Origin of the sequence: Mesorhizobium sp. WSM1497 (assembly GCF_001672455.2) — a bacterium.
Lineage (GTDB): Bacteria > Pseudomonadota > Alphaproteobacteria > Rhizobiales > Rhizobiaceae > Mesorhizobium > Mesorhizobium ciceri.
Genome location: NZ_CP021070.1, coordinates 4,251,594 through 4,480,561, shown reverse-complemented (window position 1 = coordinate 4,480,561; position 228,968 = coordinate 4,251,594). Strand labels below are relative to the sequence as shown.

Annotated in this window: 206 protein-coding genes and 8 pseudogenes (2 of these 214 cut by a window edge); 116 read left to right on the top strand and 98 right to left on the bottom strand. The window is 60.8% G+C overall.

The window, feature by feature from the left end; translation table 11 throughout:
• Together A9K65_RS21955 and A9K65_RS35285 are read right to left on the bottom strand one after the other, a co-directional pair.
• Positions 1 to 3,895 carry the start of a VCBS domain-containing protein gene (locus tag A9K65_RS21955; RefSeq protein ID WP_086081340.1) on the bottom strand. The gene continues 7,220 nt to the left of window position 1, outside the view, so only the first 3,895 of its 11,115 coding nucleotides appear in the window; it begins with the start codon at positions 3,893 to 3,895; the stop codon falls past the left edge of the window.
• Positions 3,802 to 4,380 carry a hypothetical protein gene (locus A9K65_RS35285; protein ID WP_157678550.1) on the bottom strand — a complete coding sequence of 193 codons (579 nt, stop codon included), beginning with the start codon at positions 4,378 to 4,380 and terminating at the stop codon, positions 3,802 to 3,804. Before A9K65_RS35285 ends, A9K65_RS21955 begins: the two co-directional genes overlap by 94 nt.
• Positions 4,381 to 5,788: 1,408 nt before the next feature.
• On the opposite strand from A9K65_RS35285, the gene A9K65_RS21945 reads away from it, so the two are divergent.
• Positions 5,789 to 6,043: a hypothetical protein gene (locus A9K65_RS21945; RefSeq protein WP_064994889.1), complete on the top strand. Its 255-nt coding sequence runs from the start codon at positions 5,789 to 5,791 to the stop codon at positions 6,041 to 6,043.
• Between the two features lie 8 nt (positions 6,044 to 6,051).
• Here A9K65_RS21945 and A9K65_RS36640 read toward each other — a convergent pair whose 3' ends face one another.
• The 4 genes from A9K65_RS36640 to A9K65_RS21920 all read right to left on the bottom strand — a co-directional run bounded on the left by A9K65_RS36640 (position 6,052) and on the right by A9K65_RS21920 (position 11,223).
• The gene (locus tag A9K65_RS36640) at positions 6,052 to 6,267 is read right to left on the bottom strand and encodes a hypothetical protein (RefSeq protein ID WP_348629607.1); all 216 of its coding nucleotides are present in this window, start codon (positions 6,265 to 6,267) and stop codon (positions 6,052 to 6,054) included.
• 236 nt (positions 6,268 to 6,503) lie between these two features.
• Complete coding sequence (locus A9K65_RS35280; protein ID WP_064994890.1) at positions 6,504 to 6,863, bottom strand: hypothetical protein; 360 nt, start codon at positions 6,861 to 6,863, stop codon at positions 6,504 to 6,506.
• Positions 6,864 to 7,115: 252 nt separating this feature from the next.
• On the bottom strand, positions 7,116 to 7,442 hold the full coding sequence (locus A9K65_RS21930) for a preprotein translocase subunit YajC (protein ID WP_064994891.1): 327 nt from the start codon (positions 7,440 to 7,442) through the stop codon (positions 7,116 to 7,118).
• Positions 7,443 to 8,664: 1,222 nt separating this feature from the next.
• The gene (locus A9K65_RS21920; protein WP_064994892.1) at positions 8,665 to 11,223 is read right to left on the bottom strand and encodes a membrane-bound PQQ-dependent dehydrogenase, glucose/quinate/shikimate family; all 2,559 of its coding nucleotides are present in this window, start codon (positions 11,221 to 11,223) and stop codon (positions 8,665 to 8,667) included.
• A gap of 952 nt (positions 11,224 to 12,175) precedes the next feature.
• Between A9K65_RS21920 and A9K65_RS21915 the strand changes: the two genes are divergently transcribed.
• Positions 12,176 to 13,390: a M24 family metallopeptidase gene (locus A9K65_RS21915; RefSeq protein WP_064994893.1), complete on the top strand. Its 1,215-nt coding sequence runs from the start codon at positions 12,176 to 12,178 to the stop codon at positions 13,388 to 13,390.
• 901 nt (positions 13,391 to 14,291) lie between these two features.
• Here A9K65_RS21915 and A9K65_RS21905 read toward each other — a convergent pair.
• Positions 14,292 to 15,071 (bottom strand): creatininase, encoded by a 780-nt coding sequence (locus tag A9K65_RS21905; RefSeq protein ID WP_064994894.1) that lies wholly within the window; start codon positions 15,069 to 15,071, stop codon positions 14,292 to 14,294.
• 100 nt (positions 15,072 to 15,171) lie between these two features.
• Here A9K65_RS21905 and A9K65_RS21900 point away from each other — a divergent pair, with 100 nt between their 5' ends.
• From A9K65_RS21900 to A9K65_RS21875, 6 genes are all read left to right on the top strand, one after another.
• Positions 15,172 to 16,086 (top strand): LysR substrate-binding domain-containing protein, encoded by a 915-nt coding sequence (locus A9K65_RS21900; RefSeq protein WP_064994895.1) that lies wholly within the window; start codon positions 15,172 to 15,174, stop codon positions 16,084 to 16,086.
• 90 nt (positions 16,087 to 16,176) lie between these two features.
• Positions 16,177 to 17,313 carry a spermidine/putrescine ABC transporter substrate-binding protein gene (locus A9K65_RS21895; RefSeq protein WP_064994896.1) on the top strand — a complete coding sequence of 379 codons (1,137 nt, stop codon included), beginning with the start codon at positions 16,177 to 16,179 and terminating at the stop codon, positions 17,311 to 17,313.
• A 110-nt stretch (positions 17,314 to 17,423) separates the two neighbouring features.
• Entirely contained in the window at positions 17,424 to 18,269 is an 846-nt protein-coding gene (locus tag A9K65_RS21890; RefSeq protein ID WP_064994897.1) for an ABC transporter permease, read from the top strand.
• Entirely contained in the window at positions 18,266 to 19,096 is an 831-nt protein-coding gene (locus A9K65_RS21885) for an ABC transporter permease (RefSeq protein ID WP_084016098.1), read from the top strand. The genes A9K65_RS21890 and A9K65_RS21885 overlap by 4 nt, the downstream gene beginning before the upstream one ends.
• Before the next feature lie 68 nt (positions 19,097 to 19,164).
• Positions 19,165 to 20,184, top strand: coding sequence for an ABC transporter ATP-binding protein (locus A9K65_RS21880; protein ID WP_245321874.1), 1,020 nt, complete (start codon positions 19,165 to 19,167; stop codon positions 20,182 to 20,184).
• An 11-nt stretch (positions 20,185 to 20,195) separates the two neighbouring features.
• Positions 20,196 to 21,140, top strand: coding sequence for a GlxA family transcriptional regulator (locus A9K65_RS21875; RefSeq protein WP_224674368.1), 945 nt, complete (start codon positions 20,196 to 20,198; stop codon positions 21,138 to 21,140).
• Between the two features lie 892 nt (positions 21,141 to 22,032).
• Here A9K65_RS21875 and A9K65_RS21870 read toward each other — a convergent pair.
• The 3 genes from A9K65_RS21870 to A9K65_RS21860 all read right to left on the bottom strand — a co-directional run bounded on the left by A9K65_RS21870 (position 22,033) and on the right by A9K65_RS21860 (position 24,963).
• A complete protein-coding gene (locus A9K65_RS21870; RefSeq protein ID WP_245321872.1) occupies positions 22,033 to 22,917 on the bottom strand; it encodes a choline kinase family protein in 885 nt (294 codons plus the stop codon).
• A 64-nt stretch (positions 22,918 to 22,981) separates the two neighbouring features.
• A complete protein-coding gene (locus A9K65_RS21865; RefSeq protein WP_064994901.1) occupies positions 22,982 to 24,058 on the bottom strand; it encodes a phosphotransferase in 1,077 nt (358 codons plus the stop codon).
• Positions 24,059 to 24,198: 140 nt separating this feature from the next.
• Positions 24,199 to 24,963, bottom strand: coding sequence for a DeoR/GlpR family DNA-binding transcription regulator (locus A9K65_RS21860; RefSeq protein ID WP_064994902.1), 765 nt, complete (start codon positions 24,961 to 24,963; stop codon positions 24,199 to 24,201).
• Positions 24,964 to 25,470: 507 nt separating this feature from the next.
• On the opposite strand from A9K65_RS21860, the gene A9K65_RS21855 reads away from it, so the two are divergent.
• The 5 genes from A9K65_RS21855 to A9K65_RS21835 all read left to right on the top strand — a co-directional run bounded on the left by A9K65_RS21855 (position 25,471) and on the right by A9K65_RS21835 (position 32,513).
• On the top strand, positions 25,471 to 27,024 hold the full coding sequence (locus A9K65_RS21855) for an ABC transporter substrate-binding protein (RefSeq protein WP_064994903.1): 1,554 nt from the start codon (positions 25,471 to 25,473) through the stop codon (positions 27,022 to 27,024).
• A 56-nt stretch (positions 27,025 to 27,080) separates the two neighbouring features.
• The gene (locus A9K65_RS21850; RefSeq protein WP_064994904.1) at positions 27,081 to 28,070 is read left to right on the top strand and encodes an ABC transporter permease; all 990 of its coding nucleotides are present in this window, start codon (positions 27,081 to 27,083) and stop codon (positions 28,068 to 28,070) included.
• Positions 28,070 to 28,984 (top strand): ABC transporter permease, encoded by a 915-nt coding sequence (locus A9K65_RS21845; protein WP_064994905.1) that lies wholly within the window; start codon positions 28,070 to 28,072, stop codon positions 28,982 to 28,984. Before A9K65_RS21850 ends, A9K65_RS21845 begins: the two co-directional genes overlap by 1 nt.
• The gene (locus A9K65_RS21840) at positions 28,981 to 30,852 is read left to right on the top strand and encodes an ABC transporter ATP-binding protein (protein WP_064994906.1); all 1,872 of its coding nucleotides are present in this window, start codon (positions 28,981 to 28,983) and stop codon (positions 30,850 to 30,852) included. The genes A9K65_RS21845 and A9K65_RS21840 overlap by 4 nt, the downstream gene beginning before the upstream one ends.
• A 77-nt stretch (positions 30,853 to 30,929) precedes the next feature.
• Positions 30,930 to 32,513 (top strand): GMC family oxidoreductase N-terminal domain-containing protein, encoded by a 1,584-nt coding sequence (locus A9K65_RS21835; RefSeq protein ID WP_198327523.1) that lies wholly within the window; start codon positions 30,930 to 30,932, stop codon positions 32,511 to 32,513.
• Between the two features lie 281 nt (positions 32,514 to 32,794).
• Here A9K65_RS21835 and A9K65_RS21830 read toward each other — a convergent pair.
• Positions 32,795 to 33,839: pseudogene (locus A9K65_RS21830) on the bottom strand (alpha-hydroxy acid oxidase).
• Positions 33,840 to 34,084: 245 nt separating this feature from the next.
• Here A9K65_RS21830 and A9K65_RS21825 point away from each other — a divergent pair.
• The gene (locus tag A9K65_RS21825) at positions 34,085 to 34,276 is read left to right on the top strand and encodes a TetR/AcrR family transcriptional regulator (protein ID WP_157678548.1); all 192 of its coding nucleotides are present in this window, start codon (positions 34,085 to 34,087) and stop codon (positions 34,274 to 34,276) included.
• A gap of 212 nt (positions 34,277 to 34,488) precedes the next feature.
• Here A9K65_RS21825 and A9K65_RS36060 read toward each other — a convergent pair.
• Positions 34,489 to 34,851 (bottom strand): annotated as a pseudogene (locus tag A9K65_RS36060) (monovalent cation/H+ antiporter subunit A); the annotation flags it as partial.
• 223 nt (positions 34,852 to 35,074) lie between these two features.
• On the opposite strand from A9K65_RS36060, the gene A9K65_RS21815 reads away from it, so the two are divergent.
• The 16 genes and pseudogenes from A9K65_RS21815 (at position 35,075) to A9K65_RS21715 (ending at position 51,729) form a co-directional block, all read left to right on the top strand.
• Positions 35,075 to 35,731 (top strand): cytochrome c3 family protein, encoded by a 657-nt coding sequence (locus tag A9K65_RS21815; protein WP_064995264.1) that lies wholly within the window; start codon positions 35,075 to 35,077, stop codon positions 35,729 to 35,731.
• Positions 35,715 to 38,690 (top strand): TAT-variant-translocated molybdopterin oxidoreductase, encoded by a 2,976-nt coding sequence (locus A9K65_RS21810; RefSeq protein ID WP_064995253.1) that lies wholly within the window; start codon positions 35,715 to 35,717, stop codon positions 38,688 to 38,690. Before A9K65_RS21815 ends, A9K65_RS21810 begins: the two co-directional genes overlap by 17 nt.
• On the top strand, positions 38,683 to 40,062 hold the full coding sequence (gene nrfD, locus A9K65_RS21805) for an NrfD/PsrC family molybdoenzyme membrane anchor subunit (protein ID WP_064995254.1): 1,380 nt from the start codon (positions 38,683 to 38,685) through the stop codon (positions 40,060 to 40,062). Before A9K65_RS21810 ends, nrfD begins: the two co-directional genes overlap by 8 nt.
• Positions 40,059 to 40,589: a DUF3341 domain-containing protein gene (locus tag A9K65_RS21800; RefSeq protein WP_084016186.1), complete on the top strand. Its 531-nt coding sequence runs from the start codon at positions 40,059 to 40,061 to the stop codon at positions 40,587 to 40,589. The genes nrfD and A9K65_RS21800 overlap by 4 nt, the downstream gene beginning before the upstream one ends.
• A complete protein-coding gene (locus tag A9K65_RS21795; RefSeq protein ID WP_064995255.1) occupies positions 40,586 to 41,128 on the top strand; it encodes a cytochrome c in 543 nt (180 codons plus the stop codon). Before A9K65_RS21800 ends, A9K65_RS21795 begins: the two co-directional genes overlap by 4 nt.
• Positions 41,125 to 42,282 (top strand): hypothetical protein, encoded by a 1,158-nt coding sequence (locus A9K65_RS21790; RefSeq protein ID WP_064995256.1) that lies wholly within the window; start codon positions 41,125 to 41,127, stop codon positions 42,280 to 42,282. Before A9K65_RS21795 ends, A9K65_RS21790 begins: the two co-directional genes overlap by 4 nt.
• Entirely contained in the window at positions 42,275 to 42,802 is a 528-nt protein-coding gene (locus A9K65_RS21785; protein WP_064995257.1) for a hypothetical protein, read from the top strand. The genes A9K65_RS21790 and A9K65_RS21785 overlap by 8 nt, the downstream gene beginning before the upstream one ends.
• A 107-nt stretch (positions 42,803 to 42,909) precedes the next feature.
• Complete coding sequence (locus A9K65_RS21780) at positions 42,910 to 43,671, top strand: SCO family protein (RefSeq protein WP_064995258.1); 762 nt, start codon at positions 42,910 to 42,912, stop codon at positions 43,669 to 43,671.
• Positions 43,668 to 44,660, top strand: a complete 993-nt coding sequence (gene coxB, locus A9K65_RS21775) for a cytochrome c oxidase subunit II (protein WP_064995259.1) — start codon at positions 43,668 to 43,670, stop codon at positions 44,658 to 44,660. The genes A9K65_RS21780 and coxB overlap by 4 nt, the downstream gene beginning before the upstream one ends.
• Entirely contained in the window at positions 44,657 to 46,300 is a 1,644-nt protein-coding gene (gene ctaD, locus A9K65_RS21770) for a cytochrome c oxidase subunit I (RefSeq protein WP_064995260.1), read from the top strand. The genes coxB and ctaD (A9K65_RS21770) overlap by 4 nt, the downstream gene beginning before the upstream one ends.
• The gene (locus A9K65_RS21765; RefSeq protein WP_064995261.1) at positions 46,297 to 46,935 is read left to right on the top strand and encodes a cytochrome c oxidase subunit 3; all 639 of its coding nucleotides are present in this window, start codon (positions 46,297 to 46,299) and stop codon (positions 46,933 to 46,935) included. The genes ctaD (A9K65_RS21770) and A9K65_RS21765 overlap by 4 nt, the downstream gene beginning before the upstream one ends.
• 8 nt (positions 46,936 to 46,943) lie before the next feature.
• Complete coding sequence (locus A9K65_RS21760; RefSeq protein WP_198327521.1) at positions 46,944 to 47,201, top strand: cytochrome C oxidase subunit IV family protein; 258 nt, start codon at positions 46,944 to 46,946, stop codon at positions 47,199 to 47,201.
• Positions 47,202 to 47,704: 503 nt separating this feature from the next.
• Positions 47,705 to 47,872: pseudogene (locus A9K65_RS21750) on the top strand (IS3 family transposase); the annotation flags it as partial.
• A 264-nt stretch (positions 47,873 to 48,136) separates the two neighbouring features.
• On the top strand, positions 48,137 to 48,391 hold the full coding sequence (locus A9K65_RS21745; protein ID WP_064995263.1) for a hypothetical protein: 255 nt from the start codon (positions 48,137 to 48,139) through the stop codon (positions 48,389 to 48,391).
• A 743-nt stretch (positions 48,392 to 49,134) separates the two neighbouring features.
• A complete protein-coding gene (locus tag A9K65_RS21735; protein ID WP_064995514.1) occupies positions 49,135 to 49,701 on the top strand; it encodes a hypothetical protein in 567 nt (188 codons plus the stop codon).
• A 1,686-nt stretch (positions 49,702 to 51,387) separates the two neighbouring features.
• Positions 51,388 to 51,729, top strand: a complete 342-nt coding sequence (locus A9K65_RS21715; RefSeq protein ID WP_064994817.1) for a hypothetical protein — start codon at positions 51,388 to 51,390, stop codon at positions 51,727 to 51,729.
• A gap of 16 nt (positions 51,730 to 51,745) precedes the next feature.
• Here the strand turns inward: A9K65_RS21715 and A9K65_RS35275 are convergent, their stop codons facing one another.
• The 3 genes from A9K65_RS35275 to A9K65_RS21705 are packed head-to-tail and all read right to left on the bottom strand — an operon-like array spanning position 51,746 to position 53,840.
• A complete protein-coding gene (locus A9K65_RS35275) occupies positions 51,746 to 51,883 on the bottom strand; it encodes a hypothetical protein (protein WP_157678546.1) in 138 nt (45 codons plus the stop codon).
• A gap of 54 nt (positions 51,884 to 51,937) precedes the next feature.
• A complete protein-coding gene (locus A9K65_RS21710) occupies positions 51,938 to 53,044 on the bottom strand; it encodes a PAS domain-containing sensor histidine kinase (RefSeq protein WP_064994818.1) in 1,107 nt (368 codons plus the stop codon).
• Positions 53,045 to 53,051: 7 nt separating this feature from the next.
• Positions 53,052 to 53,840: an alpha/beta hydrolase gene (locus A9K65_RS21705; RefSeq protein WP_064994850.1), complete on the bottom strand. Its 789-nt coding sequence runs from the start codon at positions 53,838 to 53,840 to the stop codon at positions 53,052 to 53,054.
• A 1,128-nt stretch (positions 53,841 to 54,968) separates the two neighbouring features.
• On the opposite strand from A9K65_RS21705, the gene A9K65_RS21700 reads away from it, so the two are divergent.
• From A9K65_RS21700 to leuD, 6 genes are all read left to right on the top strand, one after another.
• Positions 54,969 to 56,183 (top strand): ABC transporter substrate-binding protein, encoded by a 1,215-nt coding sequence (locus A9K65_RS21700; RefSeq protein ID WP_064994819.1) that lies wholly within the window; start codon positions 54,969 to 54,971, stop codon positions 56,181 to 56,183.
• Positions 56,184 to 56,262: 79 nt separating this feature from the next.
• Entirely contained in the window at positions 56,263 to 58,179 is a 1,917-nt protein-coding gene (locus A9K65_RS21695) for an ABC transporter permease (RefSeq protein WP_064994820.1), read from the top strand.
• The gene (locus A9K65_RS21690) at positions 58,172 to 58,969 is read left to right on the top strand and encodes an ABC transporter ATP-binding protein (protein WP_157678544.1); all 798 of its coding nucleotides are present in this window, start codon (positions 58,172 to 58,174) and stop codon (positions 58,967 to 58,969) included. The genes A9K65_RS21695 and A9K65_RS21690 overlap by 8 nt, the downstream gene beginning before the upstream one ends.
• A 2-nt stretch (positions 58,970 to 58,971) precedes the next feature.
• Positions 58,972 to 59,664 carry an ABC transporter ATP-binding protein gene (locus A9K65_RS21685; RefSeq protein WP_064994822.1) on the top strand — a complete coding sequence of 231 codons (693 nt, stop codon included), beginning with the start codon at positions 58,972 to 58,974 and terminating at the stop codon, positions 59,662 to 59,664.
• Positions 59,665 to 60,034: 370 nt separating this feature from the next.
• Positions 60,035 to 61,441 carry a 3-isopropylmalate dehydratase large subunit gene (gene leuC, locus A9K65_RS21680; RefSeq protein ID WP_064994823.1) on the top strand — a complete coding sequence of 469 codons (1,407 nt, stop codon included), beginning with the start codon at positions 60,035 to 60,037 and terminating at the stop codon, positions 61,439 to 61,441.
• A 7-nt stretch (positions 61,442 to 61,448) separates the two neighbouring features.
• Positions 61,449 to 62,075 (top strand): 3-isopropylmalate dehydratase small subunit, encoded by a 627-nt coding sequence (gene leuD, locus A9K65_RS21675; RefSeq protein WP_064994824.1) that lies wholly within the window; start codon positions 61,449 to 61,451, stop codon positions 62,073 to 62,075.
• 288 nt (positions 62,076 to 62,363) lie between these two features.
• Here the strand turns inward: leuD and A9K65_RS21670 are convergent, their stop codons facing one another.
• From A9K65_RS21670 to A9K65_RS21655, 4 genes are all read right to left on the bottom strand, one after another.
• Entirely contained in the window at positions 62,364 to 62,972 is a 609-nt protein-coding gene (locus A9K65_RS21670; protein ID WP_064994825.1) for a flavin reductase family protein, read from the bottom strand.
• Positions 62,973 to 63,132: 160 nt separating this feature from the next.
• Positions 63,133 to 63,975, bottom strand: coding sequence for a fumarylacetoacetate hydrolase family protein (locus A9K65_RS21665; RefSeq protein ID WP_064994826.1), 843 nt, complete (start codon positions 63,973 to 63,975; stop codon positions 63,133 to 63,135).
• Positions 63,976 to 64,093: 118 nt separating this feature from the next.
• A complete protein-coding gene (gene leuB / locus A9K65_RS21660; RefSeq protein WP_064994827.1) occupies positions 64,094 to 65,188 on the bottom strand; it encodes a 3-isopropylmalate dehydrogenase in 1,095 nt (364 codons plus the stop codon).
• A gap of 191 nt (positions 65,189 to 65,379) precedes the next feature.
• Positions 65,380 to 66,273, bottom strand: a complete 894-nt coding sequence (locus A9K65_RS21655; protein WP_064994828.1) for a LysR family transcriptional regulator — start codon at positions 66,271 to 66,273, stop codon at positions 65,380 to 65,382.
• Between the two features lie 254 nt (positions 66,274 to 66,527).
• Here A9K65_RS21655 and A9K65_RS21650 point away from each other — a divergent pair, with 254 nt between their 5' ends.
• Entirely contained in the window at positions 66,528 to 67,280 is a 753-nt protein-coding gene (locus tag A9K65_RS21650; RefSeq protein WP_064994829.1) for an SDR family NAD(P)-dependent oxidoreductase, read from the top strand.
• A 26-nt stretch (positions 67,281 to 67,306) separates the two neighbouring features.
• Positions 67,307 to 68,545 carry an amidohydrolase family protein gene (locus A9K65_RS21645; protein WP_064994830.1) on the top strand — a complete coding sequence of 413 codons (1,239 nt, stop codon included), beginning with the start codon at positions 67,307 to 67,309 and terminating at the stop codon, positions 68,543 to 68,545.
• Positions 68,546 to 69,038: 493 nt separating this feature from the next.
• Here A9K65_RS21645 and A9K65_RS21640 read toward each other — a convergent pair whose 3' ends face one another.
• The 10 genes from A9K65_RS21640 to A9K65_RS21595 all read right to left on the bottom strand — a co-directional run bounded on the left by A9K65_RS21640 (position 69,039) and on the right by A9K65_RS21595 (position 80,407).
• On the bottom strand, positions 69,039 to 69,497 hold the full coding sequence (locus A9K65_RS21640) for a helix-turn-helix transcriptional regulator (RefSeq protein ID WP_064994831.1): 459 nt from the start codon (positions 69,495 to 69,497) through the stop codon (positions 69,039 to 69,041).
• A 457-nt stretch (positions 69,498 to 69,954) separates the two neighbouring features.
• A complete protein-coding gene (locus tag A9K65_RS21635) occupies positions 69,955 to 70,707 on the bottom strand; it encodes a TIM barrel protein (RefSeq protein ID WP_064994832.1) in 753 nt (250 codons plus the stop codon).
• The gene (gene otnC / locus A9K65_RS21630; protein ID WP_064994833.1) at positions 70,707 to 71,360 is read right to left on the bottom strand and encodes a 3-oxo-tetronate 4-phosphate decarboxylase; all 654 of its coding nucleotides are present in this window, start codon (positions 71,358 to 71,360) and stop codon (positions 70,707 to 70,709) included. The genes A9K65_RS21635 and otnC overlap by 1 nt, the downstream gene beginning before the upstream one ends.
• Positions 71,357 to 72,634 carry a 3-oxo-tetronate kinase gene (gene otnK / locus A9K65_RS21625; RefSeq protein WP_337122168.1) on the bottom strand — a complete coding sequence of 426 codons (1,278 nt, stop codon included), beginning with the start codon at positions 72,632 to 72,634 and terminating at the stop codon, positions 71,357 to 71,359. The genes otnC and otnK overlap by 4 nt, the downstream gene beginning before the upstream one ends.
• Positions 72,635 to 72,675: 41 nt before the next feature.
• Positions 72,676 to 73,662: a D-erythronate dehydrogenase gene (gene denD, locus A9K65_RS21620; RefSeq protein ID WP_064994851.1), complete on the bottom strand. Its 987-nt coding sequence runs from the start codon at positions 73,660 to 73,662 to the stop codon at positions 72,676 to 72,678.
• 41 nt (positions 73,663 to 73,703) lie between these two features.
• A complete protein-coding gene (locus tag A9K65_RS21615) occupies positions 73,704 to 75,659 on the bottom strand; it encodes a hypothetical protein (RefSeq protein WP_064994835.1) in 1,956 nt (651 codons plus the stop codon).
• A 16-nt stretch (positions 75,660 to 75,675) separates the two neighbouring features.
• Positions 75,676 to 76,614, bottom strand: coding sequence for an ABC transporter permease (locus tag A9K65_RS21610; protein ID WP_245321868.1), 939 nt, complete (start codon positions 76,612 to 76,614; stop codon positions 75,676 to 75,678).
• 23 nt (positions 76,615 to 76,637) lie between these two features.
• A complete protein-coding gene (locus A9K65_RS21605) occupies positions 76,638 to 78,509 on the bottom strand; it encodes a sugar ABC transporter ATP-binding protein (RefSeq protein ID WP_245321867.1) in 1,872 nt (623 codons plus the stop codon).
• 120 nt (positions 78,510 to 78,629) lie between these two features.
• Positions 78,630 to 79,613 (bottom strand): substrate-binding domain-containing protein, encoded by a 984-nt coding sequence (locus A9K65_RS21600; RefSeq protein WP_064994838.1) that lies wholly within the window; start codon positions 79,611 to 79,613, stop codon positions 78,630 to 78,632.
• Between the two features lie 47 nt (positions 79,614 to 79,660).
• The gene (locus A9K65_RS21595) at positions 79,661 to 80,407 is read right to left on the bottom strand and encodes an FCD domain-containing protein (protein ID WP_064994839.1); all 747 of its coding nucleotides are present in this window, start codon (positions 80,405 to 80,407) and stop codon (positions 79,661 to 79,663) included.
• A gap of 182 nt (positions 80,408 to 80,589) precedes the next feature.
• On the opposite strand from A9K65_RS21595, the gene A9K65_RS21590 reads away from it, so the two are divergent.
• The 14 genes from A9K65_RS21590 (at position 80,590) to A9K65_RS21525 (ending at position 95,894) form a co-directional block, all read left to right on the top strand.
• Complete coding sequence (locus A9K65_RS21590) at positions 80,590 to 82,125, top strand: sugar ABC transporter ATP-binding protein (protein ID WP_064994840.1); 1,536 nt, start codon at positions 80,590 to 80,592, stop codon at positions 82,123 to 82,125.
• Positions 82,122 to 83,114 carry an ABC transporter permease gene (locus tag A9K65_RS21585; protein WP_064994841.1) on the top strand — a complete coding sequence of 331 codons (993 nt, stop codon included), beginning with the start codon at positions 82,122 to 82,124 and terminating at the stop codon, positions 83,112 to 83,114. Before A9K65_RS21590 ends, A9K65_RS21585 begins: the two co-directional genes overlap by 4 nt.
• Complete coding sequence (locus A9K65_RS21580) at positions 83,111 to 84,139, top strand: ABC transporter permease (RefSeq protein WP_127385218.1); 1,029 nt, start codon at positions 83,111 to 83,113, stop codon at positions 84,137 to 84,139. Before A9K65_RS21585 ends, A9K65_RS21580 begins: the two co-directional genes overlap by 4 nt.
• A 99-nt stretch (positions 84,140 to 84,238) precedes the next feature.
• Positions 84,239 to 85,459, top strand: a complete 1,221-nt coding sequence (locus A9K65_RS21575; RefSeq protein WP_245321864.1) for a sugar ABC transporter substrate-binding protein — start codon at positions 84,239 to 84,241, stop codon at positions 85,457 to 85,459.
• A gap of 65 nt (positions 85,460 to 85,524) precedes the next feature.
• Positions 85,525 to 86,814, top strand: coding sequence for a histidinol dehydrogenase (hisD, locus tag A9K65_RS21570; RefSeq protein WP_064994852.1), 1,290 nt, complete (start codon positions 85,525 to 85,527; stop codon positions 86,812 to 86,814).
• Positions 86,815 to 86,837: 23 nt separating this feature from the next.
• A complete protein-coding gene (locus tag A9K65_RS21565) occupies positions 86,838 to 87,878 on the top strand; it encodes a LacI family DNA-binding transcriptional regulator (protein WP_064994844.1) in 1,041 nt (346 codons plus the stop codon).
• Complete coding sequence (locus A9K65_RS21560) at positions 87,871 to 88,488, top strand: hypothetical protein (RefSeq protein WP_064994845.1); 618 nt, start codon at positions 87,871 to 87,873, stop codon at positions 88,486 to 88,488. Before A9K65_RS21565 ends, A9K65_RS21560 begins: the two co-directional genes overlap by 8 nt.
• Positions 88,460 to 89,335: an N-acyl homoserine lactonase family protein gene (locus tag A9K65_RS21555; RefSeq protein ID WP_064994846.1), complete on the top strand. Its 876-nt coding sequence runs from the start codon at positions 88,460 to 88,462 to the stop codon at positions 89,333 to 89,335. Before A9K65_RS21560 ends, A9K65_RS21555 begins: the two co-directional genes overlap by 29 nt.
• Positions 89,323 to 90,273: a 3-hydroxyacyl-CoA dehydrogenase gene (locus tag A9K65_RS21550; protein ID WP_245321862.1), complete on the top strand. Its 951-nt coding sequence runs from the start codon at positions 89,323 to 89,325 to the stop codon at positions 90,271 to 90,273. The genes A9K65_RS21555 and A9K65_RS21550 overlap by 13 nt, the downstream gene beginning before the upstream one ends.
• Positions 90,274 to 90,286: 13 nt before the next feature.
• Positions 90,287 to 91,036 (top strand): SDR family oxidoreductase, encoded by a 750-nt coding sequence (locus tag A9K65_RS21545; protein ID WP_084016082.1) that lies wholly within the window; start codon positions 90,287 to 90,289, stop codon positions 91,034 to 91,036.
• 40 nt (positions 91,037 to 91,076) lie between these two features.
• Positions 91,077 to 92,093 (top strand): 4-hydroxythreonine-4-phosphate dehydrogenase PdxA, encoded by a 1,017-nt coding sequence (gene pdxA, locus A9K65_RS21540; RefSeq protein ID WP_064994848.1) that lies wholly within the window; start codon positions 91,077 to 91,079, stop codon positions 92,091 to 92,093.
• Positions 92,077 to 93,177: a four-carbon acid sugar kinase family protein gene (locus tag A9K65_RS21535; protein WP_064994849.1), complete on the top strand. Its 1,101-nt coding sequence runs from the start codon at positions 92,077 to 92,079 to the stop codon at positions 93,175 to 93,177. Before pdxA (A9K65_RS21540) ends, A9K65_RS21535 begins: the two co-directional genes overlap by 17 nt.
• Before the next feature lie 116 nt (positions 93,178 to 93,293).
• Positions 93,294 to 94,253: a DJ-1/PfpI family protein gene (locus A9K65_RS21530; protein ID WP_198327519.1), complete on the top strand. Its 960-nt coding sequence runs from the start codon at positions 93,294 to 93,296 to the stop codon at positions 94,251 to 94,253.
• A 483-nt stretch (positions 94,254 to 94,736) separates the two neighbouring features.
• Complete coding sequence (locus A9K65_RS21525; RefSeq protein WP_064995223.1) at positions 94,737 to 95,894, top strand: sulfite oxidase; 1,158 nt, start codon at positions 94,737 to 94,739, stop codon at positions 95,892 to 95,894.
• Positions 95,895 to 97,819: 1,925 nt separating this feature from the next.
• Here A9K65_RS21525 and A9K65_RS35265 read toward each other — a convergent pair.
• Complete coding sequence (locus A9K65_RS35265) at positions 97,820 to 98,179, bottom strand: hypothetical protein (RefSeq protein WP_157678539.1); 360 nt, start codon at positions 98,177 to 98,179, stop codon at positions 97,820 to 97,822.
• Between the two features lie 281 nt (positions 98,180 to 98,460).
• Positions 98,461 to 98,659 (bottom strand): annotated as a pseudogene (locus tag A9K65_RS36055) (transposase); the annotation flags it as partial.
• Between the two features lie 11 nt (positions 98,660 to 98,670).
• Here A9K65_RS36055 and A9K65_RS36635 point away from each other — a divergent pair.
• From A9K65_RS36635 to A9K65_RS35685, 4 genes are all read left to right on the top strand, one after another.
• Positions 98,671 to 98,883, top strand: coding sequence for a hypothetical protein (locus A9K65_RS36635; protein ID WP_348629606.1), 213 nt, complete (start codon positions 98,671 to 98,673; stop codon positions 98,881 to 98,883).
• 351 nt (positions 98,884 to 99,234) lie between these two features.
• The gene (locus tag A9K65_RS21500; protein WP_064995218.1) at positions 99,235 to 99,810 is read left to right on the top strand and encodes a GNAT family protein; all 576 of its coding nucleotides are present in this window, start codon (positions 99,235 to 99,237) and stop codon (positions 99,808 to 99,810) included.
• Positions 99,811 to 100,141: 331 nt separating this feature from the next.
• The gene (locus A9K65_RS35690) at positions 100,142 to 101,125 is read left to right on the top strand and encodes a tetratricopeptide repeat protein (protein WP_198327517.1); all 984 of its coding nucleotides are present in this window, start codon (positions 100,142 to 100,144) and stop codon (positions 101,123 to 101,125) included.
• On the top strand, positions 101,092 to 101,772 hold the full coding sequence (locus tag A9K65_RS35685) for a hypothetical protein (protein WP_198327515.1): 681 nt from the start codon (positions 101,092 to 101,094) through the stop codon (positions 101,770 to 101,772). Before A9K65_RS35690 ends, A9K65_RS35685 begins: the two co-directional genes overlap by 34 nt.
• Before the next feature lie 304 nt (positions 101,773 to 102,076).
• Here the strand turns inward: A9K65_RS35685 and A9K65_RS21490 are convergent, their stop codons facing one another.
• From A9K65_RS21490 to A9K65_RS21455, 6 genes are all read right to left on the bottom strand, one after another.
• Complete coding sequence (locus tag A9K65_RS21490; RefSeq protein ID WP_064995217.1) at positions 102,077 to 102,622, bottom strand: SH3 domain-containing protein; 546 nt, start codon at positions 102,620 to 102,622, stop codon at positions 102,077 to 102,079.
• A 296-nt stretch (positions 102,623 to 102,918) separates the two neighbouring features.
• Positions 102,919 to 103,416, bottom strand: coding sequence for an invasion associated locus B family protein (locus A9K65_RS35260; RefSeq protein WP_210192527.1), 498 nt, complete (start codon positions 103,414 to 103,416; stop codon positions 102,919 to 102,921).
• A 108-nt stretch (positions 103,417 to 103,524) separates the two neighbouring features.
• Positions 103,525 to 103,851, bottom strand: a complete 327-nt coding sequence (locus A9K65_RS21475) for a hypothetical protein (RefSeq protein WP_157678534.1) — start codon at positions 103,849 to 103,851, stop codon at positions 103,525 to 103,527.
• Between the two features lie 375 nt (positions 103,852 to 104,226).
• Positions 104,227 to 105,429, bottom strand: a complete 1,203-nt coding sequence (locus A9K65_RS21470; protein WP_064995214.1) for an FAD-binding domain — start codon at positions 105,427 to 105,429, stop codon at positions 104,227 to 104,229.
• 1,391 nt (positions 105,430 to 106,820) lie between these two features.
• On the bottom strand, positions 106,821 to 107,606 hold the full coding sequence (locus A9K65_RS21460; protein WP_064995212.1) for a hypothetical protein: 786 nt from the start codon (positions 107,604 to 107,606) through the stop codon (positions 106,821 to 106,823).
• A complete protein-coding gene (locus A9K65_RS21455; RefSeq protein ID WP_064995211.1) occupies positions 107,593 to 108,126 on the bottom strand; it encodes a sigma-70 family RNA polymerase sigma factor in 534 nt (177 codons plus the stop codon). Before A9K65_RS21455 ends, A9K65_RS21460 begins: the two co-directional genes overlap by 14 nt.
• Before the next feature lie 140 nt (positions 108,127 to 108,266).
• Here A9K65_RS21455 and A9K65_RS35255 point away from each other — a divergent pair.
• Positions 108,267 to 108,416, top strand: a pseudogene (locus tag A9K65_RS35255) (IS481 family transposase); the annotation flags it as partial.
• Positions 108,417 to 108,678: 262 nt separating this feature from the next.
• Here the strand turns inward: A9K65_RS35255 and A9K65_RS21445 are convergent.
• Positions 108,679 to 109,416, bottom strand: a complete 738-nt coding sequence (locus tag A9K65_RS21445; protein ID WP_084016167.1) for a Crp/Fnr family transcriptional regulator — start codon at positions 109,414 to 109,416, stop codon at positions 108,679 to 108,681.
• A 221-nt stretch (positions 109,417 to 109,637) separates the two neighbouring features.
• Between A9K65_RS21445 and A9K65_RS21440 the strand changes: the two genes are divergently transcribed.
• The 7 genes from A9K65_RS21440 (at position 109,638) to A9K65_RS21410 (ending at position 117,484) form a co-directional block, all read left to right on the top strand.
• Positions 109,638 to 110,990, top strand: a complete 1,353-nt coding sequence (locus tag A9K65_RS21440) for a substrate-binding protein (RefSeq protein ID WP_064995224.1) — start codon at positions 109,638 to 109,640, stop codon at positions 110,988 to 110,990.
• A 185-nt stretch (positions 110,991 to 111,175) separates the two neighbouring features.
• The gene (locus A9K65_RS21435; RefSeq protein WP_064995207.1) at positions 111,176 to 112,051 is read left to right on the top strand and encodes a branched-chain amino acid ABC transporter permease; all 876 of its coding nucleotides are present in this window, start codon (positions 111,176 to 111,178) and stop codon (positions 112,049 to 112,051) included.
• 12 nt (positions 112,052 to 112,063) lie between these two features.
• Positions 112,064 to 113,899 carry a branched-chain amino acid ABC transporter ATP-binding protein/permease gene (locus tag A9K65_RS21430; protein ID WP_064995206.1) on the top strand — a complete coding sequence of 612 codons (1,836 nt, stop codon included), beginning with the start codon at positions 112,064 to 112,066 and terminating at the stop codon, positions 113,897 to 113,899.
• On the top strand, positions 113,896 to 114,594 hold the full coding sequence (locus A9K65_RS21425; protein ID WP_064995205.1) for an ABC transporter ATP-binding protein: 699 nt from the start codon (positions 113,896 to 113,898) through the stop codon (positions 114,592 to 114,594). Before A9K65_RS21430 ends, A9K65_RS21425 begins: the two co-directional genes overlap by 4 nt.
• 464 nt (positions 114,595 to 115,058) lie before the next feature.
• A complete protein-coding gene (locus tag A9K65_RS21420; RefSeq protein ID WP_086081334.1) occupies positions 115,059 to 116,282 on the top strand; it encodes a GGDEF domain-containing protein in 1,224 nt (407 codons plus the stop codon).
• Positions 116,283 to 116,558: 276 nt separating this feature from the next.
• On the top strand, positions 116,559 to 117,233 hold the full coding sequence (locus A9K65_RS21415; RefSeq protein WP_064994279.1) for a hypothetical protein: 675 nt from the start codon (positions 116,559 to 116,561) through the stop codon (positions 117,231 to 117,233).
• Positions 117,234 to 117,289: 56 nt separating this feature from the next.
• The gene (locus tag A9K65_RS21410; protein ID WP_064994232.1) at positions 117,290 to 117,484 is read left to right on the top strand and encodes a hypothetical protein; all 195 of its coding nucleotides are present in this window, start codon (positions 117,290 to 117,292) and stop codon (positions 117,482 to 117,484) included.
• 49 nt (positions 117,485 to 117,533) lie between these two features.
• Here the strand turns inward: A9K65_RS21410 and A9K65_RS21405 are convergent, their stop codons facing one another.
• The 10 genes from A9K65_RS21405 to A9K65_RS21360 all read right to left on the bottom strand — a co-directional run bounded on the left by A9K65_RS21405 (position 117,534) and on the right by A9K65_RS21360 (position 126,804).
• Entirely contained in the window at positions 117,534 to 118,556 is a 1,023-nt protein-coding gene (locus A9K65_RS21405; RefSeq protein ID WP_064994233.1) for a formate dehydrogenase subunit gamma, read from the bottom strand.
• 56 nt (positions 118,557 to 118,612) lie between these two features.
• Positions 118,613 to 119,209, bottom strand: coding sequence for a formate dehydrogenase FDH3 subunit beta (gene fdh3B / locus A9K65_RS21400; protein WP_064994234.1), 597 nt, complete (start codon positions 119,207 to 119,209; stop codon positions 118,613 to 118,615).
• Positions 119,210 to 119,225: 16 nt separating this feature from the next.
• Complete coding sequence (locus tag A9K65_RS21395; protein WP_064994235.1) at positions 119,226 to 122,147, bottom strand: formate dehydrogenase subunit alpha; 2,922 nt, start codon at positions 122,145 to 122,147, stop codon at positions 119,226 to 119,228.
• Between the two features lie 7 nt (positions 122,148 to 122,154).
• Positions 122,155 to 122,364, bottom strand: coding sequence for a formate dehydrogenase (locus tag A9K65_RS21390; RefSeq protein ID WP_064994280.1), 210 nt, complete (start codon positions 122,362 to 122,364; stop codon positions 122,155 to 122,157).
• A gap of 42 nt (positions 122,365 to 122,406) precedes the next feature.
• The gene (locus A9K65_RS21385; RefSeq protein ID WP_064994236.1) at positions 122,407 to 123,078 is read right to left on the bottom strand and encodes a molecular chaperone TorD family protein; all 672 of its coding nucleotides are present in this window, start codon (positions 123,076 to 123,078) and stop codon (positions 122,407 to 122,409) included.
• A gap of 193 nt (positions 123,079 to 123,271) precedes the next feature.
• The gene (locus A9K65_RS21380) at positions 123,272 to 123,985 is read right to left on the bottom strand and encodes a DUF3306 domain-containing protein (RefSeq protein ID WP_064994237.1); all 714 of its coding nucleotides are present in this window, start codon (positions 123,983 to 123,985) and stop codon (positions 123,272 to 123,274) included.
• The gene (locus tag A9K65_RS21375) at positions 123,982 to 124,485 is read right to left on the bottom strand and encodes a DUF3305 domain-containing protein (RefSeq protein ID WP_064994281.1); all 504 of its coding nucleotides are present in this window, start codon (positions 124,483 to 124,485) and stop codon (positions 123,982 to 123,984) included. The genes A9K65_RS21380 and A9K65_RS21375 overlap by 4 nt, the downstream gene beginning before the upstream one ends.
• 26 nt (positions 124,486 to 124,511) lie before the next feature.
• A complete protein-coding gene (locus A9K65_RS21370) occupies positions 124,512 to 125,528 on the bottom strand; it encodes a DUF6352 family protein (protein ID WP_064994238.1) in 1,017 nt (338 codons plus the stop codon).
• Positions 125,525 to 126,067, bottom strand: a complete 543-nt coding sequence (locus A9K65_RS21365) for a DUF6505 family protein (RefSeq protein ID WP_064994239.1) — start codon at positions 126,065 to 126,067, stop codon at positions 125,525 to 125,527. Before A9K65_RS21365 ends, A9K65_RS21370 begins: the two co-directional genes overlap by 4 nt.
• Positions 126,058 to 126,804: a biotin/lipoate--protein ligase family protein gene (locus tag A9K65_RS21360; protein ID WP_064994240.1), complete on the bottom strand. Its 747-nt coding sequence runs from the start codon at positions 126,802 to 126,804 to the stop codon at positions 126,058 to 126,060. Before A9K65_RS21360 ends, A9K65_RS21365 begins: the two co-directional genes overlap by 10 nt.
• Positions 126,805 to 126,914: 110 nt before the next feature.
• Between A9K65_RS21360 and A9K65_RS21355 the strand changes: the two genes are divergently transcribed.
• Positions 126,915 to 128,951, top strand: coding sequence for a 4Fe-4S binding protein (locus tag A9K65_RS21355; RefSeq protein WP_064994241.1), 2,037 nt, complete (start codon positions 126,915 to 126,917; stop codon positions 128,949 to 128,951).
• A gap of 2 nt (positions 128,952 to 128,953) precedes the next feature.
• Here the strand turns inward: A9K65_RS21355 and A9K65_RS21350 are convergent, their stop codons facing one another.
• The gene (locus A9K65_RS21350; RefSeq protein WP_245321860.1) at positions 128,954 to 130,213 is read right to left on the bottom strand and encodes a hypothetical protein; all 1,260 of its coding nucleotides are present in this window, start codon (positions 130,211 to 130,213) and stop codon (positions 128,954 to 128,956) included.
• A 128-nt stretch (positions 130,214 to 130,341) separates the two neighbouring features.
• Here A9K65_RS21350 and A9K65_RS21345 point away from each other — a divergent pair, with 128 nt between their 5' ends.
• Positions 130,342 to 130,548 carry a DUF6494 family protein gene (locus A9K65_RS21345; RefSeq protein ID WP_064994243.1) on the top strand — a complete coding sequence of 69 codons (207 nt, stop codon included), beginning with the start codon at positions 130,342 to 130,344 and terminating at the stop codon, positions 130,546 to 130,548.
• A 26-nt stretch (positions 130,549 to 130,574) separates the two neighbouring features.
• Here A9K65_RS21345 and A9K65_RS21340 read toward each other — a convergent pair whose 3' ends face one another.
• Positions 130,575 to 131,450 carry a helix-turn-helix transcriptional regulator gene (locus A9K65_RS21340; RefSeq protein ID WP_064994244.1) on the bottom strand — a complete coding sequence of 292 codons (876 nt, stop codon included), beginning with the start codon at positions 131,448 to 131,450 and terminating at the stop codon, positions 130,575 to 130,577.
• A gap of 95 nt (positions 131,451 to 131,545) precedes the next feature.
• On the opposite strand from A9K65_RS21340, the gene A9K65_RS21335 reads away from it, so the two are divergent.
• Genes A9K65_RS21335 through A9K65_RS21315 form a run of 5 tightly spaced genes read left to right on the top strand, consistent with a single transcriptional unit; the run spans position 131,546 to position 136,945 of the window.
• Positions 131,546 to 132,238, top strand: a complete 693-nt coding sequence (locus tag A9K65_RS21335; protein ID WP_064994245.1) for an ABC transporter permease — start codon at positions 131,546 to 131,548, stop codon at positions 132,236 to 132,238.
• A gap of 3 nt (positions 132,239 to 132,241) precedes the next feature.
• Entirely contained in the window at positions 132,242 to 132,964 is a 723-nt protein-coding gene (locus tag A9K65_RS21330) for an ATP-binding cassette domain-containing protein (protein WP_064994246.1), read from the top strand.
• A 20-nt stretch (positions 132,965 to 132,984) separates the two neighbouring features.
• Complete coding sequence (locus tag A9K65_RS21325) at positions 132,985 to 133,812, top strand: extracellular solute-binding protein (protein WP_064994247.1); 828 nt, start codon at positions 132,985 to 132,987, stop codon at positions 133,810 to 133,812.
• A gap of 3 nt (positions 133,813 to 133,815) precedes the next feature.
• Entirely contained in the window at positions 133,816 to 134,982 is a 1,167-nt protein-coding gene (locus A9K65_RS21320) for a molybdopterin-binding protein (RefSeq protein ID WP_348629573.1), read from the top strand.
• 13 nt (positions 134,983 to 134,995) lie between these two features.
• Positions 134,996 to 136,945, top strand: a complete 1,950-nt coding sequence (locus tag A9K65_RS21315) for a molybdopterin biosynthesis protein (RefSeq protein WP_064994249.1) — start codon at positions 134,996 to 134,998, stop codon at positions 136,943 to 136,945.
• Here the strand turns inward: A9K65_RS21315 and mobA are convergent.
• Complete coding sequence (gene mobA / locus A9K65_RS21310) at positions 136,929 to 137,570, bottom strand: molybdenum cofactor guanylyltransferase MobA (RefSeq protein ID WP_064994282.1); 642 nt, start codon at positions 137,568 to 137,570, stop codon at positions 136,929 to 136,931. The two genes, A9K65_RS21315 and mobA, sit on opposite strands and share 17 nt — an antisense overlap.
• A complete protein-coding gene (locus A9K65_RS21305; RefSeq protein WP_064994250.1) occupies positions 137,560 to 138,453 on the bottom strand; it encodes a formate dehydrogenase accessory sulfurtransferase FdhD in 894 nt (297 codons plus the stop codon). The genes mobA and A9K65_RS21305 overlap by 11 nt, the downstream gene beginning before the upstream one ends.
• 141 nt (positions 138,454 to 138,594) lie before the next feature.
• Between A9K65_RS21305 and glp the strand changes: the two genes are divergently transcribed.
• From glp to fdhF, 4 genes are all read left to right on the top strand, one after another.
• On the top strand, positions 138,595 to 139,851 hold the full coding sequence (gene glp / locus A9K65_RS21300; protein ID WP_064994251.1) for a gephyrin-like molybdotransferase Glp: 1,257 nt from the start codon (positions 138,595 to 138,597) through the stop codon (positions 139,849 to 139,851).
• A gap of 89 nt (positions 139,852 to 139,940) precedes the next feature.
• The gene (locus tag A9K65_RS21295) at positions 139,941 to 140,180 is read left to right on the top strand and encodes a sulfurtransferase TusA family protein (protein WP_064994283.1); all 240 of its coding nucleotides are present in this window, start codon (positions 139,941 to 139,943) and stop codon (positions 140,178 to 140,180) included.
• Positions 140,181 to 140,324: 144 nt separating this feature from the next.
• Entirely contained in the window at positions 140,325 to 141,995 is a 1,671-nt protein-coding gene (locus A9K65_RS21290; RefSeq protein WP_064994252.1) for an NAD(P)H-dependent oxidoreductase subunit E, read from the top strand.
• Positions 141,995 to 144,787: a formate dehydrogenase subunit alpha gene (gene fdhF, locus A9K65_RS21285; protein ID WP_064994253.1), complete on the top strand. Its 2,793-nt coding sequence runs from the start codon at positions 141,995 to 141,997 to the stop codon at positions 144,785 to 144,787. The genes A9K65_RS21290 and fdhF overlap by 1 nt, the downstream gene beginning before the upstream one ends.
• A gap of 396 nt (positions 144,788 to 145,183) precedes the next feature.
• On the opposite strand, the gene A9K65_RS21280 is transcribed toward fdhF, so the two are convergent.
• The 6 genes from A9K65_RS21280 to A9K65_RS21260 form a co-directional block, all read right to left on the bottom strand.
• Positions 145,184 to 145,429 carry a DUF982 domain-containing protein gene (locus A9K65_RS21280; RefSeq protein ID WP_064994254.1) on the bottom strand — a complete coding sequence of 82 codons (246 nt, stop codon included), beginning with the start codon at positions 145,427 to 145,429 and terminating at the stop codon, positions 145,184 to 145,186.
• 239 nt (positions 145,430 to 145,668) lie between these two features.
• Positions 145,669 to 145,944: a hypothetical protein gene (locus A9K65_RS21275; protein WP_064994255.1), complete on the bottom strand. Its 276-nt coding sequence runs from the start codon at positions 145,942 to 145,944 to the stop codon at positions 145,669 to 145,671.
• A 699-nt stretch (positions 145,945 to 146,643) separates the two neighbouring features.
• Positions 146,644 to 146,787 carry a hypothetical protein gene (locus A9K65_RS35680; protein ID WP_164753852.1) on the bottom strand — a complete coding sequence of 48 codons (144 nt, stop codon included), beginning with the start codon at positions 146,785 to 146,787 and terminating at the stop codon, positions 146,644 to 146,646.
• 41 nt (positions 146,788 to 146,828) lie between these two features.
• On the bottom strand, positions 146,829 to 147,293 hold the full coding sequence (locus tag A9K65_RS21270; RefSeq protein WP_064994256.1) for an Rrf2 family transcriptional regulator: 465 nt from the start codon (positions 147,291 to 147,293) through the stop codon (positions 146,829 to 146,831).
• Positions 147,294 to 147,340: 47 nt separating this feature from the next.
• Positions 147,341 to 147,805, bottom strand: a complete 465-nt coding sequence (locus tag A9K65_RS21265) for a group III truncated hemoglobin (RefSeq protein WP_064994284.1) — start codon at positions 147,803 to 147,805, stop codon at positions 147,341 to 147,343.
• 137 nt (positions 147,806 to 147,942) lie between these two features.
• Positions 147,943 to 148,467, bottom strand: a complete 525-nt coding sequence (locus A9K65_RS21260) for a PTS sugar transporter subunit IIA (protein ID WP_064994257.1) — start codon at positions 148,465 to 148,467, stop codon at positions 147,943 to 147,945.
• A gap of 420 nt (positions 148,468 to 148,887) precedes the next feature.
• Here A9K65_RS21260 and A9K65_RS21255 point away from each other — a divergent pair, with 420 nt between their 5' ends.
• The 3 genes from A9K65_RS21255 (at position 148,888) to A9K65_RS21245 (ending at position 150,764) form a co-directional block, all read left to right on the top strand.
• Complete coding sequence (locus A9K65_RS21255) at positions 148,888 to 149,301, top strand: DUF5602 domain-containing protein (RefSeq protein WP_064994258.1); 414 nt, start codon at positions 148,888 to 148,890, stop codon at positions 149,299 to 149,301.
• A complete protein-coding gene (locus tag A9K65_RS21250) occupies positions 149,298 to 149,822 on the top strand; it encodes a plastocyanin/azurin family copper-binding protein (protein ID WP_064994259.1) in 525 nt (174 codons plus the stop codon). The genes A9K65_RS21255 and A9K65_RS21250 overlap by 4 nt, the downstream gene beginning before the upstream one ends.
• Before the next feature lie 180 nt (positions 149,823 to 150,002).
• Entirely contained in the window at positions 150,003 to 150,764 is a 762-nt protein-coding gene (locus tag A9K65_RS21245) for an ATP-binding protein (RefSeq protein WP_084015918.1), read from the top strand.
• A 20-nt stretch (positions 150,765 to 150,784) separates the two neighbouring features.
• On the opposite strand, the gene A9K65_RS21240 is transcribed toward A9K65_RS21245, so the two are convergent.
• Entirely contained in the window at positions 150,785 to 151,639 is an 855-nt protein-coding gene (locus A9K65_RS21240; protein WP_245321858.1) for a LysR family transcriptional regulator, read from the bottom strand.
• Between the two features lie 432 nt (positions 151,640 to 152,071).
• On the opposite strand from A9K65_RS21240, the gene A9K65_RS21235 reads away from it, so the two are divergent.
• Positions 152,072 to 152,605 (top strand): uracil-DNA glycosylase family protein, encoded by a 534-nt coding sequence (locus tag A9K65_RS21235; RefSeq protein ID WP_084015920.1) that lies wholly within the window; start codon positions 152,072 to 152,074, stop codon positions 152,603 to 152,605.
• An 80-nt stretch (positions 152,606 to 152,685) separates the two neighbouring features.
• Here A9K65_RS21235 and A9K65_RS21230 read toward each other — a convergent pair whose 3' ends face one another.
• The 10 genes from A9K65_RS21230 to A9K65_RS21180 all read right to left on the bottom strand — a co-directional run bounded on the left by A9K65_RS21230 (position 152,686) and on the right by A9K65_RS21180 (position 161,206).
• A complete protein-coding gene (locus A9K65_RS21230; RefSeq protein WP_064994287.1) occupies positions 152,686 to 152,901 on the bottom strand; it encodes a DUF2945 domain-containing protein in 216 nt (71 codons plus the stop codon).
• 611 nt (positions 152,902 to 153,512) lie between these two features.
• Positions 153,513 to 154,334 carry a universal stress protein gene (locus A9K65_RS21220; protein ID WP_064994260.1) on the bottom strand — a complete coding sequence of 274 codons (822 nt, stop codon included), beginning with the start codon at positions 154,332 to 154,334 and terminating at the stop codon, positions 153,513 to 153,515.
• A 184-nt stretch (positions 154,335 to 154,518) separates the two neighbouring features.
• The gene (locus A9K65_RS21215) at positions 154,519 to 154,815 is read right to left on the bottom strand and encodes a hypothetical protein (protein WP_064994261.1); all 297 of its coding nucleotides are present in this window, start codon (positions 154,813 to 154,815) and stop codon (positions 154,519 to 154,521) included.
• A gap of 89 nt (positions 154,816 to 154,904) precedes the next feature.
• The gene (locus A9K65_RS21210; RefSeq protein ID WP_064994262.1) at positions 154,905 to 156,440 is read right to left on the bottom strand and encodes an FAD-dependent oxidoreductase; all 1,536 of its coding nucleotides are present in this window, start codon (positions 156,438 to 156,440) and stop codon (positions 154,905 to 154,907) included.
• Positions 156,441 to 156,707: 267 nt separating this feature from the next.
• Positions 156,708 to 157,364 (bottom strand): fructose-6-phosphate aldolase, encoded by a 657-nt coding sequence (fsa, locus tag A9K65_RS21205; protein ID WP_064994263.1) that lies wholly within the window; start codon positions 157,362 to 157,364, stop codon positions 156,708 to 156,710.
• A gap of 124 nt (positions 157,365 to 157,488) precedes the next feature.
• Positions 157,489 to 157,860 carry a DUF488 domain-containing protein gene (locus tag A9K65_RS21200; protein ID WP_064994264.1) on the bottom strand — a complete coding sequence of 124 codons (372 nt, stop codon included), beginning with the start codon at positions 157,858 to 157,860 and terminating at the stop codon, positions 157,489 to 157,491.
• Positions 157,857 to 158,078 (bottom strand): hypothetical protein, encoded by a 222-nt coding sequence (locus tag A9K65_RS21195; RefSeq protein WP_064994265.1) that lies wholly within the window; start codon positions 158,076 to 158,078, stop codon positions 157,857 to 157,859. Before A9K65_RS21195 ends, A9K65_RS21200 begins: the two co-directional genes overlap by 4 nt.
• A 38-nt stretch (positions 158,079 to 158,116) precedes the next feature.
• A complete protein-coding gene (locus A9K65_RS21190) occupies positions 158,117 to 158,524 on the bottom strand; it encodes a cytochrome c family protein (RefSeq protein WP_064994266.1) in 408 nt (135 codons plus the stop codon).
• Between the two features lie 114 nt (positions 158,525 to 158,638).
• Positions 158,639 to 160,408, bottom strand: a complete 1,770-nt coding sequence (locus A9K65_RS21185) for a GMC family oxidoreductase (RefSeq protein WP_064994267.1) — start codon at positions 160,406 to 160,408, stop codon at positions 158,639 to 158,641.
• A 27-nt stretch (positions 160,409 to 160,435) separates the two neighbouring features.
• Positions 160,436 to 161,206 (bottom strand): gluconate 2-dehydrogenase subunit 3 family protein, encoded by a 771-nt coding sequence (locus tag A9K65_RS21180; protein WP_084015924.1) that lies wholly within the window; start codon positions 161,204 to 161,206, stop codon positions 160,436 to 160,438.
• Positions 161,207 to 161,429: 223 nt separating this feature from the next.
• On the opposite strand from A9K65_RS21180, the gene A9K65_RS21175 reads away from it, so the two are divergent.
• Positions 161,430 to 162,356 carry a LysR family transcriptional regulator gene (locus tag A9K65_RS21175; protein ID WP_245321854.1) on the top strand — a complete coding sequence of 309 codons (927 nt, stop codon included), beginning with the start codon at positions 161,430 to 161,432 and terminating at the stop codon, positions 162,354 to 162,356.
• A 722-nt stretch (positions 162,357 to 163,078) separates the two neighbouring features.
• Here A9K65_RS21175 and A9K65_RS21170 read toward each other — a convergent pair.
• From A9K65_RS21170 to A9K65_RS21160, 3 genes are all read right to left on the bottom strand, one after another.
• Positions 163,079 to 163,699, bottom strand: coding sequence for a Tim44/TimA family putative adaptor protein (locus A9K65_RS21170; RefSeq protein WP_064994268.1), 621 nt, complete (start codon positions 163,697 to 163,699; stop codon positions 163,079 to 163,081).
• Between the two features lie 56 nt (positions 163,700 to 163,755).
• Complete coding sequence (ctaD, locus tag A9K65_RS21165; RefSeq protein ID WP_064994290.1) at positions 163,756 to 165,351, bottom strand: cytochrome c oxidase subunit I; 1,596 nt, start codon at positions 165,349 to 165,351, stop codon at positions 163,756 to 163,758.
• Between the two features lie 101 nt (positions 165,352 to 165,452).
• Positions 165,453 to 166,115, bottom strand: coding sequence for a 5-formyltetrahydrofolate cyclo-ligase (locus A9K65_RS21160; protein ID WP_084015930.1), 663 nt, complete (start codon positions 166,113 to 166,115; stop codon positions 165,453 to 165,455).
• A gap of 130 nt (positions 166,116 to 166,245) precedes the next feature.
• On the opposite strand from A9K65_RS21160, the gene A9K65_RS21155 reads away from it, so the two are divergent.
• Positions 166,246 to 167,091: a LysR family transcriptional regulator gene (locus A9K65_RS21155; RefSeq protein WP_064994270.1), complete on the top strand. Its 846-nt coding sequence runs from the start codon at positions 166,246 to 166,248 to the stop codon at positions 167,089 to 167,091.
• Positions 167,092 to 167,172: 81 nt separating this feature from the next.
• Here A9K65_RS21155 and A9K65_RS36525 read toward each other — a convergent pair whose 3' ends face one another.
• From A9K65_RS36525 to rnk, 3 genes are all read right to left on the bottom strand, one after another.
• Positions 167,173 to 167,301, bottom strand: a complete 129-nt coding sequence (locus A9K65_RS36525) for a hypothetical protein (protein WP_263499052.1) — start codon at positions 167,299 to 167,301, stop codon at positions 167,173 to 167,175.
• A gap of 96 nt (positions 167,302 to 167,397) precedes the next feature.
• Positions 167,398 to 167,961: a nucleoside-diphosphate kinase gene (locus A9K65_RS21150; protein ID WP_064994271.1), complete on the bottom strand. Its 564-nt coding sequence runs from the start codon at positions 167,959 to 167,961 to the stop codon at positions 167,398 to 167,400.
• 161 nt (positions 167,962 to 168,122) lie between these two features.
• A complete protein-coding gene (gene rnk, locus A9K65_RS21145; RefSeq protein ID WP_064994272.1) occupies positions 168,123 to 168,587 on the bottom strand; it encodes a nucleoside diphosphate kinase regulator in 465 nt (154 codons plus the stop codon).
• A 478-nt stretch (positions 168,588 to 169,065) separates the two neighbouring features.
• On the opposite strand from rnk, the gene A9K65_RS21140 reads away from it, so the two are divergent.
• Positions 169,066 to 169,923 carry a universal stress protein gene (locus A9K65_RS21140; protein WP_064994273.1) on the top strand — a complete coding sequence of 286 codons (858 nt, stop codon included), beginning with the start codon at positions 169,066 to 169,068 and terminating at the stop codon, positions 169,921 to 169,923.
• Between the two features lie 7 nt (positions 169,924 to 169,930).
• Here the strand turns inward: A9K65_RS21140 and mnhG are convergent, their stop codons facing one another.
• The 8 genes from mnhG to A9K65_RS21100 form a co-directional block, all read right to left on the bottom strand.
• On the bottom strand, positions 169,931 to 170,320 hold the full coding sequence (gene mnhG / locus A9K65_RS21135; RefSeq protein ID WP_064994274.1) for a monovalent cation/H(+) antiporter subunit G: 390 nt from the start codon (positions 170,318 to 170,320) through the stop codon (positions 169,931 to 169,933).
• A complete protein-coding gene (locus A9K65_RS21130; protein ID WP_064994275.1) occupies positions 170,317 to 170,598 on the bottom strand; it encodes a K+/H+ antiporter subunit F in 282 nt (93 codons plus the stop codon). Before A9K65_RS21130 ends, mnhG begins: the two co-directional genes overlap by 4 nt.
• Positions 170,595 to 171,080 carry a Na+/H+ antiporter subunit E gene (locus A9K65_RS21125; protein ID WP_064994276.1) on the bottom strand — a complete coding sequence of 162 codons (486 nt, stop codon included), beginning with the start codon at positions 171,078 to 171,080 and terminating at the stop codon, positions 170,595 to 170,597. Before A9K65_RS21125 ends, A9K65_RS21130 begins: the two co-directional genes overlap by 4 nt.
• Complete coding sequence (locus A9K65_RS21120) at positions 171,077 to 172,717, bottom strand: monovalent cation/H+ antiporter subunit D (RefSeq protein WP_064994277.1); 1,641 nt, start codon at positions 172,715 to 172,717, stop codon at positions 171,077 to 171,079. The genes A9K65_RS21125 and A9K65_RS21120 overlap by 4 nt, the downstream gene beginning before the upstream one ends.
• A complete protein-coding gene (locus tag A9K65_RS21115; RefSeq protein WP_064994278.1) occupies positions 172,717 to 173,058 on the bottom strand; it encodes a Na+/H+ antiporter subunit C in 342 nt (113 codons plus the stop codon). Before A9K65_RS21115 ends, A9K65_RS21120 begins: the two co-directional genes overlap by 1 nt.
• On the bottom strand, positions 173,058 to 175,976 hold the full coding sequence (locus A9K65_RS21110; RefSeq protein ID WP_086081331.1) for a monovalent cation/H+ antiporter subunit A: 2,919 nt from the start codon (positions 175,974 to 175,976) through the stop codon (positions 173,058 to 173,060). Before A9K65_RS21110 ends, A9K65_RS21115 begins: the two co-directional genes overlap by 1 nt.
• A 300-nt stretch (positions 175,977 to 176,276) precedes the next feature.
• On the bottom strand, positions 176,277 to 176,483 hold the full coding sequence (locus A9K65_RS21105; protein WP_064994307.1) for a hypothetical protein: 207 nt from the start codon (positions 176,481 to 176,483) through the stop codon (positions 176,277 to 176,279).
• A gap of 89 nt (positions 176,484 to 176,572) precedes the next feature.
• Complete coding sequence (locus A9K65_RS21100; protein ID WP_198327649.1) at positions 176,573 to 176,872, bottom strand: XRE family transcriptional regulator; 300 nt, start codon at positions 176,870 to 176,872, stop codon at positions 176,573 to 176,575.
• Positions 176,873 to 177,192: 320 nt separating this feature from the next.
• Here A9K65_RS21100 and A9K65_RS21095 point away from each other — a divergent pair, with 320 nt between their 5' ends.
• From A9K65_RS21095 to A9K65_RS35675, 10 genes and pseudogenes are all read left to right on the top strand, one after another.
• Complete coding sequence (locus A9K65_RS21095; protein ID WP_086081330.1) at positions 177,193 to 177,729, top strand: hypothetical protein; 537 nt, start codon at positions 177,193 to 177,195, stop codon at positions 177,727 to 177,729.
• Positions 177,723 to 178,421, top strand: coding sequence for a CBS domain-containing protein (locus A9K65_RS21090; RefSeq protein ID WP_086081329.1), 699 nt, complete (start codon positions 177,723 to 177,725; stop codon positions 178,419 to 178,421). The genes A9K65_RS21095 and A9K65_RS21090 overlap by 7 nt, the downstream gene beginning before the upstream one ends.
• 33 nt (positions 178,422 to 178,454) lie before the next feature.
• On the top strand, positions 178,455 to 178,853 hold the full coding sequence (locus A9K65_RS21085) for a group III truncated hemoglobin (protein ID WP_245321852.1): 399 nt from the start codon (positions 178,455 to 178,457) through the stop codon (positions 178,851 to 178,853).
• Complete coding sequence (gene fdxA / locus A9K65_RS21080) at positions 178,850 to 179,188, top strand: ferredoxin FdxA (protein WP_064994311.1); 339 nt, start codon at positions 178,850 to 178,852, stop codon at positions 179,186 to 179,188. The genes A9K65_RS21085 and fdxA overlap by 4 nt, the downstream gene beginning before the upstream one ends.
• Before the next feature lie 5 nt (positions 179,189 to 179,193).
• Positions 179,194 to 181,212: a hydantoinase/oxoprolinase family protein gene (locus tag A9K65_RS21075; RefSeq protein ID WP_064994312.1), complete on the top strand. Its 2,019-nt coding sequence runs from the start codon at positions 179,194 to 179,196 to the stop codon at positions 181,210 to 181,212.
• Positions 181,213 to 181,678: 466 nt separating this feature from the next.
• Positions 181,679 to 182,305 (top strand): GTP cyclohydrolase I, encoded by a 627-nt coding sequence (folE, locus tag A9K65_RS21070; RefSeq protein ID WP_084015934.1) that lies wholly within the window; start codon positions 181,679 to 181,681, stop codon positions 182,303 to 182,305.
• A 58-nt stretch (positions 182,306 to 182,363) separates the two neighbouring features.
• A complete protein-coding gene (locus tag A9K65_RS21065; RefSeq protein WP_064994313.1) occupies positions 182,364 to 183,044 on the top strand; it encodes an RNA polymerase sigma factor in 681 nt (226 codons plus the stop codon).
• A 117-nt stretch (positions 183,045 to 183,161) separates the two neighbouring features.
• Entirely contained in the window at positions 183,162 to 183,686 is a 525-nt protein-coding gene (locus tag A9K65_RS21060) for a DUF4142 domain-containing protein (RefSeq protein WP_064994314.1), read from the top strand.
• Entirely contained in the window at positions 183,683 to 184,009 is a 327-nt protein-coding gene (locus A9K65_RS21055) for a cupredoxin family copper-binding protein (protein ID WP_198327513.1), read from the top strand. Before A9K65_RS21060 ends, A9K65_RS21055 begins: the two co-directional genes overlap by 4 nt.
• A 205-nt stretch (positions 184,010 to 184,214) precedes the next feature.
• Positions 184,215 to 184,474 (top strand): annotated as a pseudogene (locus A9K65_RS35675) (hypothetical protein); the annotation flags it as partial.
• Positions 184,475 to 184,879: 405 nt separating this feature from the next.
• On the opposite strand, the gene A9K65_RS36520 reads toward A9K65_RS35675, so the two are convergent.
• Positions 184,880 to 185,005 carry a hypothetical protein gene (locus A9K65_RS36520; protein WP_263499051.1) on the bottom strand — a complete coding sequence of 42 codons (126 nt, stop codon included), beginning with the start codon at positions 185,003 to 185,005 and terminating at the stop codon, positions 184,880 to 184,882.
• 540 nt (positions 185,006 to 185,545) lie between these two features.
• Between A9K65_RS36520 and A9K65_RS36630 the strand changes: the two genes are divergently transcribed.
• Entirely contained in the window at positions 185,546 to 185,848 is a 303-nt protein-coding gene (locus A9K65_RS36630) for a DUF1127 domain-containing protein (RefSeq protein WP_084015936.1), read from the top strand.
• Positions 185,849 to 187,351: 1,503 nt separating this feature from the next.
• On the top strand, positions 187,352 to 187,921 hold the full coding sequence (locus A9K65_RS21035; RefSeq protein ID WP_084015942.1) for a DUF488 domain-containing protein: 570 nt from the start codon (positions 187,352 to 187,354) through the stop codon (positions 187,919 to 187,921).
• 30 nt (positions 187,922 to 187,951) lie between these two features.
• Here A9K65_RS21035 and pgm read toward each other — a convergent pair whose 3' ends face one another.
• From pgm to A9K65_RS21010, 5 genes are read right to left on the bottom strand one after another with little or no spacing between them, the layout of a single operon-like run.
• Entirely contained in the window at positions 187,952 to 189,610 is a 1,659-nt protein-coding gene (gene pgm / locus A9K65_RS21030; protein WP_064994347.1) for a phosphoglucomutase (alpha-D-glucose-1,6-bisphosphate-dependent), read from the bottom strand.
• 13 nt (positions 189,611 to 189,623) lie between these two features.
• Positions 189,624 to 191,729, bottom strand: a complete 2,106-nt coding sequence (tkt, locus tag A9K65_RS21025; protein ID WP_064994318.1) for a transketolase — start codon at positions 191,727 to 191,729, stop codon at positions 189,624 to 189,626.
• Between the two features lie 38 nt (positions 191,730 to 191,767).
• Positions 191,768 to 193,417, bottom strand: coding sequence for a glucose-6-phosphate isomerase (pgi, locus tag A9K65_RS21020; RefSeq protein WP_064994319.1), 1,650 nt, complete (start codon positions 193,415 to 193,417; stop codon positions 191,768 to 191,770).
• Positions 193,417 to 194,514, bottom strand: coding sequence for a transaldolase (gene tal, locus A9K65_RS21015; RefSeq protein ID WP_064994320.1), 1,098 nt, complete (start codon positions 194,512 to 194,514; stop codon positions 193,417 to 193,419). Before tal ends, pgi begins: the two co-directional genes overlap by 1 nt.
• 43 nt (positions 194,515 to 194,557) lie before the next feature.
• Positions 194,558 to 194,809 (bottom strand): DUF982 domain-containing protein, encoded by a 252-nt coding sequence (locus A9K65_RS21010; protein ID WP_084015940.1) that lies wholly within the window; start codon positions 194,807 to 194,809, stop codon positions 194,558 to 194,560.
• 733 nt (positions 194,810 to 195,542) lie between these two features.
• Between A9K65_RS21010 and A9K65_RS21005 the strand changes: the two genes are divergently transcribed.
• The 5 genes and pseudogenes from A9K65_RS21005 to A9K65_RS35250 all read left to right on the top strand — a co-directional run.
• The gene (locus A9K65_RS21005; RefSeq protein WP_280953818.1) at positions 195,543 to 196,916 is read left to right on the top strand and encodes a cytochrome ubiquinol oxidase subunit I; all 1,374 of its coding nucleotides are present in this window, start codon (positions 195,543 to 195,545) and stop codon (positions 196,914 to 196,916) included.
• Positions 196,913 to 197,923 (top strand): cytochrome d ubiquinol oxidase subunit II, encoded by a 1,011-nt coding sequence (cydB, locus tag A9K65_RS21000; protein WP_064994321.1) that lies wholly within the window; start codon positions 196,913 to 196,915, stop codon positions 197,921 to 197,923. Before A9K65_RS21005 ends, cydB begins: the two co-directional genes overlap by 4 nt.
• Before the next feature lie 269 nt (positions 197,924 to 198,192).
• Positions 198,193 to 198,765 carry an NADPH-dependent FMN reductase gene (locus A9K65_RS20995; RefSeq protein ID WP_064994348.1) on the top strand — a complete coding sequence of 191 codons (573 nt, stop codon included), beginning with the start codon at positions 198,193 to 198,195 and terminating at the stop codon, positions 198,763 to 198,765.
• Between the two features lie 258 nt (positions 198,766 to 199,023).
• Positions 199,024 to 199,158: a hypothetical protein gene (locus tag A9K65_RS36515; protein ID WP_280953742.1), complete on the top strand. Its 135-nt coding sequence runs from the start codon at positions 199,024 to 199,026 to the stop codon at positions 199,156 to 199,158.
• Positions 199,159 to 199,424: 266 nt separating this feature from the next.
• Positions 199,425 to 199,564: pseudogene (locus A9K65_RS35250) on the top strand (IS21-like element helper ATPase IstB); the annotation flags it as partial.
• Between the two features lie 119 nt (positions 199,565 to 199,683).
• Here A9K65_RS35250 and A9K65_RS20985 read toward each other — a convergent pair.
• Complete coding sequence (locus A9K65_RS20985) at positions 199,684 to 200,562, bottom strand: GNAT family N-acetyltransferase (protein ID WP_064994322.1); 879 nt, start codon at positions 200,560 to 200,562, stop codon at positions 199,684 to 199,686.
• A 228-nt stretch (positions 200,563 to 200,790) separates the two neighbouring features.
• Between A9K65_RS20985 and argE the strand changes: the two genes are divergently transcribed.
• From argE to A9K65_RS20960, 5 genes are all read left to right on the top strand, one after another.
• On the top strand, positions 200,791 to 201,915 hold the full coding sequence (argE, locus tag A9K65_RS20980; protein ID WP_064994349.1) for an acetylornithine deacetylase: 1,125 nt from the start codon (positions 200,791 to 200,793) through the stop codon (positions 201,913 to 201,915).
• 16 nt (positions 201,916 to 201,931) lie between these two features.
• The gene (locus tag A9K65_RS20975; protein WP_064994323.1) at positions 201,932 to 202,855 is read left to right on the top strand and encodes a glyoxylate/hydroxypyruvate reductase A; all 924 of its coding nucleotides are present in this window, start codon (positions 201,932 to 201,934) and stop codon (positions 202,853 to 202,855) included.
• Between the two features lie 15 nt (positions 202,856 to 202,870).
• A complete protein-coding gene (locus A9K65_RS20970) occupies positions 202,871 to 203,227 on the top strand; it encodes a cupin domain-containing protein (protein ID WP_064994324.1) in 357 nt (118 codons plus the stop codon).
• 226 nt (positions 203,228 to 203,453) lie between these two features.
• On the top strand, positions 203,454 to 204,497 hold the full coding sequence (locus A9K65_RS20965) for a tartrate dehydrogenase (protein ID WP_064994325.1): 1,044 nt from the start codon (positions 203,454 to 203,456) through the stop codon (positions 204,495 to 204,497).
• Positions 204,498 to 204,517: 20 nt separating this feature from the next.
• Positions 204,518 to 205,993, top strand: a complete 1,476-nt coding sequence (locus A9K65_RS20960) for an NAD-dependent succinate-semialdehyde dehydrogenase (RefSeq protein ID WP_064994326.1) — start codon at positions 204,518 to 204,520, stop codon at positions 205,991 to 205,993.
• Positions 205,994 to 206,142: 149 nt separating this feature from the next.
• Here the strand turns inward: A9K65_RS20960 and A9K65_RS20955 are convergent, their stop codons facing one another.
• Positions 206,143 to 206,832 carry a haloacid dehalogenase type II gene (locus A9K65_RS20955; RefSeq protein ID WP_064994327.1) on the bottom strand — a complete coding sequence of 230 codons (690 nt, stop codon included), beginning with the start codon at positions 206,830 to 206,832 and terminating at the stop codon, positions 206,143 to 206,145.
• Between the two features lie 323 nt (positions 206,833 to 207,155).
• Here A9K65_RS20955 and A9K65_RS20950 point away from each other — a divergent pair, with 323 nt between their 5' ends.
• Positions 207,156 to 207,995 (top strand): GNAT family N-acetyltransferase, encoded by an 840-nt coding sequence (locus tag A9K65_RS20950; protein ID WP_064994328.1) that lies wholly within the window; start codon positions 207,156 to 207,158, stop codon positions 207,993 to 207,995.
• 13 nt (positions 207,996 to 208,008) lie between these two features.
• Positions 208,009 to 209,385 carry an aspartate aminotransferase family protein gene (locus tag A9K65_RS20945; protein WP_064994329.1) on the top strand — a complete coding sequence of 459 codons (1,377 nt, stop codon included), beginning with the start codon at positions 208,009 to 208,011 and terminating at the stop codon, positions 209,383 to 209,385.
• A 182-nt stretch (positions 209,386 to 209,567) separates the two neighbouring features.
• On the opposite strand, the gene A9K65_RS20940 is transcribed toward A9K65_RS20945, so the two are convergent.
• From A9K65_RS20940 to A9K65_RS20910, 7 genes are all read right to left on the bottom strand, one after another.
• Positions 209,568 to 210,044: an Lrp/AsnC family transcriptional regulator gene (locus tag A9K65_RS20940; protein ID WP_064994330.1), complete on the bottom strand. Its 477-nt coding sequence runs from the start codon at positions 210,042 to 210,044 to the stop codon at positions 209,568 to 209,570.
• Between the two features lie 10 nt (positions 210,045 to 210,054).
• Positions 210,055 to 211,128 (bottom strand): tartrate dehydrogenase, encoded by a 1,074-nt coding sequence (locus A9K65_RS20935; protein ID WP_064994331.1) that lies wholly within the window; start codon positions 211,126 to 211,128, stop codon positions 210,055 to 210,057.
• 73 nt (positions 211,129 to 211,201) lie between these two features.
• On the bottom strand, positions 211,202 to 212,527 hold the full coding sequence (locus A9K65_RS20930; RefSeq protein ID WP_064994332.1) for an FAD-binding oxidoreductase: 1,326 nt from the start codon (positions 212,525 to 212,527) through the stop codon (positions 211,202 to 211,204).
• A gap of 291 nt (positions 212,528 to 212,818) precedes the next feature.
• Positions 212,819 to 213,370 (bottom strand): hypothetical protein, encoded by a 552-nt coding sequence (locus A9K65_RS20925; RefSeq protein WP_198327511.1) that lies wholly within the window; start codon positions 213,368 to 213,370, stop codon positions 212,819 to 212,821.
• A 178-nt stretch (positions 213,371 to 213,548) separates the two neighbouring features.
• Positions 213,549 to 214,613 carry a cupin domain-containing protein gene (locus A9K65_RS36625; protein ID WP_064994333.1) on the bottom strand — a complete coding sequence of 355 codons (1,065 nt, stop codon included), beginning with the start codon at positions 214,611 to 214,613 and terminating at the stop codon, positions 213,549 to 213,551.
• Between the two features lie 20 nt (positions 214,614 to 214,633).
• Entirely contained in the window at positions 214,634 to 215,626 is a 993-nt protein-coding gene (pdxA, locus tag A9K65_RS20915; RefSeq protein WP_064994334.1) for a 4-hydroxythreonine-4-phosphate dehydrogenase PdxA, read from the bottom strand.
• Positions 215,623 to 216,456: a four-carbon acid sugar kinase family protein gene (locus A9K65_RS20910; protein ID WP_064994335.1), complete on the bottom strand. Its 834-nt coding sequence runs from the start codon at positions 216,454 to 216,456 to the stop codon at positions 215,623 to 215,625. The genes pdxA (A9K65_RS20915) and A9K65_RS20910 overlap by 4 nt, the downstream gene beginning before the upstream one ends.
• A 73-nt stretch (positions 216,457 to 216,529) precedes the next feature.
• On the opposite strand from A9K65_RS20910, the gene A9K65_RS20905 reads away from it, so the two are divergent.
• The 10 genes and pseudogenes from A9K65_RS20905 to A9K65_RS20860 all read left to right on the top strand — a co-directional run.
• Positions 216,530 to 217,417, top strand: a complete 888-nt coding sequence (locus A9K65_RS20905) for a LysR family transcriptional regulator (RefSeq protein WP_064994336.1) — start codon at positions 216,530 to 216,532, stop codon at positions 217,415 to 217,417.
• Positions 217,418 to 218,192: 775 nt separating this feature from the next.
• Positions 218,193 to 219,857 (top strand): ABC transporter ATP-binding protein, encoded by a 1,665-nt coding sequence (locus A9K65_RS20900; protein ID WP_064994350.1) that lies wholly within the window; start codon positions 218,193 to 218,195, stop codon positions 219,855 to 219,857.
• A 23-nt stretch (positions 219,858 to 219,880) separates the two neighbouring features.
• Positions 219,881 to 221,551: a peptide ABC transporter substrate-binding protein gene (locus A9K65_RS20895; RefSeq protein ID WP_064994337.1), complete on the top strand. Its 1,671-nt coding sequence runs from the start codon at positions 219,881 to 219,883 to the stop codon at positions 221,549 to 221,551.
• Between the two features lie 78 nt (positions 221,552 to 221,629).
• Positions 221,630 to 222,580, top strand: a complete 951-nt coding sequence (locus A9K65_RS20890) for an ABC transporter permease (RefSeq protein ID WP_064994338.1) — start codon at positions 221,630 to 221,632, stop codon at positions 222,578 to 222,580.
• Between the two features lie 32 nt (positions 222,581 to 222,612).
• The gene (locus tag A9K65_RS20885) at positions 222,613 to 223,497 is read left to right on the top strand and encodes an ABC transporter permease (protein ID WP_064994339.1); all 885 of its coding nucleotides are present in this window, start codon (positions 222,613 to 222,615) and stop codon (positions 223,495 to 223,497) included.
• Positions 223,498 to 223,551: 54 nt separating this feature from the next.
• On the top strand, positions 223,552 to 224,862 hold the full coding sequence (locus A9K65_RS20880) for an FAD-binding oxidoreductase (RefSeq protein WP_064994340.1): 1,311 nt from the start codon (positions 223,552 to 223,554) through the stop codon (positions 224,860 to 224,862).
• Positions 224,863 to 224,922: 60 nt separating this feature from the next.
• Positions 224,923 to 225,252 (top strand): annotated as a pseudogene (locus A9K65_RS20875) (IS481 family transposase); the annotation flags it as partial.
• Between the two features lie 189 nt (positions 225,253 to 225,441).
• A complete protein-coding gene (locus A9K65_RS20870; protein WP_064994341.1) occupies positions 225,442 to 226,764 on the top strand; it encodes an FAD-binding oxidoreductase in 1,323 nt (440 codons plus the stop codon).
• Positions 226,765 to 226,831: 67 nt separating this feature from the next.
• Complete coding sequence (gene thrC / locus A9K65_RS20865) at positions 226,832 to 228,361, top strand: threonine synthase (protein WP_245321849.1); 1,530 nt, start codon at positions 226,832 to 226,834, stop codon at positions 228,359 to 228,361.
• A gap of 37 nt (positions 228,362 to 228,398) precedes the next feature.
• Positions 228,399 to 228,968: the 5' portion of a homoserine kinase gene (locus A9K65_RS20860; protein WP_064994342.1), read on the top strand. The gene runs 375 nt beyond the window's last position; 570 of the gene's 945 nt are visible here — the first part of the coding sequence; it begins with the start codon at positions 228,399 to 228,401; the stop codon falls past the right edge of the window.

Here is a 228,968-nt window from a genome sequence, read left to right as displayed (position 1 = left end):
CCACGACCGGTGCATCGTTGGTGCCGGTGATGGTCACCGAAACCGTGCGATCCACGGTGCCGCCGTTGCCATCGTCGAGGGTGATGGTGAAGGTCTCGACCTTGGTCTGGTCCTTGGCGAGGTACTCCACGTCGCTATCGGCGACGCTGTAGTTCCAGGTGATCACGCCACCCAGGCCGGAGCCGGTGGTGTCGGAGGTGACGCTGGCGGTGAGGGCGCCGAGCGCGCCGGCCGAGGCCGTGATCGTTGGGCTGATGCTGTGGGCGTCGGTGAGGTCGACGTCGGTGAAGGCAATGGTGCCGGTGTCGGTGAGGTTGCCGAGCGGGGTGACCTGCTCGGTGACCGCGCCGGTGACGTCCGTCGCCGCCACGACCGGTGCATCGTTGGTGCCGGTGATGGTCACCGAAACCGTGCGATCCACGGTGCCGCCGTTGCCATCGTCGAGGGTGATGGTGAAGGTCTCGACCTTGGTCTGGTCCTTGGCGAGGTACTCCACGTCGCTATCGGCGACGCTGTAGTTCCAGGTGATCACGCCACCCAGGCCGGAGCCGGTGGTGTCGGAGGTGACGCTGGCGGTGAGGGCGCCGAGCGCGCCGGCCGAGGCCGTGATCGTTGGGCTGATGCTGTGGGCGTCGGTGAGGTCGACGTCGGTGAAGGCAATGGTGCCGGTGTCGGTGAGGTTGCCGAGCGGGGTGACCTGCTCGGTGACCGCGCCGGTGACGTCCGTCGCCGCCACGACCGGTGCATCGTTGGTGCCGGTGATGGTCACCGAAACCGTGCGATCCACGGTGCCGCCGTTGCCATCGTCGAGGGTGATGGTGAAGGTCTCGACCTTGGTCTGGTCCTTGGCGAGGTACTCCACGTCGCTATCGGCGACGCTGTAGTTCCAGGTGATCACGCCACCCAGGCCGGAGCCGGTGGTGTCGGAGGTGACGCTGGCGGTGAGGGCGCCGAGCGCGCCGGCCGAGGCCGTGATCGTTGGGCTGATGCTGTGGGCGTCGGTGAGGTCGACGTCGGTGAAGGCAATGGTGCCGGTGTCGGTGAGGTTGCCGAGCGGGGTGACCTGCTCGGTGACCGCGCCGGTGACGTCCGTCGCCGCCACGACCGGTGCATCGTTGGTGCCGGTGATGGTCACCGAAACCGTGCGATCCACGGTGCCGCCGTTGCCATCGTCGAGGGTGATGGTGAAGGTCTCGACCTTGGTCTGGTCCTTGGCGAGGTACTCCACGTCGCTATCGGCGACGCTGTAGTTCCAGGTGATCACGCCACCCAGGCCGGAGCCGGTGGTGTCGGAGGTGACGCTGGCGGTGAGGGCGCCGAGCGCGCCGGCCGAGGCCGTGATCGTTGGGCTGATGCTGTGGGCGTCGGTGAGGTCGACGTCGGTGAAGGCAATGGTGCCGGTGTCGGTGAGGTTGCCGAGCGGGGTGACCTGCTCGGTGACCGCGCCGGTGACGTCCGTCGCCGCCACGACCGGTGCATCGTTGGTGCCGGTGATGGTCACCGAAACCGTGCGATCCACGGTGCCGCCGTTGCCATCGTCGAGGGTGATGGTGAAGGTCTCGACCTTGGTCTGGTCCTTGGCGAGGTACTCCACGTCGCTATCGGCGACGCTGTAGTTCCAGGTGATCACGCCACCCAGGCCGGAGCCGGTGGTGTCGGAGGTGACGCTGGCGGTGAGGGCGCCGAGCGCGCCGGCCGAGGCCGTGATCGTTGGGCTGATGCTGTGGGCGTCGGTGAGGTCGACGTCGGTGAAGGCAATGGTGCCGGTGTCGGTGAGGTTGCCGAGCGGGGTGACCTGCTCGGTGACCGCGCCGGTGACGTCCGTCGCCGCCACGACCGGTGCATCGTTGGTGCCGGTGATGGTCACCGAAACCGTGCGATCCACGGTGCCGCCGTTGCCATCGTCGAGGGTGATGGTGAAGGTCTCGACCTTGGTCTGGTCCTTGGCGAGGTACTCCACGTCGCTATCGGCGACGCTGTAGTTCCAGGTGATCACGCCACCCAGGCCGGAGCCGGTGGTGTCGGAGGTGACGCTGGCGGTGAGGGCGCCGAGCGCGCCGGCCGAGGCCGTGATCGTTGGGCTGATGCTGTGGGCGTCGGTGAGGTCGACGTCGGTGAAGGCAATGGTGCCGGTGTCGGTGAGGTTGCCGAGCGGGGTGACCTGCTCGGTGACCGCGCCGGTGACGTCCGTCGCCGCCACGACCGGTGCATCGTTGGTGCCGGTGATGGTGATGGAAACGACCTGCGTTGCCGTCGAGCCGTGGCCGTCGTTGACCGTTACGGTATAATGCTCGACCACGCTCTGGCCGGCAGCAAGGTACTGTGAAGCCCCGTTGTTGAGGGCGTAGTGCCACTGGACCGAACCGCTGGCGGCGTTTGCGGCTTCACTGACAGCGTCGAGCGAGAAGGTGCCGAGCGCAGTTTCGCCGGCGGTCGAAACAAACGAAGCGGTATGGCCGTCACTGAGATCGACGTCGTTGAACGCAATCGTGCCGGCGGCGTTGAGCGAGTCGGTCGGCGAAGGCGTCGTGTCGGCATCTTCGACGACCGCGCCAACCTGTGCGCCGCTGGTGATCGAGACGATGTCGTTGGTGCCGGTGATGGTGATGGAAACGACCTGCGTTGCCGTCGAGCCGTGGCTGTCGTTGACCGTTACTGTATAATGCTCGACCACGCTCTGGCCGGCAGCAAGGTACTGTGAAGCCCCGTTGTTGAGGGCGTAGTGCCACTGGACCGAACCGCTGGCGGCGTTTGCGGCTTCACTGACAGCGTCGAGCGAGAAGGTGCCGAGCGCAGTTTCGCCGGCGGTCGAAACAAACGAAGCGGTATGGCCGTCACTGAGATCGACGTCGTTGAACGCAATCGTGCCGGCGGCGTTGAGCGAGTCGGTCGGCGAAGGCGTCGTGTCGGCATCTTCGACGACCGCGCCAACCTGTGCGCCGCTGGTGATCGAGACGATGTCGTTGGTCCCGGTGATGGTGACGGTCAACTGCGCGGTATCCGTGAGCCCGTGAGGGTCACGGACGGTGTATGTAAACACCTCAGTGACTGTGACCCCGTCCGCGAGCGAGTTGGTGTCCACATCGCTGTTGTTGAGCGTGTAGGTATAGGTTCCGTTCGCATTCAAGGTCAGTGAGCCATAAGTGCCCACTAATGCAGATCCGACCGTGCCGGCACTTCCAGATCCGGATTCCGTACCTGTCCGGAACGCCGACACGACCAGCGATGCCTGACCGTCGTCGGAATCCGTGTCGTTAGCCAGCACATTACCTGACGCCATGGGATCGCCGGGAAACGGTGTATTCCCCGGGCCAACGCCAGCCTCTCGCACGAGATCAGCTCCATTGGTATCGTTGACGCCGACGGGAGAGGTTGGGTCCACTCCGTAGCGCACCTGCTCAATCGCGGAGACCTTGAGGTTGATCGTAGTGAATGTGAATTCTGCTTGACCTGCCTGGCCAGTATTGGCGTTCGAATTTGCTGCGATGAAGGTGCGAAACTGGGCAATTTCAGCGTCAAACGCCGTCATAAATAACGAGTCGGCCAGTTGAGCATTGCTCAGGTAGATAACGAGCGTATCAATCTCGGCGGTGCCTTTCGCAGCATTGCCGTTACCGCCGTCGTAGATGTCGTAACCGGAAAAGGCTGTTTGTCCGGCGATTGTACCTGTGCCGTAAATCTGGGTTCCAATCTTGTACTGGTTTTCCCAAGCTCGATAGATAAGCGTGTCCGCTCCCGATCCGCCCAGAACCGTATCGAATCCGCTGCCGCCATCGAGCGTATCGGCGCCTGAACCGCCGTTCAGGCGATCGTCTCCCGCCCCTCCTGACAGCACGTCGTCGCCGCTGCCGCCGACCAGATTGTCGTTGCTGCTTGTGCCAATGGTGGTTGCCATGCCCCGCCCCTATCGCCCTTGTTGTTGTTGTTGTCACTCATGGGAATTGCCGGCGCCGTCGCGCCGCTTACCAGATTGTCGCTCAAAAATTGCAAACCTATTCGGGCAAGTTCGCCTTCGCCCACAAACGGCTTGATCCTGGGCTGAGCACCAGGATCAGATGAGTTCGCATTCGGACCAATGACATTCGTACAGACGCTAAGCGCCAACGATCGCGAGTCCGCCGGATACCGGATGTCGGATGGATCTTGGCAATCGGCAGACGCGGAGTTCATATCGGTTGAGGGGGAAAACTCATTGGCGATGGAGCAAAGTGCGATTCCGGCTAAATCGTTGCTCAACACATCGAGAGCAATAACGGTCAGTGGTGTAGAAATGAGGATGGTCGCATTTTCGGCAAAACTACATACATCGCCTCCGGTCGGCGTTGTATTTGGAAATGATGTTTTGGCTCCGTTGGCATCCGTGCTTTGACAAGAAGCCATTTAACCCCACCCCTTTTACTCGTACACGAGACAGATGCCCTCCACATCTGTTCACTGCCGCATTGACAGATTAGTCTTTCTCCACCTGAACAGTACGATCGACATGCGAATTTTGGCGTCCAGTCGCAGCAAGGCCACAGTGCCGCGATCAGCCAGACATCAACATGTCGTCCGAGTGTAAGGCTTGACCACAACATGTAGCCGGCGACGAATCTGGCAGCCGCGCTGCGTTTCCTTTAGTCTCCATGACGCCCTTTCCCGGCCTGCCGGTCAGGACCATTTTTTAGAAGGCGCTTATATTAACAAATTCTTAACGCCAATGAAGAGTAAGCGTCAACATCCAAATGGATGAACAGTTAACGCTGTCGATGTAATTAGCGTTGCGGGCTGCGGACCTGGGGCATGCGGCTGGCGACTAAACGAGGTCACAAGCACGCCGTCGTCGCCTTGGCGCGCAAGTTGGCGCCGATCATGCACCGCATCTATGGACCGGCTCCGCTGTGCAAGGGAATTCGAGACGAGGTGGCCTATTTCGAACGAAGTATGCTCCAGCCGTGGCAGTGGCAGGCGCGTGTCGAACCAGCGGCCGATACCGGTCTGGGGCTTGTAGGTGGAATGTCCCTCGCTCATTGAACTGTCCCTTCTCTCAGTCGATACGAATCTTGGTATCGGAAATGAAATGGAACACCGGGATCGCCATGTTCTCCGGCGCCTTCAATTTCCTGCCTGGTGCGGTGGCGCACGACGGCCGGCTTGCCGCGCCATTGCAAGACCATCGATGTTCCTGGTATCAGCGAAGAGACGGCGACCTCGACGGAAGCAAATGCCTCCGCAGGCGACGCTAGTTCGGCGATCTTTCGTGTTTGCAAGGATTGGTCATGATGACGGTCCCGTTGGTGATCAATATTTGACAGACCCGGCTGACGGGGTAGGCACTCCTGACCTGAAACTAGTTGGCAGGCCCGCATTTGGAGACGGATGAGTTAGGGTGCGGCCCACCTATTCATCGTTCTTTGTTTGTATTAAAGTCGTCGCACTGCCATTTTAAGTGGGATTATAATGGAGGAGGGGATAAACGTGCATATAATCAAATATGTCTTATGCGCGCTCGTTATCGGTCTCTCTTTGGTCGGATGCGCTTGCAAGAAAAGCCTACCGCAATCCGGAGACAACATGTCGAAAGCCACCAAATCAGAACTTCTTTGCAAGCCTGTTGGCGCAAAGTGCTCGAGCGATGACGAATGTTGCGACAAACTTTGCAATACCTTTTCAGGCGGATCCTTCAAATGTGAATAGGATTGCGGCGATAGAACTTCATACACGGCTCGCCCTCCCCAAAGGCGGGCCGTTTGCGTTTCATTAGCAAGTCCTGATACGCTCTCTTTTCCCAAAAGGAGAGGTCGCGAAAATGGCAAAGGCGAAAAAGGCCTTAATCTTCCCACGGCACATTTTGAACGAGGCGGGAGTTATCGCGGATTTCAAGAAGCTGGTTGAGGACTCCGAGAAGTCCGATGACTTCAAGCGCATCGCAAGAGCGGTTATTGCCGAGATGCTTCAATACCGTGCCAGGCAAAACAAGGTTGAAGCGAAAGAGCCCGTGAAACCTGCACCGACAAGGCGCCTCCCGCTTCTGGCGACGAAGAAGGCGGCTACCCAGCCGTAGGGGAATGGCTACCGTCTAGATTTCCGCCAGCCTGCGGCGCGGGCTTCCGCTTCAGAGCAAAACCACCGCTCTCCGTATTCCGGCCTGATGATCGTCTGTGAATAATATTTCTGGCCGGGGACGTGATAGATACGTTCCCCAGTGTCGATGCTGACATTTCCCTTGATGTTGCATCCAATGGAAAAGAGCGACGTGCTAGGAGCCGCGTCAGCCGCCAGTTGCATTAGGCTAGGAGCCGCGCCGATGATGCCAGGGTTCTGCGATAGCACCACGGCCACTGGCACCAAGATCAATGCGAATAGATACTCCAGCCGCCAAAAGCCGCGCCTCCGCTTGGTGGCACTTTTGCGCCAGCGGTTAGCCTGGTCTGCCCCTTCATGACGCCGCTGGACTTTGCCCACGCCCCTCACTCCCAAACGGAAGAATGCGACGTTTGCGTCGTTGAGTCCATAAGCCGGGCCTAATTCACCGGACCCGTGGTGTTCCACCGGATGAACGGAACTTCCGCCCCTGTCACGTCTCGCACCGCCTTCAACAGCACTTCATGAAAGTCTCGAACACGACTCGCAGGACTGGCGACGCCAGAGGATGTACAGGTGCTCCAATGCAGCATGAGCCCAAACAGCAAGCGCCGGACGACGAACTTCTGGCGACAAAAGCCGCCGGCAAGAGCGAGGTTCTTGAGGAAATCCCAGAACACGTCCCGGGCCTCGCTCCTGCCTTTCAGGCGGAAATCCGGCCGGCGCCAGAACTGTTTCCAAAGCAGCGCCGTCACGAGGCAATAGCCCGCCAGGATCAGGGCCGCGAGGCGGGTCGGCAACGCCGCCCAGGATCGCCAGGGACATGAAGACTTCGATACAGAATCCGCCCGCGATCATCACCGTCGCGAATGCGCGACCAGGGAGGCCTGGCCAATCGCCTGGTCGAAATTCAGCACTTTGTCCAGCGCGCTCAACGGCAAGAATAGCCCGACAAGCAGACAGCGCACCGTGAACGTGACGAGGATAGCCGGCATCGGACGGTTTCTTCGAAAGGCCGAAACGCGACCGTCAAATTGGTTCGCAAGCCGCGATCACAATGATGTTCTTTCCTCGTCAGGCCGCGAACCCTGACGGTGCTTTCTTACCCTAGCGATGGCCGACTTGTCGATGGTTATCACCCCGCCGCAGTCAATCCGCACCGTCAGCTTATTGGCTTCGCGATCGATGCGGATGATGTCTCCAACAAGAACAAGTTTATCCCCAGCTCGGGCTTTAGGTGGTGCATCCACCGAATAAGGAGGGTCGTAGGACGGAATGCTTACTCTGGCGCGTCCGCTAGGGAGAACCGTGATGACGGTAGAGGTCAACGCGACCTCGTCGCCAATCTCAAACTCCCGAGGCACACTGTAATGCAGCATGGGGCACCTCCGGTGCTTTCCAGATTAATGCTGGCAAACCAAGTTGGTTGCGTAAAATCTCGCAAATGGGGAGCCCACACTCCCCGCCATCCGAGACCGACGAACGCGAACGGCTTGAAACCGGTCTTTGGCTGGGAGGTCAGCCATTCGGCTTCGTTCTCAAGGATCGGGCCGGTCGGACTTCCCGAACATGGCCCCTTCCGAGGGCCACCAACGCATGATGTCCGTGCTTGGGGAGGCAGTCCGTGGAGAGATTCGGCCGATCAACGGATCGAGATTGGCCATCGCTGATCTTATACTGCCCCGGTACTGATCTCGCCGCAGCGTTTCAGCCGCTGCGCCGCCGTCCACGACGACGATCTCCTCGGTCGCTTGGCCGGCGTTTCCGTCGCGCGATGTCGGCGCGGTCGCTCTTAGGCGGTTCTCGACCTGTCCGGTTTCGGGCGATGGAATGCCAGCGCCACGCGCAACAGCCAGCCGCTGGCTTCCAATGACCTCAAAGCGTGAGGAACATCTGGTCGCCTGGATCGCACGCTAGCCTAGTTGAGGCCCCGACCAATCCTCGGCGACGGTGAGGATGAGCTTGGCGTCGGGGAATACTCGGCGAGTTCGCGCCAGAAATAGGCCGTCGGCCAGTCGACTGCCGCCTTCTAACCGGCGTAGACGACGCCCCAGTCCACCGAATCGCCGCGCTCGGCGGCGCGCATCAGGTCGCGGTGCTCGGGGTTAGAGTTGACGTCCTCCATGCGATGGCACCGCCCGAACCGAGCATCTCAAGCGCCAAAATCAAAGTGTGCGTGCCAGTGCGGCCGAACCCAGCCCGGATAACAGATTAGGCCATGCAATCCTCTTATGGCGGGAGCGGATCATAGATTGCACAGCGCGCGAAACCACTCTCGTCCGTCATGTCGCCTCGGCGCTTTCCGATCAACGCGTCATGCACCTCCGTTGCACGACTGCGAACGGGGGAAAGCTCCCTAACCGGCTCATAACATCCCGCTCTCTCGTGCGAGACATCGGATCCTCTCAAAACCTTTGTCCTCACGTGGGCGGTGGCCTGCTTAAACTCAATCTGATACACCGCGCAATCGGATCGAGAGCGTCGATCGGCGATTTGGGCAACCGTGCTGCCGACGAGGTTCGACGCCCACCGTAACTGATATGCATACGGCTCGCCCGATTAGCTCTGAAAACGCACTGTTTAGCCTCATTGAGCCAAGCTCTAGCGAGGCAGCGCGTAGGCGATTACCGAATCTCCTGCTTTGGTGCCAGTAGACCCATGACCTCCGGCTACAACGACAAGATACTGCCGACCGTCAGTAGCCTGGTAGGTGGACGGTGTTGCTTGCCCACCCGCCGGCAGCCGCTGGCGCCAAATCTCGCGTCCTGTGCGAAGATCGTAGCCGCGAACGTAGTTGTCCATCGTCCCGCTCAGGAACGCGACACCGCCCCCGGTGATGATCGGTCCACCAATCCCTGGCACTCCCATCTCGAACGGGAGCGGTATGGGCGACAGGTCCCGGACCGTGCCGTTGACATGGCGGTATACGGTCTTGCCTGTCCGCAGATCCACCCCAGCGACATATCCCCAAGGGGGCTGCTGGCATGGCAGATCCAGAAACGAGTAGAATGGGCCCATCTTGGCCGCGTAGGGGGCGCCAAAATTTTCATTGAACACAGGCGCATTCTTCTTGCTCACCACACGAGCTGTGTTGTCCGGCCTGGGTAGAAGCTGGGACGTGAACGCCAGATAGACCGGCATGGCAAAGGCAATATCTCGTTGCGGATCAACCGCGATCGCGCCCCAATTGAAGACACCGAAATTTCCTGGATATACGATGCTGCCCTGCATGGATGGCGGCGTAAATACCCCATCATACCGCAGCTGACGAAAGCGGATGCGGCAGTAGAGCTGATCTACTATTGTGGCGCCCCACATGTCCGCTCCGGTCAACGGCTTAGGCCGGAATGATACCGCCGAGTGGGGCTGGGTTGGCGAGGTGTGATCTCCGTCGACAGCGCCTTGCGGGGCGGGCTCTTCCTGGACGGGCAGAAGGGGTTTTCCGGTGAGGCGGTTCAGAACAAATATTTCGCCCTGCTTGGTCGGCGCAACCAGAGCCGGGACGTCCTGTCCGCCCACGGTGAGATCGACCAGGCTCGGCTGAGCCGGCACGTCGTAGTCCCAAAGGTCATGATGGACGGTCTGGAAGACCCAGGCCACCTTACCCGTGTCCGCATGCAGCGCCAGGATCGAAGACGAAAACCGCTCGGTTTCGGGTCCGCGCTTGGCGCCAAATTGGTCCGGGGACTCGTTGCCCATCGGAAAATAAATCAGTCCCAGCTTGGGGTCGTAGCTGGCGACACTCCATGAATTCGGAGCATTGTTGGAATAGGTCTGACCATTGGGAATAGGAGCGGTGGCATCTGGATTCTTGCTGTCGAAATTCCAGACAAGCGAGCCTGTATAGGCGTTGAAGGCTCTGATCACTCCAGATGGAGAAGTGGTCGCCACGTTGTCATTGACCGCTCCGGCAACGACGACCAGATCGTGAGTGATGACGGGAGGCGACGTCGAATAGAAAGAACCCGGCGTCACGTTGGGCATGTTGGCCCACAGATTGACGGTCCCGTCAGCGCCGCCAAAGCCCGGACAGATCTTACCGGTCTCGGCGCTGATCGAGATGAGCCTGCCGTCCGATGTGGGCACGAAAAGCCGCTTCATGCATTCGCGGGTGATGCTCACGCTGGCTGGCGGCTGGTCGCGATTGACGACCGGGTTGGGAGCCCCAGGCTGTGCCTGTCCAGTAACCACATTTTGCGGCACCCCGGCGGCCTGCGTTGTGATTTCATCGACGCTCTGCTGGAGATCGGCGCCAGCATGTGCGGGCGCCCCGGCAACCTCCGGCGCGAGTGAAACGTTCGGGGGCAGGTCGGCCGGCGTGACCTCCTCGTACGCGACGCCTCGGCAGGTCATGTGTTGAGTAGTGGCCTGAGGTGGCTCTTTTAGCTTGGGATCAAACCGCCATTTCTCTTTGCCAGTAACTGGGTCGAGCGCTATCACAGTGCTGAAGGGGGTGCAGATGTATACCGTGTCGTTCACCATGAGCGGAGTGACCTCATAGGTCGTTTCCTGCGGGTCATTAGGCCCGCGGATTTGCCCCGTCTTGAATGTCCACGCCACCTGCAGTTTGCCGATGTTTTGGGGCGTGATCTGGGCTAGGGGCGAATAGCGCTGGCCCATGGAGTTACGTCCATAGGCGACCCATTGTCCGGGCGGGGTACCGTCGTCTGAAGACGCCACCGCAGCCATGCGCTCCTGATCGAAAGTCCCCGCCACGTCCTCTGGATCCTGAAACATTGAATAGATGCCTGCAGCAGCCGCCAACACGATCACCGCCGTCAAAGCGGCATTGTTGAAATCGAAACCTGGGCGAGCACGATCGGAACCTGTCGCCACCCGTTCAGAACGGTTGAGCTTGTTTATGATGGCTGGCAGGAGCACCAAAACCCCTATGACCAGCAACAGCCCGCCCCGAGGCGCCAAGGCCCACCAGTTGAAGCCGACTTCCCACAACGCCCAGCAGAGTGTGACCAGTGTCGCCAAGGCGTAGAGCCCCACCCCAGTTGGGTTGTGACGCCCCATCAGAATCCCGGATGCGGTGAGCATCGCACCCAGCACCAAATAGAACCAGCTACCGCCCAAGACCGCCAACCAGAGGCCCCCGACGACGAGGACAGCTCCTACGACAACGATGATTGCTGACAGCATGAGCCGATACATCGCGCACTCTCCTGATCAAGTGTGAGTTTGTCGTTTCCGCATCGAAACGCGACCTGATGAAGGCCCTAGCGACGGTTCGACGAATTCCACGCTAGGGCCGACGATCGAGTGCGTGTGGCGTTTCTCCACCCGAACCTCCAGCCGTGGATCTACCACCCCGGAGGACGACAAATGCTGCGATTCCCGCGACAACGACGACCAGGGTAATTGCTATTCCGCGATTCACGCTTGAACTCCACATGACGTGCCTGCTTAGTGTCATTCGGGCCGATCTCGCCACCGCGCCTATGGCGGTTGCGATACGTTCAGGTCGAGAATGTTATCCGCGCCGACATTGTCGGCGAGGGCCGCTACAAAGTGTTGTCGGATCGCCTATAGGATCGTTAATCGCCATAGCACCACCATGCTGCCGACTGGATCCGGAGACAGCCAAACGCCGCGCCGACTTTTGCGGATTTCTGCTTTGGCGTGATGATGGGCAACAGTCATGTCTTTCTTCCAACTCGTAAAGAACCGTGATGGTCTCCGAACGCCCGAAATCGGCGATCGTTTCGCGCAAAATATCGGAATACGATGTATCTTGATCACCTTCCCGTGAGCAATCTACCGGCTCCGGAACTTCCGCCTCTCAGTTGGGCGACCACTACGTCGGTCCAAGCTCAAATCATTCTGGGCGAGGGGATGCCCCGAGTCTTTTGGAGGAGCGCCAGTGAACGTGGCATGGCTCGCCCGACGACGTAGACGTTCATCATCTCAAAATGAGCTTTCAGGTTTGGTGCGGACTGTAAGGTGTCGGCTCTCGCTCAAGAAATGAGACGTGGAATATGAGGGGATACCTGAGGCGGTTGGTGATCCCATAATTTTTCAAAATGCAGCCATCAGGTGAATAAATTTTCGTGATACGCCCTCTTGATCGTAGCTTCCTGCATCAACCTCGCAGGGAAAAAGCACGATGACTGAAGACATGTTACACGTGACGGCATGGCATAATGGCGAGAAGGAGTATTCTCCGTTCTCTGAAGCTGAAATGAAACGGCGCCAGAACGATATTCGCCTCTGGATGGTCGAGCACAATGTAGATGCGACGCTGTTCACATCATACCATTGCATCAACTATTATTCCGGCTGGCTCTACTGCTACTTCGGCCGCAAATACGGCATGGTAATCGACCACCACAAGGCAACCACGATTTCTGCCGGTATCGACGGCGGCCAACCATACCGCCGCAGCTTTGGGGATAACATCACCTACACCGACTGGCGCCGCGACAATTTCTATCGTGCAGTGCGCCAACTCACTGCGGGCGCCAAGCGCATCGGTATCGAGTTCGACCACGTCAACCTCGACTTCCGCCGTCAAGTTGAGGAGGCACTGCCAGGCGTCGAATTCGTCGATGTTGCTCAGCCGTCGATGTGGATGCGCTCCATCAAGTCGCTGGAAGAGCAAAAGCTGATCCGGGAGGGGGCACGGGTCTGCGACGTCGGCGGTGCTGCCTGCGTGGCTGCCGTGAAGGCCGGCGTGCCTGAGCACGAGGTGGCAATCGCGACAACCAGCGCCATGATCCGTGAGATCGCGAAATCCCATCCTTATGTCGAGTTGATGGACACCTGGACCTGGTTTCAGTCGGGGATCAACACCGACGGCGCCCATAATCCCGTCACCAACCGTCTCGTGCAGTCCGGCGACATCCTTTCGCTCAACACGTTCCCGATGATCTTCGGCTATTACACGGCGCTCGAACGCACGCTGTTTTGCGATCATGTCGACGACGCCAGTCTCGATATCTGGCAGAAGAACGTCGCCGTCCACCGCCGCGGACTCGAACTGATCAAGCCCGGCGCACGCTGCAAGGACATCGCGATCGAGCTCAACGATATGTACCGGGGATGGGATCTGCTGAAGTATCGCTCCTTCGGCTACGGTCATTCCTTCGGTGTGCTCTGCCATTATTATGGCCGCGAAGCCGGAGTCGAATTGCGGGAGGATATAGATACGGTGCTGCAACCCGGCATGGTCGTCTCGATGGAACCGATGGTGATGCTGCCGGAAGGCATGCCAGGTGCCGGCGGCTATCGCGAACACGACATCCTGTTCGTGAAGGAGAGCGGAGCGGAAAACATCACCGGCTTTCCTTTCGGCCCGGAGCACAACATCGTCGGCGGCTGACCAAGTGTTTTATATCCCGCACGAGTGGCATCGTGGGGTGTCGGGCCGGTCAAATCGGCCCGACCCATACTCAGCGTCACCCGTTTACGGTCTCGTCCACGAATCTGCCATCTATCTGATAAGCGTGTTCACGTCAGACACCCTTGTGACGCGCAGTGATTCTGGCTTGAGTGCACCTGAATATATCGGCGAGGAGATATCGCAGGCACCGCCTAATTGGCCATTTCCGTACTGATGGAGCGGGCGGACTGGCTTACCTGGTACCTTCATGGCGCAACTCGTCTGGTGGTGCCTCAGTCTGGAACAGGGATTAAGAAAACTGCGCGAGACGCGAGTGATGTGCAGTCCATGAAGAAGTGTCGCGCGTCCAACCAATAGCATCGATGATCTCTGAGTAATCACCTTGTCGTTCTCAATGATCGGCTCATGTTGGGACAGGCGCTTCTAGCCGCTGTGCCCGACCGGCATGGTGCCTGTCCGCCCATACATCTGTACGCGTTTCGGCAAGATTCAGAGTGATCTCCTGCGTTTGCGATAGGCTGCGCGCTCTCTTCGGCCGCAAAATATGCGCGCACCTTCGCTTTTTGACAGGGACAGAGGCACGGAAATGGAGTCCGTGCCAATCGCCATGTCTGCGACGTATCGGTCGCTTCTACTGACGTCGACACGGACCATCGCCATCCGTGCTTTCACCAAGCGCAGCTGTTTTCGCCTGGCCGGCAAACCTGACAGGCATTTCGTCATATTTCAATTGTAACACCGCGCTGTGGATAGCCGACGATCATCTGCCACAACCATCTGGCAGCCGCTCGCAAACGCATCCGGCCTCCAGCCTCCATGTACAAGTCGGAAGGCAGAAATTCTGTCGGTACATTCCACATAGTGTGCGCACGACGGCGCCTCAGCGCGGAAATTCGACCTCCAGCGCCTTGACGATGCCGCTTACACAAACATCGAGCAGGATGTCGCCCTTCGCCTTCGACGCCTCCTTGGGTGATGACAGTGTGCCGCTCGGCGGTGTCCATTCAGGCTTGGGCGGGTAGACATCATAAGGCGGGAAGCTCGCCGGTTTATGATCAACGGCGCGCTCAAGATGAACGAAGTTCGGGTAGAGCGCCAGCATCAGCGATGTTTCAAGCACGCCGCCATGCTCGAGGTCCCAGCCGGCGAACCCGTCTGGATAAAGGCGTGCGATGGTCGCCTTATCGACGAAATCCCAATAGGACAGCACGACGATCTTCATATCGCCAATGCCCCCCCAGCCGAGTTCGCGCAGGGCCAGATCGATGCCCTCGACGATGAACCACGAGTTCTCGAAATGACCGTTCATCAAACAGATTTTGCGTACGCCGTGGCGGGCGAACTCCTTGATGACGTCGCGGAGTGCTGCGACCAGCGTCGCTCCATCCAGGCTGGTCGTGCCCGGCAGGTGATTGCCGCCGCCAGACTTCTGATGCGACTTGTAGCCATAAGTGAAGGGCGGCGCGACCAGTGCGCCGATTTTCCCGGCGACGCGTCGGGAGAATTCGACGGGCAACAGCACGTCGACATGCATGGGCATGTGATGGCCATGCTGCTCCATCGAGCCGACCGGCAGGAGGATGGGCACCGAGCCGCCGCGAACCGTTTTGTCATAATCGGGCCAAGGCAGTTCGGCCGCAAAAACAGTGGCATCCGACATACAATCCTCCCAATTTCGGCCATCCAGACTGATGATTAGTGGGGACAAGCGTGATATGGAAAATTTATATTCGTGATCCACGTATGAGAAATATAAATCCATGCGCAACATAATCAACTTCCAGACCGACCTCCTGCGGACCTTCGTGTCGGTAATCGATCTTGGCGCCTATACCAAGGCGGGTGACGCGCTTGGACGTACCCAGCCGGCCATCTCTCTGCAGATCCGCCGGCTTGAGGAACTGGTCGGCGCCCCCCTAATCAAACAGGTGGGACGCACACTGCTCCTGACCAGTGAGGGGGAGATGCTGCTGAGCTATGCTCGCGAGATGCTGCGGCTCAACGATCAAGCCGCTTCCTATTTCAACCGGTCGAAGATAGCAGGCGTGTTGCGCATCGGCCTGCCGAATGACTATGCGGTGGCCTTCCTGCAGGGCGTCATCACCGAATACACCAGCCAGCATCCGGGGATTTCACTTGAAATCCATTGCGGCTGGAGCGCCGACATTCTCGATCGGTTGCGCGCCGACGAACTCGATCTGGCTGTCGCGATGGTCAACAACGAGCGTTCGCAGTACCTGTCACGTTCGTGGATCGAGCGGCCGATCTGGGCTGCTGCTGAAGGGGCGCGCTTCGATTTGGGAACTGGGGTGCATTTGGCGGCGCACCCGGAAGGTTGTGCCTATCGCGCCCGCATGATCCAGTCTCTCGATGCTGCAGAAATCCGGTGGCGGGTGGCCTACACGGGCTCCGGCATCGCGGGGTTGCAGAACGCCGTGGTGAATGGGCTTGGCGTCAGCGCGCTCACTCGCTACACGATGCTGCCTGGCATGCGCGTTCTTGACGAAACGGACGGGTTTCCAGCGCTCGCTGAAATCCGTGTCGGACTGTTCTATAAGCACCCGCGCTTGTCCGATGCCGGTATCAGGCTAGTCAATCATATCGTCGCGCGTCTAGATGAAGCCGGCGTCTCCGGCGACCCGGTCCGGCGGCCGATCGAGTTGGACCGTCAATAAGTGATGCAAATGCATTTATTATAAGAATTAATTTTCCAAATAGCTGAACCCTTTCTACCCTTGCTGGACAACAAGCCAAGGGGAACAACCATGACAATCAAAAAAAGCTTGTCCGGCGTGCGCACGCGCCGCGATCTTCTAAAAGGAGCCAGCATCCTGGGTGGTGGCGCTTTGGCAATGCCGTTCCTCAGCCGGTTGGCGTTTGCCGAACCGGTCGAACTCAATATGCTCGCTTGGTATGGCCACGCCGAGCCAGACGTCGTCGCCGAGTTCGAGGCCGCCAACAACGTCAAGTTCAAGCCCAAATACTACACCGGCGGCGACAACATGCTCGGGCTGATCGCCCAATCGCCTCCCGGAACATTCGATGTCATCCTGTCGGATGCCGAGTACGTGCAGCAGCTCAACGCGGCCGGCTATATCGAGAAACTCGATCCCGCCGACTACCCGTTCGACGAATTCTTCCCCGAATTCCAGCATTTTCCAGGGCACTGGCAGGGCGACGACCTCTATTCCGTCATCACCCGTTTCGGCTTCCTTGGCGTGGCCTACAACACCGAAGCGATCACCGAGAAGGAGGCCTCCACCTACAATGTCTTTTGGACCGAGAAGCTGAAGGGCAAGGTCGGGCATTTCGATTGGCACCTGCCCAATCTCGGTCAGATCAGCCTGCTCACGGGCAACGCCTCGCCGTACGATATTGACGCCGCGGCGTGGAGCGCGGTTCAGGATAAAACGAAATCGCTGCGCCCCCAGATCGGCGGCTTCTTCGACTACGGCGGCACCTTCTCGTCGCTTCAGAACGGACAGATGCTGGCCATGGCGGGCATCGGCGACTGGATCACCGGGGCGCTGGAAAAGGGCGGGGCGAAGGTGCGGACCGTCATTCCGGAAGAGGGCGGCCTGCAGTTCACCGAATCCTTCTCGATCGGCAAAGGCTCGCAGAAGGCCGATCTGGCGAAGAAATGGATCCAGTACATCACCTCGGCCAAGGGCCAGGTGAAGTCTGCCAACATGGTAGCCTATCCGTGCCTCATTCCGAACAAGAAGGGCTGGGAGCTTTTGGCCACCGAAACGCCGGCGGAGGCCAAGCGCCAGGGCATGGTGCTCAACCAGAGTAATGTCATGGACATGATCCGCGATGGGCGTATCACATACCGCCAGTTGCCAGTTCAGCAGAGCCTAGAAGACTGGAACGACTTCTGGTCCGAATACAAGGGATCGTAACGATCAGAAACTGCCGGGCGAGGCTCGAAGGCTCGCCCGGCACCCTTTGAGGCCTCGCCGTGCACCGTGCGGACGGAGGAGCCGTGTTCAATCGGGCGGGGCCTGTGCCAATGCGAAAGTCGATTACACTTTACGGCCTGACATTTTCGCTGCCGATGCTGGTCTGGCAGGTGCTGTTCTTCCTGGCGCCGCTTGTCTTTCTGATCGCTCTCAGCTTCTGGACGGTTAAAAACTTCCGTATGGAACCGGATTTCAATCCGGACAACTGGGTAGGGATGCTTGGCCGTGGCGTCTTCTGGAACGCGTATTTCCGCACGCTATGGCTATCCGCCACCGCCGCGGTTATCACCAGCGCACTGGCATTCCCTTGCGCCTACGGCATCGCCTTCAAGCTGTCCGAAACGGCTCGGCGCTGGGCCGTGTTCTTGATGGTCATACCATTCTTCACCTCTTATCTGGTGCGCGTCTATTCCTGGCAGATATTCCTGTCCGACAATGGCATCATCAACGCTCTGCTCACCCATGTCGGCGTCGGCCCATTCGGGATGCTGAATACGACGTTCGGCACCATGATCGGTTACCTGACCTTGAGCTTCCCGTTGGTTGTGCTTCTGCAATTGTTCAGCCTCGTCTTTGTCGACAGAACGCTGATCGAGGCCGCCCACAATCTGCGCTGCGGGCGGCTGCGCACCGTGTTCGAGATCGTCGTGCCGGCGGCAAGGGTCGGGCTGGTGATCGCGGCGCTGTTCTGCTTCATTCTCACCTTCGGTGATTTCGTCAGCCCGCTTTATCTTGGCGGCGGCGATCCCCCAACGCTCTCGATCCTGATCACCGATACGACCAAGTCTGGCCAGCAATGGCCGCGCGCTGCCGTCATCGCCCTGACCATGATTGCGACGCTGCTTGCGGTGGCGTTCGCGGCCGTGAGCTTCGCCTACCGGGAGCGCGGACGATGAATGACTTGAACCGCAGCCGGCTGGTCGACTGGGCGCTGAAACTCTACATCGTCATGTCATTCGCCTTCATCTTCGCGCCAATCGCGGCAAGCTTCGTCTTTTCGCTCAATGTCGACCGCTTCCCGTCGCTGCCGCTTGGTGGCTTCTCAACCATTTGGTACGAGGCTGTCTACGCCGACCCGCTGGTCTGGGAGGGCCTGCGCAACACCTTGATCGTCGGCGCCACCGTCTCGGTCTTGGCAACTGCGATCGGGTTTGGCGCCGCCTATACCGATTTCCGCTACAAATTCTTGGGCAAGCCGCTTTATGTGGCGCTGGCGCTTCTGCCGCCAACCATACCTGTGGTCATCCTTGGCCTCGCCATGCTGGCGTTCCTGTCGAACGTCAGTCTGTCGGGTGAAATCCACTCCGTCATCATTGCCCATGTCGTGATGTGCGCTCCCTTCGCCATGGCAATATGCCGCCTGCGCCTGTCGCAGATGGATCCCTCGCTGGAAGCGGCGGCGTGGAACCTCGGCGCCTCCGAATGGATGGCCATGCGGCATGTGATCGTCCCTTTCTGCCGGCCAGCGATCTTCGCCGCACTCTTCATTACCATGGCAGTGTCATTCGACGAATTTGCCGTCGCCTGGTTTGTATCCGGGCTGCACGAAACCCTGCCGGTCAAGGTTCTCGGCTTCCTGCAGGGCCAGGTCAGCCCGCGCATCAACGTCATCGGCACCTTCGTCTTCCTGGCTTCGATGACCCTGGTGGTCCTCGCTCAACTCCTCCTCATGAAACGCAACGTCGCCCAGATCGGTGGCGGCAAAGCGGAGACCCAGACATGACCGAAGAAGCTCTCGTCGTCTTTGACGGCGTGGTCAAAAGGTTCGGCGCCTTCGTCGCCGTCGAACGCATGGATCTCGATATCCGCAAGGGCGAGTTCTTGGCCATCATGGGGTCGAGTGGCTGCGGCAAGACGACGACGCTCAGGATGTTGGCCGGACTCGAGGCGCCGACCGAGGGCGAAATCCGCTTGGCTGGCAAACGCATCAACGATTTGCCGACCTGGCGTCGCGACACGCCAATGGTGTGGCAGAGTCTGGCGCTGTTCCCCTTCCTGACCGTGCGCGAGAACGTCGAGTTCAGTCTGCGAATGCGCGGCGTCGGCAAGGCGGAGCGGACCCGGCGCGTCGACAAATGGCTGGAGCGAATGCAAATCACAGAATTCGCCCAACGCAACGTTGCGCACCTTTCCGGGGGGCAGCGCCAGCGCGTGGCGCTAGCCCGTTCGCTGGTGACGGAACCGGGGATCCTGCTGCTCGACGAGCCGCTATCGGCGCTCGACGCCCATCTCAAGGTTCGCATGCAGACCGTGCTGTCGAACCTGCAGAAGGAACTAGGCATTACCTTTGTGTATGTGACACACAGCCAGTCCGAGGCTTTTTCGATGGCCGACCGGGTCGTCATCATGAGCCGTGGTCGTATCGAACAGATCGGCAATCCGCAGGAAATCTACCGGGCTCCGCGCACACGGTTCGTCGCGGAATTCCTGGGCTCATCGAACGTCTTTGCCGGCAAGGTCTCCGGGGTCACCAGCGATGCCGTCAGGATCGCCACGCCATCTGGCGAGTTTGACGTCGCGCCGAACCCGGCAAAGGCATTGGCTAAGGGTGACAAGGCGACGTTCGTCGTGTCGGGTGACCGCGTGCAGTTGAACAACCGCCAGCCGGCTACCAGCAACGCGATGCGCGCCTCAGTGGTTGGCGAGGAGTTTGTCGGTGCCACCGCCGTCATCCATCTCGAAGGGGTCGATGGCATCGAACTCAAGGCACAAAAGAGCCATGACGAGTTGGAGCAACTGAATTTAATGCCCGGCGCTACGATCTGGGTGTCGTGGCGCGCCGACGCCGGCCACATCCTTCCTGGGGAATAGGAGGATTGGTATTGCGTTTTGGCTTCCTGCTCGCCCGAAACTTTACGCTTTCCCCACTGTCGCTGTTCCTCGACACACTGCGCCTCGCCGGCGATGATGACGACCGCAGCCGGCGTGGGAAGTTCGACTGGCAGATTATTGGAGAGAAGGGTCTTCCAATCCGCTCGAGTTGCGGCGTTGAGTTACTGCCCACTAGGCAAATCACCGATCCGCAGGAATACGACAATATCGTCGTTGTGGGGGGATTGCTTAGCGGCACGCAGTACCTCAGCGGCGAAAAGGAGGCCTTTCTCCGACGGGCCGCACAGCGTGATATGCCTCTGACGGCTTTATGCACCGGGAGCTTCGTACTGGCGCACTATGGTCTGCTCGACAACTATCGAGCCTGCGTGAGCTGGTTTCACATCAAAGATTTTCGGAACACTTTCCCGCATGTTCGGGCGCACGCGGACACCTTGTTCTCGATCGACGGAAACCGCGCCACCTGCGCTGGGGGCGCCGGAGCAGCCGATCTTGCAAGCCACTTTGTGTCGAAGCACGTGGACAATAGAGCTGCTGAGAAGGCTGCAAAAATACTGATTCTCGACAGAATCAGAACAGGCCGGGACGTTCAGCCAAACGGCGAGCTTTTCTCCAAGGCCAGGAGTCGCCATTTAAGGCGAGCCTTACTTCTGATGGAGAGCAACCTGCAGGAGAAAATTACTGTAGAAAGCTTGGCAGCTAAGCTTGGGATTTCGCGTCGCCAGCTTGAGCGTTTATTTGCCACGGAAGTGCAAACCAGCCCGATGGTGGCATATCTCGCGATACGTCTGCACTATGCAGGAACGCTTTTGGAAACGAGCGATCTCCAAATTGGAGATATCGCCTATAGGTGCGGGTTTCCAAATGCCGGCCATTTCAGCCGTGTATATCGTCAGTACAAAGGCATTACGCCGTCAGAGCTTCGACGAGCCTAGGGGAAGGCATCCTATCGAGGACCTTCGGCCCAAGCAGGGCGTCCAACTCAATGGGCAATCGGTACCTGTTAGAAATCAAATCTTCAGGATAGCTCCGGTATCCATGCCTTACCCGACGATCGGATGATCGGACGGAACCGTTAGGAGAAGCGGTTCTAGAGGCCGATATTTTTGTCGCACCGAGTGCACCTCGACGAGCAGGATGACCCTGCTGTAACTGCTGAAGTTGACCGACTTCTGGCGCGTCGCACGCGCGACATCCGCCTCAAAGAAATCTACAACAGTTCCAAACGCCTATTGATCGCAAACGGAGAAGATCATCGGTGCCTGGATGATCCGGGGCACGTTGTTGGACGTGTCGACGCTGGCGTTCAACATGTTGCTGTTTCCAAGGTCGATCGCGCTTCCATGCTCGTGCCCGGCGCGATCATTTCACCCGTCTTAGCCGCGCGGACCTACGCTGCTTTGCTTCGATCCATACGATCAGCGATCAGCGAGCCCGCTATGGTCGTCCTGCTTGTCTGGCGAAAACCGCGAGCGCGCTGGTTTAGGGGGGTCGGAGCTGTGAATATTGGCATGCCGGCGCTCCCGTCAGTTGGGTGGGCGTCCAAGTCCAGCTTTGGAAGGAAAGGAAAGCCTGGTCGTGACCGATACCAAGCGTCGGCCGGACCATACTCGTCGCTCCAATGGATGGGAAGCGCAGGCGCCGACCACGGCCACGGGCGGTGTGCCGACCGTCTTCTGGCAGTCCGACGGCACAGCCTACGCATTGATGGTCTCAGTAGCCGGACCGGATCGAGAGACAGGCGAAACGGTGCAAGTAGCTGCGCGGGGCTCCGAAATTAGGGCTCATCGCGAGACGCCCGAGCCTCGAGTCAGGAGGTGGCAGCCCTTACAGAGACATGAGGGCGCGGTCCCAATACGGGTTCCGAAGGGTCGAGCGCAGGCGCATCTGCTTCCAGGCGCCATATTTGTAGAAGTCGAAGTCGATGCTCGAGGTTATGTTCTGGATCATGCACCACAGCGACCATTTCAGGTCGCCCAGCATCTGGTAGACAAGCATGCGCGCCCTGATGCTGGCCTCGACACGACCGAAATAACATTCGATCGCCTCATCTTGCATTGCATCGCTCAGGACCATTTCCCCGCACCAGGTGGCGAGATCGCAGCATCGGTCGTTGTTCGACGCGTATTCGAGGTCAACGATGACGATTCTGCCGTCCTCCGTCAGCAGGAAGTTGGCAGGCGCCGGGTCGTTGTAGCAGGGGACGATATCCAAGCCCGACGCTTCCAGCGCGGCCCGCGCCGATAGGTACTGCGCATGGATGGCAGGAAAATCGTGCGAGAACACGCCGCCAAGCTCACGCAACTGGATGATATGCTCTTCGATCATGTCGAAAAGGGTCTTGGTCAAGCCGAGCGGGGCGGAATCGTTGAAGGTGCGGAACAGCTTGATGGTGCGCGTCCTGATCTCCGCGGAGTGGAAGTCGCGCGTCGTGCAGGGGCGCGACCGCTCGACGAAGTCGCAGATTTCGACGCCGCGGTCACTGAGATCATCGTAGGTGCGGGGCCCGATGCCAAGCAGGTGCGCGCGCCTGCCTGCCTCGAGCGAAGCGCTGCGATCGATGAACTTCTCGGTTCCGGGGCCGGGCATCTTCAGGAAGAAGGTCTGCCGTTCACCTCCGATCCTGATGTGCCAATTGGAATTGCTGAAGCCGCCGAAGATCGGCCGGTAATAGATATCCTTGCCCTGCCATGCCGGGACCATGGAGAGCATTGTCTCCAATTGTCGCTCGGAGGATGAATGGCCTTCCCCGCACTTCCGTTCCATGACAGGGTTCTCAGACCATTCTCGCATACGAGCCGAAATCGACGCTTCCGAGCGCGGCGCGGCAGCGGATGAAGCGCCAGAACCCGTATCGGTAGAACTCGACATCTTTGCGTTGCGAGGTGGCGTCCATTACGAGACCCCAGAGACCCCATGCGAGATCGTCGGCGATCGCGTAGAGACGCGCGCGACGGAGACTTCCCGGCCTGGGCGTGCCTTCGAACATTTCGAGGGCCGGGAGGAAATCCTTCTCGTCTTCGAAAACTTCGTTGATCAGGATCCCGATCTCAAAATAAGGGTCGACGTTGCCGGCGCCGTCAAAATCCACGAGTTCGATCCGACCATCCGGCGCGATGAGGATGTTCGAGGCCATGCCGTCGGCATGGGAGGGCACACTGTCGACCCCCGACGCGGCGATCATGCGCTCAAAGCGCAAAACTTGCTCGAACAGGACCGGAAGGTCGGCCGGAGCCTGAGCCACGGCCCGGTCGCATTCCTGCTTCAGCGCGCGGATCCGGTCGAACGGCGACACCGGGATCGTGAAGCGCGGTCCACCGTGGATCTTGCGTTTGACGCCGATCACGTCATTGAGGACGTCCAAATTTTTCAGGTCGCTGACACGGGCGGTCGCCCAGCCGTTGCGATATTCCATAATGCAGGTCGCGCGCCGCGCATCGATGGCAAGGACTTCGGGCGCGCAGTTGAGGCAGGCCGCCTTGCGTTGCGCATCGAAGGATGCGGCCGCATCGATGAAGCGGCGCTGGTCGGGCTGGATGGTTTTGAGCAGGAGCGACGGATGTTGGCCATCGACCGAGAGAAGCAGGCGGGTGCTGTCCACGCCGCGATGCGACGGGACGAGGATGCCAGGCTCCATCTCCTGTGCCGATCCGCACAGCTGCGGTCCGGCACCAGAGGAGGCGGGTTGGTCGGGCATTGCCAGACAGAAGTCGTCGGGCACCGTGAGGTCATCCGCTACATGGGAGCGGAGTTCTTGCGTTGCCGCCCGGAGGCGATGAACGTCCATCGGGCCGATGCGGCGAGCCAAACCCTTTCGCGACAGAGCAATTTCCATGAAGGCAGCGGAACCCATGTAATCCAAGTAAGCACAACCCGCCGGCGACGGCCGGTCCACGAAAGGGAGCGGGGGAGGCGCGCTAGCAGGAAACGCAATGCTATATCTATGCGGGCCTGAGTAAAGTGCCGACTTGTCCTATCGGCGCCGAGGCGCTCTCAAACGCGGATGAGGTCGACGCCCAGTTCGGCGAAGCGCTGGACGAATTCTTCGCCGACGCCTTTAGTTGTGATGACATGGTGGGCGTCGCCGAGCCCGAAGGCGCGAACCGAGCCGAAGCGCCCGAACTTCGATGGGTCGGCCACCATGACGGTGGTGCCGGCCTGACGCCTTGCCTCGTCGTGAAGGGCGACCTCGTCCTCGCCGAAGCCCATGAAGCCGTGGTCGACGTGGACGGCGCTAGCGCCCATCAAAGCGAGATCGAACCGGTGTCCGTTCAGCGCCATGATGGTGGAATGCCCGAACGTTGCCTGATATTCCGGCACCATTGGACCACCCAGCACGCGCACGCTGGTGCCCCAGCCGTGGGAGAAGAAATGCGCCGCGATCGCGATGGAGTTCGTGAAAATCGTCAGGTCCTGATGCTTGTGAAGGTGCTTCACGCAGGCCAGGGTAGTGGTGCCCGAACTGACGAAGATCTTCATGCCGTTCTGGACCAGGCTGGCGGCCTTTTCGGCAATCAGGTTCTTTTCCGGCGCATTGACCCGGTTGCGCTCGCCGAACGGCTTGTCGCCATCGGCCGGCGTGAGTACCGCGCCCCCATAGACGCGCCGGGCAAAGCCATTCATTTCGAGTAATCGCAGATCGCGTCGGATGGATTCCGGACTGACTTCGAGGCGATCGGCGAGCAGATTGACGCTCGCGCGCTCATTCGTGCGCAGTATTTCGAGAATCTTTTCCTGCCGAAACCCCGAAAATCTCATGGACCGAATCTGCCTGTAACCATTTGAGTCATTGCCGACCTTAGTTAATTCCGGCCGCGCCGGACAACTACGACAAAGCCGTTTGCGTCCAGGGACGCAAAAATTCTCGCGTCAAGCTAGGCCACATCGGCAAACCAGTCAAATCCCACTTAAATCCGTCAAATCAGCAGATGCGTCAGCAACCTTTCCGTTTCAGGCGTTTGCAAAGAAATCTGATTTTTCACAGCAGAGCCGATCGGGGCCTTGACCCAAGTCTGATGTGCCGATATTGGTCGTTTTGACCGATTTGTGTAATTTGAGAGACTGGCAAAATCGGTCAGACGCGGATCTCGCGTCCTCAGCCGTTCAGGGTTCTGGGCGGTCAAGGGTTCGTCCAGCATTGGGGCGACGCGCGCCATACCGCGCGGCAAACCATTGAGTACGTCTGATTGGGGCGGCATCGACCGGCCATCGAAACAAACCGTCCGTTTGCAGCACAACTGAAGGTCAAAAAGGGGAACAGGATCAATGATTACGCGTAGAGACATTATGGTTGGCGCGGGAGCGCTTGGCGTGGCCGGCGTGCTCGGCAAGGTCGCCGTGCCGGCCAATGCGCAGGGCAAGAAGTCACTCGTGCTCGCGTCCATGGGACCCGTCACAGGTAATTGGGATCCGACCTCCCACACGACCCTCGGTCAGGGCAATTTCGAAAAGTTTGTCTTCAATGCGTTGACGCGTGCCCCGATGCGGGACGGCGAGGCGGACCTGCTCGAACCCGCGCTGGCGGAAAGCTGGAAGCTGATCGACACCAACACGTTCGAATTCAAGCTGCGCGACGGCGTGAAATTTCACGACGGAAAGGAATTCAGCGCCGAGGACGTCAAGGCGACGCTCGAATACTCCTGCGACCCGGCCCGCCCGGCCGCTTCCTTTTGCCCCGGAAAGGTCGATGTAGAAATCGTCGATCGCCTTACGGTGCGACTGCACACCGAGAAGCACGGCTATCCGGCATCGGCTTGGTGGTTCATTTCAAGCGTCATCCCGATCCTCTCTGCGAAGGATGTTGCTGATCCGAAGATTCTGCAAAAGCGTCCGAACGGCACGAACGCCTTCAAGTATGTCGAGACCAACGGCGACAAAAATATTCTTCACGCATATGACGACTTCTTCGGCGGGCGTCCGAAGATCGATGAGGTCGTCTATGCCTATGTTCCGGATGCCAACACGCGGGTTCTCGGCCTCCTGAACGGCCAGTACCACATCGCCGAACGTCTCGAGCCGGAACAGTACGCATCTCTCGCAGGAAATCCGAAGGTCACCACTCGCAAGGGTCTCACGACCGAGAACAAATATCTGCATTTTCGCTGCAACAAGGCGCCCTTCGACGATCCGCGCATCCGCCTGGCGGCATGCCACTCGATTGACCGCAAGCAGATTCTCGAACTGATGGGTGAAGCGGCGCTCGAGTCAAGCTGTTACGTCTCCCCGATGAAGTTCGGCTTTACCGACATCAAGGGATATCCAGACTACAATCCCGAGGAAGCGCAGCGTCTGCTTGCCGAAGCTGGCTTCCCGAACGGGGCGGGGCTGCCGCAGCTCGAATATATCACATCGATCGGCTTCTATCCCAAGACCAAGGAGTATGGCGAATTGATCGCCGCGATGCTCCAGGAGCAGGGCTTCAATGTCCAGTTGACGGTCCTCGAGCCGGCGGCCTGGGAAGTGGCGATCTATCGCCGCGCCGACGGCCAAGGCCAGGGCCATATGTGCGACGTCGGCTGGATGACGCCATCGCCTGAGCCGGACCTCGTCCTGCGGCCCAACTGGCATTCCAGCGCGGCGCTGATTTCAGGCATCAACGATCCCGAGATCGACGCGGTCCTGGACAAGGAGCGCAACGCGCCCAATCCGGAACAGCGGCTGAAGATCCTCACCGAGGAGACCTTCCCGACGATGGCCAAAAAAGTCCCGAGCTTCTCCCTGTTTTCTGCGCTCACCTTCCACGGCGCCGCCAAGAACCTCGAAGGCGCGGTCTATCTGCCCTACGGGCCGATCGACCTATCGAAGGCGGATCTCGTCTAACCCTTGGCCAGCAGCGTCGCCATGCGGCGGCGCTGCTCCTTTGTGAGCCTGCCGAAATGCTTTTCGCCATAGACTTCTTCGTTCGCCGTCTCGCGCAAGGCGTGATTATCGTGGCGGGCATCGCCCTGTTGATCTTCACCCTGCTACGGGTGGTGCCCGGCGACCCAGTGCGGCTGATGCTCGGCCCGATGGTTTCGCAGTCCGTGGCGGAGCAGACGGCCAAGGAGCTCGGCCTGCGTGATCCGATAATCGTCCAGTTCGGGCGGTATATGACCCAGATCGTCCGCGGCGATTTCGGTCGATCCTTCGTGCGCAGCGCCCAGGGCGGCAGCACTGGAGGCTCACGCGGCGAATCAACCTTCGATGCCAGCAACCGGGCGCCGGTCATCGAGCTGATCGGCGCGACTTTGCCCTACAGCCTGCTGCTTGCGGGCCTTGCCTTCCTGATCTCACTGTCGATCGCGGTTCCGCTCGGCATCTGGGCGGGCCTTAACGCGGGCAGGGCGCCCGACCGATTCGCGCTCTACCTGAGTTCGGTCCTCGTCTCGCTGCCCAATGTATGGCTCGGACTGGTGTTCATTTATCTGTTGTCGGCCAAGACGGGCTGGCTGCCGGCAATCGGCTACGAGAACTGGACCTATGCCATCCTGCCGGCCTTGGTCCTGGCGGTGGAACTGATCCCGATCATCGTCCGGTCGCTCTCGGTTTCGGTCTCCTCCAACCTCCTCGAGCCCTATGTCTATGTTGGCCAAATCCGCGGGTTGACGCGACGGCGCATGATCTCGGCGCATGTTCTGCGTAACTCCGGGATACCCCTTCTGAACGTGTTGGGCATTCAGGCGGTCGGACTGATCCTCGGCTCGCTGTTCGTCGTCGAATACCTCTTCAACTATCCGGGGATAGGCCTGCTCATGATCAATGCGGTGTTCCAGCGCGATTTCCCGATCATCCAGGCGATCGCGATCTTCGCCTGCGCCGGGCTCGTCGGTGTGAACATCCTCGTCGATTTCGCTTCGACCACGATCGACAGAAGGCTCCAGTACTGATGTCCGAACACACCATCGTCGAAGAGGACGTCAGCGTTCCCCAAAAAGCCCGAAGCCTCGGCGCTAATATCTTCCTTCAGGCTTTCAAGACGCCGGAGTTCCGGGTCGGGGCGGTAATTTTCATCGCCGTGATCCTGCTCTCGGTCGCCGCGCCGGGCCTGCTCGGACTTTCCGCGACGAAGTTCAATGTCGGCCTGAAGTTCTCGCCCCCCTGGCCTGCCGAAGGCTCGGTCTGGCCTCACGTGATCGGCACCGATCAGCTCGGCCGCGACCTGCTCGCGCGTTCGCTGATCGGCCTGCGGAACGCGCTGATGATCGGTATTACGAGCGTGGTGGGCATGTTCGTGCTCGGTTCGGCCGTCGGGATGCTGGCCGGCTATGTCGGTGGCTGGACCAATCTGATCCTAATGCGCATCACCGATGCCCAAATGTCGATTCCGGTGATCATCCTGGCCATCACCATCCTCGGCGTAACGCGGCCGACGCCGCTGACTGTCATCCTCGTCTTCATCCTCGCGGGATGGCCCGGCTACGCCCGCGTGGCGCGCAGCGTCACCATGTCGGAACGGCGCAAGGAATATGTGCGTGCGGCCAAAATCCTGGGCGCATCGGACCTGCGCATATTGCTGGTGCATATCGCGCCTAACATCCTGCCGCCGATCGCGTTCGTCGCCGTGCTCGACGTCGCGCGAATGATGATCTTCGAAGCCATCCTCGGCTTTATCGGCATCGGCATCCAACCGCCCACGCCTACATTCGGGACGATCATCGCCGACGGCACCAAGTATCTCCTAAATGCGTGGTGGATCACCACCATTCCCGGCCTGCTGCTGGCGATATCGCTGTGCAGCATCAACCTCATGGGGGGTGCCCTTGAACGCTCCCGCAACAAGCTACTCCAAGGTGTCGTATGAGCGGGGAGAGTGCCAGCATTATAGAGGTTTCAGGCCTGTCGGTCGATTTAGCGCTGCAAGGCGGCGCAAGGCGCGCTGTTCTTCGGGACGTCAACCTCTCGGTTTCCCAGGACGAGGTCCTCGGCATCATCGGTGAAAGCGGCTCGGGTAAGACAGTCCTGTCGCGCGCACTCGTCAACTGGATAAGTCCGCCGCTGGTCGTGACCGGTGGGACGATTGCCTACCATGGCCGCAACCTGTTCGATCTCGCGCCCGCCGAGATGCAGAGACTGCGAGGGCGCAAGGTGGCCTATATTGGCTCCGACCCCGGCAGCGCGCTCGATCCGACCATCCCGGTCGGACAACAGATCATCGAGAAGCTGCGCGCCGTCGAGCCAGGCATTTCGACGGCGGAAGCAAAGGCGCGCGTGCTTCGTATCCTCGACGCGGTCCGCATTCCTTCGCCAGCGCAGCGCTTCCAAGAATTTCCTTTCCAGTTCAGTGGCGGGATGATGCAGCGCGTGCTGATCGTCGATGCCCTGGTCACCAACCCTGACCTGCTCGTCGCCGACAACATCACGCAGCCGCTCGACGTGACCGTCGCCGCCCAGATTCTTCGCCTGCTGAGGGATCTCCAGCGCGATTTCCGCACGGCGGTCATCTTCGTCTCCTCGGCGCTCGGTGTCGTTAACGAGATCGCAGACAACGTCCTTGTGCTCGCCGATGGCCGCGTGGTCGAGTGCCAGGAGACCCGTAAACTGATCGACGACCCCCAGCACAACTATACGCGCAACCTCATCAAGAGCGTGCCGCGCATCTGGGACGCCGAGCGGGTCACCGCCGCGCCGGCCTTGGCCAAGGACGACACACGCGAGATCATCCTTTCGGTCCGCGACGTCTACCGTTCCTACGCAACCAAGGACCGTGAGAGGCTGTTTGCGTATCGGGTCGTCCAGGCCGTCCGGGGCGTCTCCTTCGATGTCTACAAAGGCGATAATCTCGGCATCGTGGGCGAATCCGGTTGCGGGAAGTCGACGCTTTCGCGTCTACTCAGCCGCCTCGAAGCACCCAATCGCGGCCAGATCCTGTTCAAGGGCCAGGACATCGCGCATCTCGGCCGAAAGAAGCTGCTTGATCTGCGCCGTCGGTTCCAGCTCCTGCTGCAGGATCCCTACAACGCCATCCCGCCACATTTGGCCATTGGCCGGACGATCGCCGAACCGCTGCGCATCCATGGCGGAATGAGCGCCAAGGAGATCGGGGAGAAGGTCGCCTACACGATGAACGAGGTGGGGTTGCGCCCCGAGTTGACGGACAAACTGCCGGTAGGACTCAGTGCGGGCCAGCGGCAACGCGTCAACATCGCCCGCGCCATGGTGCTGGACCCGGAACTGCTGATCCTCGACGAGACGCTGTCGGCACTCGACCAAGTGGAACAGGGCAAGCTGCTCGACCTTTTCGAGCGCCTGCAGGCCCGCCACGGCATGACCTACATCTATATCTCGCACGATCTGAGCATGGTGCGCCGCGTCTGCAATCGCGTGGCCGTCATGTATCTCGGTCGCATCGCCGAACTCGCCGGCAACGAGGCGACTTTCTTCGATTCCGGCCATCCCTACACGCGGGCACTGCTCAGTGCGGTTCCGGCGATCGAGCACAAGCCCTACGACGCGGCGACCTATCTCATGGAAGGCGAGCCGCCGGACCCCATCGACATCCCTTCCGGCTGCACCTTCCGCACACGCTGCCCGTTCGCTTTTGACCGCTGCGCAACGGAAGATCCGGCGCTGCTGAAACGAAGCGACGAGGATTATGCCGCGTGCCATCTCGTCGAGGCCGGCTTGTCGGCCCCAAGGCTGATGCCGGCGGTCGATCTGAGCGGCCCGTAACAGCGGCTCAGTCCAGACCGCGCCAGGCCCCCTTACCCCGGCGCGGTGCCCCACAATCCAGATGAGGCATGCGTATCATGGAATTCGACTATATCGTCGTTGGTTCGGGCAGTGCGGGTTCACCGCTCACCGCCAGGCTTGTCGAAAAGGGTGCGAGCGTCCTTCTCCTCGAAGCGGGCAAGCGCGAGAAGCTCCACCTGACGCGCATACCGGCTGCGCTCATGTATACGATCGGTAACAACCGCTACGACTGGAACTATGTGACTGAGCCGGATCCCAGCCGCAACGGCCTGCGGGAATCGTGGCCGCGAGGGCGCGTGCCCGGCGGATCTTCGGCCATCAACGGCATGATCTTCATTCGCGGCGCCGCTGCCGACTACGACGCTTGGGAGGCGTTGGGAAACAAGGGGTGGGGCTGGAGTTCGGTTCTGCCATATTTCCGCAAGATGGAGACTGCCGATAACGATAAGGATAACGCCTATCGCGGTGGCATGGGACCGTTACGTGTATCAGCCCTGCGATGGAAGCACCCCTTATCGGCCAAATTCATCGACAGCTTCGTGAATGCTGGCGTGCCCCTGAACGCCGACCTTAACGGAAGGTCCCACGAGGGTGTCGCTTGGAATCAGGGCTCCACCAGAGGCGGCATTCGTCATTCGGCATTCGACGCGTTCATCGTGCCTCGCCTCGGTGACGCCAAGCTCACATTCATGGACGATGCGTTGGTTGAGCGCATCGTGCTGGAAGGCAATCGGGCTATCGGCGTCGACATCCTGCGCGGCAGCCAGAAGATGCAAGCCAAGGCACGGCGCGGCGTAGTCTTGTCGGCCGGATCCATCAACTCGCCGCAGATACTGATGCTCTCGGGCATCGGCGATCCGGACCAACTGGTCCGCCATGGGATTGGCGTGCGGGTCGCAAGGCCCGAGGTCGGCCGCAACCTGATGGAACATCCGGGCCTCTATGTCCGTGCGGAGATGGACGTCAAGACGGGGAATGCCTTTGCATCGCCGATCGGACGGGCAAAAGCGTTCGCCGAATGGATCCTTTCGCGAAACGGCGTGTTGAGCGTGCCCACCGCCCAGGTGCTCGCCTTCCTGAAATCCACGCCGGACAGGGAAATGCCGGACCTCCAGTTTCATCTCTTCCCCTTCGGATATTTCAACGACAACGGCCGTTTGCACGTGCCGACGCGCAACCTTGTTACCATCCTGGCCAACGTCAACTATCCCAAAAGCACCGGCTACCTCGAGCTTCGTTCCAGCGACCCGCGACAGTCGGTGGCAATCTATCCGCGCTTGCTCGACCATCCACACGATATTGCCTGTGTGCTGCGCGGCTTGGATTGGATACGGAAGCTAGCCTCGACGCCCCCGTTCGGCAGCCATGTGCGCGAACTCATCGACGTGCCGGCTGAAGGCGCGGGGCCTGCGGCGGACGAAGCCTATGCGCGCAAGGCCACGGTGCCGTTCCTGCATCCGGTGGGCACTTGCCGGATGGGACCAGACGAAAGCGCAGTCGTCGACCCGCAGCTTCGCGTACGGGGCACCGAAGGGCTCTGGGTCGCGGATGCCTCGATCTTCCCGCGTCATATCGCCGGCAACACCAACGCGACGGCAATTATGATTGGCGAGCGCGCGGCCGACCTCATCCATCCCTAGCGGAGAAACTGGTACGAGGCGCAGACGCGACTAAGAATTCCGCGCCGCTCTCGACCGCTTTATGGCGGACGACGTCGCCTGCCAGAAACGTTGTGCCGAGGCAGCCGAGTCGCCCCACGGCATGGGCGGCAAGCAGCCGCACAGGGCGTAGGCCCGAAATTGTGCGCAATCCTTCGGCTGGCCGGGGCCGCCTTCTCCTCGGTGCCACACAGTGGCAGTCGTCGCGACGTGAGGGGCGGCGGCCGATACCACCGCGACGGCCGCCATCCGGCCAAGCTTCGCTAATCCAGCACCCGCTCGTCGACTTCATCGATACGTCGTGTGCCGGTCTGCGCCATGGTGACGGACGGTTCCTTGCGAGGGATCTCGATGGCGGTCGCCACCGGACTCTCCGCCGGCCCCAGACGCCTGGCCGGACCGCACGCCGCCGTCGAACAGCACTTCCGTTTCGGAGCCTACCGCTTCAACGATTTTCGGTAGCTTCGAGATCGTTGAGGGCGCGCCATCCAACTGCCGGCCGCCATGATTGGACACCACGATCGCGGTCCCACCCGCCTTGCTGCCAGTACGTGAATCGTCCACGTCGAGAATGCCCTTGAGGATGAGCTTGCCGGGCCAGATGCTCCCGATCCACTCGCGTTTTGCCAGTTGAGCGTGGAATCGAATTGATGCGATACCCAGTCCCCCAGTTCCTCGACGCCTTGCTCGCCTTTCACATGGCCGGCGAGATTGCCGAACGTTTAGCGCTTGGCGGTGAGCATTCGCCAGGCCCAACCGGGTTTGGTCGCTATGTCGAGAAGATTGCGCACGGTCAGAGACGGCGGAACCGAGAGCCCGTTCTTGATGTCGGCGCGGCGCTGTCCCAGCACCTGCAGGTCGACCGTGAGCACCAACGCGCTGCAGCGGGCAGCCGCTGCGCGCTCGACGAGCGAACGCACGAAGCCGCGGTCCTTCATCACATAGAGCTGGAACCAGAACGGCTTATCGACGGCCTCTGCAACGTCCTCGATCGAGCAGATCGCCATCGTTCCGAGCGTGTAGGGGACACCGGCAGCCTGTGCGGCGCGGCAAGCGAGAATCTCCCACTGCATCCCGCCAATGCCGATCGGTGCCGATGCTATTGGTAGCGATGCCTTTTAGCCGAGGATAGTTGTTCCAGTGTCCCGTCGCGAGACGTCGACCAGCAAACGCTGGCGAAACGTCAGGCGCTCCAGATCGGGCGCTGTTGGCGCGCAGCGTCTGTCCGGAATAGGCGCCGGCCTCGACACAGTCGAAAAAGGCTCGCGGAACGCGGCGGCGGGTCACCTGACAGAGGTCCTCATGCAGGTCAGGAGCGCAGGCGCCGGTGAAGCCTTGGTCCGGTCGCCCAGGGTTGTGGCTTCCGTGAATTGTTGGAGATCGGGCACTGCGGTGATCAGCCTGTCCATTCTCGGCTCCCAACGAATATTAGACAATCGCTGGTCCATTGAATGTCGAGACCGCACGGATATGAACTCATTATCGAGTATACATTCATCGGCGTTAGCTCCGTGCGCCGATCCTCCGACCAGACCAGGCCAGCGATATTGCAGGTGGCTTTCAAGCCCTTTCGCCGCCGGGGATTCTTTCGCGTCGGCATGGACGAGACCGCAAGCACCGCTGGCATCACCAAGAAGACCCTCTACTACCACAGCAAGGACGGCATCGACCTGTCAGGAGGTGCGGAGCAACTGGTCGACAAGCTCTTCGGTGGACTGGCCACATGGTCGTCCAAGCCACCTTAGGCGGGGTCGGGATTACGCGGCTGGCAATCGAGCTTGCCCATCTCTCGGGGCATCCCGCGCGTTCGATGGCGCGTCAGCACAAGGCGCTGATGGAGAAGCACTTGGCGACCTGCTCGCCGAAGCTGACGTGCCCGCGAGCGGGCGCGCGAGGTGTTCCTGCTGATAGAAGGGCGATGGTCATGATCCTGGTCCATGGCGACGCTTACGATGAAGCGGGCACCTCTCCATGAGACCGCCACCAACACGCGCTCGAAGACGCGCTGGCCCCTGAGACGGCGGAAGTAGGGAAGGCCGTCCTCGCAGCGCGCCAGATAGTCCTTCAGCAGCAGATAGAGGATTGCGCCACCGGCAAGGGCCAACACGCTCATGAACAGAGGAATTGTGAACCCGTGCCAGATAGCCAGACTGTACTGTGGCGTCGCGGGTCCCAGGACGGAGGTGACGGCGGTGTGGAGGAACGGTCCGATGGTCAGGCCGGGAACGGTCCCAACCAGGAGGCAGGCAAGCACAAGAAGTTGGATCGGAAACCGCATGAAAAACGGCGGTTCGTGAGGCTTGCGAGGCAGATCGCCCGGCAGCAACCCGTGCGCTACAACAGCCATATCTTTCTTCCAGCTGGTAACGAACCGTGACGGATTCCAAACGCCTTAACCGGCGATCGCTTTCGCGCGAAATGTCGGAATACGAGTTATTTTGATCACCTTCCCGTGAGCAATCTACCGGCTCCGGAACTTCCGCGGGGCCTCTCAGTTGGGCGCCATCACGTCGGTCCAAGTTCAAATCATTCTGGGCGAGGGGATGCCGCAAATCTTTGCAAGGAGCGCCAATGGCATCACCCGGTTCGTGCTGTGGGGCGGGGTGTGCACCATGCTTCTGGTTGCGACCGCCGGCACGGCGCTGCTGCGCTCGAGCTTTTTGACCGGCGTTGGCGAGGCAGCGGCACAGCCGGTCCCTTTCAGCCACAAGCACCATGTCGGCCAGCTCGGCATCGATTGCCGCTATTGCCATAACGGCGTTGAGACGTCCAATTCAGCCGGGCTGCCGGCGACCGAAATCTGCATGACCTGTCATTCGCAGCTCTACACCAATGCCGCCATGCTAGCGCCGATACGCACCAGCCTTGCCAGGAGCCAGCCGCTGCATTGGCAGAGGGTCAATTCGGTCCCGGACTTCGTTTACTTCAATCATTCCATCCACGTGAACAAGGGCGTCGCCTGCGAGACCTGCCACGGCGCGGTCGACGAAATGCCGTTGACGGCGCGGGCCGAGCCGCTGAGCATGGAATGGTGCCTTGCCTGCCACCGTGATCCCGAGCCCAATCTGCGGCCGCCGCAGGACGCTTTCCTGATGCACTGGAACCCGCCGGACGACATCGCAAGAATCCGACGGTCGCTCGTCAAGCTGCTTGACGTCCATCCCGAGACCATGACCGACTGCTATGTCTGCCACCGCTGACAAGGATGCACCCGCAGGCGCTGCCGGTTCGCGCCGTTCATCGGCCGCCGGCGATCTCTGGCGCAGCTTGGACGAAATGGCCGGTACGCCGGATCTCGGCCGCTTCATCGAAGCCGAATTCCCTTCCATCGCCGAGCGCCTGCCGCAGAATCTCGACCGTCGCACGCTTTTGAAGCTCGCTGGCGCCTCGCTCTCGCTGGCAGGCTTGACCGCCTGCGGCCGGGCTGAGGACATCGTGCCGTATGTGCGCCAGCCGGAGAACGTCATTCCCGGCCGGCCACTTTACTATGCGACGACGCTTTGCAGCGGCGGCTACGGCATCGGCGCCGTCGTCGAGAGCCACGAAGGCCGGCCGACCAAGGTGGAAGGCAACACCGATCACCCCGCCTCGCTCGGCGCCACGGATGCCGTCATGCAGGCTCAAGTGCTGGCCCTGTTCGATCCGGACCGCTCGCGTACCCCGCTGAAGAATGGCGAGCCGGCGCCCTACAGCGATTTCCTGGCGGATATGGCCAAGCTCACCTCTGACTGGACGGCTTCGGGTGGGAAAGGCGCGGCGCTGCTCATCGAGACCGGCACTTCGCCGACGATGAAGGCGCAGATCGACGCGCTTCGCAAGCAATATCCGAAACTTCGCATCTATCGCCACGATCCGCTTGCCGCGACGGCCGACGAGGAGGCCGCGACGAAGCTGTTCGGCCGGGCATTGACGCCACTCTACCGCTTCGACCGCACCCAGGTGATCTGCTCGCTGGACGCGGATTTCCTCGGCGAAGGGCCGGGTGCGCTCGCCTATTCGAAGCAGTTCGCGGCGCGAAGGCGCGTGCGTAAGCCGGGCGACGCGATGAACCGGCTCTATGCGGTGGAGTCGACGCCGACCATCACCGGCGCGGCCGCCGACCACCGCAGGGCGGCAAGACCAAGCGAGGTGGAGGCAATCGCGGCTGGACTGAATGCCGTGCTGGGCGGTGCGGGTGATGCGGCCGCAGCCGACCGGCAATGGATTGCCGCCGTTGTCGACGATCTGAAGGGCGCCGGCCGCAACGGCTTGGTCTTGCCCGGATCGCAGCAGACCGCGTTCGTCCACGCGGTGGCGCTGGCCATCAACGGCCGGCTCGGCGCCTTCGGCAACACGATTGACCTCATCGAACCGCCGCATGCGGTCCCTGTCGATGGCGACCTATCCGATCTCGGCGAGGCGATCTCGGATGCCGCAATCGACACGGTCGTCGCGCTTGGCGCGAACCCGGTACACACCGCGCCTGCCGGCCTCGATGCGAAGAAGACGTTCGGATCGCTGAAACTGCTTGTCCATTTTGGCCTCTACCGCGACGAGACGGCGCTCCTGGCGCAATGGCATGTGCCGGCCGCACACGATCTTGAAAGCTGGAGCGACCTGCGCGCCTTCGACGGCTCCGCCTCGATCGTGCAGCCGCTCATCCTACCGCTGTTTGGTGGGCGGACGGTGCACGAAATCCTGGCGGCCCTTGCCGGCACGTTCGATGCCGACGCGCTGATGCTGGTGCGCCGAAATTGGGCGCAAAGCTTGGACGATACCGCCTGGCGCAAGGCTTTGCGCGACGGCGTTGTCGCGGGCACCGCTGCCGTTCCCGTCGCAGTCCAGCCGCCGGCCGACCTCGCCGGACTGCGGCCGCGCGCCGCGCCAGCCAAGGAGGTGGAAATAAGGTTCACGGCCGATCCCTTCCTACGCGACGGCCGCTACGCCAATTCGGCCATGCTGCAGGAACTGCCGCGCCCGCTGACGAAGGTCGTCTGGGGCAATGCGGCTCTGGTCTCGCCGGGGACGGCCGCGCGCCTGAAGCTTGAGAACGGCCGCACGGTGAACCTCGACCGCAACGGCCTCAGCCTCGATGCGCCGGCCTGGATCGTGCCCGGCCATCCGGACGACACGGTGACGCTCTCCTTCGGTTTCGGCCGCAAGGCGCCCGGTGCGGTGGCGCCGCTGGCGGCGGGATACGACGCTTTCCTTTTCAGGACCGCCGACGCGCCTTGGTTCGCTGACGGCGTCGCGCTCTCGCCGCGCGACGAAACGCAGCCTGTCGTCACCACCCAGCATCACCATGCGATGGAGGGCAGGCCGATCGTGCGCCACGCCTCGCTGGCGGAATTCGCCAGAAATCCGGATTTCGTGCGCGACGGCGTGCCGCCGGCGCCGGCCGAGTCCATTTATCCGGACTGGACTTACCACGAAGAAGCCTGGGCCATGTCGATCGACCTTTCGGCCTGCGTCGGCTGCATGGCTTGCGTCGCAGCCTGCCAAGCCGAGAACAACATAGCCACGGTCGGGCCGGACGAGGTCGCTCGTGGCCACGAAATGCACTGGCTGCGCATCGACCGCTACTATGCAGGGGAGCCGGAGGCGCCGGATACCTATTTCCAGCCGGTGCCGTGCATGCATTGCGAGAAGGCGCCGTGCGAGGTCGTCTGTCCAGTCAATGCCACCGTGCACACCCATGATGGGCTGAACGCGCAGGTCTACAACCGCTGCATCGGCACGCGTTATTGCTCGCAGAATTGCCCCTACAAGGTGCGCCGCTTCAATTTCCTTGACTATCGCGAGTTCGACAAGGGGGAGGCCGGCCCCGAGCAGGCGGCGCGCAATCCCGACGTTAGTGTACGCTCGCGCGGCGTCATGGAAAAATGCACCTACTGTGTACAGCGCATCAGCGAAAAGCGCATCCACGCGCAGATCGAGAACCGCCCGATACGGGACGGTGAGGTGGTGACCGCCTGCCAGCAGGCCTGCCCGACGAGAGCAATCATCTTCGGCGACCGCAATCTCACCGACTCCGAAGTTTCGCGGGAGAAGGCGGCGCCGCAGAGCTACGGGCTTCTGGAAGACCTGAACACGCGTCCGCGCACCACGTATCTGGGCCGGATCAGCAATCCGAATCCCCACCTCGCCGGCGCTTCCGAACCGGAGCCGGGCAATGGCTGAAGCGGCCACTCCCGCCCGCACGAAAAAAATGCCGCGGCGCCCGCCGGTGCTGGCCGGCCGGCACGATTTTCCCGAAATCAGTGGCCGCATCGCCTCCGTCGTGCTCGATGGGCAGTTGCCGCGCTATTTCTGGGCGGCATTTTTCCTTTGTTTCTTGCTGGTGCTGGTCTTCTTCTACTCGGTCACTTACTTGGTTGTAGTCGGCATCGGCGACATTGGGCTCAGCATCCCAGTCGCCTGGGGCACGATGATCTCCAACTTCGTCTGGTGGATCGGAATCGGCCATGCTGGCACACTTATCTCGGCCGTGCTCCTCCTGCTGCGCCAGCCCTGGCGCGCCTCGATCAACCGCTTTGCCGAGGCGATGACGCTGTTCGCCGTGGCGATGGCCGGACTCTACCCCATCCTGCATCTCGGCCGGCCGTGGTTCTTCTACTGGCTCTTGCCGCTGCCCAACACGCATATGCACTGGCCGCAATGGCGCAGCCCCCTGGTTTGGGATTTCGCGGCGATCGCCACCTACGCCACCGTGTCGCTGCTGTTCTGGTATATGGGCCTGCTGCCCGACCTTGCTGTGCTGCGCGACCGGGCGAAATCGCGCAGCGCGCAGATCTTCTATGGACTTCTGGCAATGGGCTGGCGCGGTTCTGCCTTCCATTGGGCGCGCTACGAGCAGGTTTACTATTTGATGGCGGCGCTTGCGACGCCGCTGGTGGTGTCGGTGCATTCGATCGTGTCGCTCGACTTCACCTTCGCCATTCTGCCCGGTTACCATTCGACGATCTTCCCGCCCTATTTCGTAGCCGGCGCGCTCTATTCCGGCTTCGCCATGGTGCTCACCATCGCGATCCCGCTGCGCTGGGCCTTCTCGGTCCAGGACCTGATTACGCCGAGGCACATGGACAATGCCGGCAGACTGATGCTCGCGTCCGGCATGGTCGTGTTGTACGGCTATGTTACGGAGGCCTTTTTCGCCTGGTACTCTGGCGAGGCTTACGAGCGAACCATGATGGCCGAGCGCGCCTTCGGCCCCTACGCACCGTTCTTCTGGGTGATGCTCGCCTGCAATTGCGGCGTGTTGCAACTTCTCTGGTTCCGCCGCGTGCGGCTCAATATGCCGGCGCTGTTCGCGATAGCGCTCATCATCAATCTCGGCATGTGGATCGAACGCTACGTCATCGTCGTCAGCGGCCCGAGCCGCGATTTCCTGCCGTCCTCCTGGGGCGAGCAGTCGCTGACCTGGCTGGATTTCGGCATATTGTTCGGCTCTATCGGAACCTTCTTCGCGCTGGTTTTCTTGTTCGTCCGCATCCTGCCAGCGATCACCATCTTCGAGGTCGAGGAATTGGCGCAGGAGGGCAGGGGGCAATGAGCCTCTACGGCGTCATCGCTACCTTCGCCGATGCCGACGCCCTGACGGCTGCTGCCCACGACATGCGCGATCGCGGCTACAGCCGCATGGATGCCTTCTCGCCCTATGCGGTGAAGGGGCTGGCCGAGGAGGTACTCGGCATGAGGAAAACGCGCCTGCCCTGGGTGGTGCTGGCCGGCGGCATCCTCGCCGCGCTGTTTGCTTACGGACTGATCCTGTATTCGGTAGAGATCGACTACCCGGTCAATGTCGGCGGACGGCCGCTGCATTCCTGGCCGCCCTTCGTCGTCATCGCCTTCGAGGCCGGCATTCTCGGTGCGGCGACGGCCGGCTTCATCGGTGTGCTCGCCGCCAACCGGCTGCCGCAATATTACCACCCTGTCTTCAATGCGCGGAGCTTCACCTATGCGCAGGGCGGCAAGTTCTACCTGCTGGTCGAGGCGGCCGACCCGAGATTCCGCAAAGCCGTCGTCAAGGGGCAATTGACCAGACTGGGCGCCGAAACGGTCGAGGAGGTGGAGGCGTGAGGCCGGCGTTCGCCCTCGCGCTCGCGGCCGCGCCGGCGCTTGCCGGGTGCCAGCAGCAGATGGCCGACCAGCCGCATTACGAGCCGCTGGAGGCGAGCAGCCAGTTCGCCGACGGCGCCTCGGCGCGCATGCCGGTGTCGGGCACGGTGGCGCGCAACGCCGAGCTTGCACCGGTGCCGGATGCCATCCCGCAACCGGTCACCATGGCGCTGCTGAACCGTGGTCGAGAGCGCTTCGATATCTTCTGTTCGCCCTGTCACGGCCGCACCGGCGACGGCCACGGCATGATCGTTCAGCGCGGCTTTCCGGCCCCGCCGACCTATCATCAGGAGGCGCTGCGCCGCGCGCCCGACCGTCATTTCTACGATGTCATCACCAACGGCTACGGCGCCATGTATTCCTATGCCGCGCGCGTTCCCCCGGCCGACCGCTGGGCGATCGTCGCCTACATCCGCGCGTTGCAGCTTTCCCGTCGCGCCGCCGCGGCCGATTTGCCAGAGCCGCTCCGCACCAAACTCAACGCGGAGGCGACGCAATGAAGATCGGCCTCGACAGGATCGACCGGCCTTTCCGCTGGATGCTTGCCGTAGCTGCCGTCGGGCTGCTGCTGTGTATACTCGGGCTGCTTCTTGGCGCGCAAGCGACGATTTGTGGATGGGTCACGATGGCCCTTTTCCTGCTCGGCCTGTCGCTCGGCGCCATGACGATCATGATGATCCACGGCCTGACCGGCGGCCGCTGGGGCGATGCCGCACTACCGCCGCTGAGAGCCATGGTCGCGACCCTGCCGCTGGCGCTCGTACTACTTCTTCCCGTGCTGGTCCGACCCGACTTCGTCTTCCCCTGGGCTGCCGATCCTGCCGCTCTAACCGAGACGGCGCGCCACAAGCTCGCCTATCTGAATGTGCCCTTCTTCCTCGTCCGCTTTGCAGTGTGCGTCATCGTCTGGTTCGTGCTGGCCTGGTTCCTGCTGGGCCCGACCGCGACCGTTCCCGTCAAGACTGCCCAGCAGCGCCGGGCGAGAAGCATGGGCTGCGCCGCCGGGCTGGTGGTTCACGGCTTTGCCGTTAGCGTCTTTTCCACAGACTGGATGCTGTCGCTCGAGCCTAACTTCTATTCGACCATCTACGGAATGCTGGAAGCCTCAGCCGAGACGATCGGGGCCTATGCGGTGGCCGTGCTGGTGCTAGCCGCGCGACGTTCGATCGAGACCATGCCCGGTGGCGCGGAGCGCGTGGCGCTGAGCGAAGACGTCGCCAATATGCTGTTCGGCCTGATGCTGACCTGGGCCTACCTCGCCTTCATGCAGTGGCTGATCATCTGGGGCGGCGACTTGCCCGTCGAAATCCACTGGTACATAATGCGCACGCGGAACGGCTGGCAATTCGTGCTGTGGCTGCTGATTGCCTTGCAGTTCGTGCTGCCTTTCGCGGGCTTCCTCAGCCGCGACCTGAAGCGCAGCCATGCTGGCATCGTCTGGCTTGCCGCCATCACGCTCGCCGGACATCTTGCCGATGTGCTGTGGCGCGTCAGGCCGGCATTCGCAGGCTTTGGTCTGAGCTGGCCGGATCTGGCGGCGCTCGCCGGTGCCGGCGGGCTGTGGACGGCGCTCTTCGTGTTCGCGCTTCGGGAGCCGGAGCGCATCGCCGCCTGGCGCGAGCGGCTGGCGCGCGGGAGGTTCGCCAATGGCTGACGAACCTCGTTATCCCGAAACGCGGGACGTAGCGTCGCGCGCGCTGCTGCTGTTCGGTGGCGGGCTGGTGCTATTCCTGGTCCTCACCGTGGTCGTGCTCAGGCTGATCTTCGACACCAATGCTTATTGGCCTCTGCCCGGCGCGGCCTGGCAGGGCAATGAGGCGACGCCGGCCATGCAACGCTTCCCGGCGATCGACCTCGCCGCCTTCCGTGATCGCGAGGACAAGGAACTGGCCAAGCTCGGCTGGGTCGACCGCGCCGCCGGCATCGCCCGCATTCCCATCGGAGATGCGATGGAACTGGTGGCCAGGAACGGCCTGCCGGACTGGTCGCGGCAACTGCCTGCTCGGGTTGGGGAATGCGCTTTTCTCGGCGAAAACGTGCCCCGCGCGCCGCAGGCGGCGCGGTGCCAAGGCCAAGCGGGGCAGGGCGAGGCGAAGCAAGTCCAGCCAATGCAACCGCAGGACGGGGTGTCGCAGTCAGGGATTGCATTGCCGCATGGTGGAGCGCAGCCATGATGCGGTGGTTGCTCCTCCGATGGCTATCATGCGAAATTGGTGCCTGCTCTTTTGCGGAAGGTGCACACCCACCCCTAACTTGTCCACACAAGAGGGAGGAGCTAGGGGTGGGAAAGCGCCTAACTGCGGCCCTTGCGCTCTTTTTTGCAGTCCTCACGGCCGCCCAAGCAGTCGAACGCCCCGCCTTTGATCCGAAGATCGGCGCGCAGCTCAGCCTGGACAAACCCTTCCGCGACCAGTCCGGGGCGACGGCCACGCTGGGCGACATCCTCGCCGGCCGGCCGGCGCTGCTCATCTTCGGCTACGACAGATGCCCGAACCTGTGCGGACTTACCCAGCAGGCGGTCGCTTCCGATCTCAACAAGACCGGTCTCGACCCCAGTAACTACCGCGCTTTGTTCGTCTCCATCGACGTGACCGAGACGCAGGAAGACGCTGCCGCCGCTCGCGCCGGGGTCGCTGACGCTACCGACGCGAAGGGCCTCTCTGCCTGGCGCTTCCTCACCAGTCCCGACGGCGCCGCCGCGGCCCTGGCGGCGCAGGCCGGCATTTCGTTCGACACGCGCCCGCGCATCGACCAATTCGTCCATCCGATCGCGGTTCTGGCGCTCACTCCCGGCGGACAAATCGCGCAGGTGCTGCCGGCATTGAGCTTCGAGCCGCGCGACTTGAGGCTGGCGCTGGTCGAGGCGTCGGCCGGCAAGCTTGGGTCCGTCGCCGATCACGTCTTCCTGCTATGCGCCGGCTTCGACAGTTCGAAAGGCCAGTATACGCCGGCGATCTGGGCGGCGCTAAAGCTCGGCGCCGTCGCCACGGTGCTGGCGCTCGCCACCGCCGTCCTAGCTCTTTCCTGGCGGAGGCGGGCATGAGCTTCAACGTGCCCTTCGTTCCGCAGGAAGCCTCCTCGGCGGCGCCGCAGGTTGACGCGCTGTTTTATGCGCTGCTCGCCTTCAGCCTGGCGCTCGGCCTGCTCCTGACCTGCCTGGTCGTTGGCTACGCGGTCAAATACCGCGCCGGCTCCAGCGCCGATCGCACCGGCGAGCGTATGCGCACCCTGCCGCTGGAGATCACCTGGACCACGGCCAGCCTGCTCATATCGTTCGCCTTTTTCGGCTGGGGCGCGGCGCTCTATGTGCGCGGCGGCCACCCGCCACCCGACGCCATACAGATCGCCGGACTGGGCAAGCAGTGGATGTGGACTTTTCGCCATCCCGGCGGCCAGCGCGAGATTAACGAGTTGCATGTGCCGGTCGGCAAGCCGGTGGTGGTGTCGCTTGCCTCGCAGGACGTCATCCATTCCTTCTTCGTACCGGCCTTCCGGGTCAAGCAGGACGCGGTGCCCGGTCGCGCCACCCATGTCTGGTTCACCGCCACTAGGCCCGGCCGCTATCATCTCTTCTGCGCCGAATATTGCGGCACCCAACACTCGGAAATGGGCGGCTGGATCGACGTGATGGCGCCCGAGCAATATGCGGCGTGGCTCTCCGCCCAGGGCGAGAGCGAGTCGCTTGCGCAGGGTGGCGAAAAGCTGTTCCGCGCGCTCGGCTGCTCCGGCTGCCACGGAAACTCCAGCAAGGTGCGCGCGCCCGATCTTGCCGGCGTCTTCGGGCGGCCAGTGGCGCTCTCCGACCGACAGACGGTGGTCGCCGACGAGCGCTACCTGCGCGATTCCATCCTCAATCCCATGAAGGAGGTCGCTGCCGGGTATCAGCCGGTGATGCCCAGTTTCGAGGGGCTGGTAGACGAGGCCGAGCTGCAGATGCTGGTCGCCTACCTGAAATCGCTGTCGCCTAAAGGCGGAGCAGGTGCGGCGGGGCCTGCGGCCCAAGGCGCGGCGCAGCCGGAGGCGGTGCAATGACGAGCGAAGCGATGCAGGCCCAAAGCTATCTGGAGGAGGGCGCCGGACCGGCCGCCTGGCTTCTCACCACAGACCACAAGCGCGTGGCCTGGCTCTATCTAGTGGCGATCACCGGCTTCTTCTTTCTCGGCGGCGCCTTCGCCGTGCTGATGCGCATCGAACTCGCCTCGCCCGCAGGCGACCTCGTCTCCGACGACGTCTATAACCGGCTGTTCTCGCTTCACGGCATCATCATGGTTTGGTTCTTCCTGGTGCCGTCCATCCCCGCCACGCTTGGCAACTTCCTGCTGCCGCTGATGATCGGTGCGCGCGACCTCGCCTTTCCGCGTCTCAACCTGGCGAGCTGGTACGTCTTCATCTTCGGCAGCCTGTTCGCGATGTTTGCGGTGCTTGCCGGCGGCGTCGACACCGGCTGGACCTTCTATACGCCGCTCTCCAGCATCTATTCCGACAGCTACGTCTCGACCGCCGCCTTTGGCGTCTTGATCGTCGGCTTCTCCTCGATCATGACCGGCATCAACTTTATCGTGACCGTGCACAAATTGCGCGCCCCGGGCCTGACCTGGTTCAGGCTGCCCATTTTCGTGTGGACGCTCTACGCCACCGCCCTGGTGATGGTGCTGGCAACTCCGGTGCTGGCCGCCTCGCTGATCCTGATCGTGCTGGAGCGCGTCTTCGGCCTCGGGATCTTCGATCCCGACCTCGGTGGCGACCCGCTGCTGTTCCAGCATCTCTTTTGGTTCTACTCGCACCCTGCGGTCTATATTATGATCCTGCCTGGCATGGGGGTTGTGTCGGAAGTCATCCCCTGCTTTGCCCGCCGACCGCTATTCGGCTACAAGGCGGTGGCACTGTGCAGCATGGCGATCGCCATTTTCGGCTTCCTGGTCTGGGGCCACCACATGTTCGTCTCCGGCCAGTCGGCCTACGCCGGGGTGATCTTTTCCTTCCTTTCCTTCATCGTGGCCATTCCTTCGGCGATCAAGGTGTTCAACTGGGGCCTTACCCTGCGCAAGGGCGAGATCAGTTTCGAGACGCCGATGCTGTTTGCGCTGTTCTTCATTGCGCTGTTCACCTTCGGAGGGCTGGCCGGGCTGTTCGTCGCCTCGCTGGCGGTCGACGTGCACCTCCACGACACCTACTTCGTAATTGCCCATTTTCACTATATCATGGTCGGCGGCATGGTGATGGCCTTCATGGGCGGCATGCATTTCTGGTGGCCGAAGATGACGGGCCGCATGTATTCCGAGACGGCCGGTCGCATTGCGGCCGCCGTTAGTTTCGTCGGCTTCAACCTCACTTTCTTCCCGCAATATGTGCTGGGGTTTCTGGGCATGCCCCGGCGCTACCACACTTATCCGCCGGAGTTCCAGTTCTGGCATGTTCTGTCTTCAGCGGGCGCCGTGGTGCTCGCGATCGGTTATCTGATGCCGCTCTTCTACCTGACCTGGTCGCTATTCCGAGGCCGGCGCGCCCCGGACAATCCGTGGGGCGCCACCGGGCTCGAATGGCAGACAAGCTCGCCGCCGCCGCCGCACAATTTCGCCGAAATGCCGGTGGTGACCAGACCGGCCTACGACTACCCGATGAAAGGGCTTGGAGAAAAGCGCACCGATCCGGCAGCCGGGGTGGTCTTATGAGCGCCTCGACCGAAAGCGTCGCCTTCAAGTCGGGCGAGCGCGAGCGGGCCGCCGATGCCTTCGGTATGTGGGTCTTCATCGGCTCCGAGGCGATGCTGTTCGGCGCCATTTTCCTGATCTTCTTCGTCGCCCGGCTGAGCTACGGCGCCGCCTTCGCCGAAGCCTCCAGGCACTTGTCACTGATGCTGGGAACGATAAACACAGCGGTGCTGATTACCTCCAGCTTCGCCATGGCGCTGGCGCACTTCTTCACCTCCGGTTCGCGCTGGCGGGCAGCCGGCTGGTCGCTGGCCGCGACAGCGGCGCTGGGCGTCGTCTTCCTGATCATCAAGGGCACCGAATACGCGATGGAGTTCCATGAGGGGATTGCGCCGGTGCTGGGCGCGCCCTTCACCTATCGGGGCGCCGACCCGGTGCATGCTGCCTTTTTCTTCAGCCTCTATTTCGCGATGACGGCACTGCATGGCCTGCATCTGTTCTGCGGAATTGTAGTGGTCTGCGGCACGCTGGCGCTGTGGTGGCGAACCGAGGCCTCGAGCCGAGCCCGGCGCGTGCAGGCGGTCGGCCTCTACTGGCATTTTGTCGATGTCGTCTGGGTGTTTCTCTTCCCCGTCCTCTACCTGATCAACCGCTGAGCTCCGTCGTGACCGAAATCCGCAAACTCGCCTCTGCCTATGCCGGCCTTCTGGTGCTCCTGGCGCTCACTGTCGGCTCCTCCTTCATCGATCTCGGCGGCTTCAACTCAACCGTCAATCTTGCGATCGCCGCGGCGAAGGCAGTGATTATCGGGATCTCATTCATGCATTTGTCCCGGGCGGCAGTGCTTCCGCAACTCGCGGTCGCTGCTGCAGCGCTTTGGCTGCTCATCTTGTTCGGCCTAACGCTGGTGGGCAGTGGATGAAAGTGCGGAGACTGCGATTTTAAAGACGCCAAACAGCCGTGAAGCTATTCCGATCTTAATCCCATCAGCTCTGACCGATCCAGGCGACGAAGTCGTCCTTCTGCGCCCTTCCATCGAAAGGTGGAATCTGGTGCAGCGGCTAAAAACGGCGACCGAATGATGGAACTGGCCGGATACATCAGCTGGTTACGGAACACTGTGTGCAAAAAACGCACAAGAAAGTTCTGCTTCTCTTCTTTTTTCGTTCCTACGAGGGAGCCGCCGATAGCTCTTTCGGACGCTCTTCTGCCGACGATATTGACCGCCCCAATGCGAATGTTCGCCGGTGTATTCGTAAACCTCATTGTCCGCAGCGCCGTTCAGTCTGCTTGGGTTTCCTAGAAGCTTTTCGAATTTTCTGTCTTGCGGCTCCCGACGAGATGCGGGCCCTTCTTGAGGAGGTCGGGGTGTCTGGATCCGCTGTGGTGCAACCTTGATCCAAGCATTTATGGGGGTTCGAGTCGTGCCTGGCACTGATCGTTGATACGTCTCTCTCCGGCATCCGGGTCGCCCGCGAATTGGACCGGCTCATCACCGAGCGCGGCCGGCTGAGGATGATCGTCAGCGACAATGGCAGGGAGTTCACCTCGAACGCCATCCTCTCTTGGGCGGATCAGAACCGCGTCGAATGGCAAGTTCGCCAAATGCCTAGGTCAAAAGGTTCGCAGAAGCTATCGCAGGCTGAAATTCAGCGCCTTGTGGCGGCATCCGTTTTGAGGGGATCGCTGCAACGAGGATAATAATCCTATATTCCGAAGTGGGTGACCAGAGGGCTCGCTGGGGTCACCTCTCAGGATGACTTGCGCAATTACTAATTTAGTGAAACGTTAAATGCTTCTAGAGAGTAGACGCGAGAGACCCGGTCGGTCCAGTTAATGGGGCGGCATTGAGCATAAATGTTTTTTCCGCGATTCCTGATCGGGATGTTCGCCACTTCGACCGTGGCGGCGATCTGGATTTATCTAGCAACCGGCTCGTTCTGGAAGTCGCTTGCATGGACATTGCTGATCTTGATCATTTTCCAGGTGGGATATCTCGTATTCTCATTCGCGCTTTTCTACCAGTTTGGGACGAAGAGAACCGAAGAAAAACCAAACACTGCCGAGCCTACCCGTCGGGACGGTGGTGTCTCATCTGAAGGCGGCCGATGATGGTCCCGGCTAATCCAGTACGGGCACGTAAATTAGTGTTTGGTTGAAAGCGCCGCCACACAGTCTTCCAGGATGGCCAGGCGAAACCGGAGCCACTTTAATTCTTGGCCGACTTGCGCCAGCTTTAACATACCGGCCGAGCTCGCCACTCTTCGCCTCTGCTCCTCTTCCAAAGACGAGATTTTCACGCGCAACTCGAAGGCTTCTGTAGCCTTCGAGTTCCTAACTAACATCCGGGCACGCATATCCAACCCCACGCAGAAGAAACGTCGCCCTGAAATCGCACGGGCTGCGTTAAACTCTGGCGTTCAAATCATCGAGGATTTTAGTGATCACTAAAATAATGATCGATGCACCGAGGTATGTAGATTTCCATTGCATTGTGCGCGCCATCCATGAACTTCGTGGAAAAAACTCACAGTTGGGAAGACGACGAATGAGCGCAGGGGATCGTGCGCAAGCTTCGCCCCCGCAAGGCCCAGCGATGGTTGCGGGCGACCCTTCAGCATTGACAAACCTTATTGGTGAACTCGCCGGGCGAGGCCCCCCAACTACTGCCTCAAGCCCGACGAACTGCCGGGGATCAGCCGGCAACCGCCTTCGGTGCAAGACGGGTGCCAGCACTTCCGTCCTGAAGTGAGACAAACGGAGACCACCATGCGCATCTGACGGAGCGACCAGGCAAGGGCTGGGCGCCATGGGCGAAGGGTGCCGGCGAACACGACATCGAGAAAATCTGGTGGATGGCTCGGGTGTTGCATTTCCCGAAACTGAACTCGAGCGCTTGGTTCGACGGCAGCGAACTCGACGGCATCGCTCATTGGGGCTTCCGCAGCGAGAAGTGGACCATGAAGGCGAAGCCGGCCGACCGGCAACCGCTGCCCGAGGTCTACGGGCTGGCGCGGGAAGCGCAGAAGCCGGCCGAGGTCGATCTCTTCCGGGCAAGGGCGAATGCGCGCTTCCTGCTGGCCACAGGCGGGCGTCAGCACGCGCAAGGTGCATCGCCGGCGTATGATGGCGGCCGGGGGAAACGCGCTGGTGAGACCTATTTCCCGACAGAACCTATCGCCTTCTCACGCCTTGATATGGCGGATCGACTCCTATCGATCGTACGCCCTCATCTGTTCGGCCGATGTGCCAGCCAAAGTAAGGCGTCAAGTTGCAAATGTGATCCAGGGTCACCACCGAACAGCCCCTTTTGCCAGTCGCTAAATGGGCTGATCAACAGCCCCAGCGGGCTGATTCCGGTGGGGCAGCCGCCACCTCTAGGAGGGCCATCTCGGCTTACCTCGGAGGCGGGATTTGGTTAGCAGCGCGAGGGGTAAGGCAATGCCGAGCGGGGTTTTAATTCCGGTTACCGTCACAATCGACGGGGTCAAGAAGACATTCCCGTCGCTCACAGATTTGGCACTCCATGTAGGTTCAAATCCGACTGCGCCGGTTGCTTGGCGTAGTCGCAACTCCGACCGACCAATTCAGGACTGGGTGGATAAGCAGCTCATGCGTAAAGTCAGCAGGGCAAACAATGTTGAGTAATCCCTCGCATGGGCGCGCCCGCTGTTCACCTAAAGACCCTGGCTGTTCTTACGTTAAGTAAGGCAAAGTTGCCGGCGAGGCCCGCCTATTCGGAAACAGGTCCGCCGCTCACGCGATAGGTGATTCTTGGCGCTATGCCGTCCCGCGATGGGTCATATTGGCTGGGACTGAAATCGCTTTGCTGCTGTGGGGTTGGGGCACGGGGAAGCTCTGCGACTCGCCAATGGGACCGCGAGCCTTTTTAGTGTGCTAGCTCTCCTTCGCCACGGTGCTCCATGCAAAATCAGTGCGAAGGCTGACGCATCCTGGCGAAGCCGAAGCCTCCATCTTTGCCGCAGCCGGGGTGCTCGCACGTATGATTGTCGACGCTTCGTCGATCGCGCGGGGCCGCTGTCATGCCTTCGGCAGCCGGGATGGTTCATCGCTCATGGGGGAAAAGATTCCACAAGCGTCTTGACGCGCAAGGAATATGTTCCTTTTTTGTTCTGATGGCGCACGATCCCGCACACATGCTTGTGAAGGCCGAGTGCAGCTGCGGCAATGTCCGCTTACGGCGGCGGTGTCGATCCTATGAGGTAGAAGTTCGACTGGAACCGCTGCAGACCGCAGATCAAGATCACGCTTCTCGAGGCCCACCCCGAACACCTGCCGAAGCCTGATAATCCACAAGCCGACGAAGATCGACGGCCAAGATCGTATGGCACACCGAGAGATTCGGATGGAAAATGGCCAGGTCAAAAGGTTCGCAGAAATTCGCAGACTGAAATTGAACGCTTTGTGACAGCAGCGGAAGCGCTGCACTTGAGCATCGTCAAGCCGTTATATATTGCAAGCACTACCGGCTGACGCGCGTCCTGCATGAGGCGCTGTCTAAAGCCGTGCGGGAAGTGACCGGGAAGGAAGTCCCGTTCATCCGGCGGAACACCACAGGACCGGTGAGCCCGCCCCATCTGGACTCCAAGCCTTAGGAGTCGCATTCTCCCACCGGGCGTGGGCATACAGGGGCAGAAGGCTTCCAAGCCTATAAGGCGACGTAGGCGTTCGCTGTTAGAGCAGCGGGCGCTAATCCCTGTCGTGCTTTGCGGCGTTGCCGGGGCAATATACCGCAGTCCGTACAGCATCCTCTCCCCACAGTGCATCGTCAGGGCGGCGGCATTAGCGCGCCGGGCGGCTGCGCCATCAAGGGGCAACATTAGCGTGACAGGCGAGCGCATCTACCACATGCCAGGGCAGCGACATTACACCGAAACGGTCGTCAACTGGCCAAAGGCGAGCGCTGGTTCTGCTCTCAATGGAAGCATGGTGGGCAGGATGGCGGAAGTCGAAGGTATGATGCGGCCTTATACGGCGGAATCGGCAAAAACGTCTGGTTGGGTGACGGCGCGCAGAGAATTTTAGCAATCGGGAACGTACGGCTCCTGCGGGAGTTTCTCGGGTGAAGGGACCTCAGGGAGGTTGCTATGAGAAAACTGTTCCTTGCTTCGGTGATTGCCATCGCCTGCGCCGCAGCCACGGTTGTGCCTGCGGATGCACACTTCGGTTCTGGCATCAGCTTTTTTGGTCCGTTCGGGGGCTTCGGTCCGTTCGGCGGCGGCCCGTTTTACCGCGGTGGCCCCTTCTACGGCGGAGGTCCGTTTTACGACTATGGCGGCCGCTATTACGGCCCCCGCTATCCTGCCTACGTGGCCCGCTACCCGCATCGCTACTATTACCGGCATCGTCACCATTGCCGCGTGAAGTGGGTTAGGCACTGGCACCATCACCACCGGGTGCTGGAACGCGTTCGGGTTTGCCGGTACTGACAAGGCCGGATTGGCCCTAGCGCCCGTCCTTCGCCTTCGCACAGGCGTTAGCTTGCCCCATGCCGGAATGCTTCGACGGGTCGGGCGTGTAGATCAGATCGACATTGCGGCTTTGGCATTCACTGCACATGCGTGGGAGCAGGTCGTCACGCATGGCTGGCGTCTCGGCGCCAAGCGGAGCTGCTCGCAGTCAAATTGGCTTGCGTCATCAACTTATGGGCATACGGAAACTAAATCGCGTTTGCTCCATATCCGACACCACGTCCAAGGTTCCACCATGGGCACGGGCTATTTCTGACGCGATGTAGAGCCCCAATCCCAAGCCTTGTTGGCGACCTTTTGCATCTCCTCGATAGAATGGTTGAAAGAGGCGCTGCAATGCCGCTTGCGGAATAGGCTTGCCGCCATTCGCGACCGAGAGATCGAAAAAGCCTTCACTGAACTTACCGGTCACCTGGATCAGAGTTTCAGGGTCTCCATGGGCAATCGCGTTTCCCATCAGGTTGGAAAACAGCTGCGCAAGCCTCACATGGTCAACTTCGATCATGTCACCATCGAGATTCCACAATACGTCGATCTGACGCTCCGGGTAACTTGATCTAATCTCGTCAAGCACTTGCTGCAATGTAGGCTGGATCGGCTTGCCTCGATCCCTCGTCAATCCCAAGCCGCCTCCCAACCTGCCCCTTGCGAAATCCAGGACGTTGTCGATCAAGCCGCTCATGCGCGCTATGCTCGCCAGCATCAGGCGCAGGACTTTGGCAACTTTTTCGTCACTCGGATCGGTGTTACGGGCGAGCATATGTACCCCAGCGGATATCGACGCTAGTGGATTTCGCAGATCGTGGCCAAGCACCGCGATGAACTGCTCGCGCAACTCCGCTGTTTGTTGCGCAGAATGCAGTCCTTGTTCCAGCTGACGTTTAGCCTCGCCCAACTCGCGCTCATAGCGCCGCCGCTGTGTTGCGCGAAACAATGTCACCCGTGTTTCGATCACGTCTCCGGCGGGCGTGCGCTGTTCCAATGAGTTGGCTAGAACCGGCAGGATGTCGCCATCCGCCTTCACGATATCCAACGCGACCTCTTCGAAAAATCCTTGCATCCTCAACAATGGAGCGAAATGTGTCTCGTAGAACATCCTGCCTGCGACATTGAGAGTTTCACGGAAGCGTTTGCCGCAGACTGCCTCCTTCGAGAACCCAGTCCATCTTTGGAAAGTGCCGTTCGCGTCCTGGATGCGGCCATCTGCGCCTATGACGAGGTAGCCACACGGCGCGTTCTCGAAAAGATCGAGATATTTGTCGTCCGCCCCCATCGCGAACTCAGACGAAAGCCCGTATCGCCGCCACAACTTCCTGCGGGGCGCTGAGGTTGGGGCAGTGACCGACGGCGTCCAGGTGAATCAGTTTGCTTCCAGCTATGTGAGCACGCACGTATTCACCGACATGATCGCCTGCAATGATGTCGTCCGAGCACTGGAGGACTAGCGTCCGCGCGGTGACTTTCGGCAGGTCGGACCTGTTGTCAGAGGTGAATGTGGCCCGTGCGAATTCGCGGGCTATGTCGGGATCAGTCCGACAAAAACTGTTGGTCAACTCGTCGGCAAGGTCCGGGCGATCCGCGTTGCCCATGATCGCTGGCGCCATCGCAGCCGACCAGCCCATGTGGTTGTCAGCAAGCGATGAAAGCAGACCCTCGACATCCGCCTCTGAAAAGCCCCCGACATAGCCGGCATCGTCAATATATCGAGGAGACGGACCGACCAGAACCAGACTGTCGAACATTTCGGGCACCTTTACAGATGCGAGAACTCCGATCATCGCGCTGACAGAATGCCCGACAAACACTGCTCCCGAAAGCTCTACGGCATTCCCGATTTCGATAAGGTCATCCGCGTAACCGTCCAGGGCCGCGTACTTGGCGCTGTCATAAGCGGCAAGATCGGACCTTCCAGCGCCGACATGGTCGAAGAGCACGGTCCGAAACTGGCGGCGGAATGCTGGCTCGACGAAACGCCACATGTTCTGATCACAGCCAAAGCCGTGCGCGAACACCATACTTTTCGGCCCCGTGCCGTGGAGCCGGACATTGTTGCGTTTCAGAACGTCCACGATTTTCCGTCTCATAACCCCTTACTGCAAAATAGCGGGTTCGGAAAAAACTTCAAACGCAAATGAAATGGTTTGGACGCCTGAATCGTATCTTCGTTCAGCACGTTGTGGTTGATGAATAGCTCGATGGTCCAATAATTTTATGCCGCAGCCCATTTCCGTACTCGTTGTCGAGGCGGCCGGCTGCATCGTGCCGCTCACTCTCGATGAAGCAACGGTTACCGCACTGCGGGCGGGTACCGTGCTGAAGATCTAGGTCAGAAGCACCGACCAGAAGGACGTGGTGCTGTCCGTGTCGCTAAAAGGGCTCGCGCCTGCTCTGGATAGGCTTGGCGTTTTGGCTGGGTCGTAGAAATGGTTGCTATGCTGGCTCCTCCAACCCTGCTTCTCAACGAGTGGATGGAACGCAACAGAGACTGTGATCAGCGGCCGAAGGTCCCGCGCCGACTGATCAGCTTCGCGGCAACTTCGACTTAGTGTTACGGCGCAATCCGGCAATGCGTGCCCGCCAAGTGATAAATCATGCGAATGAAAGCCGCCGGCAACAAACTTGCCGCCGACGGCCATCTTCCGCACCCTCTTTTGTCAACGATATTGGTCGTTCCATCGCGGACGTTCGGGGTGCCCGCGTCCGTTTGCCGTCGCGCCACTGCTGAGCAAACTCAAGCGCCGAGATTTCAAAGCGGACACTAAGACCGTCCTCTCACCTGCCGCTCGGGACAGGTTCGGTGCTGGGCCCTTTCGAGGTGAGGAAGAAGATACTGAATTGAGGGCGTTGGTGCTCGGCAGCGCCCATAGGATGAAACGTGGCGAATATACAGGAATGTTCCGCCTACTAGTGTCGCTCGGTCACCAGAGGGGCGCCGCGATCAGGGGCGCCGCGATCAGTGAAACGCGGTAAAACCTTGGCGCACGCGAAAATCATTTGAGGTTGGCCCGCGGATGTTCTGGAGTTTCCATGGCGATGCGATTGGCGCGATGTGGTGCATCTCCAAACGCGATGACGTCCTGCCCATATGAGACTTCTCCCATTGCTTTCGTTGCCGCTAAAAACCGAATGACAATAAGATGCGGTCACTGAAGTGGCTCACGGCTAGGGATGCCTGTTTTCGAGGAGGAGGAGTTGAAATGCGGATTAAATCATTGGCAGCCGCTGGCCTGCTGGCGGCTATCGCTTTTGCCGGTACCGTCCCGGCGTATGCTCAGATGAAAGCCAAACAGTTCAATATCCTGATGTTGACCGATCTTTCTTCGGTTTATTCAGAAACATCAGGTCCCGGTGACGTTGAATTCGCCAAGATGGCCGTTGATGACTTCGGTGGAAAGGTCAACGGGGTACCGATCAATGTCATCGTCGTCGACAACAAGCTGGATCCTGCACTCTCGGTCAATAAGGCGCGCGAGATCATAGACTCTCAGGGCGTGAACCTCATTACCGACGTGTCGAGCTCCGCCGCAGCCATTGCCATAGCCAAGCTCGCTAACGAAAGGCACATTCTGACGACCTTTGTTAGCCCGGGAACCATGGCGCTTACGAATGAAGCTTGCGGCAAATACACTTGGCACTATGGATACGATACCTCAGCCATGTCCGCGCCGGTCAAGAAAATGACCCAGGACGGCACCAAAAAATGGTATTTTATCACAGCCGACTTTGCCTTCGGAAAGTCGTTGCTGGCTTCTTTCTCGAGTGCCGTTAATCAAAACGGTGGTGAGGTCGTTGGGGTGGATATGGTGCCGTTCCCGAACGACGATTTCTCAAGCTATCTTCTCAAAGCGCAGGCGGCTGGCGCCGAGGCAATCGGAATCCTTGAATCCGGACAGGATCTGCGCAACGCGGTTAAGCAGGCCCGTGAATTCGGCTTGATGGATGCCGGAATAAAGATTGTTCCCGGACAGTTGAATCTATCTGATGTGAAGGCTCTCGGGCCGGACACGTGGGCCGGCGTAAACGCCGCGCTGATCTGGTATTGGGATCTCGACGACGAAACCCGGAAATTCACAAAGCGTTTCCGCGAGAAGCTCAGCTTCTACCCTGGTGACATACACGCGGGCAACTATTCTGCCGTCTATCAAGTACTGAAGGCCGTCCAAGAAATCGGGACGGACGATCCCGACAAGGTAACGGAAGCCCTAGAAGGTCGGCGTTTCAGCGACATGTTCACCAAGGACGCGCTCATGCGCAAGCGCGACCATCTTGTGGTGAAGCGTACCTTTATTGGCCAGGTCAAACCCGCATCGGAGGTCAAGAACGACAGCGACTTTTTCAACATCGTCGGGTCGGTTCCAGGGGATGAGGCGTACTACCCGGAAGCAGAAAGCACCTGCAAGCACGATTGGTAGCGGAAGAAGCATGCCTACCGCCGCCGGCTGATCGCCGACGGCGAGAGGGGTTCATCCGCAACGCAACCGAGGCCGGCCAATGTCTTACTATGCAATTTTGCTCTTCAACGGACTTGTCACGGGAGGTGTCCTGGCGTTGATGAGTCTCGGCATGAGCATCATCTTCGGCATGATGCGCGTGGTTAATTTCATGCATGGCGCGATGTTCATGCTGGGCGCAATCATCGCGGTGATTCTGGGATCGCATCTCGGTGTTTCGCTTTGGCTGGGCTTTCTCATTTCCGCCGTTCTGGTCGGACTGCTTGGTGTGATTATTGAGCGGCTGCTCATCCGCCGACTTTATGGCTTGGATCTCGCCTACATCCTGATTTTGACCTTCGGCCTCTCGCTGATCATCGAAGACGTTGTTCGAATTTTTTACGGCGTTACGTCGGCGCCATACCTGGTGCCTGACCTTCTCAAGGGTGCCGTCAGCCTCGGCTTCGCCTCATACCCGAAATATCGCCTCTTCGTCGTTGTGGTATCGGTATTTCTATGTCTGGGCACATATTTGGCGCTTGAGCGCACGCGCCTGGGAGCGCTGATCCGGGCGGCATCGGAGCGGCCCGATCTGCTTAAATGTTTCGGCGGCAATGTGCCCCTTCTCGTGTCCGGCACGTTCTTTTTCGCCTCCGCTCTGGCTGGGCTCGCGGGGGCGCTTTCCGCACCGATGCGCAACGTGTCGCCGTTTATGGGAGAGGAAATGATCAATTTCGTCTTCGCCGTGGTCGTCGCCGGCGGCATGGGCTCGATCGCCGGATCGGCAATCATGGGCTTTGCGTCAGGCCTCGTCTCGGCTATCGCGGCCATCTTCTATGCGCCGGCGGCCTCCGCAGTCATATACATTTTGATGCTTGTCGTGCTCCTAATACGCCCGGGCGGGATTTTCCAAGGCATCGATATTTCGCATTTCGCGCTGCATTATACACCGATGACCGAGCGTGCGCGGCGGGTGTTCTTGAGCCGACCCACCGCTCTCATTGCGCTGGCGGCAGCGCTTTTGCTTCCGTGGCTGGTCTATCCAGTCCTTGCGACTGACATTATCCTTTGGGGGCTGTTTGCGGTTGGTTTCGATCTGTTGTTCGCGATCGGCGGACTCCTCTCGTTCGGCCAGGCCGCCTATTGGGGCATGTCGGCCTACGTCACCGGGATCCTGATGGTTAAGTTCGGGGCTCCGATGTTCCTTTCGCTGCTCGCCGGCGTCGCCCTGAGCACCATTGTAAGTCTTCTTTTTGGCTTCATCGTCGCAAGAAAGAAAGGGATCTATTTCTCCATGATCACCTTTGCATTCGCGTCGATCGTCTATTTCGTCGTCAATCAGTTTCCCGACTACACGGGCGGTGAGGACGGGTTGCACGGATTGGTTCGACCAACGCTCCTGGGCTTGGACCTCAAGGACGACCGGATCTTCTATTATGTTTGCCTCGCTGCCGCTGCCTTGGTGATTATCACGACAATTCGACTTCTAAAGTCGCCGTATGGCCTTGCGCTTCTCGGCGCCCGCGAGAACGAGCAGCGCATGATGAGTCTTGGCTACAGCGTCTACGGCTTGCGTGTGAAGGCGTATGTATTTTCGGCAGTGGTGTGCTCGATCGGCGGCGCTCTCTATGCCCTTAACCATCAGTTTGTTACCCTTGAAATGGTCTCATGGCGCGCTTCTGGAGAGCCTATCATGATGACGCTGCTTGGCGGCGCCGGTACCATCTTCGGCCCATTTTTAGGCAGTGGCATCGTTTTGCTCATGCGCAATACGTTGTCGTCAATCACGGACAATGGCAGCCTGTTCCTCGGCCTTCTGTTCGTGGCCGTCGTGCTGTTGTTCCGACGCGGAATACTCGGCGAGATCGTGCATCATTCGGTCGATCGCGCCACGTCGCCCGATATGCCGGCAAAGGGTGAGCTTTACGCTGCAAACCCGAACCAGATTGCAACAACCGGAGAGGTGGCCGATGCCTGATCCTGGCGCTAGTAACTCCGTCTACGGGGCGGGTTCGACAGACGTGCCGCTCCTTGAACTGCAATCGGTCACAATGAGCTTTGGCGGTTTCACGGCCATCAACAACATTAGCTTGAAGTTCGAGAAAAAGCCGGTTTACGGGATCATCGGACCGAACGGCGCCGGCAAGACCACTCTGTTCAATGTCTTGAGCGGTTTTTATCGGCCCAAGCGTGGTCGTCTGCTGTTTAATGGTGAAGACATGACTTCGCTGCGCACCGAACAGTTTGCCCGGCGCGGGATCGTGCGAAGTTTTCAAATCACCAGCATTTTTCCCAATCTGGCGGTCATGGACAATGTTGTCCTGTCGGTGCAACGGCGAGCGGATGGGGGCGCCAAAGTGCTGGCGAAGTCAGGCTGGCACGAAAACCACAGACCTGAAGCCAACGCTTTGCTGGATCAAGTCGGCATTCCGCCATCTTTGCGCGAGCGGCCGGCCAGTGATCTTTCCTATGGCCGCAAACGGGCCTTGGAACTCGCGATCTCCTTGGCGGCGCACCCGGCGATCCTTCTTCTCGACGAACCGACCGCAGGGATGACGAGTGCGGACGTGTCACGCACAACTGACCTAATCGCCCAATTGTCCCGCGAGCGCACGATCATCGTTGTGGAGCACAATCTTGGAGTCATCGCCGATGTCGCCGACGAAATCATCGTCATGCAGCAGGGTGCTCTGCTCGCTCGCGGGCGCTATGACGACGTACGAACGGACCCTCGCGTAATCGAAGCCTATCTGGGAAAACGCCATTGAGTATGTTGGAGATAAGAAATCTCGATGCCTATTATGGTGAAAGCCATATATTGCAGAGTGTTGGCCTGTCAGTCGACGCAGGCGAGGTCGTGACGCTGGTGGGGCGCAACGGCGCCGGCAAGACCACGCTGCTTAAATCCATCATTGGTGACATACCGCGCCGGACGGGCAGCATCCGTTTTGGCAGCTCGGAAATCATCGACCTTTCGCCCGAGCGCATTTGCAGGATGGGAGTGGGCTTTGCCCCTGAGGACCGCGGCATATTTTCGACATTGAACGTCCATGAAAATCTGACCATCGGTCGGCCGAACAAAACCACAGGATGGCCACTTGAACGGATCTACCAGCATTTCCCCATTCTCAAGGCGCGGCGCCTGCAAAAAGCAGCGTCTCTGTCTGGCGGAGAGAAGCAGATGCTGGCGATCGCGCGTCCGCTCTATATGGGAGCGTCGTTCCTCCTGCTTGATGAGCCAACCGAGGGCTTGGCTCCTGTAGTTGTCGATGCAATCGGTGCGATCATTAATGATATCAAGTCGACCGGTCTGACAATTCTATTGGTCGAACAGAATCTTCAGTTTGCGGCTGAGGTTACGGACAGATACTACATGATCGAGAACGGGAAGATCGTAAAGGAATTGACGAATCTCCAGATGGCTGCGGAGGAAGAAAGTCTACTCGACTATCTTGGTGTCTGACAATTCTCCGTACTTCTCGTTGCGTGTAGGAAGGCGTGCCGGGATCGGAGCCTTCATGACCGACCGTTTTTGGCGTCGGCTTGGGAATGCCGACCAACACCTGACAGGGCTGGGAGGCAGAACTGTCCAGCCGCTCCGCTGATTTTGAAGATGCGGCGGGCAAACTGGACCAGGGCGTGATCCGCATCGTCGTTCGCGACGGAGCCATGTCGAAATGAGCCTTCAAGGCGTGTGGGCTAACTCCTAGATTGCAGGCGGCCTGATACCTCTGAGGATTTCGCCGATGACGAGCGCCTGGTGTCCAGTCGCATGCGCCGTTCAGCGAGTGTCCTCGGCAGATGCAATCAGGCGGCGCCGCGAAGAGGTCACCATGGCGAAGACGCTGTATGAAAAAATCTGGGATGCCCATGTCGTCAAGCCGCTGGGCGACAACAGGGCCATTCTCTTTGTCGACCGACATCTGGTTCATGAAGGTGTCGCGACTTACGCATTTTCGGGGCTAAGTGCGCGCGGGCGCAAGGTGCACCGTCCCGATCTGACGATCGGCGTGGCCGACCACGTCGTTCCCACGACGCCCCGCGTCAACGGGATCGCCTATGAGGACGAGGACGCACGCAAGATGGTCCAGGACATTGAGGCCTACTGCGGGCAGGCCGGTATCGACGTCTATTCGGTCGGCAACCGCCGGCAGGGTATCGTCCACGTGATCGGGCCTGAACTCGGCTTTGTGCTGCCCGGCGCTCTGGTGGTGTGCGGCGACAGCCACACCTCCACCCATGGCGCATTCGGGGCACTCGCCTTTGGCATCGGTATCTCCGAGGTCGAGCACGTGCTGGCGACGCAGACCATCGTGCAGCGCAAGTCCAAGTCGATGCGTGTCAACGTGAAGGGCGAACTGCCCTCCGGCGCAACGGCGAAAGACCTAATCCTTTCGATTCTGCATAGGATTGGCGTGGCAGGTGGTACCGGCCACGTCATCGAATACCAGGGAGAGGCGGTTCGGGCGCTGACCATGGAACAGCGCATGACGCTGTGCAACATGTCGATCGAGGGCGGCGCGCGCGCCGGCATGGTGGCGCCCGACGAGAAGACCATCGCCTATCTGGAAGGACGCAAATACTCGCCGAAGGACGAAATGTGGGGCCGGGCAGTGGATTCGTGGCGCTCGCTGAAGTCAGATCCGGATGCGTTCTTCGACGCGGATGTCGAAATCGCCGGATCCGACGTAGTGCCCTTCGTCACCTGGGGCACCAATCCCGGCCAATCGCTGCCGATCGTAGGCAGGGTGCCAAACCCTTCGTCCTGCGACAACGAGAGCGAGCGCACCAGTATCCAAGGCGCACTCGACTACATGGGCCTGCAGCCCGGACAGGCGCTGACCGACATCCACGTTGATCACGTCTTCATCGGCTCGTGCACCAATGGCCGCATCGAGGATTTGCGGGCCGCGGCCGTAGTGGTGCGGGGGCGCAAGGTCGCCGACGGTACGACTGCCTGGATTGTGCCTGGTTCGGGGCCGGTCAAGGACCAGGCTGAGCAGGAGGGACTCGACCAGATCTTCATCGAGGCCGGATTCGACTGGCGTGAGCCTGGCTGCTCGATGTGCCTGGCGATGAATGGCGAGCGGCTGAAACCTGGCGAACGATGCGCATCGACATCGAACCGGAATTTCGAAGGGCGACAGGGGCGCGGTGCGCGTACGCATCTGATGAGCCCCGCCATGGCCGCGGCAGCGGCGATCACCGGCCATTTGACAGACGTGCGCGAACTGATCTGAGGCGAATATGGAACCGATCTCCGGACACAGCGGCATCGCCGCGCCCTTTCCGATGTCCGACATCAACACAGACCTGATCTATCCCCAGCAGTTCCTGCGCAAGCCGGATCGCAACGCGATGGCACCGTTCCTGTTTCATAGCCTGCGCTACAGACCAGACGGCACACCAGATCCGGACTTTATCCTCAACAAGCAGCCCTATGACGAGGCGACGATCATCATCGCGGGGCGTAATTTCGGCTCCGGTTCGTCGCGCGAGCACGCGCCCTGGGCACTGAAATCATTTGGCATACGCTGCCTGATCTCCTCCATGTTCGCCGATATTTTCAAGGCGAACTGCATCAACAACGGCATCATTCCTGCGACCGTCAGTGAGGACGTGCTAGCAGAGTGCCTGCGCGCGGCGGCGAATCCGCAGGAAGCGCGCTTCACGGTGGACCTGGAAAGGCGCGAGCTCAGCCACCTGCGGCTTGGCACAGTGCCGTTCTTGATTGTCGATTCAGACCGGGAGCGACTGCTGAAGGGCAATGATTTCATCGACGACACTCTGGCGGAACTGCCGGCGATCAAAGATCATGAGAAAGCGTCGGCGCAAGCGACGCCATGGCTCAGTATCGGGGCTGTCACCGACTGACACGAAAGGGCCAAATGGCGTTATTGTCGGCTGCGCTTTGAGACCACGCAGTCGCGGATGCACCGTTCTCTACGCCGCTAGCAACGATCGTGTTCGCTGCTGTTTGAGCCACAACCGCTACAGAAAGCAACGCTATCGGGACACAGCTAGGGTCATCCATGGCTCGAACGACTTGCCTCGGTTATACGCCAAAACTCCATAGGGTCGCTCTCGCTCCGCGGCCTGACACCCGCTCGACGAGCACCGAACACCGTGAAGGAAGCGCCGCTTCTATTCCCGCAATCAGGCTTATGGCTGAAGGCGTGCCATCTCAAAAATGTCGTCGCAGACAATGTAGTTGTTACCCTGCATCCGCCCGACGACGCGCATCTTCGCCGTATCGACATGGAAGCGTTCCGGATTGATGAGCAGGTCGTTGCGGATATGCATGACTTGCACATGGCCGAGGATAAGCGAACGGTTTGACCCCAGCTCGACGATTTGCATCAGCTTGCACTCGAAGGACACCGGACTTTCTGCGATGCGCGGCGCGCCGATCGAAAGCGAGGCCTGCGAGCTCAGGCCGGAGACGGTGAACTCGTCGACGGCCGGGCCGTATTCAGTGGCCGTGACGTTCATCGCCTTCAGCTGATCCTCGTCGACTAGGTTGACGACGAACTCGCCGGTGGCGCGGATGTTACGGCCTGTGTCCTTCCGGTCGCCCGGACTGCGGTCGTTGATCGAGAATCCGACAACCGGCGGATCCTCGCCGAAAACATTGAAGAAGGAGAACGGCGCGGCGTTGCGTTGACCGGCTTCGCTGATGGTGGAAACCCAGGCTATTGGGCGGGGCGTGATGGTGGAGGACAGGAGCTTGTATCGCTCAATGGGCTTGAGGTCGGAAAAATTGAAGTGCATGCCTGCTCCGGCGGGTCTAGAAATGTCAGATGCCAACATTGATGGGCGATAGGAAGGCCCCTAATCGGGATGGCGACCGGAAATCGTCGAGCTTCGAGGATTTAAATCGCTGCCACCCACGTCAAAGGCGTCGGGTCGACGGTCATGGAGCATCCAATCGCTACGCCTGAATGCATTGCTGGCGTTGTTCGCCAAGACCCTCGATGCCCAAGGTAATGACATCGCCAGCCTTGAGAAAAATATTCGGCTTCTGACCGAGGCCGACGCCGGGCGGAGTGCCAGTGGAAATGATATCGCCGGGGCGCAGGCTCATGAACTGCGACAGATAGGATACCAAGTGCCTCACGCCGTAGACCATGGTCGCTGTCGAGCCGTTCTGGAAGGCTTTGCCATTGACCTCAAGATGCATCTTCAGCGGCTGTGGATCGCACACCTCGTCCGCGGTGACCAGCCAGGGGCCGAGCGGGCCGAAGGTGTCGGCCGACTTGCCCTTGGTCCACTGACCTTGTCGTTCGGCCTGGAAGGAGCGCTCGGATAAGTCGTTGACGACACAATAGCCAGCGACATGGTCCATCGCCTCGTCCTCCGAGACATGTTTCGCGGTCTTGCCGATAACGACGCCGAGTTCGACCTCCCAGTCGGTCTTTTCGGAACCGCGTGGGATCTCGACCCGGTCGTATGGGCCGGTGATCGCCGAAGTTGCCTTCATGAAGATAATCGGCTCCGACGGCACCGTGGCGCCGGTTTCCTCGGCATGGTCAGAATAATTCAGCCCGATGCAGATGAATTTTCCGGTCCCGGCGACGCAAGGGCCGATGCGTGGATTACCGTCGACGACCGGGAGACTGGCGATATCGATCGCACGGAGCGCGTCGAGACCAATGGGACACAGCGTCCCGCCGGCAATATCGCAGACATGGCCAGACAGGTTACGAATGAGGCCCTCGCGGTCGAGAATGCCAGGCTTTTCCTCACCCGGCTCGCCATAGCGCAGCAATTTCATCGCGTGTCGTACTCCTTTTGCGCCCACTGGGATTTCAGTCGAGCGTCAGACCTGGATTGAAGACGCCCAGGCGGGAGAGGGACTCTCCTTTCTAGGAACTTGCGACGCATCGGACCGATCAGCAGACGGCCTGCCTGCTGGTTCCGGCGACGAGAACCGCTACAACGGCATCACCCATCTCGCTGGTGGAGACCCTGCGACAGCCGGGCCGCATAATGTCGGCGGTTCGGTAGCCGGCGGCAAGCACCGAACGGACCGCAGCCTCGACCCGCGCGGCCTCATCTTCCAGCGAGAAAGAATAGCGCAGCATCAGCGCTACCGACAAAATCGCTGCCAGCGGATTGGCAATATTGCGGCCCGCAATGTCGGGTGCGGTGCCGTGGACAGGTTCGTAGAGCCCCTTGTTTCCGACACCCAACGAGGCCGACGGCAGCATGCCGATTGAACCGGCAAGCATCGCCGCGGCATCGGAGAGGATGTCACCGAAGACATTTCCGGTGACGATGACGTCAAACTGCCTGGGATTGCGGATCAGCGCCATGGAGGCTGCATCGACATAGAGATGGGTCAGTTCCACATCCGTATAGTCCTTGCCGACGCGGGTCACCACCTCGCGCCACAACATCATTGTCTCCAGCACGTTCGACTTGTCGACAGAGCACAGCTTCCTGCCGCGTTTTTGCGCCGCCTTGAAGCCTACATGGGCGATACGGTCTATCTCGCTCTCGGTGTAGCGCATTGTGTTGATGCCTTCGCGCTCCCCGGCCGCGTTGACAGAGATGCCGCGGGGCTCGCCGAAATACAGGTCACCATTCAACTCCCGCAGGATCAGCATATCGACGCCTTCGACCACCTCCGGCTTCAGCGTCGAGGCGTCGAGCAATTCGGGATAGAGCAGGACCGGACGAAAATTGGCATAGAGCGACAGCGCCCGGCGAAGCCGCAACAACCCGTTTCCAGCGCCTTCGGATGGTGGGCGGTGCTCGTCGGCGGGCACACCGGTACCGCCAAGCAGGATAGCGTCAACCGCACGGCAGAGTTCAAGCGTTTTCGCCGGCAACGCATCGCCGACGGTCTGAATGCCTTCGTCGCCGATGATGGCTTCGGTCATCTCGAAGGCGAGTCCAGCGCCGGCAAGTGAGCGCAACACTTTGACCGCCTCAGCGGTCACCTCCTTGCCGATGCCGTCGCCGGGAAGTACCGCGATTTTCACGTCCTATTCCTCCAGATGGATTTCACAGGAGCGCAAACCACCACGGCGCGCGCCCTTTCGGGTGTCTTATAGGAGTGTCGCGTGCATCCTCGAAGTCGTCCTTCGGAAACAGCCCATCGCCATAGGCGAACGCGCCCCGGCGGTCGCGGGCGGACCGCGCCGACGAGGACGGCCGGCGAAATCAAGCGGCCTTATCGGGTTTCGCTGTTGGTGAGATGGTTGAGCAGCAGCCGCACGGGCGGCGGCATGGTCTGGCTTGCCTGCACGCAAAGGTTCCACTGGCGCTCGGCCCAGGGTTCGTCAAGGACGATGGCGACGGTGTTGCCGCTGGTCACATAGCGCTCGGCGCATTTCTCCGGGACCAGGCCGATCCCCAGTCCGGCTTCAACCATGCTGAATACGGTCTCGAAACCGTTCACGCGGACTGGCATCCGCAACGAGCGGGCGAGGTCGGAAGCAGCGCGTAGCACAAGCGAGTCGAGGAAGGATCCCTTCATCGGCCCGATTAGATCGAAATCGGTGAACTCAGCAAACTTGACGATCGTGCGGTCCGCCAGCGGGTGGTCCCTGTGAACGAGTGCGACAATGCGGTCGACACGGTACGGGATGATCTTCAAGCCTTGGCGCGGCACAACGCCGCCGAAGACGCCGATATCGGCGGCGTTCTCCGCCACCGCCTCGAGCGCCTCCTGGCTTGTTCCTTCCTGCAGGTCAATGCGCACGGCGTCGTGTAGGGCGAGGAACTCGCGCAGGTCACGCGGCAGGTGTTGGATGATGGTGGAAACACTGGCATAGACGCGGACGTGGCCACGCACGCCGCTGGCATGATTGGACAGCTCGGATTCCATCTGGCGCAGGTCGCGCATGACCACGCGGGCGTGGTACAGCAGGGAATTGGCGGCTGCGGTGAGTTCCAACCCCTTGGAACCACGCAAGAACAGCGGTGTCTTGAGCCGGGCCTCGAGATCGGAAATGCGCTTGCTGATTGCAGATGCAGCTATGTGCTCGCGGTCAGCGGCCTTGGCAATGCTTTGCTCCTCACAGACTGCGACGAACAATTCCAATGACAACAGGTCAAAACGCATTCGTCGCAAAGCTCCATGCTGGATTGGCCGACCCTGTCCACGATCCTGGTGCCAAGGAAGGGATCGACAATCGCGAATGTTCAGCTGCGCCGGGGCTCATCGCGGATCACGACGCACCCGTTCCCAATCAAGTCTTCGCGCTGCCCATCATGTCTCCAATAAGGTCGTATTCCGGTTTGGCAGAAAACACAAAATGAAATTGCTCACGTCCGGCGTAGCCGGGGCGCCAGCGGAAAGTCAGGAACCGTCTATACATGAATGAATATGATCTCGCAGGCCGAACCGCAGTCATCACGGGAGGCGCTCAAGGAATCGGGTTTGCCGTCGTCAAGCGTATGCTCGAATCAGGTGCGAGTGTCTCCATCTGGGACCGCGACGAGATGGTGCTCGGTGTCTGCGCCGAGAAGGTCGGAGCCTCAGACCGCGTCCAGTGCCTGACAGCCGATATCGGCGTGCTCGCCTCAGTTGAGGCTGCGACAAAGGCAACTGTCGAGCGCTACGGCAAGGTCGACATCCTAGTTAATAACGCCGCCTTGGTTGGCCCTAATATGCCAACTTGGGAGTATCCGCCGGAAGCCTTCGCCGAGGTGGTTCAGGTCGGACTCAATGGCACCTTCCACTGCTGCCGAACGATCGTGCCCCACATGATGGAGAAGGGTTACGGACGCATCGTCAACATCAGCTCTGTCGCCGGCAAGGAAGGCAATCCCAATGCGGTCGCCTATTCGTCAATGAAAGCCGGCGTGATCGCGCTAACCAAGTCGCTTGGTAAGGAGTTGGCCGATCGCAACGTCGCCGTCAACTGCGTGACGCCGGCCGTCGCCAAGACACCGGGCGCGATGGCCCAGGCGCCCGAACATATAGCCTATATCCTTGGCAAGATCCCACGCGGGCGCATGCTCGAACTGGAGGAGGCAGCGTCCATGATCTGCTGGCTGGCCACGCAGGAGAATTCCTTCACCACCGGAGCGGTCTTCGACCTGTCGGGCGGACGTGCGACCTACTAACAGGAATGATTGAAGAGGAGATTCCCATGCCTTCATATGTCTTCGAGAACGCGCGCGTGCTTGATGGTTCCTCGGACGACGGGGAGTATGACCGTCATGTACGGGTGTCGGAAGGCATGATTGACGAAGTTTCCGACAAGCCGATTAAGGACGTCAACGCGATCATGATCGACCTGAAGGGCAAGACGCTGATGCCCGGCTTGATCGATTGCCACGTCCACGTTTATTCGGCCGCTGAAGATCCGTCCGCCAGCTCACGTATGCCCAACGAACTGGTGGCGCTGCACGCGGCCAAGATCGTCAAGGGCATGCTGTTGCGCGGCTTCACGACAGTCCGCGACGTCGGTGGGGCGACGCTGGGCTTCAAATACGCGCTTGAAAGCGGTCTGATCGACGGACCCAGGTTGACCATGTGCGGCAAGGCTTTTGTCCAGTCCGGCGGCCATACCGATCCGCGCGAGCGCGGCGACCTGATCTCGGCTGAAACCTTCAACAATCAACTCGGCAACGTGTCGAAGATCGTCGACGGCGTTGATGAGTGTCGCCGCGCGGCGCGCGAGGAGATACGCAAAGGCGCTCAGTTCATCAAGGTGATGGCCGGCGGCGGCGCGGCGCAGCTGCGGATGCCACGCTCATGGAATGCCTATTCGATGGATGAGCTTCGCGCCTTCCAGGAAGAAGCGGAGAACGCCAAGACCTACGTTTGCGTGCACGCACATTCGGACGAGTCAATCGCGCGGGCGCTGGCCTGCGGGATCAAGTCGATCGAGCACTGTACGCTGATCACTCCCGCAACGGCGGCGATCATGGCCGAGAAGGGCGCTTATTCAACGCCGACAATCAGCGCATACGAGGGACAAATCATCGAGGCTGAAAGGCTCGGACTCGACGCTGCCGCCGTTGAGCGCCTGCAGTGGGTGCGTGATCGTGGCCCGGTATCGCTGGAGATCATGCACAACGCCGGTGTAAAGATTTGCCATGGTTCGGATCATCTAGGCTTTCTACATCCACACCAGAACCTGGAATTCAATATCCGCGCCGAGGCGCTGCCGCCCATCGAGGTCATCCGATCGACCACCATCAACGCGGCCGAACTGTGCTTGATGGCTGGCAAGATCGGCACCATCGCCGCAGGGGCCTATGCTGACATGATTGTGATAGACGGCGATCCACTGAAGGACATCTCGCTGCTCGGCGACGAAGGCAAATCCTTCCAGGCGATCATGAAGGGTGGGGTTTTCTATAAGAACGAACTTTCCCACTAATGGTGGACGGATTCGGCAAGATGGAGGCTGTGGCGAGGGCGACGGGCGCGAAAATTCCGCTCCGTCTTTTCGTATAGTCGGGCGACGCGGACATGCGGCCCGCGCGCGATCTGAAGAGACAGCACACTGTACGTTGGCAATCCGGCGCGCGCCGGCAACTGTTGCAGGCGCCGCTGGACGCAGCCGGTGTGGCCTTTCGGTCGGTTATGGCAGCGCCTCCCAATTCAGCCGTGAATACAAGCGGCTATTCGGTGCCTCACCGGTGCAAGATGCCAATTGCGGGGCCTGGTCGGTCAGGAATCGGTGGTCCGTCATGGAAAAATGAACGAACGAGAAGTCGGCTAGGGGAATTCCAAGGAGTGGTCTTCACAGCTCTAGCCTACCGTGAGACCCTTTGGCGTGCGAACTGTATTGGCGGTATGCCGACAAACCGGGTGAATGCAACACTGGAAGGAACTGGCGGAGCCATAGCCGACGGTTTCCGCAACCTCCTTCACGCCGCCATCCCCGCGCCGCAGCATGTCCCTGGCGAGGGCCATCCGCCACATAGCAGGTACTCCATCGGCTGGACGCCGACCTCCCTGCGGAACCTGTCGAAGAACACCGAGCGCGACATGGAGGCCTCCTTCGCCAGTCGCTCCACCGTCCATTCATGGCGCGGGTCGCCGTGAATGCAGGGTATTGCGCTCCCTAGCTGGGCGTCAGCCAATCCACGGAGAAGGCCCGGCGGGGCGGCGTTGTCCGCCGCCGCCCGCTGCGCCTCGATGAGCCGTACAGCAAGCAGGCGCCCGAGGACCATCTCGCGGGCAGGCCTCTCGTCCTGAGCTTCATTCCTGACGAGCTGTACCAACGTAGCGATCCTCTTCAGCCCGTGGACGTGGATGAGCTCCGGCAGGAGCGACAGTAGCAGCCCGGCATCCGGCGAGCCGAAGGCGAAGCGGCCAGCTAGCATGCGTAAGTTCGTTGGCCTTCCGGATCGCCGTGCCCCGTCTCGTCCTCCACGATCGTATGCACCGACTGGCTCCTTGGGCCGCCATCAAGGCTCGACATTGTAAAGTCGCGTGCCGCCGGGACGGGGAAAAAGTCGTTCTCCTTTAGCTCGATCGTTGGCCGCCCTTCCAAAGACAGGCGCACGGTCCCTCCAGGATCACGCAGAACAAGGGTTCGTTCGTCATCGATACGTCGATCCGCCACGAAGGGAGCCGTCGCTGGATTGCATGGATTGAGTCGTTTGGCTAACGCTGCTGATCGAGCGAGTGTGTTGTTGGCCCTTTCTCGCCAAGCTTTGGTTAAGCTCCTACCGCCGATCGAAAGGCCGTCGCAATAGGTGCGTCTTTCATCCGTTCAGTCAGTTGGCGGAAGTTCGCGGGCCAAAATGAGTGTCCGGCCCAGTCCACCCCCACACGCTCTTAATCCTCGAACAACTCCATCCAAGCAAAGGAATCGGTAGCAGGGCGATATTCGGCGCCGAATGCGCCATCATAGCCGGCGTCAGCGATTGCACGCAGGAGCCAGCCATAGTCCACCTCGCCGTGATCGGGCTCGCCACGATCCGGCACGGCGGCAAATTGGATATGGCCGATCCTGTCGGCAAATCGCCTCACCGAGTTGAGCAAGTCACCCTGAATGATCTGCATGTGGTAGCAGTCGAACATGACCTTTACGGCGCCTTGTGTCGCATCGATCACACGCAGTGCGGTGGGGAGGTCGGAAAGAAAATAGCCTGGCGCATCGCGCGGGTTCAACGGCTCGATCAGCACCCCGATGTTGTGCTGCGCGGCGCTCTTCGATGCGTACCGCAAGTTGCCTTCGAAGGTCGCGAAGGCCTCGTCACCGGTTGCCTTGCCTGCCATCACATGGATGTTGCGACAGCGCGTGGCTGCTGCCCATTGAACCGCCTGGTCAATCGCCGCGCGAGCTTCCGTTTCCCGACCCGGCAGCGCAGCGAGGCCATTGTCACCCGCTCCAACGTCGCCTCTGGCCGTGTTGATGCCAAGAAGCGGAAGGCCAGTTTCGATGAGCGTCTGCGCGATCACCGATGCATCGGTGTCGTATGGCCAATGCATCTCAACGGCGGCAAAACCGAGCCGTTTTGCCGCACGGATCGCGTCTGGAAGCGCGAGGTCACGAAAAAGAAATCCCAGATTGGCCGAAAGCTGCATCAGTCGTCCCACTCCACGTCAAAATATTCCACCAACTCACGAATTTGCGGCGCTGCGAGGATTTTAGGCCGCAAGCCGCGGGTGAGAAGCGTGAGTTTGGCCGTTTCCTCAAGCTCTTCCATCGCGTAGGCGGCGGCTTCGAGATCCTTGCCGGCCACCACGGGGCCGTGGTGGGCCAGCAACACTGCCGACCGTTTTCCAGCGAGTCCGCGCACGGCGTCTCCCATCGACGGATCGCCAGGCCGGATGTAGGGCAGCAGTTTCACCTTGCCCAGCCGCATGACCGAATAGGCCGTCAATGGCTTGAAGACGCTGTCCGGATCGATGCCGGGCAGAAGCGAAACCGCGACCGAATGGGTTGAATGAAGATGGACGACCGCTCCAGCGCGCGCACCGCGCGTCTCGTAGAACGCCGAATGCAGCGGCATTTCCTTCGTCGGCTTGTCGCCGTCCACGAACCGCCCCTCCGCGTCAAACAACGACAGGCGGGCGGGATCGAGCGTGCCAAAGGACGATCCCGTCGGCGAGACGAGAAGCCGACCGTCGCCGAGGCGAGCGGAGATGTTCCCCGAGCTTCCGGCAGTAAGGCCGCGCGTGAACATGGACGCGGCAACGCTGCAAATTTGCTCCCTGAGCCTTGTTTCATCGTTCATCGGACAACGTCTCCAGCAAGGACGCCGGCTGCCTTTTTGAAGAAGTCAGCCGCGCCGAAATTGCCCGACTTCAGTGCGAGCACCATTTCCAGCCCACCGGCCTTCAACGCTGGAACGCCGGGGTCGATCTCCGGTCCGATCTCGAACGACGAAATCTCGAGCGCCGATACGACGGCCCCCGATGTCTCGCCGCCCGCCGTGACCAGCCGGCGGACGCCATGCGCCAGAAGCTGGCGCGCCAATTCGCCGAAAAAACCTTCGACCGCCGTTGCGACGCGCTCCTTCCCGTGGTGCTTCTGCGCGGCTGCGACGGCTTCGGGCTCAGCCGACGAAAACACGAGCGGCAAGCCATGCTGCTGCTGGCCGATAACCCATTCGGCATATTCGACAGGATTGGCCGCGCGGTCCATGACAGCGTCCACCTCCACGACGCGCGTTGGATGGCTTTTCCGGTGCTCGGCGATCTGGCGTCGGCTCATGGCAGAGCACGAGCCGCAAAGCACGGCTGCCGGCCCCTGTTTTCCCATCCAATCCATGGCCGCCCTGCCAATCAGCCCGGCCCGACGAAAGTTGGTCGGAAGTCCAAGGGCAATGCCCGAACCGCCGCTGAGCAGGACATCCGATTCGGCAGCCTCGCCAATGGCGATAAGGTCCTTGTCCAAAATGGCGTCGACGACGATGTAGCGAGAGCCGCTCGCAGCAGCAGCCTCTAGAGCATCCCTGATCGGGATGCTTCCTCCCGCCACGACGTCGTAGGGGACATGGCCGATCCCGCGCCCGGTCTGTCGTGCAAGCCAACGTCTCAGATCGGGATCTGTCATTGGCGTAAGCGGATGTTTCTCCATGCCGGATTCGCTCAACAGACGATCGTTAACGAAAAGATGCCCCTGGTAGATCGACCGGCCGGTCGCGGGAAACGCCGGACAGACGATCGCGCGTGCCGCCCCCACGGCGTCGCCAAGAGCGTCTAGCACCGGCCCGATATTGCCTTCGGGGGTCGAATCGAATGTCGAGCAGTACTTGAACAGATACTGGCGGCAGCCCTGGCGTCTAAGCCACTCTAGCGCCGCAAGCGACTGCTTCACCGCCTCGCTGGCGGGTATCGTTCTGGTCTTCAGGGCAACGACGCCCGCGTCAACCGAGCGGTCGGAGTCGATTTTGGGAACGCCATTGTACTGGACGGTGCGCATACCCCCCTTGGCGAGCGTGTTGGCCAAGTCGGACGACCCGGTGAAATCATCGCCTATGCAGCCGAGAAGCATCAGATCTCTCAATTTCAACTTCCATGGAAACGCTAGTGACTCTGCCTTGGCGGTTAAGGGATGGCCTTCGGGGCGTCATCCGCCAGGTAAACCGCTATCAGTTCATCCACCGTGCTTTCGGCCACGAAGCCCAGATTGTTGGCTAGCGTGGGCGAGAAGGATTTTGGCCAACCCGCAATGATGGCCTTAATCGCCTCGTCCGGCTTGCGGTCTATCAAAGCCTCGGCTTCGGCGCCTGCCACGCGGCGGAGCGCGGCAATTTGGTCGGAGACTGTGGCCGCGACCCCAGGCATGTTCAGCGTGCGCCGGGCGCCCAGCGCGGACGTATCGAGCATCGCGGCATGGATGAGGAGAGCTACCGCCGTGCGCGGACTAGCCAGCCAATGCTTGACCGTCTCCTCCACCGGCAGGACGGAGCGTTGGCCGGCGAGTGGCTCGCGCAGGATTCCGGAGAAGAATCCCGAGGCCGCCGCGTTGGGAGCGCCAGGCCGAATAACGATCGTAGGCAGCCGTATCCCAATTCCGTCAAGGAAGCCGCGTCGCGAATAGTCTGCGAGCAACAGCTCGGATATCGCCTTCTGGGTGCCGTAGCTGGTTAGCGGGGCAAGAATGTAATCGTCGGGAATAGGGTCTGGTAAAGGCGCGCCATATACTGCGACCGACGAGGTGAACACCAGCCGGGGGAGATACTTCTTACGCGCCCCTTCCAGTCGGATCGCCTCGAAAAGAGCACGCGTGCCGTCCACATTGATCAGGTACCCCTTCTCGAAATCGCGTTCCGCTTCGCCGGACACGATGGCTGCGAGATGGAAAATCACATCGGCGCGGCGCGCGGCTAGCTCCTCGGCTGCACCGGAGACGGCAATATCAGCGGCAATGGCTTCGATGGAATATAAGGCACCGGTTGGCACTGGGGGCTTCGTCAAGTCTGCCAACGTCATCCGCTCGATCTTCTTATCCCCGAGCGACCCGGTCCGGGAAAGCTCCGCCGCGAGTTTGCGGCCGATCATTCCACCAGCGCCAATGATGAGTATATGCATGGATGCTCCGTTCTCTTCAGGGCCTGTCTCGGGATGCTGCATCATACTGGCCTGAAGGCACGCACCACCGCGTAGCTTTCGAGCGACAGCGTCTGTGTTTCGACAGGCGTCAGGCGGTCGAGCAGATCCGGTTGACGGGATGCCGCAACGAAAGATGAGGCATCAAGAATTGCAGCGGTCGTGAAGCCTTCGGGGAGGCGGACTTCCAGCGTGTTGGGCGAGGGATTGCAGAGCCATAGCTCGGTGCCTTTTTCCGTAACCGCCGCGATCCCTCGCACCGCCCCGGCGACGGACGATCGCAGCGGACGGATCGGACGGCCTTTGAGTTTCGCCAGGCCTCGCACGATGTGCCAAACAGGATACAGTTCGCCCTTGCCCTCGAACCAGGACTGCGGAAACGGCGTCGGCACGGAGAGAACGCCGAACGGGCCGACCGCGCCGCCGAGCGCGACGGCCTCCGCGCCGCCTTCCGCGAAGGCAGCGAAATAGCCGAGATTCCAGGCTGCGCCCATGATGCCCCTCTGGCGCGGATCATTGAAATTGACCGCCTGCCGGATGTTCGTGGGATTGGCGACGGGCGCTTCGCCATAGGGATTGTCACGCAACCCGATCGCGGACGGCCCAACGGAATACGGCAGCCCCCTGGCGATGGCTGGCACGGTCCTGACGATATGCGGTAAACATTCGAGCGTCTCCATCAAGGATCGGTCGTCACCAGCATGGAAGATCGCTGCCGTCGTAAATGTCACGAGGTCTATCGTCTCGGTCGGGGGACGTTTACGGTTGAGCTCAGTGAAGAAGCTGAACATCCCGCCGCCGATGCGGGACCCAGGGAAGGCGGTGCGCGTGGCGGCATAGAGTTTCGCCGGGGCAGGCGCAGCCGGCCAGACGCTGCCGGGCAGCGTGCATTTGAGGTCGGGCGCCGGCGACACCAAAACTGTCGCGAAACGACGATCGAGTTTCGCGACAAGCTTGCCGAGGAAGTCGATTTCCGCCGCGGCTCCGGCATCGTTGACGTGCTCGACGACGGCTTCGAGCCAAGGTTGCGCGCCTAATGCGGCGGCGACCTCCACATGCCTCGCCAGCGATTCGGCATCATGGCCGCGCCGTGGATCGTGATGGCAGATAACATGGGCGACGCCGAGCTGGTGCAGCGTCTCGACATGCCGCAATGCAGCCGAAGCATCCTCGGGCTGGAGCCCAATGCCGAGAGGGGGCATCGTGCCCTCCGCCTCGCCAAGCGTCAGGACGGCTGCGCCCCCAGCCCAACGCGACGGAGCCCTCGGAAAGCCCTTGACGGTCAGGGTGATCTTCTGTTGGACGACCTCGCCTGGCTCGATCCTGTATGGCCAGGGCAAGGCGAGGGGACGAACATAGGTTTTGTAGGAGGCGTCGGTCCAGTTCCGCTGGTCTTCCATCTCGAAGGCGTCGCCCTCCATCAGGCAGGTGACCTCCAGCCCGCCGGGAGTACGGTGCGCTATTTCACGAAGATCCATCATCGGCTGTACAGGATCGATCTCTACGGGAAAGCGTGTCTCGACCCTTTCGCCGCTTGTATGCGTGATCGTGGCCGGCGCGCCGCTCACGCCCTCAATAGGATGCAGGACGACAAACCCGGTTCGATTCGTCAGAAGCCCGGTCGGCGTCTTCCCGCGAGCCGAATAGGTCAGCACGCCGGCTGCGGACCCTTCGATGACGACTTCGTAGCCAAAGGTCTCGCCATTGCCGGCTACTCCTGCGCGGTAGCTGATCCAAAATCGATCGCCATCTTGCTGGACGATCAGATCCGCAATTTTCGGAATCAGCGTCGCCCAGTCCTTGTCGCGCACGACGAAGGAGATTGCGCGGATCGCCTCTTCGCCATGCATACGGACGTCGCGTAGGTTGGCGCCGTCAAAAAGTACGCTGAGCGGACCGGCATTCAGCACGCGCTCCTCTGCCGGGGGCTCCTCGGTACCGTAAAGCCGGACCGTGCGGGTGGGATCGGAATGTGTCATCGGCGTGCTCCCGATCTCAGACGCGGCGCGATTTCCAGGTGATGAGGCGCTCGGCCAGCAGGGCGAGGATGATGATGGCGCCGATAGCAGTCCCCTGCCAGAACGGCGAGACGCCGAGCAAGTTCAGTCCATTGCGAATCATCACCATGATCAGAACCCCCATCAGCGTGCCGAATATGGTGCCTCGTCCACCGTAGAGGCTCGCGCCACCGATGACCACGGCCGCTATGGCGTCGAGTTCAAGCTGGTTTCCGCCGATCGGGTCGGCCGACATGATCTGTGCCAGCGAAAAGGTCATCGCTGTCGCCGAAAGGGCCCCGCAGGCCACATAGGGGAAGATCGAGTAGAAGAGGGTGTTGAGGCCGGCGGCCCGGGCGGCTTCGAGATTCGAGCCGACAGCGTAGATCGTGCGCCCGCCCTTCGAATATGTCAGCCACGCCCAGGTGGCGACGTAGAGCGCGATGAGGAAGATGACGTTGGTGGGGATGCCGAGCAGGGTCGTGTAGACGATGTTCTGCAGCCCCATCGGCAGTCCCGAAATCGAGCGCTGCCCCGACACGATGTAGGCAAGACTGCGCCCCATCGCCATGACGCCGAGCGTCACCACGAAGGGCGCCAAGCCGAACACCGCGATGAGAACGCCGGAGAAAAGCCCGATCAGTGCGCCGCAGCCGACGGCGAGCGCTATCGCTAAGGGAATGGGAAATTCCTTCAGAAGCAGGGCGAGAACAATGCCGGTCAGGCCGGCAACCGAACCGACGGAAAGGTCGATGCCTCCGGTCAGAATCACCAGGGTCATGCCGACGGCAACAATGCCCAGCACCACCGACTGGTCGAGGATGTTGAACACGTTACGTTCGGTGAAGAAGTAGGGCGAGATGAACGACAGGATCACCGCAAGCACCACGGCAAGGCCGAGCATTCGGAACTCAAGGGTGCTGGTGAATCTAGGCATGGCAAAGGATCGGGAGGGCGCATTCATGCGTCGATCTCTTCGTTTTGAGGTGTATCGAACAACCCGGCCATGCGGGCCGACAGCGTCTCAGCTTTCGGCAGCTTGGATCCCGGCGGTAGGGTGAGGCCGATCCAGCCGAGATCGTGGCCCCTGCGGTTGGAGAGTGGCGCAAGCACAGTAGACCGGCCGTCGTTCTCAGTCACGATGCCTGGCTGGCGCCCTTCAAGAGCGAGGGGGATCGCCGTCTGGTGCGCCAGGTAGACATGGCCGGCCGCGAGTCCCATTGGTGTACTACGTGCACTGTTGGCGATGGCGAGGCAGACGAACCGGTCGTCGTCGATCAGTCCCCAGAATGCCGTGCCGCCGTAGCTGGCGACAAGATCCCGCAGGAATGCGGCATTGCGCTCTGCTGAACTTCGCGGCGCAGCGAGCAATGTCAGGCTCTCTTCGCTCAGGAGCGAAGCCGGCAGGTCGGCGATGGTATAGCCGTCACTCACCACGACGACCCGCTCGCAAACTCCCAGGAGCTCCCCAAAGTCCGAGGAGATCACCACCACGGCAATCCCCTTTTCGGCGACTTCGCGCAGCAGCTCGTAGATCGCCTGGCGTGTCCCGATATCGACGCCCTTCGTTGGTTCATCCAGAATGAGCACTTCGGGCTCGATCAGCAGCCAGCGCGCGATGATGACCTTCTGTTGCATGCCGCCGGAGAAGTGCAGGAGGTTTGCTTCCATCCGGTCGGTGGGAAGGCCGAGACGGAAAATAAGCTCGCGGGCTTGTTTTCGACGCGCTGAGTGGCCGCGGCCAAATCCCCTGTGCTTGCCCATCTGGGCGAGGAAAAGGTTCTCGCCGACCGTCATATCAGGCACGATATTCTGGGCGCGCCGGTCCTCGGCGACCATGCCGAGGCCAGCGCGAATTGCCGCGATGGGGCTATTGGGAGGAATCTCCTTGCCGCCGACGAGGATGCGCCCCCCGTTGCGATGGCGTAGCCCGAATATCGCTTCGGCGCTCTCCGTGCGCCCAGCTCCGACAAGGCCGCCGAGGCCGAGAATTTCGCCCTTGCGCACCATGAACGAGACGTTACGCACCATCGGCGAAGCGCTGAGCCCGGTCACCTCGAGAGCCACCGGCTGCTCGTTCGAGGCCGCAGGCGATGATGCCTTGCGATACACATTGCCGATGTCGCGTCCCACCATGTGGCGGATGACGTCAGCCTGGGTGAGACCGGCCGTCGGCAGGCCTTCCGCCACGGTCTTGCCCTCGCGCAGGATCGTGACGCGATCGGTGATTGCGAACACTTCCTCAAGCCGATGGGAGACGAAAGCGAGTGCCTTGCCACTGTTTTTCAGCCGCGTCATGATGTCGAACAGCCGGTCAACCTCGATCGGCGACAGCGAGGCGGTCGGCTCGTCGAAGATGACGAGATCGGCGTTTAAGGCCAGCGCCTTCGCTATTTCGACGAGTTGCCGTTGCGCCGCCGAGAGCCGCCGCACCTCGATGTCGAGTGGCAGCATGTGGTCGTGACCGAGTTCCGACAGGAGGGCCTGCGCCTTGTGCCGCAATTGGCTGAAAGACAGGCGTCCGGGCATCGCATAGCTGGGCAAGAAGATGTTCTCCAGCACGTTCATGTCGGGCGCCAGGCTGGTTTCCTGTGCGACGAGCGCTATGCCGGAGCGCAGCGCATCACGCGCGGAGCCCGCAATCAAAGGAGCGCCCTTAAACAATATCTCGCCCGACGAAGGCCGCAAGTGGCCGCAAACGATCCGCGACAGCGTCGACTTGCCCGCACCGTTTGCGCCAATCAATCCACAGATCTCGTGCCGGCAGAGCGCTATCGATGCGTTGCTGAGCGCGTAGGCGGTCCCAAACAGGCGGGTGATGCCACGAGCCACGAGAAGTGGCTCGCTAGCCTTACTGCTCTCTACCATCCGCGGGTACACTCCAAGAGAACATGATTGAACTGTGCGGGGAGGGCGCGTCCCCCGAACAGTATAAGTCGGCTAAACTCTCGATTACATCTCGTTGGCGAAGACCGTTTCCTTGATGGTTGGAAGCTCCTGTTCGATGTTCTTGCTGGTCACGATCTTGATCGGTACGAGGATCTTCTTTTCTGGAGTTTTGCCGCCGAGATGGTCGACCATCGCGCGCCCCGATTCTTGGCCCATCAGATACGGCTGCTGCATGCCAGAAACCACCAGTTCGCCCGACTGGAGCAGTGGTACGAATTCCGGCACCCCGTCGAAACCGGCAACCAGTACGTCACCGGTGAGGCGTGCCGCCTTGATCGCCTGCAAGGCGCCGAGCGTCGGGCCGTCGGTCTGAACGAACAGCCCCTTCATGTCCGGATGCGCGGTTGTCATATCCTGCGTGAACTTGAAGGTTTCGTCAGCGGTGTAGGTCTGCATCTGCTGCAGCCCGGCTTCCTTGGTGATGCCAGCCGCTGTCATCGCGTCCTTGAAGCCCTTCGTCCGCGCCTGACCGTTGAGACGGGCCTGGCTGATGCCGACGATTCCCACGCTGCCATCTTGCTTGCCTGCGGCTTTCATCGCCTCGGCCAGCGCTTTGCCGACGCCGTTTGCGCCCTGATAATTGTCAGAGATGATGAAGGACACATAGTCACCGCTGTCGGTACCGATGTCGGCGATGACCACGGGGATATTTGCTTGCTTGGCGAGATCGAGCACGGCCGGCGCGGTTGAGCTGTCGGTTGGAGAAATAATTATGCCAGCCACGCCGCGAGCGATCGCGTCCTTGGCATTTTTAAGCTGCGTCTGGGCGTTGTTGCCGGAATCCAGAGCCTGATAGGTATATCCACCCTTCGTCGCGACATTCTCGATGCCCTTGGAGAGGTATCGCCAGAAGGCAAGGTCAAGGCCTGGGGTCAAATAAACCAACTCTTTGGACTGGGCGAAAGCGGTGGTCATCGAGCCGGCAATGCCGGTGAGCGTGACAATGCCCGCTAGGGCTGCGGTGGCAAAAAGGCGTCTGGTCAGCATTGTAAATCCTCCCTGTTGTGCTGCATGGTCGTTCGGCAATACCGTCCTCATCGCTTCCGGGCGGACTTCGTCAGAAGCTGCCTGGTCGTGGTGTAGATGCGTGTTTCATGGACAGCGAACGCTCTTGCCGCCGCGTCAGGATCGCGCGCCTCGAGCCCCGCAAAAATGGCGCGGTGATCGGCTATGCTCGTCGCGATGCTCGTTGGCTGAGCAACCGCGCGCCGTCGATGGTCGAGAAGGTAGGAATAGAGATCCGAGGCAATATCCGCCAAAGCGCCATTGCCGCCAGCTCGATAGATGGTCGTGTGAAACTCGCGATCGCAAATGAGGAAGCGGACAGGATCATCGATTGCCGCCTCCTGCGCTTCGATCGATCTGGCCAGAGTCTCCAGCGTCGCCGCTTCAACCCGGTCAGCGGCGGCCCGCGCCACCTGCTCTTCAATCAGCAGCCGAGCCTCATGGACATCGTCGAGACTGTATCCGGAGATATCGCGATAGCGAGCCGATTGAACTGCGAGTTCCCCGACTTCTGTAGAGGCGACTACGGTCCGAGTCCCCTGCGTAACGGAAACGATGCCCTTCGTCGAAAGGATCAGGATCGCACCGCGCACCGTCTCGCGGCTGACGGACAAAGCGGCCGCAAGCTCACGCTCGCTTGGAAGTGGATCGCCCACGTCAAGCACACCAGTCGCAATGAACGTGGCGATCTTCTGGACGACGAAGTCCTTCATCGACCGCTTCGGCACCCCGCTCAGCGCGCCGTTGTCGTCGGTTAGGATTGCTCGTAGATCCATCCGTCCTTGCACCCTAACAGGTCTTGTGGTCCGGTATGTGTACCAGTAGGCCTGCTTCAGCTATACGTCAATAGCGAAGACGCGGCGTCAAATCCGGTTGACAACGAATATCGCTTTGTGGAACGGTGAGAACGTTCTCAGAGAACGTTCTCACCGCTTGCGGCCTAACCTTGGGAGGAGGCATGAGCACCGACGAGACGCGGCTAGCCGTCCGCATCGCCAGCATTGCGAAGTCCTACGGGCCTACCGTCGCGCTCGATTCCGTTTCCATCGACCTGCGTCCGGGAGAAGTCCATGCGCTGCTGGGCGAGAACGGCGCCGGGAAGTCGACCTTGGTGAAGATTCTCAGCGGCGTGGTGAAGCTCGACAGCGGGTCGATGTCGGTTTTCGGCAAGCCCTATACGCCGCACGGCATCGTCGATGCACGGGCGCAGGGCGTGGCTACGGCTTTCCAGGAACTCAGCCTGCTGCCCAATCTCAGCATCGCGCAGAACCTGATGCTGCCGAAAATGCCCAGAGGCATGCTCGGCCTCGCTTCACACAGCGCGGCCATGGCCTGCGCCGGCAAGACCCTGCAGGACTACGGTCTCGCGCATTTCGATCCGGACGCGTCGGTCGGTGTGCTCTCATTGTCGGATCGTCAGCGGCTCGAAATCGTCCGTGCCTTCAGCCATGCGTCGAAACTGCTGATCCTGGACGAGCCGACGGCAGCGCTGGCCGACGTCGAATGGCTGTTCGATCTCGTGCGCCGGCAAAAGACTCTGCAGACCGCCATCCTCTACATTTCCCATCGCCTCGGCGAAGTGCGTACTTTGTGCTCACGCGCCACCATCCTGCGCAACGGCCGCAGCATCGGCACCGTCGAGCTTTCGGGCGCCTCGGATGACAACATCTTCGAGATGATGGTGGGCCGCAGCGCGCGTCAAACGATCAACGCGTTGCCGGCAGCCGGTGACGGCGCGCCCATCGCGCTCGGCATCAAGAGCCTCTCGGGCGGCATCCTGAACGATGTATCGTTCAATGTCGGGCGTGGCGAGATCGTCGGCATTGCCGCGCTCGAAGGGCAGGGCCAGCGCGACCTGTTCAGGACGCTGATCGGTCTTGGCAAGGCGAAGGGCGGAAGCATCGAAATCGACGGCGTGGGCGCACAGATCGGCAGCCCGAGCGCCGCGCTCCAGTGTGGTAACGGCCTTGCCTACCTGCCTGAGGATCGCAAGTCGGAGGGCATCCTCGCCGGCCTTACCACCGCCAGCAACATGGTGCTGCCGATCATCTCCCGCATCGCGCAGGGCGGCATCGTCTGGCCGGCCGTCGAGCGCCGCGCCGCGCAAGAAACAGCCAAGGCGGTCGACCTGCAGGAGCGCTACCTGCATTTCAAGATCGAGGAGCTTTCCGGCGGCAACCAGCAAAAGGCCCTTCTGGCGCGCGTCATCATGACCGGCGCGCGCACTTTGCTGCTCTTCGATCCGACGCGCGGGGTCGATGTCGGAACCAAACAGTCGATCTACGAGGCGATCCGCAAGTTCACCGCCGATGGTGGTTCGGTGCTGTTTTATTCGTCCGAACTGCCGGAACTGGTCCACCTCGCGCATCGTTGCATTGTGCTCTATGGCGGCCGCATCTTCGCCGAATACCAGGGCGAGGCTATCGACGAGCAGGCCATTGTCGGCGCGCTGATCGGCCATGCCCGGGGCACGATGAAGGGGGTGGCCGCATGAGCGCGATCTCGGCAAGTCCCGCGCCGCGCCGCTCGGTTTTCCGGCGCGCCATCATCAGCGGCACCGGCATCGTCGCACTGATCTACATTCTGCTCTACGCGCTCTATGCGTTCTGGCAGCCCGATGCGCTGTCGGTCTATACGTTCACCGACCTCGTCAACAATTCGACGCCGCTGGCACTAGCGGCTGCGGGCGAGACGCTGGTCGTCATCAGCCGCGGCTTTGACTTGTCCGTCGCCGGCGTCGTCTCGCTGACCAACGTGCTGATGGCCGTCTATCCGCTCGATGGCCCCGGTGGAGCTTTGGTCAGCCTGCTGATGTGCTGCGCGATCGGAGCCTTCGTCGGCTTGATCAACGGCATTCTGGTTGCCAGGATCGGACTCCAGACCATCGCGGCGACACTCGGCACGATGATCATTTGCCAGGGACTGGCGCTCGTCATTCTCGACGCGCCCGGCGGCATGATCGCCGACTTCGTCAGCTACACCCTGACCGACACGCTTTTCGGCGCCGTTCCGACTGCCGGCCTGTTCCTGGTTGCCGTCGTCTTGCTGTGGCTGGCCTTCCGGCGAACCAACACCGGCATCGGCCTTTATGCGATTGGCGCCGACGAACAGTCGGCCCGCTTCTCCGGCGTGGCTGTCTCAGGCGTCCGCATCACCGCCTTCATCGGTGCGGGCATGCTCTACGGTGTCGCCGGCTTCATGCTGAGCGCTCAGACCGCGACCGGCAATCCGACGGCGGGCACGCCATTCCTGATGCTTACCTTTGCCGCTGTGGCGCTCGGCGGCACCCCGCTCAGCGGTGGCCGCGGCAGCCTCGTCGGATCGATCCTCGGTGCCGGCACGCTCATGCTTTTGCAAAAGGTGCTGTTCTCGGGCGGGGTCTCGTCTTTCTACACCGGTATCTTCCAAGGCTTGGTACTGGTGCTTGCGATCGTTTTCGGCAACGCGGTGGCGCGTCTGCTCAAGAAGGACGAAGTCCAGTGAACGCGCATAAGGACGTAGCGATGCCTTTCGATGCCTCTTCCGACCAGCGCGGCAGGCAGAAACTCGACCGGGAAACGGTGAACACGCTTGTCGTGTTCGGGCTGAGCATCGTGCTCGTGTTGTGCTCGCGCTTCATCAGCCCGGCGCTCGGCTCCTGGAGCCAGGTGCTCACGGTGCTGATCCTTGCGTCCTTCCTGATCATCCTTTCCTTCGGGCAAGGGCTTGTCATCCTGGTCGGCGGACTGGATCTGTCGATCCCTGCCCTCATCACGCTCGGCGGCGTCCTGACGACGACCTGGATCGGCACGGGCAACGCCGGCATCTGGTACATGCTGCCGGCCATTCTGGTCATCTGCGCGCTCGTCGGCGCGGTGAGCGGCATCGGCATCGTCTGGCTGAAGGTGCCGCCATTCATTATGACGATGGCGACGTCGATCTTCGTCGCTTCGGTGGCGCTTGGCTATACCAGCGGCACGCCGCGCGGCGGCTCGCCATCGGCGCTGCTGTGGCTGATGAAGGAGTGGTTCCTCGGCGTGCCGGTGATCATCTACTTCACACTCGCCTTTATCCTGTTCGGCTGGCTCCTGCAGAATTTCACAGCGCTCGGACGCCGGCTCCGTGCGCTCGGCACCAACAGGGACGCCGCGCTCATCGCTGGCGTCAACGTCAACCGGCTCGAACTCGTGCCCTATGCAATGAGTGCCGCCTGCGCCGGTTTCGTCGGCATGATGCTCGTCGGCTATTCGAACGGCGCGACACTCAGAATGGGCGACAGCTATATGCTGCCCTCGATCGCCGCCGTCGTGATCGGCGGCTCCTCGATTCTCGGCGGCAGCGGGACCTTCATCGGCACGGTCGGCGGCGCAATCCTTCTAACCACGCTCGGCACGATGATCTCCGCCATTGGACTCAGCGAGGGATGGCGCACCGTCATCGAGGGCGGGATCATCGTTGGCGCGCTGCTGGTGCTGCGGGGCGAGTTCCTGACCCACATCGGCAATCGGATGCTGACGCGCAGGAAATGACCATGCCCCTGCTTGCAATGTTTCTTTCGATTGTGAGAACGTTCTCACAAGCTCTGGCCCGGCACGCAAGGGCCAAATTCCAAAGGGAGGTTGATGCAAATGAAGCTATTAAAAACACTAGGTCTGGCAGCGTCGCTGACGCTTGCCACAGCTGTGAGCGTCGGGACGGTCGTCGACCAGGCCGACGCGCAGGACAAGAAGCTCAAGGTTTATCTATCGCTGAGCTATAGCGGCAACTCGTGGCAGTCGGAGGCCGCGAACATTGTCAAGGCGCTGGCGCAGACGCCGCCCTACGACAAGACGGTGGAACTGAAGGAGGTGATTTCCGGCACCGATCCGCAGGCGCAGATCTCGGCCTATGAAAGCATGATCCAGGATGGCGCCGACGGCATCATCAGCTTCCCGATCTCGTCGACGGCGTTGAACCGCACCATACATCGCGGCTGCCAGAAAGGCGTGCTGTTCTTCATGTACGACGCCACGGCAACCGAGCCCTGCGCCTACAACGTCAGCTACATCACCGCCGGCTTTGGCGAGAACACCGCCCAGGCGCTGGTCAATATCCTTGGTGGCAAGGGCAATATCTTCCTCAGCCGCGGCGTTCCGGGCAACTCGGTCGACAAACGCCACACCGACGGCGCAATGCACATCTTCAGCCAGTATCCCGGCATCAAGGTGGTCGCCGAATACTATTCCTACTGGGATGACCGCACCACGCAGCAGGAGACGGCCAAGGCGCTCGCCGCACATCCGGACGTCGACGGCATCTGGGCCCAGGCTGGCGAATACGGCGCGATCCAGGCGCAGCTTGACAAGGGCAACAAGCTCGTGCCGATGACCGGCGAGAACTCTGACGGCTTCCGCCTCGGCCTGGCCGATCCGAAGATGCAGGGCATGGGGCTCAAGGGCGTCTCGGCCGGCTCGCCGCCTGCCACCTCCGGCTACGCCTTCAAGCTGATGATGGAGATCCTCACCAAGAAGCGCGACCTGAAGCCGATGAACGTCGAGTACCCGCTGCCGTGGGTGCCGGCCGATCAGGTCAAGCCCTGCAAGGGCGACACCTTCGCCGACGGCTGCAACGTCTTTCCGTCAGACAAGGTGCCGTCGTCCTTCGTCACCGAGGTCTTCAATCCCGAGCTGCTGCCGGAACTGTCGCTGCAGTCGGCGTTGGAGGGCAAGCCAACACCGGGAGCGACCATCCAACCGCTGCCGGCGGATGTAAAGAAGGCGCCCGACGCGCCCGGCATCAACTGCTCGTCCTGCAAGGCTGCGGCCGACGAATACAAGCTGACCAAGATCGAGGCGACAGTGAAGCCTTGACGATCAGCAATGCGATAGATGGACGGCGTCGTGCCGTCCATCCGACTCAAGACAAGGATGAGAACATGCCGACCTTTCTGAAGCGGGGCAGGGATCCCGAGGCTGTTGCCCAGGGCGACGCGGCCGTGCGAACGACCGTCGAAACGGTCCTCGCCGATATCGAAAAACGCGGCGACGACGCCGTCCGGGAACTGTCGGAGCGTTTCGACAAATGGTCGCCGCCGAGCTTCCGGCTGAGCGACAGCGATATAGAGCAGGCCATGTCCGAAGTCTCGGCAAGAGATCTTGAGGACATCCGCTTCGCCCAGGTGCAGGTCCGCAATTTCGCGGAAAAGCAGCGCGCCTGCCTGCAGGACCTCGAGGTGGAAACACTGCCAGGTGTCGTCCTTGGCCACAAGAACATCCCCGTTGAGACGGTTGGCTGCTACGTGCCGGGCGGCAAATATCCAATGGTCGCTTCCGCGCATATGAGCGTGGTCACAGCGAAGGTCGCCGGCGTGAAGAAGATCGTCGCATGCGCGCCACCGTTCCAGGGCGGGCCACACCCGGCCATCGTCGCTGCCATGCACTTGGGCGGCGCCGACGAGATCTACGTTTTGGGCGGTATCCAGGCCGTCGGCGCCATGGCGCTCGGAACCGAGACCATCGGACGCGTCGACATGCTTGTCGGTCCCGGCAACGCCTTCGTTGCTGAAGCCAAGCGCCAGCTTTACGGCCGCATCGGCATCGATCTGTTCGCCGGCCCGACCGAGACGCTGGTGATCGCTGACGACAGCGTCGACGGGGAGATTTGCGCGACCGACCTGCTTGGCCAGGCCGAACATGGTCCCACAAGCCCGGCGGTGCTTCTGACCAATTCGCTAAAGCTGGCGCGCGACACCATGGCGGAGATCGAACGTCAGTTGAAAATCCTGCCGACGGCCGAAATCGCTGCCAGGGCATGGGCCGACTACGGCGAGGTGATCGTATGCGATTCCTACGAGGAAATGGTTGTGGAAGCCGACCGGATCGCCTCCGAGCACGTGCAGGTGATGACGCGCGATCCCGACTACTTTCTCGACAACATGCGCAATTACGGCGCACTGTTCCTGGGTCCACGCACCAACGTTGCCTATGGCGACAAGGTCATCGGCACCAATCATACGCTGCCGACCAAGAAGGCGGCCCGCTACACCGGCGGTTTGTGGGTTGGCAAGTTCATCAAGACCTGCACCTATCAGCGCGTCCTGACCGACGAAGCGAGCGCTATGATCGGCGAGTACTGTTCGCGCCTGTGCGTCCTGGAAGGATTCTACGGACATGCCGAGCAGGCCAATATCCGGGTTCGCCGCTACGGAGGTCGCAACGAGGCCTAAGGCTGCGCGCCAACGGAGTTTTCATGTCGGTCATCGCCCGTAACAAAAGCAGCAAGCCACGCCTGACCGTAAAGGATCTGGCGCGCGACCTCGGCATGTCTGTCGCGACCGTGTCCAGGGCCTTTCACGCCGACGCCGTGATCGCCAAGGAAACGCGGGACGTGGTGCTGAACCGGGCGCGGGAGATCGGCTATTCGCCGAATCCCTTCGCTCGCAGCCTCATCACCAAGAAGACGCGCATCGTCGGCGTGGTCGTCGCCGACATCACGAACCCGTTCTATCCGGAAGTGCTGACCCGGCTCACCACCGAACTGCGCGCCATCGACATGAATGTGATGCTGGTCGCTGCCGACCAGTCTGGCGAGGTCGACCAGGCACTGCGCCTTCTCCTCAACTACCAGCCCGACCTCGCCATCATCCTCGCGGCGACCTTGTCTTCGGAAGCCGCGCAGGAGTGCCGCAAGGCCGGCACGCCGGTGATTTTCTTCAACCGACTGTCGGCCGACGACCACGCTTTCGGCATCTCCTGCGATAACATACTTGGCGGTCGCCGCATTGCCGACTATCTGGCCGATACGGGCCACCGGCGCCTGGCCTACATCGCCGCACTGGCGGATGCCTCGACCAATGTCGCCCGTCACCGCGGCTTCAGCGAACGCGCGGTCGAGCGCGGCCTTGCAGAGCCTGCCGTCATCGATGCGGGGCAATTCAGCTATCACGCTGGCTATCAGGCCGCCCACAAGCTGCATGATCTCGAAAAGATGCCCGACGGCGTGTTCTGCGCCAACGACATTCTCGCCATCGGCTTCCTCGACGGTGTGCGGGAACTGGGGCTTAGCGTGCCGGACGACATCTCGATCGTCGGCTTCGACGATATCGAAATGGCGCACTGGCCCTCGCACGGTCTGACGACCGTCAAGCAGCCCATCGAAAAGATGCTGGAGGCGACGGTCTCGCTGGCCAAGGAATTGGGCACGAATGCTGGCCGGGAGCCGGTCGTGCAGATGATTGCGCCCGGCCCCGTGATCGAGCGGGCGACGACACGCAGGAGGGACCATGACTGATCCATCCGCGAAGCGATTCTTCGAACGCGCGCTCTCCGTTCACCGCTATGACTGCGAGCTGGTTGCAGCGCCGCAGCCGTCGTCCGCTGAAAGTGGGGAATCCCAGCCGCTCATCGATAAGGATGGGGCGACCGACGAGGCTGTCGTCCGCTATGTCGTTGCCACCCGTCCCATCTATGACGGTCTGCGCCGACTGATCGGGCAGGTCGCGGGCTTGCTGGTTCTGGCCGAAGCTGGCGGTCGCCGCGATGTGCTCGACCTGCCGGATATCCCGGCGGCCTGTGAACAATGGGCCGAGGTCAAGCGGCGACTGGGCGCCTTGCAGTCGCCGCGCGGTCTGGAGGCCCATCGCGTGCGCTTGGAGTCTGCGCACGCGACGCTCGGCGAAGTGCTTGACGAATTCGGCCTGGCTCGGCTGCGGCGCGACTGGCAGCAGCATCTCGACCGCGCAGCGGAGAGAATCAAGCACGCCTATGCCTGGCTGCAGGCGGCGTCGGAGCCTCGAGCCGGCATGACGCCGATCGATTTCAATCATGCCTGCTGCAGTTGTGCACAGCGCTGGCGAAAACAGGGAGGAAACGATGGGTCAGTATTCGATCTGGGTGCTTGAGTACAGCTACGTCACAAACTACCACAAGAGCGGCGTGCTCTACGGCGCCCACAATCAGGGTCACGTCAAGCTTCCCTACTGCTATGCGCTGATTAAGGGGAACGGCCACGTCGCCATGGTCGATGTTGGCTACAATAACAAGGACTACGGCAAGCATCTCGGCGACAAGTTCGGCGTCGAAAACTGGCACTCGCCCGAGGCCGTCCTCGGCGAGATCGGCCTGTCGCCGATAGACGTCGACACGGTCTTCGTCACGCACGCCCACTTCGACCATTTCGGCAATGTCGAGGACTTCCCTAAAGCGACTTTCTACATCCAGGAGCGGGAAATCGCGAAATGGGTCTGGGCGATGTCGCTGCCGGACCGCATGCGCTGGATGAACGTCGCCGTCGACCCTGGCGATATCGTGCGCGGTGTCGATCTTGCCCGCCAGAAGCGGCTGGTGACGATTGATGGGGCAAAGCAGGACGTGCTCCCGAATGTCGATCTCAATCCCGCCTTCGATAGCCACACCTACGGTTCGATGTGGGTCACCATACGCAACGGCAAGGAAGATACCTGGGTACTGGCAGGCGATCTGGTCTATGTCTTCGACAATATCGAGGGCTCGGGAGCTGCCGTCGATATCGAGACGCTCTACGTTCCGGTGGGGTTAGCGGTCGGCAGCCAGACAAATCTCGTGCTGGCCACCGAGGAGATGATGAAGCAGGTGAATTACGAGGCGCGGCGCGTCATTCCCATCCACGAAGAGCGGCTGAAGGACCGTTTCCCGTCGCGCATCACCAAGGATGGCCTGCGCATCACTGAAATCTGCCTGGCGGACGGCGAGAAATCGTGGGTGCAGTAGTGGACGCAATCCGCAAGGTCGCCATTATCGGGGCAGGGCTCGTCGGCCGCGGCTGGGCGATCGTTTTCGCCCGGGCGGGACATCAGGTGACCATCTACGATGGTAGCGACGACATCCGCGCGAAGGTGATTGACAGGATCCGCGCCAGTCTTGCCGACATGAAAGAAGCTGGGCTGATCGACGCAATCGATCCAGTCATCCGGCGGTTGAGCGTTGTCGACACCCTGGAGGAGGCGGTCGCCGATGCCGACTATATCCAGGAGTCGGTGCTCGAACGGCGCGATGTCAAGGAGGCCGTCTGCCTCGAAATCGATCGAGTCATGCGGCCCGACGCCGTCGTTGGCAGTTCAAGCTCAGGTATACCTGCCTCGGCGTTTACGGAACCATGTGCAAACCGCGCACACTTCCTCGTGGTGCATCCGGTAAATCCGCCACATCTGGTCCCGTTGGTCGAATTGGTTCCGGCGCCATGGACGGACGCAAACATCGTTCCATGGCTTCGGGCACAAATGGAAGCCGTGGGTCAGGCGGCCATCGTCGTGCGCAAGGAGGTCGAAGGCTTTGTGCTGAACAGGCTTCAGGGCGCGTTGCTCAACGAAGCCTGGGCATTGCTTGAGGAAGGCGTCGCAAGTGCCGCCGACATCGATCTGACCGTGTCGCACGGGCTTGGCTACCGCTGGTCCTTCATGGGGCCGTTCGAGACGATAGACCTCAACGCGCCAGGTGGGATTGCCGATTATGCACGGCGTCTGGGGCCGCTCTACCACGCGATCGCGCTGGAAAGGCGCGATCCGGCGCCTTGGTCCGAAGCGCTCGTCAGCAAAGCCGAGGCCGCGCGCCGCGAAAAGCTGCCGGCCTCCCGCCTCGGTGAGCGCAGCGCCTGGCGCGACCGCAAGCTCATGGCTCTCGTCGCCCACAAGCGACGCACCAGCGTCTGACAGGGAGGGGGCCATGGCGGCAATGCTGCAAGACAAGGTCGCCCTGGTGACCGGTGCGACCGGTGGTATCGGCGGGCAGATTGTATCGAGGCTCGCACACGAAGGGGCGTCGGTCGTCGTCGGCTACAACCATTCGCGCCAGGCGGCGGAGGCACTGGTCTCCTCGCTTGCGCCCCGTGACCACCTCGTCGCCAAGGCGAGCGTAACCGAGAGCGACTGCCTTGCGCGACTGGCCGGCCAGATCGAGAAGAGGTTCGGCCGGCTGGATATCCTGGTCAATTGCGCCGGCATAACCCGGTTCGTGCAGCATTCGGACCTCGATGGTCTGGACGACGCATTGATCGACCGCATCCTCAGCGTCAACGTGCGCGGTGTCATCGCCGCTACGCGGGCAATGCGACCGCTGCTCGACCGCGCCGCCAGCGGCGTCATCGTCAACATCTCGTCGATTGCGGGCGTAACGGCCATGGGCAGCAACATCGCCTACTGCGCCTCCAAGGCAGCTGTCGACAACCTAACCAAGTCGCTGGCGCGCGCCCTGGCACCGAAAATCAGGGTCGTGTCGGTGTCGCCGGGCGTCGTCGACACCGATTTTATCAAGGGCCGCGACGAGTCCTGGCGAGATGAACAGGTTAACCGGACTCCGCTCGGGCGATTGGGCACCCCCGACGATGTTGCCGAGGCAGTTCTGGCGGTCGCGACCCACCTTCGCTTCGCGACAGGCGTTATCATTCCAGTCGACGGCGGGCGGCCCCTCGCGTGATTCTGTCTTGAACGTCCGCACAGCGCTTGTGGAGAGCTGAATGACCGCAACTATAGCCATTACCGTCGGCGATCCGGCCGGTGTCGGACCCGAGATCGCGCTCAAGGCCGCCCGGCATTTCGCGCCACAGCTCGAGACCGGTGTGTTTCGGCTCCGGTTGGTAGGATCGCTGGCGGCGCTTGACGAGACAGCCCGGTCGCTGGTCTTGCCTTTGCGCGCCCTCACGACAGCGGATGAGCCGCTCGGTATCTGGCCGATCGAGGGTTCGGCCGTCGCGATCGGGCAGGTGTCTGCGGAAGCAGGCAGGCAGGCCTACGAAGCCGTGGCCGAGGGTGTGCGGCGTACGATGGCCGGCGAGGCTTCGGCAATCGTCACCGCGCCGCTCAACAAGGAATCGCTGCATCTTGCCGGTCATCGGTTCCCCGGTCACACCGAGTTGCTGGCGGCGCTGACCGGTGCGCGAGACAGCGCAATGATGCTCGCGCACGGTTCTTTCCGCGTCAGCCACGTCACGACCCACATCCCGCTGGAAGATGTGCCGGAGAGGGCGACGGAGCCACGCATGCGCCGGGTTCTCGATCTTACGATCGAAGCCTTGGGGCATGTGGGGATAGCGGCCCCCCGCGTCGCGATTGCGGCGCTCAATCCGCACGCTGGCGAAGGCGGCATTTTCGGAACCCACGACATCCGCATCACCCAGCCGATCATCGCCGACTACAGGGCACGCGGCCACGACGTCCATGGCCCCGTCCCCGGCGACACTGTCTTCGTGAAAATGCGCGGCGGTGCCTATGACGCGGTCGTGGCCATGTATCACGACCAAGGCCATATTCCGGTGAAGCTGCTTGGCTTCCAGATCGACCCGCAGACCGGTGAATGGCTTGGCCTGAGCGGAGTCAACATCACGCTCGGCCTACCGATCGTGCGGACCTCTGTCGACCACGGTACCGCCTTCGACATAGCCGGCCGCGGCATCGCCCGAGAGACCAGCCTCATAGAGGCCATCGACTACGCACTGCTTTTGACCGGAGAGAGGCCGCGTGAGCCAAAATTCTAACGCGCGTAAATCGCCTAAGTCCGATGTTCTGATCGTCGCCGACGACATCACCGGCGCGCTCGATACCGCCGGTTACTTCGCGACGCCCGAAAGACCGGTGAAGGTTTGGTTCGATGTGCCACCGTCGCTTACCGGCTACGATGCTATCGACCTCGATAGCCGAGACTTGGGGGAAGCAGCGGCGTACGAACGGGTCACAGGCGTTTTTGTCAGTCACAAACCTGACGCACGGACCTTCTCATTCAAGAAAATCGACAGCGTCATGCGTGGCCACCCTGTGGCCGAGGCGATAGCGGCTTTCCGCGCCGGACGGTTCAGACGTGCTCTTTTTGCTCCCGCATTCCCGGCCATGGGCCGAGCCACGGTCGATGGCCGGCAACAGGTAAGCTCGTCCCACGGGATAACCCCTGTCGGTCCAGCGCTAGTCGGTGCACTATCGAGCTATGGGGTTCCTGCAGCGATGATCGGCGACGCCTGGAAGCAGGATGGATTTCTTGTCGCCAACGCTTCAAGCGATGCCGAGCTTGCGGCGACCGTCGCTGCCTTCGGAGGGGATGCCGAGGACCTTTATGTGGGCTCAGGCGGATTGGCTTCTGTGCTCGCGGGAAGGTCGGCTTCCAGCCTCCGGCCACCGGCACTCGATCTCGCCATCTGTGGCACGAACCATCCGGTTGCTTTGCGCCAGGTCGCGGCGGTCCGCGGGCTGGAGACCGTCGTGATGGACGGATCCATTTCCGTACATCCCGCCTTCCCATTTCTGTTGGTCGCGCCGTCCCACGCTGCTGCGGAAGCCCAAGCGCGGCTGGCAATAGAGCAATCGCTCAAGCAACTCGTGGCCAGATTGCCGGCGCCACGTTCAGCGCTGGTAACAGGCGGGTGGACCTTGCGGCTGCTGGCGAGCATCTGCGGGGCCTCCCAAATGCTGTGCGAAGGGCTCTACGAGCCCGGTGTGGCGGTCAGCCGATTAATCTCGGGCGCTTGGAATGGCACTGTCATCGTCTCGAAGTCGGGTGGGTTCGGTAGCGAGGAGCTTTTCGCCCGACTGTTTTTTCCAGCGCGCGAAACTGGTGATTCATCTAGGTAGCAAAGCAGTCTGGCCTGAGCACATGAGCTTCTGGCACGCAACGGCGCGCTACCACGGAGCGATAGAGAAGTTAATTAGCAACCGTCAATAGCTGCACGTCAGGGGTATGCCCCAACGTGACGTCATGCCATTGCAAGGGCGATGTTCCGGAGGCTACCGCCTCCACGATCTACGGCATGTTCGACCTGTTTTCCTCGCCCGGCAGGGATTTCCTGTTCATAACCAGCGGTGCGGCGGGCACGCCGCGCATGCGGCCCTATGTGGTTGCTGGGGACGGCAGCCCGTTTCGCGCTGCAAACGGCATCTGGATGCGCCCAGATCACAGCCTTGCCGATTGCCCGCCACCCGACATCGTCTGTATTCCAGATTTCTTCGTCAATCCGGGAGAAAGCGTCGCCGGGCAGTATGACGCCGAAGCCGCATGGCTGAAGCGAGCGCATGACGACGGCGCCATGCTGGCCAGCGCTTGTTCGGGCGCGGTGCTGCTCGGCGAGGCCGGGCTACTCGACAATCGCGATGCCACCATTCACTGGGGCTATGTCGAGACGCTCACGAACAACTATCCCGGCGTTAAGGTGAAGCCGGGCCAGTCACTCGTGCTGACCGGCGAGGCCCACCGCATCGTCATGGCCGGGGGCGGCTCGAGCTGGGAGGATCTCGCCCTCTATCTGATCGCGCGCTTTGTCGGCCTCAAGGAGGCGATGGAGGTCGCCAAGGTCTACATGCTGCAGTGGCACGATATGGGCCAGCAGCCCTTCGCGGCGCTGATGCGCTTTCGCCAGACCAGCGACGCGGTGATCAACCGGTGCCAGAGATGGGCGGAACTCAACTACCGGACGCCGTCGCCCGTCGCAGCCATGACCAAGTTGTCAGGCCTGTCCGAGCGCTCCTTCGTGCGCCGCTTCGCCAGGGCCACGGACATGAAGGCGATCGACTCCATCCATGCGCTCAGGCTCGAGCAGGCCAAGCAGCTCTGCTGGAGACGGGCGAGCTCCCTGTCGAAGCGGTGGCGAATGAAGTCGGCTATGAGGATGCGAGTTTTTTCGGGCGTCTCTTCCGCCGCCAGGTCGGGGTGACGCCGGCGCAATATCGCATTCGCTTCGGTGCTCTCCGGCGAGCGCTGAGCCGCGATTGAATCTCAACCGTCGCGGCGCGATGCCCATATTCTGCTCTGCGCCTCATCTCTGCCGTAGGCAGTCGTTCTATCGTTCCTGAAAAGCCGACCCCGGTGCTGAATAGGTCCATGCCGCCCACAAGATCCACTCACCAATTGTAGGCGGCATTCGACTTTGGAGCACGACGCAGAAATCAAGCCTGGAGCGAAAAGATGCGAGCCCTTGCCCTCGCCACGAGGACAGATAGGGCATATGATTGAAGACAGCCGGCTCGGACCTGACGAGCTGGCTATTTGAGAGCGGGAAACGCCGCTTTAACTACGGCGCTTGTTTCACGCGCTCTCATATTGCCCGCCGCGGCCGGCCTCTGCTTTGCGCGATCCCGGTCGCTACTGCACTTACCCCTGAAGGAGAACTGAGCTTTTCACTGGAGGAGAAGTCATCATGCATTACCTTCCCAGACGTGAATTCATCATTCAAGGCGGAGCAGCCCTTGTAGCACTGACGTCCTTTCAATCGCGGATTGCCTATGCCTTTCCAACCCGGGCCGGCGAGGAAGTCATCAAATGGCTCGATCAGCTGCCGCCGAACCCGGTACCGGAAGTCATCAAAAATCAGCTGGTGTGGGAGGATCTCGATTCCTGGGTGACGCCCAACGACAAGTTCTTTTCAATCGCGCATTTCAACCGGCCGGTCATCGACGAAACTACGTGGAAGCTCGAAATCGGCGGTTCCGTCAAAAAGCCAACAGCCCTGACGCTCGCCGACATCAGGGCTCGACCGCGCCAGGAAGTCACGTTCACGGTCGAATGTTCGGGCAATACTGGCCTACCGTTTTTCAATGGTGGGATTGGCAATGCTCGCTGGGCGGGTACGCCGCTCGCCCCGATCCTCAAGGAGGTCGGAGTCCTCGACAGTGGTATCGAGGTTGTCTTCTGGGGCACCGATGAAGGAGAAATAAAGCGAGCCGACGACATCAAGTTCACGCAGAACTTTGCGCGCAGCATGTCGCTCACCGACGCCATGGACCCCAAAAACATCCTCTGCTACGAGATGAACGGAACTCCCTTGCCTCCTGATAACGGCTTCCCGCTGCGGCTGATAGCGCCGGGCTGGTACGGGATCGCGAACGTGAAATGGCTCAAACGAATGGACGTGAGCGACCAGCGCTTCGAGAACCGGTTTATGGGACGCGATTATGTCACACTGCGCGAGGAGGAGCACAACGGCGAAACGGTATGGGTGGAAACCTCTGTCGGGCGGGCGCGCTTGAAGTCTGCACCGGCCCGGGTCACTCATATCGGCAGTGACCACCGGATCGTCGGGGCGGCCTGGGGCGCGCCGATCGACCGGGTCGAGGTGAAGATCGATGACGGGCCATGGATGCCGGCGGCCATCGACGAAACCGACAAGGCGGACTTCGCTTGGAAGATATGGTCCGTCGACTGGCCCAAGCCCTCCGCCGGGGAGCACACAGTCACCTCGCGTGCGGTTAGTACTGGAGGGCAGGTCCAACCCGCAATGGACGATCCCATCATCGCCAAGAAGCATACCTACTGGGAAAGTAACGGTCAGGTGACGCGACGTATCGATATTCACTGACTGGCGGAAAGGCGTATCAAACTGTCTGAGATCGACGTCACCCCATGTTTTTGGCATGGGGTCATCAAAGCCCGATGTCGCCCACATCACCCCGATGTGGAACTCGATCCGCCGCTCTTCCGTGCGCTTCTGCGCTACTGCGCGCGGCGTGCTGGGATCGTCGGGCCTCTGGCAGCGCTCCTTCTACTACTCCCGTTTGGCCTGGGCTGACTTTACATACGCGCGATAGCGGGAGGCGTTCGTCCCGTTATCTCAACTGTTACATGCGCCATCCTACCTCCGAGAATACTACGTTGCCGAGCCACGTGTGATGGTCGTGAGTTCCGCGATTACGTCAAAGGCCTTGATGCTCAACGTCGGGTCACCTTTCATCTCCGCAATAATTGGCCCGTCCACGAAGGCTTGCACTGCTCATCGTCGAACAGGTAGATCCCGCCGGCTTCGCTTTGGGCCTCGTTTATAAATCCAGACCTTCCAGCGCAGGCCAGGTAGGTCCGCGATTGGTTGAGCATAAGGCACGTTTTCTTGCTCATACTTGGTGCTGGACCCGTTGAGCTTGTAGTTTATTTGCAGAATTTTAGCTGACTGTCTTTCCTCCCCTATTCTCTGTACTAGGCGTTGCACGGGCACGAGCGACCCTCCACGCGTGTGGCCGCACCCTCATTATGGTTTTTAAGAAAGCGGGACGATTCCCTCGAGCGCCGCCGAGACCGAGGTTCGCAGCCAACGGTCCATGCTGCAGGCAAGACCGGGGTCGCCGCTTAGGAAAAGGCCGCCCCTTTCTTTCTCGCGCTCGATGTTGGAGCGGCCCTCCAGGATGGCCCCCAGCGAAACAACGCCAGTCTCGACGTAAAGGTCGACGTCCCGTGCGGGCGGTCGAGAGAGCATAGCTCGGGCAAGTCCGCGCCTGGCTCTACCACAAACCAGTAATGGGGACACTTCGGTGGGGGATCGTCACGGAAATGGAAGCGGATCACGGCGCGCCGCCGCGGCAGTTCAGCGAGGTCGATCTTTCGCCGCACGGCCCACATGAGGATCGATACATCCATGTCGGCGAGCGCGATCTCCGCCTCGATGTTGCATTATGCCCATTTCGCCAGCGCGTTCATCGCCGGCTCGAGTTTGATCGACTTCTCGGTGCGGAATAGGCGACGGTGCGGGCAGCCTCGTCCTCGACGCGCTCGACCAGGCCCAACACTTCCATCTCCTTGAGCCGCCTCGACAAGAGGGCGGAGGAGATGTTGCCTACCCCCTTGCGAATATCATTGAAACGGGTCGAGCCGTTCCAGAGCTCGGTCAGGATCTGGATCGTCCAGCGCGGCTCCAGGAACTCACACGCGCGCGAGATCGGGCAGACCAGTCCGTAAGGCCGTCGCGTCAGCGCTGAGCGCTCCTTTGCCGCAAGTTAGGCCTTGCGGAGGACTAGGGCCAGTTCACAATCTGAAGCGGAACGCTTCCGAAGCTGCCTTGGCGCCTCCGCGTCTTCTAGCGTCATGGTGATCGTCATTCGAGCAATCCCGACCAACGAAGGTACCATGACCAAGCATAACACGATGCAAGCGACACTAGGCCAGACCGCACAGCCCGTGCCGGGCACTTTTCTTGATCGTCCGCTCGGACGCCTGCTTTCCCTTGTCCATGAGTGGCACCCGCGGCAACATAGAGCGCTCGCTTGGTCACCTATGAAACTTCCATCTGCGCGAGGTTGGCTTGACCAAAGCAGACGTCGAGGTGGCCTGCGCCGATAGCTTCCATAGATCCGCCTCACGCGCGCTCAAGAGTGCAGGGCAGAACCGGCAATTGGTCAGAAGGGAAAGCTGGCGCGCGCGGTGCACGTTTTAAAGCCCCGTTGATCCAAAGACAGGAACCGGAAACAGATTGTCCGCTTGCGGCCGATTCCAGACCTTCATTTGGTGCGCGACCGTTCAACGGGCTTGTCGTCCTTCATCCAAAATCAGAGCTCGGGACATGGAGTCGAGCCGATCGTCATGCTTGCGACCGGGAACGCTAAGACTTCCAGCAGGAAATCGTCCTCCCAATGTGCCTCCTTCGGCAGGTGAAAGTTTCTCCATCATAGCCGAGACACGGGATAGACGGCTCTCCTTGCCCATCCGAGCTTTGACGGGCGTGGTCGAAAGACCTTGATAGTCGAGGTCGGCTATCAAGCTCGTCCCCGATCCGACGTCCTCAATCAGGACGATATCCGGATCGTGATCGTCGATCGATCTTTTCACCGTCTGGACCAGTTGCGGGTAGGCGGCGCAAGTACGAACGACATCGAGCAAGTAGTAGTGTTGTCGTCCTTCGCCCAGATCGTCCCAACGGAGTAGTCGCAACTTATATCGCCTTTGAGGGCTGTATCCCAGTTTTGCACGATCGTCATTGAACGACGGTTGAGCTGCCCTGGATCGTACTATCGAAACCACGAGCGCTTGACGAGGTTGCAATCGGTCGGAGCGGGGGGGGGGCGCCGGTATTGGGCTGAGAAGGTGAGCGATCCGAGGTCCCGCTTCAGCCTTTCGAGTTCCGTCATTCCCAAGGGAGTCGAGTGAAGAGGGCTCCGAGCTTCTCGCGCAACGACAATCGGGCGGCACCTTTCCTGGCGCGCCGGCACGACGTCCAACCCCGGCTGGCCGTCGAGTTCGTCTTCGACGCGATAGAGTTCTGGGATGCGCCTGAGCGCCTCGCTCGCGATTCGGCGCTGGGCCGGCTGCGGCGAGTTCGTAGAAGCGCCGGCGCACGTTTGCCCAGCAGAAGGCTTCCCGGCCTGGCGCTGGTGGTGCAGCAGACGTTAAAGCGTGATCCGCACGGTCATCTGTTCGTCTTCTACGGCCGTTGCGGCATTCTGATCAAGGTTCTGTGGCACGACCGCCACAGATCGCGATCACTCCCGAACGGTGAACTTGTCCAGCGCGCCGACCGCCTTGCTATATTCACCCGGTCTATTTCCCCCTCCGGATCATATGCTGGCTACGCAATGCCCGAGTAGTTGACCATTCGCCCGTCCTGATCGATCGAGCAGCATCGACCACTTCAATCCGACAATTTCGCAGGCTCTCAAACCGGCCTTACAGGGGAGCAGAAAGATCACCTTGTCTCGGTTCATGTTCACGGAGTGGCTGAGACCAGGCTTTGAGGATGCTTCGTCGATCTTGCGGTCAGTGGCCTGAGGACAAAGCTCATTCCACGGCTGTGTATTCTCACACGAGCGTTGGATGAGACAGTTCGTCTTTCTGTATGACGTCATCGCTCGGCACTCGTATTTCCCAACAAAGCTGGCCCTTTCCGATAAAGGAACGGCGTGCCGGTAACTATGTCGATTTGCTGCCTTTGAGCGCGAATGACGCTGACGCTCTCTGGCCGGCTGTCGTTGCGGCCCCTGAGAGTTTTACCTATCTGCGATACGGACCATTTGCAGAAATCAAAAGCCTTCAAATGTTTCTTAAGGAGGTCAGCGCTCGTACGCCATCAACCATTTTGGATAGTGGAGCCAAAAGGGCAAGCGCCGCAGGGATGGCTTTCAATTTGCGACGTGGAACAAAAGGATAGCAGCATCGAAATCGGCAGTATCTGGTTCTCCCCGTCGTTGCAGGGGACACGCGCGGCGCGGGAAGCTATTTTTCTGCTGATGTGTCATGCGATGGATGAGTTGGGTTATCAACGTCTTGTCTGGAGATGTCAGTCGCAAAATCAGAAATCGTTCAAGGCTGCCAAGAATATAGGATTTACCTACGAAGAAACATGGCGACGCGCGGCAATCGTTGACGGGTGGCAGCGTGACGTGGCTTGGTTTTCCATCTTGAAAGAAGAGTGGCCCCGTCGTCGGGCCACAATAAGGCGGTGGTTGATGAGCGAAAACTTCGACGCCGCGGGCAATCAGATGGCGCGGCTCGCGGAGCTGGATTGCGGCATGTAATCGATCCTTCTCAGTGAAAGCCTCGTTCCCTTTCCCCTTACGGAAGAGGACCTTCCGCTTCCGGCCCCGCCGCACTCAGCTTCATCTCGTTTCCGATTCTCGGAGCCACCGAATGAACAGGTCAAGAATTCGCTGACGTCGTCCGTCGAGGGGACATCGTTTTCGGCCCGGTACGAAATCGGGGTCGGGGCTGGGAAAGGCGAACGATATCGCGGCTGTTGAGGAAGATGGCAGGTGAGATCAAGCGGTCAGCCTTCTGTCGAACTCCCTTCCTTCCCGGGTTTGATGTAGTCTGGGCCGGTAGTCGCCGTCAGCCATGGAGTTGGATACGATGACGTATTTCGATCTAGGCACCTTCTCCCGCCGGCTGGACAACACGCCTTCCGAGGCGCAGATGTGGTTCGACCGGGGGCTGATCTGGCAATACGGATTTAACCACGAAGAGGCCATTGCCTGTTACGAGCGTGTGCTCGAAGTGGCGCCTACAAACGTCATGGCGCGGTGGGGAATTGCCCACTGTCTAGGTCCAAACTACAACAAGCTATGGACCTCCTTCGGGCCTGAAGAGCGTATTGTCGCTTTGACGCGGGCGCATGTATTGTTGGCAGAGGCGTGCCATCTGCCTGCAATCGAAGTCGAGCGCGCACTGCTTGATGCGCTGACATCGCGGTTCCCTACTGACCCTGAGATTACGGATTATGGCCCTTGGAATGACGATTTCGCTGCAGCGATGCGCACAGTATACGAGAGTTTCCCTCACGATCTAGATGTGACCGCGATCTTTGTCGAGGCACTGATCAACCGCACGCCTTGGGCGCTGTGGGATACTCGTACCGGGCAGCCTGCGGCTGGCACCTCGACGGAGGAAGCGCACGCGGCTCTGGACCGCGCCTTCACGACCCAGCCAGCAGCCTGGGGACATCCGGGGTTGTTGCATTTCTACATTCATCTGATGGAGATGTCGTCGACGCCGGAAAAAGCCTTGCCGCATGCAGATCGGTTGGTGCGCCTCGTGCCAGACTCCGGGCATCTTGTGCATATGGCGACGCATATCGACGTGCTTTGCGGCGATTACCACAAAGTCGTGATGCGCAACCGGCAGGCGGCTCAGGTGGATCGTTCATATTTCGCTCATGCAGGCGGCAAGAACTTTTACACGGTCTACCGGATCCACAACCTTCACTTTCAAATCTACGGGGCCATGTTTCTTGGTCGCCGTCGGACGCCTTCGAAGCTGCGAGGGCATTGGTGGAAAACCTGCCAGAGCCGGTGGTGCGTTACATGCCAGAGATGTTTGAAGCCTTTGCGCCGATGAAGTTGCACGTACTTATCCGCTTTGGACGCTGGTCCTGTATCCTGGAAGAGGCCTTCCCCGAGGATGCGGAGCTTTACTCCTACAGCGCCGTCCTGTTGCATTATGCCCGGACAGTGGCTCTGTCCAACCTCGGTAGAATTCCCCAAGCCGAGGAAAGCGCTAGCCTTTTCGCGGCAGCGCGCGATGCAGTGCAACCCGAGCGCATGCTGTTCAACAACCCCTGCGCCGATATCCTGAAGGTTGCCGAAGCGATGATGCTGGGGGAGTTGCACTACAAATCCGGCCGCGTCCATGAAGGTCTGGATTTCCTGCGGCATGCGGTCGATCTCGACGACAATTTACTTTATGACGAGCCATGGGGTTGGATGCAGCCGACGCGACACGCGCTTGGCGCATTGCTGATGGATGCCGAACGATATGGCGAAGCTGAGGCTGTCTATCGCGCTGACCTTGGGCTTGATGCGACGTTGCCGCGGCCTTGCCAACACCCACGCAACGTCTGGAGCCTTCACGGCCTGCTTGAATGCCTTAGCCGACGGGGTGACGCGGTAGAAATCAGCGACGTCCGACAGCAGTTGGATCAGGCTCTGGCGCATGCAGAAGTGCCCATCATGGCATCATGTGCCTGTCGGAGTGCACCGCGATAAGTGGCAAGGTTCCGCTCGCTAGTTGCAACGATCTCTGCGCCAAAAGAGCCAGCATCGAGTCGCACGCATCCATTGCGCGCGAAGACGGGCAGATGGCCCATCCGCAGGCTGAACTCCTGTCGTAGCCGCCCATACGCCTATACGATGGATGCGCGTGATGCATCGAACTGACAGCTTCGAGCAAGTGTGAGGACGTGGGGTGTCTGGATCACAGTGGGCACCTGATGACGCTTACACCGGAGGGAGGACATAGATCAGCCGAAAAGTGAATGAACGTCCGTCAACGATTTTCCGGCCTCGTCATTCAGAACACTTCGCCGGGATAAGCCCCCCACAAGTCGAACTGTTTGATGAAGCCTGACATCGAACTCAGCGCGACGCTGCACCATTGACCATCGCATCCCCTGAGTTTGACTTCAACGGCAGGTTCCAGCCAGGAGATAACCGGGCCATCGAATTTAGCCTTTTTGCGTAGAGCAACGTTACCTTTGCTCCAAGGAGCGATCACGGCCGTTCTGCGTCCAGACAGAAGCGGAGCATAGATCCATCCGCTGGCCCCGCTCCAATCCCGTACCCGCCGCCATTTGCCAAATTGCTGGTAAATCTCAAGGGGAATGCCCGGGCGCATGTAGACCCATTCAATGCTGTAATCGACACCAGGGCCGATCCGCAGGTTCGCGGGTGAACCTTTCAACGAGACGAAGCGGGGTATAGGAACGCTAGTGGTCTCGGCTCGCAATCCTGTCGTCGGTGCAGAAGCGGCTAGCAAGCCAACCGTGAGAGCAGATCGAATGAGCGCCCACGCTTTAAAAACCTGGGCGCCGCGTTCGGTTTCGAAAAAGGATTGCATGCGGCGCGGCCGGACCACCTCACACCATAGTTTTTGTTAAAGGGGTCTGCACAATGGAGTCGACCCCTCGCGTCAAACCAGAAGCCCGTGAGCTAATAAGCGGATCGGGCGGACCGAGCTGAAAGCCTCTTGGTGCCAGGAAGAGCAGGACGACAGCAATCGCTATCAGCAGGATAACGATAGCGGTATTGAAGAACTCTCTCATCTTCTTCATCCAAGGTTTCACGCGCCTGGGTGGTTTTCTCCAAGTCGATTGAGCGGCTTTGGAGCGACTACCGTGCGTCGCCGGACTTCGCTCAACGAGCTGATTTGCAAATCTTGCTCGCTTTCAAGGCGGCGGTGAGCCCCATCAGCGAATAGGCGTACTGGGTTTGTGTACCTCTCCAGGACGTGGCCAACAGCTTCATTTTGCTGGCTGCCCGCATGGCATTGACCATCGATCGATCCTCTTCGGCGCTCGCCAACCAAGCCTTGTTGTCTTGAGTAAACATTGAGAAGTGCTCGTCTGCGATCACCACATCGATGTCCGACCCCGGCTTAAGCCGATACCCCATGACGGCTTCGGGCTGGTCATCCTTCGGCGCTCGCGAGATCATGACAAAATTCTCGCCATGATCGACATCCGCAGGAAGTTCGGAAACAGGGACACTCAGGACATAGCACCATGTTGTGTCTGAACGATAAGAATAGACGCCCCATGCACCGTGCTGAGAGAGAAGTCTGGGGCCAGCTTGCACCCAAGTGATAGAAAGTAGCAAGGATGCAATGCTTGCCACAACTGCTTTGATGGTCATCATATCCTTCCAGATTTCATACCAGCAAACGTGGTCAAGGTGGTTTCCATATCACTGATGTTTGAAGATGGGCTTCTCAAGGGGGATCTTTGGAAGTTCTGACCACCATCAAGCCGGCCGTGCTGCGGCTTGATCGAACTGCCTCAGTCGGGTGTTGGACTTTGCCTTCGTGCGGAAGTCCAACATTTGCCCTTCAGTAGTCCCGGATCGCAACAAGCCGGTCCCCTTGACGGTGGCGATAACGAGATGGGACGCCCGCGGATAGTACCGTGGCAAAGCCGCCGCCTGGTCGGTCAGTGTTGCGCCATAAAGGCCGCACAATTCGCCGCCGAGCAGTCGAGCACGATCGCCTTTGCCGTCCAACATGGCTATGTAGTCTCCGTCGTACGGGTAACCGATGAGCGCGATCTCCTCATAGTCTTCTAGCTTCCGCATACTCGTCTCGTGTGCCGTCTGCCGCATCCGTGGTCAGCGGGGCCGTGTCTCCGCTGCGCCAATCACGCCTGGAATGTTTGTGCTTTTCATCGGCGGACCGGCCCAGCGGCCATGGACAGGGGGACAACCGCTGGGCCAATGAGAGCGCGCTCCTCCCGACCGCGAGCACTGACGTTGTCGTGATCATCAGCACTCGCGCTGCGCTCCCAAGATGGCGCTGCCGCTCCCGGCATTGGACGATGGTCCGCTGCTTGATGCGCCACGTCGAAGTTCACTCTCATGCGGCATATACCGAGCGTGGCGGGAAACTATTCCGGCATGGCGACTATTTTTCGGAAGGTTGGCGCGGGAGGCTGGCGCGCGCCACCGCTGTCGTCAATTCGTCGGCGATGGCCAGCGATAATCAGGTAGCTGCAGAGCGTCGGCAATTTCTCGCCCGATGGCCAATCGTGCGACACCGGGGATTGCAAATGTGCTTATCACCAAGTTGCGAACAAACAGGCCCAATTGCGTCCTTGGTGCAAAGGCTGTGGCAAATCGCTCGGCGCCGCGCTGCTTCGTATGAATGTAATCCCGCAAGAGAGTTTCGTACGTGCGGAATGCCTCCTGATATCGTCCCTCGGCCCTGAAAAGTTCACCCGCCAAGATATAGGCCGAAATCATGGCCAGGGCTGAACCTTGTCCGGCCAACAAGGACACGCAAAACGCGGCATCGCCCGTTAGAGCAATGCGGCCTTGCGACCAACTGTTCATCCTGATCTGGCTGACGCTGTCGAAATAGAGATCGTCGATCCCATCCAGCGCATTCAAAATACGCGGGCATTCCCATCCCCCACCGCCGTAAATTTTTCGCAGCACTGCCTTCTGCATTTCCAGCGTCGCTGGCACTGGGTCGTTGCCCGCCGCAAAGACGAACAAGAAGAGCGTTCGGTTATCACGCAGCGTGAAACGCCCGAGCATTCTTCCTGGCTGGCCGTACATCAAATACACGTCTTCGTCGCGTGGACGGTAGCCAGCGCACTCGAAGGCAGCGACAGCGTAACCGAGTCTCTTTTCGAACTGCTGCTGTGGCCCGAAGGCCAGACGGCGAACGCCGGAATGCAGACCGTCAGCGCCGATCACCAGATCGAACGCGCGCTCGCCTCCACGCTTGAAGTTAACGCGCACACCGGCTGGATGCTCTTGAATGCCGAGGATCTCATCATCGAATATGACTTCGGTCGTATACTTTATCTTGTCGAAAAGCAGCCTAGAGAGATCGCTGCGTCCGAGTGTCACAAAGCGGCCCGCTGTCAGCTCAGTAAAAACGTCCGTGCCAAAACCTGTGACGCGCTTTCCACGATCGTTTACAAAGCGCACTTCGCGTACATGGTAGCCTACGCGATTGATCTCCTCCTCGAGCCCCATTCGCTCGGCGATGCCATAACCAAGGCCCCAAAAATCGATGACGTAACCTCCCGTGCGCAAATGGGGCGCTCGTTCGATTAGTGTTGGTCGGAATCCACCGGCTGCCAGCCAGAAGGCAAGGGCGGGGCCGGCGATTCCGCCGCCGGAAATCAACACCGTTCCGATGGCCATATTGAAAAGTTAGTGGAAGTCGCCGCTATGGCAAGGAGAGGTCAGTCGGCACGAGAATGATGATTCGCTGCCCAGGCCGCCGGGGACGGTGTCCCGTTAAACAGGCGGCTGGGAGTGCCTCTTTCCCAACAGAGGCAGCCTTCCCGTGACTCACGAGATTATAATATCCCGAATGGTCCGTCGTTCGCGCGATGTGAGGTCCGCGGTGGATGTGGCAGCTTCGCCTGGTATTCTGGGCGGACGCATCGGGCGCGTTCGCGGCGCAGCTAATCGTTCGCAGCCGCTCGAGAGTTTTTGTGAGATTCCAGCCAGCCAACCAATGCCATCCGAATGAGCTCAGGTCGACTCATGTTCATCTCGGCGGCTATTGCCGACAGAGCGGATTCGGTCGCCGCATCGAACGACACTTGGGCGGTCTCGCGTAGCATTGTCGCTGCCCGTAGATCAGCGAGCCGTGCATTTTGGGCCTCGCCCCCGGAAGACACATCAGTCAAGTGAACGTTCCTTTCATCAACTTCCAGAAACTCCGCGCCTGCCGCTCAGTCGTCTTGAGATGGATTACATCGAAAACAACATAGCGGATCGGTCCGGCACCAACTCCGCCGAAAATGCCGGGCCGCCAGGAAACGCCCGCGGGCGGACTTGCTCAAACAGCATCACTCTTGTGCTCCCCCAAACGGTGATGTTGGCGCGTTCCTTCATGGGCGCCTGCATCCGAACTCGATGGGGTTTCGCAAAACCGCAATTATTCACGGCCGATCAAATCTGCACTCGCACAGAGTATGAGAGCTATTCTTTGAGCGCCGGACATTTGTAGCCGGGCCTGCGAAAGCCACAGCATGCGGCGCTCCGGGGACATAGCTCGCATTGCCGAGCGCGCGGCGGCGGTGATTTCGTATCCGCCGCAGCGGGCGCACTGGAATTCTACCGTTCGCAAGATAATGTCGGCCGCGAGCGCGGTTTCTTCGCAAATCGGGCACGTCGACGGGTAATACCGCAGGGCTCCTAGGGTCGGCGGCGGAAGCCTTATCATGCCGCCCGCCCCGAAGCCTCAACTCGCGATAACTCAGGATTTCGCTGCTGAGGCACATTGCTGGTTGAGGAGATGTTTATCCCGCGACGAGTGCGGCCATGTCGGGTTTCATATGATACAAGCAGTCGGTCAATCTTTCTTGCGACGTCCGGCGTGGTCTTTTTCAGTTCCTCGAACGCCCACGTCACAAATGTCTCGGACAATCTGTCAGGCCGATACAGAATGACTTCGCGGGGATCTAACGGATTACTGAACGATACACCGACATCCGAACCAAGAAACCGTATGAAATGTTTCTGGATTTGTTCGGCAGACATGCAGTCTCACTTTCCTTTGACTAATGATAGTCCAATGGTCCTCAGCCCCGTATTTTGGCAGCGACGCTCCTCCGGGTGGCCACCTCGATTTCCTTAGCCTCTTTTTCAAGTCGGTCGGGCGCGGCAGGGCCCATCAGGGCGTAGGCCGTGCCGCCCGATTGCCAGTATATGGTCGGCACGCGCCCATCCGTAGCGGGAGTAGGCGGTACGGCGTCTTCGCCGCTCATCGCGACCGCAACCAGTGTGATCTGGCCAACGCTCGGTGTGTCAGCCGTCACGACAAGGCTCTGCCGCCCGTTCCAGGGCTGCACCTGAACATCTTTCACCCTCCATGTCGCTGGAAGAGCGGGCATGCTGATGTTCATGGCGCCGACCAGTCGCTCGATCTTGTCCTGCTTTGGCTCACTGCCCCTTTCGGGACCGGCATTCAACTGGGCGACTCGCAAGGCATCACGCGCGGCAAGAATGAAATTCTCATCGGTGGTTTGCCCTCCCTGGCGGAGAGGCAGTGTCAATGAGTTGGCCGACCAACCCGCCAGAATGAGCAAGGCGGCTGCCGTTTGCAGTTTGAGCGCACTGAATATTCTTAGCCGTCGAAACGCACTTTCCAGTTGCTTGGCCTTGTCCACGCTAACTCGGGGCGGGAAAAGCCGCTGCGGTTGAGCGACGCGCAATGCTTCCATGCGCTGTGCCTGGGCAAAAACTTCCGCCGCCAGTTCCGGCTCCAGGGCAAGCCGTGCCTGGAGGTCGGATCTCTGAGGCTGGGTCAGTTCGCCGTCAAGGAAGCGATTGATCTCGTCCTCGGAAATACGGTCACTTGGCCACATCACGGCCTCCTACAACTTTTAACTGGGAAGGCGCGCAATCGCGTAGTTTTTCCATGTTGTTCTTCAGGGCAACTCGTGCGCGGCTCAGGCGGGACATAACAGTTCCCTGCGGTACGCCGAGTACTGTTGCGGCGTCAGAATAGGTGAAGCCGAGGACGCCGACCAAATGGAGAACTTCGGCTTGCTCCGTAGGCAACTCTCTCAGCGCCTTTCTGACATTGGAGAGTTCGGTGCTGTGCTCCTGCGATGGCAGTAACAGTGGGTCAGACTGCTCCGCAAAGGCGGCAATCCGCCGCCTCTCTGCGTCCGCACGCACCGCACTGGTTAGAAAGGTATTTCGCACGATTGTGATCAGCCAGGGCATGAGAGGACGCGAAGAATCGTAACTGCGAGCCAAGGAAAGAGCGCGGACAAGCGACTCCTGCACCAAGTCGTCGGCGTCTGCGTCGTTGTGCGTAAGCACTCGACCATACCGCCACAGATCCTCCAGATGCGGAGTGACGTCGAAGCTCGCATTCATGTGCCGTATACTGAGACGATGGCGAAGCTATTCCAAGCCGGTGCGACTTTTTTGTCCTCAAGTGACCTTGGCACCGGGTTCAACTTCGAAGCGAAGCTGCGGTGGTGAGGGTCCGAGCCGCTGTTTGCGGCGGCTGCGCCGGCGGCAAGCCGGCAAAGAAGAAGTTCAAGAGCTATTCGATCGGCTACTTCCATATCGACGTCGCGGAGGTGCGCACCGAGCGGGGCAAGCTGAACATGTTCGTCGCCACCGACCGCACCTCCAATTTCGCCTTCGTCGAGCTGCACGAGTTCACCACGCCCGGCGCCGGCGGTTCGGCCATGCCGCTGATCAGCGAGACCATCGCTGGGAAGCTGCTGCCAAACGCGGCTCTGCTAACCCATCGTTGCAATCTGGCGGCCAAGTTCCTCGCCCCGGAGAAACGTCATTCGCCACTCGGTGAAGTCGTTCGATCATGCTCAGCAAGGATGGGATGACGCAACTGCAGCTGGCAGTCAGCATTGATAAAGTTGCTCTTGATAACAGACATAAAGGCCAAATAGGGCTGTGTGATCACTCCAGCTGTTTCGGCCCCGGGACGGGGATTAGGGTCATGGGCTGGTACTGAGCCAATCTTTGAAGGCCCGCAAGATCGGTCAGCTCGATAAAGCGCGCGTTGCTGGTGATAAGCTGTTCGGCGCGCAATTGCTGAATGACGCGATTGAGATGGGGCACGCTCAGCCCGAGCGCGTCCGCCATGACTTCCTGCGAAAATGGCAAGTCGAAACTTTCTTCGTCAGCGCGTTCCACCTCCAGGAGACGCGCGTGGATCTCTAGCAAAAGGTGCGCCAGCCTTTCAATCGGAGTGCGCCGACCCAGATTGACAATGTGTTCCGCATAAGTCGCTGCCTCCTGGGCGGCGAGCCAACTTAACACCAGACCGAATTGGGGCTGCTCGTAGCAGAGACGAACGTAAGCGTCGAACGAGCACACGGCGTAGGTCAGCTCGCTCACGGCAACGACCGCACAAGTCGATCGATCGAAAAAGCTGACCGGGAATCCAATGACATCACCCGGCAGGATAAGCTTCAGGATTTGCCGCCTGCCGCTGCGCAGCAACCTGTAACGGATCGCGTAGCCGTCTTTAACAAAGCACAGGTTTCGGAACTCGGAGCCGTGAACGACGAGTTCCTCCCGTTTCCGAATGGTAAGATCGCGCTCGAAGATTGCCTCAAGACGTTTGATGTCTAACGATTCCAGCTTCATTGCACGTGTCAGTCGGGTCACGATCGGATGGCCGGTCAGCGGCATGCCATGCTCCACATGTTCATGACCTTCAATGAAACTTTCCTATGCTTATTAATCCAGATCAATGAACAGAATCATCAAACGAAAGTTGTATTGACTGGCAGGCCTACGCCACTGCGAATGCCCATGCAAATAGGCCATTTTCAGCGTCTCGCTGAAAAAAACCGGTTTCCGGAACAACAATGAGAGTCGTCCGACGGCTCCACGCTAAGGAGGAACAGCTGATGCCACTCGACGATCAAAATACTTCCCATATATCCCGCCGTAGCATGCTGCACGCGGGCGCAGGTCTTCTCAGTAGCGCCGTTCTGCCCTTATCCAGCTTTGCGGCTTTTGCGGCCGACGACAAGCCCGCGATAGGCACCTGGCCGGCCGGGTCGGCGGGCGACACCGTCTACATCGGAGCCGCCGTGCCCCTTACCGGTGCCTATGCCGTGCAAGGTGCTGACGAACTTAAGGGCTGGCAGCTCGCGGTCGACCACATCAACAACGGCCACGAGTTGATGAAGGCGTTGGCGCCGAAGGTCGACAAGGGGTTGCTCGGCAAGAAGGTCGAGCTGTTGTCCGCCGACAGCGCGGCCAAGCCGAACCAGGCCGTCGAGCTCGAGCAGAATTTCATCCACCAAAACAACATCATCCTGATGACCGGCTCGACTTCATCGGCGGTCGCGGTTGCGCTCAACAAATTCGCGCAGCGCGAGAAGATCCTCTACGTCGCGGGCATCTCCGGCTCAAACGACACAACAGGCAAGGACTGCGTTCGCTACGGCTTCCGCCAGAATTTCTACGGCCAGACCGCAGCCAACGCGATCGGCCCGATTCTTGTGAAGACCTACGGCAAGGGAAAGAAGGCGGCATTCATGACGCCGGACTACACTTACGGCCACACCGTGACCAAGTCGGTGAACGACTACCTGACCTCTCAGGGCGGATGGGAGATGGTGACGGACCAGGTCTCGCCGTTGGGCACCCAGGATTTCAGCCAGTATCTGACCAATATCGCCAATTCGGGCGCCGAATTCATCGTCAACGTCAACTGGGGCCGCGACGCGGTGCTGTCAATCCAGCAGGCCAAGCAGTTCGGCCTGACTCCGAGCATGAAGATGGTGATCCCCTACCAGATCCCCTTCCTTGCCAAGGAAGTAGGCCCCGAACTGACAGCCGGGGTTTTTGCCGCTACCGATTTCTGGTGGACCCTGCAGGACAAGTATCCGCTCGCCAAGCAGTTCGTGGACGCATTCCAGCAAAAGTTCGGCTATCGGCCGGAATGGGGCGCCGAAAACGCCTATGTCAGCTTCGCTCATTGGGCGCGCATGGTGTCGCAGGCCGGTAGCTTCTATCCGCCGGACGTCATCAAGCAATACGAGAAGGGTGAGACCATCCCTTCACTCGTCGGCGACGTTCACTATCGGCCGGAAGACCATCAGTGCGTGCGACCCGTCGTACTCGTTCAGGGTAAGGATCCCAAGGACATGAAGAGCAACGACGACTACTGGAATGTGGTGGAGGTCGCCGATGGCGCGCCGCTGATGCAGAAGCCCGACGAGTTCGGCTGCAACCTGGGCAGCTACACCTGATGCCCGCAGCGCCTTCTCCGCTTCGCCACGGCTGGAGAGGGCGCTCGCATCGGGACTGGCTCTGCCCGGACGCAGACGGTTCGTCTCCCGGCGCTCGGTGGGATGTCGATTGTTCGCGACTTGTCTGCCAAACCCTTGCTGGCGCGCGGGCAGGGCATATTATTCATGACCAAGGTGGGCGCAGAGTGATCAACTGGGCAAATTTCATTTCGCAGTGCTTCAATGGGCTCGTACTCGGCGCGCTTCTGGCGCTGATCTCCTCCGGGCTGACCATCATCTACGGGACGCTCGGCGTCCTGAACCTTGCCCACGGCGCGATGTTCATGCTCGGTGGCTATGCCGGCTGGCTCGCCTACACCTACACAGGTTCATTCCTCGCCGCGGTGGCGGCCGGATCGCTGTTCGTGATGATCGTGGGGGTGTTGATCGAGCGGCTGATCGTTCGCCATTTCTACACGCGGCCGCTCGAGGACCAGCTTCTCGTCACATTCGGGCTCGGCATCGTTTTCGTCGAGACGGTCCGCTTTTTCTTCGGCAGCCTCTCGCACACGGTGCCGCCGCCCGCCTCGCTAGTCGGCATTACCCATCTCGGCTTCATGGTCTATCCCACCTACCGATTGGCGCTCCTCGGCATCGTCGCCCTGGCGCTGCTGATGCTCTATGTCGTGCTCTATCGCACCCGCATCGGGATGATCGTGCGAGCAGGCATCGAGGATTCGGTAATGGTCGACTCGCTTGGAATCGATGTCTACAAGATCTTCATGCTCGTCTTCGGCATCGGAGCCATGGCAGCTGGCTTCGCCGGTATTGTCAACGCACCCGTGGTGTCGATCGCGCCCGATGTCGGGGAAGCCATACTGGTCCAGACCTTTGTGGTCGTGGTAATCGGCGGTGTCGGTTCCTTTACCGGCGCCATCCTTGGCGGCCTCATCGCCGGCGAAATCATCAGCATCACCTCGATGTTCAATCCTGGTTATTCGTATGTCATGCTGTTCGTGGCGATGACGCTGGTGTTGGTGCTTCGACCGCACGGGCTGCTCGGCACGGCAGGGCGTGAGTAGACGCGGTCGGCCATGAACATCAAACATCCCTTCCTCGTCGAGCTTCTGACGGCGCTGGCGCTCGTCCTGGCGCCTTTCGTTCTGCCCCATCTCGGGTTCTCGCCCAGCACGATCAATCGTATCCTGATCTGGGGACTGTTCGGGATCGGCTTCGACATCCTGTTCGGCTACACGGGATTGCTGTCCTTCGGCCAGTCGGCCTTCTACGGTACTGGCGGGATGTTCGCCGCCTATCTCCTGACTGAAACCGGCTTCTCTTATGTCATGGCTGCCATTGTCCTGGGCGCCGTCGTGTCGGGTGTCGTCGGCTACGTGATCGGGTTGATAGCCCTGCGACGCACCGGTATCTATTTCGCCATGATCACGGTGGCGATCGCCGAAGTCTTCTTCTTTGTCGAGTTCAATCCGCTCTCGGCATTCACGGGCGGCGAGAACGGCTTGCCTGGCGTGCCAACCCCGGTCGTCAACCTCGGCTTCACGGTGCTTGAATTCAACACCGACTGGACGATGTATACCTTCCTGGCGTTCTGCTATTTCATCGGCATTGCCGTCGCACTGCGCATCGTACGCTCGCCCGTTGGCGCGATCCTTTCGGCGATCCGCGACAATCCGCTCCGCGCCGCGGCGCTGGGCCACGACATACACGGCTACAAGCTCACGGCCTTCGTGGTTGCCGCGATCTATGCCGGCTTTGCCGGCGGCCTGTTGGGCGTGATGCAGGGCTTCATGCCGCCGGACGCTTTCATGTTCGACACGTCCGGCCAGGTCGTGATACAGACGGCGATCGGCGGTGCCGGCACACTGTTCGGGCCGCTGGTGGGCGCGACGGTGTGGCTCTATCTCAGCGACTTTTTCCAGAACACATTGCATCTCGGCGCCACATGGAAGTTGGTGCTCGGCATCGTTTTCGTGCTGCTGGTCTGCTTCCTGCGGCGCGGCATCGTCGGTGCGATCGTCGATCTCTATGGGTTGACCGGTGGCCGCAAGCGCATCGAATCGTCCAATACCGCGGTCGAGAGTGCGCCGCACGTCGTGACCGCCGTCGAACCGATGCCGGCGCGCCGGCGTGGTGCTGCGCCAGCATCCGGACCGATCCTGCAGGTGCAGGGCCTAACCAAACGCTATGGCGGTATCACAGCCAACAGCGACATCGACCTCAGCGTCGATCATGGGGAGATACGGGGCATCATTGGGCCCAACGGCGCGGGCAAGACGACGTTCTTCAAGATGCTCACCTGCGAGATCGCGCCAACCTCCGGCCGCATCATACTGGCCGGCCGCGATATTACGGGCATGGGCGTATCCGAGGTGTGCCAGCTCGGGCTCACCAAGAGCTACCAGATCAACCAGCTATTCGACCGCTTGACGGTGCGGCGGAACCTGATGATTGCCGCGCTGGGCGAGGCGCGTGGAAAGTTCCGGCTTGATCTGTTCAAGAGTATCCACAGCGTTCCCGGTCTCAGCGAGCAGGTCGAGCGAACGGCGGCGCTGGTGAACCTTACGGCGCGGCTCGATCGGCCAGTTTCGGAACTGGCTTATGGCGAGAAGCGGCGGCTGGAAATCGGTCTTGCACTGGCGACGTCGCCGAGCCTGCTCCTGCTTGACGAACCGCTTGCCGGCATGAGCCCGCGCGAGCGCGTCGAGACCGTGGCGCTGCTCAAGTCAATCGCGCGTGCACGCACGATGATCATCATCGACCACGATATGGATTCGCTCTTCGAGCTGGTCGAGAAAATCACCGTCCTGCAGGAGGGCAGGGTGCTGGCCGAAGGCACGCCCAGTGAGATCAAGGCCAACGCAAAGGTGCAGGAAGCCTACCTTGGCGGTGTACATGGAGAGGTGGCATGAGCCTGCTCGATGTGAGAGCATTAAACAGCTATTATGGTGACAGTCACATTCTGTTCGACGTCACATTGAGGGTCGAGAAGAATGAGGTCGTGGCGCTCCTGGGCCGCAACGGCGCTGGCAAGTCGACGACGCTGAAGAGCCTGATGGGGGTCGTGACGCCGCGGACCGGCTCGGTTGAACTAGACGGGGTCGAACTGGTTGGCAGGAAGGCGCACAGCATCGCTCGGGAAGGCATGCAACTCGTGCACGAGAATCGACGCATCTTCGGCAGCCTGAGCGTCGAGGAAAACATCATTCTGGCCGGGTTGACTGCGGATGACCGGTGGCCGCTGGAACGCATTTACACGATGTTCCCCCGGCTGAAGGAACGACGCGCCAGCCGTGGTACGGATTTGTCAGGTGGCGAACAGCAGATGCTGGCTATAGCGCGTGCATTGGTGCGCAACCCAAAGATCCTCCTGCTTGATGAACCCTTCGAAGGACTTGCTCCAGTCATTGTGTACGACTTGGTGCGCGCCTGCCGCGAGCTGGTCCAGGCAGGGCAGACAATTGTGCTGGTGGAACAGAACATCGCAGCGACGCTGGCGCTCGCGAGCCGCGTTTATATCATCAACAATGGCCATATCGCCCACGAAGGCCCGGCCGCCGAACTCAAGATCCAGGCGGGGCTGCTGCAACACCATCTTGGCGTCTAGGTCCAGCCCGTGGACAATCCCACGACCTTCATCGACAGTGTCATCCCCGCCAGAGAATTCGTGAGATTGTGGCTATCACGATCGGAAAGATAGCTAGGAGTTAGGCAAGTGCCTTGAGCCGCCAGCAGACGGTGGCTTTTGGATTTCGACCCCGACTTGATAGTGGAGGGGCAGTCCAAGACATTCTCATGCGCTCCGTACGCCTTTGCTCGAAGAGACACTGATCGCGGGCACGGTCTCGTCAGTGGGCGCGGCTTGGCAGCAGGCCGCGAGCCATGATGGAGCCGTAAACGCTTGCAGGGATCACAGCGGAATTCGCAGGTCGGTACCTCTGGAAATCAAATCTTCAGGATAGCTTGGCATTCTTGTCCATCCCGAGGAGCGGATGGCTCGGGCGGAACATTCAGGAGAAACCAGTTGTAAGGGCCGATATTTGACAGAACGGATGCACCTAGACGTGCAGGATAGTCCTGGCCATAACTGCAGAAGTCGACCGACTACTGGCGAGCCGCACGCGCGATATCCGGCTGACGGGCGAGATCTACCGCCTGTTTCGAGCGCGTGTCTGGTCGCAGACAAAGATCATCCGAGCCTGGATGGTCTGGGTGGCTTTGTTGGACGTGCTGACACTCGCGCTCAACATGGTGATGCTCCCAAGGGCAACTGCGCTATCCATGCTCCTGCCTGGCGCCATCATTCCGCCCGTCGCTGTGGCCGTCGTTCTTATCTGGCGAAAGCCGCGGGCGCCGTGGCTACAAGGGGCTTCGCTGATCGCGGGCATGTTCCTTATCTTGTTGTCAGTCGCATTGGTCGGAGCAAGCGCTGGTGGCGAGTTCTACGAACGGCAATTGAACGTCATGTTGTTCGTGGCCATCACAGCCATCATCATCTTCGGGATCCCCTTGGCCTGGACGATGACGATCGCTGCGCTGGCGCTCGGACTTTATCTCATGCTTCAACTGCAGAACCCGGCCATCGCGCATGGGAGTGCAGTAGCTGGAACGCTGTTCTTCGCCAGCGGTATCTTTGCAACGGTGGCCGCGCGGCGCATCATGACAATTCTCGCTCAAAAGACTTTCCTGTTTGAGCTTCGCGACCGACGCAGGGTCGCCCAACTGGCGAAAGCGAATGATCGACTGGTACTCCTGGCGAGGACCGATCCACTCACCGGCATCTCCAACCGTCGCTGGATGACGGAAACGCTTGACCGTCTAGGGGACGGTGGCCGGAAATGCCACGGCGGTGCCGCCATGCTGATGTGCGACATCGACGACAAGAAGCTGAACGACCACCTCGGCCATGCCCAGGGCGATCGCTGTCTGGTCGAGGTCGCCAGAATGATCCAGGAAAACGTGAGGCGCGGCCGCGATCAGGTGGCCCGCTACGGCGGCGAAGAGTTCCTGGTGTTGCTGCCCGGCGTGGACGAGGAAGAGGCCGTCGCGGTGGCCGAGCGAATTCGTCAGAGCGTTGAGGCCGCGGCTTTTCCCAACCCTGCATCCCGCATGTCGCCTAGCGTCACACTCAGCATTGGAGTTGCAGTTCAGACGACTGACGAGGCCATCTCACCAGAGCAGTTACAGAGTCACGCGGATGCGGCACTCTACCTTGCCAAACAATCCGGCCGCAACCGAGTGCTGCTCCACGGATCGGCGTCATTCGGGCGAAAACATGTGCAGCCGGCACGGTGATGCCTCAAGTACGTCAGGGCGAAAGTCGTTGTGCTGTTCTTGTGCGGCTGAAGCAGACCGGCTCGGCGACATAAGCCGACCCGGGTGCGCCGGTAATGCGGCGATCCGTGCCCGAGCCCTCATAACGGGGGTTGACGATGCGGGAACCTGATAGTTGAAGGCAGCAATGGAACGCAAGGCGGCGTTGGACATTTCGTCTGGATTGGCACGCGTGCGACGGTGGTGCCCCGACTGCATCCGGCGGCACCGTCTGACACGAAGGGGAAGGAGCTAGCGATGAGAAGAATTGCCCTCGCGGGAATGCTTACACTCTCGGTTTCGGCCTCCCAGGCACAGACCGCGACGCCTCAGCCAGCCGCACCGACCGCTGAGGCGCCTGCCGGTCAGGTGGTTGCGTCGGGGCAAGGCGGCCCGGTCAACCTCTGTCACGAGATCCTCGCCTTCATGAAAGCGCCTCCAGCTGAGACGCCCCCACCCACCGGCGCGGCAAAGAAGCCGGATGTGGCTTCGGCTAAGCAGGGCACGACCGGATCGGGCGACCCAGCGAAGTCGGAGGGTGGTACGGGCTCTGCGCAAAAAATCACCGGACAGGACGGCGTGGCAACCGACGCTCCCCAGCCAGGCAAGGACAACGCAGCCAGCGGATCGGCGCACAATGCCCCGCAGAAAGAAAGCAGGGCAGCGCCGCTGCCCCCCGCAGACGTGACCAGCACGCCCAAGGAATCCGTGCTGACTGTCGAAGCGGCAGAGCAACTCGCCGATGCGAACGATATCGCCCAGTGCCAGAAAACGGCCCGCGCCATGAGAGTTGCCGGCGTTGCCATGCCACCGCCGCTGATTGCATTGGCAGCACTCGATATGCAATATCAGCAGAAGGCGGTTGTGCCGGCCGAGCCCACAGGGGCTGCCGGTGCCCAGCGTCTAGCGCCGCAGGCGGCCACGCCGAAATAGCGAGAGCAAGAACGGTGGCTGGCGGGCCCGTCTCGAGAATGGAAGGAGCAGGCGGGATGCGTATGATTTTGACGGGAATTGTCGTTACCGTCTTAGTTGCCTTTGGTGCCGGCTATGTTTTGCGCGCACAGCAGGTGCCTTCCTGGCAGGTCTTCAGCACCGACAGTGCCCGGGTGGGCGATCCGGGCCACAATCTCGTCGGGCAGAACTGGTCGGGCGATCCCGCCGGCGGCTCCGCCGGCAAATCATGACCAACTACCTCCTGAGCGATTGGGCTGCAGTCGACCAGCGATAGAAACGCTATTCGGCCGGCTCAGCGGAAGTCTCCGGCGTAGCATCGCCCGTCTTCGCCTGCTGCTTGGCAACCCAGGCGCTGTGGTGCTCCTTGGCCCAATTCAGATCCACTGTGCCGGACACCATGGCTTCGTAGGCGCCTTCCATGCCGAGCGTGCCGATATAGATGTGGGCGATGATGACGGCGATCAGGAGGACGCCTACGACCGCATGAACATACTGGGCCGTCTGCATGCCGTTGATATCGGCGAAGGAGAATGGGAACAGCATGTAGATGCCGGACACCGACAAGGCAATTCCGCCCAGCAGGACCGCCCAGAAGATAAGCTTCTGTCCTGTGTTGAAGCGTGCCGCCGGCGGGTGCGTCCGGTTCGACTTGTCGAAGAATCCGCCGCCGACCTTCAGCCAGTTGGCATCGTAGCGGTCGGGCAGGTTGTCCCAGACCCAGGCGACCAGCATAACAAGTACGCCCAGCATGAATGCCCAGGCGACGAAGTCATGCGCGTATTTCGCCCAAAACGACCATGCCGAGAACGCGTCCGGTCCGATCAGCGGCATCAGCAGGCGTTTGCCGAATACGAGATTCAAGCCGGTAACGGCCAGGATGATGAACGCTGTGGCAGTCGTCCAATGGGCAAGCCGTTCGATGGCGTTGAAGCGCAGGATCCTGACGCCTGATTCACCCGCCGCGACGCGGATGCGGCCTCTGACGAAATAGAACAGCGCCAGCACGACCAGCATGCCGAGGATCGCAATGCCGCCGATCCAGGGCAGCACGCGCTCATGGAAGCCCTGGTAGTCGCGGCCCTGCGGCTGCTGCAGCGTGGCGGCCTTGCCGTCCGGTATGGTGACGCGGCCCCGGATTTTGTTGAGTTCATCGAGAAGTTGCCGCTCGCTGACAGCCTGGGCGGTCGGGTTGTTTCCTGAACCGGCGTCCTGCGCCCTGGCCGGAACAACAAGCAGGCCGAGAGCCAGAATGAGTGCGGCGGCCGCCGGGGAAATCAGTCGACCAAGGCTCGAGATACGCATTTGCTCGGTCCTCCTGAGCTTGTTTGTCTGCGCGAACCAATCGGCACCGCGATGAACTACACCTCAATTGTCTCCCGATAGGCCGTCTGCCACCCCCACGCACCGGAGCCGTAGCCGCGCTGCGTCACGCGTTCCTTGTAGATCGCAGCGATGATCTCGCCGTCGCCGGCCAGCAGCGACTTGGTCGAGCACATCTCGGCGCAAAGCGGCAGCTTGCCTTCGGCCAGCCGGTTGGCGCCATATTTTGCATATTCGGCCTCGGTCGAGTCCGGCTCCGGACCGGCCGCGCAGAACGTGCACTTGTCCATCTTGCCGCGCGATCCGAAATTGCCGACGCGCGGGTATTGCGGCGCGCCGAACGGACAGGCGTAGAAGCAATAGCCACAGCCGATGCACAAATCCTTAGAGTGCAGCACCACCGCGTCGGCCGTCGTATAGAAGCATGCGACGGGGCACACCGCCGCGCACGGGGCGTCGGTGCAATGCATGCAGGCCATCGAGACGGAGCGCTCGCCGGGCTTGCCGTCATGGATCGTGACGACGCGGCGGCGGTTAATGCCCCAAGGCACATCGTGCTCATTCTTGCAGGCGGTGACGCAAGCGTTGCACTCAATGCAGCGGTCGGCGTCGCAGAGGAACTTCATCCTGGCCATTTTCCGCACCTCCCTGTTACGCCATCGCGATCTGGCACAACGTGACTTTCGGCTCCTGCATGCCCGTTACCGGGTCATAGCCGTAGGTGGTGATGCTGTTTGCGCTTTCACCGAGCACATAGGGATCGGCGCCTTCGGGGTAGTTGGCCCGCAGGGTCTCACCCTGGAACCAGCCGCCGAAGTGGAAAGGCATGAACGCTACTCCCTTGCCGACACGCTCGGTCACCAAAGCCTTCACCCGCGCTTTGGAATCGTTCTCCGCGCCGGTCACCCACACCCAGACGCCGTCGCCAATGCCGCGGGCGGCTGCGTCCGCGGGATTGATTTCGACGAACATCTCCTGCTGCAACTCGGCCAACCACCGGTTTGAGCGGGTTTCCTCGCCGCCGCCTTCATATTCGACCAGGCGACCGGTCGTCAGGATGATCGGGAACGATTTCGCGACGCCCTTGTCCACCGCCGCCTTCTGAACGCTGAAGCCGATATTCGGCAAACGGAACTGCTTGGCGTCAGGATAGGTCGGATATTTTGCGACTAGGTCCACCCTGGGGGTATAGATCGGCTCGCGATGGATCGGCACCGGGTCGGGCAGGTTCCAGGCGACAGCCCTGGCCTTTCCGTTTCCGTAGGGGTGACAGCCGTGGCTGAGCACGACGCGCTGGATGCCGCCCGACAGGTCGGTCGACCACGAGACCTTGCCGATGTCAGCCATATCATCGCCGATCGTCTGGATGACTTTGAGTTCCTCCGCACTCAAGTCCTTGTCCCAGCCGAGCTTTTGCAGCACCGCCATCGTGAATTCCGGATAGCCGTCGGTCAGTTCCGAGCCTTGCGTGTAGGAGCCTTCGGCAAGAAGCGTCTCGCCGTTACGCTCCACACCGAAACGGGCCCGGAAGGGACTGCCGCCATCCATTACATGCAGGTCGGTGCTGTAAAGGTTGGCCGTGCCAGGATGGCGTATTTCCGGCTTGCCCCAGCATGGCCAGGGCAGGCCGTAATAGTCGCCGCCGACCTCCGGATCGTCCTTCGGCGCGCGTAGCGTCACAAGATCAAACTTGTGCTGGTTTTTCATATGCGCCTTGAGGCGCTCCGGCGATTGACCGCAGTAGCCGGTCGACCAGCTTCCGCGGTTCATCTCACGCAGTACGTCCTCCGGTTGCGGCCGGTCACCCTCGACCGCGATGTTCTTGAACATCCAGTCGGCAAGGCCGAGCTTCTTCGCGAGCAGGTAGATGACCTGATAGTCGTCCTTCTGCTCGAAGCTCGGCTTAACGATCTGCTCGCCCCACTGCAGAGATCGGTTGGAGGCGACGCGCGAGCCGGAAGTCTCGAATTGCGTACAGACCGGCAGCAGATAGACGTTGTCCTTGCGCCCGGCCTGAACTGCCAGCGATGCCCAGGTCGTCGGGTGCGGATCGGCAACGACGAGCAGTTCGAGGCCGGCCAGGCCCTTCATTGATTCCGGTATGCGTGTGATGCTGTTGCTGGCGTGGCCCTGGACGAACATCGCCCGCAGACTGTCACGCTGCTGAATGTCCTCCTTGGGGAGCACGACCCCATCGAACCATCGGGTCAACGGGATGCCGGGTGTCTCCATCGCCTCCTTGGAGTCGAACCGGCGCAGAAGGTCGCCGTATGGAATTTGCCAGACTCGCGACCAATGCTTCCAGGCGCCCTCCGTCAGGCCATAGTAAAAGGGCAGGGTCACCACATCCAATCCAATGTCGGTCGCGCCCTGCACGTTGTCATGTCCACGGAAGATGTTGGCGCCGGTGCCCGGCTTGCCAACATTGCCCGTGGCGAGGCACAAGATGCAGCTGGCGCGGACGTTGGCTGTTCCGGTCGTGTGGTGGGTCTGCCCCATGCACCAGATTATCGTCGATGGCTTTTGCGTGGCGAACATCTCGGCGATGCGCTTCATCTGCTCGCCAGGCACACCAGTGATGCGCTCGACCTCGTCGGGCGGATATTTCCCCACCTCCTTGCGGACTTCGTCCATCCCGTAAACGCGCTGGGCTATGAATTCCTTGTCCTCCCAACCATTCTCGAAAATGTGCCAGAGCAAGCCCCACAGCACCGCGATGTCGGTGCCAGACCGAATGCGAGCAAACTCGGTGGCATGCGCGGCCGTACGCGTGAACCGCGGATCCATCACGATGAAGTTGGACTTGTTGAGTTCCTTGCCTTCGAGCAGATGCTGCATGGCGACTGGATGTGCTTCGGCAGGGTTCCCGCCCAGCACTATGAGCGTCTTGGAATTGCGGATGTCATTGAAGGAATTGGTCATCGCGCCGTAGCCCCACGTATTGGCCACGCCCGAAACCGTCGTCGAATGGCAGATCCTCGCCTGGTGGTCCTGGTTATTGGTTCCCCACAGGGCCGCAAGCTTGCGGAAGAGGTAAGTCCCCTCATTGGAGAACTTCGCCGATCCCATCCAGTAGGCCGATTCCGGTCCGGACTTCTCACGAATGTCGAGAAGCTTGTCGCCGATCCCATTGATGGCGTCATCCCAGGAGATGCGCTCCCACTTGCCGCCGGAAAGCCTCACGGGGTATTTCAGGCGGCGGTCGCTATGTACCAGCTCGCGCACGCTTGCGCCCTTGGCGCAATGCGAGCCTCGATTGATGGGGCTGTCCCACGATGGCTCCTGTCCGGTCCACACGCCGTTCTGGACTTCCGCGGTGACCGTGCAGCCGACCGCGCAATGTGTGCAGACACTTTTCTTCAACTCGGTCGGCACTCCCGGCTGCGGCGCGCTGATCGCCGCGGCTTTGCTTACCGTGCCGAACTGAAACGAGCTGAGCGCGGCTATTCCGCCAACTGCGAGGCCGGAGCGGCGGAGGAATGTCCGTCGGTCGAATGGAGCCGAATCCGTGCCAGCAAGGAGGCTTTGCAGTCTTGTGCGGCTTGCCTGTCCGCTTTTGCGCTTCGTCAGCATGGCGGCCTCACTTCTTTTCAGGGTAGCGGTTCACGCGGTAATAGGCCTTGATGTGATCGGTTTCCCGGTAGCGGGCCCGCATCTCGTCTTCACCGGGGTCATAGGCTTGCGCTTCGCTCGGAGCCAGTGCCGCCGCCGCGACGGCGGTGGTGGAGGCGCCGCCGAACGCCCGGAGGAAGCTGCGCCGGCTCAGTCCCGTCGATCGCTCCTCCTGCATTGCAACCTCCATCTGTCAGGGCATCCGGCCCGCTTGCATTTCCTATGCGCTTCGCCGCGTCTCCATGGCAAAGGCTTCAGTTTCGATGTCGATAAAGGTTCGACCGGCCACGCCGACCGATCGGTAGAATTTCGCCGTTTTTGCGCTTTCCAGATCGCCAAAGAAACGTCCGGCCCAGGGCGCGAGGTGCCGTTCGAAGAAAGCCTTCTCTTCGCCGGCCGCCGCCTCGAAATGAATGCTGGCAAAGCCGCTCATGATCTCGCAGAGCGTTCCGAGATGATCCTCCGGGTCGCAGTGGCCGGCGGCTCGCTCGATGCCCAGGCGCATCATGTCCTGGCGCAGGCGGGCGAGTGGCCGTTCGTTGAGAAAGCCGGTGAGATAGTAGGAAGCGTAGGGGAGAAGCTCTCCGCGTCCCACGCCGATGAAAAGTTCGAAATATTCGCGATTGATATCATCCGCGCAGGTGCAGGCCGCTGCCCGGCCCAAGGCAGCGTGAGCGCGACCGAGCGGCGTGTCGCTGCTGTCTTGCAGGCGGGCAAGCCGGGTCAGGAAGCCGCTATCGGGTGGCTTGAGCAATAGCAACGCGAAGAGGGCATATTCGTCGGCGCGGGCTTGATCGATATCGTCAAGATCAGCGCCATCGAAATCGATGATTGAAGCATCCGCTCCATCCGACGATCCATACGCCTGGTCCAGGGGCAAGTCCGGGTTCATCGTGTGACCTTGACCGTGCTTCCGAGATTAGGTCAGCGATTGTAGCCCCACTCCGAACGATTGCAACAGCAGTCTGACGAATTCGTGCGGCTGGTCTAGTAGCAAGTCGATGTTGGTCGTGTGACCTTGATCGTGGGCCCCTGATTGGGTGAGCTATCGTGGCTCTGCGCTACGGGTGCAGCAGGTCCCGGCGTCAGCGCGGGATCGCTCTGCCGTGGCGCGGCCGGGAGAGGACCTCGGTACTTCGCGAGGGCGGAGAGACAGGGCCCGCGTCCGCCGCCCCTATCTCACCTGCTCCGTCAACTGGCGACCTCGCCTCGGTAGGCTCGACGGTCTGGGCTTCTGGCGCATCGGTATCAGCTTCGCCAACTGGCGGCGTATTCTCCGGCCATTGGGCGTGCGCTTCGCCGGGCGCCCGGGCGGGCCAAGGCCGGGGAATTGCGGCTGTTTCCCGCTCATTCGCTTCGATGGGTAAAGCCATCCTTGATAGAAAGCTGACGACTGCTTCCTTCGCGTCCAGCGGGCCGAACCCTGCCATCGAACCCGCCTGGTTGAAGTCCCAGGCGTATTCGGAGGGACCGACATAATCGCGAATTGCCGGATCGAGAGACCACATCCTGCGCGTCGCGGCGCTCCTCAGCGCCGCAGGGACGCCTTTTCTCAAGAAGGCCGTAATGTCGCTTTCAGGCGTCAGGTCCTCGACGCGGGGGAGGGGCTCGGCGGGTCCGTCTGGTTCGTCTTGCGTCGATCCCGCATCCTGAGCCGTGGCTCGGCGGGCAGCGCCGGCATCCACCGCCGCAGCGTCAGGTACCAGCTTCTCGTCGTCCGTTGCTTGAAGTCCGGCCGAGCGCACAGACAGCTTCCGGCGCGACCAGCGGGCGAAGATGTTATCATTGCCGCCGCTCATTCCTTGTCTCCAGTCCCGGAAGGCCAATTGCGCCCCGCATCAAGCTTTGCCCGATCGCGCTTGCGCTTGACGAACGGCCGCTCGACATGGTGGGCTTCGACGAAGGCGGCAAGCTGCTGCTGGATCTCGGACGGCATCGGCACCGCCTCGATGATGTCGGTGCCGGGCTCCGTCAGCGACTCGGCGTCCGAGGGATCGGCGGTTACCAATTGCAGCAGGACCCCGGGAGGCGCATTCGTGTGCCGGAGCGATACCCACAGGCTCGGCTGCTGAGAACGTAAGTTCTCCCGGTACATCGTCGTGTCCGCTCCGAAGAACTCGATGTCCGCCGCTCCCGCATAATAGCGGGTTACTGTTGCGGTTTCATCGAGCGCCGTCCAAGCTGCGGCTACCGGAACGCCGACGAGCACCGCAACGGGCATCCAGGCATGATCGACCCACGGGTTCTGCAGAGTCCGTCGCTCGACGACAACACCGACTTGAGTTGTTTCCCGAACCAATTCGGAATCCTGACTGTCCACAATGCCTAACTTGCGGGTGTGGCGGCTCGAAGCGGCAGGCCGGCGATTAGGTTCTGCGGCTTCATGCGAACCATGCGGTCGGATGTCATCGCCATGATCAACCAGATCGGCCGCGCACCCACTTCCGGCCTAACTTCGTCGAATTCGGAGAAGTCGAGCCGAAACAAAGCTATAATGCGCTTTGCCGCCTCAGGGTCAAGGTCCTTGCCTGTCCACAGCGCATTGCCGATACGCGTCGCCTCCGCGTCCAGACCGACGAACCATGCCCAATCGTCGTCCTGGGTCCGCTCGACCGGCTCAACCCTCACCTCAATGGCCAGCAGATGGCGTATCCAGGCCTCGATCGCGGCGGCAAGGCCGCGCCGCGCCGGACTGTCGACGTCGCCGAGGCCAAGCACCATGTCAAAGGCATCGCTCCTGCCGAAATAGCTGCAGGCATTCTTCTCCTCGAGAATCTGCAGCTCGGTGACGGCAGGCCCTCCGAGCATGTTCAGGAGAGGCGAGGCGTGACGGTTCTGCTCGTGGACTTCAATGGTTTCCGCATCTGCAAGCAGCAGCGCACCTTCATGGAGGGTCACCCGCTGGGCACGGTAAAACAGCTCGGCCGCACGCAGCACGAAGGGATCGTCGTCGCCGTCAAGCGCATTGCGCAGCACCAGCTGCGCAAGCTGGTTCATGAACAGGGGCGGAATGTCGGCAGCCGAGCCGCGCGCGAGTTCGAGATAGCAGGCTTCGAGGGACGGCGCTGCCAAAAGGCGATTGCGAAAGGCAATCATGAACTCCCAGTTTTCCCGAGCATCCGGGTCGTCGATCGCGGCGATCTCCTCGTTCCCGACCGGCCGGCGCGGATCGTGCATCAGCAACTCGTGATGCAGCCGCAACTCCGCCGCGCACGCATCTTCCGGCGGCAGAAGCTCAGGGCGAGCCAAATAAGCTTTGAGGAACGGATCAGTCACCATCAACCGGCCTGCCTTGTCGCGATCGAGCAGATGGTGGCCCGAAGAAATCCAGAAATCTATCATTTGTGCCTACCCGCCAGCACCACGATGTCGACTTCTTCCATCGCACCCTCTTCTCCCTCGACCTCGATGATGCGGAATGCGGCCGCCGGATCAAGGCGGCTCACCTTCCGGTGTAGGGTGCGGAACGATTCACGGATGCCCGCCTCCTCGCCAGCGCGGTGCAGCGCAACAAGGGTGTTCGGCGGATGACTGCACAGGGACTGCGCGAAGGCGATTTCCTCCTGGGCGGCCGCGCGCGCGACCGCCATCCCGGGCGCTCCGCAACGGGCGACAAGCTGCTCGGCCAGTCTTTCGGTCGCAGCCGCGACTTCTTCCGCGGTGGCCTCCGTCACGATGACGAGGGTGGACCAGCCGAAGCTCTCAACACCCATGAAGCCGGCGCGGAAGGCTTGTCGTTCTTTGCCGGAGAGGCTTTCGATATCGGCGGCGAAGAACCGGAAAGTCCCCGTGACGGCCCACTCGCCGGGTTCCGCGGCGTGGGAATAGACGAAGCCATCCGACGGATCTAGGCGGATCGTGCGCAGTAGCTTTAGAGCCATGGCACACCCGTAGCGGGATCGAGCCACGAAGGTGAGCCAAGAGCTTCCACCAAACTCCGCCTTTCGGAGGCTCCCCGGCAAGGCTTCCCCGGAAGCAGCAGATCGCCATTGTCAGCGATCCGAACGTCCTGGCCTCGGTGTGAGGAGCGGTGCAGCCATTGGCTGGCGAGCGATGCGAAGCCGGTTTCGCCCCATTCGTGGAACGCGTTCATCAGGTGACGGGAGAAGCTGGCGATGATCTCACCAGGATCGGCGGCTTCGAAGCCCAATTCGTCAAGCGCGCCGAGTAGCGGCCGCTCGCCAGGTTCGTAAGCGCGCACGGCCGCGATGCGGATCATGGCAGAAAAGACGAGCCAGGCCGGCGTCTCCTCGTCGCGAGCTCCCTCAGGCCAGCCCAGGCGTCCGCCGCCAACGAGAGCGCCGTCGATGCGGATCGCGTCCGGCCAGTCGAAGGTGACCGGCATTTCAGGCGGTGCACGCGCTGCAAGCGCGTCGGCCAGAGCGTTCATTCCGGCATAGATGGCAAGGCGGGCCTGCGCCAACGATTGTTCAGGCTCCAGGACGACCGCGAACTCGGCCAGATCATAGCGCCGTACCCAGACCAGCGTCCCTGCACCCTGCTCGCCGGCAATGGCGCGGGCGTGCTCGAAGGCATCGCCGGCTTCTCTCAAGACAGTGAGGCTGTAGAGCGGGGGCAGATCGAGGGCGCGGTCGGTGACCGAAGCACGCTGGGACATGATGCCGATCCATTTTTGATGACGGCGGCCTAATTCTCCAATAATGTATATACTGTCTCTACAGTAAAGGCGCTACCGCAGCGGGCGGTGTCGCGTAGCGGGGAGGCGCAATGAGCCTGGAAAAACCGCGCACGGTCTTCATCTGCTCCTGCGAGCGCAGCATGCCTGGTTTTGGCGACAGCGTGCGCCGCGGATGCAAAGACGCTCAGGTGCAATCGGGCGATCAGCTGTGCGGCGCCGAAATCGATCGTATCCGCAACAGATTGAGCGAGGGGGGAGCCATCACCATAGCCTGCACACAGCAGGCGCCGCTTTTCCGCGAAGTCGCTGAGGAAATCGGCTTTGCGGGTGACCTCGATTTCGTGAACATCCGCGAGGCGGCAGGCTGGTCGGCAGAGGCCGCATCCGCCGGGCCGAAGGCGGCGGCACTCGTCGCGATGGTGGCCGAACCGACCTCGCCGCCCGCCCTCGTCACGCTTCGAAGCAATGGCGTGGTGCTGGTTTATGGCCGCGACCAGGCGGCAATGGAGGTCGCCTGCCAGCTTGCCGGGGATCTGGACGTGACCGTCCTGCTGACGCGACCCGAGGAGGTTACACCCAACCGCGTGTGGGATTTCCCCGTCGTGCGGGGCAGGATCCGCAATGCACAAGGCCATCTGGGCGCCTTTGAGCTGATCGTTGATGATTTCGCCTTGCCAGTTCCCTCTTCGCGCGACCGCCTGCGCTTCGGTGCGGCTCGTGACGGCGCAATCTCTAAAGCAGACATCGTGATCGACCTCTCCGGCGGCGTTCCGCTATTTCCGGCTCACGACCTGCGCGCGGGCTACCTCAAAGCGGATTCCGCCGACCGGGCCGCGGTAACGGCCGTGATCGCCAAGGCTGCTGGCCTGGTCGGCGAATTTGACAAGCCGCGCTACATCGATTTTTCCGCCGATCTGTGCGCTCATTCACGCTCCCGCATCATCGGTTGCACGCGTTGCCTGGATCTGTGCCCTACCGGTGCGATTGCCTCGGCCGGCGACCACGTGATCGTCGACGCAGCAATCTGCGCCGGTTGCGGCAATTGCGCGGCCGCCTGTCCGACCGGTGCAGCCGCATATGCCGTTCCGGATGCGCAAACCCTGCTTCGGCGGCTGCGTTCGCTCCTGGTCACATATCGAGAGGCGGGTGGTAGGGATCCGGTCGTTCTGTTCCATGACGGCTATCACGGCGAGCCGCTCATTGACGCGCTCGCGCGGTTCGGCCCAGGCCTGCCTGCGAATGTACTGCCAGTCGCCGTGAACGAGATAACGCAATTGGGAATAGAGGCGTGGATAGCGCCGGTGGCATGGGGCGCGGCGGCGGTGATGGCGCTCGCCTCCGCGAAGCCCAAGCACGAGCTCGCCGGCTTGGCCCGCAACGTCACCATCGCCAATCTGCTCGCGCGATCGCTCGGCTACGGGTCGGAACTCTGCGGCCTGATCGAAACCGACAATCCGGACATGCTGAGGTTGGCGCTCGACCGTGTGCAACCGGGCTCCAGCACGCCGACGCCGGCGACCTTCCTGCCCCTGGGGGACAAGCGCAGCCTGTTGCGAAACAGCATGATCGAACTGCATCGCGCCGCGCCGACGCCAGTCGAGCGCGTAGTGCTCCCAGCGGCAGCGCCGTTCGGCGGGCTCGATATCAATGTCGAGGGCTGCACGCTCTGCCTCTCCTGCGTGTCGGCGTGCCCAACGGGTGCGCTCTCCGACAGCGAGCAACAGCCTGCATTGTACTTTTCCGAAAGCGCCTGCGTCCAATGCGGGCTCTGCGCTGCGACTTGTCCGGAGAAGGTGATCCGTCTCGCCCCGCGGATTGATTTCCCGGCATGGAGCGCGCCACGTCGGGTCGTCAAGGAAGAACAGCCCTACGAGTGTATCCGCTGCGGCAACCCGTTCGGGACCCGCAGTACGATTGAGCGGATCGTCGCCAAGCTGGAAGGCAGGCACTGGATGTTCTCGGGCGAAAACGCGCGGCGGCTGGAACTGGTGCGGATGTGCGACAATTGCCGCGTCGATGCCGCCATGAGCGAAGACCTCGATCCCTATGCCGGTCCTGGCCGGCCGGCCCCGCGAACGACAGAGGATTATCTCCGGGACCGGAACTCGGAAACCAAACGGGTCTAAACTCAGTTGCTGCGGGTCTCGGCCTGTAGGAATCGTATCAGCGCCGCCCGATGCTCGGGGTCGCGAATGGTCTGCTCGGGCATCTTGGTGCCCGGCGTGTATCTGCTCGGGCCAAGCTCGAACAGCTTCGATACCGTTTCGGGCGTCCAGACGATGTCCATCTCCCTGAAAGCGGGCGAGTATCGGTAGCCAGGCACGGATGCGATCCTGCGGCCGAAGATGCCGTGAAGCGTGGGGCCGGCGCGATCGCCCTCGTGGGGATCGAGCGTGTGGCATGCGACGCAGGCGCGGAACACCTCCGCGTCCGGATTGCCGGCATATTCGGCCATCGGATCGGCCGAACCCTCGATCTTGGTTCCGAGCCGTTGCCCGGCCTCGACATTCCATTCTCCCACCACTTGATCCCCGCCGCCGCTCAAAAGCGTCTTTCCGTCAGGCGAGAAGGCGAGAGCCCAAACCGGCACGCCCGCGGAGCCAAATGTGCGAACGGGCTGCAGGCTTTTGACGTCGAGCAGCACAATTTCACCTTTGATCGACGAGGCGGCGATGTATCGTTCATTCGCCGTGACGGCGAGCGCGGTGATCGGACTTGACGAAGCTGCAACTTCGGCCAGGATTGTCCCGCCGCGGTTCAGTTCACTCAGCTTGCCGTCCGCGCCCCCGACGAACACGCGATCGCTCCTTGTCGCCACCAGTGCGCTGAGGGGTGCAGGCATTGCGACCCTGACCGGAGCTCCGCCTTCGGCCGGCCAAAGCATGACTGCCGCGTCGTAGCCGGCACTTGCGAGCGTCCCGTCGGAGAGGTATGCAACCGCGTTGACGTTTCCCCTGTGGCCTTCGAGGACGCGCGGCTCCCCGCCGGAAAGCGGCCACACCCGCACACTGCCATCCCAGGAAGCCGAAGCGAGGGTGGAGCCGTCGGGCGACACTGCGAGCGACACGACCGGCGCTGAATGGCCTTGCAGGACGGCGATCGGCGTGCTTCGTCCGGCCTCCCAGACAGCAATGCGCCCGTCCGCCCCCGCGCTGGCGAAGCGGCCTTGCGGCAGGGCTGCGACCGCATCGACCTGCCCATCGTGAAACAGCAGCACCTCCCGTGCTTCGCCGGTCTTGATCGACCAGATGATCGCCTTGGCGTCGAAACCACCGGTGATCGCGGTTTGCCCATCGGCCGTCACGGCAATCGCCCGCACTGGTCCGCCGTGACCGCGGAGATCGGCACCCAGCGCGGCGACCCCGAAGAGGAACGGAGCACTTGCCATCAGACACATTGCGAGCGTCGTCTTCATTGCGCACCAGGCCGTTCCGTGCTCCCTTGGCGCAGCGCCGCCGTTGCGGGCATCAAGCTTGCTGGATCGGCCATATTGTTCAAACCGTTCGAGGCAATCATATGACCCAGAATATGGAAACCGATCCCTTCAACGTCTCCATGCGCAAGTTCCTCAAGCAGGTCGGCGTGACTTCGCAGCAGGCAATCGAGAAAGCCGTGGCGGAGAAGGGCCTGAAAGGACAGGGCCGACTGACCGTGAGGGCCCTCGTCACGTCTGAGCCAGCAGGCCTGCACCATGTCGTGGAGGGCGAGATCGATCTGGGGTGAGCAGCGACCGAGGTCGGGTTCGGCTGCTACTTCGCGAACCGGATCCGCCCGGCCGGCGATGGATCATACCCGGCAAGCTCGGCGGCGCGGCTGGCGAAGGTGTCTTGCTGCAGCAAACGCAGCAACGCCTGGATCGGTTGCTGAAAGTAGGTCCGCTGCCGCATCAGCAGGTCGAAGCTTTCCCAGGCCAGTGACACGAAATCGAGGCCGGCGGCGCAGGCGGCGGCGCGGGTGGCGATTCCGCAATCGGCCCGTCCGGTGCGCACGGCGGCTGCAAGCTCGGGACCGGTAAGGCAGGGGGGCTCCAGTCGGTTGACCTCGCCGTGGCTCGCGCCGGCATCCGTCAGCAACAAAGCGAGCAGCATGTCCGCGCCTGCGCCGCGTTGACGGACCGCAATGCGCGCGCCGGTCGCAAGTACGTCGGTCAACTTGTTGAGCGATTTCGGATTGCCTGGCGCCAGCAGCAGGCCCTGCTCGCGGCGGGCGAATCCGACCAGCACCGCATCGTACAGCCGCGGCCTCGTCGCAATCGCGGCGACATTCGGGTCCGGGTCGTCGCTGTGGAAATGGATCGCGGCGACAGACACCTCGCCGCGAAGCAGGCGTGTCACGCCGGCTTCCGTGCCTTCTGTCAGAAAGGCCAGGCCGGAGCCCGACTGACGCAGGCTCCATTCGAGCAGATCATCCTGGCTGCCACCGACGATCGGCGGCGGGTCGGATTGAATTATTCCTCCGGGCCGGACCAGTCCCGACATGACCCAATGGTCGAGTTCATGTCGGGGAAACAGCCATTTGCCGGCCACCTTGCTGCAGGGGAGGCGCTCCTGCGCAATCAGTTCGTAAAGCTTGCGTTCGCCAATGCGCAGATAGTCGGCGGCTTCAGATGTCGTCAGAAATTCCATCCTGCATTGATATGCATATTTCTGTGCCGGTTCAAGAATTTGACTCTGGCGGAAGAGTTGCAGGACATTGGCGCTGGACAGGATTGCGAGGAGCAATGTCGGAAGGGCTGGGCGCATGGCAACTGATCGCGAGCGGTGACGCCACGCTGTTTGCCATCGTGCGCCTGTCGCTCGCGGTCAGCCTTTCGGCTGTCGCGATTGCCATGGTCGCCGGCCTGCCGCTTGGCGCAATTATCGCGCTCTCGCGCTTTCCAGGTCGTTCGGCGATCGTCGTAGTGCTGAACGGTTTCATGGGCCTGCCGCCGGTGGTGGTCGGGCTGACCGTCTATCTGCTGCTATCGCGATCCGGGCCGCTGGGCGAGTTCGGTCTTTTGTTCACGCCCGCCGCCATGGTCTGCGCGCAGGCGCTGCTAGTGTTGCCCATCATCGCCGCTCTGACCCGCCAGACGGTCGAGGATCTGTGGCGCGAATATCGCGAGGAACTGAACGCGATGGAGGTCGGGCCGGTGGGCCTGGTCGCGACGCTTTTGTGGGACGGCCGCTTCAGCCTCGTCACTGCTCTGCTCGCGGGCTTCGGCAGGGCGGCGGCCGAGGTTGGCACCGTCATGATCGTCGGCGGCAACATCGATGGCTTCACCCGTACCATGACGACGGCAATCGCACTTGAAACTTCAAAGGGAAATCTGCCGCTCGCCATCGGACTCGGCCTGATTCTGATTTTTCTTATCCTGCTGATCAACGCGGCCGCCTGGGGCGTGCGGGTGTGGTCCGAGCAACGGGCGGGCTAGGGGATGCGGGCCGCTCAGAGCGATCTTCCACTTGTCTTCGATGACGTGTCGCTTATCGCTGGCGCGACGACCATACTCCAGCGGGTGAACCTGACGATCGGGCCACATGCGCCGACGGTGATCGTCGGCCCAAACGGGTCGGGCAAGACCTCCCTGTTGCGGCTTTGCATGGGGCTTACTGTACCTTCGGCCGGAACCCTGACTTGGGGCGGTCGGACCCTCTCCCCGAAGACGCGGCGTGCGATCCTGTTCCAGAAGCCTGTGATGCTGCGGCGCTCGGTGGCCGCGAATGTCGCCTACGGCCTGGCTACGGCCGGCTGTCCGCGTCGGCTTCGCGCGGCGCGCACGGAGGAACTGCTCGACCGCGTGGGTCTTCTCGATCTGGCGGCACGTCCGGCACGGCATTTGTCAGGCGGGGAGCAGCAGCGGCTGGCGCTCGCTCGCGCACTGGCGCGCCAGCCCGAGATCCTGCTGCTCGACGAGCCGACAGCCAGCCTCGATCCGGCGGCGACGCGTTTTGTTGAGCAGATCATCATCACGGCTGCCCAATCGGGCACGAAGATCATCATGGCCTCGCACCATCTCGGCCAAGTACGCAGGATCGCTGGAGACGTCGTCTTTCTTGTCCGGGGGCGTGTTTGCGAGCATGCCGTTGCCGGCGATTTTCTGGATCGTCCCGCGACTCGGCAAGCGGCTGCCTTCGTGCGCGGCGAACTCGTGCTTTAATCAACCGGACGGAGATTGAGATGCTGACCCGCCGAATGTTCTGTGCGCTTGTGGTGCTTCTGATGCTCGCGAGCGGCGCGCCTGCCCAGGAGCAGTCGATAGTTGTGGCGTCAACGACCTCGACGCAGGATTCTGGGCTGTTTGACCACATCCTGCCGCTGTTCGAGAAGAAGACCGGCATCGGCGTGAAGGTTGTCGCTCAGGGCACCGGTCAGGCGCTCGACACCGGTCGGCGCGGCGATGCCGATGTGGTCTTTGTCCATGCCAAGGCGCAGGAGGAGAAGTTCATCGAGGAAGGGTTCGGGGTGAAGCGCTTCGACGTGATGTACAACGACTTCGTCCTCGTGGGGCCCAAGAGCGACCCAGCAGGCGTCAGCGGGACCAAGGATATCGCAGCCGCGCTGATCGCCATCAAAGCCAAGAAAGCGGCCTTCGTATCGCGCGGCGACAGGTCTGGCACCCACTCGGCCGAATTGAGTCTGTGGAAAACGGCCGGCATCGACATCGAGGCGGCCAAGGGCACCTGGTACAAGGAGATCGGCCAGGGCATGGGAGCGGCGCTCAACGCCGCGGCCGCCATGAACGCTTATACGCTTTCCGATCGTGGCACCTGGCTGTCATTCAAGAATCGGGGCGAGTTGGGCATTGCCGTCGAGGGTGACAAGCGGCTGTTCAACCAGTATGGCGTCATGCTGGTGAATCCGCGGAAGCATCCAAGTGTCAAAGCGGAGGCCGGCCAGCGCTTCATCAATTGGCTGATCTCTGCGGAGGGGCAGAAGGCGATCAGCGAGTACAAAATCGACGGCCAGCAGCTCTTCTTCCCAAACGCGCAGCACGAGCGTTCCTGAAGCTTGTTGCAAACCGGCTCGGGTCTGCTTCACTATCGGGCCATGACGAGAACACTTTCTCCGACAGGCGCGCTCACCACCCTTGACAAGGCGCTCGCAGGGCTGCTCGACGGTGTGATGCCCGTCGCCACCTGCCTGGTTCCGCTCGATGAGGCTCTTGGGCGCGTGGCTGCCGGGATGCCGGCTGTCGTGCCGGCGCAGCCTGCGCGCGATATCGCTGCCATCGACGGCTGGGCGTGTCGCGCCTTTGATCTCGTGGGAGCGTCGGCCTATTCGCCAGTAGCATTGCCGACCCCGCCCCTCTGGGTGGAAACGGGCGATGCCATGCCTGAAAATCGTGACTGTGTGCTGCAGGCCGGTCTTATCGATTGCGATGGACCGGTGATCCAGGCGGCATCTGAAGCCGCGCCTGGCCAGGGTGTGCGCCGGATGGGCGAGGACATGGCGGCGAACCGCCCGCCAACATTTGAAGGAAAGATAATCGGCGTCGCTGACCTGCTGGTCGCTCGCAAAGTGGGATTGAGCCAACTTGCCGTACGGATTCCGTGCGTGCGCGCGATCGACGTCTCTGCCGAGAGCCACGAGACATTCTCCCTGCGGCTCGTGGTCGAGAGCCTGGGTGCCTCTGGCGCTTCGATTGCCGAAATAGAGGCCGTCGAGCGTGACGCGACAGCGATCGCTGCCGCTCTTGATGGCGAGTCCTGCGATTTGCTGCTCCTGATCGGCGGTACTGGCGATGGCTGCGCCGATGTGACCGCCGAGGCTCTCGCGCGGCGCCGGGTTCTGCTCGCGCATGGCATTGCTCTGCGGCCCGGGGGGACAACGGCGATAGGGCGGCTCGGCAAGACACCGATCGTCGCATTGGCCGGATCGCCGCAACAGGCTTTCGCGGGGTTCCTTGCACTCGTCCAGCCAGTCTTGGACCGCCTGTCGGGCAGATCTGAACGGTCCGGCATTATCTTGCCACTCTCGCGGAAAATTTCATCCGCGGTCGGGCTTTGCGAGATCGTTCTGCTCGCAAAGGAGCGGGATGTGTGGACACCGCTCGCTGTCGGCGACTTTTCGCTGGACGCCATGCGTCTTGCCGACGCCTGGCTTGCAGTTCCTGACGATAGCGAGGGGTATGCCGCCGGCACGCCTGTCGCCGCCGTTCCGCTCCGCAACTTTTGATCGGTGTTCCGCCATGACGCATTCTCCAACATCGGCCCAGCAGAACAGCGGCCAGGAGCAGTTCCTGACCATACTATCGCGCGAAGCTGCACTGGCGCGCTTCGAGGCCGAGCTGTTTCCCCGCCCACTACCGACCGAGAAGCGGACGCTGGCCAACGCGCTGGGGCTGGTTCTTGCCGAGGACGTCGCAGCGCCGGTCGACGTGCCGCCGTTCGACCGCTCAAATGTCGACGGCTTCGCGGTGCGTGCAGCCGACCTCGCCGTCGCCTCTGAACCGCGTCCCGTTCGGCTTGCGCTCAATGCGGAAGCGATTGCCTGCGGCACGGTTCCGCAGTTGCCCGTTCTGACCGGAACCGCCACGTCCATCGCAACCGGCGGACCGCTGCCCCGCGGCGCGGACGCGATCGTCATGGTGGAGCACACCCATCCCGCCGGGTTGAGTGCCATTGAGGTGGCCCGCAGCATCTCGCCCGGCCAGTTTATCTCCAACGCGGGATCGGACATGGCGCGAGGAGAAGTCTTGCTGCGTGCCGGAACCGAAATCGGCTCGCGCGAGATCGGCATGCTCGCTGCCTGCGGAATCGCACAGCTGACAGTGGCTCGCAGGCCACGCGTGGCCGTGCTCTCCACGGGCGATGAACTCGTTCAGCCGGGCGAGCCGCTGCGACCGGCCGGCATCTATGATGCCAACGGCCCGATCATCGCTGCGGCTGTCACTGAAAATGGCGGCGAGGCGCATTTTCTCGGCGCCTTTCCCGACGACGAGGCGAGACTTGAGAAGGCTATGCGCGAGGCGCTCGCCGCCCACGACGTGCTGATCCTGTCGGGCGGCACGTCCAAAGGGGCAGGGGATGTCACGCATCGCATTATCGGCCGACTGGGCAAGCCCGGCATCATCGCACACGGCGTGGCACTGAAGCCCGGAAAGCCACTTTGCCTGGCTGTGTGCGAGGGCAAGCCGGTCATCATCCTGCCGGGATTTCCGACCTCGGCCATGTTCACCTTCCATGACATGGTGGTACCCGCCCTGCGGCGCATGGCGGGGCTGCCGCCGCGCGTCGATACTCAGGTCACCGCAAGCCTTCCGTTGCGGATTCCTTCCGAACTCGGGCGGACCGAATTCGCCATGGTTTCCCTTGTGCAAGGGCAGGGAGGATTGACGGCCTATCCGACCGGCAAGGGCTCGGGAGCGATAACATCCTTTACCCAGGCGGACGGCTTCATCCGCATCGAGGCACTCGCCGATCACGTGCCTGCCGGTGCCGACGTGGCGGTGACGCTGTTCACGCCGCGGGTCCGCGTCCCCGACCTCGTCGTCATCGGCAGTCATTGCGTCGGCCTCGATCTGGTCGTTGGCGAACTTTCGCGCCGCGGGATTTCGGTGCGCTCGCTGCCTGTGGGAAGCCTGGGCGGTCTTGCAGCGGCCAAGCGCGGCGAGTGCGATCTCGCCCCCATCCATCTCTTCGACCCGAAGACGCGGATTTACAACGCGCCTTTCCTCGGTGACGGTCTCGAACTCGTGCCAGGCTGGCGGCGCATGCAAGGTTTGGTATTCCGCCAAGGGGACGAGCGTTTCGAGGGCCTCGGCGCGGAGGAGGCGGTCCGTGCGGCGCTCGCCGACCCCGATTGCATGATGGTCAACCGCAACCAAGGCTCGGGAACGCGCATCCTGATCGACCAGCTCCTCGGCGTGGAGCGCCCGGACGGCTACTGGAATCAGCCGCGCTCGCACAATGCCGTCGCCGCAGCGGTGGCGCAAGAGCGCGCCGACTGGGGTGTCACCATCGCGCCCGTCGCGCGTGCGGCGGGGCTCGGTTTTATCGCGCTGACCGAAGAGCACTACGACTTCGCACTGATCTCTGCGCGAAAGGAACGGCCTTCGGTGCATGCATTCCTCGAGGCTCTCCGGACCGACGAGGTCCTTCTGGGCCTGGAGCGCGCTGGGTTCAGCCGGCCGGGTTAGCAGAAAGCAACGCGGCCAGGCGCTCAGCTTCGGCAAGATCCTCGACCGTGTTGGCGTTGAAGAACGGGTCCACCGGCTCGACGGGCCAGGATACGGTGGCAAGGCGCTGGCGAGCGGTCCACCGGTCAATCTTGCGGAGGCCCTCGTTGGTCAACGCATGCCGCAATTCATCCCGCAGCGCGACTTTCCAGAGCCCGATGACCGGATGCGCCTGGCCGCCGGATGTCGCCACCGCCAAGTCTGCTTTCTCTGTGATGCGCGCCTGCTGGAGGCGTGCAACGAGGTCGCTCGGCAGGAAGGGACAATCGCCGGCAGCGCTGACCACCCATTCTACACCCGGCCTGTTCCCCGCCGTCCAATCGAGTGCGGCGAGTATGCCGGCGAGAGGTCCCGGATAGCTCTCGATCGTGTCGGCGGCAACGGGCAGGCCAAAGCGGGCGAAGCGAGCGGGGTCGCCATTGGCGTTAAGAACGAGCCCGTCGCATTGCGGCGCTAGCCGTTCGATGACATGCTCAAGCATCGTTCGTCCGCCGATCACACGCGTCGGCTTGTCTCCGCCGCCCATGCGCCGACCCAGACCGCCGGCGAGCACCACGCCCAGCGTTACGGTTCCCTCAGTCGTCATGCTCGGCACCCTTGCGGCGGTGGCGCGGCGCTTCCTCACCGACCGAAGCGAGGTCCTGGTCGAAGACGATCCGCTCCTGGCCCGAAAGCACGGTGAAGCGCTTGCCGCGCGCCCGGCCGACCAGCGTCAGCCCCACCTGGCGGGCCAGCGCCACGCCCCAGGCTGTGAAGCCGGAGCGCGAGATCAATATCGGAATGCCCATCCGCACCGTCTTGATCGTCATCTCGGAGGTCAGCCGCCCGGTCGTGTAGATGATCTTGTCTGCCGGATCGACGGTGTGGCGGTACATCCAGCCAGCGATCTTGTCGACGGCGTTATGGCGCCCGACGTCCTCCATATAGCAGATTGGCGTGCCCTCCCTGCAAAGGACGCAGCCATGAATCGCGCCTGCTTCCAGATAGAGCGACGGCGTGGTGTTGATCTTGCGCGTCAGCTCGTAGAGCCAGGAGGTGCGAAGCTCAGCGGGCGGAAGTGTGATGTCCTCGATCGCCTCCAACACGTCGCCGAACGCAGTGCCTTGGGCGCAACCCGAGGTCTGCGTCCGCTTTCTGAGCTTCTGCTCGTAGTCGGTGTTGCGCTCGGTGCGAACGACCACGACCTGCAGGTCTTCGTCATACTCGACATCCGTCACCACGTCGTCAGGCAGAAGCATGTTCTGGTTCAGCAGATAGCCAAGCGCAAGATATTCAGGGTAATCGTTGACCGTCATCATGGTGACGATCTCCTGCGCGTTGAGATAGAGCGTCAGGGCACGTTCTATCGGTACGCGGACCTCCACCGTCGCGCCTGTATGGTCGACGCCCGCGACCAACTCGGTCAGCCGTCGGTCTTGCGGGTCGGGTGTGATGATGGCGTGTTCGGGTTGGCGTCTCATCAAATGCATGGCAGTCTCCTGACGTCGTATTCTGGCTCGCCACTGCTCTGGCCTGATGTATCTTACAGGTGTTCAACCGAAGCTAATTAAAAAAAGCTCGGATTGATGCGATTGCTGCCAAGGCGGCACCCTCGTGCAATTGGAACATAAATGGCGCAAATCTCGGATGACTGCTTCGCTTTCGGCGGACCGATGCGGCCCATCGACGAGACCGCCGCGCTCATCGCCTCGAAACTGAGTGCTGTGCAGGAGGTCGAGGCGGTCTCGCTCGTGCTGGCGGATGGGCGCTTCCTGGCGAGGGAGATGGTCGCACCGCTGCCGCTGCCACCCTTCACAAATTCCGCGGTCGATGGGTATGCCGTGCGAGGGGCCGACCTGCCGCAAACCGTCAAAACGGCGTTCGCCGTTGCCGGGAGGGTTCAGGCCGGCATGGCGCCGGATGAACCTGTGCTGCCCGGCCAAACGGTGCGCATTTTCACTGGCGCTCCAATGCCCAAGGGGGCCGATACAGTGTTCATGCAGGAAGATGTGAGCGTGGACGGATCTGGCCGGGTCATTCTCCCGCCCGGCTTGAAAACGGGTGCCAATGTCCGTCCTATGGGTGAGGATGTCGCACTGGGTGAAGGCGTCCTCCCAGCCGGCCACCGGCTGCGGCCGCAAGATGTCGCGCTGGCCGCCGCATTGGGATTCATCGAACTCCAGGTCAAGCGCAGGATACGTGTCGCAGTGTTCTCGACCGGGGACGAAATCGTTGCGCCTGGAGACCTGCGCGGACCAGCGCAGCTTTTCGACTCGAACCGCTTCATGCTTACGGCAATGCTCGCTCGGCTCTGCTGCGACGTCACCGATCTCGGTATCCTTATGGATGACAGCCGCCTGATTGCCGAAAAGCTGCGCGAAGCGGCATCGAGCCATGACCTGATCCTGACTTCGGGCGGTGTGTCGACGGGCGAGGCCGACTGCGTGAAGGCCGCTGTCGAGAGCGCCGGAACCTTGGTGTTCTGGCGCGTCGCGATCAAGCCGGGCCGGCCCGTCGCCATGGGCGTGATCGATGGAATCCCGCTGATCGGACTTCCTGGCAATCCGGTGGCAAGCTTCGTCACCTTCGCCCATATTGCCCGCCCTGCGATCCTCGCGCTCGTCGGGGCGCGGCAGCAACCGCCGATCCCGATCGCTGTGCGGGCCGGCTTTTCTTACAGCAAGAAGCAGGGACGGCGCGAGTATGTACGAGCAAACGTGCACGCGACCGCGGATGGTTCCTACGAGGCGACGAAGTTCCCCCGAGAAGGCGCCGGACTGCTTTCATCTCTGGTCGCCACGGACGGTCTCGTCGAACTGGGTGAGGAGATAGTCCATGTCGAGCCGGGCCACACGGTCAACTTCCTCGCCTATTCCAGTCTTCTGTGACAGCAGTCCGGCCGCGCCAGAAGCAGGAGCCAAGACCCCAACGCTCCAATTGACGATGCCACGCCCCGTCGGGCATCATGCTGGCCATGATGACCACGACGAAGCTGGATCTGACCGGGCTTAAATGCCCCTTGCCCGCACTGAAGACGCGTAAGGCGCTGAAAGCCTTGAGGCCAGGCGATCGGCTCGAGGTTCACTGCACGGACCCACTGGCGGTCATCGACATACCAAATCTTCTCACTGAAATGGGAGAACGCCTTGAATCGACAGAACGCGACGACGATCGGATCGTGTTCGTGATCGAAAAAGCGCAAGCTGCGACGATCTGAAGGGTTGCACCACATCTCCCGCGGTTCCACGATATGACCTGGCAACGCCACGTTGGTCGTGCAGGGAACATATCGTGCCTCATAGTCGACATCATGGTCCGCCGGATATCGTTACGAGGTAAGGGGCACGCGGGAGGCGAGCACATGACGATGCAGGAACAGCGGCGGCGTGATCGCGGACCAAAGGGCAGGCCGCTGGATGACGCCGCGCTCGCCGAGGTCCAGGCGCTGCTTGGCGCGCGCCAGCGAGGGCGCGACTTGCTGATCGAATTCCTCCACCTTATCCAGGACCGATATGGCTGCCTGTCAGCGCGGCATTTGCGGGCGCTGGCACAAGATATGCGTTTGTCGCAGGCAGAGGTCTACGAGGTGGCGACGTTCTACGACCATTTCGACGTCGTGAAGGAAGGCGAGATGCCGCCGGCGCCGCTGACAATCCGTGTGTGCGATTCAGTGAGTTGCATGCTGGCAGGCGCCGAGACGCTCCTGGCCGAATTGCAAGCGGGCGCCGATCCGGCGATCAGGGTCATGCGCGCGCCCTGCATGGGCCGCTGCGCTGGCGCGCCGGCCGCACGTATCGGTAATCGCGAGGTCGATCAGGCAACTGCCGAGGCCCTGCTGCGCATGGCCGCGGCAGCGGAGACCGATGTAAGCATACCCGATTATGTGGGACTGGAGGCGTATCGCCAGGCAGGAGGCTACCAGCTTTTGCAGCAGGTACGGATTGGGACGCTGAACACAGACCAGCTCATCGCCACCCTGGGCGATGCGGGCTTGAGGGGCCTGGGCGGTGCTGGTTTCCCTGCCGGCAAGAAGTGGCAGATCGTGCGCTCCTATCCGGGCCCGCGCCTGATGTCGATCAATGGCGACGAGGGCGAGCCCGGCACCTTCAAGGACCGCATCTATCTCGAGCAAGATCCGCACCGTGCCTTTGAGGGTGCATTGATTGCAGCGCACGCGGTCGAGGCGGAACGGATCTATCTTTACATGCGTGACGAATACCCTGCGGTGCTCGCCATTCTTCGTCAGGAGATCGCCGCACTCGAAGCTACCGGCATCGTCAAGCCGGGGTTCATCGAACTCCGCCGCGGCGCTGGTGCGTATATCTGCGGCGAGGAGAGTGCGATGCTGGAAAGCATCGAGGGCAAGCGCGGCATGCCGCGCCACCGCCCCCCCTACATCGCCGAGGTCGGCCTGTTCGGACGACCGACGCTCAACCACAATGTCGAGACGCTCTGGTGGATCCGCGACATCGTCGAAAAGGGCGCGCAATGGTTCGCTACGCAGGGCAAGCCCGGCCACCCCGGCATCCGCTCATGGTCCGTTTCCGGCCGCGTGAAAAATCCCGGCGTCAAGCTGGCGCCGGCCGGCGTAACGGTACGCGAATTGATCAACGACTATTGCGGCGGCATGGCGGACGGTCATGAGTTCAAGGCCTATTTGCCGGGCGGCGCCTCAGGCGGTATCCTGCCAGCGACACTGGGCGACATTCCGCTCGATTTCGGCGGTGATCTGGCCAAGCAGGGCGCCTTCGTCGGCTCCCATGCTATCGTCGTGTTCTCGCGGGCCGACAATATAAAGCAGGTCACGCTCAATCTCATGAAATTCTTCAAGCATGAGAGCTGCGGGAAGTGTACGCCTTGTCGCGACGGGACTGAAAAAATGGTGGCTCTCTTGCAGGAGCAGGGTCTGATGCCGGAAGACAGGATTCGCGACCTCGAAATGGTCATGCGCGATTCGTCGATCTGCGGCCTGGGCCAGGCAGCGCCCAATCCGGTCAATCATTTGCTGACGCATTTCCGGAGTGACCTCTGATGGCCGAGAGCACGGTATTCACCCTCGATGGGCAAACCGTAAGCGCCACCCCTGGCGAGACTATCTGGGATGTCGCCAAGCGCCAGGGTACAAAAATTCCGCATCTGTGCCATGTCGACATGCCGGGTTATCGTCCCGACGGCAATTGCCGCGCCTGCATGGTCGACATCGAAGGCGAGCGCGTGCTGGCTGCCTCCTGCGTTCGCCAGCCTTCTGCCGGCATGGTCGTGAAAACCGATACCGAACGCGCCCGCAAATCACGCGAGATGGTATTCGAGCTCCTCGCAAGCAACATGCGATCGGCGAGCGACGGTCCAGACAACCTGTCTGCGTTCTGGCAATGGGCCGGTTCGATGGGAATTTCGGGCAGCCGATACCGTTCCAAGTTTACCGAGGAGGGGCTAGCGCCAGAATTCGACATCACCAATCCGGCCATTGCCGTCAATCTCGACGCCTGCATCACCTGCGGCGCTTGCGTGCGCGCCTGCCGCGAGGTGCAGGTCAACGACGTGATCGGCATGGCCGAGCGCGGAAATCACTCGGTTCCTGTCTTCGATATGCACGACCCCATGGGCCTGTCGACCTGCGTCACCTGCGGCGAATGCGTCCAGGCTTGTCCGACTGGTGCGCTCTACGAGAAATCGCTGATGGACGAAACCGGCAAGACCCGTGTCGTCCAAGCGTTCGACAAGCTTGTCGACACGGTCTGCCCGTTTTGCGGCGTCGGCTGCCAGACGCGCGTCGCCGTCAAGGACAATAAAATCGTCCAGGTCGACGGCCGCAATGGTCCGGCGAACGAGAACCGGCTCTGCGTCAAGGGCCGCTTTGGCTTCGACTATGTGATGTCGCCCGAACGGCTGACGAAGCCGCTGATCCGCCGCGACGATGCGCCGAAAGCCGGCGACATCGATCTGCGCGATGTCGACCCGCTCACCGTGTTCCGCGAGGCCACCTGGGAAGAAGCGCTGGAGCGCGCTGCCAGCGGGCTGAAGCGCATTCGCGACGACCATGGCGGCAACGCACTGGCCGGCTTCGGCTCCGCCAAGGGCTCGAACGAGGAGGCCTATCTCTTCCAGAAATTCGTTCGGCAGGCATTCGGGACCAACAATGTCGACCATTGCACCCGGCTCTGCCATGCCTCATCGGTGGCCGCTCTGATGGAGGGCGTTGGCTCTGGCGCGGTCTCGGCGCCTTTCATGGATGCCATGAAGGCCGAATGCGTGATCATCATCGGCGCGCGGCCGGCGACAAATCATCCAGTGGCGGCGACTTATTTCAAGCAAGCGGCAAAGCGCGGCACCAAGCTGATCGTGATAGACCCGCGCGGCCAGGAACTGATGCGCCACGCGACCTACAGCCTCCGCTTCAAGCCAGGCAGCGACGTGGCGATGCTGAACGCGCTGCTGCACGTCATCATCGACGAGAGGCTCTATGACCAGCAGTACATCCAGGCCAACGTCTCCGGCTTCGAGGCATTGAAGGCAAAGGTGAAGGATTTCTCGCCCGAGGCGATGGCTCCCGTCTGCGGCATCGAGGCCGGTGTGCTGCGCGATGTGGCGCGCACCTATGCCAAGGCGGAGCGTTCGATGATCTTTTGGGGCATGGGCATTTCGCAGCACACCCACGGAACGGACAATTCGCGCTGCCTGATCGCGCTGGCGCTGATCACCGGCCATGTCGGGCGCGCCGGCACAGGGCTCCATCCGCTGCGCGGCCAGAACAACGTCCAGGGCGCCTCGGACGCGGGCCTCATCCCGATGTATTTCCCCGACTACAAATCGGTGGAGAATGCCGATATCCGCGGCCAGTACGAGAATTTCTGGGGCCAGGCGCTCGACCCCAAACGCGGCTTGACCGTCGTCGAGATCGTCGACGCGATCCATGACGGCGAGATCCGGGGCATGTACATTATGGGCGAGAACCCGGCCATGTCCGATCCCGACCAGAGCCATGCGCGCGCCGCACTCGCCAAGCTTGAGCATCTGGTAGTTCAGGACATCTTCCTGACCGAAACCGCATGGCACGCCGACGTGGTGCTCCCGGCCTCCGCGCATGCGGAGAAACTCGGCACCTACACCAACACAAACAGGCAGGTGCAGATCGGCCGACCCGCCGTCAACCTGCCCGGCGAGGCGCGGCAGGATCTCGATCTCATCATCGAGCTTGCCAGACGCATGGGGCTGGACTGGAACTACAAACACGTTTCGGATGTCTTCGGCGAAATGGCGCAAGTAATGCCGTCGCTGAAGCATATTTCCTGGGAGCGCATCGAACGCGAGGAGTCCGTCGTCTATCCTGCCGATGGTCCTGATGTTCCTGGCAACGAGATCGTCTTCACCACCGGGTTCCCGACCGCGGATGGCCGCGGGCGCATCGTGCCCGCCGACCTCCTGCCCCCCGACGAGGTGCCCGACGACGAATATCCTCTGGTGCTAACCACCGGGCGCTTGCTGGAGCACTGGCACACGGGCGCCATGACACGCCGCGCCGGGGTGCTCAACGCGATCGAGCCCTACGGCATTGCTGCGATGAATCCCTACGAGATCAGGCGCCGCGGCCTTGCGCAGGGAGACGTGATAAACGTAGAAACGCGGCGCGGCGTCGTCGAAGCCATTCTGCGGGCCGATCGAGAGGTCGCCGATGGCATGGTGTTCATGCCGTTCTGCTTTAACGAGAGCCCGGCCAACATGCTTACCAATCCTATGCTCGATCCTTACGGCAAGATCCCCGAGTTCAAATATTGTGCCGCGCGGATCGTGCCGGCATCGAGATCGGTCGAAGCTGCCGAATGATGTTGGAAACTGCCCGCTGACGTAGCTTGGTCGATGGCTGACTTGACGAATGCCATTTGCTCTACCGCCGCCGCATTGCCGGAGTCCGGAAGGCGCCAACCCACGTTGCAGGCCTTTGCGAAGATCGATAGATCGGAAAGCGCCGTTGCCGCCCAGACTCAGTCCACGCTTATTCCGAAGATACTCACTCGGCGTCCTCCTCATAGGTTTGTTTGGGCTGAAGGCGACGCGAGATGCATTCTAACGGAACGGTGCCGGCTTGCTTGCTTCAGTTTTCCGAGCGCCAGCCGAAGCACAGAAGCTCACCGCCGGCTTTCCGTTTTTCATTCTGAGTATGTAAGCAGGTCGACGCGTTCATGGGCGCTGAACCGCGGGGCAAGCTCTTGTCACCGCAACTCACCCGACCAACATGCGCGCTTCCCGCGCTGCTTCAATAAAAGCGTCTCTGGCGATGTCAGCCGGAACGTTGCCATTCAACGCCTGCTGGCATGCTCGTAGTGCAGATCGATGCTTGGCGCTTCCTTCGTTGCGCCACTTGTCGTTGAGCAAGTCAAAAGCCTCACGAGCGTTGGTAAGGTTTCGGATGTCGCCGCTGATGCCGGTGGCAACGGCTACAGGTTTGGAAAACCACGCTTCATACATGGGAAAGCCTCTGACGCGCACAGCTCACAACGCACGTCACAACACGGAGTTTCATCATCACGCATCACCGTCCCGCGAAAGCCGGGCTGTCTGAATATCGGTCGCGTCCGCTACTTTCAGCCTTCGGGAGGTATGCTAGGCGGGACCGTCCTAAAATGCCCCCCTGGGGTCGGCGGAGCCGCGTCCGTTGTAAAATGGCAGGTAATTGTGCCTGCCATTTGATTCGCAAAAAGCCCCATTCAGTTGGCGCCGCCAAGTTGCTTGGTCATCTTGCAGAAATTGTCGTGATTTTTGGCTATGGCTTCGTCGCCACACTCCTTCATCATCCCGGCTCGGTCCTCGTCGTTCATCGCCATCCACGCGCTCCTGAAGTCGGCTTGCGATTTCAAGGTCTTCATGGTGGAGTCGGTGTGAAAGGGCGCCATTTTTGCCGGTTCGTCAAGCGCACCCGCAAATGCTACGCCAGCTACAATTGTGAGAGCCGCCGCTCCCATGCAAAGTATTTTGATGCTCACGATCGTTTTCTCCTAACTGATTTGCGATCGCCTCACAACGATCGAGGTTAGGCTAAAGCTCAAGTCCTTCGTGAAGCAAATGAATTTTATGATTAAATATCTGCAGTTTTTATGTTGATCTCTTGCGCAGTTTATAGGGCTCAAAAAAAGATCAACTAGTGCCATTTATTCCAAAGTTCTTCTAGGTGGTGCGCGGGTATCCACCTGCTCGACAAATGAAGGCGAGCTTTGCGTCCCTGGCTCGACGGAGCAGCGATTGTGGCCCATCACCCTGTCGTTGTAAGATAAGCTACGCGTCCCACATAGGTGTTGCGTCGAGCGTTTCTCCCCATTCGTCGACGCGTTCCCCTCAGGAGGTATTTATCTTCAAACCTGGCCGGGCTTATCAGTCCGGCCTTTTTTAGCTCACGAACTCACTTCATCGAACTGAGGAGTCTCGAACCTGATTGTACTTAGACACCGACACCGATGGCGTACACAGTCCGGCCACGTACCGCCGTCGCAAACCTGGCGCCATATTGTCGCCTAATACGCGATTGTCTTCGGCGGACACCAGGCTCAAGTGGACTCTGTTCTGCGACAACATGTCCTCAGCGGCGACATCACGAGAGTGCCCGCGCCCTACATTGGCGTCACGCGGGCGCTTGACTGCACGAATGCTGCTGAACGATGTTCTAACACAGCGTCATGCGTCGCCAACTAGACAAACATCATGACGACAATCGCGCCGAGGACTATCAACACAAGCCCGCCAAGAAGCATTGGCAGCAGGCTGTTGTCGGGGTCGATACCGGAATCGATCTCTCTCGGTAACGGCTTTTCCTTCATCTTTGAGTCAGGCATGGGCGTCTCCATCGGAGCAAAACGGGCACGTAACGAAATAATCATGAGACGTTGTGCGCCGCACCGTTGCCAGCGGGTCTTTTCGGGCTGCCAAGGAAGTCCTTCGGCGCCAGCATGATGTCGGCCAGCGTATAGCGGTCCAGGGTGCTCTGGAACGAGGCAATCGCTTCACCAAACATCCCTGAAAGCTTGCAAGAGGCAGTTAGTACACATTGGTTTCCATCAGTCGCGAAACATTCAACCAGTGCGAAATCCGGCTCCGTCAACCGCACGACGTCGCCGATCCGGATCATCTCGGGCCGCTGTCCGAGAACAAGCCCGCCGGAACGGCCACGGATGGCTTTCAGATAGCCGCTGCGGGTGAGGGTATTGGCGACCTTGTTCAGGTGCGTCTTCGATATGTTGAAGGTGCGCGCAGCTTCCTCGATCGTGACCAGCCGGTCACCGGCGGAGGCGGCGTACATCAGCATTCGCAACGCGTAGTCTGAGAAGGCAGTCAGCCGCATGCATCTCTCCTGCTGTTGGCGCGAGAATCCTTACCAACCAGTCTGCATCAAAGGTCCTTCTCGACAATAGGTGCGAGGCCAATCGTGGTCTCACCGCGGTTGAAGGCAATCGCTAAACGGAAACTGTGCGCGATACGAAGCGCTCGGTCCATAAAGAGCGCTGCCACCTCGGGCGGGCAAATGCGGCGAACCGTTTTGCGAAACAACTTTAACCAGCGACGGAAATGCGTCTCGCCGAGGCCGCCTATAGCCAGGTGTGGCGGCAGTGGCCGCCCCTCATATCGGGACGTCCGAAGCAACGTCGCAGACCAGAAGTCACACATCTTCGCTAGATGCTGTGGCCAACTGTCTGGCTCGATCCGATCGTGGAAAATGGGGCCGAGAAGGTCATCATGTCGAATTTCGCCGTAAAAACCGTGGACCACCTCGCGGATCGTTGTCTCATCAAGCAACTCTGGCAATGGGACGCCGTCGACGACGATCGTCCTCCTGCTCTGATCATTCTGGCTCATCTGTTTGCTCCTGGCTTCCTCTGTCCCATCCAAGCGGGTTCAAGCCTTGGCTCGCCCATGATGATCGCCATAAAACATAGATTGTCAATCTATCTTTGCGAAACCTCCCAAGGTCCGCCCCAACGTGGCCTGGGGACCTAGGCGTTGCTGAACTGCCTAGACATTGCGGTGTAAGGTCCGACACGGGAAGTATGCAAATTGGGAGGGAATTCCTGATGCGATTCAGTTTCGAGGATCGCCAACACCTCATCAGATGACCGTGCCTGCCGGAGATGTTCCCGAACCTGAGATGCCCGAAACAGCCGGCACATTTGCGAAAGGGCAGGGAGAAAGGCGGAAGTGGCAGAACGCGGCCAGAGCACGGTGTAAATGAGATCTACACGATCGTCGTCTGGGCCCTCGAAATCAATGGGCTGGGCCAAGCGTGTCAAAGACGCGACAGGCGAATAGATTGTGCTGAGTAGAGCGTGCGGGATCGCGACGCCACGGCCGATGCCGGTCGAGCCGAGATGCTCGCGGTCGAAAAGACCACGCAGAACCACCTGCTGGTCAATCCCAGTTCTTCGCGCAATCCTAATCGCGATTTTTGACAAGGCTGATTGCTTTCCCTTTGTCACAAGGTCAAGCGAGATGTCTTCTTCTGACAGGATGGGGGAGATCATGAGCGTCAATCTTCGTGTCGTTCCAAACGCGCAGTGATCAGTCGCACTGCTTAAGCAGGGCTCTGTTCACTTTCGGATGAAGTGGAATCCTGGCTGTCCCGGCCGCGAAGGCAGTGCCTTCTCGCGTCCGGGTTAAGAGCCCATTTTGAGGTGGATTGGCTCTCGCGGGAAATGGAGGCTGAAGATATCCATGGCAATTCACAGGTAGTGAAGGATTTCCGGAAATCAAGCAAACAGTGCGGGCGGCGCAAGCAGAATTACTGCACTGAAATGCCAGCTAATTTCGTTTGACGAAAATAGGGGCCTCCTACTTACTGGCAGGGCGCGACAGGCGGTATCAACAAGCTAAACAACGATTTCGTGTACCGGTCTCCTAAATTGTCGGCATCGTGACTTTTGAATTCAACAAGGAGATAACCTATGAAGAAGCTCGCCCTCGCACTTGTCGTGACAATGGCCAGCTCGCTTTGCGCCATGGCGGCGTCTGAGGTCACCAAATCCCCGCCAGCAGCGCCTTACCAACAGGTCAGCAAGCTTGTGAAGCTGCCCGACTTCCTACCTGGCATGGGTCAACTTTTTGTCGATCCGGCGACACTGCCGGCCGGTCCGTTCCTTGCCTATGATCACGACGGCAAAATTGTCAGCACCATCTATATGCTGCCGATCAAAGATCTCAATCCGGACAAACGCTTTGACAACCTCGCCGCGCCCGGCGGCAATGTCGACCATGTCGACGTTTACTACAATGCCGGTCATCCAGGCGTCGAAGAGCCGCATGTCCACATTGTGCTGTGGCATGTCCCAGCCGCAGACGAGGCGCGGGTCGCCAAATGACACTCACGCGCCGTGAGATATTGGGCGCGGGCGGCGGTCTCGCCGCCGCCCTTTCCCTGCCTTCTCTGTCGGTATGGGCCGGCGAGGTGGTCGAAATCAAGATGCGAGGGCGCGGCGACGGTTCACAAGTCTGGTTCGATCCGATTGGCATTCTGATCAAACCGGGTCAGACGGTCCGCTGGACCAATCTCAATCCTGGCAATTCGCACACAACCACAGCCTACCACCCGGCAAACTTCGAGCGACCGCTTCGCATGCCCAAGTCGGCAAAACCATGGGATTCCGACTACCTCCTGCCCAAGGAAAGCTTTTCGGTTACCTTCACCGAGCAGGGGGTGTACGATTATTATTGTGTCCCGCATGAGCATGCCGGGATGGTCGGCCGCATCATCGTCGGCGAACCAGAGGTACACGGCTGGTCTGAAATGGTCGGAGCAAATGGCGACCTACCGGAGGAGACCCTCAAGGCATTCCCGACTGTCGAAGACATTATGACGAAAAGGGTCGTCCGGCGTGCTTAGATCATGCTCATGAAAGGTACGGCCCTCAGCAACAAATGAGACAGAATACGACGATATTGATGGGAGCGCGGGTTGCTCTGGTGTCGTCAGTGACCTTTAGGGGCGACTTCTATGACAGGCTGTGTGTTTCCGTGTGAAACTCAACGACCATCTCGGGCCGAACGCGACGCGCGCACTCCGATGCCGGACACGACTCTCTATCTCCGAACTGCAGTCGAGCAACGCGAACGTGCGACGCACCGGCTTGCTGCGCTGGGCGAAATGACAGGCGGTATTGCCCATGATTTCAGAAATCTCCTGGCAGTAATCCAATCCGGGCTCGGGCTCGCGGAGCGGAGAGCTGACGCACCCGAAAGCGTGCGTGCCTACATTGCCGCAGCGCGGGAAGGGATCGATCGAGGGATCGAGCTAACGTCACAGCTACTCGCCTTCGCAAAGCATCAGGAACTCGATGCCCATGCTGGCAATTTGAATGAGTTCCTCAAGTCTTTCGCGCCCCTCTTAAGGTATGGCGCCGGTCCCGATGTCCGCGTCAAGCTGGAGCTTGGTTCCGACGTCCCGGACTGCTTGATCGACCCAGCGCTGTTCGACGCTGCAGTGCTTAATCTCGTCATAAACGCGCGAGATGCGATGCCAGGTGGCGGGGAGATTCACGTCATCACTGAGCGATTCGTGCAGACCACCATGACACCTGACCCACCCGGGCCGGGTACCTACGCACGCGTTCGCGTCAAAGACCATGGTTGCGGCATGGCTCCGGAAGTTTTGCGGAAGGTGTTCGATCCTTTCTTCACCACAAAGGGTGAGAAGGGCACCGGGATAGGGATGTTGCAAGTAAAGGCATTGGCGCAGGCGGTTAATGGTCGGATCCGGATAAGGAGTGAACTAGGGATTGGGACAACAGTGGATCTCCTGTTCCCGTCAATCCAAGCGGACACTTAGACGCCCAAAAAGAGCTCCTATTATTTGTCGGCTCTTGCAACGGAATGCAATCCTGTCAGGGCAGGACCTACTACGCTCTCATCCGCATTTGCGGATTGCACCGCGTAAACCGGATAGGAGAACTGCGGCATTTCGGGCACAAGGTGCAGCCGGCCGGCCACTACGTGAGGCTGCACAGAGCTCATCCTGAAATATCCAGAGCCACCCGCCGCAAGAACATAGTTCAATGCGAGCGGGCCGAGATCGAAAGTAAGATCGGGCGCAGCAGTTGGGAAACTCATCCCGTGGTGATGTCCAAAGTCCGGACCCCAATCCATATAGACATAATCAGACCCGTCCAGGAGGCGCGCTTCGGAATTGGTGGTCGCAAACACGAGTTTTTCTTCCAGAAGCAGATCGATTTTCAGGCCGGGTCGATGCTGGGGCGCGTACATGATCGCCACGTCGACGAGCCCGGATGCGACTTGTTTGATCAAGTCCTGCGGCACATCGACGTGCACACGAAGCGCGATATCCGGAAGGGATTGACGCATCCATCGGACCCAGTCGAGCAGAAGGGGTTGGGCAAGGCTGACTTCGCTCCCGACCGTCAGAACAGCTCGGCGTCCCGAGGGCACGGCAACCTGGTGAAGGGTGCGTTGCCACAACTGGACGAACATCGGGGCGTGGCGCAGGAACTGCTCGCCGGCGGGAGTGAGCGAAGCGCCGCCCTTGTGGCGGACGAAAAGCTGGCGACCCAGTTGCTGCTCGAGGTTACGGATTCGTGCGCTTACGGTCGTCTGGGCGACGTTCAAGCGCTCAGAGGCCCGAATGAAACTCCCTGTCGAAACGATTTCGATAAAAGTGCGAGCGAGCTCGATGTCCATGGCGATCATAACATGAAAACTGCGTTAAAAGGTCAATCGAAATCATTTGTCGGATAGATGCCGTCCAGATCTGGCTTCGGAAACCGTTGTTCGGCGAAGTTGACGCGGCCACAGCTAGGCGGGACATGTCGACCAAACAAGTCGACGCAGCCCAATCTGGTGTCGGGGCTTTGCCTCACCGCGGCGAACGGTCGCGCTGCGCCAGTGGCGGCTGGTCGCATCTTACCCTGGTTCCCACATTCAATGGTCAGTCGTTAAACTGATCGTAGGGTAGGACACCAACAGGTTTAGAACGATTTGGTAGAGGTTGCTGCAGCTAGGCCCGGCCTGGGGAGCCCCGAAAGACGCGCTAGGTCGGAAGCGCCGCAACTTGACGCGTTGCTTTCGAGCGTTCGTGCCTGTCGCGCCTGTGCTGGGGAATTCAGCCATGAACCGCGCCCGGTGGTGCAGGTCACTTCCGAGACCCGGCTCTTGATCTGTGGCCAAGCCCCAGGACGACGGGTGCATGAGTGCGGATTGCCGTTCGACGACCCCTCAGGTGACCGCTTGCGCGCGTGGCTTGGGCTGGATCGCAGCGTCTTCTATGGGGATTCGCGAATTGGCGTGGCTCCGATGGCGTTCTGCTTTCCTGGGACCAATCCCAAAGGGGGCGACCACCCGCCACCGTCCCGGTGTGCCGCGCTCTGGCGACGGTCGCTTCTGGCGTGCTTGCCTAGAGTGGAACTGACGCTCCTGGTCGGCGGTTACGCTCAACGGTGGGCGTTGCAACACGCCTCGGGGAGGTCGATGACCGCGACCGTTGCCGCGTGGCGCACCTATGGTCCGGCAGTCATCCCGCTGCCCCATCCTTCGTGGCGCAGTACAGCCTGGCTGCGTCGCAACCCGTGGTTCGAGAACGAATTGGTGCCTCACCTGCGCACCCGGGTTTCTGCTGTCCTGGGCAGCGCGGCTGCTCCTCACGAGCCGGCGGCATGATAAGCGTGCAGTGGACTCGGCACCGGATGGTCCGAAAGTTCTGTCCGTGTTCAGGGAGACCCGTCCACGCGTTGCTCCCGTCAGTCGCTTAATCGGGTCAGCACCTGGCCGCGGTGCAGGGCCACGTGGTCGGTCTTGCTGCTCTTGATCTCGTATTGAGGAGACTGCGGGCTCGCGTGATGCGTGTGGCCTTTATAGTCTATATCTTGGGTATGAATCCGAATGATCGTTCCGTGGACGCGACCTGCCTCCGAGTTCCAACTCACCCGATCCCCGACTTCAAACGTTTTCGTCATCGAGACGGTCGCGGGTCGGCGTCGTGGTGCCTTCTTGTGTTCCGTCATTTCTCGGTGCTCCGCCTGGGTAGGGTCAATTTTGGCGCATTTGGCTGAGGCTTGGCAGTCACCCGTTCTTGCCCATCGCCTAGGCTGGCGCCGCACCCGAACCCTTATGTACGCGTCAGTTTGCTCGACATCATAGCAGGGGATTGATGATAGGGCAGGGGCGCGGACCGCTTCCCCCCTTGCGCAGCTGAAACAGGCGTGATGCCAAGGGCAACGCACATTATCCTCCAGGAGGAGCCATCGGCCAAAGGTGCGCCGTAGTGTGTACAGACCGATCCAACGGCGAATATTTCCTCGCCCCGACGTGCCAGCAAGACAGGCTCGTTGCCGACATAGCCGGAGAGCATGGCGCCATCTGCGAGTTGGCTCAGAGGGATGCCTTTGCCGAAGTCCGGACGGTCAGTATCAGGTGTATCGGAGTTCATGAAGGGCCTCCTTACTCAGGCCGACACCGTGGGCATGCAACTGGCTCGGGGGACGGCACGACGAAAATCCTACAGCGGGCAAAGTCCTTGTCACGTTATTCAGCTTGACCGAGCGTATCGATCGTTCGAGCAACGTGATCAATTCGACATCACCCGGTTCAGCCGATCATTTTCAAGCAGCGAGCGGGTAGCCCCGCCGAAGATCCACTCCCTGAACCTGCTATGACCGTAGGCGCCGGATATGACCAGATCCGCACGCATTGCGTCGGCCACATCGGCGATCGTTCCGCCATCGGATTTCTCCGGAAACACTTCCGCCATCGCCTTTACGCCGTGAAAGGAAAGCAAGGCAACAACATCGTCCAGACTATTCCAGGTTTCATCGGTCGCGTCATCGTCGATCGTGGTTATACGAACCTCCTTGGCCATTTGCAGAAACGGCATGGCATCAGCAACCGCACGCCTAGCTTCACGGGTGTCCTTCCACCCGACAAGAACCTTGTTGATCCGGATATTTTCCTGGTTGGTGGAGGCGACAAATACAGGTCGTCCTGCCTGAAGGATTAGATTGCCCAGGTCGGTGGAACGATGAATGTTGCCAGAAGAGGCACCTTCGGGCGACGCTGTGACGATGAGATCGGCCACACGCGCCGAGTCGATCAGCAAGCGGGTCGGATTGCCCACCGTCCCGCGCCATTCCGTCTCAACCGTCGCGCCAGCAAGACCTTCGAATTCCGCGCGGAGATCCTCGAGTCGCCGCTCGATGTTCTTCCGCTGGCGCAGCATGTTCTCACCGTCGAATGCGACGCCTCCTTCCATTACGATGGGTGGGGGAACATCGGCAGCCGAAAGGCCGATCAGACGCGCATCGAACCGCCGAGCCAGATCGACACCGAGCTTGATGACAGGAGCAACCATACCATCGATGTCGAGATTGAGAACGATTGACTTGTAGGCCATTGGACTTCCTTCCGGGATTGGGTAATGAGCCTCGGCCAAGGACGAACGGCGACGTGCCGCGAAAATGCGCCGCGACAACTGGTATCAGGCGTTAGAAAGGCGTCCTGCGCTGGGAGCCGTCGTCGCACCGATCATCGCAACGAAGCAGCTCGTCGCCTGGCGCCGCCCGTCAAAGCTCCTCGCCCTACTCAAACACGAGATTAGCTGTGCCTCTTTTTGCGATCAGCATTCGCCGGGCATCCTGGATTCGCTCAGCCTGTAGTTTGGAATAGGGGCCCATCGGCTTGGTCGTTTTGTTACCGCGACGGACCTGACAGTACCACTGGCTGCCGTTCGAGAAGATTTCAACCGAGGTCGGCGTCATGTTGGACGCTTCCTTGCCGACCGTCTTGATGATTTTGACGAACGTTGAATAATGTTGCGCGGGCGCGACCGTGCTCATACCGTTAGTGGTGCTAAGTTCCTGTTGCACTGTGGACATAATTCGAACTCCTTTCGATCATGACGGCATTCCGCTCAGCCATTTCTGATTGCGCTCTTCTTCGAACTGCGGTGCCCGAGAGCGCTCTGCTAGGTCGCCATCTGGTGCTCCATTTCCACCTCGGCCTCCAGACTTTCGATGTCGCGGAAGATCGAAGCGACAGCCAGCGTGCGTCCTTCGCGCTTGAAGCGCAGCAGGCAATCCCTGGAGGCGATATTCCCATCGACCGCGATCTCGTCCCATCGCTCCGCATGACCGACATAGTTGATGGGAACATCGTAATGCTGACTCCAGAAGAACGGCACGCCGTTGAATTTGTCGCGTTGGCCGAGCATGTTGAGGGCCGCGGTTCGTCCCTGCCTCTCTGCAACCACCCAATGCTCGACCCGAATTTTCTCACCGCTGTGGGGATCGCGCCATCGCGCAATATCGCCGGCCGCGAATACCCCTGGCTCGCTCGTTTCCAGAAAGGCGTCCACAACAACGCCGTGATCAACGACCAGCCCCGCCGTTTCGGCAAGTCTGATCCGCGGCCGCACGCCGATGCCGACGACGACGAAATCTGCCGCCAATGAGCCGCCACTGCTGAGATTTACCTTCTTGGCGTCGATGCTGCTCGCTGTATTCTCGAGATGGAATACGACGCCATGCTCTTCATGCAGGGCGCGGATGAAGTCGCCCATTTGCGGGCCGAGGACGCGCTCCATGGGTCGTTTTTCCGGCGCCACGACATGAACTTCGATCGCGCGCGCGCGCAGAGCCGCGGCAACTTCCAGGCCAATGAAACTGGCGCCAAGCACGACCGCGCGACGGGCAGTCGCGGCATGCTCGATGATCGCCTTGCAGTCTGCGAACGAGCGCAGCGTGTGAACGTGCGGCAAGTCGGCGCCGGGGATGGTCAGGCGGACGGGTTCGGCGCCGGTCGCAAGCAGCAGCCTGTGGTAAGGAACCCTTCTTTCATCAGCGAGGACGACCTCGAGGGAACGCAGGTCGATATCAACGGCCTTCGTGTCGAGACGCAGGTCGATGTTGTTTTTTGAATAGAATTTCTCCCCGCGGAGCGGAATCCAGTCCTCCGGCGATTTTCCCGCGAGGTAGTCTTTGGAGAGGTTCGGCCGGTCGACGGGCGCCGATTGGTCCTCGCTAATCATCACGATGCTGCCCTGGAACTGCTCGCGCCGCAGCATGTCGGCCGCTGCGAAACCCGCGGCGCCTCCGCCGACAATGACGATCTTCTCGGGGACTTGGCTGGAGCCTCCAGAACGCGGTTTCGGAACCATCCGTTTGATTTTCTCGCCGACGAATATCCGATCATCGCGTTGTTCCACCGACCAGCAGGCAAGTGGATTGAAGGCGGGGGCGCGCAAAGCCTCGCCTGTGCGCAAATCGAAGCACGCATGATGCCAAGGACACCGGACGGTATCCTCCACCACAAGACCCTCGACGAGCGGCCCGCCGTAATGCGTGCAGGTCGCCCCGACGGCGAAGACCTCCGCCCCGCGGCGCACAAGCAGCACCTGCTCATCGCCGCAATGGCCGACAAGCTTTGCGCCATCGGGAAGATCGGACAACGCGATCCCCTGGACCAGATCCGGCCCGTTCGGTTTGTTATGGCCTTCAGGCATTTTCTTCTCCTTTGGCGATCAGGTGTTGAAATCGCCTATACCGACGAGAAGCGGGAACTCAGGCCCGCCAGCCTCTGAATACCTTCACCTGATTGTGCGTCTTCAGGCTCTCGGCACCGCTTGTGCTAAACGTGCAGCCATGGACTCGATGCCGATTGGACGTCTGTTGTCCGTAGTTTCTCGCCATCTCTGCTATCATGCAAACGAATTTAATCGACAGTTGTGTGCATTATTTATGATTGCTCTCGCGTGATCCCGGGCAGGGAATTACAGGATTACTTGCCCCGTCTTACCCCAGTCGGCGAGAAAGGACGCCAGGCCCTTGTCGGTGAGTGGGTGTTTGGCGAGGTTTCTGAGCACCGCAGGTGGTACGGTCGCGATATCGGCGCCGGCGATCGCCGCCTGTTTGACATGGAGAGGGGTGCGAATTGAAGACGCCAGGATCTCCGTCGTGAAGGATTTGTCGTTGTCGTAGATCTTGCGGATTTCCCGGATCACCTCCATGCCGTCGAGCCCAAGGTCATCAAGCCTGCCGACAAACGGCGAAATGAAGGTCGCGCCTGCCTTGGCGGCGAGCAATGCCTGGTTGGCTGAAAAGCACAGGGTGACATTGACCTTGTGGCCGAGTTGACTAAGCGCCCGGCAAGCCCTGAACCCATCCCAGGTCGATGGCACCTTGACGGCTACATTGGCGGCAATGCCGGCCAAACGCTCTCCTTCGGCGACCATGCCGTCGAAATTGGTCGCGGTGACTTCCGCTGAAACCGGACCCTCGATCGTCTGGCAAATCTCCTTGATCACATCCCTGATGGGTCGTCCGGTCTTTGCTACAAGCGACGGGTTTGTGGTCACCCCGTCGAGAACGCCAGCGGCGGCAAGCTCACGAATTTCGGATATATCGGCGGTATCGACGAAGAATTTCATCGTCTTCTCCTCTAAGGTGAACGCCCATCGATCATTGGATGGGTGTTTTCTGCTTTGGTTCCCGGAGAGTTTGTTGTCGTGGCCGCGATCGCACGCCCAATGGCAATGGAGGAGCGCCCCGTCACTATCTGTGTCTCAGCAAAGTCTCTCTAAGGACAACGGCGTCGTTGTGGGCCTCGTCATGAGCCGAGTAGACGAGTGTAACGGTGCCCTGCCGTATCAGGTCGCGCAGCTGTTCCAGTTCATCGCGATGCTCATGGATTTCCGCCGCATATCGCCGGCGGAATTCCTCCCAACGGGCTGGATCGTGTCCGAACCATTGCCGAAGCTCGGTGCTTGGCGCGAGTTGCTTCATCCAACAGTCGATGCCGGCTTCGGTCTTCCTGACCCCGCGCGGCCAAAGCCGGTCAACCAACACTCGCTTGCCGTCGTCGGCAGCGGGACTCTCATATGCCCGTTTCAATTTTACTCTGTCATTGAAGATTTTTTCACTCATCGACCTCGTGTCCCGTCTCCCTCCGTCTCGTTGACCGCATCAAGAAGTTCGGAGAATTCCTTTCCAAGGATCGCCTCGTCGACTTCGTCCAATACGACCAGAAAAACGTCGCCGCGATATCGCTCGATCCAGTGACGACCCGCTCCATGGCTGCGCAGGTAGTCACCGATCCGATGGATCGAGGAATATCCCAGGCCCTTGTGCAGCAGGAACTTCATAAAGGTCGTGCTTTGCGATCCGGACGGTTGCCCCTCACTCAAGGATCGACCTTCTGTCCTTGGGCGTTGAACTGTTTCAGGTAGGCGATCACGTCGGCGATGTCCTGGTCCTTGCTGAGACCGGCAAATGTCATCTTTGTGCCGGGGACCAGTTTGCGCGGCGCGTGCAGATAGATCGTCAGGGTCGGTTCATCCCAGGTCAGACCGGAATTCTTGTTCGCCGCGGAATAATTGTAGCCCGGATACACGCCGGCCGCTCGGCCGACGATGCCATTCAAAACCGGACCTACTCCGTTCTTTGCGTCTGGGCCGACCGAGTGGCAGGCCATGCACCTCTTGAAGACGGCTGCGCCGGCTTCGGCGTTGCCGGGGGATGCCTCCAGCGCATGGGCCGACCCGACTGTAGTGAGAATTGCGGTTGTCAATCCAAGCAAAGTCGATTTCATGTTTGCTTCTTTCAACGCGTTTGTTGCGGGCTGGTCCCGGCCGATCCGGCCCTGGCGATATGGGGTTCAAACCCTGCCTGCCGGATCCGAACCGCGGATCCGGCAGGCGTTGCCTCAGGAGGGAACCAGTGGGCCGGGGTTCTTCAGATACGTGTTCTTGATCGCGTCCACCGCCCAGTAGGCAAGAGCGCCTACGGGTCCGGTCGGGTTCTTCCCGGCGTTCTGGGGAAACACGCAAGCGCCGGTCACGAACACGTTCGGGACATCCCAGACCTGAAGGTATTTGTTCAGGACGCTGGTGCTCGGGTCGGCTCCAAACACTGCCCCGCCCGTGTTGTGCGTGCTTTGATAAGGCACGATCGAATAGGGCACGGGAGGGATGCTCCGATCAACCTTAGTCGCACCCATCTCCTTGGCGATCTTCACGCAGATGTCGGCCTGGCCGTTCATCTGCTTGACCTCGTTGTCCTGGAAGTCGAATGTCATTCTCATCAATGGACGCCCGAACACATCGGTGTAGGTCGGGTCGAGGCTGAGATAGTTCTGCCGGTAGGCCATCACCGCGCCCTGGTTTCCGACACTGGCCGCGTGGTCATAATTGTCGACCACTGCCTTTTTCCAGTCGGAGCCCCAGCGCGGCGTGCCGTGGGGTGTTGGATGCGACTGGATGGGCCGGGCGCCCGAGTTGCTGCAGCTGATGCCGCCGCCGCCGATATAGCCGGCCTTCACGAAATCGTAGTTGTCGCCGTTGAAATCATCCATGCAGGTGCCGAGCGCGCCGGCGCCCATGAAGCGATTGAGGATGGTTTCCTTGTCGAAGAAGGCGGTAGCCCCGCCACCGCACTGATAAGCATAGTTGCGGCCGACCACGCCCTTGCCCGTGCCCGGGTCATAAGGCACGCCGATGCCCGATTGCAGCAGCAGGTTGACATTGCCGAGCGCATAGGCTGACAGGATGATGAGGTCGGCAGGCTGTTCGAACTCCCGCCCGCGTGCGTCGAGATAGGTGACGCTGACCGCTTTCTTGCGGGTCGAGTCGAGATTGACCTTCAGCACGATCGAGTTGGTGCGCAGCTCGAAATTCGGGTTCTTCAGCGCCAGCGGAATGACGGTGAAATGCGGGCTGGCCTTGGCATTGGCCTCGCAGCCGAAACGCTCGCAGAAGCCGCAATAGTGACATTGGCCGAAGGCCACGCCATCGGGATTGACGTAATCGCGCGACGCGTTTGACGACGGATTGGGGAACGGGTGATACCCGAGATTACGGGCCGCCTTCTCGAACATCACCATGCTCTGCGCGGCGATCATCGGCGGGTTGGGGTATTCCTCCTTTCGCGATCCTTCGAAGATGTTGCCACCATCGATCTTTCGGCCGTTGATGTTGCCAGCCTTGCCGGAGGTGCCGCAGGTCTTTTCGAACCTGTCGTAATAGGGCTCGAGATCGTCATAGGTGATCGGCCAGTCCTGCAGGTGCATATCCGAAGGGATGATCTTTTCGCCGTATTTGTCGACCGTCCGGGTGCGCGCCTGATGGTCCCATTCGAGCCAGCGCCAGGTGACACCGTTCCAGTGCACGCCGGCGCCGCCAACGCCCTGGCCAGGCAGGAACGAGCCGAGTTGGCGCATCGGCAGCGCCGTTTGCGATTCACTGTTGCGGAACGTGATGGTTTCCCGCCGGACGTTCTGCATGAGATCGTGGCGGGCGGCGTAGCGCAGTTCGTCATGGATCTGTGGGTCGATGAAGTCCGGATTGGTGTCACGCGGGCCTCCCCGCTCAAGGGCGACGATTTTCAGCTTGGTCGAAGCAAGTTCCTTGGCAATGATGCCGCCCGTCCAGCCCAGGCCGACAATCAGGACATCAACCGTGTTCAATTTGGTGGCCATGTTATAGTCTCCTTGTTCTTTCGCCGATTAAACGAGATCCTGGATGCCCTTCGGTTCAGCCGTATAGAGCTTGTTCCGAAATGGTTCGATCTTGTCCATATACATGGCGTCGGCGCCTGGGAAACCGATCATCTTCCAGGCCGCCCTGTCCTTGTTTCCGCCATACATCGGGTCGGCCAGATAGCCCTCGACCGTGAGTTGGAGCAGAAGCCCGAAGAAGGTCGCGGTCGGCACCGTCGGAAGCTCGACCTTCTTGCCGTCGAGTTCGGTCATCACCGCGGCACGATCCTTTGCCGAAAGGCCGTCGAAGGTGCTCTTGTGGATTTTCTGTACGTAAGCGCTGACGTCGGCGATCCCAGCACGGATCAGTTCCGATGGCGTCATCGGCAATTGATAGCCCTGCTCGGGCGTACCCTCGCCAAATGGCCCTTCCAGATACAGGCGGTCGCCCTTGCCGTATCCGCCGGCCATCTGCCGGTCGATATAGATCGCGACGCCGAGTTCCTTGGCGCCAGGGCCTGTTGAGTCGCTTGGAATGAGCGTATCGACAGCCGCCTCGATGAAAGCGGACTCATCGATGTTGAAGAATTCGTAGCCAATGCCTCCAGCCTGAGGTTCGGTGGCGACGGCAACGTGATGATGTCTTGTGTCAGCGGTCGCAGCCATGACTTCGTCCGCCGAAGCGGATGCCCCAAGCGGCAGGGTGCTCGCCGCCGCTCCGGCAGCTCCAGCCGCGCCGAACAGCTTCAGAAAATCACGCCGCCCCACATCGCCTTTGCTCTTTTCTTCCCTCGACATGATTCCTCCTGTGACGCTGCAGGCAAAACGATGGGTAGGTGGAGAGAGCCTTGCGCTCCGCTCCAACCGGCGCTGCGCAGCATCCAGCGCTAAGCTTGGTGGATTTCTCGGAGCGTATTGCTGGCGTATGCCGCGTAGCAAACGAATTTAATCGGCAAATGAATACAGATTTTATGATAGATCCGAATCGTTGTTGCTATTGGACTCGATACGGCTTGATCGAATGGCCGCGATAAAATGGGGGCACTTCAGAGCGCAATTTCACTGTCATTTAAATGCAGTTTTTATGTTATGTTTTTTCATGGACGTCGAGCTTGCTCGTTCTTTTCTTGAGATTGTTTCCAGCGGAAGCTTCATCCGGGCCTCCGAACGGTTGAATGTCGCCCAGACAACCGTGAGCGCGCGAATTCGAAGCCTTGAGCAACAACTAGGTCGCCAACTTTTCGTCCGCCACAAAGGCGGCGCTTCGCTCACTCCCGCCGGTGAGCAGTTCCTGCGCCACGCTCCGATGTTCGTTCAGTTGTGGCAGCGCACCCTTCATCAGGTTGCTGTTCCACCCGGCAGTCGTGCTGTTCTGACTGTTGGTAGCGAAATCAGCATCGCCGAGCCCCTTCTGCTCGACTGGGTTCGATGGATGCGTCAATCCCTTCCGGATGTCGCGCTTCATGTGCACGTCGATGTGCCGCAGGACCTAATCGATCAAGTCGCATCCGGGCTCGTCGACGTGGCAATCATGTATGCGCCCCAGCATCGGCCCGGCCTGAAGATCGATCTGCTCATGGAAGAAAAACTCGTGCTCGTGACAACCGATCTGGAAGCACGCCTGGCGGGCAGCATAGACTACGCGCACATAGACTGGGGGCCAGATTTTACGTTTCATCATGGCATGAATTTCCCTGACGTCGCGCCGGACCTTTTTATGGATCTCGGCCCGCTTGCGCTCAGCTATATTCTTTCGGTTGGTGGATCCGGCTATTTCAGGATGAGCGCGGTACAGCCTCATATCGAGGCCGGACGGCTTCACCTCGTGCCCGAAACGCCGCAGTTCTCATATCCCGCTTACGCCGTTCAGTCTGCCAACGCAGATGAAGCCGTGGTGGCCCCTGCCATGGCTGGATTGCACTCTGTCCTGAATGGCGATGTTTTTTAGGCTTCCCACCGTCTTGCACATGAGGATGCTTGATATCGTCCTTCACATCGCGGTACCGATCCCGGGTTGGACGAGGGTGACAACCAGTTGACGGGTTGCGGATCAATTTTGTACGAAAATGCGGTCGATGGACCGGGCTTTCGAGATGTCCGCCATGCACTAAGGGATGGCTTTTTTGCCTTTCTGATGGGCGCCCATCTTTGGTGTGGCCTGGGTCTTGACTGAGATGTGAAGAACCCCAGCCCGGCGCTACTCAGGCAGGAGACTGGCTGGCGCCGATTGTCACCTGTGTGAGCGATCCCGAATTTGGAAACGTGGAAGCAGCGTGTAACTCTGCAGTGCGTTTCCAGCCCAATTCGGCCGCCATCAAAAAAAGACAAGCGACGGGCAATACGATGGCTATCTCGCCACGATACCGGGCTCGTCGCAATGTTCCAGGGAGGCCAGCAAAGAGTCTCATGGCGTTGCCGCCGAAACTAAGACAGATGCAAGAAAATTGCGTTGAAATCATAAGTGTCGTTTCACAACGAAGGCGCCGACGCCAAACCGAAGACCCGACCTAGCCGGGAAGCCATCAACATGTCTCCACCGCACCTGCAGCGCAGATGCGTTTCAAACGTCATCACCGCCGGTCTCTTAGGTTAATCACGGCGCACGCGATGAAAGCCAGACACAAGCGTCCAAGCGTCGCCCTTCAGCGGTCACCGGAATGACGCAAGCAGCTAGCCGCCGTCTGTGGCGATCAGCATCCAATTTCGCTTCCTTGACTGGATGTCACTGGCAAACGTCCACGTATCGATCACTTCAATGATCTGCTGGGGATCTCCTGAAACGATGTCGTTGTTGGCCGAGCGTGTAACGCTGACCACGTCGGAAACGAAGCGAACGGCAATCTCAGCGGTACCATTCTCCTCAAGAGCGTCGACGACCTTTGCGTCGTTCGTGCCTATAAAGGTGAGTTGCAGCATCTCCGCCCGATCCCGGCGCCCGGCAATCGCCCGTTCGAAGATGTCGAGCACTTCCGGTCCGACAAGGCGCTTCAATGTCTGGATGTCCGCACTTGCATAGGCCAACAGGACAACTTCATAAGCCGCCTTGGCGCCGGCCAGAAACGTGGCAGGGTCAAAACTCGGATCGCTCTTTCGGATAACCTCCAAGGGCGTGTCGCCGGAAGACGTGATTTCGTTACTTCCGGCTAGACGCTCAGTCGGCGCATCGTCCGGTTTTGCCTTGTCATCGCCCGGACGTGACTGACGTTTGCTCCAACTGCCTAGAAACGCCCAATAAAACGCGATGATCGCCATGAACAGTATCTGGTTGTTTGGGTCTGTGGTCTCGTTCATGAAGTTCTCCCGACAAAATGTCGAAGCGGGCGCCGGTTCAGAACCGGAGGTGACTTTTAGACAATGCGCGGCAGCCGTTCCCATTGATGGAATGGCGGCGGCGACGGCAGCAGCCATTCGAGCGTGGTCGCACCTTCGCCCCATGGATTGGCGCCAGCTTGACGCTTGCGGGCGAAGGCCTCCGCGACCGCGATGAAGAAGACGATAAGTCCGGCCGTAGAAATGTAGGAACCGATCGACGACACGAAATTCCAGCCGGCGAAAGCGTCGGGGTAGTCGGCATAACGTCGAGGCATGCCAGCCATGCCGAGAAAATGCTGCGGGAAGAAGACGAGGTTGACGCCGACGAACATCAGCCAGAAATGCAACTTGCCGAGCGTTTCGTTGTACATGTAACCAGTCATCTTCGGGAACCAGTAGTAGAAGCCGGCGAAGATGGCGAAGACCGCGCCCAATGACAGCACATAGTGGAAGTGGGCGATCACAAAGTAAGTGTCGTGATAGACGCGGTCGATACCGGGGTTGGCAACCATGATGCCAGTGACACCACCGATGGTGAAGAGCAGGACGAAGCCGAGAGCCCAGAGCATGGGGGTCTTGAACTCGATTGATCCTCCCCACATGGTAGCCAGCCACGAAAACACTTTCACCCCAGTTGGAACGGCGATGACCATCGAGGCGAAGGCGAAGTAGCGCTGGGTGTCCAGGGACAGGCCCGTGGTATACATATGGTGTGCCCAGACAACAAAGCCGATCGCACCGATTGCCACCATCGCATAGGCCATCCCGATGTAGCCGAAGATCGGCTTCTTGGCGAAGGTCGAGATGACATGGCTGATGATGCCGAAACCAGGCAGGATCATGATGTAGACTTCGGGATGACCGAAGAACCAGAACAGATGCTGGTATAGGATCGGATCACCGCCGCTGGACGGTGCGAAGAAAGTCGTCCCGAAATTGCGATCAGTCAAAAGCATGGTGACGGCACCGGCGAGCACCGGCAGCGACATGAGAAGCATGAACGCGGTGACCAGCATCGACCAGGCGAACAGAGGCATCTTGTGCATCGTCATGCCCGGTGCGCGCATGTTGAAGATGGTGGTGATGAAGTTGATCGCGCCGAGAATAGAGGAGGCGCCCGAAAGGTGGATCGACAGGATGACCAGGTCGACGGCGGGACCCGGCTGGCCGTCCGTCGAATAGGGCGGATAGAGCGTCCAGCCGCCGCCGTGACCGAGCGTGCCGGGTGCTCCCGGAACGAACATTGAGGTGATGAAGAGGATAAACGACATCACCAGAAGCCAGAACGAGATATTGTTCAAGCGCGGAAAGGCCATGTCGGGCGCGCCGATCATGATCGGCACCATCCAGTTACCGAAGCCACCGATCAGCGCCGGCATGAGGACGAAAAAGATCATGACCAGCCCATGGGAACTGACGACGACGTTGTAGACACCCGGATCGCCAAATATCTGCAGGCCCGGTTCCTGCAACTCCATGCGGATCAACACGGAAAGCGCGGTACCGAAGACGCCTGCCATGATCGAGAACAGCAGGTAAAGCGTCCCGATATCCTTGTGGTTGGTCGAAAACAGCCACCTGACGAGAAACCGGGGCTTGTGATCATCCAAGGTTGTGGCGGGATTGGACATGACGTGCTTCCTGCTTTCACTGCTGGCTGGCAAGACGGCCTCAACAATGGACGGCATCTGCGATCCGCCGTCACAAAGGATTAGGCCTCGCCTGCGCTCATTCATTCATCCGTGACGATCACATCCATCGGAATGTCATGTGGCTGCGGATAGATGGTCTGGGTTTTGCTGCAGGCGTAACCGACGCCCACGACGAGAGGCCGCTTCGGCGCGGCGGCCAGGGTCCGGTCGAAGAAGCCGCCGCCATAGCCCAGGCGATAATTCGCCTGGTCGAAACCGACTACGGGCGCGATGACCACATCCGGCTGGACCGAAGGCCCGTGTGACGGGACAAGAATATTCCACATTCCGCGTTCCAGTGGGTCTCCCGGTCCCCAGATACGAAACTCGAGCGGCCAGCCTTTTTTGATGACGACCGGCAGCGCGATCCGCCCGCCGCGCTCGATCACCCGGATCGCCCAGTTGCGAAGGTCCGGTTCCCCTCGAAAAGGCCAATAGCCACTAACGATGCAGCCGCTCACCCGGCCGACAGCCAGATCGAGAGCGGAAGCGATGCGCAAAGACTTCGCGAGGCGTTCCTCGGGGTCTACGGCTAGACGCTCGTCGATCAGGCGCTTGCGTTCCGCCTTGCGCCACCGACAGACATCCGACCAAGTGTCCTGCGCGATCGAATCCGCGCCATATCCCGGAACAAGTTCGTGCATGTAGCACGGCGGAGAGGCGTACTCTTGCGTTTCCAAGGGACCATCCTCCTGATCTGGCATTGCGCGCTCCATTAACCGTCGCAGCGGAAACCGCTCGGCCTCATCAAGGTTGCGCTGTGTAAAACAGGAAGGCAAACGGAATTAAATGCTGTATTGGTGCAAGATTATTGCACTGAACCGAGAAGCCCCAATGGACATCGACCGCGCTCGCACGTTTTTGGAAATCGTCCATTCGGGCAGCTTCCTGAAGGCTGCGGATCGCCTTCATGTCACGCAGACCACCGTAAGCGCACGCATTCGCACGCTGGAGGAGGAGCTCGGACGTCAGCTCTTCATCCGTAACCGCAACGGCGCGCAACTGACGCCGGCGGGCCGGGAGTTCGAGCGGTTCGCCCAGTCATTCGTGCAAATCTGGGAGCGCGCCCGCCACCAACTCGCCATCCCATCGGGACGGACAAGCGTCGTCGCCCTTGGCGGAGAGCTCAGCTTGTGGAACCCGCTGCTGCTCGACTGGCTGGTCTGGATGAAGAACGCCAGGCCGGAAATCGCCATCCAAGCCCAGGTCGGCGTACCGGACCAACTGATCGAGCAACTCAGGACCGGCGTTCTTGACATTGCGGTGCTCTATGCGCCGAGGTTGTTGCCGGGATTCAGGGTGGAGCTTCTCGTTGAGGAGCAACTCGTTCTGGTCCGGACCATGGACCGAGACGGGGAACCCGGCGGCTCCAAGGACTATGTCTATGTCGACTGGGGGCCGCTGTTTGCGGCCCAGCATGGTGCCAGTTCCTCTGCCTTCGGCGAGCCGGGATTGATGGTCGGCCTGGGACCGCTGGGGCTGAGCTACATCTTGCGCGCCGGCGGAATGGGTTATTTCCGCAGGGGCGCAGCAGCTCCCCATATCGAGGCCGGGCAACTGGAGGTAGTAGAAGGCGCGCCGGAATTCACCTATCCGGCCTATGCCGTCTATTCGGAAGCAAGCGAGGCGCGAGCCGACGTACAGGAGGCGCTGCGCGGCCTGAAGCAAGTTGTGAATTGAGCGTCGCTCCCGGCGCGAAGCCATGGTTCGCGTTTGATCGCAAAGACTGCAACGGCAAGCTGGTCGGCTTCGCCGGTTCATCTACATTTCGATCAAAGCGTAGGCCAGGCCAAAGATTCCGGTCATTAGAACGGCGAAGAATGCCCAGCCTCTCAACGCGGCTCGCACATCTTCAGGCTTGGCGCCCTTCTGGTTGTTGTAATCATCCATAATCAGACCCTACTTTGTTGGCCTCAATTGATACAGGGCAAGGCCCGACGGGACGCTTGTCCACCCGCCTTCACAGCCTTCGGGACAGTCGAGTTCTCAGGCGGCCGATGGACCCGGGTCGTCGAACCCGGCATCGAATGCCGCCGCGACTTTGCTCTGAGCTTCGTCGTGCGGTTCATCGGAACGATGGACGACGCGCAGAACCGGTCCGTCCGGTCGCCACGAACCCGGCTCGGCAACGCCCGCCAGCTTCAGCCTCTCGCGCCTTGCGGCTTCTGGCTGATAAACCACTTCATGTACGGTCAGCGTTTCAAGGCTGGCGTCCGAGGTCGGAATGGAAATGGACTGACCCTCGGCCAGACCGAGCAGCGCCAGACCGCGCGGATTGGTGATAGGCAACAGCATGCCAACCAGACCGCGCATGTGGTCATGGGCGACGATGCGGGTTTCGGCAGGGCCGTCGTTTACCCGATAAGCCACGCGGCTGCTGAGCGTCACGACGTTTGCCGGGATGTCTTCCCGAAACATCACAACTGCGCTCGAAATCTTCCGTTGAAGGATCGCCGACAAGGCATCGCCGAGGGCAGGTCGGCGCTCCTGCATCACCTCAAGAATGGTGTAGTCCTTGGTGGTCAGTTGGCAGCTATCGATAGTGGGCATGGCACGTCTCCAGCCGGCCCTGTGCAAGGGGTCCGGCGTCAGGCAATTGATCGGGTTTGGAAAGCTACCCCTGTGCCGGGCCAGGATAGGCCGGCGCAGGGGTCACACTCCCGCGATGAGGCTGCCCGCGTGATTGAGGAGACGGATGCCAACGCCCATGTCTAGACGCCCGCAGCGATTGTCGAAGACGCTGGCGCGCGCCGATCGGCCACATCGCCTGCCGGAGCGGGCTGGCTCACATCAAGCACCAGCAGTTCATGCCGACGCCCGTCTCGGGCGGTCCACATGATCGACTGCCCAGCCGAGAGGCCGACCAGGGCCGTGCCAATCGGCGTGAGGATTGAGACCTTGCCTTCGGAGATGTCCGCATCGCCAGGGAAAACCAGCGTCACCGTTTTCCGATCGCCGGTATCGGGCTTGAAAGTCACGGTCGAACCCATCCGGACGGTGCCGGCGGAGACCCAGCCATCAGCGACGATGCGGGCGCGCTCGAGTTCGGCGAACAGCTCATCTGCCGCCTCCGGATTTCGGGCGGCAACGGTGTTCGCGAGCGCCGACAGACGCGCGTGGTCCGACTTCGAAATGCGGATGTTCGGCTTGCGCCGGCTTTTCGTGATGTCTTGCATTTGAGTACTCATGTTTCTGCCTCGCGTCCGAGCCCGGCAAGGGATCGTCAGCGGTTGTCAGTGCGACGGAAATTTGTTGCTGAATGCGCCGATGCCGCAGGGACTGATGCAACCCTGCGCCAATGTTACATGTTCAATTTTTACATGTTCACCCCTCGGCTCGGGGCGCGCATGGCAGCCGAGCCGGGGGTTACGATCCCGCTATGGGGCAAACCCGGAAAAGAAAATCGCGACGGATTTTGGCGACGGTGCTCATACCCTATAGTTGGGGAAGCAATCTGCGAAGTCAAGCCGCGCGGGAGCCAGGCCTGCGGCAAGAGAAGCCGATCAAGCATTTCCGGAGGCCCTTGCAGCACAGTAGAGCCGCCGCCTAGGATGCCACTTCGAATACGCGATAGCATCGTCAACCAGATTACTAGCCAAAGTACGCCCAACGACCGGCGGTTATGATTTCAGGGACGAGGAACAAGGAGCTGCCATGAAAATCCTTGCCGCGACAGATTTTTCCACCCGTTCGCTACGTGCATTGCGGCGAGCTGGCCTTGTGGCTCGGGACGTCAGCGCCGAACTCACGCTTGTCCATGTCGTCGACGACGACCAGCCCGCAGATATACTCGAGCTCGAAAGACGCGAAGCACAGCGATATCTTGAAGAACAAATGGCCTCGATCCCCGAACTGCAGGGGCTCCGCTGCAAGTCCACGGTTGTCGCCGGCGACCCGTTCGACGGCATCCTGAAAGCGGCCGCGGCGAGCTCGGCGGATCTCATTGTCATGGGCGCGCACCGCAAGCAGTTGCTCCGCGATATTTTTGTCGGAACGACCATCGAACGCGTGATCCGTACCGGACCATGCCCGGTCCTCATGGTGAATGCTGAGGTGGAACATTCATACAAAAAGGTGATGGCCGCCGTGGATATGTCGGAGCCGTCCGCACGCGCAATCAGGACGGCGAGGGAAACCGGGCTCATAGGCGACGCCAGTCTTTCGCTGGTCCATGGTTTCGATGCGTTCGCCAAGGGAAAAATGTCCAATGCTGGAATAGGCAAGGACGAGATAGCGCGCTACGTGGCGGCAGAACGTTTGCAGGCGGGTAGGGAACTGGTCGCGTTTCTGGAGGCGAACGACTTTGGCGTCGACAACTGGTCGCTGCGTATCAAGGAAGCAGGCCCCGTCGAAGCAATCATGGAGGCGATCAAGGAGGTGGCGCCCGACCTTCTGGTGATCGGAACGCATGGCCGTTCGGGTCTCATCAAGGTACTTCTGGGCAGCGTGACAGAAAGCATTCTGCGATCGGTCGACGTGGATGTTTTCGCGGTGCCGCCGATCCGAAGTTGATCGTGGCCTACGCGCCAGATGATCGTGGTTGTTCGTCTTGGGATTGCGCGGCCGTCTCGAATGGCGGGACGCCATCGTTGCCTTCGCTGCGGTCCCGGTAAAGCGACGCGCGCGCCAGCAGCATAAGCGAGACGGGTGTCGTGACAGTCACGAACAGTGCGATCAGTATCTCGTGCAGGACAGGTTTCGACTGAAGCACGGAATGAAAGATGATCGAGGCGATCAGAACACCGCCCGTGCCCCAGGTGGTCCCTAGCGTCGGGGCGTGAATTCGTTCGTAAAAGCTTCTGAACCTCAGGAGCCCGACCGACCCGAGCAGGGTCAGCGTCGACCCCAGGATCAGGAAGAACCCCGTGAGCAGAGCAGCCCAGACCGGCAGGTCGGCGACAGGGGTCATTCTATTACCTCGCCGCGCATAAGGAATTTCGCCAGCGCCACGGTCGAGACAAAGCCAAGCAGCGCGATCACCAGGGCAGCCTCGAAATAGACCGTGCTGCCGGCACGGATGCCGAAAGTCAGCAGGAGAAGCATGGCGCCGACATAGAGCGCATCGAAGCTCAGGATCCGGTCCTGCGCGCGCGGCCCCCGAACGAGGCGCAGCAGAGCACATGCCATGGCGGCGACCAGAAGCAATTGAGCGGTGGTGACGGACCATGCGATTATGACGCCGCTCATTCGAAAATCTCCATCAACCGTCGTTCATAACGCTGCTTGATCAGGTCGATCCACGCCTGCTGGTCGATCAGGTCGAGAACATGGATCCGAAGCCTGCCGCTGCCGGCGTGATATTCGACCCAGGCGGTGCCGGGCGTGCTGGTGATGATGCAGGCGAGTACGGCCAACCCAGTCCGGTCGCGCAGGTCGAGCGGGATCATCACGAATCCGGATGTTCGCGTATGCCGCCCGCCTTGCAGGATGATCTCCGCCACGGCGATGTTGGAGCGAAGAATGTCCGCCAGGACGACCAGGACCAATTGCGGGATCAGGTCCCAGCGTCGTATTTTTGGTTTAGCGGGCTGAAGCGCTGCCATGGCCAAGGACGCTGCGAGAGCGATGACGCCGCCGAGAAACACCTGGCCGATGGACAGCCCATTGAGCAGTATCCACATCGCGAGCAGCGAACTTGTCAGCAGCGGATAAGGCAGAAGAGCGCTCATTTGTCCCTCGGCGCGTTGGGCCCTGGTATCGGCTGGGTGGACAGAACATCTCGCAAGTAGTCCGCGGGCGAATGCAGCGATTGGGCGGTCGCATCCATGTAGCGCATCATCGGTCCACCCTGGACCGTCATCAACAGGCAGAGCGTCAGGAGGAAGGCTACTGGCGCGATCTCCAGGAGCAGCACGCGGGGGACGGTGCCTTCGATCGGCGCCCAGAAAATCTGGATGCCAGCGCGCATCGTGGCGATCAGGGCGCAGAGGCCGGACAGGATCAGCAACGCGACCAGGACCCATGTCGAGCCCGCGATTAGGCCGCCACCCGCCACAGGATCGGGGCGCACCATCGCGGTCAGCAGCGCGAACTTTCCGACAAATCCCGAAAGCGGTGGCAGGCCCGCGAGCAAGAGGCCGCATGCCGCGAAACAGATGCCGAGAACGGCCAGCGTGCCGGGGATGGCAACGCCGACTTCCTCCTGCTCTGGCACCGGCTCCTCCATGTCGTCGCGATAGGCTTCCATGGTCACCGATAGAACATGCGCGGCTGGGTCCTGCACCCGCTCGACGAGTTCGATCAAGAGAAAGAACGCGCCGATCGTCAGTGTTGAACTGACCATGTAGAAGAGGGCTCCGGCAGTGACTCTCGCATCGGCCATCCCGATCGCGGCCAGCAGTGTGCCGGATGAGACCAGGATGCTGAAGCCGGCGAGCCGGCCCACTGCCTGCGACGCCAACACGCCGATAGCGCCGAAGGCGATGGTGGCCATGCCGCCGAACAGCAGCCACGAGTCGCCAAAGCCCGCTGTGGCGCCGGCGTCCACGCCAAACAGCAACAGGGAAAGCCTCAGCAGGATATAGAAGCCGACCTTGGTCATGATCACGAAGATCGCGGCGACCGGGGCCGCTGCCGCCGAATAAGCGCCGGGCAGCCAGAAGCTCAGCGGCCACATCCCCGCCTTGACCAGGAAGGCGACGCCGAGGACGGCGGCGCCTGCTTCGAGCAGCATTCGATCCGCCGCCGGCACCGCCGGGATTCGCTGCGCAAGATCTGCCATGTTCAGTGTGCCGGTCACGCCGTAGATCAGGCTGACCCCGATCAGAAACAGCGACGAAGCAGCGAGATTGACTGCAATGTAGTGCAGGCCCGCCTTGACGCGGAGCGGCCCCGAGCCATGCAGAACGAGACCATAGGATGCAGCCAGAAGCACCTCGAAGAAGACGAACAGGTTGAACAGGTCGCCGGTGAGGAACGCCCCGTTCAGCCCCATGAGCAGAAACTGGAAGAGCGTATGGAAATGCGGCCCTGCCTTGTGCCAGCGCGCCAGCGAGAAGGCCAGGGAAGCGAGCGCCAGTACGCTGGCCAGAACCAGCATCAGGGCGGACAACCTGTCGAGCACGAGCACGATGCCGAACGGCGCCGGCCAATTGCCGAGCAGATAGACGCCGGTGGTTGCTGACGAAGCAAAGGCATTGTCGACCGAGCGAAGCAGAGCTATGGCGATGACCACCAGCGCAAGCGCCGAGACGATGCTGATCACTGCCTTGACGACATGGCGACGCTCGTCCAGCAGCAGCAGCACGGCCCCTGCCGCGAGCGGCAGGACGATCGGCATGATCATGAGATGACCTGCCGTTTCCATCAATTGGGCTCCCTGCCGTCGACATGGTCGCTGCCCGTCAGGCCACGCGATACGAGCAGCACCACGAGGAACAGGGCCGTTGTCGCGAAGCCGATGACGATGGCGGTCAAAACAAGCGCCTGCGGGATGGGGTCGGCGTAGTCCGCTGGGTTGACCACCGCGCCGGATTCGAGAACGGGCGGCGTATTCACCCTGAGTCTGCCCATCGAGAAGATGAACAGATTAACCCCATAGCCGATGAGCGACAGGCCGATGATGACCTGAAAGGTCCGCGGCCGAAGTAACAGCCAAACGCCGGACCCCGTCAGTACGCCGATCCCGATGGCGAGGATAAGCTCCACTACGCGATTTCCTCGTTGCTTTGCGCCACGATCCGGTATGCGCGCAGTCGGCGGATGGACTGGTGGGCGAGAGCGATCAGCATCAGCACGGTCGCACCGAGAACGAGGCAAAAGACGCCGAGATCGAAAAGGGTCGCGGTAGCCGCCGGCACCGAACCGATCAGTGGCAATTCGACATAGCGGGAATACGAGGTCAGGAAAGGGTATCCGAACAGCCAGGAGGCCGCCCCGACGAGGGCCGCCAGGAGAAGGCCGAAGCCGATCCAGTTCACCGGCAGGACCCGCAACCTGTCTTCAACCCAGCGTGTGCCCGCCGCCAGATATTGCAAGATGAAGGCGGCGGCCAATGCGATTCCGGCGACAAAGCCGCCGCCGGGGAGATCGTGGCCGCGCATGAACAGATAGGCGGCGAACACGATGATGACCGGGAACAGCCATTGCATGATCACCGCCGGGATCAGCAAATAGTCGCTCACCGTATCGCCCGCCTCACGGTCGGGCCTGGCTTCGTCGAATGCCCTCTGGACGCGTTGCTGTTCAGGGGATTCGACATTGTCGGGCGCCGGCCGGAACCGGCGAAGCAGGGCGAACACCGTCAACGCGACGATGCCGAGAACCGTGATCTCACCGAACGTGTCGAAACCCCGGAAGTCCACCAGGATGACGTTGACGACGTTCTTGCCGCCTCCTTCCGAATAGGCCTTTTTCAGGAAGAAGTCGGCGATTGTGACGGGCGGGGTTCGTGTCATAACCGCATAGGCGATAATGGTCATGCCGGTCCCGCACACCACCGCAATGGCCAGATCGCGGTAGCGACGCAGTCTTGCGCCAGTCGTGGCCAGGCCGGGGGCGACGTCTGCCGATCGCTTGGGCAACCAGCGCAATCCCAGAAGGATGAGAACCGTGGTCACCACCTCCACGAGCAGTTGAGTGAGCGCGAGGTCCGGCGCCGAAAACCAGACGAAGGTGGTGCAGGTGACAAGTCCGGCTCCGCCGAGCAGGACAAGGGCGAACAGCCGGTGGAACTTGGCTTGCCACGCGGCGCCAAGGGCGCACACGACGCCGACTGCCCAGATGCCGGCGAAGGTGACGTCGACGCCTTGGACTGTCAGCCGACCAGGATCGAAACCTAGCATGTAGAGCGGCCAAGCGGCGGCGATGAAGGCCACGACGACCAGCAAGCGAAGTTGCGGCTGGAGCCGACGCGTTCCGAGAAACCTTTCCAGGAAGCGGGCACCTCTCCACGAAACCACCACCAACACGCGCTCGAAGACGCGCTGGCCCCTGAGACGGCGGAAGTAGGGAGGGCCGTCCTCGCAGCGCGCCAGATAGTCCTTCAGCAGCAGATAAAGGATTGCGCCACCGGCAAGCGCCAACACGCTCATGAACAGAGGAATTGTGAACCCGTGCCAGATAGCCAGACTGTACTGTGGCGTCGCGGGTCCCAGGACGGAGGTGACGGCGGTGTGGAGGAACGGACCGATGGTCAGGCCGGGAACGGTCCCAACCAGGAGGCAGGCAAGCACAAGAAGTTGGATCGGAAACCGCATGAAAAACGGCGGTTCGTGAGGTTCGCGAGGCAGCTCAGCCGGCAGCGGTCGGAAAAACACGCTGTGGATGAACCGTGCCGAGTAGGCAACAGCGAAAGCGCTGCCCAGGACGGCAGCATAGGGCGCGGCGGTATCGAGAATGGAATCGGCGTGCGTTTCGATCGCCTCGGCGAAGAACATTTCCTTGGAGAGAAATCCGTTGAGGAGGGGGACGCCAGCCATGGCCGCGCTTGCCACCATGGCGAGCGTCGCGGTGTAGGGCATGACACGGAAAAGCCCGCCCAGCCGCTGCATGTCGCGCGTTCCGGTCTCATGGTCGATGATACCGGCGGCCATGAACAACGAGGCTTTGAACGTGGCGTGGTTCATCATGTGGAAGATGGCAGCGACGGCACCCAGCGGGCTACCGAGGCTGAGCAGAAGTGTAATCAGACCGAGATGGCTGATGGTCGAGTAGGCGAGCAAACCCTTAATGTCCCGCTGGAAGATCGCAAAATAAGCTCCCAAAACGAAAGACATCATGCCGGCGAAGCCGACGATCCAAAACCATTCGTATGTCCCCGCAAGCACCGGCCACAGGCGCGCCAACAGGAACACGCCGGCCTTCACCATGGTCGCTGAGTGCAGGTAGGCCGAGACCGGGGTCGGTGCGGCCATGGCGTTGGGCAGCCAGAAGTGAAACGGAAACTGCGCGCTCTTGGTGAACCCCCCGAGCAGCACAAGAACCAGGATGGGCACATAGAGATCGTGGGAGCGGATAAGGTCGCCCGACGCCAAAACACGATCGAGGTCGTAGCTGCCAACGGCATGGCCAATCAGCAGGATGCCGGCCAACAGACCGATGCCGCCGATGCCGGTAATCGTCAGCGCCATGCGGGCGCCGTCGCGGGCACTGGCGTTGTGGTGCCAATAGCCAATCAGCAGGAAGGAAAAGATGCTGGTCAGTTCCCAGAATACGACCAGCAGGATCAAGTTTCCGGAAATGACGACCCCGAGCATCGATCCCATGAACGCGAGAAAGAACGAAAAGAACCGCGGAACCGGGTCTTCCGGGGCCATGTAGTAGCGCGCATAAATGACGACGAGGAAGCCGATGCCGCTTATGAGCATGGCGAACAGCCAGGCAAATCCATCCATTCGCAAAGTGAAATCAAGGCCAAGCGTCGGAAGCCATTCGATATCGCTACGCACCACACCTCGACCGAGTACCGAGGGATAAAACATGACCGCCAAACCCAGACAGGTAAACGACGCGGCGGCGGCGAGGACAGCTGCGGCGTTGCGAGCCTTTGTCGGGAGCATGAGAGCGGCAAGGCTGCCTACGAAAGGCAGGACGATCATCAGTATCAGCGCTGTGTCGTCTGTCATCTATTGGAGCCCAAAGTCTTCGGAGACAACCACTGCCTGGCTCCGCCCATTATGGTTCTCCGGTGACATTGGGCAAGGCATTGATTGGCGGGTTCCCAGAACACCTGTCCGCGCCGCGCGATGACCAATCAGTTGGAGGCAGAAGCAGTTTGCGAGGTCGCTGACATCGATCAAGGATCCGAGCGCCATGTGGATGGGAGCGCTCGGTGCGGACTCTCAAAAAAGGTGGCGTTCGGCTGCTTCCGGCATGCCGTCAGCGGCCCCTGCCGTCAGTTGCTATCCGATCCGTTTGACGCACGCCTAGTCGTGGCGGGCGCCAAGCAAGGTGGCTATCACCAGTTCTCGTCCGGCCCTGTTTATCCCGGTCCCGCCCCGTCTTTCTTCCGCCAGTCCGAGGAAGACAAGGCGTTCGGCCAAGGCTTTCGATAAAGAAGGGTAGGGTCCGCGGTTCATTCGTTTGAGCGCCGTTTGCTCGTCCTCGGTGAGATCGTCCCAGATAACCGTCATGAAGGGCTTCCTTCCTCGCGCCTGCGCAGCCAAGCGGGATCTGAACTGCCCAGCAGCGGACTGAACGTGGAACCATCGGCTCAGAAGACCTATGGAACGGCGTCCGTTCCGACGATGCCGCCTTCATTTTCCAGGACGCCAATTCGTCTGACTTCCGAGCGGTTGAGTTTCAGGCGAACGCCGACACCGCCGCCGTTTTCCGCGATGAAAACGGCGCCGGCGTTTTCAAGCGCGGTTTGCAGCGTGTCGCAGATATCCTGGTCGGGAAGGTTGATCCGGCGCTCGAATTCCTCGATGACCAACGCATCCACACCTGAATTGCTTGAGAGCTTGTCACGGGTCCATTCGACCAGCGCGCGACCGGCACGGCATTGAGCACCAGTGATCATCATAATCTCCTGTTACCGCTTTCGGGGCCGAAATCACCGCTTGCTAAGAGCCGGGACAATCGAGGGCGCGATGGCTTCGGCCCATCAGAGATGCATATCGATTCCGAAAAGGGAAGGGCTGTGCCACGCGCTGCAATCGAATTCTGATGCAAAATAATTGTGCTAAAGCGGCAATAAATTTCGTTTGTCTTGTAGATGAGGACGAGTGAAGCTCGCGCGTAACGAAATTGACACATTCGGTGCCAGCCAGCAGGTCTAAACGCCACGGGAGTTCTTGGCGTTGTCGCGCGAGGGGCACCTTGGGCTCGGCGATGACAATAATGGACAGGCTTGAACACGATTTCAGCAGAATACTTTCCGGCAGGGACATCCAGGCTCATGTAGTAGGGCAAATGGTATCTGCCAGCCTCGATGTAGATGGCCGCATTCCAATTGCTCTCGTAGATGGCAGTGCTCTCAAAAGACGGCTCCGAGAGGAACTGCTCCTGCAAGCACAGACCCGGCTGCCGATCACCTATGCGAGACTGGCCGAGAGCATAGTCGGTTCAGACGCAACAGGGGTGATTCGGGATGTGCTCGAACAACTGATGGACGACGATGCGGACGAAGGCCTGCCATTGCTTGCGGCTGTTGCCGTGAAGGCGCTCGAACCCGGTTTGCCCGCTCACTGGTTCTTCCGGAAAGCCGAGGATATGGGGCTGTTCGCTGGCGATCCGACCAATCTGGAAGCCTATGCTTTCCATGCGAGGGAGTTCTATCGCGCGATCCACCTCCATGCTGGCAACGGGCAAGTCTCTGGAACGACCTTGCCGCCGGTTCTGCCGCCCGCAGACAGGTCAAGGAGAACGAAATGCTGACCGCCAAGGACGTCATGACGTCACCTGTTATTGCGGTAGGGCCTGACAGTTCGGTGGATGAGGTCGGCGATATTCTCCTGTCGTACGGGATCAGCGCCGTGCCGGTGATTGATCGAGGTGCGCTGCTGGGCATCGTCAGTGAAGGAGACCTGATCCGCCGGGCAGAGATCGGTACAGCCCCGCAACATCGTTCCTGGTGGCTTCGGCTTTTCGCCAACAACGCCGCCCTTGCGGAAGGCTATGTCAAGTCTCATTCCGAGCATGTGACCGACGTCATGACAAAGGACGTTGCGACTGTGGTCGAGAGCACGCCAGTCGTCGAGATCGCAACCCTGCTTGAACACAATCGGATCAAGCGTGTTCCGGTGCTGCGCGACGGACAGATTGTGGGGGTCGTCAGTCGTGCCGATCTGGTGCGGGCGCTGGTCGTCGCCAGGAAACGTTGGCGCGCTCCGGTGTCGCAGGACGACAGCAGCATCAGGCTGGAGATTATTGAAGCCTTGCGATCCGAATCATGGCCCTCGACCGGAAGGTCGGACGTGACCGTGACCAACGGCGTAGTTACGTTCTCGGGAGCTTACCTGTCCGAGCAGGAGCGCAAAGCCACGCTCATCCTGGCTGAAAACACCGCTGGCGTGCAGGCTATCGATGATCACCGCATTCCCCTCGATATGACCTACGGTGTGGTCTGAAGGGCCGGATAAGCGCTGGACCAGAGCATGCCCTTGACACAGACAGCCCCGATTTCCGACGAGCAGATTCGACAACTCGTCGACTCCTTCTACGACAAGATCCGCGCCGACGCGGATCTCAGGCCGATTTTCGAGCGCGTCGTTGCCGGTGATTGCGAAACGCATCTGGCGAAGATGTACGAATTTTGGTCCTCGGTAATCCTGACCAGCGGATTCTACAAGGGAAGTCTCGTCGCGGTCCGCAAGCACATGGGTGGGTTGGAGATCGGTCTGCTCGGCCGGTGCCTCGCCTTGTTTGGCGAAAGTTGCGACGAATTGCTGGACAGGGAGACTGCGGGACTGTGTTGGCTGAAGGCCGCCCATGTCGCCGAAAGTCTGAAGCTGTTATTGTTCTGTCGCCCTGACCGGCCATGGCTGAGAAACGCCTCATGACGTTCGTGGTCACCGACAATTGCATCAGATGCAAATACATGGACTGCGTGGAAGTCTGTCCCGTGGACTGTTTCTATGAAGGCGAGAACATGCTCGTCATCCATCCCGATGAATGCATCGACTGCGGCGTCTGCGAGCCAGAATGCCCGGCGAAAGCCATTTTTCCCGATACCGTGCCTGGTCTCGACGATTGGCTCGCGCTGAACGCCGAGTATGCGTCTGCGTGGCCCAATATTGCGGTCAAGCGTGATCCACCCGCCGACGCCAAGGCGTTCGACGGTGAAGCAAACAAGCTCGCGAAATATTTTTCACCCGAAGCCGGGCCAGGCGACTGATCAAGATGAACGCATATACCCACCAGCCGTCGCCCCTGTATCTGGGCGTCGACACCGGCGGCACGTATACCGATGCCGTGCTGTGGTCAGAATCTACAGGCATCGTGGCCAAGGCCAAATCGCTGACCACACGGCACGATCTTGCCGAGGGCATCGCCGGTGCCGTCGACGCTGTTTTATCCGAGGCTGCCATCGAACCCGGCGCGATCAAGCTCGTCTCCATGTCGACCACGCTCGCAACCAACGCCCTCGTCGAAGGGCAGGGCGGACGGGTCGCGCTGGTGATGATCGGTTTCGCCGAAGCCGATCTTGACCGGAACGGATTGTCAAAGGCTCTCGGCTCCGATCCCGTGATCTTTTGTCCGGGCGGACATGACGTCCATGGCGATCCGCGTCAGCTGGTGCTGGACGCTCTCATGGCTGCGCTGCCGTCTCTCGTCGACACGGTCTCAGGCATCGCCGTGGCCTCCTATTTTGCGGTTCGCAATCCCGAACATGAGGTCGCGGTACGTGACGTCATTCGCGAGCGTACCGGGCTTCCGGTGACCTGTTCGCATGAACTGTCATCGAAACTCGGCGGCCCGCGTCGGGCGCTGACCACGCTTCTCAACGCCCGGTTGATCTCGATGATCGATCGCCTTGTCGACGCCACCGAGGGCTTTCTGAAAAGACGCGGGATCGTCGCTCCGCTCATGGTCGTGCGCGGCGACGGCGCGCTTGTCACCGCTGAATTCGCCCGCGCCCGGCCGATCGAGACGATCCTGTCAGGACCAGCGGCAAGCCTGGTGGGAGCCCGGTACATGACCGGAATCGATGACGCAGTGGTGTCCGACATCGGCGGCACCACCACCGACATCGCCGTTCTGGACGGCGGTCGCCTGCGGCTCGACCCGGAAGGCGCTACCGTCGGCGGAATGCGAACCATGGTGGAAGCCGTCGCCATGCGCACCTTTGGCCTCGGGGGAGATTCGGAAGTCTCGCTCCATGAGCGGTCGCTGACTTCGACGATCGTGCTCGGCCCCCGTCGACTCGTGCCACTGGCGCTCGCCGCGGTGAAGCACGGCGATGCCATCCATAATGGCCTCAAGCGGCAATTGCTCAGCCCCAACACCAGCCGGCTGGACGGCCGCTTCGCGTTGTGCACAGGTGTCCCCGAGCGTCTGGCTGCGGGCCTGACCGTTACCGAGGCGCGGCTCTATGCCCACATTTCGGCAATTCCCGCCGCGCTCGATCGGCTGCTCGTATCGACATCGCAGGTCGCAACACTCAATCGCCTGGTCGCGCGTGGTCTGGTGCATATTGCGGGCTTCACGCCATCCGATGCGGCCCATGTGCTCGGCCGGCAAGGGAATTGGGATCCTGTCGCGGCTCGACTGGGCGCCGAATTGTTCGCACGCAAGCGCGACGGCCAAGGGCATCGTGTCGCCAAAGGAGCGGAAGCATTTTCCGAGATGGTCCTCATCGCCGTCACCCGGCGTTCTGCAGAAGCCATTCTTGAAACAGTCTTTGCCGAGGACGGGCTGGATGGCGGCGTCTCTGTTGCCAATCCGCTGGTTCAGCGTGCCGTTGGCCGACGAGGCGGCATGGCGCAGCTGTCGATCGCACTCGACCGGCCGGTGATCGGCCTCGGCGCTTCGGCATCGCTTCACTACGCGGGGCTGCCGCCGATCATCGGCAATGCGTGCAAGATCGCCGAACACGCCGACGTTGCAAATGCGTTGGGTGCCGTCGTCGGGCAGGTACGGATGTCAGCGGAAGCCCGCGTCAGCCAGCCGGAGATCGGGCTTTTCCGTCTCAATTCCGGCCTGCGGCTGGATGATTTTGACACCGAGGACGAAGCAATGGCCGCCGCCGAAGCCCACATTCGCGCTCTGGCGGCAGGTCTCGCCGAGCGCGCCGGGACCGATCAGGCTCGGATCGAGATCTCACGGGACATAAGGGTTGCCACAATCGAGGGCGAGCGCAGTTTCGTCGAAGCCATCGTCGTCGCGACAGCCACCGGGCGGCCGCGGATCGCGTCCTGACCCGGATAGGGGCCGCCCTGTGACCACAGCCGGAACGTTGCGCAGGCTGGAGCCCTTCGCCGATCTGAAGACCGATATAGGCCCTGGTGCAAATGAATACTCCGCACGCCAGCGGGACTTTGCAGTGGGTGCATGTGCCGTCGACCGCCAGCAAATGGTCGCCGACGCGTACCAGGACCACCAGCTGACCGGCGGCATCGGCATTATCGCGATTGCCACGATGAACACACCAACAGCGAGGTCAGGGTCGGTTTCCGCGGGCTGTTTCGATGCCATCTTGGTTCTCCTTCACGATCCTGACGGCGTACGTCGACCATGCGCCAGACATGAAATTGGATGCAGCGCTGTTCGAAAAGTTCCCGTGGTTCGCCACGGATGGGAACCTTCCTCCTGGGTGTCGTGCCAGTCGGGAACCAATCCTCGCCAGCCGCATCCAATGGTTTCGAGCGTGGAACTGGAGAGACCGATGGACCTGCATTCGCAAATTCTGAACGACACCGAAGATGGCGTGTCGGCCTCCGCCGAAGGAAATTCAGTGGGAGACGGCCAACCCAGAGCAGTCGGCCGCGTCCGGCCGACGCGCTTCGATGCTGAGGCCGCGGTCAGGACGCTGATCTCTTGGGCCGGCGACGATCCGGCCCGACCCGGTCTTATCGATACTCCTGCGCGTGTCGTTCGTGCCTATGAAGAGTGGTTTGCCGGCTATCGGCAAGATCCTGTGAGACTGCTGGAACGGACGTTCGATGAAATCGGCGGCTATAACCAGGCGGTCGAACTGCACGACATAGCGTTTCATTCTTTCTGCGAGCACCACATGGCCGCAATCCACGGCAAGGCGTACATCGCCTACATGGTCGAGGCTTGCGCTCGCCGCTTGCAGATACAGGAGCGGCTCACGGATGATATCGCTTGCGCGATCGAGGATGCCCTGCAGCCGGGTGGAGTGGCCGTCGTGCTTGTGGCCGAGCATGGCTGCATGACATCGCGCGGCGTCCACGCGCACGGCACCCGCATGGTCACCAAACGCATGCTCGGCGTTTTCGAGACGAACATCGATCTGAGGCGCGAATTCCTGTCGTCGATTCCGGTGTGACGAATTTTCAGGAACCTTGTTGTCGAGACCAATCTATTGAAGGGCAAGGAGACTGCTCATGTCGTACGTTCGGCGAGACGCGACCGAAATCATCGCTGCCTCTGGCGACCTGGAATTGACGCAGCGAGCCCTGGCGCGCGACGGCGCTGCCTTTCGCACCATCATCAAGACGCATAACCAGCGGCTTTACCGCATCGCGCGCGGCGTGGTGCGCAATGACAGCGAGGCCGAGGACATCGTCCAGGAGGCCTATGTCAGGGCCTTTGCCCATCTCGGCAGTTTTCGCGGCGATGCCTCGCTCGGCACGTGGCTGTCGCGCATCGTCATCAACGAAGCGCTCGGCCGGTTGCGTAAAAGACGGCGATCGGTGGCGATGCCCGAGAACCCGCAGGCCGAGATTATCCAGTTTCCCCTCAACCCCAGCGATGATCCGGAGCGGACAATGGCGCAACGGCAAATCCTGGCCCTTGTCGAACGGGCGACCGACAGCCTTCCAGATCTCTACAGCATGGTGTTCGTGGCGCGGGTGATCGAGGGCCTGAGCATTGAAGAGACTTCAGAACTACTCGGCGTGCGGCCCGAAACCGTCAAGACCCGCCTGCATCGCGCTCGCGCCCTGCTGCGCAAGGCGCTGGATGACCAGATCGGGCCGGTGCTGCTCGACGCCTTCCCCTTCGCTGGCCGGCGCTGCGAAGGGTTGACCGCTGCCGTGATGAAGCGGCTCGGCCTGGAAGGCTGACCCATTTTCTGATTTGGCGGATTTTCGCGGGAACGTTTGCCGCCGCGCTGCATCCAATGATGCGTCAACCGGAAACGAAGCCCGAGGCGATCCCCGCATCCGGGCGAAGGAGATGTCATGCTTATTCGTCACACCGCCGCTCTGGCCGCCTTGCTGCTGCTTGGCACTGCCCCACTTGCGCAAGCCGCCGACAAACCAACCGACCCGCAGATCGCCCACATCGCCTATACAGCCGGCGTGATCGATGTCGAGGCGGCCAAGCAAGCGCTCAAGAAGTCGAAGAACAAGGAGGTGCTCGCCTTCGCCAAGGACATGGTCCGCGACCATGAGGCGGTGAATGTCCAAGCGCTCGACCTGGTCAAGAAACTCAAGGTGACGCCGGAAGACAACGCCACCAGCAAGGCGCTGACCAAAGCCGCCGCGGAGGAGCGGGCCAAGCTCGCCAAGCTCAAGGGAGCGGCCTTCGACAAGGCCTATGTCGACAACGAGGTAGCCTATCACAAGCAGGTCGACGACGCTCTCCAAACGCTCCTGATTCCCTCTGCGAGCAACGCCGAGCTCAAGGATCTGCTGGAGACCGGCCTGAAGATATTCCAAGGCCATGAACAACATGCCGAACATGTCGCCGGCATGCTGAAATGAGAACAGCGCTGATGATGCCGAAACGGCGACTGTGGATTGCACTGGCGCTAACAATCGTCGCCGCGCCGGTGAAGGCCGAAACCATCCAGGTCACCATCGACAAGCTGGTGTTCTCGCCAGTGACCGTCGAGGCGAAGGTTGGCGACACGATCGAGTGGGTAAACAAGGACGTGTTTGCCCACACAGCCACCGTGAAGGGTGGCTGGGATGTGATGATCCCGCCGAAGAAGTCCGGAAGCCTGAGATTGAAGGCCGCGGGAGCGGTCAACTATTTCTGCCGCTTCCACCCCAACATGAAGGGCCGCATCACGGTGGCGCCATAGCTGGAGCGTGGGATCGCGGCAGGCGTCGCGATCCAACAATTCGGGGGGGCGTCGTGCCCAAGGAGGTTACGCAGGCAAAGACCGCTTTGTCTTTGCGGGCGGCGACAGATTCGGCGCCACTCAGGTCTCTGACTAGCGCTCAGAGCCGTAAATGGGTCGCCTTTATCAAGAACCGCTTCGAGGCGCTGCTGAGGGAGATCTTCGAATGACGGCCGCTATCCTTTGCGGCCATCATGGACTAGCAGCTCATGCTCGTTTCGCCATCGGCTGCTACGTCTACCGAGTGGTCCGGGCCCGCGCACGCAGGACCGGGTGCTCTGCCTCGGCGCGATGTAGGTCTGCGCGATGCTCCTTGCGCTCACTGCCGGCACCCGCACTGGAAGCGAGGTGTATTTCGAAGGGCGTCCTAGGATCCATGTCGAGCAAGCGCTCGCCAAGTTCCTCATGCGCGGGGAGGTGATCGAATGCTCCAAGCCGCCGACCTGCCGCCGTGGGCTGCCTGCCGACCCCCCTGCTTCTGATCGGAGTGGTGCTTACCCTTGCCGGAGCCATCGCAACACTGCGATTCGGCAGCTTTTGCTAGCGAATCCACGTACCTACACTTGGCCTCGGCTGGGGAACGGGCGCGACCGCGCTTGCTCAATCGTCTTCTTGTCGGCGCTCGGTTCCCGCGTCGGAGCCCGCGAACTGCTGGTCGCCGCCTTCGTCACGGTCACCTGATGCTCATTGCCCGGGCAGCACGTTTCCGTGACAGGACCGCAGGGAAGACGGGCATCCCTTCGAGGTCAGAGGTGAGGCAGGCTTGCGGACATGCGTCGAACACGCTGCGGCGGCACCGGATAAGTGATGCCGCCGCAGTCATTACGAGCGTCAGCGGCGACGACCGGCCAAATTTGGGCCCGCAACGATCGCCGACACCGAAGTCGCCGCCTGACCCTTGACCTCCTTGTCCTGCTTCGGTTTGCGGGTTTCGCGGTTGCCCTTCCTCTTTGCCATTCCTTGTCTCCTTGCTGGCAAGCACTGTGCGGCCCCCGGTCGACGGCCGGCAGCGCGCTTCGTGCGAAAACGATGAAGCTGCAGGATCCCCTGGCCAGGCGGATACTCCCCGCGCGGCCAGGGTTACCGGCGCGTTTTGCGCCGCTTTCGGAACGTTAGGGAGCTTGGAGGAGGTGTGTTCATGACCTCATTATGGGAACGTCGGATGCAGAAGTCCAAGATGGCTGGCCGATACCGGCCGTTTCGCGTCCAAAGGCCGCACGCGGCGCGCTTCGATTGAATTTCCGTGTAGGAGCCCCATCTACGATGCATGGTAATCGCAGGTCGTCACAAGAAGTTTCTGGTCGTTTCGGCGTTCCTCCTGACGCGTTCCTAGCCCGAGCGGCAAGGGCGCGCCCGCCCGCCGTCTCGGGAACAAATCCCACCCAGTCCGACATCGTATCCGGTGGTTCAGCGGCCGGCTTGTCGGCATGTCCATGACCAAGCTCGCATGAGGTTCCGCCATGTGCGGCCGCGGGCTACTTCGGCGGAGAGACCAACATGTCCAAAATCGACCGCACTTATCCATCGGCATCAGAACGCGGGTCCGAACGCAAGTCCAGAACCACAGTGCGGCAGCTGTTCCTTCGTGCCATCCGCCAATGGCAGCGGAGCCGCGCGATCAACGAACTCTCGCGACTGGACAACAGGCAACTCGAGGACATTGGCATTTCGCGCAACCACATCCCGCGGGTGGTTGAGGGTCTTTTCAGTCCAGAAGGAGCCAAACCTCTCCCAATGGCGGACTACCTGGGCGAGAGCCCGGTAATCGTGGCGGAATCCTATATTCCCCGGAGGGCCTGACATGGACACGATCACAAAGACCATCATAGCCGTAGGTCTTCTCGGCCTGATGGTGACCGCGTTCGCGATGCTCTGAGGGGCATCGGTGGCGCATTCCCGCAGTTGAAGTCGGGATGAAGTAGGCAGGACAGCATGTGCATGGAGACGTTCATCAGGATTTCGAGGCTTGCCGGGAGGGTCGCGTCCTTTCCCGGAGCAAACTCTTTGACCCTGAATCCCGCACCTAACCTGCTCCGGAGCATTCCAGGCAAAGCGGTTTGGCGCCGAGCGCCGCATCGATGGAGCGTGTCATGAGAACCGTCCGAACGAGGCAGGTGTGCCTCTCCTGCAATAGCCTCTTGCCCCGCGCCGCAGTCCGCTGCCCCTGGTGCATCTCGTCGACCGTCACTCCTGCCGCGATTGCGGATCACTGCGCGTCGGGGACGAGGCCCGGCGAACGAGCAAGCCGGGCCCAGGTGCTGCAGTGAGACCGGCCAATGCGATGCCGGTCCCGCCGACCCTGATCGATCGCGCCCGAAACGCCGCCACTTCGGCGGAGCGGGGAACGTGGGCGCTTGGGGAGGTCACCCGGACATCATCCTCTGTCCATCCCGCTACGAAGCGCGAGGCGCTCTGGCCTCTCGGGTCTGCTCGCCGAAAGGGGCGGGCAAGCCGGGAAGCCGTGTTGGCTGCCCTGCTGCGGCGGGAGCGCCGCGGGCCGACATACATCGGCGGCGGAATCGCGATGCCGCACGGACGAAATGACGAGTCCCTGCTGCCAGCGGCGGCAGTCCTCCGTCTCCGGCAACCTGTGCACTACGCTACGGCGGACGGCGACATGGCGGACATCCTCGTAGCCGTCCCGTGGCCGAAGGGGGTCTCGTCAGGATACGTGCCGACGCTCGCCCGCCCGTTCGTCGGCCAGCGGACAAGGCACGCAAGGAATGCCGCAGACTTCACTTCGCCCCCGCCGAAGTCGGAGCCGACCACGTGGGAGAAGGGAAACTACATCGGCGAGCGCATCATGTAGACCATCTCGGTGCCGGACAAGATGATCGCGGCTGATGCCTAGCCGCTGCAACCAAACCCTGGATCCATGCTGCGGTACTGTGGGCGTGGTGATGGGCTTCTTCGCCTTGTGCCGCCCTTGGGGCGAGCATGGTGGCAAGGGGCGCTCTATCTCCTAATCTCCGACGCCGTCTATAGCGCTCATCCGTGGTTGCGTTTGGCACGCCGGTCATCGGCGTCAGTCTGTGCACACGAACGATCGTGCCGCTGCCCCCCCCCTGGCTTCCGAATTCCACTCACGTAACGCTGACTCGAGCCATGTGGCTCGACCAAGGGTGACAGGGATTCTCGCGTGAGACGCCATTCCGCACCTGGATGGCGCAATCGAATGGCGATGATCCACCACTCAACCTTTGCACGCGAATTCGGTTCCAGCGATCGCATCCCGATGCAGGGGTCTTTTTTGATCTGCGCGATAAACAGGCTACAATCCGCGTCGAGGTGGCCAAGGTCGCCGTGCGCCGTCAGATTGGAATCGAAACGAACAGCTTCTTCACCATAGGCCATTCCACGCGTACGATCGTCGAGTTCGCCGAACTGCTTAGGGAGTCTCGTGTCGATTTCGTTGTCGATGTGAGGTCGATGCCGCGCTCGCGCACCAATCCGCAGTTTAACGAAGACAGCCTTCCGGGAGCGTTGGCGCCGTGGCAGATCGGCTATAAGCATGTCGCTGCGCTTGGCGGCTTGCGGGGCAAGGCGCGGGGGGCGGAACCTTCCCCCAATAGCTATTGGCGCGTACGTGGTTTTCGCAACTACGCGGACTATGCGCTGACCGAGCCGTTCGCCAAAGGCTTGGCGCAACTGCGAGAGCTCGGCAGCCGGCATCGCTGCGCAATCATGTGCGCGGAAGCCGTCTGGTGGCGCTGCCACCGCCGCATCATTTCCGACTACCTGCTCGGAGAAGGCGAACGGGTCATGCACATCCTTGGGGTCGGTCATGTCGAGGAGGCCAGCCTGACGCCAGGCGCTGTCGTGCGCGATGATGGAACGATCGTTTACCCCGGGGAGCATCTCCTCGGGACGTAAGCATGGGTCATCACAAGCCGTGCAGCCGGTTCAGCTTCCTTTGGTTGCCCCGAGCGCATGGTCGACGGTCGTCTGCGCCTCGGCCAGGATGGCGCGCAGGTGGTCCTGTCCGCGAAAACTCTCAGCGTAGATCTTGTAGATATCCTCGGTACCTGACGGGCGCGCGGCGAACCAGCCGTTTTCCGTGGCCACCTTGACGCCGCCGATTTCGGCATTGTTGCCCGGTGCCCGGCTGAGCACCGACCGGATCGGTTCGCCAGCCAAGATCTTCGACGTGATCTCATGCGGCGAGAGCTTCGACAGTTTCTCTTTTTGTGCTGGGGTTGCCGTTGCCTGGAGCCGGTCGGCGACCGGTTCGCCCAATGCCTTCGTCAGGTCGCGATAGACCTCGCCGGGATCGCGACCCATCCTTGCCATGATCTCGGCCGACAGCAACGCCGGCACGATGCCATCCTTGTCGGTCGTCCAGACGGCGCCATTGCGGCGCATGAACGTCGCACCAGCGCTTTCCTCGCCGCAAAAGCCCATCGAGCCGTCCTGAAGGCCCTCGGCGAACCATTTGAACCCGACCGGCACTTCATACAGTCTGCGCTTCAGCCTGGCGCTGACGCGATCAATCATCTGGCTGCTCACCACCGTTTTTCCAACAGCGGTGTCCTTGCGCCATTCAGGGCGATGCTGGAACAGGTAATCAATCGCCACCGACAAGTAATGATTGGCCGGCAGCAGCCCGGCACTGCGCGTGACGATGCCGTGCCGGTCGTGATCGGTGTCGCATGCGAAAGCGATGTCGAATTGATCCTTCAGGCTGATAAGGCCTTGCATGGCATAAGCTGAAGACGGGTCCATGCGGATCTGGCCATCCCAATCAACCGTCATGAAACGAAAAGTGGGATCGACGTGGCGATTGACGATGGTCAGGTCGAGTTTATAGCGGTCGGCTATGGCGGGCCAGTAGTGGACTCCCGCGCCGCCGAGCGGGTCGACGCCCATGCGAACATGCGCTCCCCGAATGGCGTCCATGTCGATGACATTGCCGAGATCGTTCACGTAAGCGTTCAGGAAATCGTGGGCATGGACTGTAGGCGCATGGAGGGCCTTCTCGAACGGCATCCGCCGCACGCCTTTCAGGCCGTTGCCAAGCAGCTCATTGGCCTGTTGTTCGATCCAGCCGGTGACATCGGTATCCGCCGGCCCGCCATTGGGCGGGTTGTACTTGAAACCTCCGTCGCCGGGTGGGTTGTGCGACGGCGTGATGACGATGCCATCGGCAAGCCCGGTCTTGCGGCCTTTGTTGTAGATGAGGATTGCGTGAGAGACGGCAGGGGTGGGCGTATACTCGCCACCGGCCGCCATCATCACCTCCGCCCCGTTCGCGGCCAGCACTTCCAGTGCGCTCGCAAACGCCGGTTCCGACAGCGCATGTGTATCGATGCCGATGAAGATCGGGCCGTCGATGCCCCGTAGCTTGCGGTACAGACAGATGGCCTGGCTGATTGCCAGAACATGTGCTTCGTTGAACGTTCTTTCGATTGCAGACCCGCGGTGCCCGGACGTCCCGAATGCCACGCGCTGCAACGGGTCGGCAAGGTCCGGCGCTTGGCTATAGTAGGCCGTGACAAGCCTGGGGACATTGACCAGCAGGTCGGGCGGGGGCGGCTTTCCGGCCAATGGACTGATGTTCATGATCGTGCTGATTGCCTCATTTGGTGAAAGCCGCACTGCCTGGAGCTTGAATGCCCGCAATTTGCGCCTTGGCAGCCGCAACGACGTGTGCGGGCTCGAATCCGAAGTGTTTTGCGACGACCTTTGATGGAGCGGACAGGCCGAAGCTATGCAGAGCCAGGATGGCGCCGTCGAAGCCGGTATACCGTTCCCATCCGAAACCGGATGCTTCCTCCACTGCCACGCGGGCGGTTATCGTTGGCGGCAGGACGGTGTCGCGATACTCCTTTGGTTGGCTTTCAAACAATTCCCATGACGGCATGCTGACGACGCGTGCCTTGATGCCCTCGGCCTTCAACTGTTCATAGCCCGTCACGCACAGCGCGACTTCGCTGCCGGTCGCCAGCAGCAGGACGTCGGGTCGGGCGTCGGGAGCATCGGCCAGTACATAAGCGCCCCGTGCCACGCCGCCTGCGTTTGCGTAGATCGAGCGATCGAGCGTCGGCACCCGCTGTCGCGTCAGTACGAGGCAGACGGGCCTGTCCTTGAGATGAATGATGACCTTCCATGCCTCCATGACCTCATTCGCATCCGCCGGGCGCAGCACGATCATGCCGGGCATGGCGCGGAACGAGGCAAGCTGCTCGATGGGCTGGTGGGTTGGCCCGTCCTCGCCGAGACTGATGGAATCGTGGGTCCAGATGGAGATGAGCGGGAGTTCCATCATCGAGCTCAGCCGCAGCGCCGCGCGGCAATAGTCGGTGAAGATCAGGAAGCTGGAGACGAACGGCCGCAGCTTCGACAGGCTCATGCCGTTGCCGATGGCGCACATGGCATGTTCGCGCAGGCCAAAGTGGAAATTCCGCCCGCGGTAGCTGACGGCCTGGTCACCCTCGGGCGCCTGAAAGTTGCCGGCGAAATCGAATTCGAGGTTCGTCTTGGTTGACGGCGACAGGTCTGCCGCGCCACCCAGCAGCCATGGCAAATGTTCCGCAATAGCGTTCAACACCTGGCCGGACGATTCACGTGTCGCGAGGCCTTTCGCGTCGGCTGAGAAGGCGGGCAACGTGGCGTCCCACCCGGGAGCAACTTCACGTCGCTGCATCTGATCGATCTGTTCGGCCAGGTCAGGATATTGTTTGCGATAGGCAGCGAACAATTTTCGCCAGGCGGCATGAGCGGCGTCCCCACGCTTGCCCATATGTGAGCGGAAATGCGCCACGACCCCGTCCGGAACCTTGAAATCGGCGTCCGGATCCCAGCCGTAGAATTCCTTCGTCAGCCGAACTTCTTCGGCGCCCAGGGGCTCGCCATGCGCTTTGCTGGTGTCATGCTTGTGCGGCGCGCCATAACCGATATGACTTTGAACGATGATCAGCGTGGGGCGGTCATGCGTATCGATGAACATCTGATACGCCTTGCCCAGCAACACCAGATCGTTTGCATCGCTTACCCGCTCGACATGCCATCCGTACGCAAGGAAGCGGGTTGCCACGTCTTCGGTGAAGGTAAGGCCAGTCGGCCCCTCGATGGTGATGTGATTGTCGTCATAAATCCAGCAGAGGTTCGACAATTTGAGGTGTCCAGCCAGCGATGCCGCCTCGTTGCTGAGCCCCTCCATCATGTCGCCGTCGCTGCACAGCGCATAGACAGTGTGCGAGAACAGATCATAATCGGGTCGATTGTAGGTGGCCGCCAGCCACCGTTCAGCAATTGCCATGCCGACGCTTGTGGCGGCACCTTGTCCGAGTGGCCCCGTGGTCGTTTCCACGCCCGAGGTCCAGCCAAATTCGGGATGTCCAGTGCAATGGCTGCCTGCCTGGCGGAACGACTTGAGATCGTCCAACGTCACGGCCAGCCGGTCGCTCGATGGATAGGCCGGCCCTTTTGCCTTGACGCCGCACACATGAAGCAGGCTGTAGAGCAGAGCGCAGGCGTGACCGGCCGACAGCACGAAACGGTCGCGGTTCGGCCAGTCGGGATCGGCTGGATCATAGCGCAGGAAGTGTTGCCACAGGCAGTAGGCGACTGGCGCGGCATCCAGCGGCGTTCCGGGATGGCCGGAATTTGCCTTCTGGACCGCGTCGATGGAAAGCATCCGCAGCGTGTTGATGCAAAGCTGGTCGAGTTGCGCCTGTACCATATTTTTTCCGATCGGAGTCTTGCGGTCCGGCTGTCGATTCAGTGCTTCTTGATCCGGCGATAGCGCTCGATCAAAGCATTGGTCGAGCTGTCATGTTGAAGATTTGGGGTCGCGGAAACTTCCAGTTCAGGGATTGTTTTCTCGGCCAGCGCCTTGCCCAGCTCAACGCCCCATTGGTCAAACGAGTCGATGCTCCAGATGACGCCTTGCGTGAAGACGCTGTGCTCGTAGAGCGCCACCAGGCTGCCTAGTATCTTTGGCGTCAGGCGCTCGGCAAGCAACGTATTGGTAGGGCGGTTGCCTTCGAAGGTGCGGTGCGGAACCAGCCAATCCGGCGTCCCTTCCGCTCGGACTTCCCCTTCCGTTATGCCGAAAGCCAGCGCCTCGGTCTGTGCGAAGAGATTTGCCATCAGGAGATCGTGGTGGCGTCCCAGCGGATTCAATGCCTGGCAAAACCCGATGAAGTCGCACGGAACGAGCTTGGTGCCTTGATGAATGAGTTGGTAGAAAGAGTGCTGCCCGTTGGTGCCAAGTTCGCCCCAATAGATCGGCCCTGTTTGGTAGTCGACTTTCGTGCCGCCAAGCGTGACGTGCTTGCCATTGCTCTCCATCGTCAGTTGCTGGAGATAGGCGGGAAAACGCTTTAGATATTGCTCGTAGGGAAGCACCGCGACCGTCTGCGCTTCGAAGAAATTGTTGTACCAGACCGCGAGCAGACCCATCAGAGCCGGCAGGTTCTGATCGAACCGTGCAGTGCGAAAATGCTGGTCCATGTCATGGAAGCCCGACAGCATCGCCTGGAAATTTTCCGCCCCGACGGCGAGCATGGTGGATAGGCCTATCGCCGAATCCATTGAATAGCGGCCGCCGTCCCAATCCCACATGCCGAACATCTGTTCGGTGTCGATGCCGAATTTGGCGACCCCTTCGGTATTGGTCGAGACGGCGACGAAATGCCGGGCCACCGCCCGCTCGTCGCCCAGCTTGCGCAGCACCCATTGACGGGCCGTATGGGCGTTGGTCAGCGTTTCCAACGTTTTGAACGTCTTCGAGCAGATGATGAACAGCGTTTCTTCAGGATTCAGATCTCGCGTCGCTTCCGCGAAATCGGTACCGTCGATGTTCGAGATGAAGCGGAAAATCATGTCGCGCCGGCTGTAGTGGCGCAGCGCTTCATAGGCCATGACCGGCCCGAGGTCAGAGCCGCCGATGCCGATATTGATGACGTTGCGGATCGGCAGGCCTGAATGGCCGCGCCATGCGCCGCTGTGGATCTTGTTCGTGAAATCAGCCATCTTGCCGAGCACCGCGTGCACTTCCGGCACGACGTCGATACCGTCAACTAAAATTCGCTCGCCAATTGGCGCGCGCAGCGCCGTGTGAAGCACAGCACGCTGCTCGGTCACATTGATCTTCTGACCGCTGAACATCGCTTCGATGCGCTCACGCAACCCGGAGGCCTCGGCAAGTTCAATGAGAAGCTGGACCGTCTCAGGCGTGATGCGGTTTTTCGAATAGTCGAGATAAAGTCCGCAGGCGTCGACGGTGAACTGCGTGCCACGTCGGGGATCATCCGCGAAGAGCTGTCGCAGATGCAAAGGGCGCACTTCCTGACAATGCGCCAGCAACGCCTGCCATGCTGAAAGCTCCGTGAGCGGCAATGTCCTGGCCGCAAGAAGCGCGCTCATCATCTGCCGGCCGAACCGTGGCGATGTAACTGCTCGCTCTTCAAGGCAATCACCGCCATCAGATCGGCCCATGATTTGGTGAAGGATTGCGCGCCTTCCAACTGGAGCTGCGCGGCAAGCGCCTGAATGTCGACGCCGGCTTTTGCGAAATCGCCAAGCACGGTTTCGCTGTCGCCGCCATCCTCCCGCATGATGCCGCGCAACACACCCTCTTTCGAAAACGCATGGAGTGTCTTCTCTGGAATGGTGTTGATGGTAGCAGGCGCGGCGAGCGCTTCGATATAATAGGATTGCGGAAGCTGCGGATCCTTGGTGCCGGTGCTCGCCCATAGCAGACGCTGGGAAAGTGCGCCGGCATCGGCCAGCTTGCGCCATCCGGAAGAGGCAAGCCGCTCCCGGTAGGCTTTATAGACTTGCCCGGATATGGCGATACCGAGACGGTTCCGCAGCGCGGGGTTAACCTTATCCATGACCGCCTTGTCCCAGCGGCTGACGAAGATTGAGGCGACAGAGGCGATCTTCGGGTCGAGCCCGGCGTCAATCCGTCGCTGAATGCCTCGGCAATACGCGTCGGCCGCCGCCACATACTGCTCGCACGAAAACAGCAGGGTGACATTCACGGGCACGCCGGCGAAGATCGATTCCTCTATGGCCTCGACACCTGCGGGCGTGCCCGGAATCTTGATGAACAGGTTGGAACACTCCGCCTGCCCATGCAACCGCTTGGCGGCTTCGACAGTGGCGCCGGCATCGTTAGCCAGCAAAGGCGACACTTCCAGGGAAACCCAGCCATCGATGCCGCCCGTCACTTCGTGGACCGGACCAAAAAGTGCTGCGGCTTGCTTCAAATCTTCCAGCGCCAATTCGAAGAATAGCTGCTCGCCCGCTTTGCCTTCTCTGGCTTTTCGACGTAGGGCCTCGTCGTAAGCGGCACTGTTACGAATGGCTTCATCGAAAATTGTGGGGTTCGATGTCAATCCGGTCACCGAAAATTCGGTGCAATAGCGCTGAAGGGTGCCACTGCTCAACAGATCGCGGGTGATGTTGTCCAACCAAAGGCTCTGGCCGAGTTCGTGCAATCGGGTTGTTGCGTTCATTGTGACCTCGCTAGTGGCGGGAAATGGTCCATCCCGGCATTGTCTATTGGTTCGCACAATCGACCAACATGTGCGCTTCCCGCGCTGCGTCGATGAACGCATTTCCTGCGACGTCGGCGGGAACACTGCCGTTCAAGGCCTGTCGGCACGCCGGTTTCGCAGATCGGCGCTTGTCGCTTCTTTCACTGCGCCAATGACCGTTGAGCAGGTCAAAAGCTTGCCGAGTGTTCATAAGGTTTCGGATGTCGCCGCTTATGGCGGTGGCGACAGAAAGTGGCTTGGAAGACCAATACATGGGACAGGCCTCGGATTGGCTGAACCCACGCAACGCGCTTCCTCGGGGGAAGTTTCATCAACCGGCATCACCCTTGCGTGAAACCAGGGTGTGTGAGTATGGCGCCGAAATGAAAAACCCACCTTGGCGGCGGGTCGCGGGCGCAAATCAGCACTATGCCCGTATTAGCAGCACAGTTGCCGGGTCACTAAGCAACCGGCTCGTGCACCGGGGTCGGTCGCAGCCTTGCCTGTACAGCCTCGGTGAACAGGGGCAGCCGGGTCAGCCGATCATCATCTCGCTCACCGACGTACAGGCTTATGAACGTTTCCGCCAGGCTGGACGGAACTTCGGCCATATCTTCGCATAGTGCAGTTGCAGGACTGAATCCCAGCAAATCCGCTCCAAGTTGCCGGCTTCGACAGTAGGCCTTGCGATCAATTCTTTGCAGTGGCGAACGGGAGGCGCCCCGACTGTCACATTTCGACGCAGCAGCCGCTGGACAACTCCTTTGGCTGTCTCCGTCGAAAGGCTTATCAGGGTATATTTGGTGGTCTGGTTCGAGGTTGACGGCCAGACAGAAGAGCGGTTTCGAATCCTTGTATCGACACCGACGCCAATTTCTATAGCTTGATCACGGCTTTGAATCGAGGCGTGATCTCTGTGGCGGCTGCTGCAGCATATGAAGTGATTCTCACCAGCTTGGCATCGGGAGAGACGAGTAATGGATTTTGATCCTGTATTCCTGTAGCGACTGCAATTTGCCTGGGTGATCGGCTGGCACATCCTGCTGCCGGCTATTACTGTAGGATTGGCCGCGTTCATCGCGATGCTGGAAGGCCTCAATTTCTTCACCGGAAGGGACATCTATCTCCGCATCTCGACGTTCTGGATCAAAATATTCTCGATTGCTTTCGGCATGGGCGTCGTCACAGGCGTTGTCATGCCTTTCCAGTTCGGCACGAACTGGAGCCGCTTTTCCGACGCGACCGCCAATGTCCTTTCACCGCTTTTCGCCTATGAGGGCCTGACGGCGTTCTTCCTGGAGGCGGCCTTCCTTGGCGTCCTTCTGTTCGGACGGCAGTTGGTGCCACGCTGGGCGCATTTTGTCGCGGCACTGATGGTGGCACTGGGAACTTTGCTTTCTTCCTTCTGGATCCTGTCGGCAAATAGCTGGATGCAGACGCCGGCCGGCTACGAGATCATCGACGGCCGGTTCTTCCCGACCGACTGGTTCAAGGTGGTCTTCAATCCTTCCTTTCCCTACCGGTTGGCGCACACCGTCGTCGCCTTCTTCGTCACGACCGGCTTCGTCGTCATGGGCGTCGGCGCCTATCTGATGCGTCGGGGGAGGTCGGCCGCGGAAGGGCGAACGATGCTGTCGATGACGCTCTGGCTGCTTACAGTGCTGGTCCCACTCCAGATTTTCATCGGCGACCAGCATGGTCTGAACACGCTTGAGCACCAGCCGGCAAAGCTCGCTGCAATCGAAGCGCGTTGGGAAACCGCGCGGCAGGTGCCGTTGACGCTTTTCGCTATTCCGGACGACAAGGGCGAGCGCAACCGATTTGCCATCGACCTTCCATGGCTCGGCAGCCTCATCCTTACCCATGAGTTTGATGGCGAGGTCATCGGCCTCAAGGACTTTCCGGCCGATCAGCGTCCGCCCGTCGCGATCCCATTCTTCGCCTTCCGCATCATGGTCGGCTGCGGCCTGCTGATGCTCGGCCTCGTCCTCTTTGGCGGATGGCTTCGCTGGCGCGGCCGGCTGGACACTTCGCCGGCTTTTCTCACGCTCACTCAGATCGCGGCGCCCATCGGCTTCGTGGCGGTTATCGCCGGATGGATTACCACCGAGGTCGGACGTCAACCCTGGACGGTCTACGGCCTTCTACGAACGGCGGAATCGGTGACACCGTCGCTGACGAGGTCCGATGTTGTGATCTCGCTGCTTGGCTACATCGCCGTCTATCTCATCATCTATCCCGCGGGCCTCTCCCTGATGCTGCGCATCGTGCGCAAAGGCCCGTCCATCGTCGCCGACGAGGGCGCTGAGATCGAGGGGGGCAGGCCCGAGGCGCCGGTCCGAGCCGGAGCGGTCGAACTTCGAGAGGGGGAAGTGCGATGACCCAAGTGCTGGATTTCGTGCCGATCTGGACGCTGATCCTCGGCATGGCGGTGTTCTTCTACGTGCTTCTGGACGGCTTCGACCTTGGCGTCGGCATGCTTTACGGCTTCGCGCCCGACACGGCGTCCCGCAACACCATCATGAACTCGATCGCTCCGATCTGGGACGGCAACGAGACCTGGCTGGTGCTGGGCGGCCTGGGACTTCTTGCTGCGTTTCCGCTTGCCTTCGCCATCATCATTCCCGCGGTTTATTTTCCCATTCTCGTCATGCTGCTGGCGCTGGTGTTCCGTGGCGTGGCGTTCGAGTTCCGCTTCCGCGATGCCGAGCACAAGACCTTCTGGGACCACGGTTTCTGCTATGGCTCGGCCGTGGCCACCTTTGCTCAAGGGGTCGTGCTCGGCGCCTTCATCCAGGGTTTCGAGGTCACTGGCAGGCAGTTCTCCGGAGGGTCTTTCGACTTTCTGACGCCGTTCTCGCTTTTGACCGGCTTTGCCCTTCTGTTCGGCTATGGGCTTTTGGGCGCCGGCTGGCTGATCTTAAAGACAAACGGAGCGGTACAGGAAACAGCGCGTCGGCACGGCCGCGTGTGCCTTGTTGGCGTCCTCATCGGTATCGGCATGGTCAGCATCTGGACCCCATTCATGAGCGAGGCCATCGCCTCGCGCTGGTTTGCCTGGCCCAATGTTCTATATTTGGCCCCGGTGCCCGTAGCGACCGCGGCGGTGGCATTCTTCACGTGGCGGGTGCTGGACAGCGCAAGTGAGATAAAGCCCTTCATCGGCGCCATCGGCCTTTTCATGCTCTCTTACGTCGGTATCGCGATCAGCCTCTTTCCGATGATTGTTCCTTATCATTTCACGCTTTGGGAATCAGCTTCGTCCGAGCGCACCCAGGCTTTCCTCCTTGTTGGCACGCTGGTGCTGCTGCCGGTGATCCTGATGTACACCGGCTGGTCCTACTGGGTGTTTCGCGGCAAGGTCCGTACAGATGTCGGATATCATTGATTTCGTTGTGCGGATCCACTCAGCCGCTTGGTGGCTCGCTGGCAGCTCAAATGAGACTGTGAGCTGCGGTGTGGCACATTCCGTTGACGTCACCTAAAGTCCGCAACCTGTCGCTACGAACCAACAGCGCAGGTACCCGCTCTTCCGATGTTCGCTTCATCGCGTCGTGAACCCTGCAGCAGTTGAATCCAGCAGCTTGTCCTAAATGTGCTGGTGTCCGACTTTGACTGAGCAGATACTGTTTGGGGGCGGCAATATGGGAGTGCCTGATGACCACGCACAAAGTCGGCTATCTGATTGGTAGCCTCGCCACGGCATCGATCAATCGCAAGCTTGCAAAAGCACTAGTGCAGCTTGCTCCACCAGAGCTTGAAATGTCGGAGATTTCCTTCAAGGATTTGCCGCTCTACAGCTACGACTACGATGCTGACTTTCCACCTGTCGCGCGCGCTTTCAAAGACTCTATCGCCGCGGTGGAGGCAGTCCTTTTCATAACGCCCGAGTATAACCGCTCGATCCCAGGTGGGTTGAAGAACGCAATCGACTGGGCCAGCCGCCCTTATGGCAAGAACTCGTTCGCCCGCAAGCCCTCAGCTGTCATTGGGACCTCGCCCGGAACCATAGGGACCGCCGTGGCCCAGCAAAGCCTGCGAAGCGTGCTTAGCTTCTGCAACTCCCCGCAGATGAACGCTCCGGAAGCCTACATTCAGTTCACGCCGGGCCTGATCACGGACGGCGGCGAAGTCACAGTCGAATCCACGCAGGAGTTCTTGCTCAACTACATGGCCGAGTTCCATATGTTCATCGCACGGGTCCTTCAGGTGCTTCCCAAGGATGCCTGATGTTGTCACGGAGCCCTTAGACGGCTTCGATCCGGAGGGGAGGGGCCTGCTTGCTGCCTTTTGCAACACCGCATTGGATCCGGGCGTGATCGCTATCGGGATTTCGGCCTGACAGACCCCCCTCTGTTAACGGTCGTCTTGTCGCTTATGAAAAGGACCAGGGATGGCTGGTGTGGATAATCAGCCGTGGCGGCTTGCCCATTGGGCCAGCCGGCGCGCACTCTCACAGCTATGGTGGCGGAGCATGTAGAATCGGCCTTGTTTGAACAGTCACTCGGCAACATCGAGGGCCTCAATCGACCGTTCTATGATCGTGTGGCTGACGCCGCGGAAAAAACCGATGGGTCGGTTCTGTTCGATTTTCGCGTCGACGGCGATACCTACGTTCAGTAAATAGCTGCCATGGCGTAGTCGGCACAGCTATAATCGTGATGGGGAAGAACGGACAACTTAGATGCGCATCGGTAACGGGGACACCGCTCCTTTGGTGGCAGAATTGGCTGACTGGAATGCGTTTCCGCTGAGTGAGCAAGCAAAGGTTGATCACCGCGGAACAGCCAGCATCCTGCTAGCGAAGCTCCGTAGTTCCGGTCACTTCGGCCGGGATGGTTGGCGTTCCTAAGCGAGAGTTAGGCGGCATTAGCCACCTTCCTAACGCTCGCGGCCGCTTCTTCAATGTCGTCATCCGAGACCCGCGACGGCCGCCAAGGCAAAATTGCCGATCATCTGACCCGGCTCGACTTCGTCGTGTTTCGATGAACTCGGCTATCTCTCCTCCGCCCAATCCGGTGGCCAATTGCGTCTTTAACGCCAGCGACCAGAACGCCGCCTATTCGGCGGGCGCTGGTCTCCTACACTCGCTCGCCTGCGCGCACGGCCACGCGGTTGGCGCCTTTCGGTCGCATTGTGGTGCCGCAGTCAACTCAATGCGTGGCCAGCCAATCCATAAACCCACGGCCCGTTTTCTTCCCGGTTCAGGAATCGGCGCCCTTTGGACATGGTCGTAACGGTCTCGGCAATGCCAAGGCCGCACTGGTCGAGAAACGCGGCAAACATGCCTTCTTTCTCCCGCGTATCGACTCGGACGAAGCGTCCTGCAAGATTTCTCAGATGGATGGCTGTAAGATGGACCGCGTCCAGATCGCTGCGCGCGACCATCGGGCCGATCACGTAGCCACGTCCGAATTCGCGACACATGGAATAGCCGACGATCTCGCCGCCACGGCTCAAAGTGCAGATAGAGGCATTCGCTGAAAGCAATGCGAGCAGGCTGGCGCGGTCTGTCCCAAACGCTCGTCTGTCGAGCCCCATGATCTCCTTCAGCCTGTCGCTCGGCAGCGCCTGCAATTCCCCGTCCAAGGCCGGCAGGGCAGGGAGTGCAGGCGGAATCTCTCCTTGGTGCATGAATACGATTCCTTCGGTCGTGAAACCGAGTGAGACATAGAGGGGATAGGCGGCATGGGTGGCGTTGAGCGCCAAATTGCGATCGCCACACTGCTCGAGCACCTGGTCCATGAGCCATCGACCGCCGCCTTGCGCTTGTGTGCGGGGCGTTGTGATCACTACGCCGATGGTGGCGAAATCGTCCCCTTGCGGAAACCACATCGCGCTGCCGAAAACGCGCCCGATGCCGTCTACGGCAACGATGCCGCGGCCCGCGCGGCGCAGAGTGTCCCAGTCCTTCGGCCGATGCGGCCAGCGAACCGAGATCGAGAGCGCGTGGAGCAGATTGACATCGACTTCGTCGATGTCCCGCGCGACCAGTTCGAAAGACTTCAGGCGCACTGATCTCTGCATTTCAGTCGACCTGCTCCCTTTTTCCAAGTCCCACGGTCGCGACCCGTCCTCGCTGACGTGCCGCAGCCGTCTTTTGCCCCATGATTGCACCCGAAAGCCAGCAGGTTTCGCTGGTTCCGGGCCAATATTCGAAATCTTCGGCCAAAGCATACCTTCATTCGGCACGGAATGCTCTCGCCTGCTGCCACACTTGTTGCATCCAGCGAACTGCGAGTGGAGCGGCGCCCTGTGAATGTCGAAGAAATTCTTGCGAGGCTGATCGCGTTCCCCTCGGTCGTGGGCGCGCCCAATGGCGCGATCGTCGATTGGGTGCGTGAATATTGCGAGGCGGCCGGAGCTGAGGTGACGGTCCTTCGCGGCCCGGAAGGCGACCGGTCCAACCTGTTTGTCACAATCGGAGCTCGGCATGCCCGCGGCTACATCTTGTCGGGCCACATGGATGTCGTGCCGGCCGGTGAACGGGAATGGCACTCGGATCCGTTTGTCCTGCGCCAAGACGGCGCCAGGCTTCACGGTCGGGGCACCTCCGACATGAAGGGGTTTCTCGCCTGCGTGCTGGCCGCGGTGCCGCGGCTCGCGGCGATGAACTTGCCACGGCCAATTCATCTCGCATTCTCCTATGACGAGGAGGCAGGTGCCCGTGGCGTGCCGCATCTCATCGCCGCGCTGCCAAGCCTGTGCGAGAAGCCGCTTGGCGCGATTATCGGTGAGCCGAGCCGGATGGAAGCCGTGCGGGCACACAAAGGCAAGGCGGCCGTGCGGCTCGAAGTGATCGGACGGTCCGGCCATTCTTCACGGCCCGAGCTGGGACTGAATGCCGTGCATGCAATGGCTGGTCTCGTCACGCAGATCGTGGCCTATGGCCAGACCCTTGCGATCGGGCCATTCGACACGGATTTCGCGCCTCCATACTCGTCATTGCAGGTTGGTGTCATCGCCGGCGGCCAATCCGTCAACATCATCCCCGATCGCTGCACCGCCGATATCGAGGTCCGTGCCGTGCCAGGTGTTTCGCCGAGATCCCTGCTCGAGCCGGTAAAGACCCAACTGACGGCTCTACGCGACAGCGGCTTTGAAGTGGCTTGGCATGAGCTGAGTGCGTATCCGGGGCTTTCGCTCCCGCAGGAGAGTGGTTTGGCGGCCCTTCTGGCCGAGTTGACGGGGCGTCAGCCCCTGTCTGCGGTGAGCTACGGAACGGAAGCTGGCCTTTATCAGCAGGCCGGCATCGACGCGATCATCTGCGGCCCCGGCGACATCATCCGGGCTCACCGTGCCAATGAATATATCGAGACCGGCGAACTTGCTGCCTGCCAGAGCATGATCGAGCGTCTCGCCACGCGCCTTGCCGGATAGCAGGAAAGGGCGGTTCATGGCTTTTCTTTTCAATTCCGACCCGGTGCGCGCAGCGGTCTTCCGCAAGGCTTTCGCACGCGAACTACCGGACGTCGAATTGTTCCACAGCAGCGAATGTTTCGACCCGGAGGAGGTGCGCTACCTCCTGACCTGGACGGCGCCAGATGATCTCGCGCGCTATCGCAATCTCGAATTGCTGTTTTCGCTCGGCGCCGGCGTCGACCAGTTCAACCGTGAAAGCCTGCCTCGGCAGGTGAAGCTGGTGCGCATGGTCGAGGACGGCATCATTCGCATGATGCAGGAATATGTCGTTCTTGGCGTGCTGAGCCTCCACCGGGATATGGTGGCGTATCGTGAACAGCAGAAGCGCCAAGCGTGGCGGGGTCTTGCCGCTCCGCAAGCGACCGAACGCCGGGTTGGGTTTCTTGGCCTCGGCATGCTGGCGCAGGCAGCTATCGAGCGATTGCTGCCGTTTCGCTTTCCCCTTGCCGCCTGGAGCCGAAGCAGGAAGGAGATCGAAGGGGTGACCTGCTTTTATGGCGCGGACCAGCTTGCCGGTTTCCTCGCGCGCACGGATATTCTCGTCTGCCTGCTGCCGCTGACGAAAGAAACGCGTGGCATCCTCGATGCGGAACTCTTTTCCCTCCTGCCGGCTGGGGCGAGATTGTTGCATGTCGGCCGCGGGCCGCAGCTAGACCAAACCGCCCTTGTCCAGGCTCTCGATAGCGGGCACCTCACCGCCGCAATGCTCGATGTCACCGATCCCGAGCCACTGCCGGACGGCCATCCGCTCTGGCGGCACCCGAAGGTGGCGATCACGCCGCACATCGCTTCCGTAACGCAAGCAGATTCCGCGGCGCAATCCGTCGTGGACAACATCCGGCGCCACCGCGCCGGAGAAGAACTGATCGGCCTCGTCGATCGGACACGCGGCTACTAACCAGGAAAACATAAAATGTCACTTCTGATCACGATCGACACAGATCCAGCCTTCGCGCCGAAGCAGGCATTGCCGGCTCCAGAGCGGCTCATCTCCGGCAATCCATCCTTCAAGACTTGGGCGCAGGATGCTTCGAAAGGCGAGAAGGTTCTGACCGGCGTCTGGGAGGCGACGCCTGGCGAGACGCATTCTATCAAGGGCACGACCTGCGAGTTCTGCCACATCGTTTCGGGCCTCGTCGAGATCGAGGAGACGGGCGGTGAGACCAAGACTTACCGCAGCGGCGACAGTTTTGTGATGAAGCCCGGCTTTGTCGGCGTCTGGCGCACGATCGAAACCGTGCGCAAGATCTACGTCAGCGTCTATGACTGAGCTCAACGCTCAAGGTCTGGCCGAATAGCGCGCGCGCCGGTTCCAGAACAATCCACTCTCCAAGTCCCGCCCGACGCGATTCGACGCCGTCGGGCGGCTCATCCTCGGCGGAAAATACGGCGCGCTGTCGACTACTGTTCCAAAACCAGGTGCGAGACGCCGCATGTCGCTGCCGTGTTGAGCAAGCTGCGACCTTCGGTACCCATCGGTCTCCAGGAGGATATCAATGAAGGCTTACACGATAGGGCACATCCCAGGCGACGGCATCGGCAAGGAGGTGACCGAGGCTGGATGGGAGGTGCTGCAGGCTGCAGCAAAGCGAGGCGGCTTCGCCCTTGAGGATACAAGGTTCCCATGGTCGTGCGCCTACTATCTGGAAACCGGTGCGATGATGCCCCCTGACGGCGTCGAGATGCTGCGGAAGTTCGATGCAATCTACCTCGGCGCTGTGGGATGGCCAGCAAAGGTGGCCGACTCCGTATCGCTTCACGGACTGCTCCTGCCGATCCGCAAAGGGTTCACGCAGTATGCCAACATACGGCCGCACAGGCTGTTGCCAGGCGTTCAGGGACCTCTTCGCCGTGATGGTTTCGATATACTGTGCATCCGGGAGAACACGGAAGGCGAATACTGCGGCGCTGGTGGGCGCATTCATTCCGGAACGGCCAATGAGGTCGCGATCGAGACGGCAATCTTCACACGTGAGGGTGTCGAAAGAATCCTCCGTTTCGGTTTCGAACAGGCGCGGACGCGCCGCAAGAAGCTCGCATCCGTCACCAAATCCAACGCGCAGAAACATTCCATGGTTTTTTGGGATGAGGTCACGCGTGAGGTGGCGAAAGACTATGCCGATGTGGAGGTCTCGCACTACCACGTCGACGCCATTGCCGCCCGCATGGTCCTGGCGCCTGAAAGCCTCGACGTGATCGTCGCCTCGAATCTTTTTGGCGACATCCTCACGGATATTGGAGCGGCCATTCAGGGCGGGCTGGGTTACGCCGCCTCCGCCAATATCAATCCCGATCGCAGCGCGCCTTCGATGTTCGAGCCGGTCCACGGTTCGGCGCCTGACATCGCGCATCTCGGCATCGCCAATCCGATCGCCGCGATCTGGTCCGGTGCGATGATGCTCGGGCATCTGGGCGAGGAGCAGGCCGCGGCCGAAGTGATGTCGGCGATCGAGTCCGCAACCGCACGCGGGATAGGCACGATTGCAGGCAAGGACACGACTGAAGCAATCACGCAGGCCGTGCTGGCAGGATTAAGCTGAAAGAGCAGAGGAAAAGAACCATGAACGCAATAACTAAGATTGGTTTCCTGAAGGGTGCGGACCTGTTTCGCCAGCGTGGCCTCATTGGCGATGTCTGGCAGCATGCGCACAGCAACGCGACTGTCGATGTGATCGATCCGGCCAGTCTGGAAGTGCTTGGAACCGTGCCCGACATGGGCCGGGATGAGACAAGGGCTGCAATAGATGCAGCGCAGGCGGCGTTCAAGGACTGGAAGGCCAGGACCCATGCCGAACGCGGAGCGCTTCTGGAGCGCTGGCACAGCCTGATACTGGAAAATGAAGAGGACCTGGCGTTGCTGCTGACGCTGGAACAGGGCAAGCCTCTGGCAGAAGCACGCGGTGAAATCCGCTATGGCGCCTCCTTCGTGAAATGGTTCGCCGAAGAAGCACGCCGGATCGGTGGCTCGACCATTCCGTCTCCCACGCCCGATCGCCGCATTCTGGTGCTGAAGGAGGCCGTTGGCGTCTGCGCAATCATCACGCCATGGAATTTCCCTAACGCGATGATTACGCGCAAGGTGGCGCCGGCGCTGGCCGCGGGTTGCACGGTTGTCATCAAGCCGTCGGAATTCACGCCATTTTCGGCGCTGGCGCTCGGCGTACTGGCGGAACGGGCGGGTATTCCTGCCGGCGTGATCAACATTGTGACCGGCATGCCCATTGAAATCGGCAACGAACTGATGGCCAACGAGACGGTGCGCAAGATCTCGTTCACCGGCTCGACCCGCGTCGGAGCGCTGCTCATGCGTGGCGCGGCCGATAGCATCAAGCGGCTCAGCCTCGAGCTCGGCGGCAACGCGCCCTTTATCGTCTTTGATGACGCCGATCTGGGCAATGCAGTCGAGGGGGTGATCGCATCCAAGTTCCGCAATGGCGGTCAAACCTGCGTCTGTGCGAACCGGATTCTCGTGCAGGCGGGCGTTTACGATGCTTTCGCAGAAAAGCTGAGCCAGCGCGTCAACCGAATGAAGGTTGGCGCGGGGACCGACGACGGAACGGAGATTGGCCCGATGATCAATGCGGCCGCCATCGACAAGATCGAGCGTCACATCGCGGATGCACAGGCGAAAGGCGCGCGGATCATCGCCCAGAGCGAGACGGTGCCGGACGGCAAGCAATATGCACGGCCCATCGTGCTGGGAGAGGCTACTACCGAGATGCTGCTGGCATCGGAAGAGACGTTCGGCCCGGTGGCGCCGCTTTTTCGCTTCGAAACGGAGGACGAGGCCATTGCGATCGCGAACGGTACGCCCTTCGGCCTTGCCGCCTACTTCTACACCGAAAATCTCAAGCGGTCATGGCGTGTTGCCGAGGCCCTGGAGTTCGGTATGGTTGGGCTCAACACGGGCATGATCTCGACCGAAGTAGCGCCTTTCGGCGGTGTCAAGCAGTCAGGGGTGGGGCGCGAAGGATCGCAGCTCGGCATCGAGGAATATCTCGAGGTCAAGACGCTTCATGTTGGCGGGCTTAACTAGTTCTGTTGCAAGCAGGTGGAAACACCTTCCAAAGCGTGGAACAACAAGAAAGGGGCGGTGAAAACCGCCCCTTTCTCTGTATTGCGACCAGTGATCATTAACGTGGTGGGAGTGCCTCACCCTGGCGCGACTGCACCAGCAACAGACGCTCAGGCGAATTCGCGAACGGGCTCCAGCCCGACGGCGCCGGCCAGCCCGCCGATATCCTTGATTTCACTGTACTCGTAGTATGGGTTCGCGGGTTCGTGGCCGCGATTCACCCAGACCTTGCTCTTGATGCCAAGATCATAGGCGGTCATGAGATCGTAGCGGAATGAGGACGACACATGCGTAATGTCTTCCGGGCCGCAGCCGAGCTTGTCGAACATGTACTCGAAGCCCTTCATATGCGGCTTGTAGGTGCCGGTCTCCTCGGCCGTGATGACCATGTGGAAGGGTACGCCGAGCTTCTCAACGTTCGACATGATCAGGCTCTTCATGGAATTCGACAGGATCACCAGTGGGATTTCCTTGGCGACCTTGGCCAGTCCCGCCGGGACATCCGGGTGCGGACCCCATGTCGGTATTTCCGAATAAATGCGCTGGGCATCCTCAGGCCGGAACGTCACATTGTTGCGCTTGCAGGCGCGCTCCACGGAATTGTGCACGACCTCGCTATAGGGCTTCCAAGCGCCAAGAACCTCATCGAGGCGATAGGCCGAGAAATCCTTGATGAACTGCGTCATTACGGCTGGGGAGAGTTCCGCACCGTAAACTCGTCTTGCCGCGCCGGCCATGTCGAAGTTGGTCAGCGTACCGTAGCAATCGAAGGTGATGTATTTCGGTCTGAAACGGGTCATTGGCGTCTATCCTTCCAATCCTGGCGGCACCGCGTGCCTTTAACGACAAGGATCATAACGAGCAGCGAAAAGGACTAGTCGCCGCATTCTCTGCCGCTTGAAGCAGATTGTTTTGTATCGTGGCAGGGCTTTGGCAGAGAGTTGCGCACGACGTGGTTCCGAGCTTGCCAGGCGCTTCCCTCGCCCGCCGGCTCGTCGGCATAAGATGCGGCGCCGGCGGCAAAGGAAAGTCAAAACACCTAGCTCACCGGTACGCGTCGGGAGGAACTGCTGTCGGCCGCAGCCTAACTTTGCATTGAAGAATTCAGGCCGGGAAACGACCCATGACCCCAGGGCGAGTCACGTTCAAAACGATGACAACCGAGCATTTGAACGATGCTGTCGAATTGTCACGTCATGTTGGATGGCCGCACCGTCGTGAAGACTGGGAGCTGATGCAGTCGCTCAGCCAAGGTCTCGTTGTCCAGGAGGAAGGACGCGTGGTGGGGACGATTCTGATGACGCCCTACGGCGACGATGCCGCCAGCGTCAACATGGTCATCGTCGATGCCGCAATGCGCGGTCGCGGGCTCGGGCGCAAGCTGATGGAGGAGGCGCTTACCAAGGCAGGCGAGCGCACTTGCTATTTGGTGGCTACGCAGGAAGGGCTCCCACTCTACGAGAAGCTGGGATTTGTCGCGACCGGCAAGATCGTGCAGCACCAGGGCATGGCGCCGTCTGCAGATGCACCGGCACATGTGTCATGGGGCGAGGACGGCGACCACGCGCGCCTTGTCGCTCTGGATTGCGCCGCGTTTGGTCACGACCGGTCGGCACTCATGAACTCGTTGTGCGAGCGGGCGAAGTTCGCCGTCATTCGCGATGCAGGCGATGTCCAGGCGTTTGCCGCAATTCGTCGTTTTGGTCGAGGGCTGGTCATTGGGCCGGTGGTGGCGAGGACGCTGCACGAAGCGAGATGCCTGATCGACTTCCTGCTGGCCGACAGTGCGGGCGAGTTTGTCCGCATCGACACCAACGAATCCACGGCTCTCGGCGAGTGGCTCATCCGTCGCGGCCTGGCCCACGTCGGCGGTGGCGTAACGATGCGACGAATCGCAGACGAGCCGAAAGTCGAAATCAGGTCACACCAAACTTATGCGCTCGTTAGTCAGGCGCTAGGCTGAACCGGAGGAAGAAATGCTTGAAAACTCCCTGATCGAACTCGACCGTGCGCACCTGGTTCACCCGTTTTCATGCTATCGGAGCCACGAAGAGACGGGTGTGCGCGTGCTCAAATCCGCCAAGGGCGCTACAGTGACCGAGGCAAGCGGGAAAACCTTGCTGGACGGGTTCGCGGGTCTCTGGTGTGTAAACATCGGATACGGGCAGGAAAGCGTCGTCGAGGCAGCGGCCAAGCAGCTAAGAGAGCTTCCTTATGCGACGGGATATTTCGGGCTGGGGTCTGAGCCGGCCATTCGTCTTGCCGCCCGGCTTGCCGAATTGGCGCCTGGCGATCTGAACCATGTCTATTTCACGCTGGGCGGGTCCGACGCGATAGACAGCACCATCCGTTTCATTCGCTATTTTTATCACGCCAAGGGGACGCCGCGAAAAGACCAATTTATCTCGGTCGGGCATGGCTACCATGGATCCTCTACGGTTGGCGCAGGTCTGACCGCGCTGCCGGCTTTCCATGCGGGCTTCGGCGTTCCTTATGACTGGCAGCACAAGATTCCCTCGCACTACGCCTATCGCAATCCGGTCGGTTCCAACCCGCAGGCGATTATCGATGCATCGGTCGCGGCGCTGCGGGCCAAAATCGCTGAGCTCGGCGCGGATCGCATCGCGGCCTTCTACGCTGAACCTATCCAGGGTTCGGGCGGTGTCCTGGTTCCGCCGGCTGGCTGGCTAAAGGCCCTGCATGCCCTATGCAAGGAACACGACATCTTGTTCGTTGCCGACGAGGTCATCACCGCTTTTGGCCGCACCGGTCCCCTTTTCGCCTGTGAGGAGGACGAGGTCGTGCCGGATCTGATGACCACAGCGAAAGGACTGACGTCGGGCTACGTGCCGATGGGCGCCGTCTTCATGACCGACCATGTCTACAATACGATCGCGGACGGAGCCGGCAAAGCGGCTGTCGGCCACGGCTATACCTACTCAGCCCATCCGGTGAGCGCAGCGGTCGGGCTGGAATGCCTGCGTCTCTATGAAGAGGGCTTGCTCGAGAACGGTCGGAAGGCCGGGAAGCGACTGATGAGGGGCCTCAGCTCGCTCGCAGACCACCCGCTGGTTGGCGATATTCGCGGTCGCGGCATGCTGGCTGCGATCGAGCTGGTCACGGACAAGGAGCGCAAAACACCGCTGCCGGCGGCGGCCGATCCGGGGCGCCGCATCTTCGACCGGGCGTGGGGGAACGGCCTTGTCATTCGCGCCTTCAACAGCGGCATACTCGGTTTCGCGCCACCGCTCTGCTGCACGGACGACGACATCGATGGAATCCTCGAACGCACCAGGATGACGCTGGATCAAACCCTCGAAGACAAGGATGTGCGGGAAGCGATGAAGGGATGATCGTCGTCATGGGTGAAGCCACCCGATCCATGCGAGCGGGGCCTGAAGGAAATCCTCAGGTCTTGCCGCATTCCGTCAAGTGCCAAGAAAGTTGCAGTTAGGCGGACTTCCGCCGTAGCACACGGGCAGCGGAAGCGAACGATGGCGCCCGCTTTCCAGTCCCAGACTGCAGGGGTGGCCTTTCATCTGTCGAAAATGACGTCGAGAGGCAAGTGGGATTTCACGATCGGTGACTTCAACACGACGAAGCTGAAATATTTGTCGATCCCGATATCCAATTCGAGCATGCGCTCCATGATAGTCTGATACTCGCTAATGCCCGCCGTCACGAACTTCACAAGGTAATCGTATCCGCCCGAAATCAGATGGCATTCGATGACGGAATCAACTTTCTGAATGGCGGTGAGAAATCTCGCGAAGTCGTTTTGTTGATGGTGCTTGAGCGTAACCTCGGTGAAGATCGTTAGAGTCTGTCCGAGCTTGGACACGTCGATCTGGGCGGAATAGCCGGTAATGAAGCCTTCCGCCTGAAGCTTCTTCACCCGCATCAGGCAAGGGCTCGGCGAAAGGTTGACCAGGTCGGCAAGCTCGACGTTGGTGACCCGCCCGTTCTTTTGCAGTTGGGATAAGATCTTGATGTCGATCTTGTCGAGTTTCATCGCAAACCTGTCACACGTTCGAACCGCGGATCGTCCGGCAGACGGCGTCCGTCACGTCCTGCGTGGTCGCTGTCCCACCAACGTCCGGCGTCAGCACGCCTTCACTCGTCACTGTTTCCACAGCGCTCATCAACCGGACGGAGGCTGCGCTTTCGCCCAGATGTTCGAGCATCTGGGCAGCGGTCCAGAAGGTGGCGACGGGGTTGGCGATACCCTTGCCGGCAATGTCGAAAGCCGAGCCGTGAATTGGCTCGAACATCGAGGGATAGCGCCGCTCGGGATCAATGTTGGCGGTTGGTGCAACGCCGAGACTGCCCGCCAGCGCGCCTGCAAGGTCCGACAAAATGTCGGCGTGAAGATTTGTGGCGACGATCGTGTCGAGGCTGCGAGGTTTGAGTGTCATGCGCACCGTCATAGCATCAACCAGCATCTTGTCCCACGCGACGTCAGGGAACTCTTGCGCCACCTCGGCTGCGATTTCATCCCACATTACCATGCCGTGACGCTGCGCGTTGGATTTCGTGACAACAGTCAGGAGCTTTCGCGGCCGTGACCGCGCCAGCCGGAATGCATAGCGCATGATGCGGGCGACGCCGACGCGCGTGAAGATCGCGACTTCGGTTCCGACCTCCTCGGGGAGACCGCGGTGGGCGCGGCCGCCGTGGCCGGAATACTCGCCCTCCGAATTCTCCCTCACGATCACCCAATCCAGATCGCCGGGCCCAACGCCCGCCAGCGGCGAAACGATGCCGGGCAAAATCCTGGTCGGCCGCACGTTCGCGTATTGATCAAAGCCTTGGCAGATCGGCAGCCGGAGACCCCAGAGCGTGATGTCGTCGGGCACATCGGGAGCGCCGACAGCACCGAAGAAGATGGCATCGAAGCGCTTCAGTTGCGCCACTCCATCTTCAGGCATCATCCGGCCATTGGCCCTGTAGTAGTCCGATCCCCAGTCGAAGTGCTGGACGCGTAGCTTGAAGTCGCCGCAGCGCTGCTGCAGCGCCTCAAGCGCCTGGAGACCGGCGGCGATCACCTCTGGGCCGATCCCGTCGGCAGGAATGGCGGCAATCTCGTATTCGCGCATCGTTACTTCCCTGTTTGAGCAGTCGCGGCATCAATCTCGTGTGCGATCGATAGTACGTTGGCAAGCCATCTTCTCAGAATTCAGCGACCTTGCCCCATGCAGCGGTCTTCAGGCGTTCGGGCCTATAAGGACGCGGATCGACAACAGGCTCGCTGCCTGTGATGATGTCGGCGATCATATGCCCCGCGCCGGGGCCAATCCCGAACCCGTGACCACTGAATCCCGCCGCCAGGATAAAGCCCGGAATCCCCTCCACTTCGCCGATCGCGGGAATGCCGTCGGGTGTACTGTCGATATAACCCGCCCAGACATCGGAGATCGCCACGCGTTGGAGTTCGGGGATCAATTCGCAGGCTCTTCGATATGTCAGCTGAATTTGTCCCATGTCGGGCTTCGGGTCGAGAATCCGGTTCCGTTCCATCGGCGTAATGTCGTCAAGGCCCCATTTGCGCAGGCTTTCATGTCCTTGACGCCAGCCCTCGAAGGCCCCCGGGGCGAGATTGCGCCAGCGGCGGGCGAACATCGGTAGAAACTCGCGGCTGAACCTGAACTGCTGCGGCGTTGGGTCGACGCGAGCTCGTCCGCTGATCGCCAGCGCGTATCCACCGTTGCTGCGCCGCGTCAGCGAGACGCTCGTGGTATGCAGGGCATCGGGCAGGCCGATTGCGCCTGGCGCTACGGCTAGAATGGACTGACGCACGGCAGCTTGCGGGAAGCGCATGCCAAGCTGGTTGCAGAAGGAAGAAGCCCACGCGCCTCCGGCCATGACCGCGATCTTCGTACGGATGGTTCCCGCTTCCGTCACGACCCCGCTGACCTTGCCGGCGCTCAACTCCAGTCCACGCGCTGCGCAATGCTGATGCAAGGTACCGCCCGCCGCCATGATGCCACGCGCGGCAACCGGCACTGCCGTGGAGGGATCCGCCGTTCCGTCAGTCGGTGAGAAAACCCCGCCCTTCCATTTGCGTCCGGTCGTCTTGCCCTTCTCGGTGGCTTCCTCTGCGCTCAGCACGTGCGTGGTGACTCCGACCGTTTTCGCAAAATCGCGCCACCTTGCCCAGCCCGCCAGCTCATTTTCGTCCTGTGAGAGATACAGAAGCCCGCAGCGGCGAAATCCAGTATCCCCGCCAGTCTCCTGTGCCACCTTCTCCCAGAGATCGAGGCTCTTGGTTGCCATAGGCAACTCGCGCGCATCTCGGTTCTGCTGGCGGCACCAGCCCCAGTTTCGGCTTGACTGCTCGGCGGCCACGCGTCCTTTCTCTACCAGGGCGACGCTGACGCCGCGGCGCGCGAGATAATACGCCGTGAACACGCCCACCACGCCGCCGCCGATGACGACGACGTCTGCCTCGCGGGGGAGGGAAGGGCTGCACTCGATGTGCATGAGCGGCGCGGGCATCTGCGGAACTCCGGTAACTTTGAAGCATTCTAGCCCGCGCCGAGAATAGACAGGCTGCGGAGTTGTGTGCCTGGACGGAATATCCTGCCGTTAGCGGCCCTTAGGACATGCAATTGTTGCGTGAAAAGCTCGCTGGCGCCCACCTCTCAGAGGGAAGGTAGCTGAAGCCTAAAGCCATCTCGTGTGGAGGAGCGTCGATTGCGGATGCGGCCTAAAACTCAGCGACCTTGCCAGGGGACATGATGGATCTCGCTCTACGTCAGGCCTGGACGGCTTGGACGACGAAAAACTTCACCACGCGATTTTTACTTTCCCATCCGATCGATGCGCCCTAGGGCACGAAAAGCGCATCTCGGTGCCCGCCGACAGCACGCTGCCATCGGGCGCGGCGAATCGTACACTCGCGGCTAGCAGATGCATGAACTCGTTGTGGCGATGCGGGCGAACAACCCGGTGGTATGGGGTCGAATCCCACGTGCCCGCACGGTAATCCGCGCCGTCGCTGGAGAAGACGTTGTCGCTGCGGCATTGCGGGGCCGGGCCAAGCAAAGCCTCGGCCGGTAGCGAAGCAGACGGCTTGAAGTCGGCGTCGGCGCGCAACTGGACAAGGCCGGGCTTCGTCGGTTTGTCGCAAGCGGCCGCGCAGAACGAAAACCGCACGCCTGATTCAGTCTGGATGCGAAGCGTGGTGCCGCATCCGATGACAGCACCCGCTTGCGGACCGAGCACCAGCGGGGCCGCGCCGACCACCGTCAGGATCAGCTCTCCTTCCACCACGACGATGGTTTCGATGTGGGGGAAGCTTGCGACTTCGAGCTCGCCAACAAAGCTGGTTCGGCCCACGATATCGAGTCCGGCCCTTCCCAGGCGATTTCGCGATGCCCACAAAGGGATCATCCGAGCCGGACGCTGTCCTGCGGAAAGGGGTTGCAACGGGTGCGCCGTCGGCGCGATGCAGCACAATAGCCACGGTCATGATTGCTCCTGCGCGTCTGAAAACCTAGCAGTCGGTACCGTCCTGCTAAGCAGTCAACTGGGATCGATCAGAATGAGCGAGATCAGTTACCGGGGGTGGGTAGCAGGGTAGGGCGGTTGACGTTGCCACCAACACTTCACATCCTTCCTCGCCCAAGGCCACCGCACTGTGCTCAACGCCATATGGGACGACGATGAACTCTCCGGGTTCGATAATTTCTTCACGGTCACGAAATTGCATGAGCAGCCGTCCCCGGTGAACGAAGAACAGCTGATCGTCGTGCTGTCGAAATGACCAACTGGAGGCGCCATTGAACATGGCGACCTTGATTTGCATGGCGTTGACACGCCCCTCGACTTTAGGCTTCCAAGGCGCGCGCAGCCCGGCAAACTCAATTGACAAATTCTTCTTGTGAATTGGCGAAAGGTGCTTGTTCAGGGCAGCCACATCGCGAATGATTGCGGTGAGTTGGCTTGGTAGGTCATTCCCATTGGCCGGGTATCTGCCATCCAAAGCTGCGGTCCCAATCGTAAATCCAGCTGCGCCGGCGCCTTGGACGACTGCAATTCGTTCTGGGGTGTCGATCGAACCCGCAACATAGACAGGCTTGGTGACTGCAGCGCAGACGGCCTTCATCAACTCGGGCACGTTCTCCGCCGAACGGTATGCCAGCAGATCCAGGCCATGCACTCCATCGTGCCCTGCAATCGCTTTGGCACTTTCGACAATTTCGTCGATGGCGCCTTCAAGCACGCTCGGATGACCGGCGATCCGACCCGGAAACGGGAAGTACTGGATGCCGGTGTCCTTGATGATCGGCAGCACGTCGTCGACCCGCGTGCCACCAAGAAGAACATCGACGCCGATTTCGGCAGCTGCCTTTGCCGAAGCAATTTCGCTTTCGCGGTCCAGTGACACGACTTCCAGGTAGGAGGTTGCACCGCCCGTCCTGATGGCCGCATTGAGGTCTTTCAGCTGCTCGATCGGCAAGCCGATATCCTTGAACCCGATGTGCCGCACGCCGAGGCTGAGCGCGGTTTGAAGTTGCCGCGAGGCGTCCGGAACCGTGCGGTCGTTGCGCGTAAGCATGAAGATGAAGCGTAACCCCATTGGTGTGGTTCCTTTCGTATCTAGTTCGTCTTGATTTGCGCCAACACGAGGCGCTTGGCGTAGGCGAGTGCAGTTTCCAAGCTGGCGTGGTCTGCAATTCCGCGGCCCGCGATGTCGAACGCCGTGCCGTGATCTGGGCTGGTGCGGACGAATGGCAGGCCAAGCGTGATGTTCACGCCTTTTTCCAGCCCGAGATACTTCACAGGGATCAGGCCCTGATCGTGGTATTGTGCCACCACAACATCGAATCGACCTTGACGTGCTTGCATGAAGACAGTGTCGCCAGGATAAGGGCCAGTGGCATCGATGCCCTCGGCTCGGGCCGCGTCGATTGCCGGTCGTATGATCCGGATTTCCTCGTCCCCGAAGAGGCCACCTTCACCTGCGTGCGGATTGAGACCCGCTACGGCGACACGCGGGGTCGCGAAGCCGAGAGCTTTTCCACCTTCATGGGCAAGCCGGATGGCGGATAGCTGAGCGTCGAAATCGCCCTGTTCGATCGCCTTGCTCAGTGATGTGTGGATGGTAACGAGCACCGTGCGGATGTCATCGTTGGCAAGCATCATCGCCACGCGCTTGGCGCCGCCGTAGTCGGCCAGAATTTCAGTATGGCCGGGGTAGCGGATTCCCGCGCTGGCCATCGCCTCTTTATTGATCGGCGCCGTGACGATGCCGCTCACATCTCCGGACTTCGCTGCCGCTATCGCCGCAACGATGGCGTCGAAGGCCGCCTGCCCGGAGATCGTGCTGATACGGCCGATTGGAGGAGGCTCGGTAATCCGCGAGGTTTCGATGACTTCAATTCGGCGTGGCTCGAATTGGGCCGCATTGGCAGCGTTGATGCGTCGCACCTCGACGTTCAGCCCGAGCCGCCGCACGGTGTCTTGCATGACAACATAGCTACCGAACACGACGACGCGTTCGCCGCCCTTCGCAAGCACCTTCGCCACGATCTCCGGCCCAATGCCGGAGGCGTCGCCCATCGTGAGAGCAAGTGGGAGAATGTTCTTCATTGGGTGGCTCCACGTATCCGCGCGACGGCGCGCGTCACCGCATCGTCACTGCCAAAGCCACCGGCCTTCATAGCGAGCAAGAGCGAGCGCCCATCGCCAAGCCTGGCGAGACCAAGCGGGAATCCGGGATCGAGTTCTTGCAGGATATCAAACTCACGGACCTTGAGAAGGTCCAGGATCGCTTCCATCGTGTCGCCGCCGGTGGCGATCAAAGCGCCGAAGCGTGGGCTTTGAAGCTCTCGCGCTGCGTCTTGTGAGATACGGCGCAGCACTGCTGCCGAGTCCCACTCGCGCGTCCTTGGTCCGCGCAGCAGCATGACGCCGCGGACCTTCTGGAGTTGATCTGCCTGCCGCTGACTGCGCAGATTTGCGCTCCCAATGACGACCAAGACATCGCTACTGATGCCATCGAGCAATGGCGGTAGGGTCTTCGCCGGCACAAAACGCCGCGATAGCGCTGCAGCCATTCGTACGACCGGCTGCGGGAACGCCGGTGCAAACACCAGTGCTTTGCGGCCACTCGCCGCAAAGCATGCTTCAAGCTCCGCCGTTATGTGACCGCGAAGTGTGGAGTCCACCGTCTTATAGAGCACGGTACGGCTGGCAAGTCGGGCGGTCAATCGAGCGACCGCCTCGAACGCTTGCGACGCAGTAGCAGACCGCGAACCGCTATCGACTGCAATTATCGCTGCCGCTTCCGCTTGGCGCGGAAGCTGGCCTCTTCCGATTGACGCAGTCAAGCCACGGGCGACGAAAGGTGCTGCACCATCTGCCGCGCTGGTGAGGTCATCGGCGAGGACCGCTATACTGGGTTGATGATTGGTGCGCATGCATCAACTAACAAAACCTCACTAAGGATGAATAGCGATAGTTTCTGATGAAGTCGGTGATAGATTATCACTGATGGATCGCTCGGACATACCCTCGCTCGACGACCTGAGAGCGTTCGAAGCAACAGCGCGGCTGGGCTCGGTCCGGCTTGCAGCAGACTCGCTTGCGCTCACGCACGGCGCCGTCAGTCGCCGTATCACCAAACTCGCCAATGACATCGGGGTCAGGTTGTTTGAGAAGAATGGGCGAGGGCTGCGGCTCACCCCTGCCGGCGAGACACTCAACCTCACCCTCGGCAGGTTCTTCGGTGAGTTGGCCGCCACAGTTCAAAGCCTGCGTGCTGCCAATGCCGGGAAGAGTGCCCTGGTGCTCTCCTGCGAGCCTTCAATTGCCATGCGTTGGCTCATTCCGCGGCTGCGGGCGCTTCAAGTGGCGCATCCGAACATGGCCCTCCACCTCTCGGTAGGTGGAGGGCTGGTGGACTTTCGTAAGAAACAGGTCGATCTCGCTATTCGACGGCTGGACTTCGCTGTGCCTGAGACGTGGAACGTCCGGCCCCTTTTTTCCGAAAAGGTTGGGCCTGTCATGAGGCCGGAACTTGTGGCAGAGTTCGAACATGGCGACTATCTCGCTCTCGGGTCGAAGACCCGACCTGACGCGTGGGCGCAATGGCTGAAGACCCATCCGTCGGCGCGTCGACCCACAGAAATCCGGTACTTCGACAATCACGCGCTGATCGTCGAGGCTGCGTCTGCAGGCCTTGGCGTAGCCCTCAGTCCGCTCGTACTTGCGATTGACGACGTGGAACGAGGAAGCCTGGCGGCCCCTGCTGGCTTTGACCCTGACGGCAGTCAATATGGGTTGATATGGTTGGGCTCGAGTGAACTGGAAGGTATGGAGTTTGAACTCGCAGAGTGGCTTCATGCGCAGTTCAGCCGCCTGGGACCAAATCGCCTTTGAAAGGAGCGCTCTGGGAGCTTCGCCCAGTTGAGCGGGCCCGACCCCGGCGTCGAAAAAGCAGCACTGATGGGCAGGGTAGAGACCTCGATAAGCGGCCCTCTTTGCCGTGCTTGGTTCCACACTGCTTTTGTATGCATCCTATGAGCTTCGTGCACCGGACGCCGGTTATTACCTACGCACTGTCAATGCCTGGGCGGGCGGCAGTCTACTTCAAATGAGGAAACTTCCGCCGCGGCGGATCCTTCAAATTTCCTGGGGCAATGCCTCGCGGAAGCTCTTCTCAGTCGAGTCTTTGATAGGCCGCCCAAAATGCCGTGCTCGCCTTGGACATTAGACTCTCGGCCATGCCGCGCAGATTGAGGGGCTTGCGCTATCATCATCAGGCCAAACAGAGTGAAATGCCAACTGGGGCGTTCTTTTCAGAAGTTCCTGCCGCCGGAGTGCCAAATTTCGAAGACTCTGCGGAAAAAGAACAGTCAAACTGGCTGCAAGAACGGGGCACCCTTCCTTACGGCAGGCAAGCTCCAGAGGACCTCCGACAGGCAGAGTTGCCCGTTTGGAGCGTTCTCCAGGAAAAGGGAACAATGTCCGGTACGGGGATCGGACTACATAAGGGAGCCGCCAGGATGAGTAGAATCCGTCTCTCGCAGCCTCAGAGCGCGAAGCGCCTAAATGGCAAGGCTACGGCTGCTACGGTGACGCGTTGCAGCTCAAGGGGCGATGTTGCGGTCGGCAACAGGGTGGATCCGCTTCGATGGAATGGGAGGTGATCCAGATGGTCGCAAGCATCCAGGCTGTAGCCGCTCACGATGTGGCGCTTTCGGTGCGCGACCTCACGGTGAATTTGCCGAAAGGCATGGAACGAACCTATGCGGTCGAGAACATTTCCTTCGATCTGAAACGCGGCCAGATCCTCTGCATCATAGGCGAGTCCGGATCAGGCAAGTCGGTCACGGCGAACGCGATCATGGGGCTCCTGCCCAAGGTGATCCGCGTCTCATCGGGTTCAATACAGTTGGAGGGGATGAACATCATCGGCATGTCGCCCGACAAGCTGCGCAACCTGCGTGGGCGGGTCGTGTCGATGATCTTCCAGGATCCGCTCTCGGCGCTCAATCCCTTGATGACCGTGGGCGCACAGATTGACGAGGTCATGGCCGCGCATGGATACGGTACGCCAAAAACCTGCCGCGACCGCGCCATCGAGTTGCTCACCGAAGTGGGCCTCCCAGATCCCGAACTCATGTATCACCAGTACCCTTTCCGGCTTTCGGGCGGGCAGCGGCAGCGCGTCATGATTGCCATGGCCCTGGCGCTCGAGCCGACGGTGCTGATCGCCGATGAGCCAACCACTGCGCTCGACGTGACCACCCAGGCACAGATCCTGGAGCTGATCCGCGACATTCAGCGCCGCAAGGGGATGAGCGTAATGTTTATCACCCACGATTTCGGCGTGGTGGCGGAGATCGCCGACAGCGTCGTGGTGATGGAAAAGGGGCACATCGTCGAACAGGGCAGCGCCGAGCAGGTGCTGAAGTCGCCCAAGCATCCTTATACCCAACGCCTGATCGCGGCCGTACCGCATCTGACCGGTGAAGATCGCTCTCGTGCGGAGTCCGACAGCAAGCAGCCGATCCTGAAGGTCGAGGGTCTGGTTAAAACCTATCGTGGCGGCGGCGCGCTGTTTGGCGCCCAGCGGATAGTGAAAGCGGTGAACGAGGTTTCGTTCGAACTGGCGCCAGGCCGAACGCTTGGGGTCGTAGGCGAGAGCGGTTCAGGAAAATCCTCGCTGGGCCGGCTTCTCATCAAATTGCTGGACAGCGACGGCGGCGAGATTTTGTTCGAGGGGTCCGATATAGCCAAGCTTTCCGAAGCGAAGTTCCGCCCGCTCAGACCACGGATCCAGATGATCTTTCAGGATCCCTTTGCGTCCCTGAACCCACGCTCAACGGTCGGCCACATCATCACGGTAGGCCCGGTGGCACACGGGACGCCTTTTGCCCAGGCGCGCGAAGAAGCGCGTACGCTTCTGGCCCATGTCGGTCTCGATGCCGGCGCCTTCGACCGCTATCCGCACGAGTTTTCTGGTGGGCAACGCCAGCGAATCGGGATCGCTCGGGCTTTGATGTTCAAGCCGAAGCTGTTGATTGCTGACGAGGCGGTCTCCGCGCTCGACGTGTCGATCCAGGCGCAGATCCTGCAGCTTCTGGACCAGATCCAGCGAGAGACCGGCGTGTCGATGGTCTTCATCACGCACGATTTGCGTATCGCCAGCCAGATCTGCGACGAAATCGCTGTGATGCAGAAAGGCCGGATCGTCGAGCGCGGACCGCCCTCGCAGATATTCCTGAACCCGCAAGCGGCTTACACGCGCCAACTCGTGGCGGCAATTCCAGGAGAGAGGCCGGGCAATGCCCGTCCAATTGCAGCAAACGCATGAAAAATAACAAGAGAGGAACTACGATGACCAAAAATTCAACGACTACATCCAACTATTCGAGGCGCCAGGCGCTGCGACTGATGGCGCTAGGTGGAGCTGCAGGCTTGATCGCGCCCAATCTGCTGGGCAAGTCGGCTTTCGCCAAGACCCCTGCCGCGGGTCCGGCCGGTCGCGTCGTCGTCGGTCTTTCACAAGAGCCAACGGTCTTCAATCCGTTGATGGCGCATATCGAAGTCGATGACGCGGTCCATTTCTCGGTTTTCGATGCGTTGGTCAGGATGGATGCTGAAGGCGTCCTCCAGCCGAATCTCGCAGCCGAGGTGCCAAGCCAGAAAAACGGCGGCATTTCGGAGGACGGCCTCAACTGGCGCATCCGGTTGCGTGACAATGTCCGTTGGCACGACGGTGAGCCCTTCACGGCCGAGGACGTGAAATTCACCCTGGAGCTCATCACGAACCCGAAGTTTCGCGCCTGGCGTACAAGCGGCCATTCGCTCGTACAGGACATCACGGTGGTTTCGCCCACCGAGATCACTTGGCGGATGAAGGAGGCTTTTGCGCCCTATCTGTCGTTCCTGGCCGAAACCTTCATGGTGCCCAAGCACATTCTGGGGAAAGATGTCGATCCGAATACAGCGGCTTTCAACCAGGCGCCGATCGGCACCGGCGCGTTCAAGTGGAGCCAGCGGGTAGCGGGCGACCATATCGAGCTCGTCGCCAACCCGGAGTATGCCGGCGAGGGTCCGTATATCGAGCAGCTCATCTTCAAATACATTCCCGATATGACGGTGCTCTATACGCAGTTCAAGAGCGGTGACGTCGACCTGGTCGATCAATCGTACATTACGGCCGACCATTATGCTGAAGCCCGCGAATTGCCAGACCGCGTGGTGACACTGGAGACCGGCGCATCCGTGGAGTCGATATACCTCAATCTGGGGCGCCCGCAGTTCAAGGATCTGGCAGTGCGCCAGGCGCTCTACGCCGCCATGGACAGGAAAGCGATCGTCGACACGATTTACTACGGCGTGGGCACTCCCACCGAGACGTTCATGCCGAAGGAGTCCTATTACTACAATCCGAACCTGCCCGCGCAGGAATTCAATCTGGACCGCGCGCGCCAGATTCTGGATGAGGCCGGCTGGGCGCCAGGCCCAGATGGAATCCGCGCCAAGGATGGAGTGCGACTGTCCTTTGCGAATTCGACAACATCAGGCAACAACCTGCGCGAGCAGACGCAGCAGTTCTTGCAGCAGACGTTTGCCGAGATCGGCGTCGAGATGACGATCTCGAACTTGCCGGCTGCAGTCATGTGGGGCGAATTCTGGCTGAAGTCGCAGTTCGATACCGCCATGGTGGGCGTCACCTATCTGATTGCCGCGGACCCCGACGCCACAAACCGCCTCCATACGAAGGCAATCGCCGCTCAAGGCGGACACGGTTCGAACACCGGACAATATTCCAACCCCGAAGTCGATGCCTTGCTTGAAAAGGGTGCTCGCAGCTTCGATCAGGAAGAGCGGCGCGGGATCTATAATCACGTACAGGAAGTGGTGCGCCATGATCTGCCCTTCCTGCCGCTGTTAGCGATCACAAACGTGCTCGGACGCAAGGCAGGGTTGGACGGTTTCAAGCCCAATGCCAACACGCGCACCGCGTCGTGGCATGCCGCAGACTGGCGCTGGAAGGCCTGATCCATCCTATTGCCGCCGCCGGATTGCACTGCGGCGGCGGCAACAGACTAAGTCGCCAACCCACAACGGAGGACTCGAATGCGCGGCTTCCTGCTCAATCGCCTTTCGCAGAGCCTGATACTGCTTGTGATCGTTTCGATCATCGGCTTCGGGATTCTGAACCTCCTTCCCGGCGGCCCGCTGGCGCAATTCGGACTCGATCCCGGAATGACCCAGCAGGATATCGAGCGCCTCAAGGGGCTGCTGGGCCTCGATCGACCCATATGGATCCAATATCTGGACTGGGCTTGGCGGCTGGTGCAGGGCGACTGGGGTCACTCCTTCCGCGACGGAGCGCCGGTATTGCAGATCATTGGCAGCCATCTCTTGGCGACGCTGCTGCTGATGGGATCCTCAACCGCGATTGCGATCTCTCTTGGCGCCTGGATTGGAATTCGGGGCGCCACGCGCCGCTACTCGTTATTCGACTATCTCGCAACTGTCGGTGCCATGGTTGCATTGTCGGTACCTACCTTCTGGTTCGGCCTCGTCGGCATCTACATTTTTACCTTGAAGTTAGGCTGGCTGCCCGCGGGCAATATGTCCGAGATCGGCGATAGTTCGATCCTGGGCTATCTCCATCATTTGATCTTGCCAAGTATCGTGCTGTCGCTGGTCCATGTCGCTATCTGGAGCCGCTACATGCGGACGGCTACTCTCGACGCCATCAGCCAGGACTTCGTCAAGACGGCTCGGGCCAAGGGGTTGAGTGAACGCCGGATTTTGATGAAGCATGTCGTCGGCAACGCCCTTTTGCCGATGATTACCCTGGCGGGGATGCAGCTTCCCAGCGTCCTGACCGGTGCGCTGGTGACCGAAACTGTCTTTACCTGGCCAGGAATGGGACGTTTGTTCCTCGATAGCCTTGGTTACAGCGACTATCCGGTTGTTATGGGGCTGCTGATGTTCTCGGCTATCCTCGTTCTGCTTGGAAACCTGATCGCCGACATTGTCGTCGCTATTATCGACCCGCGCATTCGTCTGGCTTGAGCGCGCAACTTTCCCGACAGGAGACAGCCGATATGACCGCCCTCACGGCAAATACAAATGCAGCTCCAAGCCGCTGGACAAACAACCGCGCGGCGCTTCGTTTCATGCGGCATCGCCTGGCGCTGCTCGGCTTGGCGATGATCGTCTTTCTGTGTCTCGCTTGCGTCGTCGGCCCCCATCTCCTGCCTTATGACTCACTGTATATCGATCTGCGGGCCCGCTTTGCTCCTCCGCTTACGGGCCACCACTTTCTGGGCACTGATCCGCTCGGCCGCGACCTGGCGGCAAGGCTCTTGATGGCGGGACGAATCTCGTTGCTGGTGGGCTTCTTCGCCATGCTGTTGTCGACGCTAGTGGGCACGCTCGTCGGGGTAATTGCTGGATACCGCGGCGGCTGGATAGGAGCCTCGCTGATGCGCATGGTAGATGGCTTTCTGGCCTTCCCGTCTATCTTCCTTGTGCTGGCCCTTGCCGCAGCCCTGAAACCCAGCCCGATAATGATTACCGTCGTCATCGCTGCGACCAGTTGGATGGAAGTAGCCCGAATTGTGGAGGCCGAGGTCCGCTCTCTTCGCGAGCGCGAATTCGTCCAGGCCGGGCGAATGCTGGGGCTGAGCGGCACACATATCATGTTTCGGGAGATCCTTCCCAACGCCATCGGTCCAATTATCGTTGCTTCGACCTTGACGGTTGCGCGCGCCATTCTCATGGAGGCCTATATCAGCTTCCTCGGCTACGGGATCCAGCCGCCACTACCGAGCTGGGGCAACATGCTCAATGGCGCCCAGCAATATCTGGGCAGCGCACCATGGCTGGCAATCATTCCCGGAGCTGCCATCACCATCGCGGTGACCAGTTTCAATTTCATCGGCGACGGACTGCGTGACGCGCTGGACGTGCGAGATGACCATATTTGAAGTGCCGCGAGCGATACATTCCTAAACCCCGGAACACCAAGAGAAGTCAGTCACGTGCAAGAGCCCGAAATCGCCGAAAAGAACACGCCCTACTGGTGGGAAGCGGCGCCCGTCATGCCGCTGCCGCGGCAGCCGCTGGCAAAGAAGCTCGACGCGGTGATTGTCGGCGCCGGCTATGCCGGGCTTTCGGCCGGGCTTGCGCTGGCGCGCGAGGGGCGCTCGGTTGCCGCTTTCGATGCGATGCATCCGGGTGAGGGTGCTTCCACGCGCAATGGCGGGATTACGAGCGGGAGCATCCGGCCGGATGCTGCCACAATCAGCAGGCGTTTCGGTGAAGAGAAGGCCATGGCGATCGAGGCCGAGGGCAAGATCGCGCGCGAATTCCTCTACGACTTCATCAAGACCGAAGGGCTCGACTGCGACTTCCGCCTGGTCGGCCAGTTCAAAGGCGCTTTCGGCTATGAACAGTATGAGAAGATGGCGCGCGGCGCCGAGAGGCTGGCGAAGAAACTGGGGATCGAGTCTTACGCCGTTCCGCATGCCGAGCAGCGGAACTATATCGGCACCGATTTCTACCGCGGCGGAACCGTTCGGACGGACATTGGCGGGCTGCACCCCGCAAAGTTCCACGCTGAACTCCTGCGGGTGGCGCTCGCATCCGGATTGACGGTTCATTCGCACACGGCGGTCAAGTCGATCGAGAGGAATGGTTCGGGCTTTCGCGTGGTGACTTCCGCTGGGACGGTGGATGCGCGGCAGGTTCTGGTCTGTACCAACGGTTATACCGACGGCGCCGCACCCTTCTTGCGCCGCCGGCTGGTTCCGGTCCGCAGCCGGATCATCGTGACCGAGGAATTAGCGCCCGATGTCATGGCACGACTGATGCCGAAGCTGATGACGATCACCGAGAGCCGGCAACTCGGTTTCTATTATCGTCCCTCGCCTGACGGAAAACGCATTCTGCTGGGGGGGCGCGACAGTTCTCGTGTCGGCGATCCGATTGCCCCGAAACTTCTCCTGCGCAAGGGCCTGGTGAACCTCTTCCCGGAGTTGGAGAACGTGCGCCTTTCGCATTGCTGGTTTGGCAACGTAGCGATGAACCGCGACATGCTGCCCCGCGTCTTCGAGAAGGATGGTATGGTCTATGCCACCGGCTTCTGCGGCTCGGGCGTGGTCTGGGCGCCATGGATCGGTATGCGTGCGGCCCACAAGCTGATGGGGCATGGCGAGCAGTCGCGCACGGCGTTCGACTTTCGACCGCCTTCCGCCATCCCGCTCTATCGCGGCAATCCGTGGTTCATGCCGGCGATTATCCAGGGCTATCGGTTGCAGGACCGTATCGCCTTCTGGCGCGCCAGCCGCTGATCGCCGACGGTGACGGCCTTTTGACCATTCGTCGCTGCGGCCCAGATGGAGGCACCGCGGAGCTTGAGGGCGCTGGCGAAGCGCTATGGGATCAACCAGAAGACCGTCGCGAAGTTGCAGAGTCGGATCTGTGTTCTCGATCTACCGACTGGGCCGACGGAGGTTCGGTCGACGTGCTCACGGTCGAGGAAGAGGCCGTCATCGTCGCTTTTCGACGCTATACGCTACTGCCGCTGGGTGACTGCCTCTATGCGTTGCAGCCGACGATCTCGCATCTGAGACCTCGTCATTGCACCGCTGCCTGCAACGTCACTGCGTCAGCCGCTTGGACAATGTCGAAGGCGACCGGCCGGCGAGAAGAAGTTCAGGAGCTATCCGATCGGTTACTTTCCATACGCCGCCCTGCGCCGAACTGGGACTCGGTCGGGCTTGAGCAGTTCGTATCGACCAAGGGATCAAAAACCCGCACATCTGGCGAAGTCCTAGATGATTTCGGCACATTCTTTCGAGCGCACGATGCGATGAAGGGCTGATCGGAACTTTGCTTCCGCATTCTTGGCAGCCGAGGTTGGTTGGAACATGTCGCCCCGAGTCGAACGTATTCACAGCGATGAGCGTCTCCCGGCCGAAGTCGACGTCGTCATCGTCGGCGGCGGCATACTCGGCTCTACGGCCGCCTATTTCCTGGCGAAGCGTGGCCTCTCTGTGGCTCTGCTCGAGAAGGGCCACGTCGCCTGTGAACAATCGAGCCGAAACTGGGGTTGGTGCCGCCAGCAGAACCGCGATCGGCGCGAACTGGCGCTCTCGGTGATCTCCATGCGACTATGGGACGAGCTGACGCGCGATATCAATCGCGATCTTGGATTTCGCCGCTGCGGTCTGGTCTCTGCGACTCACGACGAGGCTGTGCTCGCCGGTTGGGAAAGGTGGCGCGAGGTCGCCAGGGAGTACGAGGTCGACACCCGCATGCTGAGCCGGGCGGAGGTGGCCGAGCGCGTCCCCGAAGCGCGCGACAAATGGGTCGGCGGGACCTATTCGGGCCGGGATGGCAAGGCCGAACCTGCGCTCGCCGCGCCGGCTATCGCCGAGGGGGCCAGAGCTCTGGGCGCCACCATCCACCAGGAATGCGCCGCGCGGGCGCTCGACTTGGCCAATGGCAAGATTGCGGGCGTGCACACGGAGAAGGGCTATATCAGAACCAGCGCGGTGCTGTGCGCCGCTGGCGCCTGGTCCTCGCGCTTCCTTAGGCCGCTCGGGATCAGTTTCCCCCAAGCAAGCATCCGGCAGACCGCGCTGCGTTCCACCCCCACAATCAACATAGGCGAGGCGATCTCCACACCCTACTGCACGATCACGCGCCGACTGGACGGCAGCTATACGCTTGCGATCAGTGGCAAGGCGAACCTCGAAATCACGCCCCAGGCTATCCGGTATAGCCGGGAATTCATGCCGCAATTCTTGCGTCGCCTAAAGAACGTCAGGCTCGGCATCGGCCAATCGTTCCTTTCGGGGCCGGATTCAATGCCGGCGCTGCTGACCAACGACGATCGGATCTTCGAACAGAATCGGGTGCTGGACCCTCCACCCTTAAAATGGCTGGTAAGCCAAGTGGTGGAGAGTGTCCGGAAGACCTTCCCCCAACTCGGCGATATAGAGATCGATAGTGCCTGGGGCGGCTTCGTCGATTGCACGCCGGACGCAGTGCCCGTGGTGTCGCAGGTGGACGGGGTAAAAGGCCTCGTCCTCGCGGCGGGCTGCTCGGGCCACGGCTTCGGTTTGGGCCCGGGGCTTGGTTATCTGGCCGCACAGCTTGTCGTAAACGACACGCCTTGCGTCGATCCTACACCGCTCCGCCTGTCGCGTCTGGTCGACGGCTCGAAGCTGGACATCGCCGCTATCTGAAGATCAGCCGGAAGTCAGGCCTGACGCCCACCAACAATCGCCGCTATGGCCTGCAGGACAAGATCGCATGGTGGCAGGCCAGACGCTGACGGCTGAAGCTGGGCGGCCCATTGACCATGCAGCGCTGCGGCCCCGGCTGAACGAGCGCGCCGACAAGGAGGAGCATCACATGCACTACATCTCGACGCGAGGCCACCCCCAACGCAGGAAGTTTTGCGAGATACTGCTTGAAGGTCTGGCGCCGGATGGCGGGCTCTATGTGCCCGAGACGTACCCGCTCGTGGATGACGCCATGCTGGATCGGTGGCGGAGGCTGTCCTATCCGGACCTCGCCTTCGAGATCCTGTCGCTCTACATCGACGATATTCCGCCCGCCGATCTTAAGACCATCTGCGCGAAGACCTATACGCCCAAGGTTTTCGGGACGACCAGGATCGTGCCGGTGCGCGCGCTTGAAACGTGTCTCCACGTGGCGGAACTGTCCAACGGCCCCACGCTGGCGTTCAAGGACATGGCGATGCAGTTGCTTGGCAATCTCCTAGAGTATGAACTGGCGCGGCGGGGTGAGGAACTGAACATCCTCGGGGCGACCAGTGGCGACACGGGCAGCGCGGCGGAATATGCCATGCGCGGCAAGAAGGGGGTGCGGGTCTTCATGATGTCGCCGCACGGACGCATGAGCACCTTTCAGCAAGCTCAGATGTTCAGCCTGCAGGACGAGAATATCCATAACATCGCCATCGAAGGGGTCTTTGACGATTGCCAGGACATCGTGAAAGCCGTGTCCGGCGATGTTGACTTCAAGAGGCGCCACCGGATAGGCGCCGTCAATTCGATCAACTGGGCCAGGCTGGTGGCTCAGGTTGTCTACTACTTCTCCGCCTACTTCCACGTCAACGCGGGGAACACATCAGAGGTCGACTTCACCGTTCCTTCGGGGAACTTCGGAAACATCTGTGCTGGTCACGTTGCGCGCATGATGGGGCTTCCCATATCCCGTCTCGTCGTTGCAACCAACGAGAACGATGTGCTCGATGAGTTTTTCCGCACCGGCGTGTATCGCTTGCGGGGCCGCGCGGACACGTATGAAACATCAAGCCCATCGATGGACATTTCCAAGGCCTCCAATCTTGAGCGTTTCGTCTTTGAACTGCTCGGTCGCGATGCGGGCCGGACGAAATTAATGTTCGACAACCAACTCAGGGGACGAGGATCGTTCGATCTCAGTGGCGATTCCGCCTTCGCGCAGGTGGCCGCTCGTTTTGGCTTCTGCAGCGGCAAGAGCACGCACGCCGACCGGTTGGAGACGATCCGTGACACGTGGCGCCGCTTCAACGCGCTGGTCGACCCACACACAGCTGACGGCATCACGGTCGCACGCAGGCACTCCGTTCCGGAGATGCCGATGATCGTGCTCGAGACGGCCCTGCCGGTCAAATTCGCGGAGACCATCAGGGAGGCTTTGGGCCACGAGCCAAGTCGTCCAAAACGGTTCGATGGAATAGAAGACTTGCCGAGACGATTTAAGGTCCTTCCCGCCGATACACAGACGGTAAAGACCCACGTCGCCGAAATTTTGCAGGCTGCGGCCCACTGAAGAACTGTTTGAACAATCGGAGACCGCTATTTCCGCCATGGCTGTATATACGGAGCTATCAGTCGACGAAGTCGCAGCGCTCTTTGGGGCGCTGGGTCTGGGCTGGCCGCGTTCTGTTCGGGGCATCACGATCGGAATTGAGAACACGAACTACTTCGTAGATACCGAAACCGGAGAGTATGTGCTCACCTTGTTTGAGCGCCTCACATTCGAACAATTGCCTTTCTACCTTCATCTCATAAAACACCTTGCGGCGCGGCGAATGCCGGTCCCGAATCCGGTTGCCAACGCGAGTGCCGAAATCCTTCACTCGCTGAAAGGCCGGCCTGCTGTGGTCGTCAACAGGCTTCCTGGCGAAAGCGTGACAGCACCGACAGTGTCACATTGTCGCTCTATCGGGGAGATCCTGGCGCGAATACACGTGGCCGGGACCGATTACCCACGACACCAGGTCAATCCGCGAGGTCTCGAGTGGTGGAACGAGGTGGTGCCGGTGGTCGGCCGATACGTGTCCGATGGAAAACGGTCGCTGCTCGCCAGCGAGCTCACTTTTCAGAACCAAATTGCCGTGTCCTCAACGTACGAGCAACTCCCCAAGGGGCCGGTG

What these genes read in the sequence shown, in the direction of transcription:
- A9K65_RS21920 (WP_064994892.1), bottom strand. Translation starts at nt 11,223, where the DNA reads ATGTATCGGCTCATGCTGTCAGCAATCATCGTTGTCGTAGGAGCTGTC.
- A9K65_RS21885 (WP_084016098.1), top strand. Translation starts at nt 18,266, where the DNA reads ATGAATGACTTGAACCGCAGCCGGCTGGTCGACTGGGCGCTGAAACTC.
- A9K65_RS21575 (WP_245321864.1), top strand. Translation starts at nt 84,239, where the DNA reads ATGAAGCTATTAAAAACACTAGGTCTGGCAGCGTCGCTGACGCTTGCC.
- A9K65_RS21545 (WP_084016082.1), top strand. Translation starts at nt 90,287, where the DNA reads ATGGCGGCAATGCTGCAAGACAAGGTCGCCCTGGTGACCGGTGCGACC.
- A9K65_RS21590 (WP_064994840.1), top strand. Translation starts at nt 80,590, where the DNA reads ATGAGCACCGACGAGACGCGGCTAGCCGTCCGCATCGCCAGCATTGCG.
- A9K65_RS21210 (WP_064994262.1), bottom strand. Translation starts at nt 156,440, where the DNA reads ATGCCTGAAGGCCATAACAAACCGAACGGGCCGGATCTGGTCCAGGGG.
- fdxA (WP_064994311.1), top strand. Translation starts at nt 178,850, where the DNA reads ATGACGTTCGTGGTCACCGACAATTGCATCAGATGCAAATACATGGAC.
- A9K65_RS21665 (WP_064994826.1), bottom strand. Translation starts at nt 63,975, where the DNA reads ATGAAATTGCTGCGCTATGGCGAGCCGGGTGAGGAAAAGCCTGGCATT.
- A9K65_RS21555 (WP_064994846.1), top strand. Translation starts at nt 88,460, where the DNA reads ATGGGTCAGTATTCGATCTGGGTGCTTGAGTACAGCTACGTCACAAAC.
- A9K65_RS21745 (WP_064995263.1), top strand. Translation starts at nt 48,137, where the DNA reads ATGTTTTTTCCGCGATTCCTGATCGGGATGTTCGCCACTTCGACCGTG.
- A9K65_RS21685 (WP_064994822.1), top strand. Translation starts at nt 58,972, where the DNA reads ATGTTGGAGATAAGAAATCTCGATGCCTATTATGGTGAAAGCCATATA.
- A9K65_RS21360 (WP_064994240.1), bottom strand. Translation starts at nt 126,804, where the DNA reads ATGTCCCAGCGTGCTTCGGTCACCGACCGCGCCCTCGATCTGCCCCCG.
- A9K65_RS20940 (WP_064994330.1), bottom strand. Translation starts at nt 210,044, where the DNA reads ATGAAACTCGACAAGATCGACATCAAGATCTTATCCCAACTGCAAAAG.
- A9K65_RS21640 (WP_064994831.1), bottom strand. Translation starts at nt 69,497, where the DNA reads ATGCTAGCTGGCCGCTTCGCCTTCGGCTCGCCGGATGCCGGGCTGCTA.
- pdxA (WP_064994848.1), top strand. Translation starts at nt 91,077, where the DNA reads ATGACCGCAACTATAGCCATTACCGTCGGCGATCCGGCCGGTGTCGGA.
- A9K65_RS21155 (WP_064994270.1), top strand. Translation starts at nt 166,246, where the DNA reads ATGGACATCGACCGCGCTCGCACGTTTTTGGAAATCGTCCATTCGGGC.
- A9K65_RS21475 (WP_157678534.1), bottom strand. Translation starts at nt 103,851, where the DNA reads ATGCGGAAGCTAGAAGACTATGAGGAGATCGCGCTCATCGGTTACCCG.
- A9K65_RS21870 (WP_245321872.1), bottom strand. Translation starts at nt 22,917, where the DNA reads ATGCTCTCCATGGTCCCGGCATGGCAGGGCAAGGATATCTATTACCGG.
- A9K65_RS21710 (WP_064994818.1), bottom strand. Translation starts at nt 53,044, where the DNA reads ATGGGGGCGGACGACAAATATCTCGATCTTTTCGAGAACGCGCCGTGT.
- A9K65_RS21245 (WP_084015918.1), top strand. Translation starts at nt 150,003, where the DNA reads ATGCCGGACACGACTCTCTATCTCCGAACTGCAGTCGAGCAACGCGAA.
- A9K65_RS21215 (WP_064994261.1), bottom strand. Translation starts at nt 154,815, where the DNA reads ATGTCCACAGTGCAACAGGAACTTAGCACCACTAACGGTATGAGCACG.
- A9K65_RS21185 (WP_064994267.1), bottom strand. Translation starts at nt 160,408, where the DNA reads ATGGCCACCAAATTGAACACGGTTGATGTCCTGATTGTCGGCCTGGGC.
- glp (WP_064994251.1), top strand. Translation starts at nt 138,595, where the DNA reads ATGGCGCAAATCTCGGATGACTGCTTCGCTTTCGGCGGACCGATGCGG.
- A9K65_RS21195 (WP_064994265.1), bottom strand. Translation starts at nt 158,078, where the DNA reads ATGAAGTTCCTGCTGCACAAGGGCCTGGGATATTCCTCGATCCATCGG.
- A9K65_RS21240 (WP_245321858.1), bottom strand. Translation starts at nt 151,639, where the DNA reads ATGATCGCCATGGACATCGAGCTCGCTCGCACTTTTATCGAAATCGTT.
- A9K65_RS21120 (WP_064994277.1), bottom strand. Translation starts at nt 172,717, where the DNA reads ATGGAAACGGCAGGTCATCTCATGATCATGCCGATCGTCCTGCCGCTC.
- A9K65_RS21635 (WP_064994832.1), bottom strand. Translation starts at nt 70,707, where the DNA reads ATGCAGCTTTCGGCCAATCTGGGATTTCTTTTTCGTGACCTCGCGCTT.
- A9K65_RS21010 (WP_084015940.1), bottom strand. Translation starts at nt 194,809, where the DNA reads ATGTATTGGTCTTCCAAGCCACTTTCTGTCGCCACCGCCATAAGCGGC.
- pdxA (WP_064994334.1), bottom strand. Translation starts at nt 215,626, where the DNA reads ATGAAGAACATTCTCCCACTTGCTCTCACGATGGGCGACGCCTCCGGC.
- A9K65_RS20895 (WP_064994337.1), top strand. Translation starts at nt 219,881, where the DNA reads ATGACCAAAAATTCAACGACTACATCCAACTATTCGAGGCGCCAGGCG.
- A9K65_RS35260 (WP_210192527.1), bottom strand. Translation starts at nt 103,416, where the DNA reads ATGACCATCAAAGCAGTTGTGGCAAGCATTGCATCCTTGCTACTTTCT.
- cydB (WP_064994321.1), top strand. Translation starts at nt 196,913, where the DNA reads ATGACCCAAGTGCTGGATTTCGTGCCGATCTGGACGCTGATCCTCGGC.
- A9K65_RS20945 (WP_064994329.1), top strand. Translation starts at nt 208,009, where the DNA reads ATGCTTGAAAACTCCCTGATCGAACTCGACCGTGCGCACCTGGTTCAC.
- folE (WP_084015934.1), top strand. Translation starts at nt 181,679, where the DNA reads ATGGACCTGCATTCGCAAATTCTGAACGACACCGAAGATGGCGTGTCG.
- A9K65_RS21290 (WP_064994252.1), top strand. Translation starts at nt 140,325, where the DNA reads ATGACGATGCAGGAACAGCGGCGGCGTGATCGCGGACCAAAGGGCAGG.
- A9K65_RS21860 (WP_064994902.1), bottom strand. Translation starts at nt 24,963, where the DNA reads ATGAGATTTTCGGGGTTTCGGCAGGAAAAGATTCTCGAAATACTGCGC.
- A9K65_RS21655 (WP_064994828.1), bottom strand. Translation starts at nt 66,273, where the DNA reads ATGCGTTTTGACCTGTTGTCATTGGAATTGTTCGTCGCAGTCTGTGAG.
- A9K65_RS21380 (WP_064994237.1), bottom strand. Translation starts at nt 123,985, where the DNA reads ATGAGCGGCGGCAATGATAACATCTTCGCCCGCTGGTCGCGCCGGAAG.
- A9K65_RS36640 (WP_348629607.1), bottom strand. Translation starts at nt 6,267, where the DNA reads ATGCAACTGGCGGCTGACGCGGCTCCTAGCACGTCGCTCTTTTCCATT.
- A9K65_RS21065 (WP_064994313.1), top strand. Translation starts at nt 182,364, where the DNA reads ATGTCGTACGTTCGGCGAGACGCGACCGAAATCATCGCTGCCTCTGGC.
- A9K65_RS21160 (WP_084015930.1), bottom strand. Translation starts at nt 166,115, where the DNA reads ATGCCAGATCAGGAGGATGGTCCCTTGGAAACGCAAGAGTACGCCTCT.
- A9K65_RS21315 (WP_064994249.1), top strand. Translation starts at nt 134,996, where the DNA reads ATGACGCATTCTCCAACATCGGCCCAGCAGAACAGCGGCCAGGAGCAG.
- mnhG (WP_064994274.1), bottom strand. Translation starts at nt 170,320, where the DNA reads ATGACCCCTGTCGCCGACCTGCCGGTCTGGGCTGCTCTGCTCACGGGG.
- A9K65_RS21105 (WP_064994307.1), bottom strand. Translation starts at nt 176,483, where the DNA reads ATGACGGTTATCTGGGACGATCTCACCGAGGACGAGCAAACGGCGCTC.
- coxB (WP_064995259.1), top strand. Translation starts at nt 43,668, where the DNA reads ATGAGCTTCAACGTGCCCTTCGTTCCGCAGGAAGCCTCCTCGGCGGCG.
- A9K65_RS21500 (WP_064995218.1), top strand. Translation starts at nt 99,235, where the DNA reads ATGACGCTGACGCTCTCTGGCCGGCTGTCGTTGCGGCCCCTGAGAGTT.
- A9K65_RS21460 (WP_064995212.1), bottom strand. Translation starts at nt 107,606, where the DNA reads ATGTGGCCAAGTGACCGTATTTCCGAGGACGAGATCAATCGCTTCCTT.
- A9K65_RS20885 (WP_064994339.1), top strand. Translation starts at nt 222,613, where the DNA reads ATGACCGCCCTCACGGCAAATACAAATGCAGCTCCAAGCCGCTGGACA.
- A9K65_RS21610 (WP_245321868.1), bottom strand. Translation starts at nt 76,614, where the DNA reads ATGCCTAGATTCACCAGCACCCTTGAGTTCCGAATGCTCGGCCTTGCC.
- A9K65_RS21280 (WP_064994254.1), bottom strand. Translation starts at nt 145,429, where the DNA reads ATGTATGAAGCGTGGTTTTCCAAACCTGTAGCCGTTGCCACCGGCATC.
- A9K65_RS21355 (WP_064994241.1), top strand. Translation starts at nt 126,915, where the DNA reads ATGAGCCTGGAAAAACCGCGCACGGTCTTCATCTGCTCCTGCGAGCGC.
- A9K65_RS21170 (WP_064994268.1), bottom strand. Translation starts at nt 163,699, where the DNA reads ATGAACGAGACCACAGACCCAAACAACCAGATACTGTTCATGGCGATC.
- A9K65_RS20960 (WP_064994326.1), top strand. Translation starts at nt 204,518, where the DNA reads ATGAACGCAATAACTAAGATTGGTTTCCTGAAGGGTGCGGACCTGTTT.
- hisD (WP_064994852.1), top strand. Translation starts at nt 85,525, where the DNA reads ATGCCGACCTTTCTGAAGCGGGGCAGGGATCCCGAGGCTGTTGCCCAG.
- A9K65_RS20955 (WP_064994327.1), bottom strand. Translation starts at nt 206,832, where the DNA reads ATGACCCGTTTCAGACCGAAATACATCACCTTCGATTGCTACGGTACG.
- A9K65_RS21150 (WP_064994271.1), bottom strand. Translation starts at nt 167,961, where the DNA reads ATGCCCACTATCGATAGCTGCCAACTGACCACCAAGGACTACACCATT.
- A9K65_RS21615 (WP_064994835.1), bottom strand. Translation starts at nt 75,659, where the DNA reads ATGACACATTCCGATCCCACCCGCACGGTCCGGCTTTACGGTACCGAG.
- rnk (WP_064994272.1), bottom strand. Translation starts at nt 168,587, where the DNA reads ATGCAAGACATCACGAAAAGCCGGCGCAAGCCGAACATCCGCATTTCG.
- A9K65_RS35275 (WP_157678546.1), bottom strand. Translation starts at nt 51,883, where the DNA reads ATGCGTGACGACCTGCTCCCACGCATGTGCAGTGAATGCCAAAGCCGC.
- A9K65_RS21230 (WP_064994287.1), bottom strand. Translation starts at nt 152,901, where the DNA reads ATGACGAAAACGTTTGAAGTCGGGGATCGGGTGAGTTGGAACTCGGAG.
- A9K65_RS21090 (WP_086081329.1), top strand. Translation starts at nt 177,723, where the DNA reads ATGCTGACCGCCAAGGACGTCATGACGTCACCTGTTATTGCGGTAGGG.
- A9K65_RS20935 (WP_064994331.1), bottom strand. Translation starts at nt 211,128, where the DNA reads ATGCGCGAATACGAGATTGCCGCCATTCCTGCCGACGGGATCGGCCCA.
- A9K65_RS21565 (WP_064994844.1), top strand. Translation starts at nt 86,838, where the DNA reads ATGTCGGTCATCGCCCGTAACAAAAGCAGCAAGCCACGCCTGACCGTA.
- A9K65_RS21395 (WP_064994235.1), bottom strand. Translation starts at nt 122,147, where the DNA reads ATGCTGACGAAGCGCAAAAGCGGACAGGCAAGCCGCACAAGACTGCAA.
- A9K65_RS21110 (WP_086081331.1), bottom strand. Translation starts at nt 175,976, where the DNA reads ATGACAGACGACACAGCGCTGATACTGATGATCGTCCTGCCTTTCGTA.
- ctaD (WP_064995260.1), top strand. Translation starts at nt 44,657, where the DNA reads ATGACGAGCGAAGCGATGCAGGCCCAAAGCTATCTGGAGGAGGGCGCC.
- A9K65_RS21190 (WP_064994266.1), bottom strand. Translation starts at nt 158,524, where the DNA reads ATGAAATCGACTTTGCTTGGATTGACAACCGCAATTCTCACTACAGTC.
- A9K65_RS20870 (WP_064994341.1), top strand. Translation starts at nt 225,442, where the DNA reads ATGTCGCCCCGAGTCGAACGTATTCACAGCGATGAGCGTCTCCCGGCC.
- A9K65_RS21255 (WP_064994258.1), top strand. Translation starts at nt 148,888, where the DNA reads ATGAAGAAGCTCGCCCTCGCACTTGTCGTGACAATGGCCAGCTCGCTT.
- pgi (WP_064994319.1), bottom strand. Translation starts at nt 193,417, where the DNA reads ATGAGCGCGCTTCTTGCGGCCAGGACATTGCCGCTCACGGAGCTTTCA.
- A9K65_RS36525 (WP_263499052.1), bottom strand. Translation starts at nt 167,301, where the DNA reads ATGGATGATTACAACAACCAGAAGGGCGCCAAGCCTGAAGATGTGCGA.
- A9K65_RS21340 (WP_064994244.1), bottom strand. Translation starts at nt 131,450, where the DNA reads ATGGAATTTCTGACGACATCTGAAGCCGCCGACTATCTGCGCATTGGC.
- A9K65_RS21895 (WP_064994896.1), top strand. Translation starts at nt 16,177, where the DNA reads ATGACAATCAAAAAAAGCTTGTCCGGCGTGCGCACGCGCCGCGATCTT.
- A9K65_RS21900 (WP_064994895.1), top strand. Translation starts at nt 15,172, where the DNA reads ATGCGCAACATAATCAACTTCCAGACCGACCTCCTGCGGACCTTCGTG.
- A9K65_RS21440 (WP_064995224.1), top strand. Translation starts at nt 109,638, where the DNA reads ATGCCACTCGACGATCAAAATACTTCCCATATATCCCGCCGTAGCATG.
- A9K65_RS21490 (WP_064995217.1), bottom strand. Translation starts at nt 102,622, where the DNA reads ATGCAATCCTTTTTCGAAACCGAACGCGGCGCCCAGGTTTTTAAAGCG.
- A9K65_RS21845 (WP_064994905.1), top strand. Translation starts at nt 28,070, where the DNA reads ATGTCCGAACACACCATCGTCGAAGAGGACGTCAGCGTTCCCCAAAAA.
- A9K65_RS21695 (WP_064994820.1), top strand. Translation starts at nt 56,263, where the DNA reads ATGTCTTACTATGCAATTTTGCTCTTCAACGGACTTGTCACGGGAGGT.
- denD (WP_064994851.1), bottom strand. Translation starts at nt 73,662, where the DNA reads ATGCATATACTCATCATTGGCGCTGGTGGAATGATCGGCCGCAAACTC.
- A9K65_RS21345 (WP_064994243.1), top strand. Translation starts at nt 130,342, where the DNA reads ATGACCCAGAATATGGAAACCGATCCCTTCAACGTCTCCATGCGCAAG.
- A9K65_RS21930 (WP_064994891.1), bottom strand. Translation starts at nt 7,442, where the DNA reads ATGCTGCATTACAGTGTGCCTCGGGAGTTTGAGATTGGCGACGAGGTC.
- A9K65_RS20930 (WP_064994332.1), bottom strand. Translation starts at nt 212,527, where the DNA reads ATGCCCGCGCCGCTCATGCACATCGAGTGCAGCCCTTCCCTCCCCCGC.
- A9K65_RS21055 (WP_198327513.1), top strand. Translation starts at nt 183,683, where the DNA reads ATGAGAACAGCGCTGATGATGCCGAAACGGCGACTGTGGATTGCACTG.
- A9K65_RS21840 (WP_064994906.1), top strand. Translation starts at nt 28,981, where the DNA reads ATGAGCGGGGAGAGTGCCAGCATTATAGAGGTTTCAGGCCTGTCGGTC.
- A9K65_RS21890 (WP_064994897.1), top strand. Translation starts at nt 17,424, where the DNA reads ATGCGAAAGTCGATTACACTTTACGGCCTGACATTTTCGCTGCCGATG.
- A9K65_RS36520 (WP_263499051.1), bottom strand. Translation starts at nt 185,005, where the DNA reads ATGGCAAAGAGGAAGGGCAACCGCGAAACCCGCAAACCGAAGCAGGAC.
- A9K65_RS21915 (WP_064994893.1), top strand. Translation starts at nt 12,176, where the DNA reads ATGACTGAAGACATGTTACACGTGACGGCATGGCATAATGGCGAGAAG.
- A9K65_RS21405 (WP_064994233.1), bottom strand. Translation starts at nt 118,556, where the DNA reads ATGCGTATCTCGAGCCTTGGTCGACTGATTTCCCCGGCGGCCGCCGCA.
- ctaD (WP_064994290.1), bottom strand. Translation starts at nt 165,351, where the DNA reads ATGTCCAATCCCGCCACAACCTTGGATGATCACAAGCCCCGGTTTCTC.
- A9K65_RS21060 (WP_064994314.1), top strand. Translation starts at nt 183,162, where the DNA reads ATGCTTATTCGTCACACCGCCGCTCTGGCCGCCTTGCTGCTGCTTGGC.
- A9K65_RS21595 (WP_064994839.1), bottom strand. Translation starts at nt 80,407, where the DNA reads ATGGATCTACGAGCAATCCTAACCGACGACAACGGCGCGCTGAGCGGG.
- A9K65_RS21130 (WP_064994275.1), bottom strand. Translation starts at nt 170,598, where the DNA reads ATGAGCGGCGTCATAATCGCATGGTCCGTCACCACCGCTCAATTGCTT.
- tal (WP_064994320.1), bottom strand. Translation starts at nt 194,514, where the DNA reads ATGAACGCAACAACCCGATTGCACGAACTCGGCCAGAGCCTTTGGTTG.
- A9K65_RS21455 (WP_064995211.1), bottom strand. Translation starts at nt 108,126, where the DNA reads ATGAATGCGAGCTTCGACGTCACTCCGCATCTGGAGGATCTGTGGCGG.
- A9K65_RS20890 (WP_064994338.1), top strand. Translation starts at nt 221,630, where the DNA reads ATGCGCGGCTTCCTGCTCAATCGCCTTTCGCAGAGCCTGATACTGCTT.
- A9K65_RS21140 (WP_064994273.1), top strand. Translation starts at nt 169,066, where the DNA reads ATGAAAATCCTTGCCGCGACAGATTTTTCCACCCGTTCGCTACGTGCA.
- A9K65_RS21250 (WP_064994259.1), top strand. Translation starts at nt 149,298, where the DNA reads ATGACACTCACGCGCCGTGAGATATTGGGCGCGGGCGGCGGTCTCGCC.
- A9K65_RS21430 (WP_064995206.1), top strand. Translation starts at nt 112,064, where the DNA reads ATGAACATCAAACATCCCTTCCTCGTCGAGCTTCTGACGGCGCTGGCG.
- A9K65_RS21560 (WP_064994845.1), top strand. Translation starts at nt 87,871, where the DNA reads ATGACTGATCCATCCGCGAAGCGATTCTTCGAACGCGCGCTCTCCGTT.
- A9K65_RS20985 (WP_064994322.1), bottom strand. Translation starts at nt 200,562, where the DNA reads ATGCAGAGATCAGTGCGCCTGAAGTCTTTCGAACTGGTCGCGCGGGAC.
- A9K65_RS21945 (WP_064994889.1), top strand. Translation starts at nt 5,789, where the DNA reads ATGGCAAAGGCGAAAAAGGCCTTAATCTTCCCACGGCACATTTTGAAC.
- A9K65_RS36625 (WP_064994333.1), bottom strand. Translation starts at nt 214,613, where the DNA reads ATGGGGTTACGCTTCATCTTCATGCTTACGCGCAACGACCGCACGGTT.
- A9K65_RS21800 (WP_084016186.1), top strand. Translation starts at nt 40,059, where the DNA reads ATGAGCCTCTACGGCGTCATCGCTACCTTCGCCGATGCCGACGCCCTG.
- A9K65_RS21425 (WP_064995205.1), top strand. Translation starts at nt 113,896, where the DNA reads ATGAGCCTGCTCGATGTGAGAGCATTAAACAGCTATTATGGTGACAGT.
- A9K65_RS21850 (WP_064994904.1), top strand. Translation starts at nt 27,081, where the DNA reads ATGCTTTTCGCCATAGACTTCTTCGTTCGCCGTCTCGCGCAAGGCGTG.
- A9K65_RS21525 (WP_064995223.1), top strand. Translation starts at nt 94,737, where the DNA reads ATGCATTACCTTCCCAGACGTGAATTCATCATTCAAGGCGGAGCAGCC.
- A9K65_RS21350 (WP_245321860.1), bottom strand. Translation starts at nt 130,213, where the DNA reads ATGGCAAGTGCTCCGTTCCTCTTCGGGGTCGCCGCGCTGGGTGCCGAT.
- A9K65_RS21125 (WP_064994276.1), bottom strand. Translation starts at nt 171,080, where the DNA reads ATGAGCGCTCTTCTGCCTTATCCGCTGCTGACAAGTTCGCTGCTCGCG.
- A9K65_RS20975 (WP_064994323.1), top strand. Translation starts at nt 201,932, where the DNA reads ATGGCTTTTCTTTTCAATTCCGACCCGGTGCGCGCAGCGGTCTTCCGC.
- fsa (WP_064994263.1), bottom strand. Translation starts at nt 157,364, where the DNA reads ATGAAATTCTTCGTCGATACCGCCGATATATCCGAAATTCGTGAGCTT.
- A9K65_RS20950 (WP_064994328.1), top strand. Translation starts at nt 207,156, where the DNA reads ATGACCCCAGGGCGAGTCACGTTCAAAACGATGACAACCGAGCATTTG.
- A9K65_RS21180 (WP_084015924.1), bottom strand. Translation starts at nt 161,206, where the DNA reads ATGTCGAGGGAAGAAAAGAGCAAAGGCGATGTGGGGCGGCGTGATTTT.
- A9K65_RS21835 (WP_198327523.1), top strand. Translation starts at nt 30,930, where the DNA reads ATGGAATTCGACTATATCGTCGTTGGTTCGGGCAGTGCGGGTTCACCG.
- otnC (WP_064994833.1), bottom strand. Translation starts at nt 71,360, where the DNA reads ATGAACGATGAAACAAGGCTCAGGGAGCAAATTTGCAGCGTTGCCGCG.
- A9K65_RS21175 (WP_245321854.1), top strand. Translation starts at nt 161,430, where the DNA reads ATGGCCGCGATAAAATGGGGGCACTTCAGAGCGCAATTTCACTGTCAT.
- fdh3B (WP_064994234.1), bottom strand. Translation starts at nt 119,209, where the DNA reads ATGGCCAGGATGAAGTTCCTCTGCGACGCCGACCGCTGCATTGAGTGC.
- fdhF (WP_064994253.1), top strand. Translation starts at nt 141,995, where the DNA reads ATGGCCGAGAGCACGGTATTCACCCTCGATGGGCAAACCGTAAGCGCC.
- A9K65_RS36630 (WP_084015936.1), top strand. Translation starts at nt 185,546, where the DNA reads ATGTCCAAAATCGACCGCACTTATCCATCGGCATCAGAACGCGGGTCC.
- nrfD (WP_064995254.1), top strand. Translation starts at nt 38,683, where the DNA reads ATGGCTGAAGCGGCCACTCCCGCCCGCACGAAAAAAATGCCGCGGCGC.
- A9K65_RS21585 (WP_064994841.1), top strand. Translation starts at nt 82,122, where the DNA reads ATGAGCGCGATCTCGGCAAGTCCCGCGCCGCGCCGCTCGGTTTTCCGG.
- A9K65_RS21600 (WP_064994838.1), bottom strand. Translation starts at nt 79,613, where the DNA reads ATGCTGACCAGACGCCTTTTTGCCACCGCAGCCCTAGCGGGCATTGTC.
- A9K65_RS20900 (WP_064994350.1), top strand. Translation starts at nt 218,193, where the DNA reads ATGGTCGCAAGCATCCAGGCTGTAGCCGCTCACGATGTGGCGCTTTCG.
- A9K65_RS21095 (WP_086081330.1), top strand. Translation starts at nt 177,193, where the DNA reads ATGGACAGGCTTGAACACGATTTCAGCAGAATACTTTCCGGCAGGGAC.
- leuD (WP_064994824.1), top strand. Translation starts at nt 61,449, where the DNA reads ATGGAACCGATCTCCGGACACAGCGGCATCGCCGCGCCCTTTCCGATG.
- thrC (WP_245321849.1), top strand. Translation starts at nt 226,832, where the DNA reads ATGGTGGCAGGCCAGACGCTGACGGCTGAAGCTGGGCGGCCCATTGAC.
- A9K65_RS21325 (WP_064994247.1), top strand. Translation starts at nt 132,985, where the DNA reads ATGCTGACCCGCCGAATGTTCTGTGCGCTTGTGGTGCTTCTGATGCTC.
- A9K65_RS20910 (WP_064994335.1), bottom strand. Translation starts at nt 216,456, where the DNA reads ATGCGCACCAATCATCAACCCAGTATAGCGGTCCTCGCCGATGACCTC.
- A9K65_RS21415 (WP_064994279.1), top strand. Translation starts at nt 116,559, where the DNA reads ATGAGAAGAATTGCCCTCGCGGGAATGCTTACACTCTCGGTTTCGGCC.
- mobA (WP_064994282.1), bottom strand. Translation starts at nt 137,570, where the DNA reads ATGACGACTGAGGGAACCGTAACGCTGGGCGTGGTGCTCGCCGGCGGT.
- A9K65_RS21265 (WP_064994284.1), bottom strand. Translation starts at nt 147,805, where the DNA reads ATGAGCCAGAATGATCAGAGCAGGAGGACGATCGTCGTCGACGGCGTC.
- leuC (WP_064994823.1), top strand. Translation starts at nt 60,035, where the DNA reads ATGGCGAAGACGCTGTATGAAAAAATCTGGGATGCCCATGTCGTCAAG.
- A9K65_RS21365 (WP_064994239.1), bottom strand. Translation starts at nt 126,067, where the DNA reads ATGGCTCTAAAGCTACTGCGCACGATCCGCCTAGATCCGTCGGATGGC.
- A9K65_RS21075 (WP_064994312.1), top strand. Translation starts at nt 179,194, where the DNA reads ATGAACGCATATACCCACCAGCCGTCGCCCCTGTATCTGGGCGTCGAC.
- A9K65_RS21810 (WP_064995253.1), top strand. Translation starts at nt 35,715, where the DNA reads ATGTCTGCCACCGCTGACAAGGATGCACCCGCAGGCGCTGCCGGTTCG.
- A9K65_RS21220 (WP_064994260.1), bottom strand. Translation starts at nt 154,334, where the DNA reads ATGGCCTACAAGTCAATCGTTCTCAATCTCGACATCGATGGTATGGTT.
- A9K65_RS20995 (WP_064994348.1), top strand. Translation starts at nt 198,193, where the DNA reads ATGACCACGCACAAAGTCGGCTATCTGATTGGTAGCCTCGCCACGGCA.
- A9K65_RS21295 (WP_064994283.1), top strand. Translation starts at nt 139,941, where the DNA reads ATGACCACGACGAAGCTGGATCTGACCGGGCTTAAATGCCCCTTGCCC.
- A9K65_RS20970 (WP_064994324.1), top strand. Translation starts at nt 202,871, where the DNA reads ATGTCACTTCTGATCACGATCGACACAGATCCAGCCTTCGCGCCGAAG.
- tkt (WP_064994318.1), bottom strand. Translation starts at nt 191,729, where the DNA reads ATGGTACAGGCGCAACTCGACCAGCTTTGCATCAACACGCTGCGGATG.
- A9K65_RS21855 (WP_064994903.1), top strand. Translation starts at nt 25,471, where the DNA reads ATGATTACGCGTAGAGACATTATGGTTGGCGCGGGAGCGCTTGGCGTG.
- A9K65_RS21370 (WP_064994238.1), bottom strand. Translation starts at nt 125,528, where the DNA reads ATGATAGATTTCTGGATTTCTTCGGGCCACCATCTGCTCGATCGCGAC.
- A9K65_RS21715 (WP_064994817.1), top strand. Translation starts at nt 51,388, where the DNA reads ATGAGAAAACTGTTCCTTGCTTCGGTGATTGCCATCGCCTGCGCCGCA.
- A9K65_RS21100 (WP_198327649.1), bottom strand. Translation starts at nt 176,872, where the DNA reads ATGATCACTGGTGCTCAATGCCGTGCCGGTCGCGCGCTGGTCGAATGG.
- A9K65_RS21270 (WP_064994256.1), bottom strand. Translation starts at nt 147,293, where the DNA reads ATGCGGCTGACTGCCTTCTCAGACTACGCGTTGCGAATGCTGATGTAC.
- A9K65_RS20905 (WP_064994336.1), top strand. Translation starts at nt 216,530, where the DNA reads ATGGATCGCTCGGACATACCCTCGCTCGACGACCTGAGAGCGTTCGAA.
- A9K65_RS21470 (WP_064995214.1), bottom strand. Translation starts at nt 105,429, where the DNA reads ATGGCCATCGGAACGGTGTTGATTTCCGGCGGCGGAATCGCCGGCCCC.
- A9K65_RS21785 (WP_064995257.1), top strand. Translation starts at nt 42,275, where the DNA reads ATGGCTGACGAACCTCGTTATCCCGAAACGCGGGACGTAGCGTCGCGC.
- A9K65_RS21200 (WP_064994264.1), bottom strand. Translation starts at nt 157,860, where the DNA reads ATGAGTGAAAAAATCTTCAATGACAGAGTAAAATTGAAACGGGCATAT.
- A9K65_RS21385 (WP_064994236.1), bottom strand. Translation starts at nt 123,078, where the DNA reads ATGAACCCGGACTTGCCCCTGGACCAGGCGTATGGATCGTCGGATGGA.
- A9K65_RS21330 (WP_064994246.1), top strand. Translation starts at nt 132,242, where the DNA reads ATGCGGGCCGCTCAGAGCGATCTTCCACTTGTCTTCGATGACGTGTCG.
- A9K65_RS21445 (WP_084016167.1), bottom strand. Translation starts at nt 109,416, where the DNA reads ATGCCGCTGACCGGCCATCCGATCGTGACCCGACTGACACGTGCAATG.
- A9K65_RS21260 (WP_064994257.1), bottom strand. Translation starts at nt 148,467, where the DNA reads ATGATCTCCCCCATCCTGTCAGAAGAAGACATCTCGCTTGACCTTGTG.
- A9K65_RS21700 (WP_064994819.1), top strand. Translation starts at nt 54,969, where the DNA reads ATGCGGATTAAATCATTGGCAGCCGCTGGCCTGCTGGCGGCTATCGCT.
- A9K65_RS20965 (WP_064994325.1), top strand. Translation starts at nt 203,454, where the DNA reads ATGAAGGCTTACACGATAGGGCACATCCCAGGCGACGGCATCGGCAAG.
- A9K65_RS21670 (WP_064994825.1), bottom strand. Translation starts at nt 62,972, where the DNA reads ATGCACTTCAATTTTTCCGACCTCAAGCCCATTGAGCGATACAAGCTC.
- A9K65_RS21650 (WP_064994829.1), top strand. Translation starts at nt 66,528, where the DNA reads ATGAATGAATATGATCTCGCAGGCCGAACCGCAGTCATCACGGGAGGC.
- A9K65_RS35685 (WP_198327515.1), top strand. Translation starts at nt 101,092, where the DNA reads ATGCCAGAGATGTTTGAAGCCTTTGCGCCGATGAAGTTGCACGTACTT.
- A9K65_RS21410 (WP_064994232.1), top strand. Translation starts at nt 117,290, where the DNA reads ATGCGTATGATTTTGACGGGAATTGTCGTTACCGTCTTAGTTGCCTTT.
- A9K65_RS21390 (WP_064994280.1), bottom strand. Translation starts at nt 122,364, where the DNA reads ATGCAGGAGGAGCGATCGACGGGACTGAGCCGGCGCAGCTTCCTCCGG.
- A9K65_RS21880 (WP_245321874.1), top strand. Translation starts at nt 19,165, where the DNA reads ATGGATCTCGATATCCGCAAGGGCGAGTTCTTGGCCATCATGGGGTCG.
- A9K65_RS35690 (WP_198327517.1), top strand. Translation starts at nt 100,142, where the DNA reads ATGACGTATTTCGATCTAGGCACCTTCTCCCGCCGGCTGGACAACACG.
- A9K65_RS21735 (WP_064995514.1), top strand. Translation starts at nt 49,135, where the DNA reads ATGGCTCGGGTGTTGCATTTCCCGAAACTGAACTCGAGCGCTTGGTTC.
- A9K65_RS35285 (WP_157678550.1), bottom strand. Translation starts at nt 4,380, where the DNA reads ATGGCTTCTTGTCAAAGCACGGATGCCAACGGAGCCAAAACATCATTT.
- A9K65_RS21305 (WP_064994250.1), bottom strand. Translation starts at nt 138,453, where the DNA reads ATGCATTTGATGAGACGCCAACCCGAACACGCCATCATCACACCCGAC.
- A9K65_RS21905 (WP_064994894.1), bottom strand. Translation starts at nt 15,071, where the DNA reads ATGTCGGATGCCACTGTTTTTGCGGCCGAACTGCCTTGGCCCGATTAT.
- A9K65_RS21790 (WP_064995256.1), top strand. Translation starts at nt 41,125, where the DNA reads ATGAAGATCGGCCTCGACAGGATCGACCGGCCTTTCCGCTGGATGCTT.
- A9K65_RS35680 (WP_164753852.1), bottom strand. Translation starts at nt 146,787, where the DNA reads ATGCCTGACTCAAAGATGAAGGAAAAGCCGTTACCGAGAGAGATCGAT.
- A9K65_RS21690 (WP_157678544.1), top strand. Translation starts at nt 58,172, where the DNA reads ATGCCTGATCCTGGCGCTAGTAACTCCGTCTACGGGGCGGGTTCGACA.
- A9K65_RS21335 (WP_064994245.1), top strand. Translation starts at nt 131,546, where the DNA reads ATGTCGGAAGGGCTGGGCGCATGGCAACTGATCGCGAGCGGTGACGCC.
- A9K65_RS21815 (WP_064995264.1), top strand. Translation starts at nt 35,075, where the DNA reads ATGCCGCAAATCTTTGCAAGGAGCGCCAATGGCATCACCCGGTTCGTG.
- A9K65_RS21865 (WP_064994901.1), bottom strand. Translation starts at nt 24,058, where the DNA reads ATGGGTTCCGCTGCCTTCATGGAAATTGCTCTGTCGCGAAAGGGTTTG.
- A9K65_RS21765 (WP_064995261.1), top strand. Translation starts at nt 46,297, where the DNA reads ATGAGCGCCTCGACCGAAAGCGTCGCCTTCAAGTCGGGCGAGCGCGAG.
- A9K65_RS21645 (WP_064994830.1), top strand. Translation starts at nt 67,307, where the DNA reads ATGCCTTCATATGTCTTCGAGAACGCGCGCGTGCTTGATGGTTCCTCG.